The sequence below is a fragment of the Variovorax sp. LjRoot84 genome (genome assembly GCF_964254305.1).
Classification (GTDB): Bacteria; Pseudomonadota; Gammaproteobacteria; order Burkholderiales; family Burkholderiaceae_C; genus Variovorax.
Window position 1 is genome coordinate 2570725 of the sequence record NZ_CAXUTE020000001.1, and the last position, 221671, is coordinate 2792395.

General features: G+C 67.5%; 213 protein-coding genes, 4 tRNA genes and 1 riboswitch (2 of these 218 running past the window's edge). Of the genes, 130 read left to right on the forward strand and 87 right to left on the reverse strand.

Going from position 1 to position 221671, the window contains the following annotated elements; all coding sequences use genetic code 11:
- Positions 1-1789 carry the 3' portion of an acetate--CoA ligase gene (acs, locus tag ACSQ9I_RS13065; RefSeq protein ID WP_436313436.1) on the forward strand. 209 nt of this gene lie to the left of the window's left edge, so the window shows 1789 of its 1998 coding nt (coding positions 210-1998); the start codon falls outside the window, past its left edge; its stop codon occupies positions 1787-1789.
- A 167-nt stretch (positions 1790-1956) separates the two neighbouring features.
- A complete protein-coding gene (locus ACSQ9I_RS13070; protein WP_436313437.1) occupies positions 1957-2487 on the forward strand; it encodes a LapA family protein in 531 nt (176 codons plus the stop codon).
- Between the two features lie 8 nt (positions 2488-2495).
- Here ACSQ9I_RS13070 and ACSQ9I_RS13075 read toward each other — a convergent pair whose 3' ends face one another.
- Positions 2496-2801: a c-type cytochrome gene (locus tag ACSQ9I_RS13075; RefSeq protein WP_093109192.1), complete on the reverse strand. Its 306-nt coding sequence runs from the start codon at positions 2799-2801 to the stop codon at positions 2496-2498.
- Positions 2802-2906: 105 nt separating this feature from the next.
- Here ACSQ9I_RS13075 and ACSQ9I_RS13080 point away from each other — a divergent pair, with 105 nt between their 5' ends.
- A complete protein-coding gene (locus ACSQ9I_RS13080; RefSeq protein WP_093109193.1) occupies positions 2907-3170 on the forward strand; it encodes a TIGR04438 family Trp-rich protein in 264 nt (87 codons plus the stop codon).
- Positions 3171-3240: 70 nt separating this feature from the next.
- On the opposite strand, the gene ilvD is transcribed toward ACSQ9I_RS13080, so the two are convergent.
- On the reverse strand, positions 3241-4935 hold the full coding sequence (gene ilvD / locus ACSQ9I_RS13085; RefSeq protein ID WP_436292522.1) for a dihydroxy-acid dehydratase: 1695 nt from the start codon (positions 4933-4935) through the stop codon (positions 3241-3243).
- 95 nt (positions 4936-5030) lie between these two features.
- Here ilvD and ACSQ9I_RS13090 point away from each other — a divergent pair, with 95 nt between their 5' ends.
- From ACSQ9I_RS13090 to ACSQ9I_RS13120, 7 genes are all read left to right on the forward strand, one after another.
- Positions 5031-5981, forward strand: coding sequence for a LysR family transcriptional regulator (locus ACSQ9I_RS13090; protein WP_436313438.1), 951 nt, complete (start codon positions 5031-5033; stop codon positions 5979-5981).
- Between the two features lie 4 nt (positions 5982-5985).
- Complete coding sequence (lgt, locus tag ACSQ9I_RS13095; RefSeq protein ID WP_093109196.1) at positions 5986-6816, forward strand: prolipoprotein diacylglyceryl transferase; 831 nt, start codon at positions 5986-5988, stop codon at positions 6814-6816.
- 122 nt (positions 6817-6938) lie between these two features.
- The gene (locus ACSQ9I_RS13100; RefSeq protein ID WP_436313439.1) at positions 6939-7607 is read left to right on the forward strand and encodes a GntR family transcriptional regulator; all 669 of its coding nucleotides are present in this window, start codon (positions 6939-6941) and stop codon (positions 7605-7607) included.
- Entirely contained in the window at positions 7604-9082 is a 1479-nt protein-coding gene (locus ACSQ9I_RS13105) for a malonyl-CoA decarboxylase (protein ID WP_436313440.1), read from the forward strand. Before ACSQ9I_RS13100 ends, ACSQ9I_RS13105 begins: the two co-directional genes overlap by 4 nt.
- 36 nt (positions 9083-9118) lie before the next feature.
- Complete coding sequence (locus ACSQ9I_RS13110) at positions 9119-10105, forward strand: Bug family tripartite tricarboxylate transporter substrate binding protein (RefSeq protein ID WP_436313441.1); 987 nt, start codon at positions 9119-9121, stop codon at positions 10103-10105.
- Positions 10102-10860 carry an enoyl-CoA hydratase/isomerase family protein gene (locus tag ACSQ9I_RS13115; protein WP_436313442.1) on the forward strand — a complete coding sequence of 253 codons (759 nt, stop codon included), beginning with the start codon at positions 10102-10104 and terminating at the stop codon, positions 10858-10860. The genes ACSQ9I_RS13110 and ACSQ9I_RS13115 overlap by 4 nt, the downstream gene beginning before the upstream one ends.
- 2 nt (positions 10861-10862) lie before the next feature.
- Positions 10863-12413 carry a malonate--CoA ligase gene (locus ACSQ9I_RS13120; RefSeq protein WP_436313443.1) on the forward strand — a complete coding sequence of 517 codons (1551 nt, stop codon included), beginning with the start codon at positions 10863-10865 and terminating at the stop codon, positions 12411-12413.
- Here ACSQ9I_RS13120 and ACSQ9I_RS13125 read toward each other — a convergent pair.
- Positions 12410-12793, reverse strand: coding sequence for a VOC family protein (locus tag ACSQ9I_RS13125; RefSeq protein ID WP_093109202.1), 384 nt, complete (start codon positions 12791-12793; stop codon positions 12410-12412). The two genes, ACSQ9I_RS13120 and ACSQ9I_RS13125, sit on opposite strands and share 4 nt — an antisense overlap.
- A 97-nt stretch (positions 12794-12890) precedes the next feature.
- Here ACSQ9I_RS13125 and ACSQ9I_RS13130 point away from each other — a divergent pair, with 97 nt between their 5' ends.
- Positions 12891-13856, forward strand: a complete 966-nt coding sequence (locus tag ACSQ9I_RS13130; RefSeq protein ID WP_436313444.1) for a helix-turn-helix domain-containing protein — start codon at positions 12891-12893, stop codon at positions 13854-13856.
- A gap of 13 nt (positions 13857-13869) precedes the next feature.
- On the opposite strand, the gene ACSQ9I_RS13135 is transcribed toward ACSQ9I_RS13130, so the two are convergent.
- The 5 genes from ACSQ9I_RS13135 to ACSQ9I_RS13155 all read right to left on the reverse strand — a co-directional run bounded on the left by ACSQ9I_RS13135 (position 13870) and on the right by ACSQ9I_RS13155 (position 17916).
- Entirely contained in the window at positions 13870-15561 is a 1692-nt protein-coding gene (locus tag ACSQ9I_RS13135) for an esterase/lipase family protein (RefSeq protein WP_436303831.1), read from the reverse strand.
- A gap of 154 nt (positions 15562-15715) precedes the next feature.
- Positions 15716-16141, reverse strand: coding sequence for a universal stress protein (locus ACSQ9I_RS13140; RefSeq protein WP_436313445.1), 426 nt, complete (start codon positions 16139-16141; stop codon positions 15716-15718).
- 123 nt (positions 16142-16264) lie between these two features.
- Positions 16265-17080 (reverse strand): sulfite exporter TauE/SafE family protein, encoded by an 816-nt coding sequence (locus ACSQ9I_RS13145; protein ID WP_093109206.1) that lies wholly within the window; start codon positions 17078-17080, stop codon positions 16265-16267.
- 276 nt (positions 17081-17356) lie between these two features.
- Positions 17357-17692 (reverse strand): cell division protein ZapA, encoded by a 336-nt coding sequence (locus ACSQ9I_RS13150; protein ID WP_093109207.1) that lies wholly within the window; start codon positions 17690-17692, stop codon positions 17357-17359.
- Positions 17692-17916, reverse strand: a complete 225-nt coding sequence (locus ACSQ9I_RS13155) for a DUF904 domain-containing protein (protein WP_436313446.1) — start codon at positions 17914-17916, stop codon at positions 17692-17694. The genes ACSQ9I_RS13150 and ACSQ9I_RS13155 overlap by 1 nt, the downstream gene beginning before the upstream one ends.
- 39 nt (positions 17917-17955) lie before the next feature.
- A riboswitch (cobalamin riboswitch) is annotated at positions 17956-18193 on the forward strand.
- Positions 18194-18273: 80 nt separating this feature from the next.
- Here ACSQ9I_RS13155 and ACSQ9I_RS13160 point away from each other — a divergent pair.
- From ACSQ9I_RS13160 to ACSQ9I_RS13195, 8 genes are read left to right on the forward strand one after another with little or no spacing between them, the layout of a single operon-like run.
- Positions 18274-20151 (forward strand): TonB-dependent receptor domain-containing protein, encoded by a 1878-nt coding sequence (locus ACSQ9I_RS13160; RefSeq protein WP_436313447.1) that lies wholly within the window; start codon positions 18274-18276, stop codon positions 20149-20151.
- A complete protein-coding gene (locus ACSQ9I_RS13165; RefSeq protein ID WP_436313448.1) occupies positions 20148-20720 on the forward strand; it encodes a bifunctional adenosylcobinamide kinase/adenosylcobinamide-phosphate guanylyltransferase in 573 nt (190 codons plus the stop codon). Before ACSQ9I_RS13160 ends, ACSQ9I_RS13165 begins: the two co-directional genes overlap by 4 nt.
- Complete coding sequence (locus tag ACSQ9I_RS13170) at positions 20717-21577, forward strand: ABC transporter substrate-binding protein (RefSeq protein ID WP_093109210.1); 861 nt, start codon at positions 20717-20719, stop codon at positions 21575-21577. Before ACSQ9I_RS13165 ends, ACSQ9I_RS13170 begins: the two co-directional genes overlap by 4 nt.
- A gap of 41 nt (positions 21578-21618) precedes the next feature.
- Entirely contained in the window at positions 21619-22578 is a 960-nt protein-coding gene (locus tag ACSQ9I_RS13175; protein WP_436315750.1) for a FecCD family ABC transporter permease, read from the forward strand.
- Positions 22578-23366, forward strand: a complete 789-nt coding sequence (locus ACSQ9I_RS13180) for an ABC transporter ATP-binding protein (protein ID WP_093109212.1) — start codon at positions 22578-22580, stop codon at positions 23364-23366. Before ACSQ9I_RS13175 ends, ACSQ9I_RS13180 begins: the two co-directional genes overlap by 1 nt.
- Positions 23367-23386: 20 nt before the next feature.
- Positions 23387-23956: a cob(I)yrinic acid a,c-diamide adenosyltransferase gene (gene cobO, locus ACSQ9I_RS13185; protein ID WP_093109213.1), complete on the forward strand. Its 570-nt coding sequence runs from the start codon at positions 23387-23389 to the stop codon at positions 23954-23956.
- Positions 23957-23965: 9 nt separating this feature from the next.
- Entirely contained in the window at positions 23966-24922 is a 957-nt protein-coding gene (gene cbiB / locus ACSQ9I_RS13190) for an adenosylcobinamide-phosphate synthase CbiB (protein WP_436315751.1), read from the forward strand.
- Positions 24919-25914 carry an aminotransferase class I/II-fold pyridoxal phosphate-dependent enzyme gene (locus ACSQ9I_RS13195; RefSeq protein ID WP_436313449.1) on the forward strand — a complete coding sequence of 332 codons (996 nt, stop codon included), beginning with the start codon at positions 24919-24921 and terminating at the stop codon, positions 25912-25914. The genes cbiB and ACSQ9I_RS13195 overlap by 4 nt, the downstream gene beginning before the upstream one ends.
- A gap of 3 nt (positions 25915-25917) precedes the next feature.
- Here the strand turns inward: ACSQ9I_RS13195 and ACSQ9I_RS13200 are convergent, their stop codons facing one another.
- Positions 25918-26832 (reverse strand): LysR family transcriptional regulator, encoded by a 915-nt coding sequence (locus tag ACSQ9I_RS13200; protein ID WP_436303837.1) that lies wholly within the window; start codon positions 26830-26832, stop codon positions 25918-25920.
- A gap of 168 nt (positions 26833-27000) precedes the next feature.
- On the opposite strand from ACSQ9I_RS13200, the gene ACSQ9I_RS13205 reads away from it, so the two are divergent.
- The 4 genes from ACSQ9I_RS13205 (at position 27001) to ACSQ9I_RS13220 (ending at position 34077) form a co-directional block, all read left to right on the forward strand.
- Entirely contained in the window at positions 27001-27873 is an 873-nt protein-coding gene (locus ACSQ9I_RS13205) for an alpha/beta hydrolase fold domain-containing protein (RefSeq protein ID WP_436292532.1), read from the forward strand.
- A gap of 141 nt (positions 27874-28014) precedes the next feature.
- A complete protein-coding gene (locus ACSQ9I_RS13210; protein WP_093109218.1) occupies positions 28015-29253 on the forward strand; it encodes an efflux RND transporter periplasmic adaptor subunit in 1239 nt (412 codons plus the stop codon).
- 27 nt (positions 29254-29280) lie between these two features.
- Positions 29281-32550: an efflux RND transporter permease subunit gene (locus ACSQ9I_RS13215; RefSeq protein WP_093109219.1), complete on the forward strand. Its 3270-nt coding sequence runs from the start codon at positions 29281-29283 to the stop codon at positions 32548-32550.
- Positions 32551-32592: 42 nt separating this feature from the next.
- On the forward strand, positions 32593-34077 hold the full coding sequence (locus ACSQ9I_RS13220; RefSeq protein ID WP_436303839.1) for an efflux transporter outer membrane subunit: 1485 nt from the start codon (positions 32593-32595) through the stop codon (positions 34075-34077).
- Between the two features lie 2 nt (positions 34078-34079).
- On the opposite strand, the gene ACSQ9I_RS13225 is transcribed toward ACSQ9I_RS13220, so the two are convergent.
- Complete coding sequence (locus ACSQ9I_RS13225; RefSeq protein WP_093109221.1) at positions 34080-34313, reverse strand: hypothetical protein; 234 nt, start codon at positions 34311-34313, stop codon at positions 34080-34082.
- 144 nt (positions 34314-34457) lie between these two features.
- Here ACSQ9I_RS13225 and ACSQ9I_RS13230 point away from each other — a divergent pair, with 144 nt between their 5' ends.
- The 4 genes from ACSQ9I_RS13230 to ACSQ9I_RS13245 are packed head-to-tail and all read left to right on the forward strand — an operon-like array spanning position 34458 to position 38309.
- The gene (locus ACSQ9I_RS13230; RefSeq protein WP_436313450.1) at positions 34458-35930 is read left to right on the forward strand and encodes a cobyric acid synthase; all 1473 of its coding nucleotides are present in this window, start codon (positions 34458-34460) and stop codon (positions 35928-35930) included.
- On the forward strand, positions 35927-36970 hold the full coding sequence (cobT, locus tag ACSQ9I_RS13235) for a nicotinate-nucleotide--dimethylbenzimidazole phosphoribosyltransferase (protein ID WP_436303841.1): 1044 nt from the start codon (positions 35927-35929) through the stop codon (positions 36968-36970). Before ACSQ9I_RS13230 ends, cobT begins: the two co-directional genes overlap by 4 nt.
- Positions 36967-37761, forward strand: a complete 795-nt coding sequence (locus tag ACSQ9I_RS13240) for an adenosylcobinamide-GDP ribazoletransferase (RefSeq protein ID WP_436313451.1) — start codon at positions 36967-36969, stop codon at positions 37759-37761. Before cobT ends, ACSQ9I_RS13240 begins: the two co-directional genes overlap by 4 nt.
- Positions 37758-38309 (forward strand): histidine phosphatase family protein, encoded by a 552-nt coding sequence (locus ACSQ9I_RS13245; protein ID WP_436313452.1) that lies wholly within the window; start codon positions 37758-37760, stop codon positions 38307-38309. Before ACSQ9I_RS13240 ends, ACSQ9I_RS13245 begins: the two co-directional genes overlap by 4 nt.
- On the opposite strand, the gene nth is transcribed toward ACSQ9I_RS13245, so the two are convergent.
- Positions 38310-38948, reverse strand: a complete 639-nt coding sequence (nth, locus tag ACSQ9I_RS13250) for an endonuclease III (RefSeq protein ID WP_436303844.1) — start codon at positions 38946-38948, stop codon at positions 38310-38312. It lies immediately after the preceding gene.
- 75 nt (positions 38949-39023) lie between these two features.
- Here nth and ACSQ9I_RS13255 point away from each other — a divergent pair, with 75 nt between their 5' ends.
- On the forward strand, positions 39024-40211 hold the full coding sequence (locus ACSQ9I_RS13255; protein WP_436313453.1) for a PLP-dependent aminotransferase family protein: 1188 nt from the start codon (positions 39024-39026) through the stop codon (positions 40209-40211).
- Between the two features lie 4 nt (positions 40212-40215).
- Here the strand turns inward: ACSQ9I_RS13255 and ACSQ9I_RS13260 are convergent, their stop codons facing one another.
- From ACSQ9I_RS13260 to mfd, 6 genes are all read right to left on the reverse strand, one after another.
- Positions 40216-41280: an Ldh family oxidoreductase gene (locus tag ACSQ9I_RS13260; RefSeq protein ID WP_436313454.1), complete on the reverse strand. Its 1065-nt coding sequence runs from the start codon at positions 41278-41280 to the stop codon at positions 40216-40218.
- A 5-nt stretch (positions 41281-41285) separates the two neighbouring features.
- Positions 41286-42791, reverse strand: coding sequence for a tripartite tricarboxylate transporter permease (locus tag ACSQ9I_RS13265; protein WP_436315752.1), 1506 nt, complete (start codon positions 42789-42791; stop codon positions 41286-41288).
- 7 nt (positions 42792-42798) lie between these two features.
- Positions 42799-43266: a tripartite tricarboxylate transporter TctB family protein gene (locus tag ACSQ9I_RS13270; protein ID WP_436292538.1), complete on the reverse strand. Its 468-nt coding sequence runs from the start codon at positions 43264-43266 to the stop codon at positions 42799-42801.
- Positions 43267-43288: 22 nt separating this feature from the next.
- A complete protein-coding gene (locus ACSQ9I_RS13275; RefSeq protein ID WP_436313455.1) occupies positions 43289-44260 on the reverse strand; it encodes a Bug family tripartite tricarboxylate transporter substrate binding protein in 972 nt (323 codons plus the stop codon).
- Between the two features lie 123 nt (positions 44261-44383).
- Complete coding sequence (gene serB, locus ACSQ9I_RS13280; RefSeq protein ID WP_436313456.1) at positions 44384-45097, reverse strand: phosphoserine phosphatase SerB; 714 nt, start codon at positions 45095-45097, stop codon at positions 44384-44386.
- Positions 45094-48624, reverse strand: a complete 3531-nt coding sequence (gene mfd, locus ACSQ9I_RS13285; protein WP_436313457.1) for a transcription-repair coupling factor — start codon at positions 48622-48624, stop codon at positions 45094-45096. The genes serB and mfd overlap by 4 nt, the downstream gene beginning before the upstream one ends.
- Positions 48625-48726: 102 nt before the next feature.
- Here mfd and ispD point away from each other — a divergent pair, with 102 nt between their 5' ends.
- Together ispD and ispF are read left to right on the forward strand one after the other, a co-directional pair.
- On the forward strand, positions 48727-49440 hold the full coding sequence (gene ispD, locus ACSQ9I_RS13290) for a 2-C-methyl-D-erythritol 4-phosphate cytidylyltransferase (protein WP_093109234.1): 714 nt from the start codon (positions 48727-48729) through the stop codon (positions 49438-49440).
- Positions 49437-49922: a 2-C-methyl-D-erythritol 2,4-cyclodiphosphate synthase gene (ispF, locus tag ACSQ9I_RS13295; RefSeq protein ID WP_093109235.1), complete on the forward strand. Its 486-nt coding sequence runs from the start codon at positions 49437-49439 to the stop codon at positions 49920-49922. Before ispD ends, ispF begins: the two co-directional genes overlap by 4 nt.
- On the opposite strand, the gene ACSQ9I_RS13300 is transcribed toward ispF, so the two are convergent.
- Both ACSQ9I_RS13300 and ompR read right to left on the reverse strand, forming a co-directional pair.
- Positions 49913-51328, reverse strand: coding sequence for a sensor histidine kinase (locus ACSQ9I_RS13300; protein ID WP_093109265.1), 1416 nt, complete (start codon positions 51326-51328; stop codon positions 49913-49915). The genes ispF and ACSQ9I_RS13300 overlap by 10 nt on opposite strands.
- Positions 51329-51410: 82 nt before the next feature.
- Positions 51411-52142, reverse strand: coding sequence for an osmolarity response regulator transcription factor OmpR (gene ompR / locus ACSQ9I_RS13305; RefSeq protein WP_028250078.1), 732 nt, complete (start codon positions 52140-52142; stop codon positions 51411-51413).
- Positions 52143-52313: 171 nt separating this feature from the next.
- Between ompR and ACSQ9I_RS13310 the strand changes: the two genes are divergently transcribed.
- Positions 52314-52658: a hypothetical protein gene (locus tag ACSQ9I_RS13310; protein ID WP_436313458.1), complete on the forward strand. Its 345-nt coding sequence runs from the start codon at positions 52314-52316 to the stop codon at positions 52656-52658.
- Between the two features lie 107 nt (positions 52659-52765).
- Positions 52766-53434 (forward strand): SIMPL domain-containing protein, encoded by a 669-nt coding sequence (locus ACSQ9I_RS13315; RefSeq protein ID WP_093109266.1) that lies wholly within the window; start codon positions 52766-52768, stop codon positions 53432-53434.
- A gap of 94 nt (positions 53435-53528) precedes the next feature.
- Here ACSQ9I_RS13315 and ACSQ9I_RS13320 read toward each other — a convergent pair whose 3' ends face one another.
- Positions 53529-54299, reverse strand: coding sequence for a 3-hydroxybutyrate dehydrogenase (locus ACSQ9I_RS13320; RefSeq protein ID WP_093109237.1), 771 nt, complete (start codon positions 54297-54299; stop codon positions 53529-53531).
- A gap of 115 nt (positions 54300-54414) precedes the next feature.
- On the opposite strand from ACSQ9I_RS13320, the gene ACSQ9I_RS13325 reads away from it, so the two are divergent.
- The 5 genes from ACSQ9I_RS13325 (at position 54415) to rimO (ending at position 59400) form a co-directional block, all read left to right on the forward strand.
- Entirely contained in the window at positions 54415-56646 is a 2232-nt protein-coding gene (locus ACSQ9I_RS13325) for a RelA/SpoT family protein (protein ID WP_436292542.1), read from the forward strand.
- Between the two features lie 51 nt (positions 56647-56697).
- Positions 56698-56774 (forward strand) — tRNA-Val (locus ACSQ9I_RS13330).
- A gap of 179 nt (positions 56775-56953) precedes the next feature.
- Positions 56954-57322, forward strand: coding sequence for a hypothetical protein (locus tag ACSQ9I_RS13335; RefSeq protein ID WP_436313459.1), 369 nt, complete (start codon positions 56954-56956; stop codon positions 57320-57322).
- 95 nt (positions 57323-57417) lie between these two features.
- Positions 57418-57954, forward strand: coding sequence for a polyhydroxyalkanoate synthesis repressor PhaR (phaR, locus tag ACSQ9I_RS13340; RefSeq protein WP_244503952.1), 537 nt, complete (start codon positions 57418-57420; stop codon positions 57952-57954).
- Between the two features lie 39 nt (positions 57955-57993).
- Positions 57994-59400: a 30S ribosomal protein S12 methylthiotransferase RimO gene (gene rimO / locus ACSQ9I_RS13345; RefSeq protein WP_436303853.1), complete on the forward strand. Its 1407-nt coding sequence runs from the start codon at positions 57994-57996 to the stop codon at positions 59398-59400.
- Positions 59401-59482: 82 nt separating this feature from the next.
- Here the strand turns inward: rimO and ACSQ9I_RS13350 are convergent.
- A tRNA-Leu gene (locus tag ACSQ9I_RS13350) sits at positions 59483-59567 on the reverse strand.
- A gap of 92 nt (positions 59568-59659) precedes the next feature.
- Here ACSQ9I_RS13350 and rnr point away from each other — a divergent pair.
- Both rnr and ACSQ9I_RS13360 read left to right on the forward strand, forming a co-directional pair.
- The gene (rnr, locus tag ACSQ9I_RS13355) at positions 59660-61915 is read left to right on the forward strand and encodes a ribonuclease R (protein ID WP_170855681.1); all 2256 of its coding nucleotides are present in this window, start codon (positions 59660-59662) and stop codon (positions 61913-61915) included.
- 13 nt (positions 61916-61928) lie between these two features.
- Complete coding sequence (locus ACSQ9I_RS13360; RefSeq protein ID WP_436313460.1) at positions 61929-62690, forward strand: SDR family oxidoreductase; 762 nt, start codon at positions 61929-61931, stop codon at positions 62688-62690.
- Positions 62691-62696: 6 nt separating this feature from the next.
- Here ACSQ9I_RS13360 and ACSQ9I_RS13365 read toward each other — a convergent pair whose 3' ends face one another.
- From ACSQ9I_RS13365 to ACSQ9I_RS13375, 3 genes are read right to left on the reverse strand one after another with little or no spacing between them, the layout of a single operon-like run.
- The gene (locus tag ACSQ9I_RS13365; protein WP_436313461.1) at positions 62697-64145 is read right to left on the reverse strand and encodes an NAD(P)H-hydrate dehydratase; all 1449 of its coding nucleotides are present in this window, start codon (positions 64143-64145) and stop codon (positions 62697-62699) included.
- A gap of 19 nt (positions 64146-64164) precedes the next feature.
- A complete protein-coding gene (locus ACSQ9I_RS13370; protein ID WP_093109244.1) occupies positions 64165-65421 on the reverse strand; it encodes a D-amino acid dehydrogenase in 1257 nt (418 codons plus the stop codon).
- Positions 65422-65475: 54 nt separating this feature from the next.
- Positions 65476-66807, reverse strand: a complete 1332-nt coding sequence (locus tag ACSQ9I_RS13375; RefSeq protein WP_436313462.1) for an amidase — start codon at positions 66805-66807, stop codon at positions 65476-65478.
- A gap of 183 nt (positions 66808-66990) precedes the next feature.
- On the opposite strand from ACSQ9I_RS13375, the gene rpsB reads away from it, so the two are divergent.
- From rpsB to ACSQ9I_RS13480, 21 genes are all read left to right on the forward strand, one after another.
- Positions 66991-67746, forward strand: coding sequence for a 30S ribosomal protein S2 (gene rpsB, locus ACSQ9I_RS13380; RefSeq protein WP_436292547.1), 756 nt, complete (start codon positions 66991-66993; stop codon positions 67744-67746).
- Between the two features lie 113 nt (positions 67747-67859).
- Positions 67860-68783 carry a translation elongation factor Ts gene (gene tsf, locus ACSQ9I_RS13385; protein ID WP_093109247.1) on the forward strand — a complete coding sequence of 308 codons (924 nt, stop codon included), beginning with the start codon at positions 67860-67862 and terminating at the stop codon, positions 68781-68783.
- 93 nt (positions 68784-68876) lie between these two features.
- On the forward strand, positions 68877-69599 hold the full coding sequence (gene pyrH / locus ACSQ9I_RS13390; RefSeq protein ID WP_093109248.1) for a UMP kinase: 723 nt from the start codon (positions 68877-68879) through the stop codon (positions 69597-69599).
- A 14-nt stretch (positions 69600-69613) separates the two neighbouring features.
- The gene (gene frr, locus ACSQ9I_RS13395) at positions 69614-70174 is read left to right on the forward strand and encodes a ribosome recycling factor (RefSeq protein WP_093109249.1); all 561 of its coding nucleotides are present in this window, start codon (positions 69614-69616) and stop codon (positions 70172-70174) included.
- Positions 70174-70908: a polyprenyl diphosphate synthase gene (gene uppS / locus ACSQ9I_RS13400; RefSeq protein WP_093109250.1), complete on the forward strand. Its 735-nt coding sequence runs from the start codon at positions 70174-70176 to the stop codon at positions 70906-70908. The genes frr and uppS overlap by 1 nt, the downstream gene beginning before the upstream one ends.
- A gap of 4 nt (positions 70909-70912) precedes the next feature.
- The gene (locus tag ACSQ9I_RS13405) at positions 70913-71758 is read left to right on the forward strand and encodes a phosphatidate cytidylyltransferase (RefSeq protein ID WP_436303859.1); all 846 of its coding nucleotides are present in this window, start codon (positions 70913-70915) and stop codon (positions 71756-71758) included.
- A complete protein-coding gene (gene ispC / locus ACSQ9I_RS13410; RefSeq protein ID WP_436308912.1) occupies positions 71758-72945 on the forward strand; it encodes a 1-deoxy-D-xylulose-5-phosphate reductoisomerase in 1188 nt (395 codons plus the stop codon). Before ACSQ9I_RS13405 ends, ispC begins: the two co-directional genes overlap by 1 nt.
- Before the next feature lie 23 nt (positions 72946-72968).
- Positions 72969-74339: an RIP metalloprotease RseP gene (gene rseP, locus ACSQ9I_RS13415; RefSeq protein ID WP_093109253.1), complete on the forward strand. Its 1371-nt coding sequence runs from the start codon at positions 72969-72971 to the stop codon at positions 74337-74339.
- Positions 74340-74377: 38 nt separating this feature from the next.
- A complete protein-coding gene (bamA, locus tag ACSQ9I_RS13420; protein ID WP_436313463.1) occupies positions 74378-76792 on the forward strand; it encodes an outer membrane protein assembly factor BamA in 2415 nt (804 codons plus the stop codon).
- Complete coding sequence (locus ACSQ9I_RS13425; protein WP_093107820.1) at positions 76792-77322, forward strand: OmpH family outer membrane protein; 531 nt, start codon at positions 76792-76794, stop codon at positions 77320-77322. The genes bamA and ACSQ9I_RS13425 overlap by 1 nt, the downstream gene beginning before the upstream one ends.
- 14 nt (positions 77323-77336) lie before the next feature.
- Positions 77337-78323 (forward strand): UDP-3-O-(3-hydroxymyristoyl)glucosamine N-acyltransferase, encoded by a 987-nt coding sequence (lpxD, locus tag ACSQ9I_RS13430; RefSeq protein ID WP_436313464.1) that lies wholly within the window; start codon positions 77337-77339, stop codon positions 78321-78323.
- On the forward strand, positions 78320-78763 hold the full coding sequence (gene fabZ, locus ACSQ9I_RS13435) for a 3-hydroxyacyl-ACP dehydratase FabZ (RefSeq protein WP_093107816.1): 444 nt from the start codon (positions 78320-78322) through the stop codon (positions 78761-78763). Before lpxD ends, fabZ begins: the two co-directional genes overlap by 4 nt.
- 13 nt (positions 78764-78776) lie before the next feature.
- Positions 78777-79565, forward strand: a complete 789-nt coding sequence (gene lpxA / locus ACSQ9I_RS13440; RefSeq protein WP_093107814.1) for an acyl-ACP--UDP-N-acetylglucosamine O-acyltransferase — start codon at positions 78777-78779, stop codon at positions 79563-79565.
- An 8-nt stretch (positions 79566-79573) separates the two neighbouring features.
- Positions 79574-80719: a lipid-A-disaccharide synthase gene (lpxB, locus tag ACSQ9I_RS13445; RefSeq protein ID WP_436313465.1), complete on the forward strand. Its 1146-nt coding sequence runs from the start codon at positions 79574-79576 to the stop codon at positions 80717-80719.
- Positions 80691-81398: a ribonuclease HII gene (gene rnhB, locus ACSQ9I_RS13450; RefSeq protein ID WP_436313466.1), complete on the forward strand. Its 708-nt coding sequence runs from the start codon at positions 80691-80693 to the stop codon at positions 81396-81398. Before lpxB ends, rnhB begins: the two co-directional genes overlap by 29 nt.
- A complete protein-coding gene (locus ACSQ9I_RS13455) occupies positions 81395-82174 on the forward strand; it encodes a TrmH family RNA methyltransferase (protein WP_436313467.1) in 780 nt (259 codons plus the stop codon). The genes rnhB and ACSQ9I_RS13455 overlap by 4 nt, the downstream gene beginning before the upstream one ends.
- Positions 82175-82310: 136 nt before the next feature.
- A complete protein-coding gene (carA, locus tag ACSQ9I_RS13460) occupies positions 82311-83495 on the forward strand; it encodes a glutamine-hydrolyzing carbamoyl-phosphate synthase small subunit (protein WP_093107852.1) in 1185 nt (394 codons plus the stop codon).
- Positions 83488-86724 carry a carbamoyl-phosphate synthase large subunit gene (gene carB / locus ACSQ9I_RS13465; RefSeq protein ID WP_436313468.1) on the forward strand — a complete coding sequence of 1079 codons (3237 nt, stop codon included), beginning with the start codon at positions 83488-83490 and terminating at the stop codon, positions 86722-86724. Before carA ends, carB begins: the two co-directional genes overlap by 8 nt.
- Positions 86725-86734: 10 nt before the next feature.
- Positions 86735-87604 carry a Kdo hydroxylase family protein gene (locus ACSQ9I_RS13470; protein WP_436313469.1) on the forward strand — a complete coding sequence of 290 codons (870 nt, stop codon included), beginning with the start codon at positions 86735-86737 and terminating at the stop codon, positions 87602-87604.
- Positions 87605-87670: 66 nt separating this feature from the next.
- Positions 87671-88150: a transcription elongation factor GreA gene (gene greA, locus ACSQ9I_RS13475; RefSeq protein ID WP_436303869.1), complete on the forward strand. Its 480-nt coding sequence runs from the start codon at positions 87671-87673 to the stop codon at positions 88148-88150.
- Between the two features lie 8 nt (positions 88151-88158).
- A complete protein-coding gene (locus ACSQ9I_RS13480) occupies positions 88159-88572 on the forward strand; it encodes a DUF4149 domain-containing protein (protein ID WP_436303870.1) in 414 nt (137 codons plus the stop codon).
- Here ACSQ9I_RS13480 and ACSQ9I_RS13485 read toward each other — a convergent pair whose 3' ends face one another.
- Both ACSQ9I_RS13485 and ACSQ9I_RS13490 read right to left on the reverse strand, forming a co-directional pair.
- Complete coding sequence (locus tag ACSQ9I_RS13485) at positions 88573-89337, reverse strand: glycosyltransferase (RefSeq protein ID WP_436313470.1); 765 nt, start codon at positions 89335-89337, stop codon at positions 88573-88575.
- Between the two features lie 2 nt (positions 89338-89339).
- Positions 89340-89819 (reverse strand): YhbY family RNA-binding protein, encoded by a 480-nt coding sequence (locus ACSQ9I_RS13490; protein ID WP_093107796.1) that lies wholly within the window; start codon positions 89817-89819, stop codon positions 89340-89342.
- 20 nt (positions 89820-89839) lie between these two features.
- On the opposite strand from ACSQ9I_RS13490, the gene ACSQ9I_RS13495 reads away from it, so the two are divergent.
- The 5 genes from ACSQ9I_RS13495 (at position 89840) to ACSQ9I_RS13515 (ending at position 95321) form a co-directional block, all read left to right on the forward strand.
- Positions 89840-90508, forward strand: coding sequence for an RlmE family RNA methyltransferase (locus ACSQ9I_RS13495; RefSeq protein ID WP_093107794.1), 669 nt, complete (start codon positions 89840-89842; stop codon positions 90506-90508).
- A 165-nt stretch (positions 90509-90673) separates the two neighbouring features.
- Entirely contained in the window at positions 90674-92587 is a 1914-nt protein-coding gene (gene ftsH / locus ACSQ9I_RS13500) for an ATP-dependent zinc metalloprotease FtsH (RefSeq protein ID WP_093107792.1), read from the forward strand.
- Between the two features lie 58 nt (positions 92588-92645).
- A complete protein-coding gene (folP, locus tag ACSQ9I_RS13505) occupies positions 92646-93506 on the forward strand; it encodes a dihydropteroate synthase (RefSeq protein ID WP_436290528.1) in 861 nt (286 codons plus the stop codon).
- Positions 93503-94837 carry a phosphoglucosamine mutase gene (gene glmM / locus ACSQ9I_RS13510; protein WP_436313471.1) on the forward strand — a complete coding sequence of 445 codons (1335 nt, stop codon included), beginning with the start codon at positions 93503-93505 and terminating at the stop codon, positions 94835-94837. The genes folP and glmM overlap by 4 nt, the downstream gene beginning before the upstream one ends.
- Before the next feature lie 4 nt (positions 94838-94841).
- Entirely contained in the window at positions 94842-95321 is a 480-nt protein-coding gene (locus ACSQ9I_RS13515; protein WP_436313472.1) for a GNAT family N-acetyltransferase, read from the forward strand.
- On the opposite strand, the gene ACSQ9I_RS13520 is transcribed toward ACSQ9I_RS13515, so the two are convergent.
- From ACSQ9I_RS13520 to ACSQ9I_RS13540, 5 genes are read right to left on the reverse strand one after another with little or no spacing between them, the layout of a single operon-like run.
- Positions 95322-96593, reverse strand: coding sequence for an acyl-CoA dehydrogenase family protein (locus ACSQ9I_RS13520; RefSeq protein ID WP_436290526.1), 1272 nt, complete (start codon positions 96591-96593; stop codon positions 95322-95324).
- A gap of 26 nt (positions 96594-96619) precedes the next feature.
- Positions 96620-97708 carry a phosphotransferase gene (locus tag ACSQ9I_RS13525; protein ID WP_436313473.1) on the reverse strand — a complete coding sequence of 363 codons (1089 nt, stop codon included), beginning with the start codon at positions 97706-97708 and terminating at the stop codon, positions 96620-96622.
- Positions 97709-97722: 14 nt separating this feature from the next.
- On the reverse strand, positions 97723-98442 hold the full coding sequence (locus ACSQ9I_RS13530) for a Crp/Fnr family transcriptional regulator (RefSeq protein ID WP_093107781.1): 720 nt from the start codon (positions 98440-98442) through the stop codon (positions 97723-97725).
- Positions 98443-98497: 55 nt separating this feature from the next.
- On the reverse strand, positions 98498-99277 hold the full coding sequence (locus ACSQ9I_RS13535; protein WP_436303876.1) for an oxepin-CoA hydrolase, alternative type: 780 nt from the start codon (positions 99275-99277) through the stop codon (positions 98498-98500).
- A gap of 12 nt (positions 99278-99289) precedes the next feature.
- Positions 99290-100810 (reverse strand): 3-hydroxyacyl-CoA dehydrogenase, encoded by a 1521-nt coding sequence (locus tag ACSQ9I_RS13540; protein ID WP_093107777.1) that lies wholly within the window; start codon positions 100808-100810, stop codon positions 99290-99292.
- 83 nt (positions 100811-100893) lie between these two features.
- Here ACSQ9I_RS13540 and ACSQ9I_RS13545 point away from each other — a divergent pair, with 83 nt between their 5' ends.
- Entirely contained in the window at positions 100894-103092 is a 2199-nt protein-coding gene (locus tag ACSQ9I_RS13545; protein ID WP_436313474.1) for a type IV pilus assembly protein FimV, read from the forward strand.
- Here the strand turns inward: ACSQ9I_RS13545 and ACSQ9I_RS13550 are convergent.
- The 4 genes from ACSQ9I_RS13550 to lexA form a co-directional block, all read right to left on the reverse strand.
- The gene (locus ACSQ9I_RS13550) at positions 103082-104254 is read right to left on the reverse strand and encodes an MFS transporter (protein WP_436313475.1); all 1173 of its coding nucleotides are present in this window, start codon (positions 104252-104254) and stop codon (positions 103082-103084) included. The two genes, ACSQ9I_RS13545 and ACSQ9I_RS13550, sit on opposite strands and share 11 nt — an antisense overlap.
- Positions 104251-105258, reverse strand: coding sequence for a D-2-hydroxyacid dehydrogenase family protein (locus ACSQ9I_RS13555; RefSeq protein ID WP_436303880.1), 1008 nt, complete (start codon positions 105256-105258; stop codon positions 104251-104253). The genes ACSQ9I_RS13550 and ACSQ9I_RS13555 overlap by 4 nt, the downstream gene beginning before the upstream one ends.
- A 119-nt stretch (positions 105259-105377) precedes the next feature.
- Positions 105378-105686 carry a hypothetical protein gene (locus ACSQ9I_RS13560; RefSeq protein WP_436290523.1) on the reverse strand — a complete coding sequence of 103 codons (309 nt, stop codon included), beginning with the start codon at positions 105684-105686 and terminating at the stop codon, positions 105378-105380.
- Positions 105687-105802: 116 nt separating this feature from the next.
- On the reverse strand, positions 105803-106477 hold the full coding sequence (gene lexA, locus ACSQ9I_RS13565; RefSeq protein WP_093107767.1) for a transcriptional repressor LexA: 675 nt from the start codon (positions 106475-106477) through the stop codon (positions 105803-105805).
- 74 nt (positions 106478-106551) lie between these two features.
- Between lexA and ACSQ9I_RS13570 the strand changes: the two genes are divergently transcribed.
- From ACSQ9I_RS13570 to ACSQ9I_RS13580, 3 genes are read left to right on the forward strand one after another with little or no spacing between them, the layout of a single operon-like run.
- A complete protein-coding gene (locus ACSQ9I_RS13570) occupies positions 106552-107547 on the forward strand; it encodes an asparaginase (RefSeq protein WP_093107765.1) in 996 nt (331 codons plus the stop codon).
- 4 nt (positions 107548-107551) lie between these two features.
- Positions 107552-107968: a hypothetical protein gene (locus tag ACSQ9I_RS13575; protein WP_436313476.1), complete on the forward strand. Its 417-nt coding sequence runs from the start codon at positions 107552-107554 to the stop codon at positions 107966-107968.
- 21 nt (positions 107969-107989) lie between these two features.
- A complete protein-coding gene (locus ACSQ9I_RS13580; protein WP_436313477.1) occupies positions 107990-108463 on the forward strand; it encodes a DUF6152 family protein in 474 nt (157 codons plus the stop codon).
- On the opposite strand, the gene adk is transcribed toward ACSQ9I_RS13580, so the two are convergent.
- From adk to ACSQ9I_RS13610, 6 genes are all read right to left on the reverse strand, one after another.
- Complete coding sequence (gene adk, locus ACSQ9I_RS13585) at positions 108464-109120, reverse strand: adenylate kinase (protein ID WP_093107759.1); 657 nt, start codon at positions 109118-109120, stop codon at positions 108464-108466.
- A 123-nt stretch (positions 109121-109243) separates the two neighbouring features.
- Complete coding sequence (gene kdsB / locus ACSQ9I_RS13590) at positions 109244-110008, reverse strand: 3-deoxy-manno-octulosonate cytidylyltransferase (RefSeq protein WP_093107757.1); 765 nt, start codon at positions 110006-110008, stop codon at positions 109244-109246.
- Between the two features lie 2 nt (positions 110009-110010).
- Positions 110011-110193 (reverse strand): Trm112 family protein, encoded by a 183-nt coding sequence (locus ACSQ9I_RS13595; protein ID WP_093107755.1) that lies wholly within the window; start codon positions 110191-110193, stop codon positions 110011-110013.
- The gene (gene lpxK, locus ACSQ9I_RS13600) at positions 110174-111121 is read right to left on the reverse strand and encodes a tetraacyldisaccharide 4'-kinase (protein ID WP_436313478.1); all 948 of its coding nucleotides are present in this window, start codon (positions 111119-111121) and stop codon (positions 110174-110176) included. The genes ACSQ9I_RS13595 and lpxK overlap by 20 nt, the downstream gene beginning before the upstream one ends.
- Before the next feature lie 29 nt (positions 111122-111150).
- A complete protein-coding gene (locus ACSQ9I_RS13605; protein ID WP_093107753.1) occupies positions 111151-111576 on the reverse strand; it encodes an ExbD/TolR family protein in 426 nt (141 codons plus the stop codon).
- Between the two features lie 5 nt (positions 111577-111581).
- Positions 111582-112214: a MotA/TolQ/ExbB proton channel family protein gene (locus tag ACSQ9I_RS13610; protein ID WP_093107751.1), complete on the reverse strand. Its 633-nt coding sequence runs from the start codon at positions 112212-112214 to the stop codon at positions 111582-111584.
- Between the two features lie 313 nt (positions 112215-112527).
- On the opposite strand from ACSQ9I_RS13610, the gene xseA reads away from it, so the two are divergent.
- Complete coding sequence (gene xseA, locus ACSQ9I_RS13615; protein ID WP_436313479.1) at positions 112528-113838, forward strand: exodeoxyribonuclease VII large subunit; 1311 nt, start codon at positions 112528-112530, stop codon at positions 113836-113838.
- A gap of 47 nt (positions 113839-113885) precedes the next feature.
- The gene (locus ACSQ9I_RS13620) at positions 113886-114467 is read left to right on the forward strand and encodes a superoxide dismutase (protein ID WP_093107747.1); all 582 of its coding nucleotides are present in this window, start codon (positions 113886-113888) and stop codon (positions 114465-114467) included.
- A 60-nt stretch (positions 114468-114527) separates the two neighbouring features.
- On the opposite strand, the gene ACSQ9I_RS13625 is transcribed toward ACSQ9I_RS13620, so the two are convergent.
- Both ACSQ9I_RS13625 and ACSQ9I_RS13630 read right to left on the reverse strand, forming a co-directional pair.
- A complete protein-coding gene (locus tag ACSQ9I_RS13625) occupies positions 114528-114989 on the reverse strand; it encodes a DUF192 domain-containing protein (protein ID WP_436313480.1) in 462 nt (153 codons plus the stop codon).
- Between the two features lie 152 nt (positions 114990-115141).
- Positions 115142-115459: a cell envelope biogenesis protein TolA gene (locus tag ACSQ9I_RS13630; protein WP_436303888.1), complete on the reverse strand. Its 318-nt coding sequence runs from the start codon at positions 115457-115459 to the stop codon at positions 115142-115144.
- A gap of 192 nt (positions 115460-115651) precedes the next feature.
- Here ACSQ9I_RS13630 and icd point away from each other — a divergent pair, with 192 nt between their 5' ends.
- From icd to ACSQ9I_RS13670, 8 genes are all read left to right on the forward strand, one after another.
- Complete coding sequence (icd, locus tag ACSQ9I_RS13635) at positions 115652-116911, forward strand: NADP-dependent isocitrate dehydrogenase (RefSeq protein ID WP_093107741.1); 1260 nt, start codon at positions 115652-115654, stop codon at positions 116909-116911.
- A 211-nt stretch (positions 116912-117122) separates the two neighbouring features.
- Positions 117123-117482 carry an ATP-dependent Clp protease adapter ClpS gene (gene clpS / locus ACSQ9I_RS13640; RefSeq protein WP_436306290.1) on the forward strand — a complete coding sequence of 120 codons (360 nt, stop codon included), beginning with the start codon at positions 117123-117125 and terminating at the stop codon, positions 117480-117482.
- Between the two features lie 54 nt (positions 117483-117536).
- Entirely contained in the window at positions 117537-119858 is a 2322-nt protein-coding gene (gene clpA / locus ACSQ9I_RS13645; protein ID WP_093107739.1) for an ATP-dependent Clp protease ATP-binding subunit ClpA, read from the forward strand.
- Between the two features lie 91 nt (positions 119859-119949).
- Entirely contained in the window at positions 119950-121407 is a 1458-nt protein-coding gene (gene cls / locus ACSQ9I_RS13650; protein WP_436313481.1) for a cardiolipin synthase, read from the forward strand.
- 2 nt (positions 121408-121409) lie between these two features.
- Complete coding sequence (gene sbcB / locus ACSQ9I_RS13655; RefSeq protein ID WP_436313482.1) at positions 121410-122849, forward strand: exodeoxyribonuclease I; 1440 nt, start codon at positions 121410-121412, stop codon at positions 122847-122849.
- A gap of 18 nt (positions 122850-122867) precedes the next feature.
- Positions 122868-123272, forward strand: coding sequence for a DUF3224 domain-containing protein (locus ACSQ9I_RS13660; protein ID WP_436313483.1), 405 nt, complete (start codon positions 122868-122870; stop codon positions 123270-123272).
- Positions 123273-123287: 15 nt separating this feature from the next.
- Complete coding sequence (locus ACSQ9I_RS13665; protein WP_436313484.1) at positions 123288-123584, forward strand: putative quinol monooxygenase; 297 nt, start codon at positions 123288-123290, stop codon at positions 123582-123584.
- A 4-nt stretch (positions 123585-123588) separates the two neighbouring features.
- Positions 123589-124110: an N-acetyltransferase family protein gene (locus ACSQ9I_RS13670; protein WP_436313485.1), complete on the forward strand. Its 522-nt coding sequence runs from the start codon at positions 123589-123591 to the stop codon at positions 124108-124110.
- A gap of 2 nt (positions 124111-124112) precedes the next feature.
- Here ACSQ9I_RS13670 and ACSQ9I_RS13675 read toward each other — a convergent pair whose 3' ends face one another.
- The 12 genes from ACSQ9I_RS13675 to ACSQ9I_RS13730 all read right to left on the reverse strand — a co-directional run bounded on the left by ACSQ9I_RS13675 (position 124113) and on the right by ACSQ9I_RS13730 (position 136055).
- On the reverse strand, positions 124113-125393 hold the full coding sequence (locus ACSQ9I_RS13675) for an amidohydrolase family protein (RefSeq protein ID WP_436313486.1): 1281 nt from the start codon (positions 125391-125393) through the stop codon (positions 124113-124115).
- Positions 125394-125395: 2 nt separating this feature from the next.
- Positions 125396-126316 (reverse strand): ABC transporter permease, encoded by a 921-nt coding sequence (locus tag ACSQ9I_RS13680; protein WP_436303895.1) that lies wholly within the window; start codon positions 126314-126316, stop codon positions 125396-125398.
- Positions 126307-127368 carry an ABC transporter permease gene (locus tag ACSQ9I_RS13685; RefSeq protein WP_436313487.1) on the reverse strand — a complete coding sequence of 354 codons (1062 nt, stop codon included), beginning with the start codon at positions 127366-127368 and terminating at the stop codon, positions 126307-126309. The genes ACSQ9I_RS13680 and ACSQ9I_RS13685 overlap by 10 nt, the downstream gene beginning before the upstream one ends.
- An 85-nt stretch (positions 127369-127453) precedes the next feature.
- Entirely contained in the window at positions 127454-128980 is a 1527-nt protein-coding gene (locus tag ACSQ9I_RS13690) for an ABC transporter ATP-binding protein (protein ID WP_436313488.1), read from the reverse strand.
- Between the two features lie 146 nt (positions 128981-129126).
- Entirely contained in the window at positions 129127-130128 is a 1002-nt protein-coding gene (locus ACSQ9I_RS13695) for a BMP family protein (RefSeq protein WP_093107719.1), read from the reverse strand.
- Between the two features lie 26 nt (positions 130129-130154).
- The gene (upp, locus tag ACSQ9I_RS13700) at positions 130155-130784 is read right to left on the reverse strand and encodes a uracil phosphoribosyltransferase (RefSeq protein WP_093107717.1); all 630 of its coding nucleotides are present in this window, start codon (positions 130782-130784) and stop codon (positions 130155-130157) included.
- A 28-nt stretch (positions 130785-130812) separates the two neighbouring features.
- Entirely contained in the window at positions 130813-132222 is a 1410-nt protein-coding gene (locus ACSQ9I_RS13705; protein WP_436313489.1) for a URC4/urg3 family protein, read from the reverse strand.
- Positions 132219-133529 carry a GTP cyclohydrolase II gene (locus tag ACSQ9I_RS13710; RefSeq protein ID WP_436313490.1) on the reverse strand — a complete coding sequence of 437 codons (1311 nt, stop codon included), beginning with the start codon at positions 133527-133529 and terminating at the stop codon, positions 132219-132221. Before ACSQ9I_RS13710 ends, ACSQ9I_RS13705 begins: the two co-directional genes overlap by 4 nt.
- Positions 133530-133664: 135 nt before the next feature.
- On the reverse strand, positions 133665-134150 hold the full coding sequence (locus ACSQ9I_RS13715) for a DoxX family protein (protein ID WP_436313491.1): 486 nt from the start codon (positions 134148-134150) through the stop codon (positions 133665-133667).
- The gene (locus tag ACSQ9I_RS13720) at positions 134147-134908 is read right to left on the reverse strand and encodes an HvfC/BufC family peptide modification chaperone (RefSeq protein ID WP_436313492.1); all 762 of its coding nucleotides are present in this window, start codon (positions 134906-134908) and stop codon (positions 134147-134149) included. Before ACSQ9I_RS13720 ends, ACSQ9I_RS13715 begins: the two co-directional genes overlap by 4 nt.
- Complete coding sequence (bufB, locus tag ACSQ9I_RS13725; protein WP_436313493.1) at positions 134905-135747, reverse strand: MNIO family bufferin maturase; 843 nt, start codon at positions 135745-135747, stop codon at positions 134905-134907. The genes ACSQ9I_RS13720 and bufB overlap by 4 nt, the downstream gene beginning before the upstream one ends.
- Positions 135748-135767: 20 nt before the next feature.
- Positions 135768-136055 carry a BufA1 family periplasmic bufferin-type metallophore gene (locus tag ACSQ9I_RS13730; protein ID WP_436313494.1) on the reverse strand — a complete coding sequence of 96 codons (288 nt, stop codon included), beginning with the start codon at positions 136053-136055 and terminating at the stop codon, positions 135768-135770.
- Between the two features lie 176 nt (positions 136056-136231).
- On the opposite strand from ACSQ9I_RS13730, the gene ACSQ9I_RS13735 reads away from it, so the two are divergent.
- Together ACSQ9I_RS13735 and ACSQ9I_RS13740 are read left to right on the forward strand one after the other, a co-directional pair.
- Positions 136232-136786: a sigma-70 family RNA polymerase sigma factor gene (locus tag ACSQ9I_RS13735; RefSeq protein WP_436290504.1), complete on the forward strand. Its 555-nt coding sequence runs from the start codon at positions 136232-136234 to the stop codon at positions 136784-136786.
- Entirely contained in the window at positions 136783-137424 is a 642-nt protein-coding gene (locus ACSQ9I_RS13740) for an NrsF family protein (RefSeq protein ID WP_436313495.1), read from the forward strand. The genes ACSQ9I_RS13735 and ACSQ9I_RS13740 overlap by 4 nt, the downstream gene beginning before the upstream one ends.
- A 2-nt stretch (positions 137425-137426) precedes the next feature.
- On the opposite strand, the gene ACSQ9I_RS13745 is transcribed toward ACSQ9I_RS13740, so the two are convergent.
- The 3 genes from ACSQ9I_RS13745 to ACSQ9I_RS13755 all read right to left on the reverse strand — a co-directional run bounded on the left by ACSQ9I_RS13745 (position 137427) and on the right by ACSQ9I_RS13755 (position 140868).
- Positions 137427-138500 (reverse strand): TAXI family TRAP transporter solute-binding subunit, encoded by a 1074-nt coding sequence (locus ACSQ9I_RS13745; protein ID WP_093107701.1) that lies wholly within the window; start codon positions 138498-138500, stop codon positions 137427-137429.
- A gap of 83 nt (positions 138501-138583) precedes the next feature.
- Positions 138584-139360, reverse strand: a complete 777-nt coding sequence (locus ACSQ9I_RS13750; protein WP_436313496.1) for a hypothetical protein — start codon at positions 139358-139360, stop codon at positions 138584-138586.
- Positions 139357-140868, reverse strand: coding sequence for a hypothetical protein (locus ACSQ9I_RS13755; protein WP_436313497.1), 1512 nt, complete (start codon positions 140866-140868; stop codon positions 139357-139359). Before ACSQ9I_RS13755 ends, ACSQ9I_RS13750 begins: the two co-directional genes overlap by 4 nt.
- A gap of 101 nt (positions 140869-140969) precedes the next feature.
- On the opposite strand from ACSQ9I_RS13755, the gene ACSQ9I_RS13760 reads away from it, so the two are divergent.
- The 4 genes from ACSQ9I_RS13760 to ACSQ9I_RS13775 all read left to right on the forward strand — a co-directional run bounded on the left by ACSQ9I_RS13760 (position 140970) and on the right by ACSQ9I_RS13775 (position 145679).
- Positions 140970-141863, forward strand: coding sequence for a hypothetical protein (locus ACSQ9I_RS13760; protein WP_139191695.1), 894 nt, complete (start codon positions 140970-140972; stop codon positions 141861-141863).
- A gap of 21 nt (positions 141864-141884) precedes the next feature.
- On the forward strand, positions 141885-142589 hold the full coding sequence (locus ACSQ9I_RS13765; RefSeq protein ID WP_212733671.1) for a hypothetical protein: 705 nt from the start codon (positions 141885-141887) through the stop codon (positions 142587-142589).
- Between the two features lie 19 nt (positions 142590-142608).
- On the forward strand, positions 142609-145086 hold the full coding sequence (locus ACSQ9I_RS13770) for a hypothetical protein (RefSeq protein ID WP_436313498.1): 2478 nt from the start codon (positions 142609-142611) through the stop codon (positions 145084-145086).
- A gap of 80 nt (positions 145087-145166) precedes the next feature.
- The gene (locus ACSQ9I_RS13775) at positions 145167-145679 is read left to right on the forward strand and encodes a hypothetical protein (protein ID WP_436313499.1); all 513 of its coding nucleotides are present in this window, start codon (positions 145167-145169) and stop codon (positions 145677-145679) included.
- A 90-nt stretch (positions 145680-145769) separates the two neighbouring features.
- Here ACSQ9I_RS13775 and ACSQ9I_RS13780 read toward each other — a convergent pair whose 3' ends face one another.
- Positions 145770-147287 (reverse strand): helicase HerA-like domain-containing protein, encoded by a 1518-nt coding sequence (locus tag ACSQ9I_RS13780; protein ID WP_093107689.1) that lies wholly within the window; start codon positions 147285-147287, stop codon positions 145770-145772.
- Positions 147288-147387: 100 nt separating this feature from the next.
- Between ACSQ9I_RS13780 and ACSQ9I_RS13785 the strand changes: the two genes are divergently transcribed.
- Genes ACSQ9I_RS13785 through fabG form a run of 10 tightly spaced genes read left to right on the forward strand, consistent with a single transcriptional unit; the run spans position 147388 to position 156741 of the window.
- Entirely contained in the window at positions 147388-147696 is a 309-nt protein-coding gene (locus tag ACSQ9I_RS13785) for a phosphopantetheine-binding protein (protein ID WP_093107687.1), read from the forward strand.
- 18 nt (positions 147697-147714) lie between these two features.
- Positions 147715-148338, forward strand: a complete 624-nt coding sequence (locus ACSQ9I_RS13790; protein ID WP_436313500.1) for a hypothetical protein — start codon at positions 147715-147717, stop codon at positions 148336-148338.
- On the forward strand, positions 148335-150023 hold the full coding sequence (locus ACSQ9I_RS13795; RefSeq protein ID WP_436313501.1) for an AMP-binding protein: 1689 nt from the start codon (positions 148335-148337) through the stop codon (positions 150021-150023). Before ACSQ9I_RS13790 ends, ACSQ9I_RS13795 begins: the two co-directional genes overlap by 4 nt.
- Positions 150020-151000, forward strand: a complete 981-nt coding sequence (locus ACSQ9I_RS13800; RefSeq protein ID WP_436290496.1) for an acyl-CoA synthetase — start codon at positions 150020-150022, stop codon at positions 150998-151000. The genes ACSQ9I_RS13795 and ACSQ9I_RS13800 overlap by 4 nt, the downstream gene beginning before the upstream one ends.
- Positions 150972-151568, forward strand: coding sequence for a LolA-related protein (locus ACSQ9I_RS13805; protein ID WP_093107679.1), 597 nt, complete (start codon positions 150972-150974; stop codon positions 151566-151568). The genes ACSQ9I_RS13800 and ACSQ9I_RS13805 overlap by 29 nt, the downstream gene beginning before the upstream one ends.
- Positions 151565-153955, forward strand: a complete 2391-nt coding sequence (locus tag ACSQ9I_RS13810) for an MMPL family transporter (RefSeq protein WP_436313502.1) — start codon at positions 151565-151567, stop codon at positions 153953-153955. Before ACSQ9I_RS13805 ends, ACSQ9I_RS13810 begins: the two co-directional genes overlap by 4 nt.
- On the forward strand, positions 153955-154794 hold the full coding sequence (locus tag ACSQ9I_RS13815) for a polysaccharide deacetylase family protein (protein ID WP_436313503.1): 840 nt from the start codon (positions 153955-153957) through the stop codon (positions 154792-154794). Before ACSQ9I_RS13810 ends, ACSQ9I_RS13815 begins: the two co-directional genes overlap by 1 nt.
- Positions 154791-155546 carry a methyltransferase domain-containing protein gene (locus ACSQ9I_RS13820; RefSeq protein WP_436313504.1) on the forward strand — a complete coding sequence of 252 codons (756 nt, stop codon included), beginning with the start codon at positions 154791-154793 and terminating at the stop codon, positions 155544-155546. Before ACSQ9I_RS13815 ends, ACSQ9I_RS13820 begins: the two co-directional genes overlap by 4 nt.
- The gene (locus ACSQ9I_RS13825) at positions 155543-156013 is read left to right on the forward strand and encodes a hydroxymyristoyl-ACP dehydratase (RefSeq protein WP_436303911.1); all 471 of its coding nucleotides are present in this window, start codon (positions 155543-155545) and stop codon (positions 156011-156013) included. Before ACSQ9I_RS13820 ends, ACSQ9I_RS13825 begins: the two co-directional genes overlap by 4 nt.
- On the forward strand, positions 156010-156741 hold the full coding sequence (gene fabG / locus ACSQ9I_RS13830; protein WP_436313505.1) for a 3-oxoacyl-ACP reductase FabG: 732 nt from the start codon (positions 156010-156012) through the stop codon (positions 156739-156741). Before ACSQ9I_RS13825 ends, fabG begins: the two co-directional genes overlap by 4 nt.
- Here the strand turns inward: fabG and ACSQ9I_RS13835 are convergent, their stop codons facing one another.
- Genes ACSQ9I_RS13835 through ACSQ9I_RS13850 form a run of 4 tightly spaced genes read right to left on the reverse strand, consistent with a single transcriptional unit; the run spans position 156742 to position 160687 of the window.
- Positions 156742-157518: a glycosyltransferase family 2 protein gene (locus tag ACSQ9I_RS13835; RefSeq protein WP_436313506.1), complete on the reverse strand. Its 777-nt coding sequence runs from the start codon at positions 157516-157518 to the stop codon at positions 156742-156744.
- Complete coding sequence (locus tag ACSQ9I_RS13840; protein WP_436313507.1) at positions 157485-158285, reverse strand: lysophospholipid acyltransferase family protein; 801 nt, start codon at positions 158283-158285, stop codon at positions 157485-157487. The genes ACSQ9I_RS13835 and ACSQ9I_RS13840 overlap by 34 nt, the downstream gene beginning before the upstream one ends.
- 15 nt (positions 158286-158300) lie before the next feature.
- Positions 158301-159332 (reverse strand): hypothetical protein, encoded by a 1032-nt coding sequence (locus ACSQ9I_RS13845; protein ID WP_436313508.1) that lies wholly within the window; start codon positions 159330-159332, stop codon positions 158301-158303.
- Positions 159329-160687, reverse strand: a complete 1359-nt coding sequence (locus tag ACSQ9I_RS13850; RefSeq protein ID WP_093107663.1) for an NAD(P)/FAD-dependent oxidoreductase — start codon at positions 160685-160687, stop codon at positions 159329-159331. The genes ACSQ9I_RS13845 and ACSQ9I_RS13850 overlap by 4 nt, the downstream gene beginning before the upstream one ends.
- A gap of 171 nt (positions 160688-160858) precedes the next feature.
- Between ACSQ9I_RS13850 and ACSQ9I_RS13855 the strand changes: the two genes are divergently transcribed.
- Genes ACSQ9I_RS13855 through rng form a run of 8 tightly spaced genes read left to right on the forward strand, consistent with a single transcriptional unit; the run spans position 160859 to position 167674 of the window.
- Entirely contained in the window at positions 160859-161584 is a 726-nt protein-coding gene (locus ACSQ9I_RS13855; RefSeq protein ID WP_093107661.1) for a YebC/PmpR family DNA-binding transcriptional regulator, read from the forward strand.
- A 25-nt stretch (positions 161585-161609) separates the two neighbouring features.
- Positions 161610-162905: a phosphoribosylamine--glycine ligase gene (gene purD / locus ACSQ9I_RS13860; RefSeq protein WP_436313509.1), complete on the forward strand. Its 1296-nt coding sequence runs from the start codon at positions 161610-161612 to the stop codon at positions 162903-162905.
- Positions 162905-163819, forward strand: a complete 915-nt coding sequence (gene hemF, locus ACSQ9I_RS13865) for an oxygen-dependent coproporphyrinogen oxidase (protein WP_436313510.1) — start codon at positions 162905-162907, stop codon at positions 163817-163819. Before purD ends, hemF begins: the two co-directional genes overlap by 1 nt.
- On the forward strand, positions 163810-164430 hold the full coding sequence (gene nadD, locus ACSQ9I_RS13870; protein ID WP_436303917.1) for a nicotinate (nicotinamide) nucleotide adenylyltransferase: 621 nt from the start codon (positions 163810-163812) through the stop codon (positions 164428-164430). The genes hemF and nadD overlap by 10 nt, the downstream gene beginning before the upstream one ends.
- Complete coding sequence (rsfS, locus tag ACSQ9I_RS13875; RefSeq protein ID WP_093107653.1) at positions 164430-165077, forward strand: ribosome silencing factor; 648 nt, start codon at positions 164430-164432, stop codon at positions 165075-165077. Before nadD ends, rsfS begins: the two co-directional genes overlap by 1 nt.
- The gene (gene rlmH / locus ACSQ9I_RS13880) at positions 165074-165541 is read left to right on the forward strand and encodes a 23S rRNA (pseudouridine(1915)-N(3))-methyltransferase RlmH (protein ID WP_093107651.1); all 468 of its coding nucleotides are present in this window, start codon (positions 165074-165076) and stop codon (positions 165539-165541) included. The genes rsfS and rlmH overlap by 4 nt, the downstream gene beginning before the upstream one ends.
- Entirely contained in the window at positions 165538-166143 is a 606-nt protein-coding gene (locus ACSQ9I_RS13885; RefSeq protein WP_093107649.1) for a Maf family protein, read from the forward strand. The genes rlmH and ACSQ9I_RS13885 overlap by 4 nt, the downstream gene beginning before the upstream one ends.
- Before the next feature lie 4 nt (positions 166144-166147).
- Positions 166148-167674: a ribonuclease G gene (gene rng, locus ACSQ9I_RS13890; protein ID WP_436313511.1), complete on the forward strand. Its 1527-nt coding sequence runs from the start codon at positions 166148-166150 to the stop codon at positions 167672-167674.
- A gap of 9 nt (positions 167675-167683) precedes the next feature.
- On the opposite strand, the gene msbA is transcribed toward rng, so the two are convergent.
- Positions 167684-169468: a lipid A export permease/ATP-binding protein MsbA gene (msbA, locus tag ACSQ9I_RS13895; protein ID WP_093107645.1), complete on the reverse strand. Its 1785-nt coding sequence runs from the start codon at positions 169466-169468 to the stop codon at positions 167684-167686.
- Between the two features lie 155 nt (positions 169469-169623).
- Here msbA and tolB point away from each other — a divergent pair, with 155 nt between their 5' ends.
- The 6 genes from tolB to ACSQ9I_RS13925 all read left to right on the forward strand — a co-directional run bounded on the left by tolB (position 169624) and on the right by ACSQ9I_RS13925 (position 173726).
- Complete coding sequence (tolB, locus tag ACSQ9I_RS13900; protein WP_170855609.1) at positions 169624-170940, forward strand: Tol-Pal system beta propeller repeat protein TolB; 1317 nt, start codon at positions 169624-169626, stop codon at positions 170938-170940.
- Positions 170941-170959: 19 nt separating this feature from the next.
- Complete coding sequence (gene pal, locus ACSQ9I_RS13905) at positions 170960-171475, forward strand: peptidoglycan-associated lipoprotein Pal (protein ID WP_093107643.1); 516 nt, start codon at positions 170960-170962, stop codon at positions 171473-171475.
- Between the two features lie 2 nt (positions 171476-171477).
- Entirely contained in the window at positions 171478-172227 is a 750-nt protein-coding gene (gene ybgF / locus ACSQ9I_RS13910) for a tol-pal system protein YbgF (RefSeq protein ID WP_093107641.1), read from the forward strand.
- A gap of 23 nt (positions 172228-172250) precedes the next feature.
- Positions 172251-173054: a tRNA threonylcarbamoyladenosine dehydratase gene (locus tag ACSQ9I_RS13915; RefSeq protein WP_436308928.1), complete on the forward strand. Its 804-nt coding sequence runs from the start codon at positions 172251-172253 to the stop codon at positions 173052-173054.
- Between the two features lie 48 nt (positions 173055-173102).
- Positions 173103-173178: transfer RNA gene (locus ACSQ9I_RS13920), tRNA-Lys, on the forward strand.
- A gap of 245 nt (positions 173179-173423) precedes the next feature.
- Positions 173424-173726: a hypothetical protein gene (locus tag ACSQ9I_RS13925; protein WP_436313512.1), complete on the forward strand. Its 303-nt coding sequence runs from the start codon at positions 173424-173426 to the stop codon at positions 173724-173726.
- A gap of 100 nt (positions 173727-173826) precedes the next feature.
- Here the strand turns inward: ACSQ9I_RS13925 and ACSQ9I_RS13930 are convergent, their stop codons facing one another.
- The 9 genes from ACSQ9I_RS13930 to ACSQ9I_RS13970 form a co-directional block, all read right to left on the reverse strand.
- Entirely contained in the window at positions 173827-174051 is a 225-nt protein-coding gene (locus ACSQ9I_RS13930; RefSeq protein WP_139191693.1) for a hypothetical protein, read from the reverse strand.
- A gap of 164 nt (positions 174052-174215) precedes the next feature.
- Positions 174216-174782 (reverse strand): hypothetical protein, encoded by a 567-nt coding sequence (locus tag ACSQ9I_RS13935; protein WP_093107633.1) that lies wholly within the window; start codon positions 174780-174782, stop codon positions 174216-174218.
- A gap of 25 nt (positions 174783-174807) precedes the next feature.
- Positions 174808-176769 (reverse strand): ABC-F family ATP-binding cassette domain-containing protein, encoded by a 1962-nt coding sequence (locus ACSQ9I_RS13940; RefSeq protein ID WP_436313513.1) that lies wholly within the window; start codon positions 176767-176769, stop codon positions 174808-174810.
- A complete protein-coding gene (gene prmB, locus ACSQ9I_RS13945) occupies positions 176766-177632 on the reverse strand; it encodes a 50S ribosomal protein L3 N(5)-glutamine methyltransferase (RefSeq protein ID WP_093107629.1) in 867 nt (288 codons plus the stop codon). The genes ACSQ9I_RS13940 and prmB overlap by 4 nt, the downstream gene beginning before the upstream one ends.
- Positions 177629-178810 carry a succinyl-diaminopimelate desuccinylase gene (gene dapE / locus ACSQ9I_RS13950; protein WP_436313514.1) on the reverse strand — a complete coding sequence of 394 codons (1182 nt, stop codon included), beginning with the start codon at positions 178808-178810 and terminating at the stop codon, positions 177629-177631. Before dapE ends, prmB begins: the two co-directional genes overlap by 4 nt.
- 15 nt (positions 178811-178825) lie before the next feature.
- A complete protein-coding gene (locus ACSQ9I_RS13955) occupies positions 178826-179974 on the reverse strand; it encodes a PilT/PilU family type 4a pilus ATPase (RefSeq protein ID WP_093107625.1) in 1149 nt (382 codons plus the stop codon).
- 45 nt (positions 179975-180019) lie between these two features.
- Positions 180020-180844: a 2,3,4,5-tetrahydropyridine-2,6-dicarboxylate N-succinyltransferase gene (dapD, locus tag ACSQ9I_RS13960; RefSeq protein WP_093107623.1), complete on the reverse strand. Its 825-nt coding sequence runs from the start codon at positions 180842-180844 to the stop codon at positions 180020-180022.
- 21 nt (positions 180845-180865) lie between these two features.
- Positions 180866-182071, reverse strand: a complete 1206-nt coding sequence (gene dapC, locus ACSQ9I_RS13965) for a succinyldiaminopimelate transaminase (RefSeq protein WP_093107621.1) — start codon at positions 182069-182071, stop codon at positions 180866-180868.
- Between the two features lie 8 nt (positions 182072-182079).
- On the reverse strand, positions 182080-183495 hold the full coding sequence (locus ACSQ9I_RS13970) for a PLP-dependent aminotransferase family protein (protein WP_436313515.1): 1416 nt from the start codon (positions 183493-183495) through the stop codon (positions 182080-182082).
- Between the two features lie 176 nt (positions 183496-183671).
- On the opposite strand from ACSQ9I_RS13970, the gene ACSQ9I_RS13975 reads away from it, so the two are divergent.
- The 9 genes from ACSQ9I_RS13975 to ACSQ9I_RS14015 are packed head-to-tail and all read left to right on the forward strand — an operon-like array spanning position 183672 to position 194293.
- Positions 183672-185297: an ABC transporter substrate-binding protein gene (locus ACSQ9I_RS13975; RefSeq protein WP_436313516.1), complete on the forward strand. Its 1626-nt coding sequence runs from the start codon at positions 183672-183674 to the stop codon at positions 185295-185297.
- An 18-nt stretch (positions 185298-185315) separates the two neighbouring features.
- Positions 185316-186257 (forward strand): ABC transporter permease, encoded by a 942-nt coding sequence (locus ACSQ9I_RS13980; RefSeq protein ID WP_436313517.1) that lies wholly within the window; start codon positions 185316-185318, stop codon positions 186255-186257.
- Positions 186258-186262: 5 nt separating this feature from the next.
- On the forward strand, positions 186263-187135 hold the full coding sequence (locus ACSQ9I_RS13985) for an ABC transporter permease (protein WP_436313518.1): 873 nt from the start codon (positions 186263-186265) through the stop codon (positions 187133-187135).
- Between the two features lie 10 nt (positions 187136-187145).
- A complete protein-coding gene (locus ACSQ9I_RS13990) occupies positions 187146-188795 on the forward strand; it encodes a dipeptide ABC transporter ATP-binding protein (protein WP_436313520.1) in 1650 nt (549 codons plus the stop codon).
- Positions 188796-188832: 37 nt separating this feature from the next.
- The gene (locus ACSQ9I_RS13995) at positions 188833-190242 is read left to right on the forward strand and encodes an amidase (protein WP_436313521.1); all 1410 of its coding nucleotides are present in this window, start codon (positions 188833-188835) and stop codon (positions 190240-190242) included.
- The gene (locus ACSQ9I_RS14000; RefSeq protein ID WP_436313522.1) at positions 190242-190934 is read left to right on the forward strand and encodes an AzlC family ABC transporter permease; all 693 of its coding nucleotides are present in this window, start codon (positions 190242-190244) and stop codon (positions 190932-190934) included. Before ACSQ9I_RS13995 ends, ACSQ9I_RS14000 begins: the two co-directional genes overlap by 1 nt.
- Complete coding sequence (locus tag ACSQ9I_RS14005; RefSeq protein ID WP_093107605.1) at positions 190931-191260, forward strand: AzlD domain-containing protein; 330 nt, start codon at positions 190931-190933, stop codon at positions 191258-191260. The genes ACSQ9I_RS14000 and ACSQ9I_RS14005 overlap by 4 nt, the downstream gene beginning before the upstream one ends.
- Positions 191261-191280: 20 nt before the next feature.
- Complete coding sequence (locus ACSQ9I_RS14010; RefSeq protein WP_436313523.1) at positions 191281-192789, forward strand: M81 family metallopeptidase; 1509 nt, start codon at positions 191281-191283, stop codon at positions 192787-192789.
- 10 nt (positions 192790-192799) lie between these two features.
- Complete coding sequence (locus ACSQ9I_RS14015) at positions 192800-194293, forward strand: M81 family metallopeptidase (RefSeq protein ID WP_436313524.1); 1494 nt, start codon at positions 192800-192802, stop codon at positions 194291-194293.
- On the opposite strand, the gene argA is transcribed toward ACSQ9I_RS14015, so the two are convergent.
- Positions 194280-195626: an amino-acid N-acetyltransferase gene (gene argA, locus ACSQ9I_RS14020; RefSeq protein ID WP_093107599.1), complete on the reverse strand. Its 1347-nt coding sequence runs from the start codon at positions 195624-195626 to the stop codon at positions 194280-194282. The two genes, ACSQ9I_RS14015 and argA, sit on opposite strands and share 14 nt — an antisense overlap.
- A gap of 136 nt (positions 195627-195762) precedes the next feature.
- On the opposite strand from argA, the gene hrpA reads away from it, so the two are divergent.
- Positions 195763-199638, forward strand: a complete 3876-nt coding sequence (hrpA, locus tag ACSQ9I_RS14025) for an ATP-dependent RNA helicase HrpA (RefSeq protein WP_436313525.1) — start codon at positions 195763-195765, stop codon at positions 199636-199638.
- A gap of 58 nt (positions 199639-199696) precedes the next feature.
- Here hrpA and ACSQ9I_RS14030 read toward each other — a convergent pair whose 3' ends face one another.
- From ACSQ9I_RS14030 to lptF, 6 genes are all read right to left on the reverse strand, one after another.
- Positions 199697-199855, reverse strand: coding sequence for a DUF3309 family protein (locus ACSQ9I_RS14030; protein ID WP_093107595.1), 159 nt, complete (start codon positions 199853-199855; stop codon positions 199697-199699).
- 109 nt (positions 199856-199964) lie between these two features.
- Complete coding sequence (locus ACSQ9I_RS14035) at positions 199965-201125, reverse strand: pyridoxal phosphate-dependent aminotransferase (protein WP_436290473.1); 1161 nt, start codon at positions 201123-201125, stop codon at positions 199965-199967.
- Entirely contained in the window at positions 201122-202063 is a 942-nt protein-coding gene (locus ACSQ9I_RS14040) for a CysB family HTH-type transcriptional regulator (RefSeq protein ID WP_093107591.1), read from the reverse strand. Before ACSQ9I_RS14040 ends, ACSQ9I_RS14035 begins: the two co-directional genes overlap by 4 nt.
- 63 nt (positions 202064-202126) lie before the next feature.
- Positions 202127-202495 carry a sirohydrochlorin chelatase gene (locus tag ACSQ9I_RS14045; RefSeq protein WP_093107589.1) on the reverse strand — a complete coding sequence of 123 codons (369 nt, stop codon included), beginning with the start codon at positions 202493-202495 and terminating at the stop codon, positions 202127-202129.
- Between the two features lie 8 nt (positions 202496-202503).
- Positions 202504-203613, reverse strand: a complete 1110-nt coding sequence (lptG, locus tag ACSQ9I_RS14050) for an LPS export ABC transporter permease LptG (protein WP_436313526.1) — start codon at positions 203611-203613, stop codon at positions 202504-202506.
- Positions 203610-204707: an LPS export ABC transporter permease LptF gene (gene lptF, locus ACSQ9I_RS14055; protein ID WP_093107585.1), complete on the reverse strand. Its 1098-nt coding sequence runs from the start codon at positions 204705-204707 to the stop codon at positions 203610-203612. The genes lptG and lptF overlap by 4 nt, the downstream gene beginning before the upstream one ends.
- A gap of 21 nt (positions 204708-204728) precedes the next feature.
- Between lptF and ACSQ9I_RS14060 the strand changes: the two genes are divergently transcribed.
- The 8 genes from ACSQ9I_RS14060 to ACSQ9I_RS14095 all read left to right on the forward strand — a co-directional run bounded on the left by ACSQ9I_RS14060 (position 204729) and on the right by ACSQ9I_RS14095 (position 213638).
- On the forward strand, positions 204729-206231 hold the full coding sequence (locus tag ACSQ9I_RS14060; RefSeq protein ID WP_436290472.1) for a leucyl aminopeptidase: 1503 nt from the start codon (positions 204729-204731) through the stop codon (positions 206229-206231).
- Positions 206228-206665 (forward strand): DNA polymerase III subunit chi, encoded by a 438-nt coding sequence (locus tag ACSQ9I_RS14065; protein WP_093107581.1) that lies wholly within the window; start codon positions 206228-206230, stop codon positions 206663-206665. Before ACSQ9I_RS14060 ends, ACSQ9I_RS14065 begins: the two co-directional genes overlap by 4 nt.
- A complete protein-coding gene (locus ACSQ9I_RS14070) occupies positions 206665-207072 on the forward strand; it encodes a hypothetical protein (RefSeq protein ID WP_436290471.1) in 408 nt (135 codons plus the stop codon). Before ACSQ9I_RS14065 ends, ACSQ9I_RS14070 begins: the two co-directional genes overlap by 1 nt.
- 123 nt (positions 207073-207195) lie before the next feature.
- Complete coding sequence (locus tag ACSQ9I_RS14075) at positions 207196-208410, forward strand: branched-chain amino acid ABC transporter substrate-binding protein (protein WP_093107577.1); 1215 nt, start codon at positions 207196-207198, stop codon at positions 208408-208410.
- 458 nt (positions 208411-208868) lie between these two features.
- Positions 208869-210152, forward strand: coding sequence for a group II intron reverse transcriptase/maturase (gene ltrA / locus ACSQ9I_RS14080; protein ID WP_436315753.1), 1284 nt, complete (start codon positions 208869-208871; stop codon positions 210150-210152).
- Positions 210153-211133: 981 nt separating this feature from the next.
- Entirely contained in the window at positions 211134-212570 is a 1437-nt protein-coding gene (istA, locus tag ACSQ9I_RS14085; RefSeq protein WP_436313527.1) for an IS21 family transposase, read from the forward strand.
- On the forward strand, positions 212567-213394 hold the full coding sequence (istB, locus tag ACSQ9I_RS14090) for an IS21-like element helper ATPase IstB (protein ID WP_436296158.1): 828 nt from the start codon (positions 212567-212569) through the stop codon (positions 213392-213394). Before istA ends, istB begins: the two co-directional genes overlap by 4 nt.
- The gene (locus tag ACSQ9I_RS14095) at positions 213387-213638 is read left to right on the forward strand and encodes a hypothetical protein (RefSeq protein WP_436313528.1); all 252 of its coding nucleotides are present in this window, start codon (positions 213387-213389) and stop codon (positions 213636-213638) included. Before istB ends, ACSQ9I_RS14095 begins: the two co-directional genes overlap by 8 nt.
- A gap of 286 nt (positions 213639-213924) precedes the next feature.
- On the opposite strand, the gene ACSQ9I_RS14100 is transcribed toward ACSQ9I_RS14095, so the two are convergent.
- The 5 genes from ACSQ9I_RS14100 to ACSQ9I_RS14120 all read right to left on the reverse strand — a co-directional run bounded on the left by ACSQ9I_RS14100 (position 213925) and on the right by ACSQ9I_RS14120 (position 216410).
- Positions 213925-214326, reverse strand: coding sequence for a response regulator (locus tag ACSQ9I_RS14100; RefSeq protein ID WP_436313529.1), 402 nt, complete (start codon positions 214324-214326; stop codon positions 213925-213927).
- Positions 214327-214460: 134 nt separating this feature from the next.
- Positions 214461-214757: a hypothetical protein gene (locus ACSQ9I_RS14105; protein WP_093107573.1), complete on the reverse strand. Its 297-nt coding sequence runs from the start codon at positions 214755-214757 to the stop codon at positions 214461-214463.
- Between the two features lie 140 nt (positions 214758-214897).
- Positions 214898-214988, reverse strand: a tRNA-Ser gene (locus tag ACSQ9I_RS14110).
- A gap of 36 nt (positions 214989-215024) precedes the next feature.
- Positions 215025-215954, reverse strand: coding sequence for an SPFH domain-containing protein (locus tag ACSQ9I_RS14115; protein WP_436313530.1), 930 nt, complete (start codon positions 215952-215954; stop codon positions 215025-215027).
- Positions 215955-215984: 30 nt separating this feature from the next.
- Positions 215985-216410 carry an NfeD family protein gene (locus ACSQ9I_RS14120; protein WP_093107569.1) on the reverse strand — a complete coding sequence of 142 codons (426 nt, stop codon included), beginning with the start codon at positions 216408-216410 and terminating at the stop codon, positions 215985-215987.
- 110 nt (positions 216411-216520) lie between these two features.
- Between ACSQ9I_RS14120 and ACSQ9I_RS14125 the strand changes: the two genes are divergently transcribed.
- Positions 216521-218818, forward strand: a complete 2298-nt coding sequence (locus tag ACSQ9I_RS14125) for an Orn/Lys/Arg decarboxylase N-terminal domain-containing protein (RefSeq protein WP_436303935.1) — start codon at positions 216521-216523, stop codon at positions 218816-218818.
- A 120-nt stretch (positions 218819-218938) separates the two neighbouring features.
- Positions 218939-219496, forward strand: a complete 558-nt coding sequence (locus ACSQ9I_RS14130) for a fasciclin domain-containing protein (RefSeq protein ID WP_093107565.1) — start codon at positions 218939-218941, stop codon at positions 219494-219496.
- Between the two features lie 24 nt (positions 219497-219520).
- Here ACSQ9I_RS14130 and ACSQ9I_RS14135 read toward each other — a convergent pair whose 3' ends face one another.
- On the reverse strand, positions 219521-220438 hold the full coding sequence (locus ACSQ9I_RS14135) for a DNA ligase (RefSeq protein WP_436313531.1): 918 nt from the start codon (positions 220436-220438) through the stop codon (positions 219521-219523).
- Between the two features lie 89 nt (positions 220439-220527).
- Complete coding sequence (gene fabI / locus ACSQ9I_RS14140; protein WP_093107561.1) at positions 220528-221322, reverse strand: enoyl-ACP reductase FabI; 795 nt, start codon at positions 221320-221322, stop codon at positions 220528-220530.
- Positions 221323-221359: 37 nt separating this feature from the next.
- On the opposite strand from fabI, the gene ACSQ9I_RS14145 reads away from it, so the two are divergent.
- Positions 221360-221671, forward strand: the beginning of a protein-coding gene (locus ACSQ9I_RS14145) for an extracellular solute-binding protein (protein ID WP_436303937.1). It continues 1485 nt past the right edge of the window; the window shows 312 of its 1797 coding nt (coding positions 1-312); its start codon is at positions 221360-221362; its stop codon lies off the right edge, out of view.

The window sequence follows — 221671 nt, forward strand, 5'->3', positions numbered from 1 at the left end:
CGAATCGAACGTGCCTTTCTACAAATGGTTCGACGACGGCGAGCTCAACGCCTCGGCCAACTGCCTCGACAAGCACATCGGCACCGCGGTCGAGAACAAGACCGCGATCGTTTTCGAGGCCGACGACGGCGCTGTCACCAAGATCACCTACAAGGAGCTGCTGGCTCGCGTTTCGCAGTTCGCCAATGCGCTGAAGGCGCAAGGCATCCAGAAGGGCGACCGCGTCATCGTCTACATGCCGATGGCCATCGAGGGCGTGATTGCGATGCAGGCCTGCGCCCGCATCGGCGCCACCCACAGCGTGGTGTTCGGCGGTTTCTCCGCGAAGGCGCTGCAGGAACGCATCATCGATGCCGGCGCCGTGGCGGTCATCACGGCCAACTACCAGCTGCGCGGCGGCAAGGAACTGCCGCTCAAGGCCATCGTCGACGACGGCATCGCGCTCGGCGGCTGCGAATCGATCAAGACCGTGCTGGTTTATCAGCGCACCGCGACCGCCTGCAACATGGTGGCCGGCCGCGACAAGACCTTCGACGAGGCGCTCCAGGGCCAGAGCACCGAATGCGCGCCGGTGCCGGTCGGCGCCGAGCATCCGCTCTTCATCCTCTACACCTCGGGCTCGACCGGCAAGCCCAAGGGCGTGCAGCATTCGACCGGCGGCTACCTGCTGTGGGCCAAGCTCACGATGGACTGGACCTTCGACGTGCGCCCCGAAGACGTGTTCTGGTGCACCGCCGACATCGGCTGGATCACCGGCCACACCTACGTGGCCTACGGCCCGCTCGCCGCGGGCGCGACGCAGGTGGTGTTCGAGGGCGTCCCGACCTTCCCGCATGCGGGCCGCTTCTGGCAGATGATCGAGAAGCACAGGGTCACGATCTTCTACACCGCCCCGACCGCGATCCGCTCGCTGATCAAGGCGGCCGACAGCGACGAGAAGGTGCATCCCAAGAACTGGGACCTGTCGTCGCTGCGCATCCTCGGCACCGTGGGCGAGCCGATCAATCCCGAAGCCTGGATGTGGTACTACCGGAACGTCGGCGGCGAGAAATGTCCGATCGTCGACACCTTCTGGCAGACCGAGACCGGCGGCCACGTCATCACGCCGCTGCCGGGCGCCACGCCGCTTGTGCCGGGCTCCTGCACCTTGCCGCTGCCTGGCATCATGGCCGCGATCGTCGACGAGACCGGCAAGGACATCCCGCACGGCGCCGGCGGCATGCTGGTCATCAAGCGGCCCTGGCCCTCGATGATCCGCACCATCTGGAACGACCCCGAGCGCTTCAAGAAGAGCTATTTCCCCGAGGAAATGGGCGGGACCGTCTACCTGGCCGGCGACGGCGCGGTGCGCAGCGCCGACCGCGGCTACTTCCGCATCACGGGACGCATCGACGACGTGCTCAACGTGTCGGGTCACCGGCTCGGCACGATGGAAATCGAATCCGCGCTGGTCGCCAAGACCGACCTCGTGGCCGAAGCCGCCGTGGTCGGCCGGCCCGACGACGTGACCGGCGAGGCGGTCTGCGCCTTCGTCGTGCTGAAGCGCGGCCGCCCGAGCGGCGACGAGGCGAAGCAGATCGCCGCCGAGCTGCGCAACTGGGTGGCCAAGGAGATCGGCCCGATCGCCAAGCCGAAGGACATCCGCTTCGGCGAGAACCTGCCGAAGACGCGCAGCGGCAAGATCATGCGGCGCCTCTTGCGCAGCATCGCCAAGGGCGAAGCGATCACGCAGGACACCTCGACGCTCGAGAACCCCGCCATCCTCGAACAGCTCGGCCAGGCTTACTAACGGCCCCCACGCTCCGTCACTGCGTGTACTCGCTGCCCCCCGAGGGGGCCGCAGGCCGCCTTGGGGCGGCCCGGCGCCGGCCTGGGGATTCGCAGCCGCGCCCCTGTCCGACAGGGCATTGGCGCCGGATGCGTTACAACAGCCCATCGATTGTTGAGGAGACATCCATGGGATTGAGAACAGGCGTGCTGCTGGTGGTCGTGCTGCTGATCGCGGCGCTCGCGGCCTTGAACTGGGGCCTGCTCGTCACGCCCACCGCCATGTCGGTCGGCTTCATGCAGATCACGGCGCCCTTCGGGTTGATCATGCTGGGCCTCACGGTGCTTCTGAGCATCTTCTTCGTGGCCTACATCGTCTACCTGCAGACCACGGTGCTGCTCGAAACGCGGCGCCACACGAAGGAAATGCAGGCCCAGCGCAGCCTGGCCGACCGGGCCGAGGCTTCTCGTTTCACCGAGCTGCGCAGTTTCCTTGAGACCCAGGAGAACGTCCACATGGCGCGCAACGCCGAGCGGCATGCGGCGCTGCTGGCGCGCGTGGAGCAGTTGGAGACGATGATCAAGCTGCGCTCCGACCGGACCGACAACACGCTGGCAGCCCACATCGGCCAGCTCGAAGATCGCGTCGACCGCCGGCCGGCGACGGCGACGGCGACGGTGGCGTCTTCGCCGCCCGTGGGCATGCCACCGCCGGTCTGAGGCCAGCGCTACTTCGTCAACAGGATCCAGGCCGCCAGTTTTTTCGCGTCCGCTTCGCTGACCTGGTTGTTGGCCGGCATCGGCACCTGTCCCCAGACGCCCGATCCGCCCTTGATGATCTTGCCGGCGAGCATGTCGGCCGCGCCCTTGTTGTCCTTGTACTTGGCCGCGACTTCCTTGAACGAAGGGCCGAGGATCTTGCGCTCGACCGCGTGGCAGCTCATGCAGTTCTTCGAGGTGGCCAGGGCCAGGTCGGCAAGGGCGGGTGCGGCGGAAGCCAGGCCCAGGGCGGCCAGCAGAAGCGCTCTTTTCATGAAGTCCTTGTCGCGTGGGTGCGTTAAAGTCGATCCAACGCGATTGTAGGTAGCGCGGTGCACGGTCCGCCGCGATGCGGGCCTGGAAAACCGGAGGGATTCTCTATGTGGTTTCTGTTGCTGGGCCTTCTTGGCGTGGCCCTCAAATACTTCGAAGTCGGCTTCGTGGCCCAGTGGGACTGGTGGATCGTGCTCATCCCCTTCGCGCTGGCCGCGGCCTGGTGGGCCTGGGCCGACTGGTCAGGCTACACCAAGCGCAAGGTGGTCGAACGCGAAAACGCGCGCCGGCAGGACCGCATCGACCGGCAGCGCAGCAATCTGGGCCTTCTGACCAGCCGTTCCAACCGCCGCCGCCGCGGCGGACGCTAGAGCCCGAAACAGCGTCGTCGGCCTGGGCTTTGTCGTGTTCGGCGCCAGCGCGTGGGTGTTGGCGGGGTGATCAGTACTTGTCGAGCACCGCACCCGAGCTCGCGCTCGATGCATTGAACGCGAACTTGGCCTGCACGCCGCGCGTGTAGCGCGGGGCAGGGGCCTTCCATCCTTCCCGGCGCTTCGCGAGTTCGGCGTCGGACACGTTGAGTTCGAGCTTGAGCTGGTGCGCGTCGATGGTGATCGAGTCGCCCTCGTTGACGAAGGCGATGGTGCCGCCGGCCGCGGCCTCGGGCGCCACGTGGCCGACCACCATGCCCCAGGTGCCGCCCGAGAAGCGGCCGTCCGTGATGAGGCCCACGCTTTCGCCGAGGCCGGCGCCGATCAGCGCGCCGGTGGGCGCCAGCATCTCCGGCATGCCGGGGCCGCCCTTGGGGCCGAGGTAGCGCAGCACCATCACGTCGCCGGCCTTGATTTTGCCGTCGAGGATGGCCTGCAGCGCCGACTGCTCGTCGTCGAACACGCGCGCCGGGCCGGTGATGACCGGGTTCTTGAGGCCGGTGATCTTGGCCACCGCGCCCTCGGGCGAGAGGTTGCCCTTGAGGATGGCCAGGTGGCCCTCGGCGTACATCGGATTCGTGATCGGGCGGATCACGTCTTGGTCGGCACGCGGCTGGTCGGGCACGTCCTTCAGCACCTCGGCGATGGTCTGGCCGGTGATCGTGATGCAGTCGCCGTGCAGCAAACCCGCGTTCAGCAGGATCTTCATCACCTGCGGGATGCCGCCGGCCTGGTGCAGGTCGACCGCGAGGTACTTGCCGCTGGGCTTGAGGTCGCACAGCACCGGCACCTTCTTGCGGATGCGCTCGAAGTCGTCGATCGACCATTCCACGCCCGCCGCGTGCGCGATGGCGAGGAAGTGCAGCACCGCGTTGGTGGAGCCGCCGGTGGCCATGATCACGGCCACCGCGTTCTCGATCGCCTTCTTGGTCACGATGTCGCGCGGCTTGATGTCCTTCTTGATGGCCTCGATCAGCACCTTGGCCGATTCCTTGGCCGAGTTGGCCTTCTCGTCGTGCGGGTTGGCCATGGTCGAGGAGTAGGGCAGCGAGATGCCGAGCGCCTCGAAGGCCGAACTCATGGTGTTGGCCGTGTACATGCCGCCGCAGGAGCCGGTGCCGGGGATCGCGCGCTTCTCGATTTCCTTCAGGTCCTCGTCGCTCATGTTGCCGGCGGCGTTCTGGCCGACCGCCTCGAACACGCTCACGATGTTGAGGTCCTGGCCCTTGTAGCGGCCCGGCAGGATGGTGCCGCCGTAGACATAGATCGCCGGCACGTTGGCGCGCAGCATGCCCATCAGGCCGCCGGGCATGTTCTTGTCGCAACCGCCGACCACCAGCACGCCGTCCATCCACTGGCCGCCGACGCAGGTCTCGATGCAGTCGGAGATGACCTCGCGGCTCACCAGCGAGTACTTCATGCCTTCGGTGCCCATGGCCATGCCGTCGGAAATGGTCGGCGTGCCGAAGACCTGCGCGTTGCCGCCGGCTTCCTCGATGCCGGCGATCGCGGCGTCGGCCAGCTTCTGCAGGCCCGAGTTGCACGGCGTGATGGTGCTGTGGCCGTTGGCCACGCCGACCATCGGCTTCTTGAAATCGCCTTCCTCGTAGCCCATCGCGTAGAACATCGAGCGGTTGGGCGCGCGCGACTTGCCTTCGGTGATGTTGGCGCTGCGGGCGTTGATCTTGATCGTCTGGGTGGCCATGGTGTCTCTGGTCTTGAATCGGGGGAAGGCAAGTATCGGACGATTGACTGATTGGTTCCAATCCGAATTTCAAGCCCGATTGATATGCTCGGCATATGAAAGAAGCCTGGATCGACCTGCGCGCCTGGCGCCAGTTCCTCGCGGTGGCCGAGGAGCTGCATTTCGGCCGTGCCGCCGCGCGCCTGCACATGACGCAGCCGCCCGTCACGCAGGCCATCGCGCAGCTCGAAAAAACGCTGGGCGTGCGGCTGTTCGACCGCACCCGGCGCCGGGTCGCGCTCACGCCCGCGGGCGAGGCGCTGTTGCCCGAGGTGCGCGAGCTGCTGGCGCGCGCGCAGGCGCTGCCGGTGCGGGCGAAGGCGGCGGCGGCCGGTGAAGTGGGGCGCGTGCGGCTCGCCTTCGTCTCGACCATCGGGTTCGAGCGGCTGCCGGCCTGGGTGCGCGAATTCCGCGTGAGCTGCCCCGAAGTCGCGCTGGAACTGGTCGAGGCCACCGGCGACGTGCAGCTCGAAGCCTTCGCCCGCGGCGAGATCGATGCCGGCCTGATGCTGCATTCGCCCGGTTTCGCGCCGCCCGGCCTGGAGCGGCTCGCGGTGTCCGAGGAGCCGCTGGTGCTGGCGCTGCCGGCGAAGCATCCCCTGGCCTGGATGCCGAAGCTGCCGCTGGCCGAGGTGCTGGCCGAGCCGCTGGTGATCTTTCCGCGCCGCATCGTGCCCTCGCTGCACGACGCGATCTTCGGGCTCTACCACGCGGCCGGCCTGGCGCCGCGGGTTGCGCAGGAAGCGATCCAGATGCAGACCATCGTGAACCTGGTGTGGGGCGGACTCGGCGTGGCCTGGGTGCCGGAGAGCGTGACGCAGTTCCGGCGCGCCGGCGTGGTCTACCGCGCTGCGACCGAGTTCGCGCCCACTGGACGGCGAAAGACCGCCGTCTTGCCCGGCTGCGAGACCAGCCTGGTCTGGCCCGGCCACACCGACAACCCGGCGCTCGCCCGCTTCGTGCGATTCGTCCAGGAGCAGGGACTGTCACATCCGTGGGCACAATAGGCCGATGCTCACGTACCCGCAGATCAATCCCGTCGCCCTGCAGCTCGGGCCGATCGCCATCCATTGGTATGGCCTGACCTATCTGGCCGCCTTCGCGCTGTTCTACTTCCTCGGTACGCGCCGGCTGCGGCACGAGCCCTTCCGTTCCATCACCGGACCGGGCGCCTGGACCCGCAAGGACCTGGAGGACATCCTCTTCCTCGGCGTCATGGGCGTGATCGTCGGTGGCCGGCTCGGCTATTGCCTGTTCTACAAGCCCGGCTACTACCTCACGCACCCGCTGGAGATCTTCTTCGTCTGGCAGGGCGGCATGAGCTTCCACGGCGGGCTGCTCGGCGTGATCGCCTCGATGCTGTGGTTCGCACGTTCGCGTGCGCGGCCGTACTGGCAGGTGATGGATTTCGTGGCGCCCTGCGTGCCCACCGGGCTGGCGGCCGGGCGGGTGGGCAATTTCATCAACGGCGAGCTGTGGGGGCGCTTCAGCAGCCCCGACCTCCCATGGGGCATGGTGTTTCCGCAGAGCGGATCGATGCTGCCGCGCCACCCCTCGCAGGTCTACCAGTTCCTGCTGGAAGGCCTGCTGCTGTTCGCGATCCTCTGGCTCTATGCACGCAAGGAACGGCGCGAGCGGCGCGTGTCGGCGGTGTTCCTGATCGGCTACGGGCTGATGCGCTTCATCGCCGAATACTTCCGCGAGCCCGACGACTTCCTGGGCCTCCTGGCGCTCAACATGAGCATGGGGCAGTGGCTTTGCGTGCCGATGATCGTGTTCGGCATCTGGCTCTATGCCAGTGCACCCGCGGCGCGCTCAGCCGCAGCAGTGGCACGCGGCTGAGCGCGCCGCGGGCGCCAGGGTATCTCCGGAGGCAGGAATGCTTTGCCTTCTTGCGTCCGAGTTCTCATAATTACGTGTAATTACCGAAAATCACCGACGAAGCTCCCGATCTTTCATCCGCCATGCGCCTGGTCCACAACTCGCTGCACCACGAAGTCGCCGCCACGCTGCGCGAGGAGATCTTCGCCGGCACGCTGGCGCCGGGCGGCTTCGTCGACGAGGCGGCAGTGTGCGAGCGGCTTGCGATCTCGCGCACGCCGCTGCGCGAGGCGCTCAAGGTGCTGACGGCCGAGGGCCTGCTGCGGCACGAGCCGCGGCGCGGCTGCTTCGTGGCCGAGGTCACGCAGCGCGACCTGGACGACATCTTTCCCGTCATCGCGCTGCTCGAAGGGCGCTGCGCCTGGCAGGCGGCACGCAACGCCAGCGATGCCGAGCTGCTGGCACTCGAAGCCATGCACGACAAGCTCGCGAAGCACGCACGCGCCAAGCGCATCAACGAGTACTACGCGACCAATTTCGCGATCCACGAGGCGATCATCATGCTGGCCGACAATCGCTGGCTGGCGCAGGTGATCGGCGATCTGCGCAAGATCCTCAAGCTCGCGCGCCTGCAGCAACTGCATGCGCCGGGGCGGCTCGAACAGAGCCTGTCCGAACATCTCGCGGTGTTCGCCGCGCTGAAGGCGCGCGACAGCGACGGCGCCGAGGCCGCGATGCGCACCCACCTGAACCGCCAGCGCGAAGCCCTGCGGGCCATCGCGCTCCAACAGAAAGCGAAGCTGATCTCATGAATGCCAGCGACTGGATCACCCGCAGCGTCTCGCGCCTGCGTCCCGGCAGCGATGCCGCCGAAGTCAAGAAGCCCGCAGCGTCCGAAGCGAAGCCGAAGCCGGCGCCCAAGGCGGCCGCCACCGTCGGCCCGCGCCCGCTGGCCGAACGGCTGGAGGCCACGCTGCGCCGCCATGGCGAGGCGCTGGCGCCGCGTGCCTTGCGGCGCGCGCTCACCGAGTTGCAGGCGGTGGTCGACTCGAGCGTGAGCGAGGTGGAAGCAGGACGCCGCGCCCATGCGGTCGTGAAGTGGTACGCCGGGCGCGAGCTCGACGAGCGGCGCGACGTCTGGCTGCTCATGAGCGAACGCTTCGCGCCCGATCTGCAGAAGGTCAGCAGCGCGCGCGACCGGCACGGGGCCGCGATGGGTACGCCCGACGAGGCCCAGGCCGAGGTGCACCTGCGCCGCGCGCTGGTCTCGCCGCGCGCGCGGCTGCTGCAGCGCTTCGCCATCGACCCCGACGGCATGCGCTTCCTGGTCGATCTGCGTGCCGAGCTGCTGCCGCACCTGAAGGGCGACCGGCGCCTCCTGCCGCTCGATGCCGAGCTCGAGCACCTGTTCTCCACCTGGTTCGACGTCGCCTTTCTGGACCTGCGCCGCATCAGCTGGGATTCGCCGGCCTCGCTGATCGAGAAGCTGATCCAGTACGAGGCGGTGCACGACATCAAGAGCTGGGCCGACGTCAAGAACCGGCTCGACAGCGATCGCCGCTGCTACGGCTTCTTCCACCCGCGGCTGCCCAACACGCCGCTGATCTTCGTCGAGGTCGCGCTGGTCGACCACATCAGCGAAGGCATCGTGCCGCTGCTCGACGAAGCCGCCGCGCCGGTCAAGCACGACCGCGCGACGACTGCGATCTTCTATTCAATCAGCAACACCCAGAACGGCCTGCGCGGCGTGAGCTTCGGCGATTCGCTGATCAAGCGCGTGGTCGAGGAACTGCAAAAAGAGATGCCGCGCCTGAAGATCTTCGCGACGCTGTCGCCGGTCCCGGGCTTTCGCGGCTGGCTGGCGAAGAACGCGGGCTCCCTGCTGGAGCGGCTCGACGAGAAGCGCGCGACCGAGCTGGGCCGCGTGATCGGGTCCCTGCCGCCCACCGCCGAGCGCGTGCTGGCGGCGGCCGAGGACGCGAGTGCGCTCGATGCCAAATCGCCGGTGCGCCAGCTGCTGATGAATGCCGCCGCCGAGTACCTCGGGCGGGCCACCGCCGAGGGCAAGCCGGTCGATCCTGTGGCGCGCTTCCACCTGGGCAACGGCGCGCGGGTGGAGCGGCTCAACTGGGCCGGCGATCCCTCGCCCAAGGGGCTGAAGCAATCCTACGGACTCATGGTCAACTACCTCTACGATCTGAAACGGCTCGACAAGCACCGCGCCCTGCTCGCACAGGGCAAGGTGGCGGTGTCGGGCGATGTCGACGATCTTTTTCTCAAGGGCTGAGGCCCCCGACGGTTCATCACAAAAGGAGACAAGGCAATGACCCCAAGCTTCCAGCGGCGCGACATATTGCGCCTGGCCGCGGCCGCGGCCGCCGTTCTGGGCGGGGGCGCACGCGCCCAGGCCAGCTGGCCCGCCAAGCCGGTGACGATGGTGGTGCCCTTCCCGGCCGGCGGCGGCACCGACGCCTTCGCGCGGCCCTTGTCGGCGCAGTTCGCCAAGATCGCCGGCCAGACGCTGGTGATCGACAACCGCGGCGGCGCCGGCGGCACCCTGGGCGCGAGTATCGCGGCCAAGGCGCAGCCGGACGGCTACACGCTCTTCATGGGGGCGGTGCACCATGCGATCGCGCCCTCGGTCTATCCCAAGCTCGACTACGACATCGAGAAGGATTTCGTGCCGCTGATGCTGCTGGCCAGCGTGCCGCAGGTGGTGGTGATCAACCCGAAGCGGGTGAGCGCGACCACGCTCAAGGACTTCGTCGCCGAGGCCAAGAGGAATCCGGGCAAGCTCAACTACGCCTCGGCCGGCGCCGGCACCTCGCACCACCTGGCGGGCGAGCTCTTCAAGCTGCAGACCGGCACCTTCATCACCCACATTCCCTATCGCGGCGCGGGTCCGGCGCTGCAGGACCTGATCGCCGGCAATGTCGACTGCATGTTCGACGGCCTGGGCTCGTCCTCGCAGCACATCAAGGCCGGCCGTATCAAGGCGCTGATGATGTCCGGCGCCAAGCGCAACCCCGCCTTCCCCGACGTGCCCAGCGCCGCCGAGGTCGGCCTGCCGGACTACACCGTGACCACCTGGTACGGCCTGTGGACGCCGAAGGGCACGCCGGCCGAGGTGCAGGCGAAGATCGTCGACGAGATGAAGAAGGCGCTCGCCACCGAGGAGCTGAAGGCCATCTGGGCCAACAACGGCGCCGAGATCCCGAACCTCGTGATGGCGCCCTATGGCAGCTTCGTCAACTCCGAGATCAGGCGCTGGGCCGGCGTCGTGAAAGCTTCTGGCGCCAAGCTGGAATGACGGCCTCGGTCAGGCTCGAGCGCGAGGGCGCGCTCGCCTTCGTGACGCTGGCCCATCCCGGACGGCTCAATGCCATGTCGCGCGCGATGTGGCGCGAACTGCGCGCCGTGTTCGAGCAGGAGCTCGCGCAAGACGACGCCACGCGCTGCGTCGTCGTGCGCGGGGAGGGCGCTGCCTTCTGCGCCGGCGGCGACATCTCCGAGTACCCCTCCTTCCGCTTCGATGAAGCCAGCCTACGCGACTTCCACGAGAACGAGGTCTGGGGCGCGCTGGCCGCCATGCTGGCCTGCGAGCTGCCGCTGGTCGCGCAGATCGAGGGCGCCTGCATGGGCGCCGGCCTGGAGATCGCGAGCTGCTGCGACATCCGCCTGGCCGGCGAATCATCGAAATTCGGCGCGCCGATCGCGAAGCTGGGCTTTCCGATGGCGCCGCGCGAGGCGGCCCTGGTGCGTGTCGCCATCGGCGACACGCTGGCGCGCGACATGCTGCTGGCCGCCAGCGTGCACGATGCGCGCCGCCTCTACGACGCTGGCTTTGTGCTGAGCGTGCTGCCGGATGCGCAGGTCGCTGCGGGAGCGCTGGCGCATGCGCAGCGCATCGCCGCGCTGGCGCCGGAGGCTGCACGCCTCAACAAGCGGACCTTCTTCGCCGGCACGGTCGACCGGCTGCTCGCCAGCGCCTACGATTACGCCGATTCGCCCGAACACCGCGAGGGCATCGCCGCCTTCCTCGCCAAGCGCAACCCCGTCTTCTGACCATGACCGAAACGACCAACGCCAACCTCTACGCCGCGCTGCGTGCGGCCTTCCCCGCCGATCTCGATGCCATCGCGGTCGAGACCGACGACGGCCTGTTCTATTCCTGGCGCGACCTGGAGCGCGCGAGCGCGATGATCGCGAACCTGCTCGACGCGCTGAAGCTCGACAAGGGCGCTCGCATCGCGGTGCAGGTCGAGAAGTCGGTCGAGGCCATGCTGCTCTACCTCGCGACGCTGCGCGCGGGCTACGTGTTCCTGCCGCTCAACACCGCCTACCGCGGCGCCGAGATCGAGTACTTCATCGGCAACGCCGAGCCGGCGGTGGTGGTCTGCAGCAGCGCGAATGCATCGTGGGTGGCGCCGATCGCGACCGCGGCCGGTACCCGCCACGTGTTCACGCTCGACGACGACCGCACCGGCACGCTGCTCGAAGTTGCGGCGCAGTGCAGCGACCGCCACACCGTCGCGCAGAAGAAGGACGACGACCTCGCCGCCATCCTCTACACCAGCGGCACCACCGGCCGCAGCAAGGGCGCGATGCTCACGCACCGCAACCTGCGCTCCAACGCCGAGGTGCTGAAGGACTACTGGGGCTGGCACAGCGGCGCGCAGGGGGAGGGCGATGTGCTGATCCATGCACTGCCGATCTTCCACGTGCACGGCCTCTTCGTCGCCATCCACGGCGCGCTGATCAGCGGCAGCAAGATGATCTGGCTCAACAAGTTCGATCCCAAGCGCGTGGTGGCCCGGCTGCCCGAGGCGACCGTGTTCATGGGCGTGCCCACGCTCTACGTGCGCATGCTGGCCGAGCCGGGGCTGACGCGCGAGGCCTGCAACGGCATGCGTCTTTTCATCGCGGGCTCGGCACCACTGCTGATCGAGACCTTTGAGGCCTGGCGCGAGCGCACCGGCCACACCATTCTCGAGCGCTACGGCATGAGCGAGACCGTCATGCTCAGCTCCAACCCCTACAGCGCGGTGCAGGGCCAGCGGCGCGGCGGGACGGTGGGCTTCCCGCTGCCCGGCGTCCAGCTGCGCGTGCGCGACGATGCGGGCGAGCCCTGCCCGACGGACGAGATCGGCCACATCGAGGTGGCCGGCCCCAACGTGTTCGCCGGCTACTGGCGCATGCCCGAGAAGACCAAGGAAGAGTTCACCGCCGACGGCTATTTCAAGACCGGCGACGTCGGCAAGATCGACGGGCTCGGCTACGTCAGCATCGTGGGCCGCAGCAAGGACCTGATCATCAGCGGCGGCTACAACGTCTATCCGGCCGAGATCGAGGGCTACATCAACGAAATGGCCGGCGTGGCCGAGAGCGCGCTCGTGGGCGTGCCGCATCCGGAATTCGGCGAGGTCGGCGTCGCCATCGTCACGCCCAAGCCCGGTGCGGCGCTCGACGGCGACGCGATCATCGGAGCGCTCAAGAAGAAGCTGGCCAACTTCAAGATCCCCAAGCGCTGCTTCGTCGTCTCCGAGCTGCCGCGCAATGCGATGGGCAAGGTGCAGAAGGCCCTGTTGCGCGAGCAGCACAAGGGCTTGTTCGTCTAGCTGCCGCTGCCGTAGGGCCGCGTGAGGATCTCGAGGTTGTGGCCGTCGGGATCGTTCCAGTAGACGCCGCGGCCGCCGTCGCCGTGGTTGATCTCGCCGGCATGGCGGTGGCCCGGGTCGGCCCAGTAGGGCAGGCCGCGTTCGCGGATGCGGCCGAAGATCTGGTCGAACTCGGCCTCGCTCACAAGAAAGGCCAGGTGCTGCCATGGGATGTCGCCCTCGACCTGCATGTAGTCGAGGGTGACGCCGTTGTCGACCTCGACGCCCTGGAAGGGGCCGAAGGGAACGGGCGCACCGCGGCCGAGGATCTCTGCCAGGAACACCGCGGATGCCCGTGGATCGCGGGCCCGGACGATCGTGTGATTGAGCTGGATGGCCATGCGGTGGATGGTAGCGCCGGGCGCGGGTTAGCGCTGTGGCATGCAAGCTGCTTTCGACGTAAGTTTTCGCCTCTCGCCCCGCATCCTCGGAGGACTCGTGAACCGCCTGCTCAGCACCGACGCCGTGCCGCGCGATCAGCGGCTCGCGTACTGGACCGACATGATCTGCAACATCTATGTGCAGCTCGGTTGCGATCCGGTGCGCAACGGCCCGTCGGGCGACTTCGAAGGCAGCATCCGCCAGCACACGCTGCCGGCCCTCGACGTCTCGGTGGTGCGCTCGGGCGCGCAAAGCGTCATGCGCACGCCGGGCCACATCGCGCGCTCTTCCGACGACTATTTCCTGGTCGGTATCCAGACCCGCGGCCATGGCGTGGTGCGGCAGGACGGGCGCGATGCCGTGCTGGCGGTGGGCGACTTCGCGCTCTACGACAGCACGCGGCCCTACCAGCTCTTCTTCGACGACGCCTTCGAGCAGATCGTGCTCAAGCTCCCCGGCGAGCGCCTGCGCAGCGAGCTGCGCGACACAGAAGCGCTGACGGCCACGGCGGTGTCCGGCCGCGAGGGCGCGGGCCACCTGCTGATCAACATGATCGGCACGCTGCGCGAGGACATCGATGCGCTGCAACCGGCCTCTGCGCTGGCGGTTGCGAACGGCGTGCTCAGCATCCTCGTGGCCGGCCTGCAGACGTTACCCGCGGCCCGCTCGCCGAGCCTCAGCAACCTGACCGCCTTCCATCTCGCGCGCATCAAGCGCCGCATCGACGCACAACTTGGCGATGCCGGGCTCTCGGTCGGCAGCCTCGCGGCCGAACTCGGCCTGTCGGCGAGCCAGATCCACCGCGTGTTCAAGAGCGAGCCGCTCACGCCTGCGCAGTACATCTGGGAGCGTCGCCTCGAGGCCTGCAGCCGCGACCTGCTGGAACCCCGCCTGGCCGGCCGCACCGTGAGCGAGATCGCCTATGGCCGCGGCTTCAACGATGCGGCGCATTTCAGCCGCGCATTCCGCGAACGCTTCGGTTGCGCGCCGCGCGAATGGCGGCTGGGCGGCGGCCGGCAGTGACGGCGCCCCGCCGTCATGCCCAGGTGCGCATCTCGATCCTCAGCTGAGCCTTGATGCCGGGGGTGGTTCCGGGCGGCGAGACGACGGGAATCTTGAATGTCAGCGCGCCGGCCTGCGGGCTGACAGGCGCCGGAATTGCGGCCACATTGGGTGTCTGGCTCTGAAAGCCGTATTGCAGCCGCCAGCCTCCGGCCGCTGCAGGATCCGGAACGGCCTCCACGAGGATCTGGTCGCGATAGAGAAAGCCGCCCTCGAAGTGCTTGTTCAGCCAGAGCACGCCGTCGACTTCGTAGTCGGGCACCAGAACGTTGAGGTCGAATGCGAACGCGATCGAATTGCCCAGGTCGGGGCTGGCCCGGGTCGGATCGAGGAAGATCGAGAACAGGTGGGGGCTCGCCGCCTGGGCTGCCTTGCGCGCGATGCCGGGGCCTTGATCGGGAAAGAGGTCGTCGAACTTTCGCTGAATCGCGGAGTTCTCGCGCACCACCCTGCGGTGCAGCTGCCACTGGCTTCTGCGCAGGGTCGCGACGATCTCGAAGCGGTAGGAGGCGCGGACCGCGTGGCCGCTTTTTCTCTTCGCCTCCACCTCTTCGGGCAGGGCGACTTCTTCGATGTCGAGTATTCCGTCGGTCCGCACCGAGCCGAAGAGAAAGCGCGTGAGGTTCTGGTAGCCCTCCTCGGAATTGACGATGCCGTAGTGGCCCGAATGACTGCGGAACACGAACGCGCGCGGAGAGTCGACGCGCAGCCGGGGACCTTCTTCGGGCCCGACCATGCCGAAGGTCGTTGCGTTGTCCATCCGGACGAGGCCGTCGCTCGCGTCGCCCACGGCCCACGATGAAAGTCCCTGGAGCGCCAGATAGTCGGCGGGATTCGAGCCGACCAGATTGAACACGCGTTCGGCAGGAAAGTGCGTGAGTTCCGAGACGTCCGTCGCAGTCGGGGCGAGCTTCAGGTAGGACTTCATGGTGTCCCGGTTGAAGTTGGTGGCTTCGCCGAGTGCGCCCCAGCCGGGCACATTGCGCACCACCCTGAGGTCGATGCCGTTGTGCGGCGTGGCGTAGGTGAACAGCTTGTCGACGGCATCCCGGGCCTCCTGAGTGCCCAGCGTGTCGTTCTGCAGGAAGGCGCGGCATACCAGGCCGCCCATCGAATGCGCGACCAGGTAGATCTTGAAGTCCTTTTCCTCCACGCCGTTGTCGAGCGGGTCGCCCAGGATCGGATGCTTGCCGTTCTTCCTGCAGACGAGGGTGCGCATGCGCAGGATGAGCTCGCCGAGGTTCTGCGCGAAATGGGTGATCGGATGCGGCTGCCCGTCGCCGAACTCGTTGGAGGCGTCATCGTAGTAGCGCAGGATCGCGATCGACTGGTAGGGCAGCGTGATGTCGGAGCGCAGCGGCTTGGTCTTGTCGTCGGGATCCGGTGCGGTCAGGTCTTCGCCGTTCACGTAGACATCGTCGTACCACTGGTCCGAGCGCTCTCGGCCGGTGGCGGTGCGTCGCCAGATGATCTCGTCCTTCAGGCGGACGAGCGGCGACTCGAAGAAGTACCGGCGCATGGTGCCGTCCCAGATACGGCGAGACTTCGTGCTGCCGATGTTGAAACCCATGAAAGGGTCTGCCACCGTGGCCTCGATCTCGCTCTGCGTGCCGGCGAAGCCGCGAACATAGATGATGGGGTGGTACGGCGCGTGCGGATTGGCCATGCGATTCTCCTGGCGCGGGCAGTCCGTACGAGTTCTTCACCGGCGCCGCGATACCGGGCGTTTATATGCCCGTCACCTCGTGCGCGACATCACTCGTTTGGTGTAGAGCGATGGATATGCGCCGGGCGCCGGTTGCCGGCGCAGCGGCGCGGCCCTACTGCACGAGCAGCACCGAAATGTCGGTCTCCGAAACGACCTTGGTCGCCACCGAGCCCATGAGGGCGCGGCCGAAGATGCCGTGGCCGTGGGTGCCCATCACGATCAGCTCGGCGCCGCCCGCGGTCGCGGCCTTCAGGATCTCTTCGGCGGCGTGGCCGTGGCGCGGCTCGGCGCGGTAGTTGCCGATGTCGTGCTTCGCGAAGAAAGCCTTGACGGGCTCGAGCACCTTGGCGTTTTCTTCCGTGTAGTAGTCCTCCACCACATCCTTGCTGAGATGGCGGACCGCATGGCCGGGCAGGCCGCTGCACACGTGCACCACGATCAGCGCATGGCCGTCGACGAACATGCCGCGATGGGCGGCCAGGTAGTCGAGCGCTTTCTGCGTATGGGAACTGCCGTCGACGGCGATCAGGATCTTCATGCACTGCCTCTCGTTCTCTTGCAACCTGCGGCGAAAGCGCCGCATGGCAAGGTTATACGGCGAGGTGCCGCGCACGTACAGAGAAGCCGAGTAGAAGCCGAGTGGATGCAGGGGGCCTTGCGCTCAGCCGCGCAAGCCCTTCCAGAGCATGTAGGCCGCCAGCACGTAGAGGATGCTTGCGAACACGCGCTTGAGCTTCGACACCGGCAGGCTGTGCGCGGCTTTCGCGCCGAGCGGCGCAGTGAGGAAGCTGCAGACCGCGATCACGGCCAGCGCAGGCAGCCAGATGTAGCCGATCGAGCCGGCCGGCAGGTCCTGCACCGATTGGCCGCTGGCCACGTAGCCGAGCACGTTGGCCACCGCGATCGGAAAGCCCAAAGCGGCGCTGGTGGCGACCGCGTTGTGGATTGCGACATTGCACCAGGTCATGAAGGGGACGCTGATGAAGCCGCCGCCGGCGCCGACCAGGCCCGAGAGGAAGCCGATCGCGCCGCCGCCCGCGAGCTGGCCCGCGGTGCCGGGCATCTGTCGCGTCGGCTTGGGCTTGCGGTTCAGGAACATTTGCGTTGCCGAGAAACCGACGAAGAGCGCAAAGAAGACGGCGAGCGCCGAGCCCTTGAGCAGAGCGAACACGCCGAGGCTGCCGACCAGGCTGCCGATCACGATGCCGGGCGACAGCCTTTTCACGATGTCCCAGCGCACGGCGCCGCGCCTGTGGTGCGCGAGCACGCTCGAGATGGACGTGAACATGATGGTCGACATGGAGGTTGCGATCGCCATCTTCACCGCCAGGTCGGCCGGCACGCCGCGATGGCCCAGGATGATCGTGATGAAAGGCACCATCAACATGCCGCCGCCGATGCCGAGCAGGCCGGCGAGAAAACCGGTACCGACGCCGAGCACGGCGAGTTCGGCGACCAGCAGGGGGGCGATCGTCATGAAGGGAGGCCTCTGAAAAAAGCCACGGCCCCGAATACGGGGCCGTGGCCGTCCAAAAAAGGTGTCTGCGAGTGAGGCCGGACTCGCATCCTGAACCAGGGTTCAGGTGGGCGAGGGCAGCAAGGCTTCGGGTTCATCTGACGCGAGATGATCACACCCGCCAAGCGATATACCAAGCCCTGCTCCGTAGAGCATTGGAACAAGGAAATATTAAGCCCGACACGCACCGCAGACGGAGTGGATTTTACGCCCGCAATGACGAGCGCATGTAGTCCGTCACAGCAAATGGTCGTCGCCGGCGAGGGCCTGGTCGAGGCGCTGGATCAGTTGTGCGGCACGGGCATCGTCGGCCGCTGCATCGGGACCCGCCGCAGGGGCGGCCGCCGGCGCGGCAGGCGCCGCGATCGTCGCTTCGCGCTGGGCCAGGTCGAAGGCGAGGTTCAGCGAGGCCAGCACCGCGATGCGGTCGCGCGCCTTCACCTTGCCCGCGTCGCGGATCTTGCACATCGCGGCATCGACGCGCTCGACGGCTTCGCGCAGCTGCGGCTCGCCGCCTTCGGGGCAGCCTAGCAGGTAACTCTGGCCCATGATCTGGACTTCGACTTGTTTCATCAGGAAGAGGGAGCGTCTTGAGAGGGTTCTGCCGGCAGCTGTTCGAGCAGCGCATCGAGCCGCGTGCGCGCCGCGGCCAGCCGCGACTTGAGCGCATCGCGTTCGCGCGTGAGCGCGTTCACCTGCTCCAGCAGCAACGCGTTGGTGCGCTGCACTTCTTCGTGGCGCACAAGCAAACGTTCGACGCGCTCGGCGATCTGTTCAATACGGCTCGGTGCAGGCATGGGGGGCGATTGTAGTTTCCGGCGAGCGCGCTTTCGCACTTAAAATCCCGCGCGTTGGTGCTCGCGCCGCGGTTCACGCGGCGCAGTTCAACGGGAAGCAGGAGTCGAAGCCCCCTCGGGCCGAGCCAGCCTGCGCTGCCCCCGCAACGGTCAAGCAGACGGCGTCTTTCCGATGCCACCCTCGTCAAGAAGCCACTGGGCGCCCTGAAACAGGCGCCTGGGAAGGCGACGGGGGCGCGCTGCCAGCCCGGATACCGGCCAACGAGGCGGCTGCCGCATGCGTGAAGCATGAGGCGGTCATGACGTCCAAGCACCGGCGGGGAAGCCGGTGACGGACATTGATCTCTTGTGTTTCCCATGATGACAACCTGCGTTTCTTCCGCACGCGCCGACGGGCGTGCTTCGTCGCGTCCGCTGGCACGCCCCAGCGCCATCTCCCTTTCGGTTGCCGCGTTGCTGGGCATGCCCGCGCTCGCCTTCGCACAAGCTGCAGCCCCGGCATTGCCCGAAACGGTGGTGACCGCGACCCGCACGCCCACGCGTGCCGACGAGCTGGTGTCGGACACGGTGGTCATCGATCGCGCGCAGATCGAACGCCAGGCCAGCCGCACGCTGCCCGAACTGCTGGCGCGTGTCGCGGGGGTTCAGATGTCCGCCAACGGCGGTGCGGGCAAGGTCAGCAGCGTATTCATCCGCGGCACCGAAGCCCGCCACACGATCCTGCTGATCGACGGCGTGCGCTATGGCTCCGCCACAGCCGGCACGCCCTCGTGGGACAACATCCCGGTCGAGATGATCGAACGTATCGAAGTGGTCAAGGGGCCGGCCTCGGCGCTCTACGGCAGCGACGGCGTGGGCGGTGTGGTGCAGATCTTCACGCGCAAGGCCAAGCCGGGCGAGGACTCGTTCAGCCCGCGCGCGTCGAGCACCATCGGCAGCGAAGGCTACAAGCAGATCACCGGCGGCTTCACCGGCGCCTCGGGGCCCTTCACGTACTCGCTCGACGCGCAGCGCACGATCGACAAGAGCTTCTCCGCGACCAACCGCAAGGTGCAGTTCGGCAACTTCAACCCGGACCGCGATCCTTTCATGCAGAGCGCCCTCAACGCGTCGCTGGGCTACCAGATCAATCCAGACTGGAAGATCGACAGCGGCCTGCTGTACTCGGAAGGCCTGAACCATTTCGACGACGGCCCCAATCGCGACACCCGCGCCGTTGTGCGCACCCAGACCGCGTACATCGGCGCGCGCGGCAAGGTGATGCAGAACTGGTCGACGCAGCTGCGCTACGCACAGAGCCGCGACTACACGCGCTCCATCGTCGCCGCCACGCTGCCGGGCTTGTTCGAGACCACGCAGGACCAGTACCTCTGGCAGAACGACATCGCGACGCCGATCGGCACCGTGGTCGCCGGCCTCGAGCGTCGCGTGCAGGAGGTGAACAGCGACACCGCGTACACAGTGACCAAGCGCGACATCGACTCGGCCTTCGTCGGCCTCAACGGCAGCGCGGGCGCCCACAGCTGGCAGGTCGATGCGCGACACGACCGCAATTCGCAGTTCGGCGACAGCAACACCTGGTTCGCCGGCTACGGCTACCGGATCACGCCGAACTGGCGCGTCAACGCGTCGCACGGCACCAGCTTCGTCGCGCCTTCGTTCAACCAGCTCTACTTCCCCAACTTCGGCAACGCGGCGCTGCAGCCGGAAGAGGGCAAGAACACCGACGTCGGCATCACCTGGAGCCAGGACGGCCAGAGCGTGAAGCTGGTGCGCTACGACAACAAGATCCGCGGCTTCATCACCAACACCACCCGGCCCGAGAACATACTCCGCGCACGGATCGAAGGCTGGACGCTGGGGTACGACGGCCAGTTCGGCCCCTGGGGCGTGCATGCGAACCTGGACTCGCTGGACCCGCGCAACGAGGGTACCGGCAAGCTGCTGCCGCGCCGCGCGAAGAACACCGTTTCACTGGGCATCGACTACGCCGTCGGCCCCTGGAAGTTCGGCGGCTCGGCGCTGCATGTGGGGCGCCGCTTTGACGACGTGGCCAATACGCGCAGACTCGGCAACTACACGACCGTCGATCTCTATGCCGAGTACCAGGTGGCGAAGGACTGGTCGGTGCAGGGGCGCATCACGAACCTCAACGACGTGACCTACGAGACAGCCTATGGCTACAACCAGCGCGGGCGCGCTGCCTACCTGACGGTGCGGTGGCAGCCGAAATGAACATCGCACGCCGCGAGCTGATCCTCGGCGGTCAGCGCAGCGGCAAGTCGCGGCGCGCCGAAGGGCGCGCGGCCGAGTGGCTTGCGCGTTCTCCCGCGCACCATGCGGTGCTGATCGCGACCGCGATGGCGCACGACGACGAGATGCGCGAACGCATCGCCCGGCATCGCGAGGACCGCGCGCTGCGCGTGCCGGGCCTCGCCACCGTCGAGGAGCCGATCGCGCTCGGTCCCGCGCTGGCCCGGCTGAGCGCGCCGCATGTCCTGGTGGTGGTCGATTGCCTCACGCTGTGGCTCACCAACCTGCTGATGCCGGCGGCGTCCGCGTCTCAGGGAAGCAGCGCCTCGCTCGAGATGGTGCAGGCTTCGCTGCTGCGTGCCCTGCGCGAAGCGCGCGGCCCGGTGGTGCTGGTCGCCAACGAGATCGGTCTCGGCGTGATCCCGATGGGCAGCGAGGTGCGCGCCTTCGTCGATGCGCTGGGACGCCTCAACCAGGAGGTGGCGGCGGCCTGCGAGCGCGTCACGCTGATGGCCGCAGGCCTGCCGCTCAGTTTGAAAGAACCCGAATGAATCCGCTTTGCAGGTGGGCGCTCGCGCTGGCCGCGGCGGCGCTGACGGTCGCGGCCCATGCCGTGGTCGTGACCGACGAGCGCGGCGTGCGCGTCGACCTCCCGCGGCCGCCGCAGCGCATCGTGAGCCTGCTGCCCTCGCTGACAGAATCGGTCTGCACGCTGGGCGCCTGCGAGCGGCTGATCGGCGTCGACCGCTACTCCAACTGGCCCGATGCCGTGCGCGCACTGCCGCAGCTGGGCGGCGGCATCGATCCGAACGTCGAGGCCATCGTGGCGCTCAAGCCCGATGTGGTGCTCCTGGCCAAGTCCTCGCGCGTCACCGAGCGGCTCGAGGCGCTGGGTCTCAAAGTGATCGTGCTCGAACCGAAGAGCCATGCCGACGTGCAGCGCGTGCTCGACGCGCTCGGCCAGGTGCTGGGCATCGGCGATGCGCAACGCGTGTGGCGCGCCATCGATGCCAGCGTGACGGCGGCGGCAGAGGCGCTGCCGGCGCGCGCGAAGAACAGGCGCGTGTACTTCGAGATCAACAGCGCGCCCTACGCGGCGAGCGAAGTCTCTTTCATCGGCGAGACGCTCGCGCGCCTCGGCGTGAAGAACATCGTGCCGGCTTCGCTCGGGCCCTTTCCCAAGCTCAATCCCGAATACGTGGTGCGCGCCGATCCCGACCTGATCATGGTCGGCGAGCGCAGCGCGCAGGGACTCGAGCAGCGGCCGGGCTGGGCTTCCATCCGGGCGGTGCGCGAAGGCCGCATCTGCCGCTTCAAGGCTGCCGAATCCGATGTGCTGGTACGGCCTGGCCCGCGCATGGGCGAGGCTGCACAGCTCATGGCGAAGTGCCTGCAGGACAAGGCGTGAAGAGCGAGCATCGCCGCGCCCTCTCGCTCGGCATCGGGCTGATGGTGCTGAGCGCCGCGCTGATCGTGCTGGGCGCAGGCATCGGCAGCACCGGCTTCGAGAGCGTGTTCGCGGCGCACCGCGATCCGGTCGCGCTGCAGATCGTGTGGGACATCCGCCTGCCGCGCACGCTGGGCGCCTGGCTCGCCGGCGCGCTGCTCGGCCTCGCGGGTGCGGTGGCGCAGGGCCTGTTTCGCAATCCCCTGGCCGACCCTTATCTGCTGGGCAGTGCTTCGGGCGCCTCGCTCGGCATGGCCGTGGCGCTGTCGCTGTTCGGCGTCTCGGCGGCCAGCACGCAATGGGTGGTGCGCCTGGGCCTGACCGGCGCGGCCTTTCTGGGGGCCGTGCTGGCGGTGCTGCTCACCCTGATGCTGGCGCGCGGCGTGCAGCAGACGCTCCGGCTGCTGCTGGCTGGCGTGATCGTCGGCGTGGTGCTCGGCGCCGCCAAGGACCTGATCACCATCGCTTCGGCCGACATCCTGCAGGCGATCCAGGGTTTCATGCTCGGCAGCACGGGCCTGGTCGGCTGGAGCGCCTGCGGCGTGATGGGCGCGCTCGGCCTCGTCTGCCTGCTGCTGGGCTGGGCGCTGGCGCCGGTGCTCGACGGGCTGGCGCTCGGCGAGGCCACGGCCAGCAGCCTGGGCTTGCCGCTGGGCGCGATGCGCGCCGCGCTGGTTGCGGTGCTCGCGCTTGCCACCGGCACCGCGGTGGCGCAGACCGGGCTCATCGCTTTCGTCGGCCTGGCGGCGCCGCACCTGGTGCGCTCGGCCGTGAAGACCACGCATGCGCGCCTGATCGTGCTGTCGACCGCGATGGGCGGCCTGCTGCTGATGGCGGCCGACCAGCTGGCGCGCTGGCTGATCGCGCCGCAGGAGCTGCCGGTCGGCGTGCTGACCGCAGTGCTCGGAGGCAGCTATCTGCTGTGGCTCATGCATCGGCGCAGCGCGCGGGGAGGCTTCTGATGGAGCGGGTGGTCGCGCGCGGCATCGCGCTCGAGGCAAGGCAGGTCAGCGCGACGCTGGGCCAGACCGAGGTGCTGCATGGCATCGATCTCGCGCTCGCGGCCGGCCGCTGGACCAGCATCGTCGGTCCCAATGGCGCGGGCAAGTCCACCTTGCTCAAGGTGCTGGCCGGCCTGCTGGCCCATCGCGGCGAGGTGCGGCTGTTCGGGCAGCCGCTCGATGCCATCTCCGGCCGTGCGCGCGCGCGGCGGCTGTCGTGGCTCGGCCAGGGCGGCGCGGGCGAAGGCTCTGCCGACGACCTGATGGTCTACGACGTCGCCATGCTCGGGCGCCTGCCGCACCAGCGCTGGCTCGCCGCGCCCAGCGATGCCGATCGCGCGGCCGTCGAGCGCGCGCTGCGCAGCACCCAGGCCTGGGAGTGGGGCGGGCGGCCGCTCGGCCAGCTGTCGGGCGGCGAACGCCAGCGCGTGCTGCTGGCGCGTGCGCTGGCCGTCGAAGCCGAACTGCTGCTGATGGACGAACCGCTCGCCAACCTCGATCCGCCGCACCAGGCCGACTGGATGGCGAGCGCCCGTGCGCTGGTGGCCGAAGGCAGGACGGTGGTCAGCGTGCTGCACGAACTCAATGCCGCGCTGGCGGCCGATGCGATGGTGGTGATGGCCAAGGGCCGCGTGCTGCACCATGGCCGCTGCGACGATGCAGCGACGCACCAGGCGCTCGAAGCGGTGTTCGACGGCCGCGTCACCGTGCATCGCGTGGCCAACCAGTGGCTGGCCGTACCGCACTGAACACTCAACCGGGAACTCCCATGCAGATTGAAACCCCACCCAGCGACAAGCCCTACGAGAAGCCCGAGGGCGAGCGCCGCGGCCTCGTGATCGTCAACACCGGCGACGGCAAGGGCAAGAGCACCGCGGCCTTCGGTCTCGCGCTGCGCGCGCACGGCCGCGGCAAGGCCGTGAAGATCTTCCAGTTCATGAAGGTGCCGAGCGCGCGCTTCGGCGAGCACCGGATGTTCGAGCAGATCGGCATCCCGATCGAAGGGCTGGGCGACGGCTTCAGCTGGAAGAGCCAGGATCTCGAACGCTCGGCGCAGCTTGCGCGCGACGGCTGGGAGAAGGCGAGGGCGGCGATCCTCTCGGGCGAGCATTTCCTCGTGGTGCTCGACGAGATCACCTATCCGCTGATCTACGGCTGGCTGCCGCTCGAAGGCGTGCTGGAGACGCTGCGCACGCGGCCGCGCGAAGTCCACGTGGTGCTGACCGGGCGCCGCTGCCCGCCCGAGATTGTCGAGTTGGCCGATACGGTGACCGAGATGCAGATGGTCAAGCATGCGTTCAAGGCCGGTATTCCGGCGCAACGAGGCATCGAGGACTAGAGCTTGACGATGGTGGCCGCGCTTTGGGTCGCGCTCGCCATCGATCGATGGTTGGGCGAACCGGCCGCGCGCTGGCATCCCGTGGTCTGGATCGGCCGCTACCTGGGCTGGGCGGGGCGGCGCATCGCACCGCCGGCCGAAGCGGCGCGCTCACCGGATCTCGCGCGCTTCGCCGCGGGAGCGCTCGCTTGGTGGGCCGGCGCTGCCACGGTCCTGCTGGCCGCGTGGGCGGTCGCGGTCGCCGCCGCGCGCCTCCCGGGCTGGGCGGAGGTACTGTTTCTGGGCCTGGCGCTCAAGCCGCTGTTCGCCTGGCGCATGCTGCGCGACGAGGTCCTGGCCGTCGAAGCGGCGCTGGCCGGCTCGCTCGATGCCGGCCGCGACCGACTGGCGCATTTGGTCAGCCGCGATGTTCATGCGCTGAACGAAGCCGAGGTGCGCGAGAGCGCGATTGAATCGTTGGCCGAGAACCTCAACGACTCGGTGGTCGCGCCGGTGTTCTGGTTCGTGCTCTTAGGCCTGCCCGGGGCCGCGCTCTATCGTTTCGCCAACACCGCCGATGCGATGTGGGGCTATCGCGGCGTGCGCCAAGGCCGCGTCTGGGAATGGGCCGGCAAGTGGGCCGCGCGCGCCGACGATGTGCTGTCGTGGCTGCCTGCGCGCTTCACCGCCTTTCTGCTCCTCTCGTCTTGCTCCCTCTCCCGCGAGCGGGAGAGGGCTGGGGTGAGGGCTCTGCCCGCCATCGCCCGCGAAGCCCGCCATACCCCATCCCCCAACAGCGGCTGGCCCATGGCCGCGATGGCGCTCTGCCTCGGCGTACGGCTCGCCAAGCCCGGCGTCTACACCTTGAACGAAGCGGGACGCGCGGCCAGCGCGGCGGACACGCAACGCGCCGCATCGTTGGCGGCCAGGGTCGTCGTGCTGCTGGCCCTTGTCGCATCGGCATCGATCCTCGGGCTGGCTGTATGACTTCCTTCGACGAACCTCTGCACGGCGGCCCGGACGCCCGCGGCGCGGCGCCGCACGATTTCTCCACCAACGCCAATGCCTGCGGCCCTTGTCCATCGGCGCTGGCCGCGCTGCAGAAAGCGGACGCCCGCCGCTATCCCGATCCGCGCTACACCGCGCTGTGTGAAGGGCTCGCCCGCTTCCATGGCGTTGACGCCGAGCGCATCGTGATCGCCGCGAGCGCGAGCGAATTCATCGGGCGCATCACGGCCGCGGTGGCGCAGCAAGGCGGCCGCGGCGTCTGGATGCCGCCGCACAGCTATGGCGATTACCAGCGGACCGCCGGCGCGTGGGGCTTCGAGCCCGCGCCGGCAGCCGGTGCCGACCTGGCCTGGTGCTGCGATCCGTCCAGCCCATTCGGCCAAGCCCAGAACGGCTTGCAGGCCCTGACCGATTCGCCGCTGCCCTTGAAAGGCACCTGCGTGCTCGACCTCGCCTATGAGCCCTTGCGGCTCGAAGGCAGCCTGGGGCTGAGCCCGGCGCAGAAGGATCGCGTCTGGCAACTGTGGACGCCGAACAAGGCGCTGGGCCTCACCGGCATCCGCGCCGCCTACGCGATCGCGCCCCGGGATGCGGGCGCGATGATCGCGCGCCTCGGCCGCCTCGCGCCATCCTGGCCGCTGGGAGCGCACGGTGTCGCGTTGCTCACCGCCTGGACCGGCGCCGAAGCGCAGGACTGGCTCCGGCACAGCCTGGACACATTGCGCGCGTGGAAACGCGAGCAAGAGGCCCTGTGCGCCGCGCTGGGCTGGACCTGCCTGCCAAGCGTCGCCAACTATTTCTGCGCGCGGCCGGATGTGCCTTATGCGCCGCGTGCCGCAGCGCTCCGTGATGCAGGCATCCAGCTGCGCGACACCCGCTCCTTCGGCCTGCCGGACCACGTGCGGCTCGGCGTGCTGCCGCCGGCCAGCCAGTCGGCGCTGCAACGCGCATGGCCGGCGGCGCGACCCTGAGGCTCAGCGCCGCTGCAGCCGCGGATTCTTCTGGAACAGATCGGCCGCCCAGTCGACGAAGACCCGCACCTTGGCGCTCAGGTGGCGGTTCGGCGGATAGACCACGTGCACCGGCAGCGGCGGCCGCGTCCAGTCCGGCAGGATCTCGATCAGCTCGCCGTTGGCCAGGTGGGATTCCGTCATGAAGGTGATGCACTGCGAGATGCCGAAGCCGCCGAGCACCGCCGCCAGGTGGGCGTTGCTTTCGTTGACCGAGACCCGGTAGGGACCCGACATCTCGATGTGCTCGTCGCCCTTGTGGAACTCGTGCGGGTAGACGCGGCGCGTGCCGCCGGCGAAAAAGCTCACGAGATGATGGCGCTTCTCGATGTCCGTCGGATGCTGCGGCACACCGTAGCGCTTGAGGTAGGCCGGCGAGGCCACGGTCACGAATTCCAGCGTGCCGATGCGCCGCGCCACCAGGGACTGGTCGGTCAGGTCGCCGGCCCGGATCACGCAGTCCACGTTGTCGCTGATCAGGTCGACCGGGCGGTCGCTCACGCCCAGGTCGACCTGGATGTCGGGATAGCGGTCGCAGAAGCTCGCCAGCGCCGGCAGGATGATCATCCGCGCCGTCGAAGTGCCCACGTCGATGCGCAGCCGCCCGGTCGGGTTGGCCTGCGCATTGGTCATGCTGGCCTCGATCTCGTCGAAGTCGTTCAGGAGGCGCGCGGTGCGCTCGAAGTAGGCCGCGCCGTCGGGCGTGACCGTCACCCGGCGCGTGGTGCGGTTGAGCAGTTTCACGTGCAGGCGCGATTCCAGCGCCTGGATCTGCTTGGTGACCGTGCCCTTGGGCAGGCCAAGGGAGTCTGCTGCTCTTGTGAAGGTGCCGGCTTCTACGACGCGGACAAAGATCCGCATGGCCTGGATCTGGTCCATTTATGCTGCTCCTGGAAAACCCGGTGTTTCCACCGGGGTGCGGATTCTCACATGCCGCTTCTTAGCTGATTGTTAGCCAATTGGAAACAGAGTAGGGGCCAACAGCTCGTTGCAGCAGCCAATCCGGCTCGTAATATTCAACCCATCGTCCACTCACCGAGGCCGCTCATGTCATCCCGTCCCACTCCGCGTTCTGCTGAAGCCGCCAAGGCCCCGGCGGGAGCCGTTGTGCAAGGCGCCGAAACCGACATCAGCATCCCGCTACCCGGCCGCGCGCCGGTCGAGGCGCGCCTCTATGGCCAACGGGCCAAGGGTGCGGCGGTGCCGCTGGTGCTGCACTTCCATGGCGGCACTTTCATCAGCGGCGATCTGGACTTCGGCCGCAACGTGGCCCGCCTGCTGGCCGGCGCCGGTGCGGTGGTGGTCTCGCTGGCCTATCCGCTGGCACCTTTCCCCGAACCCATCGAGGTCGGCTTCGCGGCGCTGGAGTGGCTCTACAAGCAGCGCGTCAAGCTGGCAGGCAAGGGCGCCCGCGTCTACCTGGCCGGCGAGGAAGCCGGTGGCAACGTGGCGGCCGCGGTGGCGCTGATGGCGCGGGATCGCGCGCATCCGCCGCTGGCGGGCCAGATCCTGCTGTCGCCGATGCTGGACCCCTGCGCCGGTACGCAATCGCTGCGCAAGGCGACGAGCGACGCCGTGAAGTGCCGTTGGGCGACCGGCTGGCAGGAGTACCTGAGCCGCCCGATGAACGCGACGCACCCCTATGCGGTGCCGGGCGCCTCGCTGCGGCTGGCCGAATTGGCGCCCACGCTGGTGCTGGTCGGCGAGGACGATGCGATGCGCGACGAAGCCCTGCGCTTCGCGCAGCGGCTGCAGGATGCGGGCATTTCGGTGACCCGGGGCGTGCTGCCCTCGGCCGCGAAGTGTCCGGACGAGTTGTACGACCCCGCCTATGGCGATTGCGCGTGTCCGGAGACAGTCGGTGAGCACATGCGCGCATTTTTCGCTGCCACGGCGCCGCCGGTGCCTCCCCCGGTCTAGGCCCAGCCGGCCACGCCGGTAACCCGTTTTTCGAATCTCCTCGGTCCGCAGGCCTTGCCGGCGGTGCCGGATATCGCCCTCCTGTGTCACGACGCCGGTTGGGCCGTTGCATTCCCAAAGTCATTCAAAAGGACGTTCATCATGCAAAGCAAGCTGTCTAACCAGAACCGCCGCCGCCTCTGGCCCGCCGTGACCGGCATCACCGCAGCGGTCGCGATCGCCTGCGCCGCGCTCGGCTTGCCGAGCTTCAAGGCCGAGGCCAACAATGCGCCCGCGGCCGACGCCCCGCGCGCCACGCCGGTGTCGGTGGCCACGGTGGCCGCGACCGACGTCAACACCTGGGACGAGTTCTCGGGCCGGCTCGAGGCGGTCGAGCGGGTCGACGTGCGCTCCCGCGTGGCCGGCGCCGTGCAGGCGGCCCATTTCCGCGAAGGCTCGCTGGTCAAGCAGGGCGACCTGCTGATCACGATCGACCCCGCGCCCTATGCGGCCGAAGTGGAGCGCGCCGAAGCGCAGGTGGCCTCGGCCCAGGCGCGCGTGTCCTTCACGCGCAGCGAGCAGGAGCGCGCACGCCGCCTGTGGGAAGAGAAGGCCATTGCCCAGCGCGAGCTCGACGAGCGCGTCAACGCCGGCCGCGAGGCCGAGGCCAACCTGCGCGCGGCGCAGGCTTCGCTGCAAAGCGCACGCCTGAACCTGGGCTACACCCAGGTGCGCGCGCCGGTGGCCGGGCGCATCGGCAAGATCGAAGTGACGGTGGGCAACCTGGTCGCGGCCGGCCCCGGCGCGCCGGTGCTCACCACGCTGGTGTCGGTGAGCCCGATCTACGCGAGCTTCGATGCCGACGAGCAGGTCGTGGTCAAGGCGCTGAAGGATCTGCCCGGCGGCGCCAGTGCGCGCAACAAGATCGAAGGCATCCCGGTGCAGATGGGCACCGCCGGCCTCGAAGGCACCCCCTACGAAGGCAAGCTGCAGCTGATCGACAACCAGGTCGACGCCAGGAGCGGCACGGTGCGCGTGCGTGCCGCCTTCGACAACAAGGACGGTGCACTGATCCCCGGTCAGTTCGCCCGCATCCGCATGGGCCAGGCCCGCAGCGAGAGCGCGGTGCTGGTCAACGAACGCGCGGTCGGCACCGACCAGAACAAGAAGTTCGTGATGGTCGTCGACGCCGACAACAAGACCGTGTACCGCGAAGTCACGCTGGGCGCATCGGTCAACGGCCTGCGTGTCGTCACCAAGGGCCTGAAGGCCGGCGAACGCGTCGTGGTCAACGGCTTGCAGCACGTGCGCCCCGGCGCGCTGGTGGCACCGCAGGCAGTCACCATGGACGCCAAGGCCGAGGTGCAGCCGCAGCGCGTGGCGGCTGCCGCGAAGTCCTGAGCACAGGGCGCTCTCTAGAGAATCATCATGAATCTATCCAAGTTCTTCATCGACCGGCCGATCTTCGCGGGGGTGCTGTCGCTCCTGATGCTGATCGCCGGCCTGATCGCGCTGCGCGGGCTGCCGATCTCCGAGTACCCCGAGGTCGCACCGCCCTCGGTGGTGGTGCGCGCCCAGTACCCGGGCGCCAATCCGAAGGTGATCGCCGAGACGGTGGCGACGCCGATCGAGGAGCAGATCAACGGCGTCGAGGGCATGCTCTACATGGGCAGCCAGGCGACCACCGACGGCGTGATGACGCTGACCGTCACCTTCAAGCTCGGCACCGACCCCGACAAGGCGCAGCAACTGGTGCAGAACCGCGTCTCGCAGGCCGAGCCGCGGCTGCCCGAGGAAGTGCGCCGTCTCGGCGTGACCACGGTCAAGAGCGCGCCCGACCTCACGATGGTGGTGCACCTGGTGTCGCCCAACGACCGCTATGACATGACCTACCTGCGCAACTACGCGGTGCTCAACGTCAAGGACCGGCTGGCGCGCATCGAGGGCGTGGGCCAGGTGCAGATCTTCGGCGGCGGCGACTACTCGATGCGCGTCTGGCTTGACCCGCAGAAGGTCGCGCAGCGCGGCCTCTCCGCCAGCGACGTGGTGGCTGCGATCCGCGGCCAGAACATCCAGGCGGCGGCCGGCGTGGTCGGCGCATCGCCTGGCCTGCCGGGCGTGGACATGCAGTTGTCCATCAACGCCCAGGGGCGACTGCAGAGCGAAGAGGAGTTCGGCGACATCATCGTCAAGAGCGGCGCCGACGGTGCCGTGACCCGGCTGCGCGACATCGGCCGGCTCGAACTCGGCGCGGCCGACTATTCGCTGCGCTCGCTGCTCAACAACGACGCGGCGGTCGGCATGGGCGTGTTCCAGGCGCCGGGCTCCAACGCGCTCGACATCTCTTCCAACGTCCGCAAGACGATGGCAGAGATCAACAAGACCATGCCCGAGGGCGTGGAATACCGCATCGCCTACGACCCGACGCAGTTCGTGCGCGCCTCCATCGAATCGGTGGTGCACACGCTGCTCGAAGCCATCGCGCTGGTGGTGCTGGTGGTGATCCTGTTCCTGCAGACCTGGCGCGCCTCCATCATTCCGCTGCTCGCGGTGCCGGTGTCGGTGATCGGCACCTTCGCCGTGCTGCATGTGCTGGGCTTCTCGATCAACGCGCTGTCGCTCTTCGGGCTGGTGCTGGCGATCGGCATCGTGGTCGACGACGCGATCGTGGTGGTCGAGAACGTGGAGCGCAACATCGAGGCCGGGCTCACGCCGCGCGAGGCGACGTATCGAGCCATGCGCGAGGTGTCCGGGCCGATCATCGCGATCGCGCTGGTGCTGGTGGCCGTGTTCGTGCCGCTGGCCTTCATCAGCGGCCTCACCGGGCAGTTCTATCGCCAGTTCGCGGTGACCATCGCGATCTCGACCGTGATCTCCGCGATCAACTCGCTGACGCTGTCGCCGGCGCTCGCCGCGCTGCTGCTGCGCGGGCACGACCAGCCCAAGGACGCGCTGACGCGCGGCATGGACCGGGTCTTCGGCTGGCTGTTCCGCGGCTTCAACCGCTTCTTCCACCGCGGCGCGGAAGCCTACAGCGGCGGCGTCAAGAACGTCATCTCGCGCAAGACGCTGATGCTGGTGATCTACCTCGCGCTCGTCGGCGTGACCTTCGGCCTCTTCAAGGCGGTGCCGAGCGGCTTCGTGCCGGCGCAGGACAAGCAGTACCTGATCGGCTTCGCGCAGCTGCCCGACGGCGCCACGCTGGACCGCACCGAAGAAGTGATCCATCGCATGGGCGAGATCACCAAGAAGAACCCGAACGTCGAAGACGCGATCGCGTTCCCCGGCCTGTCGATCAACGGCTTCACCAACAGTTCGAACTCGGGCATCGTGTTCGCGACGCTCAAGCCCTTTGCCGAGCGCCAGCGCGCCGACCAGAGCGGCGGCGCGGTGGCGGGCCAGCTCAACCAGCAGTTCGCAGGCATCCAGGACGCCTTCATCGTGATGTTCCCGCCGCCGCCGGTGGCGGGCCTGGGCACCACGGGCGGCTTCAAGCTGCAGCTGGAGGATCGCGGCTCGGTCGGCTACGAGCAGATGGACGCGGCGGTGAAGGCCTTCATGACGAAGGCGCGTCAGGCGCCCGAGCTCACCGGCATGTTCACCAGCTGGCAGGTCAACGTGCCGCAGCTCTATGCCGACATCGACCGCACCAAGGCGCGCCAGCTCGGCGTGCCGGTGACGGACATCTTTGACACCATGCAGATCTACCTCGGCAGCCTGTACGCGAACGACTTCAACAAGTTCGGCCGCACGTACTCGGTGCGGGTGCAGGCCGATGCGCCGTACCGCGCACGTGCCGAAGACGTGGGCCTGCTGAAGGTGCGCTCGAACTCGGGCGAGATGGTGCCGCTCTCGGCGCTGATGAAGGTGAATTCCAGCTTTGGACCGGAACGCGCGATGCGCTACAACGGCTATCTCTCGGCCGACATCAACGGCGGCCCGGCGCCCGGCTTCTCCTCGGGCCAGGCGCAGGACGTGATCGAACGCATCGCGGCCGAGACGCTGCCCAAGGGCGTCAGCTACGAGTGGACCGAGCTGACCTACCAGGAAATCCTGGCAGGCAATTCGGCGGTGCTGGTGTTCCCGCTCGCCATCCTGCTGGTGTTCCTGGTGCTGGCCGCGCAGTATGAAAGCCTCACGCTGCCGCTGTCGATCATCCTGATCGTGCCGATGGGCCTGCTCGCGGCGATGACCGGCGTATGGATCTCGGGGGGTGACAACAACGTCTTCACGCAGATCGGGCTGATCGTGCTGGTGGGCTTGAGTGCGAAGAACGCGATCCTGATCGTGGAGTTCGCGCGCGAGCTCGAGTTCGCCGGCCGCACTCCGCTCCAGGCCGCGATCGAAGCCAGCCGGCTGCGCCTGCGCCCGATCCTGATGACCTCGCTGGCCTTCGTGATGGGTGTGCTGCCGCTGGTGCTGGCGACCGGCGCCGGTTCGGAGATGCGCTCGGCCATGGGCGTGGCGGTGTTCGCCGGAATGATCGGTGTGACCGCCTTCGGCCTGTTCCTGACGCCGGTGTTCTACGTCGTGCTGCGTCGCCTGACGGGCAACAGGCCGCTCAAGCTGCATGGCGAGGTGCCGCATCTGGACGACAGCTTCGTCTCGGCCGACCACCCGGCGGCGGCACCGCATGCGGCGGGCGGCGGCGGGGGCCTGCAGCCTGCACCGGCTTCGCCGCTCAAGTTGCATGAATAAACGGGATCAAGGCCCTCACGGCCTCCTTCAAGAAAGTCGATCATGAAATCCGATTCGAAACTCTTCCGCCCCTGGCGCGCCGCGCTGCTGCCGCTGGTCGCCGCGCTGGTCCTGGTCGGCTGCGCGACCGCGCCGGCGGAGCTGCCGGCCTTCAACACGCCGGCCCAGTTCAAGGAGCAGGCCGCGCCGCAGGCCGAGGGCACGTGGACGCGCGCGCAGCCGGCCGAGTCGCAGCCGCGCGGCGAATGGTGGCGCGCCTTCAACGACCCGGTGCTCGACAAGCTCGTCGAGCGGGCCGCTGCCAACAACACCAGCATCCAGTCCGCCGCCGCGCGCCTGGCCGAGGCGCGCGCCGTGCTGCGCAGCACCGATGCCGACCGCGCACCGCAGATCGGTTTGGGCGCGGGTGCCAGCCGGCAGGCCGGCCTGGATCGCAACCAGAGCAACAGGCCCTCCACGCTGATCACGGCCGGCGTCGATTTCTCCTACGAGATCGATCTCTTCGGCCGCCTCTCGCGTGCCAGCGACGCGGCGCGGCTCGATGCCGAATCGCGCGAAGGCCTGCTGCAAAGCACGCGCCTGCTGGTCCAGGCCGAGACGGCCCAGACCTACCTCTCGCTGCGCGCGCTCGATGCCGAGCGCGCGCTGGTGCGCGAAACCGTCGGCGCCTACCGCGACACCCTGCGGCTGGTTCAGCGCCGCAACCAGGCCGGCGATCTCGCCGAACTCGACGTGGTGCGTGTCGAAACCGAAGTGGCAGCCACCGAATCCGAAGCGCTGACGCTGGACCGGCGCCGCGCGGAACTGGAGCATGCGCTGGCGGTGCTGACCGGCGAGACGGCGTCGAGCTTCGCGCTGGAGACGCAGGACTGGTCGACCGCCTTGCCCACCATTCCGGCCGGCGTGCCGGCGACGGTGCTGACGCGCCGGCCCGACATCTCGGCCGCGCAGAAGGCCGTGTTCGCTGCACAGTCCCGCGTCGGCGTCGCGCAGACCGCGTGGTTCCCGAGCATTTCGCTCACGGGCGGCGGCGGCTACGCCTCCTCGGACGTCAGCGACCTGTTCAAGTGGTCGGCGCGGTCCTGGGGCATCGGGGCATTGCTTTCGCTGCCCTTGTTTGACGGTGGACGCCGCGAAGCCGGCGTGCAGAGCGCGAACGCACAGCTGGACGGCGCGCTCGCCAACTACCGCGCGCAGGTGCTGGGTGCCTTCAAGGACGTGGAGGACCAGCTCTCGTCGCTGCGCATCCTCGAGCAGCAGTCGGGCGTGCAGGGAAGGGCGGTCGCTTCGGCGAGCCGGGCCACCACGCTGTCCGATTCACGCTACCGCAACGGGCTGGTCAGCCAGCTCGACCTGCTCGATGCGCGCCGCCAGGAACTGCAGAACCGCCGCCAGGCGCTGCAGGTGCGCTCGGCGCAGTACCAGGCCACGGTCGGGTTGGTGCGTGCGCTGGGCGGCAGCTGGGAAACGCCGCAGACCACGGGCGCTGCGACGCCGGAAGCACCGGCGCAAATTGCGACGCGCTGAGTCTAGGAGCCGGCGTCCGGTGCGGACGCCGGCTGCGCATCGGCCAGCCGGCGCAGCGCGGTGGCCCCCAGCGCCAATGCGCTCGAATAGCTTGCTTGCGGCGTCGCGGCCGACTTGAAGTGCCGATAGTGCAGCGCGTCGCCCGTGTCGTTGTCAAAAGCTTCGATCAGCACCCAGAAGAATTTTCCTTTCTCGCGCTCCTCCACCGTGAGCGCCATGTCGCGTATCGCGGGCATCAATCCACTCCCTCATTTGTTGATGGGAGGAGGCTACGGAGCAAACGAGGTGTTTGACGCAGGCACGTCCGAATGCAATGCGCCGAAGCGTGAAAGACTTCGCGAGCGGTCCGTATGGCTTGGGCCGTAGCGGACAATCCACAGATGATTACAAGTGTGGGACGAAGCGGCCAAGCCCGCTGCGTCATGGTCCTCGGCACCACCAGCGGTGCCGGCAAGAGCTGGCTGGCGACCGCGCTGTGCCGCTGGTATGCGCGCCAAGGCCTCGAGGTGGCGCCGTTCAAGGCGCAGAACATGAGCAATAACGCACGTGTGGTCGCCGGCGGCGAGATCGGCAGTGCGCAATATTTCCAGGCACTGGCGGCGCGCGCCGAGCCCGATGTGCGCATGAACCCGCTGCTGCTCAAGCCCGAGCGCGACACGCACAGCCAGGTGGTGCTGATGGGCCGCGTGAGTGCCGAGCTGTCGTTGCTGCCCTGGCGCGGGCGCAGCGAACGCGTCTGGCCGCAGATCGCACACGCGCTCGACGAACTGCGGGCCGAGAACGAGGTGGTGGTGATCGAAGGCGCCGGTTCGCCGGCCGAGATCAACCTGATGGCGAGCGACATCGTCAACCTGCGCGTGGCGCGGCATGCCGATGCGCGCTGCCTGCTGGTGACCGACATCGACCGTGGCGGCGCCTTCGCCCATCTCTACGGCACCTGGGCGCTGATGCCGGAGGCCGACAGGGCCTTGATCAAGGGCTTCGTGCTCAACAAGTTCCGCGGCGATGCGACGCTGCTCGCGCCCGCGCCGCAGCAGCTCGAAGAGCTCACCGGCATACAGACCGTGGCGACCTTGCCGATGTGGTGGCAGCATGGCCTGCCCGAGGAGGACGGCGTTTTTGACGACCGCAGCACGGCCAGCGGCGAAGTCACGCGCACCATCGCCGTCATCGCCTATCCGCGCATCAGCAACCTCGACGAATTCCAGCCGCTGAAGAACATCGCCGGCGTGCGACTGCGCTGGGCGCGCAGCCCGGCCGACGTGGCCGGCGCCGACTGGATCGTGCTGCCCGGCTCCAAGAACACCAGCGGCGACCTGGCCTGGCTGCGGGCGCAGGGCCTGGACCGCGCGGTGGCTGCGCATGCAGGACGTGGCGGCGCGGTGCTCGGCATCTGCGGCGGGCTGCAGATGCTGGGCGAGGCGCTGATCGATCCGCATGGCGTCGACGGCAATGGCCCCGGCCTCGGCCTGCTGCCGCTGGTCACCGTGTTCGCGGCCGACAAGACCGTGCAACCGCGCGAGGCCCGCTTTGCCGAACTGACCGGCCCCTGGGCCGCGCTCTCCGATGTCGCGGTGCGTGGCTACGAAATCCATCATGGCCAAACCGCGCCCCATGCCGCGATGGCTGCCGCCGGCGATCACGCGATGCCAGTGATGCCCGACGAGCTGGCCTGGCAGAACGCTGCCGGCAACGTGCTCGGGCTCTACCTGCACGGCCTGTTCGAAGACCCGGCCGCGCTGCATGCGCTCTTCGGCGCGACCGCGCGCACGCTGGACAGCGTGTTCGACGGACTGGCCGACCACATCGATTCCCACTTTGAAGCGGGCGTGCTGCGCTCCCTGATCGAATGACGCTTGAACTCCCCACCGCCCCGAAACTCGACGACGCCGCGCTTGCTGCGCGACTTCAACATCGGATCGACAACAAGACCAAGCCGCTCGGCGCCTTGGGCCGGCTGGAGGCGCTGGCCTTGCGGCTGGGCCTGATCCTCGGCAGCGAATCGCCGGTGCTCCAGGCGCCGCAGATGCTGGTCTGCGCGGGCGACCACGGCTTGGCGGCGCGCGGCGTGTCGGCCTATCCGAGCGACGTGACCTGGCAGATGGTCGAGAACTTCCTGGCCGGCGGCGCGGCGGTCAGCGTGCTCGCGCGCCAGCACGGCCTGGCGCTGACTGTGGTGGATTGCGGTGTGCGGCATGACTTTGCGCCGCGCGCAGGCTTGTCGATCCGCAAGGTCGCACCGGGCACCGCCGATGCATCGACCGGCCCGGCGATGAGCGCAGCGCAGCGCGACGAGGCGATCGCCAATGGCATCGCGCTCGTGCGCGAGCTGCCGGGCAATGCGCTGCTGCTGGGCGAGATGGGCATCGGCAATACCTCGGCTGCATCGCTGCTGCTGGCGCGGCTCACGGGCCTGGACATCGATGCCTGCACCGGCAGCGGCACGGGCCTCGATGCCGACGGCCTGGCGCGCAAGCGCCGGCTGCTGCGCGAAGTGCTCGCGCTGCATGCCGATGCCGGCACGCCGCTGGCCGCGCTCGCGGCCTTCGGTGGCTTCGAGATCGCCACCCTGGTCGGCGCCGTGCTGCAGGCCGCGCACGAACGGCGCGTGATCGTGGTCGACGGCTTCATCGCGAGCACCGCGGTGCTGGTGGCGCAGGCGCTGCAGCCCCACGTCGTGCAGCGCTGCGTGGCGGCGCACGAATCGGCCGAACCGGGTCATCGGCTGCTTTTGAATTCGCTGGGCCTCGAAGCGCTGCTGCGCCTGGACCTGCGCCTCGGCGAAGGCTCCGGCGCCGCGCTCGCCTGGCCCTTGCTCGAATCCGCGTGCCGCATCCTGCGCGACATGGCGAGCTTCGAGTCGGCCGGCGTTTCGCAGCAGGACAAGGGATGAACGGCGTGCGCCACTTCCTGCTGGCCTTGCAGTTCTTCACGCGCGTGCCGGTCACCGGGCGGTTGGCCGGGTGGGTGGGCTTCAGCCCGGCGATGCTGCGCGCGAGCGCCGCGCATTTTCCGGGCGTGGGCTGGCTGGTCGGCGCGGTGGGCGCCGGCGTGTTCCTGCTCGCGCAGGCGGGGCTGCCCGGCGTGGCAGGTGCTGCCGTTGCGGCGCTGCTGTCCACGGCTGCGACGGTATGGATGACCGGCGCCTTTCACGAGGACGGCCTGGCCGACGTGGCCGACGGCCTCGGCGGCTCGGCCGATCGCGCGCGAGCCCTGGAGATCATGAAGGACTCGCGCATCGGCGCCTTCGGTGCCATTGCACTGGTGCTGGCGCTGGGCTTGAAGATCGCGCTGCTCGTCGTGCTGGCGGGGCAGGGCGCGATGGCGGTCGCCACCGCGCTGCTCGGCGCGCATGTGCTGTCGCGGCTGGCGCCGCTGTTCCTGATCCGCGGGCTCCCCTATGTCGGAGACCAAGGCGCGAGCAAGGCCAAGCCGCTGGCCGATGCGATCGGCGGCGGGGCCTTGCTGGTGGGCGTGCTGTATGCGTTGCCGGCTGCAGCACTGCTGCTGCTCGCGCACCCTCCGCTGCAGGGCGTCGCGAGCCTCCTCGCATGCCTGCTCGGCGCGCTGTACATGGCTGCGCTGCTGCGGCGCCGGCTGCAGGGCTTCACCGGCGACGGCCTCGGCGCGACGCAGCAAGTCTGCGAGCTCGCGATCTACCTGGCGCTCGCCTGGCAGGCATGAAGCTCGGGCTCGTGCGCCACGCGCAGACCGACGCCGCGGCCGGCCTGTGCTATGGCCGCACCGACGTGGCGGTGCCGCCCGAAGCGATGCGCACGCTGGCCGAACGCATTGCGCCGCAGCTCGCCGAAGGCATCGACATCGTCTGCTCTCCCTTGCAGCGCTGCGCCGGATTGGCGCAGGCGATTGCCGCGCTTCGACCCGGCCTCGCGCTTCGCACAGATGCGCGCATCGCCGAGATGGACTTCGGTTCGTGGGAAGGCCGCAGCTGGTCGAGCATCGAGCGCGCCGAGTTCGAGGCCTGGACCTGCAGCTTCGCCGATGCGCGCGCGGGCGGCAGCGGCGAAAGCACGCGCGCGTTCATGCAGCGGGTCGGCGAAGCCTTCGACGCCTGGCGCGGCGCCGGCCGCGACGCGCTGTGGATCACGCATGCCGGCGTGATCCGCGCCGTCTGGCTGCTGCGAGAAGGCGTGCGCTGCGCTGAGCGCGCCGACCAGTGGCCCGCGCAGAGCATCGCCTTCGGCGAATACCTGACCGTCGAGCTGCCCTGATCAGGGCGCTGGCGTCTTCGGCTTGTAGTCGCAGTACGGCGCGACCGCGCACTTCCAGCACATCGGCTTGCGCGCCACGCAGACATAGCGTCCATGCAGGATCAGCCAGTGATGCGCATGCAGCCGGAACTCGGCCGGGACCCGCTTCATGAGCTTCTGTTCGACTTCGAGCGGCGTCTTGCCCGGCGCCAGCCCGGTGCGGTTGCCGACGCGAAAGATGTGCGTGTCCACCGCCATCGTCGGCTCGCCGAAGGCCACGTTGAGCACGACGTTGGCGGTCTTGCGGCCCACGCCCGGCAGCGCCTCCAGTTCGGCGCGCGTGCGCGGAACCGCTCCGCCGTGCTGTTCGACCAGCATGCGGCAGGCCTCCATCAGGTGCTTGGCCTTGCTGCGGTAGAGGCCGATGGTCTTAATGTAGCCCTCAAGGCCTTCGATGCCGAGGTCGAGGATCGCCTGCGGCGTGTTCGCGACCGGGAACAGCTTGCGCGTCGCCTTGTTGACGCCGACATCGGTGGCCTGCGCCGACAGCAGCACGGCGGCCAGCAGCTCGAAGGGGGTCGCGTATTCGAGTTCGGTTTCGGGCTCGGGGTTGGCTGCCTGCAGGGTGGCGAAGAAGGGCTCGATCTCGTTTTTTTTCATCGTGGCGGGCAGTGTAGGCCGGGGCCGTTGAACTTGCGACAATGGCGGGCGTCACCTCATCCGCAGAAGGTTCTCATGCAATTCGCCACCCGCCTCGACAACGTCGAAACCTCCGCCATCCGCGAACTCTTCAAGCTCCTGGGCAAGCCCGGCATCATCAGCTTCGCGGGCGGTTTTCCCGACAGCGCGATGTTCGACGTCGAGGGCTTGAAGGAAGCGAGTGCCAGGGCGCTGGCCGAGGAGCCGGGCGGTGCCTTGCAGTACGGCGCGACCGAGGGCTACGAGCCGATGCGCACGCAGTTGAGCGCCTTCATGAAGGGCAAGGGCGTCGAGGTCGCGCCCGAAGGCCTGATCGTGACCACCGGCAGCCAGCAGGCGCTGGACCTGCTCGGCAAGACCCTGATCTCGCCTGGCGACAAGGTGATCGTCGAAGGCCCGACCTTCCTCGCCACCATCCAGTGCTTCCGCCTCTACGGTGCGCAACTGATCAGCGCACCGATCGATGCCGACGGCGTCGACGTCGACAAGCTCGAGCAGCTGATCGCCGAGCACAAGCCCAAGTTCGTCTACCTGATTCCGACCTTCGGCAACCCGAGCGGCGCCATGCTGAGCCTGGCGCGGCGCAAGAAAGTGCTGGAGCTGGCGGTGAAGTACCAGACGCTGATGGTGGAGGACGACCCGTACGGCGACCTGTACTTCGGCAAGGCGCCGCCGCCCTCGATCATGTCGCTCACCAAGGAAGTGCCGGGCAGCCGCGAGCTGGTGGCGCATTGCGGCAGCCTCAGCAAGGTACTGAGCCCGGGCCTGCGCATCGGCTGGATGATCGCGCCGGCGGAGCTGCTCGCGAAGGCCACCATGTGCAAGCAGTTCAGCGATGCGCACACCAGCACCTTCGCGCAGGCGACGGCCGCGCAGTATCTGAAGAGCGGCCGCATGCCGGACACGCTGGCGCACGTGCGCAAGGTCTATGGCGAGCGCGCCCAGGCCATGGGCGCGGCACTGAAACGCGAACTCGGCGACGCGATCGCCTTCGAGCAGCCGGGCGGCGGCCTGTTCTTCTGGGCCCGGCTCACGGGCGCCAACGGCAAGCTGGCCGATGCCAATGTGCTGGCCCAGCGCGCGATCGAGAAGCTGGTGGCCTTCGTGCCGGGCGCGCCGTTCTTTGCCGAGAAGCCCGATGTGGCGACGCTGCGCCTGAGCTTTGCGACTGCCAACGTCGAGAAGATCGAAGAGGGCATCGCGCGCCTCGGCGCCGCGCTCTGAGCCCTCAACGCAGCGCGTCGGCGAGCTTCAGGTCGTAGCGCTGCCCGGCGTCCTCGAGCGAGGGCGCGATCGAAGGGTGCAGTCGAACGCCCTGGTCGAGCTGCTCGGCGCGCCGCTGCAGCCCGCGTTCTCCGGGCACGCGCACCGGCCTGGCAGCATCGATCGGTGCATTGCCGCGGCACTGCATGGCCAAATGGTCCATCTGCCGGAGGAACTCCGCCTTGCCGCCGAAGGCCTGCAGATCGTGCAGCGCGAGGTGCACGGTCGCGCCCCAGCCTTCGCGCGCGTCGGCGCGGCCATGGCCTGCGAGGCCGGCGGTCAGCGCCTCCACCAGCAGCGCCAGCCCATAGCCCTTGTGGCCGTGGCTCAGGCCGCCCACCGGCAGCAGCGTGCCGGGCGGCTGGGCGAACAGCACCGCGGGGTCCCTGCTCGGGCGGCCCTGCGCATCGATCAGCCATTCTTCGTCGAACAGCTCGCCGGCCTTGTGCTTGCGGTTGCTCATGCCGTTGGTGGTGATGGAGGCCGAGATGTCGACCATCACGCCGCCTTCGCTGAGCGGAAAGCCCAGCGCCAGCGGATTGGGCGTGAACACCGCCTGCGTGCCGCCGAAGGGCGCGACGCTGGCGGCGTTCGGGTCGGAGCAGGCGAGCACCAGCAGCATGTCTTCCTCGAGCGCGCGCAGCAGGTAGACCGCCAGGCAGGCGATGTGGTGGCTGCGGCGGATCACGAGCGAGGCGGTGCCCAGCTCGCGGGCGCGCGGCACCAGCAGATCCAGGCCCTGGTGCACCAGCCAGGGGCCGGGCAGGCGCTGGCCGTCCCACAGGACGGCAGCGGGACGGTCTGAAACAACGACCGGTGTGCCATCGCGCGTCATCGTGCCGGCCTCGAGTTCTTTCACATAGCCGGCCAGGAGCGCGAGGCCGTGCGTGTCGTGGCCCAGCAGGTCGCCTTGCACCAGCGTGTCGGCCACCGTATGCGCCATGGCTTCCGCCAGGCCGGCATGCTGCAGCAGTTGCGCGGCGAATCGGGTGAGGGCGGCGGCGTCGTAGCGGATGGATGTGTCGTTCATGGGTTTCAGGTGGCTGCAGCGAGTCGCATCCGATGCCGCTGGCGCCGCCAGGCCATGGCGCCGGAACCAACCCAGACGAAGAGCGTGAAGATCGCGAGGCCGGCGGCGATCGGGCGCTCGACGAAGGGCAGCCAGCTGCCGTCGGACTTGATCATCGAGGTGATGAAGTTTTCTTCGAGCATCTTGCCCAGCAGCATGCCGAGGATGGCGGGCGCGACGGGGAAGCCGTTTTCTTCCAGCAACCAGGCCGCGACGCCGAAGCCCAGCAGGATCCAGAGGTCGAAGAGCGCGTTGTTGATCGCGAAGGAACCCACCAGGCAGAACACCAGGATGATCGGCATCAGCACGTTGCGCGGCAGGCGCAGGATGCGCGCCGAGGCCTTGATGCAGGCCCAGCCCAGCGGCAGCATGAGCAGGTTGGCGAGGATGAAGACAATGAACACCGCATAGACGCTGTGCGGGTTGTTCATGAAGATCATCGGCCCGGGGTTCATGTTCTTCATGTAGAGCACGCCGATCACGATGGCCGTGATCGAATCGCCCGGAATGCCGAACACCAGCGCCGGAACCCAGGCGCCGGCGAGGGCGCTGTTGTTCGCGGCGCCGGCCTCGACCAGCCCTTCGGGATGCCCGGTGCCGAACTTCTCGGGCTCCTTCGAGAGCTTCTTGCTCATCGCGAAGGACATCCAGGCCGCGATGTCGGCGCCGGCGCCGGGCAGGATGCCGACGGCCGTGCCCAGCGCGCTGCCGCGCAGGGTCTGCTTGGCGTACTTCCTCATCAGGCCGCCCATGCCGGCGAAGACCGAGCCGATCTGCTTGGTGAAGCTGCCGATGTGGTCCGTGGTCACTGTGAAACGCAGGATCTCGGAGATGGCGAACATGCCGATCATGGCCGGGATCAGGCTCAGGCCGCCCAGCAGGTCCGCACTGCCGAAAGTGAAGCGCGGATGGCCCGCGGGGTTCTCCAGCCCGACGCAGCCCATCAGCAGGCCGAGAAAGAGCGTGATGAGGCCCTTGAGCGGCGTGTCGCTGGTGATGAAGACCGCGCAGGTCAGGCCCAGCACGACGAGCCAGAAATATTCGAAGGAGCTGAACTTGATCGCGACCTCGGCCAGCGCCGGCGCGGCGACGATCAGCACCGCGGTGCCGAACAGGCCGCCGATGCACGAGAACACCAGGCCGATGCCGAGCGCGGTCTCGCCCTGGCCCTTGCGCGTCATTGCGTAGGACTCGTCGGTGTAGGCGGCCGAGGCCGGCGTGCCCGGAATGCGCAGCAGCGCGCCGGGAATGTCGCCCGCGAAGATCGCCATCGCGGTGGCGGTGACGATCGCCGCGATGGCGGGCACCGGCGGCAGGAAGAAGGTGATGGGCACAAGCAGGGCCGTGGCCATGGTGGCGGTGAGCCCCGGCACGGCGCCGACGAACATGCCGAACAGGCCCGACAGCAGCATCACGACCAGCACGGTCGGCGTGGCGACCATCTGTACGGCGAGCAGAACGGAATCCATCAGTCGCCCCTCACCATGCCCAGCGCTGCAGCAGACCCCAGGGCAAGGGCACCTTGAGCAGCTTGTAGAAACAGGCGTGGATGACCAGCGTCGCGACGATGGCCACGGGTATGGCCATGCGCGGCCGCACGCCGCATGCCCACTGCAGCACGAAGAGCACCAGCACGCTGCACAGCACGAAGCCCAGCTTCTCCGACAGCAGGATGTAGAACACCATGCCGGCGATGGCGAGCACGAAGGCCGCCAGATGGCGCGGGGAACGCATGCCCTCGCCGAGCCGAAGCCACGGCTGGTGCGCTCGCAGGCCTTGCCACATCAGCACCGCCGACGACAGCGCAAGGCCGCAGGCGACGAGTCCCGGAAACACGGCCGGGCCGTAGTTCTGGCCGGAGGCGGGCGGAAAGCCCTGGATGTGCCAGAGCACGGCCAGGGCCAGCGCCAGCAGCACGCCGCCGATCAGGCTGTCATGAATGCGCATCGGACCGGGCCGCGTCTAGCGTCTATTTGGCGATGCCCACTGCCTTCATCGCGACGCCGAAGCTGGCGTCCTTCTCGGCCATGAACTTGCCGAATTCGCCCCGGTCGGCGTAGAGCGCGCCGAAGCCGCGCGAGGCGAGGAAGTCCTGGTAGCCCTTGCCGTCGAAGATCTTCTTGAGCGTTCCGGCCAGGCGGTCGGTCATGTCCTTGGGCAGCCCCTTGGGTGCCGCGATGCCGCGCCAGGCGCCAGCGTTCCACATCTTCCCTGAAGCGTCGGTGTAGAGCGGTACCTTGGGAAAGATGCCGTCGGGCTTGGAGCCCAGCAGGATCAGCGGCCGCACCTTGTCGGCGTCGATCAGCGAGCGCGCCTCGGGCAGCGAACACGACACCACGTCGACGCCGCCGGCCATCAGATCCTGCAGGCCCGGTGCGGCGCCCTGGCTGGGCACCCAGGCGATCGCATTGCCGGGCAGCTTGTTGTCGACCAGCCATTGCGCCAGGCCCAGATGCCAGATGCCGCCCTGGCCGGTGCCGCTGGCCTTCAGCTTGCCGGGGTTGGCACGCGCGGCATCGAGCAGTTCCTTGGCGCTCTTGATCGGCGAATCGGTGCGCACGAAGATCGCGTTGGCATCGAAGTTCATCAGCGCGAGCGGCGTGTAGTCGGCGCCCGAGAGCTGGGTCAGGCCCGCGTGATGCATCATGCCGATCTCGACCGTGATGATGCCCAGGGTGTAGCCGTCGGGCGCGGCCGAGGCGATCGCCTGGTGGCCGACCACGCCGCTGCCGCCGGTGCGGTTGACCACATTGATCGGCTGCTTGAGTTCCTTCTCGAGTTCGGCCGCGATGATGCGGGCCACGGCATCGGTGCCGCCGCCGGCGCCCCAAGGCACGATCAGCGTGATCGGGCGCTCGGGATAGGCTGCATGGGCGAGCCCGGGAAAAACCACGGTGGCAACGGCTGCACCCATGGCAGCGAGGGACTGGCGGCGCTTCATCTCGTCTCCTTCGTTGTTGGAAGGTCATTCAAGCACCCAAGGCGCCGGCCGCGAAACTGAAGATAACCCTAGGACATCGCAAGCCGCTTTTGCCGTAGGGGGAAACCGGTTTCGGGCAGCACCTCAGCGCAGCACTTCCAAGAGCCGGTCGAGCCCGCCGTCGTTGATGGCGACCATGGCCTGCTCGCGCACCTTGGGCTTGGCGTGATAGGCCACGGAAAGACCGGCCTCGGCCATCATCGGCAGGTCGTTGGCGCCGTCGCCCACGGCGATGGCCTCGCCCGGCGAGATGCCGAGCAGGGAGGCGACTTCGAGCAGCGTGCGGCGCTTCTCGGCGCCGTCGCAGATGTCGCCCCAGGACTGCATCACCACGCGACCGGTGAGCTTGCCGTCGGCCTCGTCGAGCAGGTTGGAACGCGCGAAGTCGATGCCCAGCCGGTCCTTCACGCGGTTGGCGAAGAAGGTGAAGCCGCCTGAGACCAGCAGCACCTTGAGGCCCGCCGCCTTGCAGGCTGCGACCAGCTCGGCTGCGCCGGGGTTGAGCTGCAGGCGCTGGTCGTACACCTGTTGCAGCGCATCGACCGGCACGCCTTGCAGCAGTGCGACGCGGCGACGCAGGCTCTCCTTGAAGTCCTTGATCTCGCCACGCATCGTGGCCTCGGTGATGGCCGCGACCTCGGCCTTCTTGCCCACCGCATCGGCGATCTCGTCGATGCACTCGATGTTGATCAGCGTCGAGTCCATGTCGAAGGCGATCAGCTTGAAGTCGGCCAGCGCGAGCGGCAGCGTGATGCCGCGCACGAGGAGGCCGGGGGAGATTTCCTTGATGGCGCTCATGCGACTGCCGCTTCCTGTTGTGTTTTGGGTTGTCCGAGGCTGCGCAGCACGTCGCGCACCATCTGAGCACGGTCCTTGGGCTCCTTGAGCTCGCGTTCGATGCGCAGCTTTTCGTTGCCTGCGAGCTTGATGTGCTTGTTCTTCTGGATCAGGGCGATGATGTTCATGGAGTCGACCGGCGGGTCCTTCTTGAAGGTGATGTGGATCACGCCCGGCGCGGCGTCGACCTTGACCACGCCGTAGGGCCGCGCCAGCACGCGCAGCCGGTGCACGTCGATCAGCGTCTGCGCCTGCGGCGGCAGTTTGCCGAAGCGGTCGACGATTTCTTCCAGCAGCGTGTCGATCTGGTCGGAGGTCTTCGCGGTCGCGAGCTTCTTGTAGAAGGATAGGCGCAGGTGGACGTCGCCGCAGTAGTCCTCGGGCAGCAGCGCGGGCGCATGCAGGTTGATCTCGGTGATCACCGACAGCGGCGCGAGCAGGTCGGGCTCCTGGCCGGCCTTGAGCGAGCGCACCGCCTCGGCCAGCATCTCGTTGTAGAGCTGGAAGCCGATCTCCATCATGTTGCCGCTCTGGTTCTCGCCCAGCACTTCGCCGGCACCGCGGATCTCGAGGTCGTGCATCGCGAGATAGAAGCCGGAGCCGAGCTCTTCCATCTGCTGGATGGCGTCGAGGCGCTGCGCCGCCTGCTTGGTCAGGCCCTCGGTGTCGGGCACCATCAGGTAGGCGTACGCCTGGTGGTGGCTGCGCCCGACCCGGCCGCGCAGCTGGTGCAGCTGGGCCAGGCCGAACTTGTCGGCGCGGCTCATCACGATGGTGTTGGCGCTCGGCACGTCGATGCCGGTCTCGATGATGGTCGAGCACAGGAGCAGGTTGTAGCGCTGGGCCACGAAGTCGCGCATCACGCGCTCCAGTTCGCGCTCGGGCATCTGGCCGTGGGCGACGGCGATGCGCGCCTCGGGCAGGATCTGTTCGAGCTTCTGGCGCCGGTTCTCGATGGTCTCGACCTCGTTGTGCAGGAAGTAGACCTGCCCGCCGCGCTTGAGCTCTCGCAGCACGGCCTCGCGGATCACGCCCGTGCCCTCGTTGCGAACGAAGGTCTTGATCGCGAGCCGCCGCTGCGGCGCGGTGGCGATCACGCTCAAGTCGCGCAGGCCCTCGAGCGCCATGCCCAGCGTGCGTGGGATCGGCGTGGCGGTGAGCGTGAGCACGTCGACCTCGGCGCGCATGGCCTTCATCGCCTCCTTGTGGCGCACGCCGAAGCGGTGTTCCTCGTCGATGATCAAGAGGCCCAGGTTCTTGAACTTGACCGATTGCGAGAGCAGCTTGTGCGTGCCGATCACGATGTCCACGCTGCCGTCGGCCAGGCCCTTGGCGGCCGCATTGATCTCCTTGGTCGAGCGGAAGCGGCTCATCTCGGCCACCTTGACCGGCCACTTGGCGAAGCGGTCCATCAGCGTCTGGTAGTGCTGCTCGGCGAGCAGCGTGGTGGGCGCGAGGAAGGCGACCTGCTTGCCGCCGGTGACCGCGATGAAGGCGGCGCGCAATGCGACCTCGGTCTTGCCGAAGCCGACGTCGCCGCAGACCAGCCGGTCCATCGGCTGCGGCGAGATCATGTCGTGGATGACCGCATGGATGGCGGCCTTCTGGTCGGCGGTTTCGTCGAAGCCGAAGTCGTTCGCGAACACCTCGTAGTCGGCGGCCGAGAAACGGAAGGCATGGCCTTCGCGCGCCGCACGGCGGGCGTAGATGTTGAGCAGCTCGGCGGCGGAGTCGCGCACCTGCTCGGCGGCCTTGCGCTTGGCCTTTTCCCATTGGCCGGAGCCCAGCTTGTGCAGCGGCGCTTCTTCCGCGCTGACGCCGGTGTAACGGCTGATCAGGTGCAGCTGCGAGACCGGCACGTAGAGCGTGGCCTTGTCGGCGTACTCCAGGTGCAGCATCTCCTGCAGCAGCGGCTTGCCGCCGGCGTCGGTGCCCTGGCCCAGGTCCATGTGCATCAGGCCGCGGTAGCGCCCGATGCCATGGGCCGAATGCACCACCGGGTCGCCGATCGCGAGCTCGCTCAGGTCCTTGATCAGCGCCTCGACGTCGCTGACCTGCTCCTGCTTCTTGTTGCGGCGACGGGTGGCCGGCGCGGTGGCGAAGAGCTCGGTCTCGGTGACGAAGTCGATGCCCTGTTCGCGCCAGGCGAAGCCGGCGACCAGCGCTCCGGTCGCGATGCCGATCTTCTCGTCGGGCGAGGATTCGAACTCGGCCAGTGAGTCGAAAGCGGGCGGGCTCACGCCGCTGGCGCGCAGGAAGTCGAGCAGGCTCTCGCGCCGGCCGTCGCTCTCGGCGATCAGCAGCACGCGGTGCGGCGTCGTGCGGATGTGCTCCTTGAGCTTGACCAGCGGGTCGTCGGCGCCGCGGACGACGGCGAAGGGCGGCAAGTGGTCGAATTCGACATAGTCCGTTCGGGCTGAGCTTGTCGAAGCCGGGGCGAGCCCTTCGACAAGCTCAGGGCGAACGGTGGTGGATCTGATCGCCAGCTGCGCCAGCGGTTTCGCCCGTTGATAGAACTGCTCCGCATTGAGGAACAGCGCCTCCGGTGGCAGCGCCGGCCGTTCCGGATCGCCGCGCACCAGCCGGTAGCGCTCGCCTGTGTCCTGCCAGAAATGCTGAAAGGCGGGTTCGAGTTCGCCGTGCAGCACCACCGTGGTGTCTGCGCCGAGGTAGTCGTACACCGTTGCCGTCTCTTCGAAAAAGAGCGGCAGGTAGTACTCGATGCCGGCAGTGGCGACGCCGTTGCCCATGTCCTTGTAGATGCGGCTGCGCGTCGGGTCGCCCTCGAGCAGTTCGCGCCAACGGCTGCGAAAGCGCGCGCGGGCATCGTCGTCCATCGGGAACTCGCGGCCCGGGAGCAGGCGCACCTCGGGCACCGGGTAGAGGCTGCGCTGGGTGTCGGGGTCGAAGTTGCGGATCGAGTCGATCTCGTCGTCGAACAGGTCGACGCGGAAGGGCATTGGCGAACCCATCGGGAACAGGTCGATCAGCCCGCCGCGCACCGCGTACTCGCCGGGGCTCACGACCTGCGTCACGTGGCTGTAGCCGGCCAGCGTGAGCTGGGCCTTGAGCTTGGACTCCTCGAGCTTCTGCCCGCTCTTGAAATGGAAGGTGTAGCCGGCCAGGAAGGCGGGCGGCGCCAGCCGGTAGAGCGCCGTGGTCGCGGGCACCAGCACCACGTCGGCCTCTTTCTGGCTGATGCGCCAGAGCGTGGCGAGCCGTTCGCTGATCAGGTCCTGGTGCGGCGAGAAGTTGTCGTAGGGCAGCGTCTCCCAGTCCGGGAAGAGGGCGCAGCGCAACTCGGGCGCGAAGAAGGCGATTTCGTCGATCAGCCGCTGCGCGTCGTTTGCGTCGGCGGTGAAGACGGCGGTGGCGCGGCCTGCCGCCTTCTCGCGTTCGGCCAGTTGTGCCAGCAGCAGCGCATCGGCCGACAGCGGGGGGCGCGGCAGCGTGAAGCGCTTGCCTGCGATGAGTTGGGGGAGGTCCATGAAGTGTTGGAGAAATGCAGAACACCCCGCGCCGGCCGGCGAGGGGTGTGAAGGCCGATTCTAGAATGGCTGCCTTTTTGCCGTTGCAGGTTGCCGGACCCCATGATCGCTTCCCGTCTTTTCGTGTTGATCCCCTGTGCGGGCTCCGGCAGCCGTGCGGGCGGCACGGGCCCCAAGCAGTACCAGCGCATCGCCGGCCGGCCGATGGTGCGCCACACCCTCGATGCCTTCCGCGCGCTTGCGGGGCGCTTTGCGGGCATTGCGCTGGTGGTGTCGCCCGAAGATCGCGAGGTTTCTGCGGCGCTGCCGCGTTTCCCGGCCGAGGGAGAACATCTGCTGCATGTGGGCGGCGCGACACGCGCCGCCACCGTGCGCAATGGCCTCATGGCCTTGCGCCAGCTCGGCGCCGGCCCGCACGACTGGGTGTTGGTGCACGATGCCGCGCGCTGTCTGGTCACGCCGACGCAGATCGAGGCCCTGATTGCGGCCTGCGAACACGACGCCGTCGGTGGCCTGCTGGCGCACCGCCTGCCGGACACGCTCAAGGTCGCTTCGCCCGAGGGCCGCGTGGCGAGCACCCTGACCCGCGCCGACAAGTGGCTGGCCCAGACGCCGCAGATGTTCCGCATCGGCATGCTGCTCGATGCGCTGGAGCGCGCCGGCGATGCGGTGACCGACGAGGCCGGCGCCATCGAGGCGGTCGGGCTCACGCCGCTCCTCGTGCCGGGCAGCGCGCAGAATTTCAAGCTGACCTATGCCGAGGACTTCGCGCTGGCCGAGGCGCTTCTGCACAGCCGGCGCTCCGTAAAACCATGACTGCTTTCAATGTTCGCGTCGGCGAGGGCTGGGACGTCCACCAGCTGGTGGCAGGCCGCAAGCTGATCCTGGGCGGCGTCGAGGTACCCCACAGCACCGGCCTGCTCGGCCATTCGGATGCCGACGTGCTGCTGCACGCGATCACCGATGCGCTGCTCGGCGCGGCTGGGCTCGGCGACATCGGCCGGCACTTTCCCGACACCGATCCGCAGTTCCGCGGCGCCGATTCCGCCACGCTGCTGGCCGAGGCCGCGCGCCGCGTGCGTGCGGCGGGCTGGCAGATCGGCAACGTCGACAGCACCGTGATCGCGCAGGCGCCCAAGCTCGCGCCGCACATCCCGGCCATGTGCGCGCGCATCGCCGCCGCGCTCGAGATCTCGGTCGACCAGGTCAATGTCAAGGCGAAGACCGCCGAGAAGCTCGGGCCGGTGGGCGAAGGCCGGGCGATGGAAGCGCGCGCCGTCGCGCTGCTTCACCGCTGAGGGTTGTTGGCCGCGGCCGAGGCTTCGGGCTTGACCGCAGCGGCTCGCGGCATGCGGATGTGGGCCGCGAGGCCGCGGCCCGGCGTGCTGGTCAGCGCGAAGGTACCGCCCATGCGCTCGATGTTTTTTGTCACGATCGACAGGCCCAGTCCGGCGCCCGCAGCCGAGGTGCGTGCCACGTCGCCGCGGAAGAAGGGCTTGCTCAGCTGCGACAGCAGGGCGGGCGCGACGCCGGCGCCGTGGTCGCGCACCTTGATGAGCACGGCGTCGTTGTGCGCTTGCGCCTGGATCGCGACATCGGCGACGCCGGTGGACGGTGTCTTGCCGTAGCGCCGCGCGTTCTCGATCAGGTTCGAGATCACGCGCTGGAGCTCGACCTCGTCGGCCATCACGCGCAGGTCGGCCGGCACGTCCACCGTGATGCGGATGTCCTCGTGGTCCTGCACCGCGTAGGTACAGGCATCGATCACGTCGCGCAGCAGCACCGGCTTGAAGTCGACGTGGTCGGGGCGCGCGTAGTCGAGGAACTTGTCGATGATGGCATCGAGCTGCGCGATGTCGGCCGCCATGTGGTCGCGCGCGTCCTCGTCGGTCACGCTCATCTCGGTTTCGAGCCGAAGGCGCGCCAGGGGCGTGCGCAGGTCGTGCGAGATGCCGGCCAGCATCACGGCGCGGTCCTGCTCGATCTTGGCGAGCTGGTCGGCCATGCGGTTGAAGCCGACGTTGACCGCCCGGATTTCGTTGGTGCGCGCGCGTTCGTCGAGCCGGTGCGCCTCGTATTCGCCCTCGCGCACCTGCATCGTGGCTCGCGACAGCTGCTTGAGCGGCAGGTTGATGAGGCGCGTGATCAGCGCCGCGCCGGCCAGCGACAGCATCATCGTCGTGACCAGCCAGACCAGCCAGGTGCGCCCGCCCAGCCGCGTGAAGCGCGTGGGATCGAGCAGCAGCCAGTACATGTCGCTCTCGATGGTGAAGCCGATCCAGAGGCCGGGCTCGTCGTTGACGCGGCTGGCCACCGTCGTGCCTTCGCCGAGCCGGTCGATCAGCTCTTCGGTCACGCGCTGGTCGAGCGCGCCGGTGGTGTAGGGGACGAAACGGTCGTTCGGCTCGCGCGGCAGGATGCGCACGCCTTCCTGGTCGGCCAGGGTCTTGATCAGCGACACGCGCGTGATGGCGTCGGAATACACCAGCGCCGCCCGCGTCAGGTTCACCAGCGAGGCGATCTGGTGCGCGGTCTGGATGGCGCGCGGCTCGTACTCGAGCGCGCGGAAGGTCTGCAGCCAGGCGACCGTGCAGCCGATCAGGAGCAGCACCAGCAGGAAGAAGGTGCGCCAGAAGAGGCTGAGGCCGAGCTGCAGCCTGGGGCGGCGCCTGGACTGGCCAAGGCCCTCCAGCGGGCTCGGCAAGGTGACCTGGGGACCGTCTTCGCCGAAAGGGCTCGGCTGTGTCGTCTTGGGGCCGATGGTGGCGGCCACGAGCGTCAGCGCTTCAGGTCGTGCCGTCCGGCACGAACACGTAGCCGACGCCCCATACCGTCTGGATGTAGCGCGGCGCCGCGGCATCGGATTCGACCAGCTTGCGCAGGCGCGAGATCTGCACGTCCAGGCTGCGGTCGAAGGGTTCGAACTCGCGGCCGCGCGCCAGCTGGGCCAGTTTTTCGCGCGACAGCGGCTGCCGCGGATGCCGCACCAGCGCCTTGAGCATGGCGAACTCGCCGGTGGTCAGCGAGAGTTCCTCGCCGTCCTTCTTGAGCGTGCGCGAGCCGAGGTCGAAGCTGAAGGGGCCGAAATTCACGGTTTCGTTGTCGGTCGAGGGCGCGCCAGGCGCCTCGAGCGGCGGCCGGCGGCGCAGCACCGCATGCACACGTGCCAGCAGTTCGCGCGGATTGAAGGGCTTGCCGAGGTAGTCGTCGGCGCCGACCTCGAGGCCGACGATGCGGTCCACGTCCTCGCCCTTGGCGGTCAGCATGATGATCGGGGTGCGGTCGTTGGCGGCGCGAAGGCGGCGGCAGACCGAGAGGCCGTCCTCGCCGGGCATCATCAGATCGAGCACGATCAGGTCGACCGTGTCGCGCAAAAGTATGCGGTTGAGGGCCTTGCCGTCTTCCGCAACGATGACTTCGAAACCCTCCTGGGTCAGGTAGCGGCGCAGCAGGTCGCGGATGCGGGCGTCGTCGTCGACGATGACGATCTTGTCTGTGCGGGCGGGAGCTTGATTCATTTCTACAACGCTGAATTTGTAACAACGCCAATTCTGAAGCCGTTGAGACCCCATTGAGCCGCTTTTCACAATGCTTTGACACTAAGTTACAAAACTTGCGGGCGCTCGCCTTCCAGATATCTATGCCATGCCCGGCGGTGGCACAGTGACTTTGGTCCCCGACTCAGCATCATGAAATCGACTGTTCTCCCGTTGTCTGTCTTGCTCGCCTGCCTTTCGGTTCCCGCCACGGCCGAACCCTGGGGATTCCTGCGGGTGAGCGACCTGCGGCGCAACGAGGTGCGTGATGCGGTGGAGGCTCACCGGGCCGCCAAGCGCGAGGAGGTGCGGCGTCAGGAAGCGGCGGCCGGACGCCGCCTGACCGCCGCCGAACTGGCCGAGTTGCGGCAGCAAGTGCGCCAGCAATGGACGCCGCGACAGGAGATCGTCCACTCGGCAGAATCGCAGCCGGCTGAGCGGATGGCGCCCACGCCCTCGTCGGCCGGCAGGGTGGCGCCGCGCAGCCAGCGCCCGTGAGCGGCGCCCCTCGGGGGCACGACGCTTTTTCTCTTTTTCTCCACTCGGGTTTTCTTGCTTTGAACAATAAGAATGTCAGACGGATCGCGGCCTGTGCCGTGTTGATCATGAATGCCGGCGCCGCCTTGGCCCAGAGCGCGCCCTGGGCGCCGCCGCAGAACGTGCTGCAGCTGTCGGCCACGGGAACGGTCGAAGTGCAGCAGGACCTGCTGAGCATGACGCTCAGCACCACGCGCGATGCGGCCGACGCCGCAACGGTGCAGGCACAGCTGAAGACTGCGCTCGACGCGGCGCTGGCGGAGGCGCGCAAGAATGCGCAACCCGGCCAGCTCGATGTGCGTACCGGCAATTTCAGCCTCGTGCCGCGCTACACGCGCGACGGCAAGATCACCGGCTGGCAGGGCACCACCGAGCTGGTGCTGGAAGGCAAGGACTTTCCGCGCATCACGCAGACCGCGGGTCGCGTCTCCACGCTCACGGTGGGCGGCATCGGTTTCGGCCTGAGCCGCGAGCAGCGCGCCAAGGTGGAGGCCGAGGCGCAAACGATCGCGATCGAGAACTTCAAGCAGAAGGCCGGCGAGCTGGCCAAGGGCTTCGGCTTCGGCGGCTACACCTTGCGCGAAGTGTCGGTCAACGCCAATCAGGGCGGGCCGATCCGGCCGCGCATGATGGCCGTGGAGGCTTCGTCGAAGATGAACTACGACGCGGCGGTGCCGGTCGAGGCCGGCAAGACCAGCGTCGTCGTCAACGTTTCGGGCTCGGTGCAGTTGAAATAGTCGGCCGCCGCCGGGCCGCCCCAAGGCGGCCGAGCCTCCCCTCGGGGGGGTGGAGTTACACGCAGCGAAGCGAAGTAAAAAGCCGGGGGCTGTGCTACTGCGCGGTCCAGCCGCCGTCGACTTGCCACGCGACGCCGCGCACCTGGTCGGCAGCGGGCGAGCAAAGAAATACCGCGAGCCCGCCCAGTTGTTCCACCGTGGTGAACTGCAGCGAAGGCTGCTTTTCGCCCAGCAGATCGTTCTGCGCCTGCGTGACCGAAATGCCTTCGCGCGCAGAACGGTCGTCGATCTGCTTCTGAACCAGCGGCGTCAGCACCCAGCCCGGGCAGATCGCATTGCTCGTGATGCCGGTGGTCGCGGTTTCGAGCGCCACGGCCTTGGTGAGGCCGACGATGCCGTGCTTGGCGGCCACGTATGCGGATTTCTGGGCCGAGGCCACGAGGCCGTGCGCCGAGGCGATGTTGATGATGCGGCCCCAGTTGGCTTCGCGCATGGCGGGCACGGCGAGGCGGGTGGTGTGGAAGGCGCTTGTAAGGTTGATCGCGATCACGGCATCCCAGCGCTCCACCGGGAAGTCCTCGACCTTCGCGACATGCTGGATGCCGGCGTTATTGACGAGGATGTCGACGCGACCGAACTTTTCAGCCGCGAACTTCATCATCTCTTCGATCTGTGCCGGCTGGCTCATGTCGGCGCCGTGATAGTCGACCCTCACGCCGAGCGCTTCGACCTCGGCCTTGGGCTTGTCGGCATCGCCGAAACCGTTGAGCACGATGTTGGCGCCCTGTTGCGCCAGCGCCTTCGCGATACCGAGGCCGATGCCACTGGTGGACCCCGTGACAAGCGCGGTTTTGCCTTTGAGCATGATGGTCAATCTCCGGATGAATTAGGATGCAACGAGACAATTATCTTCATCGCGACTTCTTCTGTTTCATGACCGAGCCTGCTCTCCAATACGCTGCCCGGGAGGGAGCGACCGAGTGAAGCGCGAACAGCCCAATCTCTCGTTGTCCGGCTCCGCGGTGGTCGACTATCCGCTGTCGGCAGCGACGGCCGATCGCACGCCGGTGGTCGAGAACATGCTCGCGCGCGCACGCGCCTTCGCCGAGCCGCTGATTGCCGACGAAACGCTGGACACCGGCGAGAACACGCTCGCGCATGCCGATGCGGTGGCCGCGATCGTCGCGGCCATGGGCGGATCGGAGGCGATGCAGGCGGCCAGCTACCTGGTCTACTCGTGCCAGCACCTGAACCGGCCGCAGGAAGTGATCGCCAAGGTGTTCGGGGACAACTTCGCGGCGCTCGCGGTGGAAACCACCAAGCTCGTGCATGTGCAGAAGCAGGCGCGTTCGGCGACGGCCAGCGCGCACCTGGCGGATGGCGCGGGCACGCAGACGGAGAACGTGCGCAAGATGCTGCTTGCGTTCTCTCGTGATCTGCGGGTCGTGATGCTGCGGCTGGCTTCGCGCCTGCAGACGCTGCGCCACGCGGCTTCAGTCAAGCAGCCCGTGCCGGAAGGCGTGGCGCGCGAATCCCTGCAGGTATTCGCGCCGCTCGCGAACCGGCTCGGCATCTGGCAGGTCAAGTGGGAGATCGAGGACCTGTCCTTCCGTTTTCTCGAGCCCGAGACCTACAAGGTCATCGCGCGGCTGCTCGACGAGAAGCGCGTCGAGCGCGAAGGCTACGTCGAACAGTTGCGTGCGCGCCTCGAACGGGAGCTGGCCGAGGAGGGCGTCAAGGCGACCGTGCAGGGCCGGCCGAAGAACATCTACAGCATCGTGAAGAAGATGCGCGGCAAGTCGCTCGACTTCGCGCAGGTCTTCGACATCATGGCGCTGCGCGTGGTGGTGGCGGACGTCAAGGATTGCTATGCGGCGCTGGCCTGGGTGCATTCGCACTTCCAGCCGATCGACGAGGAGTTCGACGACTACATCGCGCGGCCCAAGCCCAACGGCTACCAGTCGCTGCACACGGTGGTGCGCGAAGTGGTCGACGGCCAGGCCGGCAAGCCGATCGAGATCCAGATCCGCACCGAGGAGATGCACGACCACGCCGAGCACGGCGTGGCTGCGCACTGGGCCTACAAGGAAGCGGGCCACAAGGGCTATGCCGGCGTCTGGGCGAGCGGCGAGTACGACGCCAAGATCGCGGTGCTGCGCCAACTGCTGGCCTGGGAGCGCGACCTGTCCGGTGGCTCGCAGGGGCAGGGCCTGTTCGACGACCGCATCTACGTGCTGACGCCCGACGCGGCGATCGTCGAATTGCCACAGGGCGCGACAGCGGTCGACTTCGCCTACACGGTGCACACGAGCCTGGGCCACCGCTGCCGCGGCGCGCGCGTCGACGGCGCGATGGTGCCGCTCAACACGCCGCTGCAGAACGGGCAGACGGTGGAGATCATCGCGGCCAAGGAAGGCGGCCCCTCGCGCGACTGGCTCAATGCGGAGCTGGGCTACCTCGCGAGCCATCGCGCACGCGCAAAGGTGCGAGCCTGGTTCAACGCGCAGATCACGCACGAGACGGTGGCGCGCGGCCGCGAGGCGGTCGAGAAGGTGCTGCAGCGCGAAGGCAAGACCGCGCTGAAGCTCGACGACCTCGCTTCGCAGCTGGGCTTCAAGTCGGCCGACAACCTGTTCGAAGTGGTGGGCAAGGACGAGTTCTCGCTGCGCAACATCGAGATGCTGCTGCGTCCTCCGGAGCCCGCGCCCGGTCCGGACGACGGCGTGATCATCAAGAAGGCACGCGCCGGTGGCAACGCGGGCAAGGGCGGCGTGCTGGTGGTCGGCGTCTCCTCGCTGATGACGCAGCTTGCCAAGTGCTGCAAGCCGGCGCCGCCCGATGCGATCCGCGGCTTCGTGACTCGAGGCCACGGCGTCAGCATCCACCGTGCGGACTGCAGCAGCTTCCGCATGATGGCCATGCGCGATGCCGAGCGCGTGATCGACGTCGAGTGGGGCGAGCAGAAGGCCGATGCGGGCTCGGTCTACGCGGTCGACGTGGCGGTCGAAGCCGCTGATCGCCAGGGCTTGCTGCGCGATATTTCCGATGTGTTCGCGCGCGAGAAGATGAACGTGATCGGCGTGCAGACCCAGTCCGTCAAGGGCACCGCATGGATGACTTTCACGATCGAGATCGCCGATGCCGCGCGGCTCGCACAGGTGCTCAACGTGGTGGCCGCGGTGGCCGGTGTGCGTTCTGCCCGTCGTCGCTGAAAAAAGCGGCCTCGCGGCCTGCTACAATCTCGGCTTCTCGGACACATCCTTAGGCGCGTAGCTCAGCTGGTTAGAGCACCACCTTGACATGGTGGGGGTCGTTGGTTCGAGTCCAATCGCGCCTACCAATTTTTTCCTGATCGCAGCATCCGCTCAACCAACGGTTGCCTGCGCTTTCAGGTCTCGCATCCCCCGGTTTCCTGCGTCCTCAACACAAGGCCTACTGCCTTCGTCGACTGGCGGATACGCCGTCAGTTGTGGTAACTTGGCCGTCCGCCATCTCCAAAGCACTTGACTCAGGGAACCGATGAACACGCCAGCGGCTGAGAGCGACCCGGCACTCGAGGAGCTTCGTCTCGCCGCCCTGTTGCGGCAGGCTCCGCTCGAATTCGCACGCGTGGTCTACGGACTCAATGATCGCGCCAACGGCCGGGCCGGCACCATGGCTGCGGAAGACGTTGCGCGCACGGTGCGGCAGGGCGCTCCTGTCACGCGGGAGCGTGCCGAACAGCGGGCCCGAGGCTATCTGCCGCTGGGCGGCCAGGAGCATTGCCCGCGTTGCTGGGTTTTCAACGGCGTCAAGAGCCCCTTGCACTTTCGCGAAAGTAACGAAGAGCGCCCCGAATCGGCCGTCTGCAAGGTGTGCGGCGCGGAATACACCACTTCGCTGGACTGACGCTCCCGTCAGGGTAAACCTTGGCGCGGTGCAGCAAAACCGCTCCCTAGAATTTGTTCGCGCGCCCCTGGCGTGAAAACTTGAAGGAGTCCGTAGTGCAGAGCAAGAAATCCGCCGGTGCCAAACCGGTACAGCGGGTGATTAAGAAGTATCCGAACCGAAGGCTCTACGACACGGAAACCTCCACCTACATCACGCTCGCCGAAGTCAAGCAACTGGTGATGGACAAGGCGCCCTTCGTGGTGCGCGACGCCAAGAGCGGCGACGACCTCACGCGCAGCATCCTCTTGCAGATCATTCTCGAAGAAGAGGCCGGCGGCGCGCCGATGTTCACCGAACAGGTGCTGGCCACCATCATCCGCTTCTACGGCCAGGCCATGCAGAGCTACATGGGTCCCTATCTCGAGAAGAACATCCAGGCCATGACGGAGGTGCAGGCGCAATTGGCCGAAAAGGCGCAGAACCTGACGCCCGAGATGTGGGCCCGGTTCATGACCATGCAGTCCCCGATGCTGCAGGGCCTGATGGGCAGTTACGTCGAACAATCGAAGCACGTGTTCCTGCAGATGCAGGACCAGATGCAGAAGAACACGGAGCAGGTTCTGGGCGCCTTTGGCATCAAGCGGCCCTAGATCGGGCGCGGAGCCCGATAGCTGGGACAATAGGGGGATATGAGCGAAGTTGCCTCCCCTGAACGAATTGCCGCGCCGGCCGCCCCCAAAGTTGGCTTCGTGAGCCTCGGCTGCCCCAAGGCGCTGACCGATTCCGAACTGATCCTCACCCAACTGAGCGCCGAGGGCTATCAGACCTCCAAGACTTTCGAGGGCGCCGACCTCGTGATCGTCAACACCTGCGGCTTCATCGACGACGCGGTCAAGGAGAGCCTCGACACCATCGGCGAGGCGCTGGCCGGCAACGGCCGCGTGATCGTGACGGGATGCCTGGGCGCCAAGACGGGCGAGGAGGGCGGCAACCTGGTGCGCCAGATGCATCCCAGTGTGCTGGCCGTCACCGGCCCGCATGCGACGCAGGAGGTGATGGATGCGGTGCACGCGAATCTGCCGAAGCCGCACGACCCCTTTGTCGACTTGGTGCCGCAGGCCTTTGGCATCGCAGGGCTGAAGCTGACGCCGAGGCACTATGCATACCTGAAGATCAGCGAGGGCTGCAATCACCGCTGTACCTTCTGCATCATTCCCTCGATGCGCGGCGATCTCGTCTCGCGGCCGGTCGGCGACGTGTTGGGCGAAGCCAAGGCGTTGTTCGAAGGCGGCGTCAAGGAACTGCTGGTGATCAGCCAGGACACCTCGGCCTATGGCGTGGACGTGAAGTACCGTACCGGCTTCTGGGACGGCAAGCCGGTCAAGACGCGCATGCTCGAACTGGTGCGTACCTTGGGCGAAATCGCCGAGCCCTATGGCGCCTGGGTGCGGCTGCACTATGTGTATCCGTATCCCAGCGTCGACGAAGTCATCCCGCTGATGGCGAGCGGCCAGGTGCTGCCCTACCTCGACGTGCCGCTGCAGCACAGCCATCCCGACGTGCTCAAGCGCATGAAGCGGCCTGCGAGCGGCGAGAAGAACCTGGAGCGCATCGCGCGCTGGCGCGAGGTGTGTCCCGAGCTCGTGATCCGCAGCACCTTCATCGCGGGCTTTCCCGGCGAGACGGAAAAGGAGTTCGAGCACCTGCTCGCCTTCATCCGCGAGGCGGAGATCGACCGCGCCGGCTGCTTTGCCTACAGCCCGGTGCAGGGCGCAGCCGCCAACGAGATTCCGGGCATGCTGCCCGAGGCCGAGCGCGAGGCACGGCGTGCACGCTTCATGGAAGTGGCCGAAGCGGTGTCGATCGCGAAGCTGCAAAGGCGCATCGGCGCGACGATGCAGGTGCTGGTGGATTCGGCGCCCGGCATGGGGCGCAAAGGTGGCGTGGGTCGGAGCTACGCCGACGCGCCCGAGATCGACGGCATCGTGCGGCTGCTGCCGCCCGAGAAGATCAGCAAGACCTTGAAGGTCGGCGAATTCACCCGGGCCCGCATCGTCGGCGCCGAGGGCCACGACCTGATCGCGCTGCCTGTCTAATAGATGCCGCAGACGGACAAGAAAAAAGCCACCGGAAACCGGTGGCTTGAATCGAGGAACCCCGAGAGGGATTATCTAAACTTGGTGCCCAGAAGAGGACTCGAACCTCCACGATGTTACTCGCTAGTACCTGAAACTAGTGCGTCTACCAATTCCGCCATCTGGGCCCACATGCTGCTTGGGAACTAGTCCTTCGCAACAGGTTTTGAATTTCAGGAAAGAGAGAGATCATATCAAAAATTTAAGCCACCCCAGCGGACTGCTGGACGAGGTTGAAGGCACGGTGCAAGGCCATCGCGATGGACACGGTTTTGTGCAGCGCGACGACGGCGAAGCCGACATCTATCTGCCCCCCAACGAGATGCGCGCGGTGCTGCACAAGGACCGCGTCAAGGCGCGCGTCGTGCGCCAGGACCGCCGCGGTCGTCCCGAGGGGCGCGTGGTCGAGATCATCGAGCGGCCCGAGCAGCCGATCATCGGGCGCCTGCTGCATGAAGGCGGCATCTGGCTCGTCGCGCCGGAAGACAAGCGCTACGGCCAGGACGTTCTGATTCCCAAGGGCGCCACCGGCACGGCCAAGGTCGGCCAGGTGGTTGTCGTGCAACTGACCGAGCCGCCGGCGTTGTTCGGCCAACCCGTCGGCCGCGTGAAGGAAGTGCTGGGCGAGATCGACGACCCCGGCATGGAGATCGAGATCGCGGTGCGCAAGTACGGCGTGCCGCACGAGTTTTCCGAAGCCTGCCTGGCCGAAGCCAAGGCGTTGCCCGACAAGGTGCGAGCGGCCGACAAGAAGGGCCGCATCGACCTGACCGACGTGCCCCTGGTCACCATCGACGGCGAGGATGCGCGCGACTTCGACGATGCGGTGTACTGCGAGCCGGCCAAGGTGGGCCGCGGCAAGGGCTGGCGCCTGCTGGTCGCGATCGCCGATGTCAGTTCCTATGTGCAGACCGGCTCCGCGATCGACATCGATGCCTACGACCGCGCCACCAGCGTCTACTTCCCGCGCCGCGTGATCCCGATGCTGCCCGAGAAGCTGTCGAACGGGCTGTGCTCGCTCAACCCCGAGGTCGAGCGCCTGTGCATGGTCTGCGACATGCTGGTCGCGGCCGACGGCGAGATCTACGCCTATCAGTTCTACCCGGCGGTGATGTGGAGCCATGCGCGCTTCACCTACACCGAGGTGGCCGCCATCCTCGGCAACACGCGCGGCCCGGAAGCGGCGAAGCGCAAGGATCGGGTGAAGGACCTGCTGAACCTGCACGACGTCTATCGCGCGCTGCTCAACCAGCGTTCGAAGCGCGGCGCGGTCGACTTCGAGACCACCGAGACGCAGATCATTTGCGACGATGCCGGCCGCATCGAGAAGATCGTGCCGCGCACGCGCAACGAAGCGCACCGCCTGATCGAGGAGGCCATGCTGGCCGCCAATGTCTGCAGCGCGGACTTCATCGCCGAAGGCAAGCATCCGGGCCTGTACCGCGTGCACGAAGGACCGACCCCCGAGAAGAAGGAGATCCTGCGCGGCTACCTGAAGGCGATGGGCGTCGGGCTTTCGATCACGGACGATCCGAAGCCCGGCGAGTTCCAGGCCATCGCCGAGGCGACGAAGGAGCGTCCTGACGCGCAGCAGATCCACACCATGCTGCTGCGTTCGATGCAGCAGGCCATCTACACGCCAATCAACAGCGGCCATTTCGGTTTGGCCTACGAGGCCTACACGCACTTCACGAGCCCGATCCGGCGTTATCCCGATCTGCTGGTGCATCGCGTGATCAAGGCCATCCTCGGCAAGACCAAGTACCAGCTGCCGATGCTGCCGACGCCGGGCGAGGCGCATGCCAAGCTCGCCAAGCGGCTGGCGTTGCGCGTGAAGGCGCCCACGGCCAAACCGCAGAAGGCCACTGTGGCGCCCAGCAAGGAGGTGTTGGCGTGGGAAGCTGCGGGCCTGCACTGCAGCGCCAACGAGCGGCGCGCCGACGAAGCCAGCCGCGACGTGGAAGCCTGGCTCAAGTGCAAGTACATGCGCGAACACCTCGGCGAGGAATACGGCGGCGTGGTCACGGCGGCCACCACCTTCGGCATCTTCGTCACGCTCGACGCAATGTACGTCGAAGGCCTGGTTCACATCACCGAACTCGGCGGCGAATACTTCAAGTTCGACGAGCAGCGGCAGGAATTGCGCGGCGAGCGCACGGGCATCCGCTATGCGATCGGCACGCGGGTGCGGGTGCAGGTGAGCCGCGTCGATCTCGACGGCCGCAAGATCGATTTCCGCCTGGTGCGCGAAGGCGAGGAGTTGGGCACGCGTGCCATGAAGGACAAGGGCGTCGCCACCGGCGGCGTGCCGGCCAAGGCATCGGCCAAGCGCAGTGCGCGCAGCAAGAAGCCCGAGGCCGCCGTCGAACGCGGCGACCGGGTCGCTGCAGCCGCGCCGCAATCGGCCATGCAGGCCTTCCGGTCGGCCGTCAAGAAGGCGGCCAACAAGATGAAAGGGCGCAAGCCGCGCCGCTGAAGGAGAAACGAAGATGAGCACAGAGAAGAAGAACCGCATCGCGGTCGTCACGGGCGCAGGCACCGGCATCGGCCGCGCCGCCGCACTCGCGTTGCTGGCCGACGGCTGGAGCGTGGTGCTGGCCGGCCGCCGGCTCGAGCCGCTTGAGGAAGTGGCCGATGCTTCTGGCGCCGGCGCGCGCGCGTTCCCGGTGCCTACCGACGTGGCCAATCCGGAGTCGGTGCAGGCCTTGTTCGCTGCCGCGGTGGAGCGCTTCGGCCGCGTCGACCTGCTGTTCAACAACGCGGGCGTCGGCAATCCGCCCGGCCCCTTCGAGGACTGGACGCCGGAGCAGTGGCGAGGCGTGGTCGACATCAACCTGAATGGGATGTTCTATTGCATCCAGCAGGCCTTCCGCACGATGAAGGCACAGACGCCGCGGGGCGGCCGCATCATCAACAACGGCTCGATCTCCGCCACCTCGCCGCGGCCCAACTCGATCGCCTATACCGCGACCAAGCACGCGGTGGAAGGCCTCACCAAGACGGCATCGCTCGACGGGCGCAAGCACGACATCGCGGTCGGACAGATCGATGTCGGCAATGCGCTGACAGAGCTGGCCGCGCGCATGGCCAAGGGCGTTCCGCAGGCCAACGGCGAGATCGCGATCGAGCCGGTGATGGACGTGTCCATCGTCGGCCAGTCGGTGCTCTACATGGCGAACCTGCCCTTGGAGGCCAACGTGCTGTTCCACACGGTGATGGCTACCAAGATGCCCTTCGTGGGGCGCGGATAGACGCGCTCAACCGCGCGCCAGTGCGCTGGCGGTGAGGGGGCTTTCGGCAGGCCATCGATCGGCGATGTGGCCGTGCCGCCATACCGCCTCGCAGGCCGCGGCCATCGTCGGCCGACCGGCAGCCAGCGCGGCGCCGATCATGCCCGCCAGCACGTCGCCCGTGCCCGCGGTGGCGAGCCGGGCATTGCCGGTGGTGTTGATCACGGGCGTGATGCCCGCTGCGGCCACGATGGTGCCCGAGCCCTTGAGGACGACCGTCGCGCCGAAGCGCTCCACGAGCCGATGCGCTGCACGCAGTCGGTCGCTTTGCACCTCGATCGCGTTCACATTCAACAGTCGCGCGGCCTCCAGGGGATGCGGCGTGAGCACCGTCGCACGGGCTGCCTGCGTGCGTGCAACGAGCAGGGTCTGCAAGGCGTCTTCGACTGCGATGGCATTGAGCGCGTCGGCATCGAGCACCAGCGCATGGGCCGTCTCCATCACTCGCGCTAGAAGATCGCGTACCGCCGAGCCGCCGCCGCAGCCGCAAACGACCGTCATGGCGCTCAGATCCAGCGCTTCAGGACGCCGGAACATCAGCTCGGGCTGCACGGCGTCGAGCATGGCGAGCTGGGTGTCGAGTGGGGCGACGAACACGCGTCCGGCGCCGGCGTTCAAGGCTGCGGACGCCGCCAGCAGTGCGGCACCGGCCATGCCGGGCGCGCCGCCGATCACCGCCACGTCGCCGTAGCTTCCCTTGTGTGAAGCGTGCCGTCGCGGCTGTTCGGGCGGCGCGCCGGCCAAGCGGGCGGTGGCGCGCTCGGCAGCCGGCGCGATGCCCAGGTCGTCGAACCACACATCGCCGGCTGCATCGCGACCCTGGGCCGTGAAGGGGCCGGGCTTGAGCGTCAGCAGGCTCAGGCAGGCGCGCCGGACGGCAGTGGAAGGCACGGGGAAATCCATCGACAGCATGCCGGTGTCTGCATTCAGGCCCGAGGGCGTATCGACGCTGAGCACGGCCGCGGGGCCGGTGTGCATGCGCCGCAGCCAGTCGGCCATCAAGCCTTTGGGCGGGCGCGCGGCCCCGATCCCCAGCAGCGCATCGATGGCGAGCTCGGCGTGCTGCGGCGGCGCATCCGCGAAGCGCACGCCGGCATCGCGCGCACGTTGCAGCGAAGCGCGCGCGTCGGCCGGCAGCCGGCTGTCGTCCCCGATCCGTGTAACGACCGCCGTGAAGCCGCGTTGCTGCAGCTGCGCTGCCGCTTCGAAGCCATCGCCGCCGTTGTTGCCAGGCCCGCAGGCGACCCAGATCGTGCGCGCGTGGGGCGCCATCGCCATGGCCAGGCGTGCGACCGCCAACCCCGCGCGCTGCATCAGCGTGTGCGGCGGCAGCACAGCCGCGGCCGCTTGTTCGATCCGGCGCGAGGCGGCGACGTCGAACAGGTCGGCGGTGGTGGCGGCGGTAATGCGCTGCATGGCCGTGGACGCTTCGCCTTCAGTGTTGCAGCAGGCGTTCGATTCCCAAGCCTTCGAGGTCGACACCAGCGTCCCGGCCGCCCATCATGTCCGCCAGAACGCGCGCGCTGCCGCACGACAAGGCCCAGCCGCTCGAACCATGGCCGAGATTGAGCCACACGCCGGGTATACCGCTCGGGCCGATGATGGGCGGACCGTCCGGCAGCATCGGCCGTGCCCCTTTCCATTGCTGGACGCCGGCCTGCAGGGTGACGGCACCCGGAAACCAGTCCTGCAGCACCTTGTAGAGCGTCTGCAGTGCGGTGGGGTGCATCGCGTCGAGCGAACCGCCGAGTTCGGCGCTTCCGGCCACCCGCACGCGCAGGCCGAGGCGGGAGATCGCCACCTTGTAGCGCTCGTCCATCACGGCGCTGCGCGGAGCGTTGAGCGGTTCGCGGATGTTGGCGCTGATCGAATGGCCGTAGACCGGCGCGAGCGGAATGCGCAGGCCCAGCGGCCGCAGCAGGTTGGCCGAAGCCACGCCGGCGCACACCACGACCGCGTCGAAGCGATGGCCCTCCGAGCCGCTCGCCAGCGAGAGCTCGGTCGGCGCCGCGCGCTTCAGCGGCGCGAGGTCGCAGTTGAAATGAAACTGGGCGCCCAGCGCCTCGGCCTCCCACTTGAGCAGCAGTGCGAACTGCCGGCAATTGGCGACCTCGTCCTCGGGCAGGTGAATGGCGCCGGCGAGCGGGGTGTCGGCGCTGAGCGCGGGCTCGATCTTGCGGGCCTCGTCCGCATCCACCTCGCGGAAGCTGCTGCCCGCCGCGCGCAGCACCTCCAGGCCGGCCTGCACGAGCTTCTTCTCGCGCTTGGAACGCAGCAGCACCAGGTAGCCGTCGGCGCGCTCGTAGCTGAGCTCGCGGGCCTCGGTGATCTCGTGCAGCCGCGTGCGACTGTAGAAGGCCAGGCGCTGCATGCGCGCGCGGTTGCTCAAGTAGGTTTCGAGCTTGCAGGCGCGCTGCCAGTGCGCCATCCAGGACAGGTCGCGCCGCGACAGCGGCCAGCGCAGCTTGATGGCGCCGTGCGTGGAGAGCAGCGAGCGAAGCACCTTGCCGCGCATGCCCGGGCCGGCCCAGGGCGTGACATAGCCGGGTGCGACTACGCCGGCATTGGCAAAACTGGATTCCTCCGCGGCGGCGCCGCGGCGCTCGAACACGACCACTTCGTGCCCGTCCGACGCCAGCTCCCAGGCTGTGGTGACGCCGATGATTCCGGCGCCCACGATCGCGATTTTCATTCGATTCTTTGCGGTGAAGTATGTGCCGGTGCCTGCCTGCGAGGCGCGCGGCCGCTAGTGCTGCTGTTGTAACTCGCGTTCGGTCTGCAACGCGATCGCGAGCAGCGCGTCGTCGTGTAGGGCGCCATGCCAAAGCATGAGGCCGACGGGCAGTTCGCCCTCGACGTGGCAAGGCAGCGAGATCGCGCAGCCGTCGAGCATGTTGACGACCGACGGGTTGCGCAGCAGCAGCGCGTTGATGCGGAAAAAGGCCTCGTCGCGTTCTTCGCCGGGCGCCACGCTGGCGATGGCCGGCGCGGTGATCGGCACGGTGGGCGAGAGCAGTGCGTCGAAGGGCGCGAGCGCCCGTTCCATGCGGGCGATCCAGTCCCGGCGCGCGTGGACCAGGTCGATGTACTCGTGCGCCTTCATGGTCGCGCCCTTGAGGATGCGCTGCGCCACCCGAGGGTCGTAGCCGGCGCCGCTGCGCTCCAGCAGCAGGCGGTGCCAGGCATAGGCTTCGGCCGCAGAGAAGCCACCGGTGGCGTTGATCGAGCGCAGATCGGCCAGTTCGGGCAGCGCGATCTCGTCGATGCGGGCGCCGGCTGCGCGCAGCGTCCGGAGCGTCCGTTCGAAGGCGCTTGCCACCGCGGGCTCGATCTCGTCGAAGAAGAGATCCTTGACCACCGCCAGCCGGTAGGCGGACAGCGGTGCCGTGCCGGCGGTGACGCGCCGGGCGGCGAGGATCTCATGCGCGGTGATCGCATCTCGCACCGAGCGCGTCATGGCGCAGACGGTGTCGAGCGTGGTCGACAGCGGCAGGGCGCCGTCTGCCGGCACCAGCCGCGCCGTATTCTTGAAACCGACGATGCCGTTGAGCGCGGCCGGGATGCGGATCGAGCCGCCGGTGTCGGAGCCCAGCCCGATGAAGACCGCGCCGCTCGCCACCGAAACCGCCGCTCCCGAGGACGAGCCGCCTGGAATACGCGGCGTGGCGGCATCGCTCGCGTTGGCGGGCGTGCCATGGTGCGGATTGATGCCCACGCCCGAGAAGGCGAACTCGGTCATGTTGGTTCGGCCGACGAGTGCGCCGCCGGCGGCGCGCAGGCGCGCGACTGCGGGGGCATCCGCCTTGGCTGCCACCGCATGGGACAGCACGATCGAGCCGGCCGGCGTCGGCTGGCCAGCCAGGTCGAACAAGTCCTTGACGGAAAAGGCCAGGCCGGCCAGGCGTTGCTGCGGGCTCGCGGACGCGGCGGCGTGGCGCGCCTCGTCGAACAGGGTGCGCGTGAAAACGTGCCGGCAGCCCGGAGACTGGGCCTGCGCAATCGAATGCTCCATTTCGGTGCGCGCATCGGAAGCGCCCGCCAGCAGGGCGAGGCGGGTGGCGTGCAGGTCAGGGCGCATGGGTGAGGGTGGCTACAGAGAGAGGGCGATGGGGAGGTGCGTGCTATACTCTTTGGGTTTCGCCATGGGCATTTTCCCGAGGCGAGATGAATCCGCAAACCAGCCCATTCAAGGTGTTGTGAGCCTCTTTCGGAGGAGCGCAAAACGGGCTGGATTTTAGACCCAACCTTTGGAGTTATTTCTATGTCGACGACCATGCGCGAAATGCTGGAAGCCGGTGTCCATTTCGGTCACCAAACGCGCTTCTGGAACCCCAAGATGGCCCCGTACATCTTCGGCCATCGCAACAAGATTCACATCATCAACCTGGAAAAGTCGCTTCCGATGTTCCAGGAAGCGATGAAGTACGCGAAACAGCTCACCGCCAACCGCGGCACCATCCTGATGGTCGGCACCAAGCGCCAGGCCCGCGAGATCGTGGCGGCCGAAGCGCGCCGCGCCGGCGTGCCCTTTGTCGACACCCGCTGGCTCGGCGGCATGCTGACCAACTTCAAGACCGTCAAGACCTCGATCAAGCGCCTGAAGGACATGAAGGCCCAGCAGGAAGCCGGCCTCGACAGCCTGAGCAAGAAAGAACAGCTCACCTTCACCCGCGAGATCGAGAAGCTCGAGAAGGACATCGGCGGCATCCAGGACATGGCTGCGCTCCCCGACGCCATCTTCGTGATCGACGTGGGCTTCCACAAGATCGCCGTGGCCGAAGCCAAGAAGCTCGGCATCCCGCTGATCGGCGTGGTCGATTCCAACCACTCGCCTGAAGGCATCGACTACGTGATCCCGGGCAATGACGACTCGTCCAAGGCCGTCACGCTGTACGCCCGCGGCATCGCCGACGCGATCATCGAAGGCCGCGCCAGCGCGGTCAGCGACGTGGTGAAGGCCGTGGCCGAAGGCAGCGGCGATGAATTCGTCGAAGTCGAAGAGGGCGCTTCCGCCTGATCGGCGCTCGCCCGAGCCTGAAGAAGGGGCTTTGTTGCCCCTTTTTTTTAACTTGATTTTCGCGGCGCCCGGGTGCGGGCCGCCGCAACTGACAAACCGAACGGAGAAACGACATGGCAACAATCACCGCAAGCATGGTCGGCGAACTGCGCGCAAAGACCGACGCCCCGATGATGGAGTGCAAGAAGGCGCTGACCGAGGCCGACGGCAACATGGACAAGGCCGAAGAGCTGCTGCGCATCAAGCTCGGCAACAAGGCCGGCAAGGCCTCGGGCCGCATCACCGCCGAAGGCGTGGTCACGGCTTTCGTCGAAGGCGACGCCGGCGCCATGATCGAGATCAACTGCGAAACCGACTTCGTCACCAAGAACGACAGCTTCCTGGCCATGGCCAATGCCGCGGCGATGCTGGTCGCCAAGCACAACCCGGCCGACCTGGCTGCGCTGGGTGCGCTGCCCTACGAGCAGGACGGCTTCGGCCCGACGCTGGAAGACGTGCGCAAGGGCCTGGTCGGCAAGATCGGCGAGAACATGAGCTTCCGCCGCTTCAAGCGCTTCGCCGGCAACGGCAAGCTGGCCTCGTACCTGCACGGCACGCGCATCGGCGTGATGGTCGAGTTCGAGGGCGACGACACCTCGGCCAAGGATGTTGCGATGCACATCGCCGCGATGAAGCCGGTGGCCATCTCCAGCGCCGACGTGCCGGCCGATCTGATCGAGAAAGAGCGTGCGGTCGCCGCCGGCAAGGCCGAGGAAGACCGCAAGGCCGCCGAGGCCGAAGGCAAGAAGCCGCAGCCGGCCGACATCGTGACCAAGCGCATCGAAGGCGGGGTTCAGAAGTACCTGAAGGAAGTCTCGCTGCACAACCAGGCTTTCGTGAAGAACGACAAGCAGACCGTGGAGCAGATGCTCAAGGCGGCGAACACCTCGATCAAGGGCTTCACGCTCTATGTGGTCGGCGAAGGCATCGAGAAGAAGGTCGACGACTTCGCGGCCGAAGTGGCGGCGCAGGTCGCTGCGGCCAAAGCGGCAGCCTGAGCGCCGCCCCCAGGCGACGGTGCGCACCGCGCGCTGCCGCTTTTTCGCAATCACGTTTTACACTCGCCCCGCCAACTCCAAAGGAACCCACCCATGTCCGACGCCCGACCAGCCCACAAGCGAATCTTGTTGAAGCTGTCGGGCGAGGCATTGATGGGTGACGACGCCTTCGGCATCAACCGGGCGACCATCGTGCGCATGGTCGGCGAAGTGGCCGAGGTGGTGAACATGGGCGTCGAGGTTGCCGTCGTGATCGGCGGCGGCAACATCTTCCGCGGCGTCGCCGGCGGCTCGGTGGGCATGGATCGCGCCACGGCCGACTACATGGGCATGCTGGCGACCGTCATGAACGCGCTGGCGCTGGCCGACGCGATGAACAAGCAGGGCTTGATCGCCCGCGTGATGTCGGCCATCGCGATCGAGCAGGTCGTGGAGCCCTACGTTCGCCCCAAGGCGCTGCAGTACCTCGAAGAGGGCAAGGTCGTGATTTTTGCGGCCGGCACCGGCAACCCCTTCTTCACGACCGACACGGCTGCGGCGCTGCGCGGCGCCGAGATCGGCGCGGAGCTGGTGCTCAAGGCAACCAAGGTCGACGGCGTCTATACCGCAGACCCCAAGAAGGACCTGAGCGCGACACGCTACGCCCGCTTGAGCTTCGACGAAGCCATCGCGCAGAATCTCGGCATCATGGACGCCACGGCCTTCGCGCTGTGCCGCGACCAGAACCTGCCGATCAAGGTGTTCTCGATCTTCAAGAACGGTGCGCTCAAGCGCGTCGTGATGGGCGAGGACGAAGGCACGCTGGTGCATGCCTGAAGAGGACCAAGAAGATGACCATTGCCGAAATCCGCGATGCGACCGACGCCAAGATGAATCAGTCGCTCGCCGCATTCCAGAACAACCTGACCAAGATCCGCACCGGCCGCGCCAATCCCGCGCTGCTGGACTCGGTCCACGTCGATTACTACGGCTCCTCGGTGCCGCTGTCTCAGGTAGCGAACGTTTCGCTGCTCGATTCGCGCACCATCAGCGTCCAGCCCTGGGAAAAGGGCATGGGCGCCAAGATCGAAAAGGCCATTCGCGAAAGCGATCTGGGCCTGAATCCCGCGTCGATGGGTGACCTGATCCGCGTGCCGCTGCCGCCGATGAGCGAAGAGCGCCGCAAGGAAATGACCAAGCTGGTGCGCAACGAGGGCGAGACCGCCAAGATCGCGACCCGCAACCTGCGCCGGGACGCCAATGATGCGATCAAGAAGCTGGTCAAGGACAAGCTGGCATCCGAAGACGATCAGAAGCGGGCCGAGGCCGAGATCCAGAAGGTGACCGATCGCCACATCGGCGAGATCGACCGGCTGGTGGCGGCCAAGGAAGCGGAGATCATGGCCGTCTGATGACGACATCACCTGCCATGCCCCACCACATTGCCATCGTCATGGATGGCAATGGCCGCTGGGCCACGCGCCGCTTTCTGCCGCGCGTCGCGGGTCACAAGCAGGGCGTCGAATCCTTGCGCCGTTGCGTCAAGGCCTGCGTCGACCGCGGCGTCGCGGTTCTCACCGTGTTCGCCTTCTCCTCCGAGAACTGGAACCGTCCCGTCGAGGAAGTGTCGGGGCTGATGGACCTGATGGTCGGTGCGCTTGGCCGCGAAGTACCGAAGTTGAGCCATGACGGCGTACGGCTGCATTTCATCGGCGAGCGCGGCGGCCTGTCCGAGAAAATCGCCGCCGGCCTGCTGCAGGCGGAGGCAGCGACGGCCCACAATACCCGGCTGGTGCTCAACGTCTGCTTCAACTACGGCGGCCGATGGGATATCGCCCGCGCAGCGGCCCAGCTTGCCGCGCGCGGCGAGCCGCTGACCGAGGCCAACCTCGATGCGGCGATGGCGCTGTCGCACGTGCCCGACCCCGATCTGTTCATCCGTACCGGCGGCGAGCAGCGGCTGTCGAATTTCCTGCTGTGGCAGAGCGCCTATGCCGAGCTGTTCTTCAGCGACCGCCTCTGGCCCGAGTTCGACGAGGCCGCCCTCGACGAAGCCATCGCTGCCTTCCAGCGCCGCGAGCGCCGCTTCGGCCAGACTTCCGCGCAGGTCGCGGGCAACGCATGGCGCGATCCGCAGGCAGCCTGAGCGAATGCTCAAACAACGCATCATCACTGCGATCGTCCTGCTGGCGATCCTGCTGCCGGCGCTTTTCTATCCGTCGCATGTGCCCTTTGCCTGCGTGATGCTGGCGCTGATCGCAGCCGCGGCCTGGGAGTGGGGGCGGCTCAACGGCTACGGGTCGAGAGTGTCGCTGTTCCTGGGGCTGGAGACGCTCGTGCTTTGCGCGCTGTCCTGGTGGCTGGGGCTGCTCGATCAGTCGCTGCTGCCTGTCTGGATCTTCGCCAGCGCCGCCTGGGTGCTCGGCGGGGCTGCGCTGCTGCGCGTCGCAGTGCCCGGCTGGCCGCGCGTGCCGAGGGGTCTGCGCCTGGTCGGCGGGCTGCTGGTGCTTTGGGTCGCGTGGCTGGCCGCGGTCAAGGCACGGATGGTCGGCATCAACTTCCTGCTGTCGATCCTCGTGCTGGTGTGGGTGGCCGACATCTTTGCGTACTTCGCGGGGCGCGCATTCGGACTCAGGTTCACGCGCAACAAGCTCGCGCCGGCCATCAGTCCCGGCAAGAGCTGGGAGGGTGTCTGGGGCGGCATGGCCGGCGTCCTGGTTCTGGCCCTGGCCTGGGTCTGGGCCGACGCGGCCGCCCAGCCCGCGGTGGCCAGCCTCTACACGCGGCTGGCCGAGCGCGGATGGTGGCTGCTGCTGGTCGGTGTGGTCTTTCTGGCGGCGATGAGCGTGGTGGGCGATCTGGTCGAGTCGCTGATCAAGCGCAGCGCGGGCGCCAAGGACAGCAGCACCCTGCTGCCGGGCCATGGCGGCGTGCTCGACCGCGTCGATGCCTTGCTGCCGACGCTTCCTATTGCCATGATGTTGGCCTTCCTGTGATGACATACCCTAGGCAACGCATCACGGTGCTCGGTTCGACCGGCTCGGTCGGCGTCAGTACGCTCGACGTGATCGCCCGGCATCCCGAGCGCTTCGAGGTGTTCGCGCTGTCGGCTGCAACCAAGGTCGACGAGCTGCTGGCCCAGTGCGTGCAGTTCTCGCCGAAGTTTGCGGTCATGGCGAGCCCGCCGCATGCCCGGCTGCTGGCCGAAAAGCTGAAACAGAGCGGCCTGTCCACGCGCGTGCTCCAGGGAGCGGACGCCATCGAGACGATCGCCTCGCACGAGGAATGCGATGCCGTGATGGCCGCCATCGTCGGCGCGGCCGGGCTCGGGCCCTGCCTCGCAGCCGCTCGCGCCGGCAAGCGGCTGCTGCTTGCCAACAAGGAGGCCCTGGTGGTCGGTGGCGAGCTGTTCATGCGCACGGTGCGCGAGGGCGGGGCGACGCTGCTGCCCATCGACAGCGAGCACTCGGCGATCTTCCAGTCGCTGCCGGAAGACCCGGCCACCTGGCCGCGGCGCATTGACAAGATCATCCTGACCGCCTCCGGCGGCCCGTTCCGCACGCGCTCGCCGGACACGCTCGGTGCCGTGACGCCCGAGCAGGCCTGCGCGCACCCGAACTGGGTCATGGGCCGCAAGATCTCGGTGGATTCCGCCACCATGATGAACAAGGCCCTCGAGGTGATCGAGGCGCGCCACCTGTTCGGCGTGGCGCCCGAGCAGATCGAGGTCGTGATCCACCCGCAGAGCGTGGTGCATTCGATGGTGCAATTCACCGACGCCTCGGTGATCGCGCAGCTCGGCACGCCCGACATGCGGGTGCCCATCGCCGTCGGGCTGGCCTGGCCCGAGCGCATCCAAAGCGGTGCCGCCCGGCTCGATTTCCGGCAGATGGCGGCGCTGACTTTCGATGCGCCCGATGCCCAGCTCTTTCCCGGCCTGGGACTCGCATGGCAGGCGTTGCGCGCAGCGCCGGGCACGACCGCTGTGCTCAATGCGGCCAACGAGGTGGCGGTCGAAGCATTCCTGCATCACCGCTTGCGCTTCGATCGTATCCATGCGGTGAACCTGGAAACTTTGGATGCGGTGCAGCCCTCCAACCCAGCATCGCTGGCCGACCTGCTGGCACTGGATGCCAGCGCCCGGGCTGCTGCCAACGCCGCAGCGCTACGCTTCGCAGCCTGACTTTTCCATACCCGGGGGTCTCCATGCTCACAGTCGTTGCCTTCATCGTCGCGCTCGGCTTGCTGATCGCGGTGCACGAGTACGGCCACTATCGGGTGGCGGTTGCATGCGGGGTCAAGGTGCTGCGCTTTTCGGTCGGCTTCGGCAAGACGCTGTATCGCTGGCAGCCCAAGCGCCAGCACCCGGGGCAGGACACGGAGTTCGTGATCGCCGCGTTCCCGCTCGGCGGCTACGTGAAGATGCTCGACGAACGCGAAGGGCCCGTGGCGCCCGAAGAGCGGCACCGCGCCTTCAACACCCAGCCGCTGCGTTCGCGCGCTGCCATCGTCGCCGCCGGTCCGATCGCCAATCTCCTGCTGGCCGTCGTGCTCTACACCGCGGTCAACTGGATCGGCGTCGAAGAGCCTGTCGCGAAGCTGGGCCAGCCGGTGGCCGCTTCGCTGGCCGAGCAGGCCGGTTTGCGCGGCGGCGAGCACGTCGCGCGCGCCGGCTTCGACGGCGACCTGGAGCCTGTGCAGTCCTTTGAAGACCTGCGCTGGCGCATGACGCGCGGAGCGCTCGACGGCCGCGATCTGACGCTCGAGATCGCAGGGGAGGGCGCGCGGCCTGCGCGCGAGATCGTGCTGCCGTTGAGCCGCATCGAGGCCAAGGATGCCGACGCGCAGATGTTCCGCAAGATCGGCGTCGTCGCACCGCTGACGCGCCCCGAGATCGGCGAGGTGATGGCAGGCGGCGCGGCGGAGCGCTCGGGCCTGCGCCGCGGCGATGTGGTGCGCTCGGTCGGCAGCACGGCCATCGTCGACGGCCAGCAATTGCGCGACGTGATCCGCGCCTCGGTCGAGGGTGGCCAGCCGCGCACGCAGACCTGGGAGATCGAGCGCGACGGTCAGATGCTCCGCGTCGAAGTCACGCCGGAGGTGCGCGACGAAGCTGCGGCCAAGGTCGGCCGTGTCGGCGCCTATGTCGGTGCGCCACCCGAGATGGTGACGGTGCGGCTGGGCGTGGTCGACGGCGTCTGGCGCGGCGTGGTCCGCACTTGGGAGGTGTCGACGCTCACCGTGCGCATGATGGGCAAGATGCTGATCGGCGAAGCCTCGATCAAGAACCTGAGCGGACCGCTGACGATCGCCGACTACGCGGGCAAGTCCGCCAGCATGGGTCTCACGCAATACCTGGTGTTCCTCGCCCTCATCAGCGTGAGTCTCGGCGTGTTGAACCTCATGCCGCTGCCGGTCCTCGATGGGGGGCACCTGATGTATTATCTTTGGGAGGGCCTGACCGGCAAGAGCGTCTCCGATGCATGGATGGAACGGTTCCAACGCGGGGGTGTCGCGTTGCTGCTGGTCATGATGTCGATCGCACTCTTCAACGATGTGACTCGACTCTTTGGTTAACTTTCTGCTGGCCCTTTCCGCGCCGGCTCAATTCACAGATGAACAATAAATTCAGTCGCTTTCGCCTGCGCAGCGTTGCCGCGGTGGTCGCCAGTGCACTCGCCGCCACGGCCGCCTGGGCCGTCGAGCCCTTCACGGTACGCGACATCCGGGTCGAAGGCCTGCAACGCGTGGAGCCCGGCACCATCTTCGCCTCGCTGCCGCTGCGCGTGGGCGACACCTACAGCGACGAGCGCGGCACGGCTGCCATCCGCGCGCTGTTCGACCTGGGCCTGTTCAAGGACGTGCGCATCGACGTCAGCGGCAACGTGCTGGTGGTGATCGTCGAGGAGCGCCCCACCATCGCCGACGTCGACTTCGTGGGCACCAAGGAGTTCGACAAAGCCGCGCTGCAGAAGGCGCTGCGCGAGGTCGGCCTGGCCGACGGCCGCCCCTACGACAAGGCCCTGGCCGACCGCGCCGAGCAGGAGCTCAAGCGCCAGTACGTCAGCAGGAGCCTGTACAACGCCCAGGTCGTCACCACCGTCACGCCGATCGAGCGCAACCGCGTCAACCTGACCTTCACCGTCACCGAAGGCGAGGCCGCGCGCATCCGCGAAGTGCGCATCGTGGGCAACAAGGCCTTCAGCGAAGGCACGCTGCTGGATCTCTTCGACCAGGACGCGGGCGGCTGGATGAGCTGGTACACCAAGAGCAACCAGTACTCGCGCGCCAAGCTCAACGCCGACCTGGAGACGCTGCGCTCCTACTACGTCACGCGCGGCTACCTGGAGTTCCGCATCGACTCCACGCAGGTGGCGATCTCGCCGGACCGCCAGGACCTCGCGATCACGGTGAACCTCACCGAGGGCGAGAAGTTCGTGGTGGCCGGGGTCAAGCTGGAGGGCAACTACCTCGGGCGCGAGGAGGAGTTCAAGTCGCTGGTGACGATCCAGCCCGGGGAGCCCTACAACGGCGAGCAGGTGACGGAGACCACCAAGGCCTTCACCGACTACTTCGGCACCTTCGGCTACGCGTTCGCGCGCGTGCAGGCCGAGCCCGAGATCGACCGCACCAACAACCGTGTGTCGCTGACGCTGAAGGCGGAGCCCTCGCGGCGGGTGTACGTGCGGCGGGTGGCCATCGGGGGCAACAACCGCACCCGCGACGAGGTGATCCGGCGCGAGTTCCGCCAGTACGAGGCGTCCTGGTACGACGGCGACAAGATCAAGCTGTCGCGCGACCGGGTGGACCGCCTGGGCTTCTTCACCGAGGTGAACGTGGAGACGCAGGAGGTGCCGGGCTCGCCGGACCAGGTCGACCTGACGATCAACGTGGCCGAAAAACCGACCGGTACGCTGCAACTGGGCGCAGGTTTTTCCAGTGCCGAGAAGGTGTCGTTCACCTTCGGCATCGCGCAGGAGAATGTTTTCGGTTCCGGCAACTACCTCGGCCTTCAGGTCAACACCAGCAAATACAACCGGGCGCTCTCGCTGACGACCACGGACCCCTACTTCACGAAGGACGGCATCTCGCGCACCTTCGGCATCTACCACACGACCACGCGGCCCTACTACAGCGTCGACGGCGACTACCGGCTGGTCAATGAAGGCGGCAGCATCCGCTTCGGCGTGCCGTTCAGCGAAGTCGACACGGTCTTCTTCGGCGCCGGATTGGAGCGCTACCGCTTCGACCCGGGCGGCAACGTCGCTTTCCTGACCCCGCAGTCGTACCGGAACTACTTCGGCTGCAGCACCAGCGCGTCGGGCCTTGTCACCGGCTGTACCAACGACAGCGTCTGGGGCGTGCCGTTGACCATCGGCTGGTCGCGCGACGACCGCGACAGCGCGCTGCTGCCGACCCGCGGACGCCTGCAGCGCGCCAACCTCGAGGTGGGCGTGGGCGGCGACATGAAGTACCTGAAGACCAACTACCAGTATCAGCAGTTCTTTCCGATCAGCAAGCAGTACACCTTTGCGATCAACGGCGAGCTCGGCTACGGCAAGGAATACGGCGGCAAGCCGTACCCGATCTTCAAGAACTTCTACGCGGGCGGCCTGGGGTCGGTCCGCGGCTTCGAGCAGAACTCGCTGGGCCCCCGCGACGTGCCGCTGCTGGGGCAGACCGAAGGCGCGGCGCTGGGCGGCACCAAGAAGGCGATCTTCAACGCCGAACTCAGCACGCCATTCCCGGGCGCCGGCAACGACCGCACGCTGCGCCTCTACGGCTTCTTCGACATCGGCAACGTGTTCGGCACGCGCGATGCCTTCTCGACCGACGCCCAGTGGAAGGCGGCGAAGAAGCTCCGCGCCTCGGTGGGCCTGGGCATCAGCTGGATCTCGCCGCTGGGGCCGCTGCGCCTGGCTTACGCCATCCCGGTCAGGCAGCAGGATGAAGACCTGACCGACCCGCTGCATCCGATCCCGAAGGATAGAATTCAACGCCTGCAATTCCAGATCGGAACCTCTTTCTAATGAATCCATTGCTTCGCGCCGCCGGTGCGCTGCTGATCCCCGCTTTCGCCCTCGCGGGCGGGCTCGCGCACGCGCAGGAAACTTTCCGCATAGGTTTCGTCAATCCCGATCGCGTGTTGCGTGAAGCGCAGCCTGCCAAGGCCGCGCAGGCGAAGCTCGAGTCCGAGTTCCTGAAGCGCGAGAAGGACCTGACGGGGCAGGGCGAAGCCCTCAAGGCTGCTTCCGAAAAGTTCGAGCGCGAGGCGCCGACCCTGTCCGAGAGCCAGCGCGTGGCCCGTCAGCGTGCCCTGGTCGACCAGGACCGTGACTTCCAGCGCCGCCGCCGCGAATTCCAGGAAGACCTCAACGCGCGCAAGAACGAAGAGCTGCAGCAGGTCTATGAACGCGCCAACCGCGTGGTCAAGCAGGTGGCAGAGGCCGAGAAGTACGACGCGATCCTGCAGGAAGCGATCTACATCAATCCGAAGCACGACATCACCGAGAAGGTGATCAAGGCGCTGAATGCGTCCACTTCTGCCGGCGGCAAATAGCGCCGCGAACCGGCGTGGCACTGCGGCTAGGCGCAATCGTTGAGGTCCTCGGGGGCGAACTGCAGGGTGACCCCGCGCTGTCGATCGAGCGGCTTGCGCCGTTGGCGACGGCGCAGGCCGACGCGCTCAGTTTCCTGAGCCATCCCAAGTACCGCAAAGAGCTCACTGCCTCGCAAGCAGGCTGCGTTATCGTGTCGCCTGCCATGCGGGAGCTGGCGGCCCAGCGCGGGTCGTTCATCGTGACGGCCGACCCCTACCTTTATTTCGCGCGGCTGACCCAGCTCTGGAAGCAATCTCATGCCAGGCCAGACAGCGCGCGCATCCATCCCAGCGCGGTGATCGACCCCGGCGCGCAGATCGACCCCAGCGCGCGTATCGGCGCGCTGTGCGTCGTCGAGCGTGGCGCGCGCATCGGCGCAGAAACGGTGCTGAAGTCCAGGGTGACGGTGAGCGAGGACTGCATCATCGGCGCGCGTTGCCTGCTGCATCCGGGCGTCGTGATCGGGGCCGACGGCTTCGGGCTCGCGCCGCACGAGGGCGCCTGGGTCAAGATCGAGCAGCTCGGCGCGGTACGCATCGGCGACGACGTGGAGATAGGCGCCAACACCTGCATCGATCGCGGTGCGCTCGAAGACACCGTGATCGAAGACGGCGTCAAGCTCGACAACCTGATCCAGATTGGCCACAACGTCCGCGTCGGCAAGCACACCGCCATGGCGGGTTGCGTCGGCGTGGCGGGCAGCGCGGACATCGGTGCGAACTGCACCATCGGCGGCGGCGCGATCGTGCTCGGCCACCTGAAGTTGGCCGATGGGGTGCACATTTCAGCCGCGACGGTGGTGACCCGGTCCATTCTCAAGCCCGGCCAGTACACCGGCGTGTTTCCCATCGACGACAATGCCGCCTGGGAGAAAAACGCCGCCACGCTCAAACAACTGCACGCTCTGCGCGAGCGCCTGAAGGCGCTTGAAAAACCGGTGGTGCAAGACAGAAAATCATGACGCTCGACATCCATCAGATCCTCAAACTGCTGCCGCACCGCTACCCCTTCCTGCTGGTAGACCGCGTGCTCGCGATGGAAAAGGGCAAGCGCATCACCGCGCTCAAGAACGTGACCATGAACGAGCCGTTCTTCAACGGCCACTTCCCGCACCGGCCGGTGATGCCCGGCGTGCTGATGCTCGAGGCGATGGCGCAGGCCGCGGCCCTGCTGTCCTTCCATTCGCTGGACATCGTGCCGGACGACAACACCGTGTACTACTTCGCGGCCATCGACGGCGCGCGCTTCAAGCGTCCGGTGGAGCCGGGCGACCAGCTGACGCTCGAGGTCGAGATCGAGCGCATGAAGGCCGGCATCTCGAAGTTCAAAGGGCGCGCGCTGGTCGGCAGCGAGCTGGCTTGCGAGGCCACCTTGATGTGCGCCATGCGCCAGATCAATTGATCGTGCTCGAGGCATGACGCAGGTTCATCCGACGGCCATCGTCGACCCCAAGGCCGAACTCGACCCGACGGTCAGCGTCGGCCCCTATGCCGTGATCGGTCCGCATGTGCGGGTCGGCGCCGGCACCACGATCGGCGCGCATTGCGTGATCGAGGGGCGCACCACCATCGGCCGCGACAACCGCATCTTCCAGTTCGCATCGCTGGGCGCCGTTCCGCAGGACAAGAAGTACGCGGGCGAACCGACCGAACTCGTGATCGGCGAGCGCAACACGATCCGCGAGTTCTGCACCTTCAACATCGGCGTGCCGGGGGCCGGCGGCGTGACGCGCGTGGGCAGCGACAACTGGATCATGGCCTACACGCACATCGCGCACGACTGCCGCGTCGACGACCACGCCACGCTCGCCAACAACACGACGCTGGCGGGCCACGTGCACCTGGCGGACTGGGTGACGGTGGGCGGGCTGACCGGCATTCACCAGTTCGTCTCGGTCGGTGCCCACGCGATGATCGGCTTTGCCAGCGCGGTGGCGCAGGACGTGCCGCCTTTCATGCTGGTCGACGGCAATCCGCTGGCGGTGCGCGGCTTCAATGTGGTCGGCTTGCGCCGCCGCGATTTCTCCGCGGCACGGATCGCGGCCGTCAAGCAGATGCACCGGCTGCTGTACCGTCAGGGCAAGACGCTCGAGGAGGCCCGTGCCGCCATCGAGGCCCTGGCCATCGAAGTACCCGAATCGGCCGCCGATGTCGCGATGATGAGCGGCTTCCTGTCCAGCGCCACGCGCGGCATCGCGCGCTAGGGCACCGCATGTCGGAGGTACAGCGACAGTTTGCGCTGGTCGCGGGCGAGCCCTCGGGCGACCTGCTGGCCGGGCTGCTGCTCGACGGCTTGCTCTCGCGCTGGCCGGCCATGAAGGCCGTCGGCATCGGCGGCCCGCAGATGTTGGCGCGCGGCTTCGAGAGCTGGTGGCCGCAGGAAAAACTGGCGGTGCGCGGCTATGTCGAGGTGCTGCGCCACTACGCCGAAATCGCCAGCATCCGGCGCCGGCTCCGTGCCCGGCTGCTGCTTGACCGGCCCGAACTCTTCATTGGCGTCGATGCGCCGGACTTCAATCTGGACCTCGAAGCCGCGTTGCGGGCCAGCGGCATGAAGACGGCGCATTTCGTCTGCCCCTCGATCTGGGCCTGGCGCCCGGAACGCGCGGAGAAGCTGCGCACAGCGGCCGATCATGTGCTGTGCATCTTTCCGTTCGAGCCCGCGCTGCTGGCCGAACACGGGATCGCAGCAAGCTACGTTGGCCATCCGATCGCCAACGTGATCCCGATGACGCCCGACCAGGCGGGCGCACGCGCCGCGTTGGGATTGGACGCGGAAGCGCCGGTCGTCGCCTTGCTGCCGGGCAGCCGGCGCTCGGAGATCCGCTACCTCGCCGCAGGCTTTTTCGAAGCGGCCACGCTGATGCTGCGCGAGCGGCCTGAACTTCAGTTCATCGCGCCCGTGCTGCCGGGCCTCCGGGACGAGGTCGAGCAACTGCTGCAGGCCAGCGGCATGGCCGGCCGCGTGAAACTGCTCGACGGCCGTTCGCACGCCGCGCTCGCGGCCTGCGACGTCACCCTGATCGCCAGCGGGACCGCGACGCTCGAGGCCGCGCTGTTCAAGCGGCCGATGGTGATCGCCTACAACATGAACAAGCTTTCGTGGGCGCTCATGCGCCGCAAGCAGCTGCAGCCCTGGGTGGGTCTGCCGAACATCCTGTGCGGCGAATTCGTCGTGCCCGAACTGCTGCAGGAGGCGGCGACGCCCCAGGCGATGGCCGACGCGACGCTCGCCTGGCTTGCCTCGCCGGACAAGGTTCACGCCTTGCAACAACGTTTTTGCACGCTGCATGTCGAATTGCAGCGTGATACGCCGACACTGTGCGCCGATGCGATCCAGAAAGTTCTTGAAGGCTGAGCAGGCCACGCTCGCTTGGGACGCTCCCGGGCTCCTGGCCGGCGTCGACGAGGCCGGCCGCGGCCCGCTGGCCGGCCCGGTCGTTGCCGCGGCCGTGATCCTCGACGACGAGCGGCCGATCCGTGGCCTGGCCGATTCGAAGACCCTGACCGCGCTGCAGCGCGAGCGCCTGAACGACCAGATCCTGGCCAAGGCGCTGTGCTGCTCGGTGGCGCAGGCCAGCGTGGAGGAGATCGACACCCACAACATCCTCCAGGCGACGATGCTGGCTATGCGGCGCGCGGTCGAGGGCCTGCGGCTGAAGCCGGCAAAGGTGCTGGTCGACGGCAACCGGCTGCCCACGCTGGACGTGCTGGCCGAGGCCGTCGTCGGCGGCGACGCGCGCGTGAAGGCGATCTCGGCCGCCTCGATCCTGGCCAAGGTGCACCGTGACCGGCTCTGCCAGGAACTGCACGCCGAATTCCCGCACTATGGCTTCGCGGGCCACAAGGGCTATGGCACGCCAGAGCACCTGGAGGCGCTGTTGCGCCACGGCGCTTGCGTGCACCACCGCAGATCCTTCAGCCCGGTCGCTGCCGTACTCGCACGCGCGACGGGGCAGACGGAGCCCATGACGGCGGCGATGTTGAGCGAAATGGTCGCGGAAACGACCCAGATCGAGGTGCGGATCGCCCCATGACCGTGGACGAGGTCAGCCACATCACGTCGCGGGACAACCCGCTCCTGAAGGAATTGCGCAAGCTGGCGCACGACCCGGGTGCCTACCGCAAGGCGGGCCGGGTCTGGCTCGAAGGCGATCACCTGTGCCGCGCCGCGCGCGAGCGCGGCGTCCGGCCGGCCGTGGCGGTCTTTGCGGAGTCGCTGTGGCCTTCGGCGCGCTCCGAATGGAGCGGGGCGGCGGCCAAGACCGTGGTGCTGGCCGATGCCTTGCTCGCCGGCGTGAGCGGTCTGGAGTCGCCCGCTCCGATGGGCTTCGTACTCGAACTGCCGGCGTCGCCGGCGGTCACCCCCGATGCGCCCACCGTGGTGCTCGATCGCCTCCAGGATGCCGGCAATGTCGGCTCCATCCTGCGCAGCGCGGCGGCCTTCGGCTTCGGCCAGGTGATCGCGCTCAAGGGCACCGCCGCGCTATGGGCGCCCAAGGTGCTGCGTGCCGGCATGGGTGCGCATTTCGGGCTGCAGCTGATCGAGGGCGCGGACATCCAGATGCTGGATGCGCTGACTGTGCCCTGGATCGCCACCAGTTCGCACCGCGGCGACTGGCTGCATCGCACGCAGCTGCCGTACCCGTGCGCCTGGTTGATGGGGCACGAAGGGCAGGGCGTTTCCGCCATCCTGGAGACGCGCGCCGCCCGGCACGTGCGCATTGCGCAGCCGGGCGGCGAGGAGTCGCTCAACGTCGCGGCGGCGGCGGCGATCTGCCTGCATGCGAGTGCCGCCGCGGCCAAGGGATAAGCCCGCGCCGGCTATAATCAAGGGCTTTCCCGCTCACACCCCGCCCACAGCGCACGCAAGCCAACTCCTCGACGAAAGTCGCAGCCCAAAGTCACTTCTTGGGTTCGCTTTGGGCGTCATCCATCCGGAGATCCCAGTGCTTTTGTCTCTCAAGGGAAATTTCCCGCCCGCCATCCTGGCGCTTGCAGACGGCACGGTCTTTCTCGGCAACTCGATCGGCGCCCAAGGCGCCACCACTGGCGAAGTGGTGTTCAACACCGCCATGACCGGTTACCAGGAAATCCTGACCGACCCGAGCTATTGCCAGCAGATCGTGACGCTCACGTATCCGCACATCGGCAACTACGGCGTCAACGAGGAAGACATCGAGTCCGACAAGATCCATGCCGCTGGCCTGATCATCAAGGACCTGCCGCTGGTCGCGTCCAACTTCCGCAAGACGGCCACGCTGACCGACTACCTGGTGCGCGGCAACACGGTCGCCATCGCGAACATCGACACGCGCAAGCTCACGCGCCATCTGCGCACGAACGGCGCCCAGAACGGCTGCATCCTCGGCCTCGCTGCGGGCGAGGCCGTGACGCAGGCGCTGATCGACAAGGCCGTGGCCGCTGCCCGGGCCGTACCCAGCATGTCCGGGCTCGACCTGGCCAAGGTGGTGTCGGTCAAGGAGACCTACGAGTGGACGCAGACCGAGTGGAAACTCGGTGCCGGATACGGCGTGCAGATCACGCCCAAGTTCCACGTCGTGGCCTTCGACTACGGCGTCAAGAAGAACATCCTGCGCATGATCGCCCAGCGCGGCGCACGCATCACGGTAGTGCCGGCACAGACGCCGGCGGCCGACGTGCTCAAGCTGCGTCCGGACGGCATCTTCCTGGCCAACGGCCCGGGCGACCCCGAGCCCTGCGACTACGCCATCGAGGCCACGCGCGAACTGATCGAAACCGGCATTCCGGTCTTCGGCATCTGCCTGGGCCACCAGATCATGGCGCTCGCCTCCGGCGCGAAGACCTTCAAGATGAAGTTCGGCCATCACGGCGCCAACCATCCCGTGAAAGACCTGGACAACGGCCGCGTGAGCATCACGAGCCAGAACCACGGCTTCGCGGTAGACGAGAAGACGCTGCCCGCCAACCTGCGGCCCACCCACATCAGCCTGTTCGACAACACGCTGCAAGGCCTGGCACGCACCGACAAGCCGGCCTTCTGCTTCCAGGGCCATCCGGAGGCCTCGCCCGGGCCTCACGACATCGGCTACCTGTTCGACCGCTTCACGGCACTCATGCAAAGTCACAAAGAAGGACAGAAGAATGCCTAAGCGCACCGACCTCCAGAGCGTTCTCATCATCGGCGCCGGCCCGATCATCATCGGCCAGGCCTGCGAGTTCGACTACTCCGGCGTGCAGGCCTGCAAGGCACTGCGCGAGGAGGGCTACAAGGTCATCCTGATCAACAGCAACCCCGCGACGATCATGACCGACCCGGCCACGGCCGACGTGATCTACATCGAGCCGATCACCTGGCAGACGGTCGAAAAAATCATCGTCAAGGAACGCCCCGACGCCATCCTGCCGACCATGGGCGGGCAGACCGCGCTCAACTGCGCGCTCGACCTCTGGCGCAACGGCGTGCTCGACAAGTACAAGGTGGAGCTGATCGGCGCCACGCCCGAGGCGATCGACAAAGCCGAAGACCGCCTGAAGTTCAAGGACGCGATGACCAAGATCGGCCTGGGCTCGGCGCGCTCGGGCATCGCCCACTCGCTCGACGAAGCCTGGGCGGTGCAGAAGACGGTCGGCTTCCCGGTGGTGATCCGCCCCAGCTTCACGCTCGGCGGCACCGGCGGCGGCATCGCCTACAACCCGGAAGAGTTCGAGACCATCTGCAAGCGCGGCCTCGAAGCCTCGCCGACCAATGAGCTCCTGATCGAGGAGTCGCTGCTCGGCTGGAAAGAGTACGAGATGGAGGTGGTGCGCGACAAGGCGGACAACTGCATCATCGTCTGCTCGATCGAAAACCTGGACCCGATGGGCGTGCACACCGGCGACTCGATCACGGTCGCCCCTGCCCAGACCCTGTCGGACAAGGAATACCAGATCCTGCGCAACGCCTCGCTGGCCGTTCTGCGCGAGATCGGCGTCGACACCGGCGGCTCCAACGTGCAGTTCTCGATCAATCCGAAGGACGGCCGCATGGTCGTGATCGAGATGAACCCGCGCGTCTCGCGCTCCTCCGCGCTGGCTTCCAAGGCCACCGGCTTCCCGATCGCCAAGGTCGCGGCCAAGCTGGCCGTCGGCTATACGCTCGACGAGCTGCGCAACGAGATCACCGGCGGCGCCACGCCGGCGAGCTTCGAGCCCAGCATCGACTACGTGGTCACGAAGATCCCGCGTTTCGCCTTCGAGAAATTCCCGCAGGCCGACTCGCGCCTGACCACGCAGATGAAATCGGTGGGCGAGGTGATGGCCATGGGCCGCACCTTCCAGGAATCGTTCCAGAAGGCGCTGCGCGGCCTGGAGGTCGGCGTCGACGGGCTCAACGAGAAGACGCAGGACCGCGAAGTGCTCGAAAAAGAGCTCGGCGAGCCCGGCCCCGACCGCATCTGGTACGTCGGCGATGCCTTCGCCATGGGCCTCTCCGTCGACGAAGTGTTCGCGCTGACCAAGATCGACCCCTGGTTCCTGGTGCAGATCGAGGAGATCGTGAAGATCGAGCTCGAGCTCGAAACCAAGTCGCTGGACGACATCGACAAGAGCACCCTGCTCGCGCTGAAGAAGAAGGGTTTCTCCGACCGTCGTCTCGCCAGGCAGCTCAGGACCACCGACACCGCGGTCCGCGAGAAGCGGCGCGCGCTCGGCGTGCGCCCGGTCTACAAGCGCGTCGACACCTGTGCGGCCGAGTTCGCGACCAACACCGCCTACATGTACTCGACCTACGAGGACGAGTGCGAAGCCGCGCCGACGGACAAGAAGAAGATCATGGTGCTCGGCGGCGGCCCGAACCGCATCGGCCAGGGCATCGAGTTCGACTACTGCTGCGTGCATGCGGCACTCGCGATGCGCGAGGACGGCTACGAGACCATCATGGTCAACTGCAATCCGGAGACCGTCTCGACCGACTACGACACCAGCGACCGCCTCTACTTCGAGCCGCTCACGCTCGAGGACGTGCTCGAGATCGTCGACAAGGAAAAGCCGACCGGCGTGATCGTGCAGTACGGCGGCCAGACGCCGCTCAAGCTCGCGCTCGACCTCGAAGCCAACGGCGTGCCGATCATCGGCACCAGCCCCGACATGATCGACGCGGCCGAAGATCGCGAGCGTTTCCAGAAGCTGCTGAATGAGCTCCAGCTGCGCCAGCCGCCGAACGCGACCGCGCGCACCGAGGCGGAAGCGCTCGAGAAAGCCGCCCAGCTGGGCTATCCGCTGGTGGTGCGCCCCAGCTATGTGCTCGGCGGCCGCGCGATGGAGATCGTGCACGAGCAGCGCGACCTCGAACGCTACATGCGCGAAGCCGTCAAGGTCAGCAACGATTCGCCGGTGCTGCTGGACCGCTTCCTGAACGACGCCGTCGAATGCGATGTCGACTGCTTGCGCGATGCCGAGGGCAACACCCTGATCGGCGGCGTGATGGAGCACATCGAACAGGCCGGTGTGCACTCCGGCGACTCCGCCTGCTCGCTGCCGCCCTACAGCCTCAAGGCCGATACCGTGGCCGAGCTCAAGCGGCAAAGCGCCGCCATGGCCAAGGCGCTCAATGTCGTCGGCCTCATGAACGTGCAGTTCGCGATCCAGGAAAAGGACGGACGGGACGTCATCTACGTGCTCGAAGTGAATCCGCGCGCCTCGCGCACGGTGCCCTACGTGAGCAAGGCCACCGGCATCCAGCTGGCCAAGGTGGCGGCGCGCTGCATGGCGGGCCAGTCGCTGGTTTCGCAGGGCGTCACGCGCGAAGTCACGCCGCCGTACTTCAGCGTCAAGGAAGCGGTGTTCCCCTTCGTCAAGTTCCCCGGCGTGGACACCATCCTCGGCCCGGAGATGAAGTCGACCGGCGAAGTGATGGGCGTGGGCAAGACCTTCGGCGAGGCCTTCGTGAAGTCGCAACTCGGCGCCGGCACGCATCTGCCGAAGTCGGGCAAGGTGTTCATCTCGGTCAAGAACAACGACAAGGCACGCGCGGTGGAAGTGGCGCGTGGCCTGGCTGCGCTGGGCTTCGAACTGATCGCGACCAAGGGCACCGCCGCCGCCATCAACGCGGCGGGCATCACCTGCGCCGTGGTGAACAAGGTGACCGAGGGTCGCCCGCACATCGTCGACATGATCAAGAACAACGAGATCGCGCTGGTCATCAACACGGTGGAAGAGCGCCGCAACGCGATCACCGACTCGCGCCAGATCCGCACCTCGGCGCTGCTGGCCCGCGTGACCACCTTCACCACCATCTTCGGCGCCGAAGCCGCGGTCGAAGGCATGCGGCACATGGACGAACTCGACGTGATCTCGATCCAGGAAATGCACGCGCAACTCGCGCAGTTCGCGCTCGCATGAAGAGTTGTCCATGGAAACGCAGCTCGTCGAGCTCGACCTGGCCGACTGGAACGGCGCTGCGCCGAACGAAGCGTGGATCGCCGCGCTCGAGGCTGGCAAGGTGCTGTATTTCCCGCGGCTCCCCTTCGAGCTGCGGCCTGAAGAACGGGCCTTGTTCTCGCCCGCGGTGCTGTCGCCAGGCGTCCGCAACATCAGTCTGGATGCCGAAGGGCGCCTGAGGGGCGTGGCGGGCGACGAGGGCGTGCAGCAGGCCGTGGCGGCAATGGTCGGGCGTTTTCGTGCGCGGTCGCAGCAGCTGATCCACGGATTGCTGCCGCACTACACGCCGGCCCTGCGGCTGGCGCCGACCAGCTACCGCCCGGCGCAGGTGGAAACACGCGTCCAGTCGTGGCGGGCCGACGACCGGCGGCTGCACATCGACTCGTTCCCGTCGCGCCCCAACTACGGCGAGCGCATCCTGCGTGTGTTCACCAATGTCAATCCCGAGGGCGCGCCGCGCGTCTGGCGGGTCGGTGAGCCCTTCGAGACCGTGGCCAAGCGCTTCCTGCCGCGTGCCAAGCCTTACTCGCGCTGGCAGGCCCGCATGCTGCGGGCGCTGCGCGTCACCAAGTCCTTGCGCAGCGAATACGACCATCTGATGCTGCAACTGCACGACGGCATGAAGTCCGACCTGGAGTACCAGAAGAACGCGCAGCAGCAAACCGTGCCGTTCCCGGCCGGATCGGTATGGGTGTGCTTCTCGGACCAGACCTCGCATGCCGTGATGTCCGGCCAGTACATGCTCGAGCAGACGCTGCACCTGCCCGCCGCAAGGCAATACAATCCCGATTCGAGCCCGCTCGCCATCCTGAGCCGGCTGACCGGACGTCAACTCGTCTGATCTTTTTCCTTCCATGAACCGCCGAACGGCAGCGTTCGGCGGTTTCGCTTTCTGGAGAGACAAAACATGGCCACCACCATTCCGATTACCAAGCGCGGTGCGGAGAAACTTCGTGACGAGCTGCAACGCCTGAAGTCCGTCGAGCGGCCCGCCATCATCACGGCGATCGCCGAGGCCCGCGCCCAGGGCGACCTCAGCGAGAACGCAGACTACGACGCCGCCAAGGAGCGCCAAGGCTGGATCGAAGGCCGCATCAAGCAGATCGAGGGCATGCTCTCGAATGCCCAGGTCATCGATCCCTCCGACCTCGATGCGGGCGGCAAAGTCGTTTTCGGTTCGACAGTCGAACTGGAAGATGAAGACAGCGGCGACGCGGTCAAGTACCAGATCGTCGGCGAGGACGAAGCCGACCTGAAGCTCGGCCTCATCAACGTCTCCAGCCCGATCGCGCGCGCGCTGATCGGCAAGGAAGAGGGCGATACCGCCGAGGTGCAGGCACCGGGCGGGGTGAAGCGCTACGAGATCGTCGGCGTCAGCTACCTCTGAATTCACGGGTGAAGGACCGCGTCGCGCTGCTGTTGGCAGCCCTCTGGTGGGGCAGCCTGACGACGATCGGCTTCCTGGTCGTGCCGATGCTGTTCGCCAAACTCGGGAATCCGGCCATGGCGGGCAATTTCGCGGGACGGCTGTTCGCGGCCCAGAGCTGGGTTGCGTTGGCCTGCGGACTGGCGCTTCTGACCTATTTCAGGTCGAAGATCCAAGACCGCGTGGATCGATCGTCACGCGTCGCCGTGGCCTGGATCGTCGTGGCACTGCTGCTGGCGCTGCTGCAGGAATACGCCGTCGCGCCCCGCATCCTGGCGCGGGAGAACCTCGGGCTCTGGCACTCGCTCGGCAGTGCCATGTACCTCGGCCAGTGGCTCTGCGCCGGAGTGCTGCTCTGGCGCATGGGGCGCCGCCCCGACTGATCAGGCCTTCCAGAAGCTGGTGATCCAGCGCGCCGGCCGGATGAAGCGGAAGCGCCGGTTGCGCCGCCCGGCCAGCGCGTCGGGCGGATTGCATTCCCCGTGGAAGACCATGATGCGCGCGCCTTCGGGCACGAAGGGCTCGCGCCAGTAGTTGGTGGGCCAGGTCGGAATGCCGTGGTACTTGAAGCTCGGACACCACTCGGCCGGCCAGTAGGCCAGCTTGCCCTGGTGGTAGAGAAAATCCGACAGGTAGGTCTGCTCGTTGCGGTACTCGGCCTGCACCGCATCCATGTTCTCGCGGAAATGCGCCAGCACGTCGGGATGTGCGCCGAGCTCGAAGCGGTACACCGACGAATTGCCCGTGATGCGCCGGCGCCGCCAGGGACGGGCGTAGTCGTGAATGATCAGGAACTCGCCGGGATGCTCGAAAAAGGCGTCCAGGCTGCCCACGACGACCACGTCGAGATCGATGAACAGCGCCCGGCCGCGCAGGCCGTAGAGGTCCCGTTCGAAGGTGGTCAGCTTCTTCCAGGCGCGGTCGGCCTGTCCCGGCTTGAGCTCGAGGTCCAGCGGCGGGATCGGAAAGCACTGCACCTCGCTTCGGATGCCCTGGCTGTCGTCGGTCAGGCAGACGAAGTTGAAGTCGTCGCTCAGGTGGCGACGCACCATCGCGTAGAGGCGGTTGACGTAGTCGGGCCCGTATTTCGTGCCCCATTTCATGCAGAGGATGTGACGCTGCGGCGCTGCCGTTGGCTCGATCGGCATCCTCAGTCCGCCTGGCGACGCTTCTTGACCGACAGCGGCTTCTTGGCCTTGGCACGCTTGATGGTGCCGCCGGGCGTCAGCCGCTGGTTGCCGAGCACCCGAAGCGTCTTGATCTCCGGGCGCTGTCCTCCGCGCTTGCTGTACTTGATCACCTTGACGTCGCGCGGACCCGGCATGCGGTCCTCGTCGATCTCGCGCGCTTTTTCGGGGATGGGGCGCCAGAGCACGAGCAGCTTGCCGATGTGCTGGATCGGCGCCGCGTTCAGGTCCTCGGCCAGGGTTTGCAGCATGGCTTCGCGGGCCGGGCGGTCGTCGGAGAAAACGCGCACCTTGATCAGGCCGTGGGCCTTGAGCGCGGCATCGGCTTCCTTCTTGACGGCCGGCGTCAGCCCGTCGCCGCCGATCATGACGATCGGGTCCAGATGGTGCGCTTCGGAGCGGTGCACCTTGCGCTGCGCAGGGGTAAGTTGAATGGCGGGCATCCCCGTATTATCGAGCGTCAATGAATCCCAAACCCAAAGCCAAGAAGCTCAACAAGGCGTGGCTGCATGACCACATCAACGACCCCTACGTGAAGCTGGCCACGCGGGAGGGATACCGGGCCCGCGCGGCCTACAAGCTCAAGGAAATCGACGAGACGCTGGGCCTGATCCGGCCGGGGCAACTGGTGGTCGACCTGGGCTCGACGCCCGGCGCCTGGAGCCAGTATGTGCGGCGCAGGCTGTCGCCGAGCGGGGCAGCGGCCGGTGAGCTGGACGGCATCATCATCGCGCTCGACATCCTGCCGATGGAGCCGATCGAGGGCGTGACCTTCCTGCAGGGCGACTTCCGCGAGGCCGAAGTGCTGGAGCGGCTTGCGCAGGCCATGGACGGCCGGCTCGCCGACGTCGTCGTGTCCGACATGGCGCCCAACCTGTCTGGCATCGCCTCGGCCGACGCTGCCCGCGTCGCGCATCTGATCGAGCTTGCAATCGACTTCGCGCGCCACCACATGAAGCCTGAAGGCGCACTGGTCGCCAAACTTTTCCACGGCAGCGGCTACAGCGAGCTGACGCAGCTGTTCAAGAGCAACTTCCGGGTGGTAAAGCCCTTGAAACCCAAGGCTTCGCGCGACAAATCGTCGGAGACCTTCATGGTGGGCATCGGGCTCAAGAACGTCGATACGAATTGATACCCGGGCGCCGGCCGGCATTTGCCTCCAAAACCGTGCGCGTCCTATGGCTGCTATAGGGAAATTCCGGCATTTCGCAGGTTGAAAAGCCTAAAATGGGTGCCAATTGCGTGCCCTAGCGCGTTTTTTGTTTTTCGTGTCACGCGCTTTCGACTGGAGCTTCGTTTGAACAATCAGTGGTTTTCCAAAGTTGCCGTCTGGCTCGTCATTGCGATGGTGTTGTTCACTGTGTTCAAGCAGTTCGACACCCGCGGCGTCGCCGGCGCCGGCAATGTCGGTTACTCCGACTTCCTCGAGGAAGTCCGCAGCAACCGCATCAAGAGCGCGACCATCCAGGAAGGCCAGGGCGGCAGCGAGATCGTCGCGATCACCAATGACGACCGCAAGATCCGCACGACGGCCACCTACCTCGACCGCGGCCTGGTCGGCGACCTGATCGCCAACAACGTCAAGTTCGACGTCAAGCCGCGCGAAGAGGGCTCGCTCCTCATGACGCTGCTGGTGAGCTGGGGTCCGATGCTGCTGCTGATCGGCGTCTGGGTCTATTTCATGCGCCAGATGCAGGGCGGCGGCAAGGGCGGCGCCTTCAGCTTCGGCAAGAGCAAGGCGCGCATGCTCGACGAAAACAACAACCAGGTCACCTTCGCCGACGTCGCAGGCTGCGACGAGGCCAAGGAGGAAGTGAAGGAGGTCGTCGACTTCCTGAAGGACCCGGCCAAGTTCCAGAAGCTCGGCGGCCGCATCCCGCGCGGCCTGCTGCTGGTCGGGCCGCCCGGCACCGGCAAGACCTTGCTGGCCAAGGGCATCGCCGGCGAGGCAAAGGTGCCGTTTTTCTCGATTTCCGGTTCGGACTTTGTCGAGATGTTCGTCGGCGTGGGCGCGGCCCGTGTGCGCGACATGTTCGAGAACGCCAAGAAGAACGCCCCCTGCATCATCTTCATCGACGAAATCGACGCCGTCGGTCGCCAGCGCGGTGCGGGCCTGGGCGGCGGCAACGACGAGCGCGAGCAGACGCTCAACCAGATGCTGGTCGAGATGGACGGTTTCGAAACCAATCTCGGCGTGATCGTGGTCGCTGCGACCAACCGCCCTGACATCCTGGACGCCGCGCTGCTGCGCCCGGGCCGTTTCGACCGCCAGGTCTACGTGACGCTGCCGGACATCCGCGGCCGCGAGCAGATCCTCAACGTGCACATGCGCAAGGTGCCGCTCGGCCAGGACGTGAACCCGAGCATCATCGCGCGCGGCACCCCGGGCATGTCGGGCGCCGACTTGGCCAACCTGTGCAACGAGGCCGCGCTGATGGCTGCGCGCCGCAATGCGCGCGTGGTCGAGATGCAGGACTTCGAGAAGGCCAAGGACAAGATCTTCATGGGCCCCGAGCGCAAGAGCATGGTCATGCCCGAGGAAGAGCGTCGCAACACGGCCTACCACGAGTCCGGCCACGCGCTGATCGGCAAGCTGCTGCCCAAGTGCGACCCGGTCCACAAGGTCACCATCATTCCGCGCGGCCGCGCGCTGGGCGTGACGATGAGCCTGCCGGCGCAGGACCGCTACAGCTACGACCGTGAGTACATGCTGAACCAGATCAGCATGCTGTTCGGCGGCCGTATCGCCGAAGAAGTGTTCATGCACCAGATGACCACCGGCGCCAGCAACGACTTCGAGCGTGCCACGCAGATCGCGCGCGACATGGTGATGCGCTACGGCATGACCGAATCGCTGGGCCCGATGGTCTACGCCGAGAACGAGGGCGAAGTCTTCCTCGGCCGCTCGGTCACCAAGACCACCAACATGAGCGAGTCGACCATGCAGAAGGTCGATGCCGAGGTGCGCCGCATCATCGACGAGCAGTACGCCCTGGCGCGCCGCCTGATCGAGGAGAACAGCGACAAGATGCACGCCATGGCCAAGGCGCTGCTCGAATGGGAAACCATCGACACCGAGCAGCTCGACGACATCATGGCCGGCCGCGCACCGCGTCCGCCCAAGGACTGGACGCCGCGCATCCCGCCCTCGGGCGGCGGCAGCGGCGGTACGCCGGCGGTGAACCCGGATCCGGCGCCGACAGCGGCTTGAGCATGATGCTTTGGCTATCGACGGGGCCTCTGGCCCCGTTTTTTCTTTGGAAGGGCGTATGACGATCTGGCGCACGACGCGCTTTGCCATCGACCTCGCGCAGCCGCGCGTGATGGGCATCGTCAACGTCACGCCCGATTCCTTTTCCGACGGCGGCGCCCATGCCTCGACCGAAGCCGCGGTGCGGCATTGCGTTCAACTGGTGGAAGAGGGCGCCGACATCCTCGACATCGGCGGCGAGTCCACGAGGCCCGGCAGTCCTGCCGTACCGCTGGCGGAGGAACTGGATCGCGTGCTGCCGGTGGTGAGCGAGGCGGTGAAGTTGGGCGTGCCGGTCTCGGTCGATACCTACAAACCCGAGGTGATGCGCGCGGTGCTGGAGCTCGGTGCCGACATCGTCAACGACGTGTGGGCGCTGCGGCAACTCGGCGCACGGCAGGCCGTGGCGGCGCATCCCTCGTGCGGTGTCTGCCTGATGCACATGCACCGCGACCCGCAGACCATGCAGGCGGCCCCCATGGAGGGCGACGTGCTCCCCGCGGTGCGTGCCTTCCTGACGCAGGGTGCGAAGGAACTGCTGGCGTTGGGCGTCGGTTCGGATCGCATCGTGCTCGACCCGGGCATCGGTTTCGGCAAGACCGTGGCGCAGAATTTCGCCTTGCTCGCACGCCAGCAGGAGCTGCTCGCCGCCGGCTGGCCGCTCTTGATCGGTTGGTCGCGCAAGTCTTCGCTCGGCGCCGTCACCGGCATCGAATCGGCGGCCGAGCGCATGGTGCCCAGCGTGGCGGCGGCGGTCTTGGCCGTCGAGCGCGGCGCATCGATCCTGCGCGTGCATGATGTGCGCGAAACGGTCGCCGCGCTGGCCGTATGGCGCGCGATGAAACGACAACAACAAGCACTGCAGGAGCCACATCCATGACAAGAAAATACTTCGGCACCGACGGCATCCGCGGCACGGTCGGCCAGGCGCCGATCACGCCCGACTTCGTGCTGCGGCTCGCGCATGCCGTCGGCCGCGTGCTCAAGAAGACGGAGGCGCGCCCGACCGTGCTGATCGGCAAGGACACGCGCATCTCGGGCTACATGCTGGAGTCGGCGCTCGAATCGGGCTTCAACTCGGCCGGCGTCGACGTGGTGCTGCTGGGGCCGCTGCCGACACCGGGCGTGGCCTACCTGACGCGCGCACAGCGGGCCAGCCTGGGTGTCGTGATCAGCGCCAGCCACAACGCCTATCCGGACAACGGCATCAAGTTCTTCAGCGCACATGGCACCAAGCTCAGCGACGAATGGGAGCTGGCGGTCGAAGCCGCGCTCGAAGAGCCGCCCGTCTGGGCCGATTCGGCACAGCTCGGCAAGGCGCGCCGGCTCAACGATGCGCCGGGCCGCTACATCGAGTTCTGCAAGAGCACCTTTGCCAACGACCTGACGCTGCGCGGTCTGAAGCTGGTGGTCGACGGTGCCCACGGCGCTGCCTACCAGGTGGCACCGCAAGTGTTCCATGAGCTCGGTGCGGACGTGATCAGCATCGGCTGCGCGCCCGACGGCCTGAACATCAACAAGGGCGTCGGCGCCACGCATCCCCAGGCGCTGATCGATGCGGTCCGGGCGCAGGGCGCGCACTACGGCATTGCGCTCGACGGCGATGCCGACCGCCTGCAGCTGGTGGACGCGAGCGGGCGCCTGTTCAACGGCGACGAACTGCTCTACCTGATGGTGATGGAGCGCATCGCGCGCGGTGAGAAACCTTCTGGCGTGGTCGGGACGCTGATGACCAACAAGGCGGTCGAAGTTGCGCTGCGCAAGCAGGGCATCGAGTTCGTGCGCACGCGCGTGGGCGACCGCTATGTGCTGGAAGAGCTGGAAAAGCGCCGTTGGCTACTCGGAGGCGAGGGCTCCGGCCACCTGCTCGCGCTCGATCGCCACACGACGGGCGATGGCATCGTGAGTGCGCTGCAGGTGCTGCAGGCCTGCCAGCGCAGCGGCAAACGCGTGGACGAGCTGCTGGCCGATGTCACGCTCTTTCCGCAGACGCTCATCAATGTCCGATTGGCCGAGGGGCAGGACTGGAAAGCCAACCAGGCGCTGGCGGCCGAAACCCGGCGCGCCGAGGCCGAACTGGGCGATGCAGGCCGCGTGCTGATCCGCGCCAGCGGCACCGAGCCGCTGCTGCGCGTGATGGTCGAGGCGCGCGACGCAGCGCAGGCCGAGGCCTGCGCAAGACGCCTGGTGGCGGCCGTCGAAGCGGGTTGAACGCGTGATCGACGTCCTGCTCGCCGATTACCGCAACCCGGCGCATGCGCGTGCGCTGGTCGAGCTGCTGGACAGCTATGCGCGCGATCCCGCCGGCGGCGGCACGCCGCTGGCGTCCCAGGTGCTGGATGAACTGCCCGAGGCGCTGGCCGCGCGGCCGCAGGCCTTCAGCGTGCTGGCCTACGACGCAGCGCAGCCGATCGGCCTCGTCAACTGCATCGAAGGCTTCTCGACCTTTGCCTGCAAGCCGCTGGTCAATGTGCACGATGTGGTCGTGCTGGCCAGCCACCGCGGCCAGCGGGTCACGCAGCGCATGCTGGCGCGTGTCGAGGAAGAGGCTCGCGCGCGTGGCGCCTGCAAGCTCACGCTCGAGGTGCTCTCAGGCAACCGCAGCGCGCTGCGCGCCTACGAGCGTGAAGGCTTTGCCGGCTACCAGCTCGACCCGGCCTTCGGCTCGGCCATGTTCCTGCAAAAGAAGCTCTGATCAGAAGCGCGTGACGGGCATGTCGCTGTCGCCCTTGCCGGGGGCGTACTTGCCCAGCTCCCACTTGGCGATCGCATTGCGGTGCACTTCGTCCGGACCGTCGGCGAAGCGCAGGGCGCGCGCGCCGACATAGGCGTAGGCGAGCGGGAAGTCGTCGGACATGCCGCCGCCGCCGTGCACCTGCATGGCCCAGTCGATCACCTGGCAAGCCATGCTCGGCGCGACCACCTTGATCATCGCGATCTCGTTCTTGGCGACCTTGTTGCCGGCCACGTCCATCAGCCATGCGGCCTTCAGCGTGAGCAGGCGTGCCATGTCGATCTTGCAGCGCGCCTCGGCGATGCGTTCCTGCGTCACGGTCTGCGAGGCGACGGCCTTGCCGAAGGCGATGCGGGACGAGGCGCGCTTGCACATCAACTCCAGGGCACGTTCGGCCAGGCCGATCAGGCGCATGCAGTGGTGGATGCGTCCCGGGCCGAGGCGGCCCTGCGCGATCTCGAAGCCGCGGCCTTCGCCGAGCAGCATGTTGCCGGCCGGCACGCGAACGTTCTCGAAGTACATCTCGACGTGGCCGTGCGGCGCGTCGTCGTAGCCCATCACGTTGAGCGGGCGCACGATGCGGATGCCCTTGGCATCGGCCGGCACCACGATCATGCTTTGCTGCGAGTGGCGCGGCGCCTCCGGGTCGCTCTTGCCCATGGTGATGAAGACCGCGCAGCGCGGATCTGCCGCGCCCGAGATCCACCACTTGTGGCCGTTGATGACGTACTCGTCGCCCTGCCGTTCGACGCGCGTGGCGATGTTGGTGGCGTCGCTCGACGCGACCTCCGGTTCGGTCATCGCGAAGGCCGAGCGGATCTCGCCTTCCAGTAGCGGCTTGAGCCAGCGCGCCTTGATCTCGTCCGAGCCGTAGCGCGCAATGGTTTCCATGTTGCCGGTGTCGGGCGCCGAGCAATTGAAGGCCTCGCTGGCCCATGGCACGCGGCCCATGATCTCGGCCAGCGGCGCGTATTCCTGGTTGGTGAGGCCGGCGCCTTCGTAGCCCGAGGCAGCGGCGCTGTCGACCGGCAGGAACAGGTTCCAAAGGCCCTGGGTCTTCGCCTTCTGCTTGAGCTTCTCGACCGTCTTGAGCGCGGTCCAGCGCTTGCCGGCCGCGGTGTTGGCGGCCAATTCGGCCGCGTACTCGGCTTCCGCCGGGTAGATGTGGTCTTCCATGAAAGCGGTGACGCGCTTCTGCAAGTCCTTGGTCTTGGCCGAATATTCGAAATCCATGGGGTCTCCTTTGAAATGGGGAAGGCTCAGGCCCGTTGTGCGAATTGCCAGGCCATCTCGGCCATCGGTCGCGCACCGCGGCCCGAGGCCACGGCTTGCTCGCTCGATGCGGTACCGGCCTCGACCCGCTTGGCGATGCCCTGCAGGATCGCGGCCATGCGGAACAGGTTGTAGGCCTGGTAGAAATTCCAGTCGGTCGCGAGCGCCTCGGGCGTCGTGATGCCGGTGCGGTTGCAGTATTTGCGGATGTATTCGCTCTCGGTCGGGATGCCCAGGCTCTTCAGGTCGAGGCCGCCGATGCCGCGGAACGAACCCGGCGCGATGTGCCACGACATGCAGTGGTAGCTGAAATCGGCCAGCGGATGGCCCAGCGTCGACAGTTCCCAGTCGAGCACGGCGATCGCACGCGGCTCGGTGGCGTGGAACATCAGGTTGTCGAGCCGGTAGTCGCCGTGCACGATCGAGGTCATCTTCTCGTCGCGCGCGCTGGCCGGGATGTGGGCGGGCAGCCATTCCATCAGGCGGTCCATTTCGGGGATGGGCTGCGTGATCGAGGCCACGTACTGTTTGCTCCAGCGGCCGATCTGGCGCTCGAAATAGTTGCCGGGCTTGCCGTAGTCGGCCAGGCCGCGCTCGGCGAACTTCACGGTGTGGAGCGCCGCGATGACGCGGTTCATCTCGTCGTAGACGGCGGCCCGCTCGGCATTGCTCATGCCCGGCAGCGACTGGTCCCACAGCACGCGCCCGGCCATGAATTCCATGACGTAGAAGGCGCGGCCGATAACGGCTTCGTCTTCGCACAGGCAGTACATCCGCGGCACCGGCACGCCGGTGCCGGCCAGGCCGCTCATGACCTTGAACTCGCGCTCGACCGCATGGGCCGAAGGCAGCAGCTTGGCGACCGGGCCGGGCTTGGCGCGCATCACGTAGCTTTGCGTCGGCGTGACCAGCTTGTAGGTCGGGTTGGACTGGCCGCCCTTGAACATTTCGACCGTGAGCGGCCCCTTGAAGCCGTCCAGGTTCCTGTCGAGCCAGGCGGTCAGCGCATCGACGTCGAAGACGTGCTGCTTGGATACGGCGCGGGTGCCGACGAAGTTGTCGAAGTCCTGGGTCATGTCTCTGCGGTCTTTTATTGATCGGCTTCGGAAATGCGCATCAGCGCCGCGCGGTCCAGCACCACCAGGCCGCCCGGTTCGATGCGGATCGCATCCTCGCGCTCCATGGCCTTGAGCTCCTGGTTCACGCGCTGGCGTGAGGCACCGAGCAGCTGCGCCAGCTCTTCCTGCGCCAGGTGCAGCCCGATGCGCATCTGGCTGCCGTCCGCCAGGTTCGGCACGCCGTAGCTGCGAACCAGGTGGATGAGCTGCTTGGCGAGCCTGGCGCGCAAGGGCAGCGTGTTGAGATCCTCGACCAGCCCGAAGAGCTGGCGGATGCGGCGCGCCTGCAGGCGCATCAGTGCCTCGTAAAGCTCGACATGGTTCGACAGGATCTTCTGGAAATCGGCGCGCGCCACGCAAAGGATCGTGGTCTCGCCATGCGCGTAGGCGTCGTGGGTTCGCCGGTCGCCGTCGAACATCGCCACGTCGCCGAACCAGATGCCCGGCTCCACATAGGTCAGCGTGACCTGCTTGCCCGAGACCGCCGTCGAGCTCACGCGCACCGCGCCCTTGGCGCAAGCGATCCACTGCTCGGGCGGGTCGCCGCGTGCAGCGATCAGCTCGCCGTCCTTGTAGCGTTTGACGAAAGCACATCGGAGGATGTCGTGACGAAGCGATGGAGAAAGAGAAGAGAACCAGCGACCACCATTGATCGCTTCACGTTCTTCGATGGTAAGAATGGGGTCGTCCATGGACTGTCCTGTGCGTGACTGAAAAGCTGAGGGTTGTCGCGAGAGCGACGTGCCGCTACTCGTAGCGCGGCGTTTCCTTGGCGAGGAAAGCGGCGATCCCGATGCCGGCGTTGCGGTGGTGCAGGTTGCGCACGAAGTGGTCGCGTTCCTGCGACAGCTGCGAAGCCAGTGTTGCGCCTCGCGCCTCGCTCAGCAGCTCCTTGATGCTGGCCAGCGAGTTGGGCGCGCGTGCGTTGAGGCGGTTCGCCAGCGCGAGCGCCGCACTCAAGGCCTGGCCGCTCTCGGTGATCTCATTCACCAGGCCGAGCGCATGCAGGCGCTGTGCCTCGATGCGCCCTCCGAGCATGAGCCATTCGCTCGCGAGCTGCCGAGGCAGTGCCTGCGCGAGATGCCAGCTCAAGCCGCCGTCCGGCGACAACGCGACGGTGCTGTACGAGGCGGCGAATACTGCATCGCGCGCGGCGACGATGAAGTCGCAGGCCGCGGCGAGCGAGAAGCCGGCGCCGGCCGCGGCGCCCTCGACGGCCGCGATCACCGGCTTGGGAAAGGTGCGGATCGAATCGATCCAGTTGTGCAGCGACTCGATGCTCTCGGCCTGCACTGCGGGCTCGCGCTCGCGATTGGCCGAAAGGCGCTGCAAGGAGCCGCCGGCGCAGAACCATGCGCCTTCGCCCACGAGCACGACACTTCGGATCTCGTCGCTGTTCTCGGCGCCGCTGAGCGCCTCGATGCCGGCCGCGTACATCTCGGGGCCCAGCGCATTGCGCTGCGAGGGGTTGGAGAGCGTGAGCACCAAGGTCTGTCCTTCGCTCGTGCTTTTCAGTTCTGCGGTCATGGTCGGTGTCTCTTACTCTTCTTCATGCGTGAGGCTCAGGCCCAGTGCGCCACGGCGGCGCAGCCACGGGCTCGGGCGGTAACGGGGATCGCCATACACGGTCTGGAGGTTGAAGAGCACTTCCAGCACGTTCGTCGGCCCGTACAGGTCGCCCATCGCCAGCGGACCCTGAGGGTAGCCGAGGCCCAACCGAACGGCGACGTCGAGGTCGGCGGGCGAACAGACGCGCTGCTGGCACATGTCGGCGGCGATGTTCACGATGGTGCCTATCACGCGCTGGGTGACGAAGCCGCCGCTGTCGCGGATCACGCTTACCGCCTTGCCGTCGCGCGCGAACAGCGCATGGGCCGCATCGCGCACGTCGCGCCGCGTCGCGGGATTGGTGGCCAGCACGCGGCGCTTGGTGGCTGCATCGTCCACCATCAGGTCGATGCCGACCGTGCGCGTCGCATCGAGCCGTTCGACGGCGGCGACGGTCGTGACGTCGAAGCCCAGCGGTGCGACCAGGATCAATGCGGCGGGCGAGGGCGTGGCGCCGCTTTCGAGCTGCGCGCCCAGCGCATGCACGAGCCGCAGCAAATCGGGCCGCCGTGCTGCGCGGGGCGAGACCCAGACGGCCGGGGCGGCGTCGACCGTCGGCACCGGCGCTTCGGTGGGCAACTGCGCCGCACCGTCGACATAGCGATAGAAGCCTTCGCCGGTCTTGCGACCGAGCGCACCCGCTGCGAGCCGCTGCGCGGTGATCACGCTGGGCCGAAAGCGCGGCTCCTCGTAGTACTGGCGGTAGATCGACTCCATCACGGGATGGGAAACATCGAGCGCCGTCAGATCGAGCAGCTCGAAAGGCCCGAGGCGAAAGCCCGCCTGGTCCTTGAGGATGCGGTCGATGGTGGCGAAGTCCGCCACGCCTTCCCCGGCGATGCGCAGCGCCTCGGTGCCGTAGCCGCGTCCCGCGTGGTTGACGATGAAGCCGGGCGTGTCCTTGGCCTGCACAGCGCTGTGGCCCATCTGCGCGGCGTAGCCCGCGAGCCGGCGGCAGACCTCGGCCTCGGTCTTGAAGCCGGCCACGACCTCGACCACCTTCATCAGGGGCACCGGGTTGAAGAAATGAAAGCCCGCCATGCGCTGCGGATGCGCCATCACCGCGGCGATGGCGGTGACCGAGAGCGATGAGGTGTTGGTCGCCAGCACGGCCGAGGGCGCGACCACCGCTTCGAGTTCGCTGAACAGCTTGCGCTTGACCTCGAGGTCTTCGACCACGGCTTCGATCACCAGCTCGCAGCCGGCGAGCGCCTGGACCGATTCGACGGCGCGGACACGAGCGGACAGTGCATCGCGCTGCGCCTCGTCCAGTTTTCCCTTCTCGTGCTGCTTCTGCCACTGGGCGAGGATGGCATCGCGTCCGCGGACCGCGGCGCCCTCGAAGCTGTCGAGCAGCAGGACCTCGCTCCCGGCCTGCGCGGCGATCTGCGCGATGCCGCGCCCCATGGCGCCGGCACCGATGATGCCCACATTGGAAAAGTTCACAGTCATTTGATAATTGTCTCTCTGAGGATGGCTGGCACGGATGCCCATGCCAGAATGTGTCAACTTTCGATTACTTTTTTCGAGCCATTTTGCAACTCCCACGCCTGGCGGCGGCCCTCTTTCTATTCGGGCTCGCACTTGACTCGCCTGCCTTGACGATCGGGCGGCCCCAAGGGGCTGTCTGGATCGGCAAGCCGCTGGATGTGGTGATTCCGCTTTCGCTGGATGCTGCCGAAGATGGGGGCGCGTTGTGCCTCGAAGCCGAGGTCGTGCAGGGGGACACCCGCATTGCCGATCGGAGCCTGACTGTATCGCTGGAGCCGGGGCCGAAGGCCAGCAGCCCGCGCATCCATATCCGTTCCACCGTCGCCGTGGACGAACCCGTGGTCAATGTGAACGTGCGTGCCGGCTGCGATACGAAGTCGACGCGCAGCTATGTGCTGCTGGCCGACGTTCCGTCCGAACCCGCGCTGCCCGTCCTTGCGCCGCCTTCGGGTGCAAGGGCATCGTCCGAGACCCTGGCGCGAGCGCCCGCGCGCGCGCCATCGCGTGCTGCGGCAGGGGGCGCATCGTCCGGCCTCGAAGGCCCGACCGCAGCGCCGGCGCGGCGCAACACCGCAGCGGCGCCCGCCGCGCGCACGCGCGACGCCGACGGGTCGTCGCCGCGTCCCAGCGCTGCCTCTGCGCCCGCGCCGCGCCGGGCCGCCGCGGCGCAACCGCCCGCCACACCGCGTGCGGCCGCGCCGCGCACCGTCCCGACGGTCGCAGCCGCTGAGCCGAGGCGCGGGGCCGTCGCCGGTGGATCCCGGCTCCAACTCGAAACGCTGGAGCCGGTTCCCGTCGCGCAGCCCGGCCTCAAGACAAGCCCGCAACTGACGCTGCCGGCCAGCGAAGACCTCGCGCGCCGCGCCGCGGCCGCCGCCGAGTGGCGCGCGCTCAACATCGACCCCGAAGCGGCGCAGCGCGAGGCCCAACGCATGCAAGCGCTGGAAGCCACGCTGGCCGCGCTGCGCGAGCAGACGGCGCAGAACCAGCGCACCTTGCTCGAGATGCGCAGCGAGCTCGCGCAGGCGCACGACAGCCGCTACCGCAATCCACTGGTCTACGCCCTGATCGCCCTGTTGCTGATCGCGCTGGTGGCGATCGTGCTGCTGTGGCGCATGGCGCGCCGAGCCGCAGCGCCGGCCTGGTGGGGCGAGACGCCGTCGAAGGGCGAGGGCGGTCCCACGCGGCCGAGTTCCTTGCGCGCACTGCTCGACGAGGAGCCGGACGTCGACTCCGTACCGCCGCCGCGGCGCAGCGCGAACGCCACCAGCTTCGGCGCGGCGACCTTTGCAGCCCTGGAGCCCGACGACGACAGCGGCTTCGGCGAATCCGAACCCCAGCCGGCACGCACGCCCGATGGCGCGCCGGTGCGGCCGGTCAACACCGAAGAGCTGTTCGACGTGCAGCAGCAGTCGGACTTCTTCCTTTCGCTCGGCCAGCACGACCAGGCAATCGCGGTGCTGCGCGAACACATCGCCACCAATCCCGGCACCAGCGCGTTGGCCTACCTGGACCTGCTGCGGATTTTTCATTCGCTGGGGCGCAAGGAGGACTATGCGCGCCTGGCGGAGGAATTCGAACGGGCCTTCAACGCCGACGTCCCGGCGTTCGAGAATTTCAACGAGACGGGCAAGGGTCTCGAACACTATCGCAGCACCCTCGCGCGCATCGAATCGCAGTGGCCTGCGCCGGGCACCCTGGCGCTGATCGAGGAGCTGATATTCCGCAAGCCCGGCGCGCACGAGGACGAGGCCTTCGACCTGGCGGCCTACCAGGAGCTGCTGCTGCTCTATTCCGTGGCCAAGGAAGTGATCGATCCGAACAGCGCACCGCCTGCGCCCGTCACGCCGCACTCCTTCGTCGATACCTTCGGCCACGACCAGCTGGCCACGACGCCTGCGCCGCTCGATCGCGAGAGCGCGCCCGAGGCCGTCGAGTACGCCCCGACGCTGCCCCCCTCGATCTACGGCGCCATCGACGACCACCTGCACCATGAGACTGTGCTGGTGCCGGATGCGCCGCTTCCGGCGCCTCCCGCAGGCGCCGCACCGGTGCCGCGCGCCAAGCCCGACATCGACCTGGACCTCGCCGAATTCGACAAGACGGCCTTCGAAACCATGCGAGCGCCGATCGAAACGCCGAAGCCGCCGCCCGCACCGTCCAGCGATCCCCACGTGATCGATTTCGAGCTCTTCGATCCGGCCACCGAGGCGGAGATAGCTCCCAAGCCGGTCAAGCGCTGAGCGCCGGGGCGCGGCGTTGCGCCCGGTCGACGGCCAGGCTGAGCGCCAGCGCGCAGAGCACCATCGCCAGGCCCGCCCAGCTCATCCAGACGATCGCGTCATGGGCCAGCAGCCAGCCTCCGGCTGCGGCACCCACCGCTTGCCCCACGTAGATGCCGGAACTGTTGAGCGCCACCGAGCCCGGCGCGAGCGCGGGCGCCATCGAGACCAGGCGTGCCTGCTGAGCCGAGTTGGTGGCGAAGCAGCCGAAGCCCCAGGGCACGATGATCAGCGCCAGCCCCGCGAGCGTCACGCCCAGAGGCCACAGAAGAAGGCTCAGCGCGATCAGCGACGTCGTGAGCAGCACCATCTGCGAGGCGCCCATGCGGTCGATGTACCGGCTCACGAGCATGTTGCCGAGCAGGCCGCAGACGCCGAACCAGCCCCACATCAGGCCCAGTGCCGTGGCGTCCGCGCCCAGCGCTTGCTTGAGGACGGGTGCGAAATAGCTGAACAGAACGAACTGGCCCGCGCCTTGCAGCGCGGTGACGGAGACGACGCCCATCAGCAACGGACTCTTGAGCACCTGGGCCCAGGCCGCGCGCGACAGCGCGGCCGGCCGGATGCCCGATGGGAGCTTGCGCCAGATCCAGGCTGCGCTGAGGATCGACAGGAGCGCGATCGTCGCGAACGCGGTGCGCCAGCCGAAATGACCGCCGATCAGCGTGCCGAGCGGAAGGCCCAGCACCGAGGCCATGGACCATCCCAGAAAAACGAAGGTGACGGCGCGGCCCCGCTGCTCGGGCGGCACCAGCAGACCCACGCAGGCGGCCGCCTGCGGCGTGAAGATCGCGGGCGCGACGACCGTCAGCATGCGCACCACCAGCAGCCCGCCGAAGTTCGGCATCAGCGTCGCGAGAAGATGCCCTGCCGCATACCACAGCATGGTGCAGGCGAGCAGCACCCGGCGGTCCCAGCCCGCGACCACGGCCGCCAGCAAGGGAGCGCCGAGGCACATCACGACGGCCGCCGCGGTGATCAACTGGCCGGCGGTAGCCGCGCTGACTTGCAGCGAGGTGCTGAGTTCGTTGAGCGTGCCGGGCACCACCATCACGCCCGTCCCGATCACGAAGTTGCCCGCCAGCAGGGCCCACAAAGCTGCCGGCAGCGCAGGCTGTTTCAACGGCGGACCTGCAGTGCGCCCGGATTCACGATGTTGGTCGGGTTGCCCTTGATGAAGCTGACGACGTTGTCGAAGGCCTGGCCGAAGTACATCTCGTAGCTGTCCTGCTCGACGTAGCCGATGTGCGGGGTGCAGATGCAGTTCTCCAGGCGCAGCAGCGCATGGCCTTGCAGCGGCGGCTCGCTCTCGAACACGTCGACGGCTGCCAGCCCGGGCCGGCCGCGGTTGAGGGCCGCGAGCAGCGCGTCCTGTTCGACCAGCTCGGCGCGCGAGGTGTTGACGAACAGTGCGGTGGGCTTCATGCGCGACAGATCCTCGAGGGTGACCAGGCCCCGTGTTTCCTCCGCCAGCCGCAGATGGATCGACAGCACGTCGGCCACGCTGAAAAAGATGTCCCGGTTCGGTGCCACCTGAAAGCCGTCGGACCGTGCCCTGGCGCAGCTCTCCTCGCGGCCCCAGATCACCACCTGCATGCCGAAGGCCTGCCCATAGCGTGCGACCAGCTGGCCGATGCGCCCATAGCCCCAGATGCAAAGCGTCTTGCCCTTGAGCACCGAGCCGAGCCCGAAATTGGGAGGCATCGAAGCCGACTTGAGCCCCGACTGCTGCCAGGCGCCATGCTTGAGGTTGCTGATGTACTGCGGCAAGCGGCGCATCGCCGTCATGATCAGCGCCCAGGTGAGTTCGGCCGGCGCCAGCGGCGAGCCCGTGCCTTCGGCCACCGCGATGCCTTGCTCCGTGCACGCATGCACGTCGATGTGGCTGCCGACCCGGCCGGTCTGCGAGATGAGCTTGAGCTTGGGGAGCTTCTCGATCAGCTGGCGAGAGATCTGTGTGCGTTCACGGATCAGCACGATCACGTCGGCATCCTTGAGCCGCACCGAGAGCTGCCCGATGCCTTTGACCGTGTTGGTGTAGACCTTGGCCGCGTACGCGTCGAGTTTGGAAGCGCAGCGCAGCTTGCGCACCGCGTCCTGGTAGTCGTCGAGGATCACAATGTTCATGGCATGCCATTGTGCCTCGCACCATCCGCGTACTCCGTGCCCTGCGTTCCACAGGCGCACGCTGCCCGGGGATAACCCAGGCTCGGTACGGCTTCAATTGCCGATCGGCATCGCCTCGCTCAATGCAGGCGGCTGGCGCGCGGCACGGTGTCCGCCGCTTCCAGGGCGGCCAGCCGATCGAGTTCGGCGCAGACGTCCGCCATGCGGCCCGAGATCACGACGCGGCCCGCGTTCTGGCCGGGGCGCTGCGCATCGACCGTGCGTACCACGCGCAGGGGACGCGTCGGCGCGGGTGCAGAGGCACAGCTGGGCCGAATGCCGACATAGCGAAGGCCGGACGAACGCCTGCGGCGCGAAGGCATCCAGCGATCGGCCAGCGATTGCAGCGGCATGAACAGATCAGCAAGGCTGAGAAGAGCGATTCCCATGTGAACTCCAGAAAAGTCAGAGGTTGAACACAGGCAGGATTGCTTTCATCGGCTGCTACAGGGTGATGGCCCTCGGCCATACGCCCGCCACCTGTCGCGGCCGGGGTTTGGACCCCCTACATGAGCATCGTGTTGCGGATCAGGCCTACGGCCAAGCCTTCGATCTCGAAAGGCTCGCCGGGCTGAACGACGATGGTGGGGTAGTCGGGGTTTTCGGCATGCAGCTCGATGACCTGCTTGTTGCGCTTGAGGCGCTTGACCGTGACTTCGTCGCCCAGCCGGGCCACCACGATCTGGCCGTTGCGGGCTTCCTTGGTGGCTTGCACCGCCAGCAGGTCGCCATCCATGATGCCGGCGTCGCGCATGGACATGCCACGCACCTTGAGCAGGTAGTCGGGCTGGCGCTGGAACAGGGTGTTCTCGACGTAGTAGGTCTGGTCGACGTGCTCCTGCGCGAGGATGGGCGAGCCTGCAGCCACACGGCCGATCAGCGGCAGCGCGAGCTGGGCCATGCCGGGCAGCGACAGGGAGAATTGGTTGTTGCGCGATTCGTTCAGCGAGCGCAGTGCGTCGCCCTTGAGGCGGATGCCGCGCGAGGTGCCGCTCACGAGTTCGATCACGCCTTTGCGTGCCAGGGCCTGCAAATGTTCTTCGGCCGCATTGGCCGACTTGAAGCCCAGTTCGGCGGCGATCTCGGCACGCGTGGGCGGGGCGCCGGTGCGTGCGATGGCGCTCTGGATCAAGTCCAGAATCTGCTGCTGGCGGGCGGTAAGCTTGACGGCGAACTGCATTGATGACTCCTTGCGGCACTGGCTGAATATCCAGTACCTGTATTTTTAACCAGTTTCCGGAGGTTTGGCAAGACATGGTCGATACCCTTCGAGAAGGCAAGCGCCGCGTGATCGTTCTGGGCACCGGCGGCACCATCGCCGGCCGCGCTACGGCGGCCGGCGACAACATCGGCTACACGGCCGGGCAAGTAGGCGTGACGGAACTGCTGGGCGGCATCGAGGCGCCCGAAGGCATCGCACTCGCGGCCGAGCAAGTGGCGCAGATTGACAGCAAGGACATGAGCTTTGCGATCTGGCGTACGCTGGCCGAGCGCTGCGCCCATTGGCTCGCCGAGCCCGACGTAGCGGGCCTCGTCATCACCCATGGCACCGACACGCTGGAGGAAACAGCCTTCTTCCTGCAGTCGGTGCTGGCTCCGTCGAAGCCGGTGGTCCTGACCTGCGCGATGCGGCCCGCGACCGCGCTGTCGCCAGACGGCCCGCAGAACGTGCGCGATGCGATCGCGGTCGCGTCCAGCCCCGGCGCGCTGGGCGTGGTGGCCGTCTGCGCGGGCACGGTGCACAGCGCCTTCGACGTCCAGAAGGTCCACACCTACCGGCTCGACGCCTTCGACTCCGGCGATGCGGGACCGGTGGCCTATGTGGAGGAGGGCGCGGTGCGCGGCCTCCGAAGCTGGCCGGTATCGCCGCAACAGGATGCGCGCGAGCTCTTCGAACGGATGACGAATGCCGCCCGCTGGCCCCATGTGGAAATCGTGATGAGTCATGCGGAGGCGCGCGGCAGCCTGATCGACACACTGATTCGCGAGCGCCAGTCCGGCGCCGCCGAGCCGGTAGAGGGCCTGGTGCTCGCGGCCACCGGCAACGGCACCTTGCACCTTGCGCTGGAAGAAGCCGCGCTGCGGGCGCAGGCTGCCGGCATTGCGGTCGTGCGCGCCACGCGATGCACGCAGGGCCGCATCCTGCCGGCGCCGAATGCACTCTTGCGTGACGCGGGCGCACTGACTCCCGTCAAGGCGCGCATCGCGCTGGTGCTGGAGCTGATGGCAGATCAGCCGGCCGCCGATTGAGGCCATGTTCAGCGCTCTGCAATCGCACTCGTGGGCCTATCCGGCGCTGGAGGCGGTGCACATCATCGGCATCGCACTCCTGCTCGGCAATCTCGTGGCGCTCGAGCTGCGGGTGTTCGGACGTGCGGCTGCCTTGCCGGTGCAGGCGATGGCCAGGCTGTCGCTGTCGATCGCGCTCTGCGGCTTCACGCTGGCGGCGGCCAGCGGCTCGCTGATGTTCGCGACCCAGCCGGCCGAACTGCTCGCCAACCGGGCCTTCGTGATCAAGATGGGATTGTTGCTGGCCGCCGGATGCAACGCGGGCTGGTTCCACGCGCGAAGGTCCTTGCGCAAACTCGATGCGCTGGCGCGGGTACAGATGTTGTTGTCCACTGCGATCTGGCTGGCCGTCGTGTTCTGCGGCCGCTGGATCGCGTACTGAAGAGAAGAAGGAGTTTTTCCGATGAAACGTCGCAGCATCGTCATCGCCGCCGCATCCCTTCCCGTCGTCACCCCGTTCGCCTGGGCGCACCACGGCTGGAGCAGCTTCGACCAGGGGCGTCCGCTCTACCTGGAAGGAAAGGTCGTGCGCGCGCGTTGGCAGAACCCGCATGCCGAGCTGGTGATCGAGGTTCCGCCGGGTCTCAAGGTGCCGGCAGACCTCGCAACGCGACAGCCGCCCGCGCAGAGCGCGCCGGTCGATGGCCCCGGACTTCTTGCCAAGGCGACCGCGCCGCGCCGCGCCGATCGCCAGTGGACGCTCGAACTCGCGCCGCTGACGCGAATGGAGGCCTGGAAGGTTTCGGAGATCAAGTCCGGCGCGACCATCTCGGCAGTGGGCTTCACCTTCAAGGAAGAAAAGGGCGAGCCGGTGATGCGCGTCGAATACCTGTTCGCCGACGGCAAGGTCTACGGGCTGCGCTCCAGCCCGGCCTGATCAGCTGCCGAGGGCGCCCAGCGCGCGCTGAGTGATCTCGTCGACCGTGCCGACGCCGCTGATGGCGCGGTACTTCGGCGCTGCGGCCGGGTCCGCCTTGGCCCAGGCCGAGTAGTAGTCGACCAACGGCCGGGTCTGCTGGCTGTAGACCTCGAGCCGCTTGCGCACGGTTTCTTCCTTGTCGTCCTCGCGCTGGATCAGGTCTTCGCCCGTGAGGTCGTCCTTGCCTTCGGTCTTCGGCGGGTTGAACTTGACGTGGTAGATGCGCCCCGACGCCGGATGCGAGCGGCGCCCGCTCATGCGTTCGATGATGTCGGCAAAAGGCACGTCGATCTCGAGCACGTAGTCGATCTTGACGCCCGCCGATCGCATGGCCTCGGCTTGCGGAATGGTGCGCGGGAAGCCGTCGAACAGAAAGCCCTGGGTGCAGTCCGGCAACGCGATGCGTTCCTTGACGAGGTTGATGATCAGGTCGTCGCTCACCAGGGCGCCGGCATCCATCACGGCCTTGGCCTGGAGCCCGAGCGGTGTGCCGGCCTTGACGGCGGCGCGCAGCATGTCGCCGGTCGAGATTTGAGGAATGCCGTATTTCTGGCAAATGAAGGCTGCCTGCGTGCCTTTGCCTGCCCCGGGGGCGCCCAACAAAATCAGTCTCATGGTGTCCTCGGACGGTTCTTCGATTTCTGTCGCGCCATGCGTTTCACGAGGGAGATCGCAGGGCGGAGTTGCGTCGAGGATAGCACGCGCTCCGCGGCCGACTTGGCCTGCGCGGGGACGAAATCAGGCGTTGGAGAGCAGTGCGCGGACGCGTTCCAGATCTTCCGGCGTGTCGATGCCCGGCCCGGGCGCATGGGCGCTCACGTGCACGGCGATGCGGTGCCCGTGCCACAGTGCGCGCAGCTGCTCCAGTGCCTCCGTGGCTTCGACCGGTGCCGGCGGCAGGCTGGGAAACTGCCGTACGAAGCCGGCGCGGTAGCCGTAGATGCCGATATGGCGCAGCGCTGCGGGTGACTGCGGCAGCGCCGTCACGCCGCCTTTCGCGAAGCCGTCGCGCCACCAGGGAATCGGTGCGCGACTGAAGTAGAGCGCATTGCCCTGTGCGTCGAGCACGGCTTTCACGACGTTCGGATTGAGGAAATCTTCGAGGGATTCGATCGCGTGCGCGGCCGTGCTCATCGCTGCGTCGGGATGCGAGGCCAGCGTGTGGGCCACGGCGTCGATCAATGCCGGGTCGATCAGCGGCTCGTCGCCCTGGACGTTAACCACGATCGCGTCGTCGGCCAGACCGAGCTGCGCGCAGGCCTCGGCGAGGCGATCGCTGCCGCTCGCGTGGTCGGTGCGCGTGAGCAGGGCCTGGACACCGTGTGCCTCGCAAGCGGCGACGATGCGCGCGTCGTCGGCGGCCACCACCACGCGCTCAGCGCTCGATTGCAGGGCGCGCTGTGCGACGCGCACCACCATCGGCAGGCCGGCAATGTCGGCCAGGGGCTTGTCGGGCAATCGTGTGGACGCGAGCCGAGCCGGGATCAGGACGGCGAAAGGCAAGGTCAAAGTCCCAGCTCTTCGTCGGAAAGCGTGCGCGCCTCGGTTTCGAGCAGCACCGGGATGCCATCGCGCACCGGATAGGCGAGGCGGGCGCTGCGCGAGGCGAGTTCCTGCTTCTCGGCATTCCACGTGAGCGGCCCCTTGGTCACGGGGCAGACGAGCAGTTCAAGCAGCTTGGTGTCCATCGAGCGATGATAGCTTTGCGTCGAGCGCTTCGAAGAAGGCCGGCTCGGGTTCGAACACCAGCGGCAGCGCCAGCGCATCGGGGGCTCGGCGCCAGAGCTTCACCGCGTCCTTCTCGGTGCAGATCAGCGTGTAGGCGCTGCCGGGCGGCGGGGTCCAGTCGCTGAAATCGTGGTGATCCGGCAATGCAATGCACTGCTGCAGTACCAGGGCGCGTTCGTGCAGCATCTGGAAGAAAGCCTCGGGCTTTGCAATCGCGGCAACCGCGACCAGCGCCCGGCCGGCCAGGGATGCGAGCGGGACCGGCGTGCCATCGAGGCGCAGCGCATGGTCGGCCAGCGCACGTCGTGCCGTGAAGCCGGCGAAGGCGGGTCGCGCGCCGGTGTGGATCACCAGGTCGCAGCGGCGCGGCCAATGCTCGCGCAGGGGGCCGGCCGGCAGCAGCCAGCCATTGCCCGTTCCGCGGTCGTCGAAGACGCAGATCTCGAGGTCGCGCGCCAGCGCAAGGTGCTGCAGGCCATCGTCGCTCACGATGAGCTGCGTGTCCGGGTGAAGAGCGAGCAGGGCACGCGCCGCTTCGGCACGCCGCCGCGCCACGAAGACCGGCACCGCGGTCGAGCGGCGAATCAGCGCCGGCTCGTCGCCGACCTCGCGCGGATCGCTGTCGTCCTGTACCGCGCGGCAATCGTCGGTCGCTCGCCCGTAGCCGCGCGATACCACGCCGACCTTCATTCCGCGGGCTTGGACGTGTCGCACGACCGCCATCACGACAGGCGTCTTGCCGGAACCGCCGGCGATGACGTTGCCGACCACGATCACCGGCACGCCGACGCGCTCGGTCTGAAGGACGCCTCGGCGATAGAGCGCGCGCCGGATTGCGGCCAAAGCGCCATAGAGCAGCGAGAGAGGCCACAGCAGCCGCGCGAGCATTCCGCGCTGAAGCCAGGCCCGCTGCAGCACTAGCGTCCCGCCTGCGCGGCCGACTGCGTGGCGAAGGTGATTTGCATGAGGCCCGCGCGCCGCGCGCCTTCCATCACCGTGATCACGGACTGATGGGCGGCGCTGGCGTCGGCGCTGATGATCACGACGCTGTCCTTGCCGCCGTTCGCCGCGGCGCTCAGCGCTGCGGCCACCGTCTCCACGCTGCGGTCGGGCAACTGGGTCTTGTTGATCGAATAGCGTCCGTCGGCGGAGACGGCGACGATCACTTCCTTCGGATAGTCGCGCTGGGCCTCCACGTCGGCCACCGGAAGGCGCAACTGCATTTCGGTGAACTTGCTGTAGGTGGTCGAGAGCATCAGGAAGATCAGCACGACCAGCAGCACGTCGATGAACGGGATCAGGTTGATCTCCGGCTCCTCGCGCGAGCCGTGGCTGAAATGCATTCGTTTCATGATCGCAAGGTGTTCAGGTGACGCGCAAAACGTTCGCCGGCGAGCTCCAGGTTCAGCAGGTACTCGTCGACCCGACTGCGGAAATAGCGCCAGAAGATCAGAGCCGGGATCGCCACGATCAGCCCGAAGGCCGTGTTGTAGAGCGCCACGGAGATGCCGTGCGCCAGCTGCGCCGGGTTGCCGGTGCCGACCGCGCCGCTGCTGGGCGACTGGGAGCCGAAGATCTCGATCATGCCGATCACCGTGCCCAGCAGCCCGAGCAGCGGGGCCGCCGACGCGATGGTTGCGAGCGCCGGCAGGTAGCGTTCGAGTCGATGCGCGACCACGCGTCCGGCCGATTCCATCGACGCGCGCAGGTCGTCTTCGGTCGAAAGGGGGTTGGAGTTCAAAGTGCGGAAGCCGGCGGCCAGCACCTCGCCGAGCCCCGAGTTTCTTTCCAGCTTGGTCACCACGTCCGGGCCCGGGACCGCAGCGCGCGAGACCGTGATGGCCTCGTCGAGGAGCTTGGGCGGCAGGACCTTGGAGGTCTTCAGGCTGGTGAATCTCTCGATGACGAGCGCGAGCGCAATCACCGAACAAGCGAGCAGCGGCCAGATCGGCCAGCCCGCAGCAACTATGATCGAAAACAAGTATTCCTCCGGCCCCGTGGACTGCAAATGCGCGGCGATTATCCACCGGCGCGAAGCATTGTTCCGATTTGTATTCGCTGTAGGTTCAGACGCACAGTTTCTGTGGATAACTTTGTGGCTAACCCGCGGAGCAACTCATCTGGAGCCACACGCGGCGGGCTTTCCGCTGGATCGACTGAATTTTGAGCAGCACTTTTTTCAATCAAATCAATGGCTTGTACGTGGAGTCGTGGGTGTCGTGCGGATGCCTCGTGCGGCCGGGAGACCGCCGCCCCGCTTGTGGACGACTGTTCATCTGTAACACCGCCTCGACATGAGCGAGCGTGAAGCAATTCCGGCGGGACCGCGGGTCTGGGCCGTGGGCGCACTGTGTCGCGCCGTGGCCGATGCGCTCGATGCGCGCTTCAATCCGGTCGCGGTGCGCGGCGAGATTTCCGGCTTCTCGCGTGCGGCCAGCGGCCATTGCTACTTTGCACTGAAAGACGAATCCGGCCAGTTGCGGTGCGCCATGTTCCGGCGCGCCGCAGGCCTGCTCGATTTCTCGCCGCGCGACGGCGACCAGGTCGAGGTGCGCGGCCGATTGGCGGTGTACGAGCCGCGCGGCGACCTTCAACTGGTGGTCGAAAGCCTGCGTCGAGCCGGGCAGGGCGCGCTGTTCGAGCAGTTCCTGCAGCGCAAGGCGAAGCTGGAGGCCGAGGGCCTTTTCGATCCCGCCCGCAAGCGGCCGCTTCCGGCCATGCCACGCGCGATCGGTGTCGTGACCTCGCTCGGCGCGGCAGCCTTGCACGACGTCGTCAGCGCATTGCGCCGCCGCGTGCCGCACATTCCCGTGGTGCTGGCGCCGGCCGCGGTGCAGGGCGCCGGTGCGCCGGCGGAGCTGGTGCGCTCGCTGCAGTCGCTCTACGCGCTGCAGCCGAGGGTCGACTTGATCCTGCTGGTGCGCGGCGGCGGCTCGATCGAGGATCTCTGGGCCTTCAACGACGAGTCGCTGGCGCGCACGATCGTGCAGAGCCCGGTGCCGGTGATCAGCGGCGTCGGCCACGAAACCGACTTCACCATCGCCGACTTCTGTGCCGACCTGCGCGCACCGACGCCGACCGCCGCGGCCGAACTCGTCGCTGCGCCGCGCGATCTGTGGCTCGGCGCGCTCGATCTGCTCGAAGAGCGGCTGCGCGACGCGATTTCCGCGCGCCTCGATGTCTTGAGCCAGCGCCTCGATCTGGCCGCGGGTCGGCTGGGGCGCCCCTCGACGCTGGTGACGCGCCAGCAACTGCGCCTGGCTCACCATGCGCAACGACTGCACTACGCCGTGCTCTCGAGGACGCAGCGGCTCGCGCAAGCGCAGCAGGCGTTGCAGGCCGAGTTGCCGCTCAAGTTCACGCGTGCCCTGGTTCAGCGCAAGGAACGGCTCGAACGGGCTGCGCTGCGCCTGCAACTGCTGGATCCGGCGCTGGTCTTGCAGCGCGGCTACGCATGGCTCACGAACGAACATGGACAGGCCGTCACCAGCGTGCGAGGCCTGACACCCGGCGACGCGGTGCGCGCGCGCCTCGCCGACGGCACGGTCGACATGACGGTCAATCGAACGGGTACGACGGGACGGCGTCCGACGCGAGCCACGTGATTCCTTTTTAGAATGCTTCGTCCCACAACCAACCCGCGAGAAATGACATGGAACACGTCCTCCCACCCCTGCCGTACGCGCTGGACGCCCTGGCGCCGGAGTATTCGAAGGAAACGCTGGAGTACCACTACGGCAAGCACCACAACGCCTATGTGGTGAACCTGAACAACCTGCAAAAGGGCACCGAGTTCGAGAGCCTGCCGCTAGAGGAGATCGTCAAGAAGTCCAGCGGCGGCATCTACAACAACGCCGCCCAGATCTGGAACCACACCTTCTTCTGGAACTGCATGAAGCCCGCGGGCGGCGGCGAGCCCACCGGCGCGCTGGCCAAGGCGATCGATGCCAAGTGGGGCAGCTACGCGGCCTTCAAGGAGGCCTTCGTGAAGTCGGCGGTGGGCAACTTCGGCTCGGGCTGGACTTGGCTGGTGAAGAAGGCCGACGGCTCGGTGGACATCGTGAACATGGGTGCCGCGGGCACGCCGCTGACCACGGGCGACACGGCACTGTTGACGGTGGACGTCTGGGAGCACGCCTACTACATCGACTACCGCAACCTGCGGCCCAAGTACGTGGAGACCTTCCTGGCCAAGCTGGTGAACTGGGACTTCGCGGCCAAGAACTTCGGCTGAGTCGAGGCTTGCCAAAAAAAAGCCGACCCGCGGGTCGGCTTTTTAGTGGGCGGGCGATGCTCAGCGCCTGGCCGCAAACAGTTCGCCGCCGAGCTTCGCCCCCTTCTTGATGTTCTTCTTGGCGAACCAGCCTTGGTTCATCTCGAGCACGAAGCGAACCGGCTCCTCGGAACAATGCGACTCCTCGGTCAGGGGCCTCATGTCGGCCAGGTTGACGATGCGGCCGTCGTCGGCCACGAAGGCTGCGGTCAGTGGCAGCAGGGTGTTCTTCATCCAGAAACACTGGGTCGCGGGCTGCTCGAACACGAAGATCATGCCCTCGGTTTGCGGCATTTCCTTGCGGAACATGAGACCGATCTGCCGCTGTTCGGGGGTTTGCGCGACTTGCGCATCGATCTGGTACATGCCCGCGGACAGCTTCACGCGCTGGAGATTGGTTTGAGTGGTTTGAGCTTCCTGACCGTGTGCAAAGGTCATCAATGAAGCTGACAGCGCAAGCAGGGCCACAAAACGCTGGAACATGGGTCGACTTTCAATAAAGCGGGCGGCAATACAAACAAAAAATGCCCGCTGATGCGGGCATGACTATTTGCCTTGAAGCTTACATCTTCTTGAGTGCAGACGAAAAGAAAGCGTTCCGAAGAACGCTTTCTTTTTTAGTGGTGCCAACCAGCTTACTGGGGCGTGGTGCCTTGCACGGGAACCGGCTTCTTGCCGCCACCCTTGGCCTGGCGGCGCGTGTCGCGCGAGTCACGGCGTGCCTGGGCGGCCTTGTCGGCGCCAGTGGCGGTCACGCCACCGCTACCCTCTGACACCTTGCTCTGGTCGCCGCCCGGAGCTTTGACTTGGCCGGCAGGCTTCGCGTCCTTCTTGGCTTCGGCGCGTTCGGCCGCCTTGCCCTTGCCTGTGGGGTCGACTTCGGCGGGCTTCGTCTGGGCATATGCGCCAACGGCGAACAGGCCGGCGATCATGACTGCGAGAACTTTGCTCATTACGGGTTCCTCTGTGGAGATGGATTGAAAATGCCTCCCGGCCAGCAGAAGGTCAGCCAACAACGAGACCCATATGGGCTCGGTTGACAGAACCTTCGGACTCCTCCGGTTGCGTCTAAAATTCTACGGCTATTCAGCCGGCTGGAAACCTAGTGTCTTCCAGCCTTCAATTCATCCCGGAGCCCTTGCCTCATGTCCAGCTATCAGCACATCAAAGTCCCGGCCGAAGGCCAGAAGATCACGGTCAATGCCGACAACTCGCTCAATGTGCCTGATCAGCCGATCATTCCCTTTATCGAGGGCGACGGTACCGGCCTCGACATCACGCCCGTGATGATCAAGGTGGTCGACGCGGCAGTGGCCAAGACCTACGGCGGCAAGAAAAAGATCCAGTGGATGGAGGTCTACGCCGGCGAGAAGTCGACCAAGGTCTACGGTCCCGACGTCTGGCTGCCCGAAGAAACGCTGCATGCGGTGCGCGACTACGTGGTCTCGATCAAGGGCCCGCTGACCACGCCAGTCGGCGGCGGCATCCGCTCGCTCAACGTCGCGCTGCGCCAGGAGCTCGACCTGTACGTCTGCCTGCGCCCCATCCAGTACTTCGAGGGCGTGCCCAGCCCGGTCAAGGAGCCGCACAAGACCAACATGGTGATCTTCCGCGAGAACTCGGAAGACATCTACGCCGGCATCGAATTCGAAGCCGAAAGCGAGAAGGCCAAGAAGCTCATCAAGATCCTGCAGGACGAGTTCGGCGTCAAGAAGATCCGTTTCCCGAACACCTCGGGCATCGGCATCAAGCCGGTGTCGCGCGAGGGCACCGAGCGTCTGGTGCGCAAGGCGATCCAGTACGCGATCGACAACGACAAGCCCAGCGTGACGATCGTGCACAAGGGCAACATCATGAAGTTCACCGAAGGCGGCTTCCGTGACTGGGCCTATGGCCTGGCCGCCAAGGAATTCGGTGCCGAGCTGATCGACGGCGGCCCCTGGATGAAGTTCAAGAATCCCAAGACCGGCAAGGAAATCACCGTCAAGGACTCGATCGCCGACGCCTTCCTGCAGCAGATCCTGCTGCGCCCGGCCGAATACAGCGTGATCGCCACGCTGAACCTGAACGGCGACTACGTGTCCGACGCGCTGGCGGCGCAGGTCGGCGGCATCGGCATCGCCCCGGGCGCCAACCTGAGCGACACCGTCGCGATGTTCGAAGCCACCCACGGCACGGCGCCGAAGTACGCCGGCAAGGACTACGTGAACCCCGGTTCCGAAATCCTCTCGGCCGAGATGATGCTGCGGCACATGGGCTGGACCGAGGCGGCCGACCTGATCATCCGCTCGATGGAAAAATCGATCGCCAGCAAGAAGGTGACCTACGACTTCGCCCGCCTGATGGACGGCGCCACGCAGGTCAGCTGCTCGGGTTTCGGTCAGGTGATGATCGACAACATGTAAATCCCGGCGTCCGAAGCGCCGGCTGACGCCTCGCGTGTGTAAAGCCCCGGCACCGCAAGGCGCCGGGGCTTTTTCGTTGGGGCCGGCGGCACGCAGCTTGCATGCGCCGATGCGGCAGTTCCACAGGCATCCGTCTTGAATGTCACAAAGCCGCCACCAGTTGTGTCCCTTGCGCAAGTACAACCGGCGGCGGCTCTATAAAATGATTTTCATGGCTACCAAAATCCCCTCGACTCCCCCTACGCCGCCGGCCGTGAAGCCGGGGCGGGACGACGGCGATGCGGTCGTGATCGAGCGGCGGCCGCAAAAAACTGCGCCGCCGCAGATGTATCAGGTGGTGATGCTCAACGACGACTACACGCCGATGGAGTTCGTGATCGTCGTGATCCAGGAGTTCTTCAACAAGGACCGGGAAACCGCCACCCAGATCATGCTCAAGATCCATCTCGACGGGCGCGGCGTCTGCGGGGTGTATTCCCGCGACATGGCGGCCACCAAGGTCAATCAGGTGATGGAAGCGGCCCACCAGGCCGGGCATCCGTTGCAGTGCGTCAGTGAACCGGTTGAATAAATCGCGCTCCAACCCATCTGAGAATTTATTTACAGCAAGGCAAAAGGAAATCACATGATTGCCCAGGAACTGGAAGTCAGCTTGCACATGGCTTTTGTCGAAGCCAGGCAGCAGCGCCATGAGTTCATCACGGTGGAGCACCTGCTGCTCGCTTTGCTGGACAACCCGAGTGCCGCAGAGGTTCTGCGCGCCTGCTCGGCCAACGTCGACGATCTCAGGGCGTCGCTCACCAATTTCATCAAGGACAACACGCCCCAGGTGGCGGGTACCGACGATGTGGACACCCAGCCCACGCTCGGTTTCCAGCGCGTGATCCAGCGCGCCATCATGCATGTGCAATCCACCGGCAACGGCAAGAAGGAAGTCACCGGCGCGAACGTGCTGGTCGCGATCTTCGGCGAAAAGGATTCGCATGCGGTCTACTACCTGCATCAGCAGGGCGTGACGCGCCTCGACGTGGTGAACTTCATCGCCCACGGCATCAAGAAGAGCGATCCGCCGGAAGCTGCCAAGGGCAGCAGCGAATCGTCCTCCGGCGAAGGCGAGGAGGGCGGCGGCGAGAAGAACGAGAAGTCGTCCCCGCTCGAGCAGTTCACGCAAAACCTCAACCAGCTTGCCAAGGAAGGCAAGATCGATCCGCTGATCGGCCGCGAGTACGAGGTCGAGCGCGTGATCCAGATCCTGTGCCGCCGGCGCAAGAACAACCCGCTGCTGGTGGGTGAGGCCGGCGTCGGCAAGACGGCGATCGCCGAGGGCCTGGCCTGGCGCATCACGCAGAACGACGTGCCCGAGATCCTGGCGGAGTCCCATGTCTACTCGCTCGACATGGGCGCGCTCCTGGCCGGCACCAAGTACCGCGGCGATTTCGAACAACGCCTGAAGGGCGTGCTCAAGTCGCTCAAGGACAAGCCGAACGCGATCCTCTTCATCGACGAGATCCACACGCTGATCGGCGCCGGCGCGGCCTCGGGCGGCACGCTCGATGCCTCGAACCTGCTCAAGCCGGCGCTGTCCAGCGGCCAGCTCAAGTGCATCGGCGCGACCACCTTCACCGAGTACCGCGGCATCTTCGAGAAGGATGCGGCCCTGTCGCGTCGTTTCCAGAAGGTCGATGTGGTCGAGCCGACGGTGCAGGAAACCATCGACATCCTGAAAGGGCTGAAGTCGCGCTTCGAGGAGCACCACGGCGTGAAATACGGCGTGGCTGCACTGCAGGCCGCGGCCGAGCTGAGTGCCAAGTACATCAACGACCGTCATCTGCCCGACAAGGCGATCGACGTCATCGATGAGGCCGGCGCTGCCCAGCGCATCCTGCCCGCGAACAAGCGCAAGAAGACCATCAGCAAGGCCGAGGTCGAGGAAATCGTCGCCAAGATCGCGCGCATTCCCCCGGCCAACGTCTCGAACGACGACCGCGGCAAGCTGCAGACCATCGAGCGCGACCTGAAGAGCGTGGTGTTCGGCCAGGACAAGGCCCTCGAGGTGCTGGCTTCGGCGGTCAAGATGGCGCGTTCGGGCCTGGGCCGCGAAGACAAGCCGATCGGCTCCTTCCTGTTCAGCGGCCCCACCGGCGTCGGCAAGACCGAAGCGGCGAAGCAGCTGGCCTACATCATGGGCATCGAGCTGATCCGCTTCGACATGTCGGAGTACATGGAACGCCACGCGGTGAGCCGGCTGATCGGTGCGCCTCCCGGCTACGTCGGTTTCGACCAGGGCGGCCTCTTGACCGAAGCGATCACGAAGAAGCCGCACGCCGTGCTCCTGCTCGACGAGATCGAGAAGGCGCATCCGGACATCTTCAACGTGCTGCTGCAGGTCATGGACCACGGCACGCTGACGGACAACAACGGGCGCAAGGCCGACTTCCGCAACGTCATCATCGTCATGACGACCAATGCGGGCGCCGAGACCATGAACAAGGCGACCATCGGCTTCACCAACCCGCGCCAGGCGGGCGACGAGATGGCCGACATCAAGCGCCTGTTCACGCCGGAGTTCCGCAACCGCCTGGATGCGACCGTGAGCTTCAAGGCCCTCGACGAGCAGATCATCCTGCGCGTGGTCGACAAGTTCCTGCTGCAGCTCGAGACCCAGCTGGCCGAGAAGAAGGTCGACGTCACCTTCACCGACGTGCTGCGCAAGCACCTGGCGAAGAAGGGCTTCGATCCGCTGATGGGCGCACGGCCGATGCAGCGCCTGATCCAGGACACGATCCGCCGCGCCCTGGCCGACGAGCTGCTGTTCGGCCGCCTGCAGGAAGGTGGCCGCCTGACGGTGGACCTCGACGACAAGGAAGAGGTCCAGCTCGACATCCAGCCGCTGCCCAAGAAGGAAGGGCGCGCCAAGCCCGAAGCGGAAGAGGCTGCAACGGGCTGATCAACGGGCTGGTCCGCTCATCCGGAGTCCACTCCCAAGGCCGGTAGCATTGCGCTACCGGCCTTTTTTCATTCACCGACCTCTTTCGCCCTTGATCGTCCCCGAGCTCAGCCACGAATGGAAGACCGGCCTCTCCCTGGCATGGAGCGGCTACATCGCGGTGTTGTCCGTCTGGATCGTGATGCAGAAGCGCGCGCCGGTGTCGACGATGAGCTGGATCCTCTCGCTGGCGCTGCTGCCCTTTGCCGGCTTCGTCATCTACTACTTCCTCGGGCCGCAGCGCTTGAAGAAGCAGCGCCTGAAGCGGCTGCGCAGCCGCGCGATCGCCCAGGCGCCGGCCGACGTCGCCACGCTGCGCGAGGCCGCGGAACGTGCGCCGCCCGCCCTGCGGCAGATGGCCGCGCTGGGCACCGCCGCCTGCGGCCTGCCGGTGTCGAGCGCGACGGCGGCCCGCCTGTTGTCCGGCGGCGCCAGCACCTTCGACGCCATCTTCGAAGCGATCGGCAGCGCACGCGACCACGTGCACCTCGAGTACTACATCTTCGAGCCCGACACGATCGGCACCGCGCTGCGCGACCTGCTGATCGAACGCGCGCGGGCGGGCGTCACCGTGCGCCTGCTGCTCGATGCCCTCGGCTCCAAGCGCATCGGCCGCAAGTTCATGGCGCCGATGCAGGCCGCCGGCATCCAGGTGGCGCTGTTTCACGACACCCGCATCGGCCGGCGGCTGCGGCCCGTGACCAACTACCGCACCCACCGCAAGATCGTGGTGTGCGACGGGCGCGTGGGCTTCACCGGCGGCGTCAACATCACCGACGAGGAAGACCGGCGGGTGCGGCCCGACGCGTATCACGACGTCCACCTGCGCATCGAAGGCAGCGCGGTGCGCTGGCTGCAGACCACCTTTCTCGAAGACTGGGCCTACGCCACCGGCGAGGATCCGCGCCGGATGGACGAAGCCATCGACAGGCTGCTGCCGCGCCTGCCGGCCGAGGAGGGCGCGGGTGACATTCCGCTGCAGATCGTCACCAGCGGTCCCGACAGCGGCCTCGAAGCCATCCACCGCATGCATGTCGCGGCCATCCACTCGGCGGCGCAGCGCGCATGGCTCACCACGCCGTATTTCGTGCCCGGCGAACCGGCCTTGATGGCGCTTACCAGCGCGGCGTTGCGCGGCGTCGACGTGCGCCTCCTGGTGCCGCGGCGCAGCGACTCGCTGATCGTGAGCGCCGCGGCGCGCTCCTACTACGACGAGCTCATCGCGGCCGGCGTCAAGATCTGGGAATACAAGGCGCGCATGCTGCATTCCAAGACGCTGGTGGTGGACGACAACTGCGCGATGATCGGCACCGCCAATTTCGACAACCGCAGCTTCCGGCTCAACTTCGAGGTGTGCGCCGTGATCTATGGTCCGGCGCTGGCCAAGCCGCTCGCCGCGCAGTTCGAAACCGACCTTCACAGCGCCGCGGCCGTGCGCGCCAACCGGAAGCGCAGCTTCCTTCCCCAGCTCGGCGACGCGACGGCACGCCTTTTCTCACCTTTGCTCTGACGATGTCCCAAACCTTCCTCTGGCACGACTACGAAACCTTCGGCACCGTGCCGCGTCGCGACCGGCCATCGCAGTTCGCCGCCATCCGCACCGACGCCGCGCTCAACGAGATCGGCGAGCCCATGATGATCTACTGCAAGCCCGCGCCGGACTACCTGCCGAGCCCGGGGGCCTGCCTGATCACCGGCATCACGCCGCAGATCTGCCTCGAGCGCGGCATTCCGGAGCATGAGTTCGCCGCGCAGATCGAACGCGCGTTCTCGCAGCCCGCCACCATCGGCGTCGGCTACAACACCATCCGCTTCGACGACGAGGTGACGCGCTTCCTGTTCTGGCGCAACCTCATCGATCCCTATGCGCGCGAGTGGCAGAACGACTGCGGCCGTTGGGACCTGCTCGACGTCGTGCGGCTCACCTATGCCTTGCGTCCCGACGGCATCGAATGGCCGAAAAAGGACGACGGCACGCAGAGCTTCAAGCTCGAAGACCTGGCGCGCGCCAACGGCTTGCTCCACGAATCGGCCCACGATGCGCTGTCGGACGTGCGCGCCACGATCGCGCTGGCGCGGCTGATCCGCGACAAGCAGCCCAAGCTCTTCGACTTCGCCTTCGCGCTGCACAGGAAAGACCGGGTCGCGAGCGAACTGGGCCTGCCGGCCACGCGCGAGTCGGCACGGCCTTTCCTGCATGTCTCCGGCATGTTCCCGGCCGAGCGCGGCTGCCTGGCCGTGATGTGGCCGCTCGCGAGCCATCCGACCAACAAGAACGAGCTGATCGCCTGGGACCTGGCGCACGACCCGAGCGAGCTGCGCGACCTCGACGTGGCGACGCTGCGCCAACGCCTTTTCACGCGAAGCGCCGATCTGCCCGAAGGCGTGCTGCGCCTGCCGGTGAAGAGCGTGCACCTGAACAAGTCGCCGATGGTGGTCGGCAACCTGAAGACCTTGGCGCCGGCCATGGCCACGCGCTGGAGCATCGACCTCGAAGCGGCGCTGCGCAACGCCGCGCTGGCGGCCGCCTTGCCCGACATGAGCGCGATCTGGCCCCAGGTCTACGAGCGGCCGCGCGAAGCAGCGCCGGACGTCGATGAAGACCTCTACGGCGGCTTCGTCGGCAACGGCGATCGCCGGCGGCTGACCCAGCTGCGCAGCCTGTCGCCGGCGGAGCTCGCACATTCGCGCACCGGCTTCGACGATCCACGGCTCGAAGAGCTGCTGTTCCGCTACCGGGCCCGCAACTTTCCCGATACCCTCGACGAAGACGAAACCGAACGCTGGGAGGCGCATCGCGTCGCGCGCCTGCTCGAAGGCGAGGGCGGGGTGCGCAACGTCGACCAGCTCTTTGCCGAGATCGACGTGCTGGCCGAGACGGCCGATGAGCGCGGCGAAGAGATCCTGGGCGCACTCTACGAATACGCCGAGGCGATCGCGCCCGCGGTTTGAGGAAGAGAAGGAGCACCCATGAACAAAAAGGCAAGCGGCACCTTCGAAGTGAAGATGCAGCCGCTCTGGCAGAGCGAGCAGACCGAAGGCGCGACGCTCGGCAGGATGTCGCTCGACAAGCAATTCAGCGGCGACCTCGCGGGCACCGGCCAGGGCGAGATGCTGAGCGCCGTCACGACGACGCAGGGATCGGCCGGCTACGTGGCCATCGAGCGCGTGACGGCGACGCTGCACGGCCGCGAGGGCAGCTTCGTCCTGCAGCACACGGGCACCATGACGCGCGGCGAGCAGCAGCTGTCGATCACCGTCGTGCCGGATTCGGCCACCGGCCAGCTCGCCGGCCTTGCAGGCAGGCTGGCGATCGGCATCGCCGACGGCAAGCATTTCTACGATTTCGACTACAGCCTGCCCGAAGGCGCGTGACCCAAGGAGAGTCTCATGATTCTTGTGACCGGCGACATCCTCGCCAAGAGCGACACCGTGGACGAAGTCCTCGCGCTGAGCCTCGAACACGTGCGCCGTTCGCGCGCCGAGCCGGGCTGCATCTCGCATGCCGTGCACCGCGACGCGGAAAACGCGCTGCGCCTGGTCTTCGTCGAGCAATGGGTAGATCGCGCGGCACTCCTGGCCCACTTTGCGGTCCCGGCCTCGCGTGCCTTCGCCAAGGCGGCCGGCGCGCTTGCTGCGGCGGCGCCCACGATCCAGATCTACGAGGCCGAGCCCGTCAAGCTGTGAGACCGTGAGCCTTCGCCGCCTGACCCCCGACGACGCCGAGGCCTACCGGGCGTTGATGCTCGAAGCCTACGAGCGCCATCCCGATGCCTTCACCTCCACGGTGGCCGAGCGCGAGGCCTTGCCGCTGTCGTGGTGGACGTCGCGGCTCGATGCCTCAGCGACGGCACCGCAGATCGTGCTGGGTGCGTTCGACCACAAGGGCCTTCTTGCGGGCGCAGCGGGCATCCTGTTCGAGTCGCGCGAGAAGTCGCGGCACAAGGCGAACCTGTTCGGCATGTATGTCGCGCCGGCCGCCCGGCAAGGCGGCTTCGGCCGTGAGCTGGTGCTGGGCCTGCTCGCGGAGGCCTCGGCGCGCGAGGGCGTCAAGCTGGTCCAGTTGACGGTGACCCAGGGCAACGATGCCGCGCAGGCCCTCTACGAGCGCTGCGGCTTTGCCGCCTTCGGCGTCGAACCGTTCGCCATCGCGCAGGGCGGCGCCTTCCTGTCGAAGGTCCACATGTGGCGCGCGGTCGCTGCGCCGGCCTGAGATCAGTTCTTCGGATGCATCCAGGCGGTGGCCGCCGGCCGGGTCGCCAGGTGCAGGGCAGCCGTCGCAGCCGGCGTCTCGGCCAGCAGCCGGCCCTTGCGATACACCTTGAGCCGCGTCGCGCGCAGCCGGATCGCCTCGACCGGATCGCGCGCCTGCAGCAGCACGAAGCTGGCATCGCAACCTGCTTCGAGGCCGTAGCCGTCGAGCCCGAAGACCTTGGCGGCATTGACCGTGACTGCATCGAAGCACTGCCGGATGCCGCGCTGGCTGGTCATCTGCGCCACGTGCAGGCCCATGTGCGCGACCTCGAGCATGTCGCCCGAACCCATGCCGTACCAGGGGTCCATCACGCAGTCGTGGCCGAAGGCGACGTTCACGCCCTGGGCCATCAGCTCGGGCACGCGCGTCATGCCGCGCCGCTTGGGGTAGCTGTCGTGGCGGCCCTGCAGCGTGATGTTGATCAGCGGATTCGCGATCACGCTGACGCCGGCCTCGGCGATGAGCGGCAGCAGCTTGCTCACGTAGTAGTTGTCCATCGAATGCATCGAGGTGCAGTGCGAGCCCGTGACCCGGCCCCGCAAGCCCAGGCGCTGCGCCTCGAAGGCCAGCGTCTCGATGTGGCGCGAAAGCGGGTCGTCCGATTCGTCGCAGTGCATGTCCACCGGCAGGCCGCGCTCGGCGGCCAGCTCGCACAGCAGTTTCACGCTCGCGGCGCCGTCGGCCATGGTGCGTTCGAAGTGCGGAATGCCGCCGACCACGTCTAGCCCCAAGTCGAGCGCGCGCTTCAGGTTGTCGACGCCACCGGGCGAACGCAGCACACCGTCCTGCGGGAAAGCGACCAGCTGCAGGTCCAGGTAAGGCGCCACGCGCCGCTTGACTTCGAGCAGCGCATCGACCGCGAGCAGGCTCGGGTCGCTGGTGTCGACATGGCTGCGGATCGCGAGCAGGCCCTTGGCGACTGCCCAATCGCAGTAGGCGAGTGCGCGCTCGATCAGTGCTTCGGCCGTGAGCAGCGGCTTGAGCTCGCCCCACAGCGCAATGCCTTCGAGCAGCGTGCCGCTCTGGTTGACGCGCGGCAGGCCGTAGCTCAGCGTGGCGTCCATGTGGAAGTGCGGGTCGACGAAATGGGGCGCGACCAGCAGGCCCTGGGCGTCGAGTCTTTCAGCAGCCGGCGCATCGAGCCCTGCGGTGACTTCGATGATGCGGCCGCCCTGCACCGCGATCGACATGCCGCTGCGACCGTCGGGTAGCGTGGCGTTGTGGACGAGCAGATCGAGCATGGCTAACGTTCGCCTTTGCGATAGGGCTTCATGAGGGCTTGCGGATAGCTGGCCTTGCGCGCCACCAGCACCAGCGCCACGATCGACAGCACATAGGGCAGCATCAGGTAGAGCTGGTAGGGCAGCACGGCATCGCCGGATTGTTGCAGCCGCAGCTGCAGCGCGTCGAAAAAAGCGAACAGCAGGGCGCCCAGCAGGGCCTTGCCGGGCCGCCAGGAGGCAAACACCACCAGCGCGACGCAGATCCATCCGCGGCCGTTGACCATGTTGAAGAAGAAGGCGTTGAAGGCCGACAGCGTGAGGAAGGAGCCCGCCACGCCCATCAGCGCCGAACCGGCGACGATGGCGCCGCTGCGCGTGGCTGCGACCGAGACGCCCTGGCCCTCGGCCGCCTGCGGGTTCTCGCCGACCATGCGCAGCGCCAGGCCCAGCGGCGTGCGGTAGAGGATGTACGCGAGCACCGGCACCAGCAGCAGCGCGAACAGCGTGAGCGGCGTCTGCGCATCGAGCACCGGGATGTGCAACCATTCCATCGGCGCGAAGGGCGTGACGGTCGGCGGCGTGTTGACCTTCGGAAAGCTCACGCGGTAGCCGTAGTAGCTGAGCGCCGTCGCCAGCAGCGTGATGCCCAGGCCCGAGACATGCTGCGAGAGCGCGAGGCCCACGGTCAGGAAGGCGTGCAGCAGGCCGAAGACCGCGCCCGTCAACGCCGCCACCGCGACGCCCACCCACAGCGGCGCCCCCGCATAGACCGAGAGCCAGCCGGCAAAAGCGCCCGCGACCATGATGCCTTCGATGCCGAGGTTCAGCACGCCCGTGCGCTCACACAGCAGCACGCCCAGGGTGCCGAAGATCAGCGGCGTGGCGATGCGCAGCACCGCGACCCAGAAAGAGGCATTGCCGAGGATGTCGACTACTTCCATCGCACTCGATACTGTGTGAGCAAGGTCGCCACCAGCACCGCGATCAGCGAGGCAGCCACGATCACGTCCGCGACATAGGTCGGCACGCCGATCGCCCGGCTCATCGTGTCGGCACCGACCAGCACGCCGGCGACGAACACGCCCGCCGCCAGCACGCCCAGCGGATGCAGGCCGGCCAGCATCGCGATCACGATGCCGCTGTAGCCGTAGCCGGGCGACATGTCGAGCGTGACGTAGCTGGTACGGCCCGCCACCTCGATCGCGCCCGCCAACCCGGCCAGCGCACCCGAGAGCAACGCCACCAGCACGACGGTGCGCGTGGCCGGCACGCCCGCAAAGGCCGCGGCGCGCGCATTCGCGCCGACCGCGCGGATGTCGAAGCCGATCACCGTGTACTTGAACAACACCCAGACCAGCACCGACAGCGCGCCGGCCCACAGCAGGCCGGTGTGCACGCGGGTCTGCGCGATCAGCCGGCCCAGTTCGAGCTCAGGCTGCAGCGACACGCTCTGCGGCCAGCCCATCGCGGTCGGGTCCTTCATCGGCCCGTCGAGCATCGCCGAGACGCCGAGCAGCACGATGAAATTGAAGAGCAGCGTGGTCACCACCTCGTCGACGCCGAGCTTGTTCTTCATCAGCGCCGGGCCGAGCAGCAGCAGAGCGCCGGCGACTGCGGCGGCTAGCATCATCAGCGTGAACAGCAGCCAGACCGGCAGCGCGAAGCCCGTGCCGCCATGCAGCCCGCCCACGGCCACGGCCGCCAGCGCGCCGCCGTAGAGCTGGCCCTCGGCGCCGATGTTGAAGAGCCGGGCCTTGAAAGCCACGGTGGCGGCCAGCCCGGTCAGGATTAGCGGAATCGCGCGCGCCAGCGTCTCGCTCCAGGCGAACACCGAGCCGAAGCCACCCTGCAGCAGCAGCGCATAAGTGCGGCCCACCGGTGCACCGGCCCAGAGCACCAGCAGCGCGCTGACCAGCAGGGTGAAGACGACGGCGCCGAAGGGTGCCAGCACCAGTGCCGCGCGCGAGGTCTCATGGCGGCGCTCCAGCCTCATGTATGTGGCCCCCACGCTCGGCACTGCGTGTCCTCGCTGCCCCCCGAGGGGGCGCGAGCTTGCTTGGGACGGCCCGGCGCTGCGCTCATGAGCCCGCCATCGCGAGCCCGATGGCTTCGCGCGTCCAGGCCGAGGCCGGTCGCGGCTCGCCGAGCTGGCCTCCGTGCATGACGGCAACCCGATCGCCCAGCGCCAGCACCTCGTCCAGATCGTCGGAGATCAAGAGCACCGCGGCGCCCGCATCGCGCGCCGCGATCAGCTGCTGCTGCACATAGGCGACGGCGCCGATGTCCAGTCCCCAGGTCGGCTGGTGCGCGACGATCAGCCGCGCCGCCTTGCCGTGGCCTTTGGTCGCATCGGGCGCCAGCAGCGCCCGCCCGAGGATCAGCTTCTGCATATTGCCGCCCGAGAGCGTGCGCGCAGGCAATTCGAGTCCGGCGCCGCGCACGTCATAGGCTTTCTCGATGCGCCGCGCATGGGCGCGTGCGGCTGCGCGCCGCACCCACAGCCAGCGCGAGAAGGCCGTGCTGCGCAGTCGCTCCGACACCGCGTTCTCCCACACCGGCAAGTCGCCCACCACGCCGACCGCGTGCCGGTCTTCGGGAATGCGCGCCACGCCGCGCTGGACCAGCCGCGCAGGCGAGGCCGGCAAGGCCCGCCCCATCAGCTGTACCGTGCCGCCGATCGCGCGGCGCGTGCCGCAGAGCAGCTCCGCCAGCGCGACCTGGCCATTGCCGGAAACGCCCGCGATCGCCGTGATCTCGCCGGCCCTGAGCGTGAGCGTCACATCCGCCAGCCGGTCCTGACCGCTGCCGGCCGTTTGCACATGGTCCAGCACGCAGACCGCGTCGCCGACCCGCCGCGCGGGGCTGCGCACCACGCCTTCGATCGCATGGCCGACCATCCACAGCGCGAGCTGCGCCTGCGTGGTCTCGGGGGTGCGCGCTTCAGCCACCAGCTTGCCGCCGCGCAGCACCGCGATACGATGCGACACGCGCAGCACCTCGGCCAGCTTGTGGCTGATGAAGATGATCGACAGGCCCTGCGCCACCATCTGCGCCAGGGTGTGGAACAGCGCCTCGCTCTCTTGCGGCGTGAGCACGGCGGTGGGTTCGTCGAGGATCAGGATGCGCGCACCGCGGTACAGCGCCTTGAGGATCTCCACCCGCTGCCGTTCGCCGACCGAGAGGTTGCCGACCGTTGCGTCCGGCTGCACCGGCAGGCCGAAGCGCTGCGAAACTTCCAGCAGCCTGGCGCGTGCCGCGCTGCGCCGCGAGAAGCTCTGCCACAGCGGCTCGGTGCCCATCATCACGTTGTCGAGCACGCTGAGGTTGTCCGCCAGCGTGAAGTGCTGGTGCACCATGCCCACGCCCGCGGCCAGCGCCGCTTTCGGATTGCCGGGCGCGAGGGGCCGGCCGAAGACCTCGATCTCGCCCGCGTCGGCCGTGTAGTGGCCGAACAGGATCGACATCAGCGTCGACTTGCCGGCGCCGTTCTCGCCCAGGAGCGCCAGCACCTCGCCGGCCTGCAGTTCGAGCGAGACCGCGTCGTTCGCCACCAGCGTGCCGAAGCGCTTGGTGATGCCGCGAAGCGAGAGGACGGTCGCCAACAATTATTTTCAGTTGGGACAAAGGCCCCGCGCAGCGGCGACCTTCGTTCGGGAAACACCGCGGAACCGGCTTTGCCGGGCCGCTGGTGTTGCCCCCGGTGAGGGGGTTGGCGCAGCGACACGCAGTGCGCGAAGCCTGGGGGAGAGCTTCACTTGGCCGTGGACTTCGGTTGGCCGTCGTCCACTTTCACCGTGAACTTGCCGGAAAGGATGTCGGCCTCCCTGGCCTTGACCTTGGCGACGATGTCGGCCGGCACCTTCTTCTCGAAGGTGCCCAGCGGCGCCAGCTCCGAACCCTTGTGCTTCATCATCGAATAGGGGCCGTAGTCCTCGGCCGCGAACTTGCCTTCCTTCACCAGCTTGATCGCGCGGTCGGCCGAGGGCTCGAAGTTCCAGAGCGCAGATGCGACCACGGTGTCGGGGTACTTGTCCTGTGTGTTGATCACGTTGCCGATCGCGAGCTTGCCCTTTTCCTTGGCCGCGTCGCTGACGCCGAAGCGCTCGGCGTACATGAGGTCGGCGCCCTTGTCGATCATCGCGAAGGCGGCTTCCTTGGCCTTGGGCGGATCGAACCAGCTGTTGATGAAGCTCACGCTGAACTCCACCTTCGGGTTGGTTTCCTTGGCGCCGGCCATGAAGGCGTTCATCAGGCGATTGACTTCGGGAATCGGGAAGCCGCCGACCATGCCGATCTTGTTGGTCTTGGTCATGCCGCCGGCCACCATGCCGGAGAGGTAGGCGGGCTCCTGGATGTAGTTGTCGAAGACCGAGAAGTTGGGCGCCTGCGGCTTGAGCGAGGAACCCATCAGGAAGGCCGTCTTCGGAAAGTCCTTCGCGACCTTGCGCGCAGCCGCTTCGACGCCGAAGACCTCGCCGAGGATCAGCTGGTTGCCGGCCTGTGCGTACTCGCGCATCACGCGCTCGTAGTCGGCGTTGGCGACGTTCTCGGTGGCCTTGTATTCGATCTCGCCGCGCGCCTCCGCCGCCTTGAGCGCCTTGTGGATGCGGCCCACCCATTGCTGCTCGAAGGGCACGGTGTAGACCGCCGCCACCTTGAGCTTGGCCTGCGCGAGCGCGAGGCTGGGCGCCCCGGCCGCGAGCGCCGCGGCAATGGCGACCGAACGGACGATCAGATGACGGCGTAGGGACACGGACTTCTCCTCGTTGATATGGAAATTTATTTGGTGCCGAAGATGCGGTCGCCCGCGTCACCGAGGCCCGGCAGGATGTAGCCATGGCTGTTGAGCTCGCGGTCGATGGCCGCGGTGTAGATCGGCACGTCCGGGTGCGCGGCCTGGAAGGTCTTGATGCCTTCCGGGCAGGTGAGCAGGCAGACGAACTTGATCGACTTCGGGTTCAGTTCCTTGAGCCGCTCCACCGCGGCGACCGCCGAGTTGCCGGTGGCCAGCATCGGATCGACCACGATCGCGTCGCGCTCTTCCATGCCGCCGGGCATCTTGAAGTAGTACTCGACCGCGGTCAGCGTCTTGGGGTCGCGGTACAGGCCGATGTGGCCCACGCGCGCACCCGGCACCACGCTCAGCATGCCGTCGAGGATGCCGGTGCCGGCGCGCAGGATGGAGACCAGCACCACCTTCTTGCCGTCGATCACCTTGGCGTTCATCGTCTCAAGCGGGGTCTCGATCTCGATGTCCTGCATCGGCATGTCGCGCGTGACCTCGTAGGCCATCAGCATGCTGATCTCGTTGAGCAGGCGCCGGAAGCTGTTGGTGCTGGCCTCCTTGCGGCGCATCAGCGTGAGTTTGTGCTGGACGAGGGGATGGTCGACGAGGTGGACGTTGCTCATGAGAGTTGTTGTGAGAAAAAGGAGAAGTCTAGAAGACAGTGCCGTCGCTCTCGATGCGCAAGGGTGGCGCACCGCCACGCAAGCGCTGTGCCAGCGCCCGGCCGGCGGCCCAGGTGCCGCCTTCCAGCACGCGGGCCAGCGGCAGCTCTTCCTCGCTGCGGTCGAGCACCTTGCGCACCCGGGGCACGAGCTCGTCGAGCAGCGCGATGGTCAGCGCGCGCCATTCGACGATGAACTCGTCGCCCACCTTCCAACTGCGCTCGAGCAGGGCCGGGTCCTTGGGCACGATCACGCCGCTGTCGAGCAGCAGGCCGCCGTTGCGGTACTCGGGCAGGGCGGTCAGCGCATCGAGATGGCGCACCTTGACGCCGGCCCACTCGAAGGGCTCGAGCAGCGAGTAGGTCAGCCACTGCGAGAGCTTGTGGAAGGGCATCCAGCCGTTGGTGAGCCCCGGCCCGCGCACCGCGCTGTGGCGCCAGCAGTCGCCCAGCGCGAGCGCCGGGTCGCCCGAGCCGATGCCGCCGGCCGCATCGCTGCCGTCGGCTGCGAGGCTGTCGATCGCGTTGGCGGCGGGCCAGATCCGCGACAACGATTCGAGCAGCAGCGAGAGGATCTCGTGCGCCGTGATCTCGGCCGTCGGCGCGGCGCCGGGTCCATAGGGGCCGACCAGCGCATCGAACAGGCCACCTGGCCGCCCCTCGTCGCCGAAGGTCTCGGGCTGCTCGCTCATCGCCTCGCCGAGCCGCCGCAGCAGCATCGCGCGGCCCGCGAGGCCCACGAGCGGATTGACCTCGCTGACCTGGAAGGCATCGCCCAGCCGGTCGGTCACCAGCGCGCGCAGGCCGGCGGCATCGGCTTGCAGCGGGTGGTCGGGATTCGAGGAGAACAGGCCGCTCGTGAAGGCATGGAAGCTGGCGACGCCCAGGCCTTCGGAGCGCGTGAAGCGCTTGCCGGTGGCGGCTTCGATGTAGTGCCAATCGGGGCCGGCGCCGGCATCGAGCAGCACGCTCACCAGCACCAGGTCGATGTGGGCGCGGGCCCGCTGGGGCGCGTCCAGGTGGCCCAGCAGGCGATCGAGTTCTTTCAGCCGGTTCACGTCGCCCGCTTCGAAATGGCGCCAGCGGCTGTGGTAAGGAATGGTGTCCCAGGGATAGCGTTCGCGCGTCACCTCCGCCACCGTGCGGGCCGTGTCTTCGAGCGCGGCCTCGTCGCCGATGGTGAACCACTGCGATTCGCCGCGGCGCGCGCGGGTCAGCAATGCGGCCGCGCGTATGCGCACCGCGCGGGTCGTGCGCAGAAAGGCCGCAGCGCCCGCCGGTTGAGTGGTGTCGGTCACGAATTCGAGCGCCGGGTCCACGTGGCCGTCGGCATCGGCATGGCGCACGGCGGCGTTGGCGGTGGGGCGGTCTGGGTCGAGCCCGTAGTTGTCCTTGCTCATTGATCCAGCTTCCGGCCCTTGGCCTTCTTGAGTTCCTCGGCGTCCGGCACCACGCCGGGCGTGAAGTAGCCGGCCGCCATCTTGGCGTCCATCTCGACGCGGGCGTCGGCCGGGATCAGTTCGTCGGGGATGTTCACGCGCGTGCCGATCTCGATGCCAGAGCCGGTGATGGCGTCGAACTTCATGTTGCTCATCGATACCAGCCGATGGATCTTGCGGATGCCGAGCCAGTGGAACACGTCGGGCATCAGCTCCTGGAAGCGCATGTCCTGTACGCCGGCCACGCACTCGGTGCGCGCGAAATACTGGTCGGCGGTGTCGCCGCCCACCTGGCGCTTGCGTGCGTTGTAGACCAGGAACTTGGTCACTTCGCCGAGAGCTCGGCCTTCCTTGCGCGAGTAGGCGATCAGCCCGACGCCGCCGCGCTGTGCGCCGCGTATGCACTCCTCGATCGCATGCGTGAGGTAGGGCCGGCAGGTGCAGATGTCGGAGCCGAACACGTCGGAGCCGTTGCACTCGTCGTGGATGCGCGCCGTGAGTTCGACATCCGGGTTGGCCAGGTCACGCGCATTGCCGAAGATGTAGAGGGTCTGGCCGCCGATGGGCGGCAGGAACACCTCGAGGTCGGAGCGCGTCACCAGCTCGGGGTACATGCCGCCGGTTTCTTCGAAGAGCACGCGGCGCAGGTCGGTCTCGGAGCAGCCGAAGCGTCTGGCCACCTCGGGCAGGTACCAGACCGGCTCGATCGCCGCCTTGGTGACCATCGCCGCGCCGCCGGGCGTGAGGAACTTGCCGTCGGCCTTCAGGCGGCCGGTCTGCAGCGCCTCGATCACCTCGGGCAGGATCACGTGCGCCTTGGTGATGGCGATGGTGGGGCGGATGTCGTAGCCGGCCGCCAGCTCGGTGGCAAAGGCCTCGGCCACCACCGCGCCCCAGGGATCGAGCGAGACGATGCGGCCGGGCTCGCTCCACTGCGGATAGGGGCCGATCACGTCGGTCGGCGCTGTATTGGTCAGGTCGGCCTTGTGCTCGCGCTTGAGCGCACCGGCCGCGACGGCCAGCGCGCGGTAGACGCTGTAGGAGCCGCTGTGCGTGCCGATCACGTTGCGGTGCGCGCGCTTGGTCGTGGTGCCGACCACCGGGCCGCGCTCGGCGGCGGTGGCGGCGCCCCACTGGATCGGCAGGGCGCCGAAGCCGCCCGCGTGCGAGGTCAGGCGGATGTGGGGCCGCTGGGTCGGTACGGAAGAGGGCTCGGGATTCGCGGAAAGAGACGGCGTGGAAGGAGTCGGAACGGTGTCAACGGACATTGCAGGCCCTCAAAAAACACAATGTAGCGAGGGCTTCTGCGACTGGCAAGCCGCTGGCCCGGCGCCGGGCCGCCCCAAGCCGGGCTGCACCCCCTTGGGGGGCAGCGACCACACGAAGTGAGGGAGCGTGGGGGCTTAGCTGATGCGCAGCAGGCGGTCGATTGAGAGGGCGCCGCCTCCGCGACCGAGCAGGTAGAGCAGCAGCGCGGCCCACGAAAGATGCGTGGGCCAGGCGTCCGGATAGACGAAGACCTGGATTACCAGCGTCATGCCCAGCAACGCCAGGGCCGACAGCCGCGTGAACAGGCCCAGCACCAGCAGCACCGGAAACAGATGCTCCGCATAGGCCGCGAGGTGCACCGCGATCTCGGGCGACACCAGCGGCAGCTTGTACTCGGTGCGGAACAGTTCGTAGGCGCTGTCGGTCAGCGTGAGGAAGCCCGTGACCTTGGTGCGGCCCGAGAGAAAGAAGATCGCGGCGATGCTCACGCGCGCGGCCAGTGCCAGCAGGTCGTGCGGCACGATGCGCGTGAGCCACGAGGCCAGCAGGTTCCAGTGTGCGCGAAGGCCGTGCCCGTCGCTCGAGGCCAGGGCGTTGGAGGCTGTAGCGTTCGGGTTCATGGTGTTCTTTCGATGAAGGCGCCCGCGCGCAGCAGGCTTTCGAGCAGGGCGGTAAGGTCGGCATCGGGATCGATGGCCAGGGCGCGTTCGGCCGCCTCGGCCAGCGGCAGACCAGCGGCGCAGGCATCGAGAAAGGCGCAGCCTGCTTGGGGAATCGCGCGCCAGACCACGGTGTCGGCGGGACGCGTGAGCAACGCGCCTTCGCCTTGCCAGACGAGCTCTTCTTCATCGTCGACGGGAGTGCGGTTGCGCGCCCAGATGCTGTAGACCGGCTGCTCGTCGAACCAGGCCCAGCGCGCCGCCGGATGGGGCTTGAGCACCAGGTTCGCGAGCAGTTCCGGTGTGCAGCGGGCAAGCCATGCGGCATCGAGCACGGGCGCATCCTGCGCGGCATGGGCTTCGCACCACAAGGCGTCGAGCCGTGCCGCGCCGGGCAGATAGGTCAGTTCGGCGGCCGGCTCGAAGCCCTGCAGGAAGGCGGCGAAGCCGCTTCCGTAGTTCAGCAACCGGCCGTCGCGCGGCGCCTCGGCCGCCACATGCAGCGCCGCGGCGGCACGAAACCATTCGCTGCCCACCAGCCGCGCCACCACGGGCAAGTTGGCTTCGAGCGCGTCGATGCAGCCCTTCATCACGGTGTTGCGATAGACCGCGAAGGCAGGTTGCGCCGCGAGCTGTTGCACCACCGGATCCGCGACGTCCTGCGGCGCGAACAAGGCCTTGGCGAAGGCGTCCTGGAACTGTGCGAGTGAGGTGCTCATGCCACGGTCTCCTGCGCGATGCGGCGCAGTTCGGCGTCGGCTTGCGACCGCTCGCCCATCAGTTCATCGAAGGCCGGCAAATTGCCGTCGCGTTCGATCAGCGTGGGGCGGGCGCCCGCGCGCTCGATGAAACGGCGATAGAGGACCCAGACCTCCGGCGCGATCGGTGCATCGTGCGAGTCGATCAAGAGCGCCTCGCCCAGCGTCGGATCGAGCGCATGGCCCGCGAGATGGATCTCGCTGACCAGCTCGTGCGGAAAACGGTCCAGCCAGTCCGCGGCCGAGAAGCCCAGGTTGCACGCCGACACGTGCACGTTGTTGATGTCGAGCAGCAGCGCGCAGCCGGTACGCCGCGCGAGTTCGGCAAGGAAGTCGATCTCGTCCCACGCGTGCCCTTCGAAGCGCAGATAGTGAGACGGGTTCTCGATCGCGATGGCGGTGTTCAGCGCGTCCTGCGTGCGCGCGATGTTGATGGCAATGCGATGCAGCGCTTCGGTGCTGCGCGGAAAGGGCAGCAGGTCGGGAAAGTGCCGGCCCTTCCAGGCCGACCATGCGAGGTGTTCGGAGATCAATGCAGGCTGGATGCGCTGCGCCAGCGCCGCCAGCCGCTGAAGGTGCGCGGCATCGGGCTCGGCATCGCCCGCGAGCGAGAGCGAGACCCCGTGCAGCGACACCGGATGGCGCTCGCGGATCGCTTCCAGCCATTGCAGCCGCGGCCCGCCCGCCACCATATAGTTCTCGGGGTGCACCTCGAACCACAGCCCTTCGACCTGGGACGACAGCGCGGCGTCATAGTGCTCGGGCTTGAGGCCGAGGCCTGCGGTGAGCGAGCTGGACATGATGGCGGCAGGGCAATCGATCAGGACTTGATCGGCGTCAGCGAGCCCGTGCCCTTCGGCGTCTTGATGGTCACGCAGGTGCCGGCCGGCACGTTCTTCCAGGCGTTGCCCTGGAAGTCGACCTTGGAGGTGCCTGCACAGGTGGTGCCGGGGCCGGCGGCGCAGTCGTTCTTGCCGGCCATCGAGACGCCGTAGCACTTCTCCATCGTGGCCGTCTTGTCGGCCATCGGTTTGTCTTGCGCCATGGCGGAGCCGGCGGCGAGGGCGCCCAGGGCGAGGGCGGTGATGGCGAGAGGGCGAGTGATCATGGAATGAGCTCCAGTGGTTGAGTGAAGATTTTCAACCGCGCCGCTCGGCGCAGTCGTTTCTACTTCGCGGCCTGCGCACCCGGGGTTACAGCGCACGGCACAATCCGCCGGATTTCTTTTTTTGGCTGCGCCTGTAACCGGCTTGAGCGAAAGCACGAATGACAAGTGGGAGCCCGATGGCAAAGAGCGAAGCGGAGACGGTGCTGCACGACCTGTTCGTGCGCGGCCTGGACGGCGACGCCCAGGCCTATCACGCGTTTCTGCAGAAGCTCAGTGCACACCTGCGCGCGTTCCTGGGCAGGCGGCTGTTCGGCTGGCCCGACGAAGTGGAAGACCTTGTCCAGGAATGCCTGCTCGCCATGCACAACCAGCGCCACACCTACCAGAGCGACCAGCCGCTGACGGCCTGGGTGCATGCGATCGCGCGCTACAAGATGATCGACCTGCTGCGCGCCAAGGCCAGCCGCGAGGCGCTCAACGATCCGCTGGACGACGAGCTGGCCGTCTTCGCCGAATCGGCCACCGAGGCCAGCGACGCGCGCCGCGACCTGGCGGGCCTGCTCGACACCTTGCCCGACCGGCATCGCCTGCCGATCGTGCACGTCAAGCTCGAAGGCCTGTCGGTGGCCGAGGCGGCGCGCAAGACCGGCATGTCGGAATCGGCGGTCAAGGTCGGCATCCACCGCGGGCTCAAGGCGCTGGCGCTGAAGATCGGAAAGTCCTCATCATGAAAACAGACGAGCTCGTTGCCCTGCTGGCGCGCGAAGCACCACCGGTGCCGCGGCATGCGGCCGCACGGCGCCTCACGATGGCGCTCTTGGCCGGCGTGCCGCTGTCGATCGCGTGGATGGTCATCGAGTACGGCGTGCGGCGCGACCTGGTGCAGACCATGTTCTGGCCGATGTTCTGGGTCAAGCTGGCTTTTCCGCTGTGCATCGCCATTGCGGGCTTCGTGGTGGTGCAGCGCCTTGCGCGCCCCGGTGCGCGGGTCCGCGCCGCATGGCTGGGCCTGGCGCTGCCGGTGCTGGCGCTGTGGGTGATGGGGTTCGCGGCCTGGTTTCTCGCGCCTGCGGACGAGCGCACGGCCTTGCTCTGGGGCCAGACCTGGCGCACTTGCGCCTTCAATATCGCCGCGATCTCGGTGCCGGTGTTCGTGGCCTCGCTGGTCGCACTGAAGAGCCTGGCACCGACGCAACCGGCACTGGCCGGTGCTGCGGCCGGCGCCATGTCAGCGGGGGTGGGGGCGGCGATCTATGCCTTGCACTGCCAGGAACTGGCCGCGCCGTTCCTGGCGATCTGGTATGTGGCGGGGATGGTGTTGCCTGTGGTGGCGGGGGCGGCCGTTGGGCATCGGTTGCTGCGATGGTGAACTCACCTCTTGCATAGGCCGAGCACCCACTCCTGCTCCGTGCAGACACGCCCTTGGGGTTGCTGCACGGCCCAGGCCGGCGCACCGGCCGCTGCCTGACCGGCGATGCAGGCGCGCATGCGCTTTTCCATCGGCGCGTAGTAGCGCCATCCCTGGCTGAGGGCAGGAAGCTCCAGGCGCACTTGCTTCCACTTGGGATGCCCATTGGCCTGGAGCTTGTCGAAGTTCTTGCAAAGCGACTCGGCAAAACGGCCGAGGTTTCCGACCGTCGACTGCAAGCCGTAGTCATAGGTGACCAGGTAGGCCTTCACGGTGAGGGTGGGAATGTCGGCCGTGAGCCATGTGGAGTAGCTCGCGGCGCGTATGGTCGCGGGAAAGTAGGTCTTCTTCGCACGCGCTGTTTCCGGCGCCGCGTCGTCCAGCTTCAGGATCTTGATGTAGTTGCGCGCCTCGGGCTTCATGTCCGAGAACAGCTTGGCCGGCTGACCGGCAACGATGATGGCGACGTCGATCGATTTGTCGACGGTGAGCTTGGCGAGCGCCTCCTCGTTGCTCAGATACTGCGCGTTGGCAGCCGGTATCTGCTCGCCGAACATCAGCTGGTATAGCGTTCTCGAGGTGAGCGCCGTACCGCTGCCGAGCGCTCCGACTGCAATCTTCTTGTTCTTGATCTCGTGGATGGAGCTCAGCGGCGAATCGGCACGGGCGACGAAATAGATCTCCTCATCGTAGAGCGGCATGATGAGCCGCAGCGGACGGATGATGTTGCCCGCGTCGGCGTTTCCGGCCTTCGCCTCGTCCAGGAAGGCCTGGTAGACGTCGGACTGCACCAGGGCCAGCTTGACCCCCGGCTCGAAGCGCATGCGCTGAACGTTCTCCGCCGAACCCTTGGACTCCATGACCTCGAGCTCGATGCCGGCGGGCTCGGCGACCCACTTGGCAAGGTCGCGGCCGATCTGGATGTAGGTGCCGGTTTTCGATGCGGTGACTATCTTGTACTGCGCCCTGGGCTGCGCGGCGGCCGAGGACAGGAGGGCCATTGCTATCAGGCCCGTCAGGATTGATCTGATTGGCATTGCTGGCTCCAGTGAAGAGTCGTCATGGTAGTCCTGTCGGGCGATTAGCGGTACTCCGCGCTGCCCGCGCATCTCATCTCATCTCATCTCTCGCACAGAGCCAGTGCCGCAAGCGCGGCATCGCACTCGGTCTTCTGGGGGGCCGTCACGCCGCTCACCGGCGCAGGGACGGCGATTGCCGGCACCGCAGCTGCCGGCGGCGCTGGGTCAGGGGCCGGAGCAGGGGCCGGATCGCCAAGCCCGAGCGCCTTGGTCGCCCTAAGGGTGGCATCGCGCAGCTGTTCACGCTTGGCCGTTTGCTCCCGCACGCGCTGATCGAGCCCGTCCTTCAACGCCCGCACGTCCGGATGATCCGGATGCGCGGCGGCCAGGGGGACCAGCGCGCGCTCCGCGGCTGTGAGGTCGCCGCGGCTCAAGGCGCTCTGCGCTTGCGCCAGTTTCGCCGTGAACTCTTGCAACCTGTCCGTCTCGTTCTGCTTGTCGAAATAGAGATAACCCAGAGCCAGGGCGAGCACAGCCAGAACCAGCGCCGCTACCTTGCCCGTTGCCGAGCGCTTGAGGGCAGCGCCGGAAGGCGGCGCCACGGCAATCTGCGCGGGCAGCTCCTCTTGCCATCCAAGCCGGGCGGGGACGATGCGCGCAAGCTCGGAGCTCACATCCTCTTGGGTCTCATTGACAGGGGTTTCAAGCTCAGGCTCGAGGGCGGCCTCTGCCGCATCGGCGCCAAACGTGACGGACGCGTCCTCGCCGCAGTACGGACAAAACTTGACCCGCCCATGCAACAGCGCAGCGCAGCGCTGGCAAGGCGCCGAGAAGTCCAGGTCCGATTTGGCCAAGCCCGGTTGGACGAGACGGCTCATGAGTCGATCCGCCAGCCCGGCGAGCGGCGCTTGTCGGGGTGATAGAGATACAGGTGGCCCGAATAGACGAACGGTCGCGTCGCCCACGGCCTGGGCATTCTGTCGACCCAGAACTGCACGTCATGCTCGCCGCGCAATTCGAAGGTGGTGGTGTACGTCTCGTTCGATGCGAAAAGGTCATCCACCGAGCGGGTATTCGACACGCGCGCGCACAGCAGGGTCGATGCTGAAGTCGATGCCAGCAACGGGAAGATCACTTCGTCGGCGCTGGCAACAGGACTGTCGTCATCGGGATCCAACCAGGGATCGCCCCGCAGGCGTGTCGCAAGCTGAAAACACGCGGCCCCGGTGCAGAGCCGCGGTGAACTTGCCGGTCTGATTTCCGGTTCGCTGAGTCCCAGTTGAACAAAGACGATTTGCCCTCCCTGCTCGTCCTGCAGCAAGCACTGCTGCCATAGATGGCCGCTGTCGGAAAGGTAGGGGCTGCCCAGATCGAAGCGGGGCGTGATGCCAGACGCCCATGGCAGAAAGGACGTTTCGAGCGCGGTGCCGCTGCCGCGCTTGACGATCAGTTGGCCCATCGAGGTCATCCAGATGATCTGCCGGCGATCAGCCAGCGGGCGAAACCATGCCGCTGTCGCGGTCGCGGCAGCGACTTTCGGCCCATGGACACGGCGAAGAGCACTGCCCTTTGGATTCAACGCGTAAACGCCGAGTTTTCTGTCTTCTTCCAGCATGGGCACATAGACCCTGCCTTGCCACATGACCGGCGCGCCTGCGCAGCGTCTGCCCACGAGCTGCGATTCGTAGGTCCGGGCCACAGGATTGACGGTCACGATGGCCAGCCCGTCCTCGGTAGGCATGAACAGCTTGGTGGATCCTTGCGGGTCCTTCACCACCATGCCCCAGGCGTGGTCGTCGAGAGAACTCTCGACGAGTATCTCCGCTCCTCTGGGGTAGACCTCCAGCCAGCACTCCGAGTGCGGCAGCCAGTGATAGATGAGTCCCCGCGAAGCGTCGAGGGCGAACAATCCGGACTCGCATGCATGGCACGTGCTCACAAGGAACTGGTAGTTTCCCGCAGGCGGCATCCCCAGATGGCGGTCCGGCAGAGACTCGACGCTCAGCGATGGCCGCAGCGCCAGGCGAACGGCTGTCCGTCCCAGCCCTTGCGGCTGGTCGGCAGCGGAACCATCGCCGCCGAAAGGCGGCAGCCACGTATCCAGATGGGCGATAGGCGGTTCAGGCAGCGCTCTACCGGTGATGGGAGAAAACTTGAACGCCCCGGGGTAGAGTGCGACCGGCTTGCCCCCCCGATCCGCCTCATCGAAGCTGACGCGCGCCCCGACCAGCGTCGCCAGGTCGAGCGGGTTGAACGTCGCCGGGGCTGCACCCAGCCCGCGGTAGTCGGCGAGATCAAAAGCCCCCGTCGTCGGATTGCGCGACCAGACCTGATCGCCCAGCTCCCAACGCTCGTTTTGATGAGACGTCGTCAGCGACGTGGACATTCATCCAGTGTGCGGCCGGATATGGCCGTTCCTGATGGGGGATTCCCCGCCCTGGTGGTGAGACCTCCCCCTCGGCCGTCGAGTCGTACCTTTTATGGTGGATGACGCTGCATGCCGTTTCCCGAACACTCCGGGGGCCGGTCGAGACTCAGAAGAGTCGCCGGTGGTCGCGATGGAGGACATCCATGCACACTGGCAAAGCCCCGGTCGAAGCGAAGCCACCTACTGGTTGCGCCCTGGCGCTGGCGCTCGCCGGGCTGGCGGCCATCGCCGGCTGCTCGACCTACCAGACCTCGCCCGGCAAGCCGATCGCCGACACTGCCTTCAAGGAAGGCATCACCGTCTTCAACCTTGCGGCCGAGACGTTCGCCAAGGACCTGCAAGCCAGCGCGTTGGCATCGGATCAATCGGCCCCGGCCCTCAAGGCATTTCGCTCGGGCCGCGCGATGCTGGACTTGCAATGTGATCGATATCTGGACGCTGTCGGCGGCGCGAACCAGGCCGCTTCCAACGAGCGCAAGCAGGTGAGCCTGATCGGAGGCTTGGCCTCCGCCATCATGGGACTGACGGGCAGCAGCGCCAAGGAGATCGCGGGCGTGGCCACCACCTTCAGTTTCGCCGCGTCGAGTATGGACGCGTTCACAACCGCTTATCTTTTTTCCGACGCTGCCCACTCGGTCACCAAGATCGTGCGCGAGTCGCAGAGCGCTTTCCTCGCGTCGGTGCAGGGCCAACTGCCGGGCCTCGACTATCCCGACGCGGTCGCGTTGCTCACCCGCTATGAGTCGGTGTGTCGCCCGTCGCAGATCCGTGCCCTCATCGACGAGGCGATCGCCAAGGGCAGGGTCGTGGCCGAGGCCCCGCCCGTGGCGGCGCCTCCGCCTGCGCCCCCGCCCTCGCAGTTGCCGCAGCAGGGCCTCGCGCCAAATCAGATACCGAGCCCGCCGCCGGCAGTCCCGCGCTTGCTGAGGCTGCCTGTACTCACTGTCCGATAACCACGCCCGAAGGAGAGCATCATGACCATCAATCAGCATCACTTCTGCAACTGCCTCACTGCGGGACCGGTCGACCAGGACGACCAGCAGCGGCTCAACGGCCACCGCGCCGCGCTCCTGCGGGCGGCCAAGTGGGATCCGGGAAGCATCATCACGATGCGCTTTCTCGAAGGCGCACCGGGACTGCAGCAACGCGTTCAGGACGTGGCGGAGGAATGGACCCGACTGGCCAACCTGACCTTCGACTTCCGCGACAAGGGCCCCACCGACATCCGGATCGCGTTCGTCCAGGGCAACGGATCCTGGTCCTACCTGGGCACGATGTGCCGGCAGATCAAAGAGCCGGAGCCGACGATGAACTACGGCTGGCTGACGCCTGATTCACCGCAGGACGAACTGCGCCGCGTCGTGCTGCACGAGTTCGGCCATGCGCTGGGCATGGTCCACGAGCACCAGAACTCCAGGGGCGGCATCCAGTGGAATCGAGCTGCCGTCATAGCCGATCTGCGCAAGCCGCCGAACAGCTGGAGCGACGCCACCATCGAAACCAACATGTTCAAGAAGTACGAGGAGCTCGAACTCGACGCCACGGCCGTCGACACCCACTCGATCATGATGTATCCGATACCGAAGGCCTGGACGCTCGACGGAAGCTCGGCCGGCCTGAATGGCGAGCTGTCCCAGACCGACAAGGACTTCATTGCCGAGGCCTATGGCAAGAACTGAGTCCCCCGGGGAACGCCAGATGAACCCGAACGACTACGCCATCCTCATCGGCATCGACAGCTACCCCGAGCTCGGCGAAGGCAATTCGCCCGTCGACCTGCGCGGGCCGCGCAACGACGTCGATGCCATGAAGAAGTGGCTGCTCGATCCGAACGGCGGTGGATTGCCCGGCGTGCAGAACATCTTCGAACCTCTAGCGGTACCGCACGTCCCGGGCGCTGCCGTTCCGACGGCCGGGCAGCTCGACCAGTTGATGTCGAACATCGACGGCGTCGCACAGGCCAACAAGAAGGCCCGCAAGGGCATGCAGGTCGGGCGCAGGCTCTACATCTACATGTCCGGGCACGGCTTCTCGCCGGGACGCCAGCGCGCCTGCCTCTTCACTGCCGATGCCAAGGAGCGGCTAGGCCTGAACATTCACGCGACCGGCTGGCTCAACTGGCTGCAGGATGCGGGCTACTTCCGGGAGTTCGTCCTCTGGGTTGATGCCTGCATGAACCGGGCTTCCTTCCTGCAGCCGCACGATCCGCCGCTGCCGCTCGCGGCGGCTTCCAATCCCCCCTTGGCCAACTTCGTCGCCTTCGCCGCCCAGCGTCCCCTGAAGGCGGTAGAGGTTCCGATCGCCGAAGACGAGGACAGAACCCACGGCGTGTTCACCTGGACCCTGCTCGAAGGCTTGCGAGGCGCGGCGGCCGATGTGAACGGGCGCGTGACCGGCCGCAGCCTGGCCGACTGGGTGCGCAATGCGCAGTCCGCGCGTTTCGTGCAGCGCGATCGCGACGACCGCGACGTCGCGCAGGAGCCCGAAGTCGTGCAGGAGGACTCCGGCCTCATCTTTGCCCGCGGCGTCACGCCGCCGGCCTATGAGGTCACGCTCACGTTCAAGGCCTCGGCCACGGGCGCCAATGCGCACCTGTGGTCGGGGTCGCCGCCGGTGGTGAGCCGGACATTCACGGTGGACGATGGGCCCAAGGTCCTGGCGCTCAAGCCTGGCCTGTACCTGATGGAAGTGCCGGACGCCGGGCTACGCCACGGCTTCGAAGTCGTGCGTCCGACCAAGGTCGCGATCGTGGATGCCGGTGTGCCGGTGATGCAGTTCGATGGCAGTGAGGTCTACCGCCTCGACGTCGATCCCGGCGATCCCACGGCCGAGATATTCGTCGTCGACAACCGGTTCTCCCTGGTCGACTATGGACCAGCCCATCTTTCCACACCTCTGCCGCCGGGCCTGTTCAAGGTGAAGATCCGAATCGGGAACGCAATCACCCAGCGGGTGGTGATGCTGGATCGTGATCACCCGCTCACCGACCTGGGCCAGGCCCAGCTACTGGCAACCGTGGTGCCGCTGCCGGACACTGCGGCAAGCCACGAGTACCACCAGGCCGGCCGCCGGCGTGCGGTGGATGCGGCCAATGCGCTCGTGGCGTTGCCCGGGCAGGCGGTGATCATGGTCATGGTTCGCACCTACAGCAGGAAGATCGATACCGTGCCGGGCACCACGCCGCCGTGGCACGGTGTCAGCATCGTCGATGCGAACGGGGAGGCCGTCATCGACATGGAACAGGTGCGCGAGCGCCATGAGGGCGGCGACGCCTATGCCTTCAGCGTTGCAGCGGTGGACCCCGGCAGCTACTTCCTGCGGCAGGACATCGAGGAAGGGCATGCAATCGAGCAAAGCCTGATCGTCTGCGCAGGGTGGCGCACCGAGGTCTTCGTGCTGCGGCGGGTCGTTCCGGGCGCGACCAAGGTCGATCCGCGACCGCGCGCCGCGGTGATGATGCGCCGGCTCGGCGAAGAGCACGACGCCGAGACCGATGCGGAAGATCGGATGGCCGAAACCGCCAAGCAGGCCATGGCCAACGAGCGGCGTATCCTGAGCGCACGACTCGAAGAGATGCTGATGCTCAAGTCCCGCAATCCCGTGGCCGGCATCATCGGCGGCCACCTGCTCCTGATCGAGCGTGAGCGCGATTCCGGACGCGACATCAGCATGCTCGACACCGTCGTCGCGAACCTTCGCGGGCTGCTCGGCGAGGGTCATCCCGACGTGGAGGCGCTCGCGCTGCAATGCGCGGACCCGAAGCTGCGGCGGGTCAACGCTTTGCGCGGCCCGCCGATGTTCCAGCGCAGCTGGGCCTTGCTGGCGCAGGCTGCCCGCAAGCGCGTCGACCTCGTTCCGGCGGACATGTGGGCACGGATCCAGGCCCTGGCCGCGCTGCCGCCATTCCTGGTGTGGAACACCGACGAAGAAGTGAAGTCCTCTGCCAGGAAGGAACTCGCGCGTGCCGTCCTTCGGCCTCAGGTCAGCACCCCGCCATCGCCGCCGTCGCAGGCGCTCCAGCCCGGCATGCTGCCGAAGGTGGCCAAGCGTGCGCCGCGCAGCGTGCCGCGGTCGCCGGAGGCACTGGCCCGCCTGCCGCGCGCGACCCGCGCCCGCGCGGCCTCGCTGAACCTGCCGCCCTGCGCGCTCGAGGCCTTGAAGGCGGGAATGGAATAGTCGCCAGGAGGCCAGCCACGTCCATCGCCACGCCGACCGCCGACTGGATCGACCTTGCGGGCGCATGCATCCCGCCGGGGTTGCGCCTGTCGTTCCAGCGCTTCCTGCGCCCGACGTCGCGCATCGCCTCCGGCAGCCTGCCCTCTAGCCTGGGTGCGCTGCCGGTCGGGCTCGGCCGGCAGGGCGACCTCATCGTGCCGACGGCCGACAACGAAGCCTTCTGGGTTGGACTGGAGTTGGCGCGAGCCGCCCAGCCGATCACGCTGCGGCTGTCGGTGGAACTGCGCAGCGGCGATGTGCTGGATGCCCTCGGCGCCGCACCATCGAGCGCCCTCACGGTCCCGCCCACACGTCACGTCGGTGGTTTCACCCATGCGGGGTCGGGCCTGCGCGCCTTCGCGCGTGGTGGCGGCGAGAACATCGATGGCTGCGTTCGCCTTGTGTTTCGCGCCGCCATCCTTGCGGTCGAGTCCGAGCCTTTCTCGACCGTGGTCAGGCTCGTGGACTACGCCGGCTTCACTGCAGAAAGCGGCATGGCGCCGCCTTCGCCGCTCGATCCGGACGCCGGCTTCCAGGGCTGGCGCCTGCCGTGACCCGGAGGCTCATTTGGGCAATGCGATGTCGAGAAGCTCGTGGGCGACACCCGCATGCCGGGGCAAAAAGGGCGATCAGGACTGGGCCCTTCAGCGCCGCGTCTTAGCTCCAAAGATCCCACCCAGTACCCCGCGCAGGATCTCCTTGCCGACGGTGGTGCCCATGGTCCGCACCGCCGACTTGGCCATCGTCTGCGCAAGCCCATCGCGCTTGCCGCCGCGCGGGCCCGTGGAGCCGAACAGGATCTCGTTCAGCCCACCCATCAGCCCACCCGATTCCTCCGCCGCTGCAGCGCCAGGCTTGCCTTTGATAGCCGGCGCGTCAGGCGCCGTCTCGGCCCGTCCCTTGAGCTTTTCGTACGCCGACTCGCGGTCTACGGCCTTCTCATAAACCCCGGCCACCAGCGAGTTCGCAATCAACGCCTGCCGCTGCGCAGCAGTGATCGGCCCGATCTGGCTTCCCGGCGGCAGCACATACACACGCTCGGTGATCGTCGGCCGCCCCTTGCCGTCGAGAAAACTCACCAGCGCCTCCCCAACCGCCAGCTCCGTGATCGCCGTCTCGATATCCAACCCCGGCTTCTGCCGCATCGTCGTGGCTGTCGCCTTCACGGCCTTCTGATCCCGCGGCGTAAAGGCCCGCAGCGCGTGCTGCACGCGATTGCCCAACTGCGCCAGCACCGTATCCGGAATGTCCAGCGGGTTCTGCGTCACGAAGAACACGCCCACGCCCTTGGAGCGCACCAGTCGCACCACGAGCTCGATGCGTTCGACCAGGGCCTTGGGCGCCTCGTTGAAGAGCAAATGGGCCTCGTCGAAGAAGAACACCAGCTTGGGCTGCTCCGGGTCGCCGATCTCGGGGAGTTGCTCGAACAGCTCCGACAGCAGCCACAAGAGGAAGGTGGCGTAGAGCCGCGGCGAGTTCATCAGCTTGTCGGCGGCGAGGATGTTGACCACGCCCTTGCCGTCCGCGGTCTGCATGAAGTCCGCGATGTTGAGCATCGGCTCGCCGAAGAACTTGTCGCCGCCCTGGCTCTCGATCTGCAGTAGGCCGCGCTGGATCGCGCCCACGCTGGCGGCGCTGATGTTGCCGTATTCGGTGGTGAACTGGCTCGCGTTCTCGCCCACGTGCTGCAGCATGGCGCGCAGGTCCTTCAGGTCGAGCAGCAGCAGGCCGTTGTCGTCCGCGATCTTGAACACCAGGTTCAGCACGCCGGCCTGGGTTTCGTTGAGGTTGAGCATGCGGCCCAAGAGCAGCGGGCCCATGTCGGAGACGGTGGCGCGCACCGGGTGGCCCTGTTCGCCGAACACGTCCCACAGCGTGACGGGGCAGGCGAGGGGCTGGGGCAGCTCGATGCCGCGTTCCTTGAGGGTGGCGGCCATCTTCTCGCCGATGCTGCCTTGCTGGCTGGCGCCGGTCAGGTCGCCCTTGACGTCGGCCATGAACACCGGCACGCCGATGTTCGAAAGCTGTTCGGCAATGGTCTGCAAGGTGACGGTTTTGCCGGTGCCGGTGGCGCCGGTGATCAGGCCGTGGCGGTTGGTCAGGCCCGGCAGCAGGGCGCATTCGATGGTGTCGTGGCGGGCGATCAGTAGGGGGTCGGCCATGGGTGCTCCCGGTCAGTGGTACGCAGCGGAGTCTATCGAAGCGGCCTCCTATAATTCGCACCCCGTGCGATAGTTCATTCAAAAGTTCTCGGAGTTTGATTTGTCATCGACCCAGCCCCCTATTTCCGCCGTCGGCGATGCGCCCGAACAGTCAGCCCTCGAGAACGAGCTGGCTGTTCTTCTTGTGGAGTCGCTCAATCTCGAGATCGCACCCTCCGAGATCGTGCCCACGGCGCCGCTGTACGGGGAAGGCCTGGGGCTCGATTCGATCGACATCCTCGAAGTCGCGCTCGAGGTCTCGCGCAAGTACGGCTTCCAGCTGCGCTCCGATGACGAGCGCAATCAACAAATCTTCCAGTCGCTGCGCAGTCTTGCGGCCCACGTCGCGCAGAATCGCGGCGCTTCCTGATCCATGTCTCGATGGCGCATGGCGCTCCTGCTGCTCGCGGGGGTGGCCTATGCCGGCGTTTCCCATTGGATGATGCTGTACCACGCCGCCGCGCCCTGGGCGGTGGGGGTGCTGCTCGCACCGCTGTGGCTGGCAGCGCTGGGCCTGGCCGGTAGCCGCTTCGGCGCCTGGGGCCTGGCAGTGGCCGGCGCGGCCGGTGTGATCGGCTTCGCGCTGGTGCTGCGCGGCGAGGCGGGGGACCCCAATCGGCTCTATGTGTTGCAGCACGCGGGCATCAACGCCTTGCTGTGCGGATGGTTCGGCAGCACGCTGCGCGGCGACCGCCTGTCGCTGATCGGCCAGTTCGCCGAGCGCATCCATCCGCTGTCGCCGGCCATGCGTGCCTACACCGCGCGCGTGACCTGTGTCTGGACCGCCTATTTCGCGCTCATGACCGTGGCCTCGATCGCGGTCTATGCCTTCCTGTCCTTCGCCGCCTGGTCGGTGCTGGCCAATCTGCTCACCCCTCTGATGGTGGCGGGGCTGTTCCTGGGCGAGTACCTTCTGCGCTATCGGCTGCATCCCGAATTCGAGCGCACCCGCCTGATCGACACGGTGCGCGCGTTCTACGGTGCGCCGGTCGATACCCACACCCGGCGATGAATCCGATTCCGCTTCTTTCCGATCGCGATCCTGAAGCGCCGCTCGCTTGGCGTCACGGCGTGCCGGTGAGCGCGCGCCAGTTCCTGGCCGACGTCGCGCGCTTTGCACCCGAGCTGGAGGCCGGCGGCCCGGTGATCAACCTCTGCGTCGACCGCTATGCCTTCGCGGTCAGCCTGGCGGCCGCACTGGTGCGCGGCGAGACCAGCCTGCTGCCGCCCGATGCACGGCCCGACACGCTGGCGCGCCTCGTCGAGGCCGGCGGCCACACCTTCGCCATCGTGGACGCGGAACAGGCCGAGACGCCGGGCATGCCGCGCATCCTGATCGAGAACCGCGCGCCCGTCGCCGACGCGGGCGATCGGCCTGTGCCCGAGATCGCGAGCGACCTGCATGCCGTCAGCCTGCTGACCTCCGGCTCGACCGGCACGCCACAGCCGCATGCCAAGTCGTGGCAGACGCTGGTGGGCGACGTGGCCGCGGCGGTCGATCGCTTGTCCGGCCTGCTCGGGCGCCCCTCGCTGGCCGGCCTCACGCTGGTGGCGACGGTGCCGGTGCAGCACAGCTACGGCCTCGAATCCTCGGTGCTGCTGGCCATGCTGGGCGGTGCCGCTTTCGACAGCGGACGGCCCTTCTTCCCGGCCGATGTCGCGGCGGCGCTGGCCTCGGTGCCGCAGCCGCGCGCGCTGGTGACAACGCCTTTCCATCTCAAGACCCTGCTGCTCTCGGGCGTGGCGCTGCCGCCGGTGGACCTGATTCTCTCGGCCACCGCGCCGCTCTCGCCGCAGCTCGCGGCCCAGGCCGAAGAGGCCACGGGCGGCATGCTGATCGAGATCTACGGCAGCACCGAATCGGGCCAGGTCGCGACGCGGCGGCCCACCCAGAGCGAGGTCTGGGAGACCTTCGGCCAGATCCGCGTGCATGCCGAGCACGACGCCGAGGGCGGCGAGCGCTTCATCTTCGAAGGCGATTTCATCCCCGAGCCGACGCCGCTGGCCGACGTGCTGGAGCTGGTCGACGATCGCCGCTTCCGCCTGCTGGGCCGCGCCAACGACCTGATCCACGTGGCTGGCCGGCGCAGCTCGCTGGGCTACCTCAACCACCATCTCAACAGCATCCCGGGCGTCGTGGACGGTGCCTTCTGGCTGCCCGACGACGTGACCGACGGTGTGGTGCGGCCGGTGGCTTTCGTGGTGGCGCCGGCGCTCGATGCGCACGCGATCATCGCGGCGCTGCGCGAGCGGCTGGAAGCGGTGTTCGTGCCGCGCCGCGTGGTGCACGTCACGGCCTTTCCGCGCGAGGGGACGGGCAAGCTCACCGCCAGGGCACTGCGCGAGTTCGCGCTGGCGCAGCTCGCCTCCGACGGCACGCCGGTGCAGCTTACGCACGAGGTGCCGGCGGACCATCCGGCTTTCGCGGGTCATTTCCCGGGCCAGCCCTTGCTGCCCGGTGCGCTGCTGCTGTCGGAAGTGCTCGAAGCAGTGCAGGGCGTGCCCGCGCTGGCGGCCCGGCTCGGTGCACAGCCGACGCTGGCGGCGGCCAAGTTCCTCGCGCCGGTGCGCCCGGGCAGCACGCTCGTGATCGACCTCATTCCCGAAACCGGCGCCTCGCGCGGGCTGCGCTTCGAGGCGCACTCTTCCGGGGTGACGGTGGCGAGCGGGCGCTGGACGCCGGGCAGCACGGCATGAGCAGCATTCCGCCCGAGGCCGGCGACGCGAAGCCGCGCCAGGCCGACTGGTCACGCATGCCCGAGCGCAGCAACATGCTGGCGTTGCGCGTGATCTGCTGGATCGCCATCAAATGCGGGCGGCCGTTGGCGCGTCTCATCCTGCATCCGATCAGCCTCTACTTCCTGCTGTTTTCGCCGGCGCAGCGGCGCCACATCAAGCGCTACCTGTTCCGGGCGATCGGCCCGAATGCCGGTTGGGTCGATGGCTATCGGCTGCTCCATGCCTTTGCTTCGACGGTGCTCGATCGCATCTATTTGCTGCGCGGCCGCCTGGACCTGTTCGACATCCGGGTCTATGGCAATCTGCCGGTCGAAGCCGAAGCGCACGCGGGGCGGGGCGCCTTCCTGCTGGGGGCGCACATCGGCAGCTTCGAGGCGATGGGCGCCTGCAAGCAGCAGAGCCAAAACCCCGAAGACCTGCGGCTCGCGATGTTGATGTACCAAGACAACGCACAGCAGATCACCACGGTGCTCGACGCGATCAGCCTGCCCGGCCTGCGGCCCCACATCATCGCCCTGGGCCGGCCGCATTCGATGCTCGCGCTGCGCGACTGGCTCGACGGCGGCGGCCTCGCGGGCCTCCTGGCCGATCGCACGCTGGCGGGTCCGGACGAGGCGGGCCAGCAACGCGGCAACAGCATCGAGCTGCCTTTTCTCGGGCAGCCGGCGCTCATCAACGATGGCCCGTTCCGGCTGGCCGCGCTGCTGCGTCGCAAGGTGTTCTTCATGGCCGGGCTCTATGTCGGAGGGGCGCGCTACGATGTCCGCTTCGAGCCGCTGGCCGACTTCAGCGAGCGCATATCCGACCCGGCGGAGCGGGAACGCCGCATCCACGCCGCGCTCGAAACTTATGTGGCACGGCTCGAGGCCTTGTGCCGTGCCTATCCCTACAACTGGTTCAATTTTCATGACTTCTGGCTCGAAGATTCGGCTTGAGCGCTGGGGCAGGGGACTGCTGGCGGTGCTGGCTTTTTCCGCATCATCCGCCTGGGCCCTCGACCTTCCTGAACTGATGGGCCTCCTCGCCAAGCAGAAGAGCGGCGAGGCGCGCTTCACCGAGCAGCGCTTCGTGCGCGGCCTCGAAGGCCCGCTGGACGCCAGCGGCACGCTGAGCTTCCAGGCGCCCGACCGGCTGACGCGGCGCACGCTCACGCCACGCCCCGAGACCATGGCGGTCGACGGCAACACGCTGACCTTGTCGCGCGGCGGACGCACGCGCACCATGACGCTCGACAGCATGCCCGAGCTGCTCGGCATGGTCGAAGCCATGCGCGGCACCTTGAACGGCAATACCCAAAGCCTCGCGCGCTACTTCCGCACCTCGGTCTCCGGCACCCCCGACAAGTGGACGCTGGACCTCGTGCCCATCGATGAGAAGCTCGCGGCCCAGGTGCGCACGCTGCGCCTGAGCGGGCGCGCGGGCGAAGTGCTCGGCATCGAGATGGAGTTCATCGGCGGCGACCGCTCGGTGATGAGCATCACACCCACGCGCACCGCGCCGTGACGCGCCACGCTGCCGCACCCGGCCGGCGGCGCATCGCGCTGGTGCTCGGCATCTGGCTGCTGGCGCTCGCGGCGGGCGTCGCGCTGATCGCACGCACGCATTTCAGCGCCGACCTCTCGGCCTTCCTGCCCGAAAGCCCTGACGAGCGGCAGCGCGTCTTGATCGAGCAGGTGCAAAGCGGGATCGCATCGCGCACGCTCTTCATCGGCATCGAGGGCGGCAAGGATGCCGCGCAACGCGCCGAGGTGTCGCGCGCCGTGGCCGCGGCGATGCGCGAGAGCAAGCTCTTCGACCAGGTGCAGAACGGCGACACCAGCGACTGGAAGGAGTCCGGCACCTGGCTCTTCGACAACCGCTACCGGCTGGCGCCCGACGTGAGGCCCGAGCGCTTCACCGCCGCCGGCTTGCGCGATGCGATCGTCGACACCTTGTCGCTGCTCGGCACGCCGGCCGGCAACATCACCAAGCCGTTGCTGGAGCGCGACCCCACGGGCGAGACGCAGCGCATCGCCGAAGGCCTGATCCCCGCGAGCTCGCCGCGCAGCGAACACGGCGTCTGGGCCTCGCGCCGCGCGCCGCGCGCACTGATCCTGGCGACCACGCATGCGGCCGGCAGCGACCTGGACGCGCAGGCGCTCGCGGTCGAGCGCGTGCGCAGCGCCTTCGAGGCCGCCACGCGCGAAATGGGCAGCGCCGGCCCGCGGCTGCAGATGAGCGGCGCGCCGGTATTCTCGGTGCAGAGCCGCGACCAGATCAAGGGCGAGGCGATCAAGCTCGCCACCGTCGGCGGCATCGTCATGGGCGTGTTGCTGTTGCTGGCCTTTGCCTCGCCGCGCGCGCTGGTGATCGCGGTACTGCCGGTCGCGACCGGCGTGGTGGGCGGCACGGCGGCGGTCAGCCTGTGGTTCGGCGAAGTGCACGGGCTCACGATGGGCTTCGGCAGCACGCTGATCGGCGAGACCGTCGACTACGCGATCTACTACCTGATCCAGGCGCGCGGCGCGGCAGTGCCGGGCACCGGCTGGCAACGCTGGCGCGACATCCATTGGCCCACCGTGCGGCTGGGCCTGCTGACCTCGGTCTGCGGCTTCGCGGCGCTGGTGTTCTCGGGCTTCCCCGGGCTCGCACAGCTCGGCGTGTTCTCGCTGGCCGGCCTGATCGCCGCAGCGCTCGTCGCGCGCCACGTGCTGCCGGTGCTGGCGCCCGACGGTGCGACCGGCATGGGCATGCGGCGCCAGATGGCCCAGGTCGCAGGCGTCATCGTCCGTGCGTTGCCGCGCCTGCGCTACCTGTTCGCGGGCCTGGGCGCGGCCGCACTGGCGCTGGTGCTGTGGCAGGGCGGCCATCTGTGGCGGGCTGAACTCAGCGCCATGAGCCCGGTGCCCAAGGCGGCGCAGCAGCTCGACGAGGAACTGCGTGCCGACATCGGCGCCAGCGACGGCGGCACGCTGGTCGTGGTCCGCGGCGCCGACGAGCAGGCCACCTTGCGCAACGCCGAGGCCGCTGCCGCGAAGCTCGAAGCGCTGGTGGACCAGGGCGAACTGGCTGGCTTCGAGAGCGTCACGCGCCTGCTGCCCAGCGAGGCCGCGCAGGCCGCGCGCATCGCCAGCCTGCCCGATGCCGCGACGCTGAAGACGCGGCTGGCCGAAGCGACCCAGGGCCTGCCGCTGCCGGCGAGCCGGCTCACGCCTTTCCTCGCCGATGTCGAGAAGGCGCGCTCGCAACCCATGATCCGGCGTGCCGATCTCGAGAACGGGCCGCTGGGCGCCGTGGTCAATGCACTGATGTTCCAGCGGCCGGGCGGCGGCTGGTCGGCGCTGATCTCGCTGCACCCCGGCGAGCGCTTCGATGCAGGGCGCCTCGCGGCGGCGCTGGCGGATGTGCCCGAGGTGCAGGTGGTCAACGTCGGCGACGAGCTGCGCGGTCTCTATCGGCGCTACCTGCACGAGGCCTTCGTGCAGGTGATGCTCGGTGCGCTGGCGGTGGTGGTGCTGCTGGGCGTCTACCTGCGCTCCGGGCGCCGGCTGCTGGCCGTGTGCGAGCCGCTGCTGGTCGCGGTGCTGCTCACGCTCGGCGGCCTGGCGGTGCTGCAGGTGCCGCTGGGCATCCTGCATCTCGTGGGCCTGCTGCTGGTGGTGGCCGTGGGCTCGAACTACGCGCTCTTCTTCGACCAGCTGCGCGAGACCGGCCGCGCCGACGAAGACACGCTGGCTTCGCTGATGCTGGCCAACCTCACGACCGTGGTTTCCTTCACGCTGATCGCGATCTCGGACATTCCCGCGCTGTCGGCGATCGGCCGCGTGGTAGCGCCTGGCGCGCTGCTCGCGCTGCTGCTGTCGGCCGCGTTTGCGCGCGGGCCTGCCGGGGCTTCGGCGGCTCGTCAGTGATGGGAAAATCCTTCCCGATGCCCCAAACTCTTTCTGCTCCCGAGTCCTGGCCCTGGCCGCCGATCATTCGCGCCAGCGTCGGCTGGCATCTGCTCGCCATCGCGGCCGGTGTGCTGGTGCCGGGGGCGGCGCCGTGGGCCATCGGCGCGATCGTGCTCAACCATGTGCTGATCACCGCCGCAGGGCTCACGCCGCGCAGCAGCCTGCTGGGCCCGAACGTGACGCGGCTGCCGCAGCCGGCCGTCGCGCGCCACGAAGTCGCGATCACCATCGACGACGGGCCTGACCCGGAGGTCACGCCGCAGGTGCTGGACCAGCTCGACGCTCATGGCCAGCGCGCCACTTTCTTCTGCATCGCCGAGCGCGTGCTCGAACACCCGGCGCTGGCGCGCGAGATCGTGGCGCGCGGCCACAGCATCCAGAACCACACGGCGCGGCATCGGCACAACTTCTCCTTTCTCGGGCCGCGCGGTTTCGCGGCCGAGATCTCGCGCGCGCAACAGGTGCTGCAGGAAGTGACCGGCGAGCGGCCGACCTGCTTTCGCGCGCCCGCGGGCCTTCGCAATCCTTTTCTTGCGCCGGTGCTGCATCGCATGGGCCTTTCGCTCGTGAGCTGGACGCGCCGCGGCTTCGACACGCGCGAGCGCAACGCGGCCACCGTGCTGGCGCGGCTCACGCGCGATCTGCAGGCAGGCGACATCCTGCTGCTCCACGACGGCCATGCGGCGCGCACGGCGGCCGGACGGCCTATCGTGCTCGAGGTATTGCCCCCCCTGTTGGCGCGCATTCATGCGAACGGCTTGCGCGCAGTCACCTTGCCGGAAGCATTGGCCGCATGAGTTCACAGGTATCGACCACCACCGACGCCGCATGGCGCCGACTGCATGAAGCGGCCACTGCGCCGTACAGGAAGGCCGGCAACTTCGCCTGGCATTTCGCGCGCGGCAAGCTGGGGCGCGATCCGGTGTTCCGCGGCCTCGTCGAACGCGGCCTGATCGGCGAGAGCCACCGGCGCGTGGTCGACATCGGCTGCGGCCAGGGACTGTTCGCGAGCCTGCTGTCGGCGATGGCCGCGATGCAGTCGCGAGCGGGCCATTGGCCGCCTGCATGGCCTACGACACCGGCCGCCGCGGAGTACACCGGCATCGAGCTGATGCCCAAGGACGTGGCGCGCGCCGAAAACTCCATCGGCCATCTGCAGCCGGCGCCGCGCTTCGTCTGCGCCGACATGTGCACGGCCGCCATGCCGGCCTGCGACCTGGTCGTGATCCTCGACGTGCTGCACTACGTCGACCACGCCGCGCAGGAGGGCGTGCTGCGGCGCGTGCACGCCGCGCTGCAGCCGGGCGGGCGATTGCTGCTGCGCGTCGGCGACATGGCCAGCCGGCGCGGTTTCGCCATCAGCCAATGGGTGGACCGCACCGTCACGCGCATCCGCGGCCATCGCGTCTCGCCGACCTGGGGCCGGCCGCTGGCGGACTGGACGGCGCTGCTGCAGCGCCTGGGCTTCTCGGTGCAGAGCATGCCGATGAGCGAAGGCACGCCCTTCGCCAACGTGCTGCTGGTGGCCGACCGCAGGGAGGCTGCGTGACCACCGCACCGCAGCAGCTCGACCAGGCCGGCATCGCGAGGCGCATTCCGCACAGCGGCAGCATGTGCCTGCTGGAGCGCCTGGTGTCGTGGGATGCGCAGGCCATCCACTGCACCACCACGACGCATCGGCGCGAGGACAACCCCTTGCGCACGGCCAGCGGGCTGTTGTCGCCGAATGCGATCGAATATGCGGCGCAAGCCATGGCCTTGCACGGCGGGCTGATCGCGGAGGAGGGCAGCGAGCCCTCGGCCGGCTTTTTGGCCAGCGCGCGCAATGTGCGCTTTGCCGCGCAGCGCCTCGACGAGGTCGAAGGCGAACTGCACGTGCATGCGCAGCGCGCCTCGGGCGACGCCAGCCAGATCCTCTACGAATTCGCGGTGAGGGACGCGCAGGGCAGGCCGCTGGCAGAAGGCCGTGCGGTCGTTGTGCTCAATACGCCGCTTGCAACGGGAGCATCCTCATGAGCCTTACCGGTAAACGCGCACTGATCACCGGCGCCAGCGGCGCTCTCGGTGCGGCCATCGCCGAGCGCTTGGCGCGCGACGGCGCCACCGTGCTGCTGCATGCCAACTCGCGGCCCGAGGCGGTCGAGCAGCTCGCGGCCACTATCATCGCCGCGGGCGGCCAGGCCGAATGCCATGTGTTCGACCTGCAGAGCGACGAGGCCTCGCGCGCCGCGTGCGAACGCATGCTGGCCGGCGGGCCGGTGCAGGTGATCGTCAACAACGCCGGCGTGCACGACGATGCGGTGCTGCCGGGCATGAGCGCCGCGCAGTGGCACAAGGTGATCGACGTCTCGCTCAACGGCTTCTTCCGCGTCACGCAGCCCTTGCTGCTGCCGATGCTGCGCACGCGCTGGGGCCGCATCCTCAACATCTCGTCGGTGGCCTCGCTGACGGGCAACCGCGGCCAGGTCAACTACGCGGCCGCCAAGGGCGCGCTCAACAGCGCGACCAAGGCGCTGTCGCTCGAAGTGGCAGCGCGCGGCGTGACCGTCAACGCCATCGCGCCCGGCATCATCGCTTCGCCGATGGCCGACGGCGTGTTCGACAAGGCGATGATCGATCAGCTGGTGCCGGTGAAGCGGGCGGGCAGGCCGGAAGAGGTGGCTGCGCTGGCGGGGTTTCTGGCCAGCGATGAGGCGGCCTACATCACGGGGCAGATCATCTCGATCAATGGCGGGATGATCTGATCAACGCTGAAACGGCGGCGCTCGCCGCAGCCGGCGCAGCAGGAGAACGGGCAAGCGCAGCACGAACTCCAGCATCAGCCGCGTGTGCATCCAGCTCAGCAGCAGGTTGTCTCGCACGTAGTTGAAGTGCGAGACGCCGCCTTCCTCGGCCGTGAGGTACTTGACCGGCGCATCGATGTTGACCGGCTTGACGCCGCCCCACGCGAGGCGCACCACGGCCTCGGTGTCGAAGTCGAAGCGGCGCATCCAGGGCTGGCGCGCCATCACTGCGATCAGCTCCGGCACCGGATAGACGCGAAAGCCGTAGAGCGAATCGCCGATGCCGGCGAACAGGGTTTCGAGCTGGGTCCAGCCGTTCGAGACGCGCCGGCCGCGCACGCGCAGCAGCGGCGCCGAGGCATCGAAGACCGGGCGGCCCAGCACCATGGTCTCGGGCCGGGCCTGTGAGGCTTGCATGAAGGCCGGGATCAGGTCGGCCGGGTGCTGCCCGTCGGAGTCCATGGTGAGCGCATGCGTGTAGCCGGCCTCCTGGGCCGCGCGCAAGCCATGCAGCACGGCCGCGCCCTTGCCCTGGTTCTGCGGCAGCACCCACACGCGCAAGCCGGGGTCGGAGGCGGCCATCTGCTGCAGGCGTTCGCCGGTACCGTCGGTGCTGCCGTCGACCACCACCCAGACCGGGCTCCATTGCGCGCGGGCCGCGCTGACCGTCGAGAACAGGCGCTCGCCCGTGTTGTAGCTGGGAATCAGGACAAGGTGGGTGCGCGAGACGTCTGGCATGCGGGCTGCGCGTCGGAGGCGCGCTGTTCCATGGGGTGGCGAAAGTATTGTTCGATCTCGTGCAGCAGCGCGTCACTGTCCTGCTGCGGCGCAAAGCGTTGCCCGAGCCGGAGCCTGAAGACGATCGGCAGCGGCGGCACGCGCCACAGCGGCCAGCCTTTGCCGAGGTAGGGCGAATCGGTGTCGATGAAGACGGTTTGGATCGGCACCTGTGCGAGCTTGGCGATCAGCGTGACGCCGGGGCGAAAGGCATTGAGCGGCGGTATCACGGTGCGCGTGCCCTCGGGGAAGATCACCAACTGGCCGCCGTTCTTGAGATCTTCGACCGCGAGCCGCACCATGGTGCGCGCCGAGTCGTTGCGGATGTAGCGCGCCAGCCGCGCGCCTGCCCCGAGGAAGATGTTGCGCATCAGGTCGGCCTTCATGATGCAGGCGCTGCGCGGCAGGCGCGCCACCAGCAGCAGGGCGTCGAGCATGGTCGGATGGTTGGCGACGAAGATCACGCCGCGTTCGTCGCGCAAGGCGTCGAGGCAGCTCGCGTCGATGCGCATCATGCCGATGGCCGAGGCCGTGGCCCAGAACGAGCGGTAGGCGAAGGCGATGACGCTGCGGCCGAGCGAGCGGCCCACGCGCGCCGGCAGCACCGGGTAGAGCAGCATCGCGACCAGGTTCCAGGCCAGCGAGATGCTGCCCAGCAGCAGGAGCAGGGCGTAGAGTAGCAAGGCGAGCGGAATGAAGAGGATCCAGCGCAGCAGCCGGTTCATCATGGCGTGCTCGCGCTTTCAGGCGCGCAATGAGCCGTTGGCAACCGCATGGGCCTCGATCTCCACCAGCAAGTCCTGGCGGCAGATGTCCGCCTCCAGGTAGACCGCATGGCTCACGGTGTGAGCCTCTGCACCCAGCGTTTCTTCGAGCACCCGGCGCACGATCGGCGCATCGGCGACATGGCGCACGTACACCACGCAATCGAGGGCCGCGAGATCGAAGCGCGTGGTCGCGCGCCCGTTGGCCGCCGCGATCACCGCGCCGAGATTGCGCAGCGTTTCCTGGGTCTGCGCCACCACGTCGCCCAGGTGCACGGTTTCATGGCCGACGATGCTCGCCGTGCCCGAGATGAAGAGCGCCACGTCGCCGCCACCGATCTCGGCCAGCGCCGCGCGCGAGAAGGTCGGCGAGCGCGGGCCGTAGGTCGGCGGATAGCGGTAGGCCGAGACCTGCCGCGGGTTCTCGACCGGTAGCGGCGCGATGCGTCCCGCCAGGAAGCGGATGCACAGCGCGCCCTGGTGGATGCCGAGCGCGCAGGCGGCCGGCGCTCCTTCGAAAGCGGCTTGGCCGGCGTCGAAGAAGGCCTGCTGGCGGCCCAGGTTGAACTGCCGGTAGCGCTCGAGGCCGCCGCCGTCGCCATTGATCTGCGGCAGGTAGTTCCACACGCGCAGCAGGTGGGCGCAGCCCGTCTGCTCGAGCGACTCGAACAGGTCGCGATAGGCCCGCTGGGCGAGGGCGGCCAGGCCCACCTTTTCAGTGGCCTCGTCGAGATCGATGGCGCCCAGCATCCAGTGGCCGTCGCAGCGCCAGCGCACCACGCCGGTGGTGCCGGATTCGATGCGTTCGCTGGCATGCCACACGTCGGCCATGGCGCCCGCTCCCGAAAGAACGCGCGCATTGACCGTGGGCATCCAGGCTAGGTCGTCCGGTGTGCCGTAGCCCAGCGCGCCGAAGGGCGGGTTGCCGGCAGACAGCAGGGCCAGGCTTTGCGACAAGGACAAGCGCTGGACGCGCAGGGGCGGCACCCCGTTGAAATCGCGCGCGCTCACTGGGCCTCGACGATGTTTTCGCCGGCAAGCGGCCCGAGGTCGCGGATGTTGCTGCGTCGCCTGCGCCAGGCCTCCCAGGTGCGGCGCGGATGCCCGGCCGACACCAGGTAGTAGATCGCCTTGAGCACTCGCAGCGAGCGCCAGATCGGCGTCTTGCCGTAGATGTCGCCGGCCAGCAGCGACATGAGTGCTTCCTTTACGCGGAACGGGTTTTGCGGGTACATGAAGAACTCGCGAATGGTCGGGTTCGTGACGCGGAAGATGAACCACGAGAACTCGCGCGGACCCTTGCGCATGTAGCGCTCGAAGCGCTGCCGCGCCGGGGCGGCCTGCGCGGGTCGGTCGAGTGCGGTGGCCACCACCTCCGCGCCTTCGAAGGCGCTGTGCATCGCGAGGTAGACGCCCGAGGAGAACACCGGGTCGACGAAGGTGAAGGCATCGCCCAGCATCAGGTAGCGCTCGCCGCTGCAATGGGTGCTGGTGTACGAATAGTTACCGGTGGCGTAGACCGCGTCGCCGACCAGCGTGGCGTTCTTGAGGCGCGCGGCCAGCTGCGGGCAGCTCGCAATGGTGTCGGCGAAGAAATCCTTGAGCGGCTTGCTGCGCGACTTCAGGTAGTGCGGCCAGCACACGGCGCCGACGCTGGTCGTGCCGTCGGCCAGCGGGATGTACCAGAACCAGCCGTGCGCAAACCAGAAGATCGTGATGTTGCCCTCGAGCTTGCCCGGCAGGCGCTCGGCATTCGTGAAGTGGCCGAAGAGGGCCGAGCTGTTGTGCTTTGGGTTCTTCTGCTTGGCCTTGAACTTGTTCGACAGGAAGGTGTCGCGGCCGGAGGCGTCGATGACGAAGCGTGCGCGCCAGTTGCAGGAGGCGCCGTCGTCCAGCGTGGCCTGGACGGTGGCGCCGTCGTCGTCGAAGCGTACGTCGCGCACCCGGCAGCCTTCGATGGCCTGCGCGCCCTGGGTGGTGGCGTTGCGGAACAGGATCTCGTCCATCTCGGAGCGCCGCACCTGCCAGGCATAGGGCATCGACTTGTCCCAGGCCTCGGCGAATTCGACCATTTGCGCGTGATCGTGATCGGGCGAAACGAATTCGACGCCCCACTTGGGCATGCCGATGCGCTCGAGCTCGTCGCGCAGGCCCAGCTTGTCGAACAGTGCCACGTTGGCCGGCAGGAGCGATTCGCCGATGTGGAAGCGCGGATGGCGCGCCTTCTCGAGCAGCACGACCTTGCGGCCCTGCCGCGCCAGCAGGGCGGCGGCCGTGGAGCCGGCCGGGCCGCCGCCGATCACGAGCACGTCGCAAGTCTGCGGCGAAAGCGCGGCGGGTTCGGCTGTTGTTGTAGGGATGTTCATGCGCTTTGACTGGGATGGATTCCAAGAAGATGCCCGATCGGACGTGGCGCATCAGCGGCGGATTATCCCAAAAAGCATCTATGGTCTCGCTGTAGGACACGGGGCGTTGCGCGCGCCGGACAGTAAACTCGCTACCTGCTTTGAAAACACGAGATAGCGAGATAGAAAGCCATGGCCGGACACAGCAAATGGGCGAACATTCAGCACAGGAAGGGCCGGCAGGACGAGAAGCGCGGCAAGCTCTGGACCCGTGCGATCCGTGAAATCATGGTCGCGGCACGCGCCGGCGGCGGCGATCTGAGCGGCAATCCGCGGCTCAGGCTGGCGGTCGAGAAGGCCAAGGCGGTCAACCTGCCGGCCGACACCGTCAAGCGCAACATCGACAAGGCCACCGGCAACCTCGAAGGCGTCAACTACGAGGAAATCCGCTACGAGGGCTACGGCATCGGCGGCGCCGCGATCATCGTCGACACCATGACCGACAACCGCGTGCGCACCGTCGCCGAGGTGCGCCATGCCTTCTCCAAGCACGGCGGCAACATGGGCACCGAAGGCTCGGTCGCCTTCCAGTTCAAGCACTGCGGCCAGTTCGTCTTTGCGCCCGGCACCAGCGAGGACAAGGTGATGGAAGTGGCGCTCGAAGCGGGCGCGGAGGACGTGGTGACCGACGACGACGGCGCCATCGAGGTGCTGACCGCAGTCGGCGACTTCGAGACGGTCAAGAACGCGCTCGAGGCGGCAGGCCTCAAGCCGGAGGTGGCCGAAGTCACGATGCGGGCCGAGAACACCATCGAGCTCACGGGCGAGGACGCCGCGAAGATGCAGAAGCTGCTCGACGTGCTCGAGGACCTGGACGACGTGCAGGATGTCTATCACAACGCAGCGCTCTCCGAATGAGGAAAGCGCCAATGAAAGCCTGCGAATGAAGGTACTGGTGATTGGGGGAGGGGGCCGCGAGCACGCGCTGGCGTGGCGGCTGGCGCAGGCCGCTCGGGTCAGCCGCGTCTATGTGGCGCCGGGCAACGGCGGTACGCGCGCGGATTCGCGCTACGAGTGCATCGATATTTCCGAGCCCGCCGCATTGCGGGCCTGGGCGCTGAAGAAAAAAATCGCATTGACCGTGGTCGGCCCCGAAGCGCCGCTGGCGGCCGGCGTGGTCGACGAATTCCGCGCGCACGGCCTGCGCATCTTCGGGCCCACCAAGGCGGCGGCGCAGCTGGAGAGCTCCAAGGCTTTTTCCAAGGCCTTCATGAAGCGCCACAAGATCCCGACGGCCGAGTACGAGGCCTTCACCGATGCCGCTGAGGCCCACGCCTACGTGGATGCCAAGGGCGCGCCGATCGTGGTCAAGGCCGACGGCCTGGCCGCCGGCAAGGGCGTGGTGGTGGCGATGACGCTCGAGGAAGCGCACGAGGCCATCGACTTCATGCTGGTCGACAACAAGCTCGGCATTTCGCACAACGAGGGTGGTGCGCGCGTCGTCATCGAGGAGTTCCTGCAAGGCGAGGAGGCCAGCTTCATCGTGCTGTGCGACGGCCGCAACGTGACCGCGCTGGCCACCAGCCAGGACCACAAGCGCCTGCAGGACGACGACCAGGGCCCCAACACCGGCGGCATGGGCGCCTATTCGCCGGCGCCGGTGGTCACGGCCGAGGTGCATGCGCGCGCCATGCGCGAGATCATCCTGCCGACCATCCGCGGCATGGAAAAAGACGGCATCCCCTTCACCGGTTTCCTCTACGCGGGTCTCATGATCGATGCCGCGGGCCATCCGAAGACGCTCGAATTCAACTGCCGCATGGGCGACCCCGAGACCCAGCCGATCATGATGCGGCTCAAGTCCGACCTGTTCGAGGTGTTCTGGCACGCCACCGACGGCACGCTTGACCAGATCGAGCTCGACTGGGACCGCCGCGTCGCGCTCGGCGTGGTGATGGCGGCCCACGGCTATCCGCTTTCGCCGCGCAAGAGCGACCGCATCACGGGCATTCCGCCCGAAGCGCCCGATGCAGTGGTGTTCCATGCCGGCACCACGCTCGAGAACGGCGAACTCAAGTCCAGCGGCGGGCGCGTGCTCTGTGTGACCGTGCTGGCCGACAGCGTCAAGCAGGCGCAGCAACGCGCCTATGCGGTCGCGGCGCGCATCCATTTCGACGGCGCGCAATACCGCAAGGACATCGGGCACCGCGCCGTCCACGCGCGCGGTTCGCAAGGCTGATGCGCGAGGATCCACAAGCGGTCGGCGACTACCTGCGGGGTCTGCAGCAACGCATCGTGGCCGCGCTCGAAGCGGCCGATGGCGGTACCTGCGTTCGCGACGAGTGGAAGAAGGAACCGGGCGAGCCGCTGCAGGGCAGCGGCCTGACCTGCATCCTCGAAGACGGCCTGCTGTTCGAGCGCGCCGGCTGCGGCTTCTCGCAGGTACGCGGCCCCAAGCTGCCGCCCTCGGCTACGCAGCACCGGCCGGAGCTCGCCGGCGCGCCTTTCGAGGCGATGGGCGTGTCGCTGGTGTTCCATCCGCGCAACCCCTATGTGCCGACCGTGCACATGAACGTGCGCATGCTGGCCGCGCTGCCGGCCGACGGCGAGCCGGTGTGCTGGTTCGGCGGTGGCATGGACCTCACGCCGTACTACGGTTTCGAAGACGATGCGGTGCATTTCCACCGCACTTGCCGCGACGCGCTGGCGCCCTTCGGCGAGGACAAGTACCCGCGCTTCAAGACCTGGTGCGACGAGTATTTCTTCTTGAAGCACCGCAACGAGCAGCGCGGCATCGGCGGCATCTTCTTCGACGATTTCGCCGAGCTCGGTTTCGAGCAGAGTTTTGCGATGCTGCGCGCGGTCGGCGATGCCTTTCTTCCGGCCTACCTGCCGATCGTCGAGCGGCGCCGCGACATGGCTCACGGCGAGCGCGAACGCGCGTTCCAGCTCTATCGCCGCGGCCGCTACGTCGAGTTCAACCTGGTCTGGGACCGGGGCACGCACTTCGGCCTGCAGTCGGGTGGCCGCACCGAGTCGATCCTGCTGTCGATGCCGCCGCTGGCGAGCTGGGCCTATCGCCGGCAGCCGGAGCCCGGCACGCCCGAGGCCGCGCTCTACAGCGACTTCATCGTGCGACGCGAATGGCTCTGACCGCGCCCCGCGTCGGTGTCTTCGGCGGCGCCTTCGATCCGCCGCACAACGCGCATGTCGCATTGGTCGAGGCCGCGCTGGCGCAGCTGAACCTGGCCGAACTGCGCATCTTCCCGACCGGCGACGCCTGGCACAAGCAGCGGGCGCTGAGTGCGGCCGAGCATCGGCTCGCGATGGCGCGGCTGGCCTTTGGCGGATTCGAGCGCACGGTGGTCGATGCGCGCGAAACGCTGCGCGCGGGGCCCACCTACACCCTCGACACCCTGCGCGAACTGCAGCAGGAGCAGCCCGCCGCCCAGCTGGTGCTGATCATGGGTGCCGACCAGGCCGCTTCGTTGCCGCGATGGCACGGTTGGCAGGAGATTCTGGCTATTGCTATCGTTTCCGTAGCGTATCGCGCAGGCGCCACGGGCTCTGCCGATCCTGTTGGCCCTAGAATCCTGCCTCCCCTCCCGTCCGGTGCGCGCGTCGAAACCCTCGAACTCGCGCCGATGGACATCAGCGCGACCGACATCCGGACCCGCGCTGCGACGCGCGTCGACTTTTCTCGTCTGGTTCCGCCGGCGGTTGCACGCTATATTGACCAACACCATCTCTATCGATCCGCCTGATGAACACTGAAGCCGCCGCCAAGAAAGACACCCAAAAACTCCAGAGAGCCATCATCGACGGCCTCGAGGACGTCAAGGCGCAGGACATCCAGGTATTCGACACCGAGCATCTCTCTCCGCTTTTCGAGCGCGTGATCGTCGCCTCGGGCACCTCCAACCGCCAGACCAAGGCGCTCGCCGCCAGCGTGCGCGATGCGGTGAAGGACGCCGGCTTCGGCAAGCCGCGCGTGGAGGGCGAGGACAACGGCGAATGGATCATCGTGGATTGCGGCGCCGCGGTCGCGCACATCATGCAGCCGGCGATCCGGCAGTACTACCACCTCGAAGAGATCTGGGGCGACAAGCCGGTGCGCACCAAGCTGGGCGCTTCGAAGCCCGCAGCCCCCGCCAGGGCGAGCGAGGAAAAGGCGCCCGCGGCCAAGAACAGCACCTCGCTGCGCCGTTCCAGCGCAGCCAAGACCGCGATCCGCGCGGCCGAACAGGCCGCCAAGCCGAAGAAGCCCGCGGCCAAGAAGACGGCCGCCCGGAAGACGCCGGTCAAGACCATGGTCGTGAACAAGGCGCCCGCGAAAAAGGCCGCAGCCTCGAAGAAGGCCGCACCGGTGGCGAAGAAGGCGCCGCGCAAGACCGCTTCGTCCCGGTCATGAAGCTGCTGGTGGTCGCAGTCGGGCAGCGCATGCCCGACTGGGCACAGACCGCCTGGGACGACTACGCCAAGCGTTTTCCGCCCGAACTCAAGCTCGAACTGCGTGCGGTCAAGACCGAGCCGCGCGGCTCCAAGACGCTCGAAACGCTCTATGCGGCCGAGCGCGAGCGCATCGAGGCCGCGATCGCCAAGGGCATGCGCATCGTGGTGCTGGACGAGCGCGGCACCGCGCTCACCACCAAGGCGCTCGCTGCCCGGTTGCAGGCCTGGCAAGGCGAGGGTGACGACGTCGCGCTGGTGATCGGCGGCCCCGACGGGCTGGATCCCGCCTTCAAGGCCGCCGCGCACGAACGCATCCGCCTGTCGGATCTGACCTTGCCGCATGCGATGGCGCGCGTGCTGCTGGTCGAGCAGCTCTACCGTGCCTGGTCGGTCAATGCAGGACATCCTTATCACCGCGAATGAACCCGTCTTTCATCTATCTTGCGTCGCAAAGTCCGCGGCGCGCGCAACTGCTGGGACTGCTCGGCGTACACCACGAACTGCTGCTGGCCGGGCCGGATGAAGACACCGAGGCGCTGGAGCACGAGCTGCCGGGCGAATCGCCGACGGCCTATGTGCAGCGGGTCACCGCGCTCAAGCTCGATGCGGCCGTGGCGCGGCACAAGCGGCTGGACCTGCCGCCGGCGCCCGTGCTTTGCGCCGACACCACCGTGGCCCTGGGCCGCGCCATCCTGGCCAAGCCGGAGGGCGCGCGGGATGCCGAGCGCATGCTCGCGCTGCTGTCCGGGCGCACCCACCGCGTGCTGACGGCGATCGCGCTGCAGCACGGCAGGCGCCGGCATGCGGCGCTCAGCGTGTCGCGCGTGCGCTTTGCCGCCGTCGCCAAGTCGCGGATTGCCGACTACGTCGCCACCGGCGAACCGATGGGCAAGGCCGGCGCCTATGCGATCCAGGGGCGGGCCGCGGCTTTCGTCGAACACATCAGCGGCTCGCATTCGGGCATCATGGGCCTCCCGATGTTCGAGACGGCACAGCTGCTGCGCCGGGCCGGCTTTAGGCTCTAAAAACATGCAAGACATCCTGATCAACTGGTCCCCCCAGGAGACCCGTGTCGCCCTGGTCGAACATGGCGCCGTCCAGGAGCTGCACGTGGAGCGCACGCTCGAACGCGGGCTGGTCGGCAACATCTACCTCGGCAAGGTCTCGCGCGTGCTGCCGGGCATGCAGTCGGCCTTCATCGACATCGGGCTCGACCGCACGGCCTTCCTGCATGTGGCCGACATCGTGGCGCCTTTCACGCCCGGTTCGCGGCCGAGCGCGCCGCAGCCGGAGCGCGACGGCCGCAACGGCGGCGCCGTGGTGCCGATCGAGAAGCAGGTGTTCGAAGGGCAGTCGCTGCTGGTGCAGGTGATCAAGGACCCGATCGGCACCAAGGGCGCGCGGCTGTCGACCCAGATCAGCATCGCCGGCCGGCTGCTCGTCTTCCTGCCGCAGGACAACCATGTCGGCGTCTCGCAGAAGATTCCGCCGGACCTGCGCGATGCCTTGCGCACGCGCATGCAGGTGCTGATCGAGGCCGCCGCTGCGGCCGACAGCGGCGGCGTGGTGCCCGCGAACACCGGCGGCTTCATCCTGCGCACCAACGGCGAGGATTCGAGCGATGCCGAGCTGGCCGAAGACATCGCCTACCTGCGCAAGACCTGGTCGCGCATCCGCGAGCTCTCGTCGCGCATGCCGCCCATGTCGCTGCTGCACCAGGACCTGAGCCTGCTGCAGCGCGTGCTGCGCGACATGACCAGCGAGGACACGCAAACTATTCGCATCGACTCGCGCGAGCAGTTCGACCTGCTCCTCAAGTTCGGGCTCGAATTCATGCCGCAGGCGGCCGGCAAGCTGCAGCTCTACAAGGGCGAGCGGCCGATCTTCGACCTCTATTCGATCGACGAGGAAATTGCCAAGGCATTGGGCCGCCGCGTCGACCTGAAGTCCGGCGGCTACCTCGTGGTGGACCAGACCGAGGCGCTCACCACCGTCGACGTGAACACCGGCGGCTTCGTCGGCGCGCGCAACTTCGACGACACCATCTTCAAGACCAACCTCGAGGCCTCGCAGGCCATCGCGCGGCAGCTGCGGCTGCGCAACCTGGGCGGGATCATCATCGTCGACTTCATCGACATGGCGCGCGACGACCATCGTGAGCAGGTGCTGGCCGAGTTTCGCAAGCAGCTCGCGCGCGACCGCGTCAAGACCACGGCCGGCGGCTTCTCGCAGTTGGGCCTGGTCGAGATGACGCGCAAGCGCACGCGCGAATCGTTGGCCCACATGCTCTGCGAACCCTGCCTGGCCTGCAACGGGCAGGGCATCGTGAAGACCGCGCGCAGCGTGGCCTACGACGTGCTGCGCGAGATCCTGCGCGAAGCGCGCCAGTTCACGCCGCGCGAGTTCCGCATCGTGTCGTCGCCGCAGGTGATCGAGCTTTTTCTCGACGAGGAGAGCCAGCACCTGGCGGGCCTCAGCGATTTCATCGGCAAGCCGATCTCGCTGCAGGCGGAGCCGGCGATGGGGCAGGGGCAGTACGACATCGTGCTGCTCTAGCCGGCCGCGCTAGAGCGTCGGGTCTTGGCCGGCAGTTGCGCTGCGTACTGCATGCGTCTGCAGCCGCGCATAGAGTCCCTCCAGCGCCATCAGCTGCGCATGGCTGCCTTGCTCGGCGATGCGGCCATGCTCCATCACGATGATGCGGTCGGCATGCTGGATGGTCGAGAGCCGGTGCGCGACGATCAGGGTGGTGCGGTTCTGCATCAGCCGCTGCAGCGCTTCCTGCACCAGCCGCTCGGATTCGGTGTCGAGGGCCGAGGTGGCCTCGTCGAGCAGCAGCACCGGCGCGTCCTTGTAGAGTGCGCGTGCGATCGCGAGCCGCTGGCGCTGTCCGCCCGAGAGCTGCGTCGCGTTGTGGCCGAGCACGGTGTCGATGCCCTGCGGCAGGCTTTGGACGTGCACGGCCAGGTTCGCGGCCGCCACGCAGGCGAGCACGCGTTCGCGGTCGACCGCGGCGCCGAGCGCCACGTTGGCCGCCAGCGTGTCGTTGAGCATGATCACGTCCTGGCTGACCATCGCGAACTGCGCGCGCAGGCTTTTCAGCTTCCACTCGGCAACGTCGTGGCCGTCCAGCAGCACCTGGCCGGCACTCGGCAGCACGAAGCGCGGCAGCAGGTTGACCAGCGTGGTCTTGCCCGATCCCGATGGGCCGACAAAGGCCACCACCTCGCCGGGCGCGATCGAAAGGCTTACGCCGTCGAGCGCCCGGGCCTCGTCCTCTCCGCGGTAGTTGACCCGCACCGCGCGCAGCTCGATGCGGCCTTCGGCCCGCGGCGTCTCGAAGCGGCCCTGTGATTCGGATGCGACGCTGTCGATCAAGGCCAGGCCGCGCTCGAGCGCCGCGAGCCCGCGCGTGATCGGGCCGGCGATGTCGGCGAGGCGGCGGATCGGCGCGATCAACATCAGCATCGCCGTGATGTAGGCGACGAAGCCGCCCACCGTCAGGCCCTGCTCGCCGCTTTGCCAGAGGGCGATCATCACGACCACCGACAGCGCGACGGCAGCCACGATCTGGGTCAGCGGCGTCATTGCGGCCGAGGCGATGGTGGACTTCACGGCCAGGCGATTCAGGCTGTGGCTGAGGCGGTCGAAGCGCTCGGTCTGGCTGGCCTCCGCGTTGTGCAAGCGCACCATGCGGTGCGCGAGCACGTTCTCCTCCACCACGTAGGCCAGCTCGTCGGTGGCCTGCTGGCCGAGTTGCGTGAGGCGGTAGAGGCGCTTCGAGAACACCTTCATGATCCAGGCCACGCCGGGCGCCAGCACGCCGACGATCAAGGTCAGCTTCCAGTTCAGGTAGATCAGGTAGGCCAGGAGCGCAATGAGCGTGAAGCCGTCGCGCGACAGGCCCAGGAGCGCCTGCACCAGCAGCATGGCGCCGGTCTGGACCTCGTAGACCACGGTGTTCGACAGCGCGCTCGCCGACTGGCGCGAGAAGAGGGCGAGCTCGGCCGCAAGCAACCTTTCGAACATCACGCGTCGCAGCCGCTGCATGCCTTCGTTGGCGATGCGTGCCAGCGCGTACTGCGAGACGAACTGCGCGAGGCCGCGCACCGCGAAGAGCAGGATGATGGCCGCCGGTACCATCCAGAGCGCAAGTTGTCCGCGCGTGAAGCCGCGGTCGAGCAGCGGCTTGAGCAGCGCGGGCATCAGGGGCTCGGTCAAGGCGGCGACGAGGGCCGTGGCGAGCCCGAGCGCCCACCAGCGGCGCGAGCCTCCGAACCAGGTCATGAGTCGCGCAAGCCGGCGCGTGAGAGGAGGGCGCGCGGACTCGGCGTCGGGGGAAGGCTGCATGGCGGCGCATTCTACGGTTGCGTACGATCGGCCCCCGCTGTAGGACCACGCCTGCACATACACGTTTTGTGACCTTGCGTGCATCGCCTTGTGTACCATGTGGCCTCGTTTCGTCCGGGCATGAAACTTAAATCCCGGAAACCTCTCCGAACTGCATGAAAAAGCCGTTGCAAGAATTCTCCCCAACCCCTTCTTCATCGTTCTCCGTCCGCCGCACACTGATCGCGGCATTGGCTGCCTCCCCCGTACTTCCCGTGCTCGCCCAGTTCAGGGTCGAGGTGTCGGGCGTCGGTTTGACGCAGCTGCCGATCGCGCTTGCGCCTTTCAAGGGTGAAGACGCATCGCCGCAGAAGCCCGCGGCCATCGTCCAGGCCGACCTCGAACGCAGCGGCCAGTTCCGCGGCGTCGACGCCTCGGGCCAGTCGCTCGACGAGACCTCGCGTCCCGACCTGAGCCTGTGGCGGCAACGCACGGCCGATTCGCTGGTCGTGGGCAGCGTGACGCGGCTCGCAGACGGCCGTTACGACGTGCGCTTCCGTCTCTGGGACGTGGTGCGCGGACAAGACCTCGGCGGCCAGAGCTACACCGTGCCGCAAGGCGATCTGCGCCTGGCCTCGCACCGCATCGCGGACTATGTCTACGAAAAGCTTACAGGCGAGAAAGGCATCTTCTCGACCCGCATCGCCTACGTGACCAAGGGCGGCACCCGCTACAACCTGTGGGTCGCCGATGCCGACGGCGAGAACGCGCAGGCCGCGCTCGCCAGCCCCGAGCCGATCATCTCGCCGGTCTGGTCGTCCAACGGCGCGCAGCTCGCCTACGTGTCCTTCGAATCGCGCAAGCCGGTGGTGTACGTGCACAGCGTCGCCAACGGCCAGCGGCGGCTGGTGGCCAACTTCAAGGGCTCCAACAGTGCGCCGGCCTGGTCGCCCGACGGCAGCACGCTGGCCGTCACGCTGAGCCGCGACGGCGGTTCGCAGCTCTACACCATCTCGTCGAACGGCGGCGAACCGCGCCGGCTCACGCAGAGCAACAGCATCGACACCGAGCCGGTGTACTCCGCCGACGGCGGCACCATCTACTTCGTGAGCGATCGCGGCGGCGCACCCCAGATCTACAAGATGGGCGCCAACGGCGGCAACCCGACACGCGTGACCTTCAGCGGCACCTACAACATTTCTCCGTCGGTCAGCGGCGATGGCCGGTGGTTGGCCTACATCTCGCGGGTGGGCGGTGCCTTCAAACTCCATGTGATGGAACTGGCGACGGGCAACGTGACGGCGCTCACCGACACCACGGCCGACGAGAATCCCAGTTTCGCCCCGAACAGCAAGCTGATCGTCTATGCCACCCGGCTGCAAGGCCGCGAAGCGCTGATGACAACAACACTCGACGGAAAAATAAAAGCTCGACTGGCAGGACAGGCGGGAGACATCCGGGAACCGGACTGGGGTCCGTTTCAAAAGCAATGATTAACTTGAGGAGTTCGAAATGTTGAAACGTACGATTTATTCGCTGGCCATCGTGGCGCTGATCGCCGGTTGCTCGTCCGGGACCAAGGTGAGCGACACGCCGGTGGTGGACCGCTCAGGCACCGCCGGGGGGGCCGGCGGAACGGCCAGCGGCGTCGCGCCGGTCAGCATCGACCCGCGCGCGCAGACCGCACAGGGCCCGGTCGGCGTGGCACGGATCGTTTATTTCGACTTCGACAGCTACACGATCAAGCCCGAGTTCCAGTCGCTGATCGATGGCCATGCCCGCTTCCTGAAGGCCAACCCGCAGCGTCGCATCTCGATCGAAGGCCACACCGACGAGCGCGGCGGCCGCGAATACAACCTGGCGCTGGGCCAGAAGCGATCCGAAGCCGTGCGCCGTTCGCTCGGCCTCCTGGGCGTGCCGGACAGCCAGATCGAGGCCGTGAGCTTCGGCAAGGAAAAGCCGGCGGCGCCGGGCAGCACTGAAGACGCCTGGGCGCAGAACCGCCGCGCCGAGATCACCTACCGTTGATGATGCGACGAGTTTCCTTGCGTAGCGCGGCACTCGCTGCCGCCTTGTTGTGTGCCTCGCTGGGCGCACAGGCCGCGCTGTTCGAGGACGACGAGGCGCGCCGCGCGATCCTCGACTTGCGCCAGCGTGTCGAGGCCATGCGCCAGCAGGCCGAGCAGCGCCAGAACGACGAGAACGCGCAGCTGCGGCGCAGCCTGCTCGACCTGCAGACGCAGATCGAGCAGATGCGCGGCGATCTCCAGCGCATGACGGGCCAGAACGAGCAGCTCACGCGCACGATCACGGAGCTGCAGCAGCGCCAGGCCGAGATCGACGACCGGCTCAAGAAGAACGAGCCGTCGAAGGTCGCGGTCGACGGCCGCGAGTTCACGGCCGACCCGAAAGAGAAGGCCGACTTCGATGCGGCGCTGGGCATCTTCCGCGGCGGCCAGTTCGCGCAAGCGCAGACGGCCTTTGCCGAGTTCGTGAAGCGCTATCCGCAGAGCGGCTACAACGCCTCGGCGCTGTTCTGGCTCGGCAACGCGCAGTACGCCACGCGCAACTACAACGAGGCCATCGCCAATTTCAGGTCGATGCTCTCGCTGGCGCCCGATCACGCGAAGGCGCCCGAGGCGGTGTTGTCGATCGCGAACTGCCAGATCGAGCTGAAGGACACGCGCGCGGCACGCCGCACGCTCGAAGACCTGACCAAGGCCTATCCGCAGTCCGAAGCCGCGCAGGCCGGGCGTGAGCGCCTCTCGCGGCTCCGGTAAACCGGGGTAGCGGCTTGAACGCAATGTCTCCCGTCGTCACCCTGGACGACGCCGATCTGGCCCGCCGCTTCGGCGGGCTCGAGCGGCTTTATGGCGTGCCGGGTGCGGGCCGCATCCGCGATGCCCATGTGCTGGTCGCCGGCATCGGCGGCGTCGGCTCCTGGGCGGTCGAGGCACTGGCGCGCAGCGGCGTCGGACGGCTCACGCTGATCGACCTCGACCACATCGCCGAATCGAACATCAACCGGCAGATCCATGCGCTCGACACCACCGTGGGCCAGGCCAAGGTCGAAGCCATGCGCGAGCGCATCGCGCACATTCATCCCGCCTGCGAGGTGCTGGCGATCGACGAGTTCGTCGAACCCGGCAACTGGCAGGAGCTGCTGGCGAGCGCGCAGGCGGCGAACGGACCCGTGGCCGCCGTCGTCGATGCCTGCGACCAGGTGCGTGCCAAGCTGGCCATGGCCGCCTGGGCCCGCGAGACCGGCACCGGCTTCATCACCGTGGGTGCGGCCGGCGGCAAGCGCCTGGCCCACAAGGTCGACATCGACGACCTCGCGCTGGTCACCCACGATCCGCTGCTTGCGCAACTGCGCCAGCGCCTGCGCAAGGAGCACGGCGCGCCGCGCGAGGGCCGCAAGATCGGTGTGAGTTGCGTCTTCAGCCGCGAAAGCGTGGCGCCGCCCGATGCTTCCTGTGCGATCGAGGAGGGAGATGGCTCCCTCAACTGCCACGGCTACGGTTCGGTGGTGAGCGTGACGGCCACTTTCGGGCAATGTGCGGCGGGCTGGGTTCTGGACCGGATCTCGCGCAACGCCACGCTATAATTGTGGGCTTTGCCGGCCTCGACGCCGGCACCAAGAAAAACAAAGAGTGGGACGTTAGCTCAGTTGGTAGAGCAGCGGACTTTTAATCCGTTGGTCACAAGTTCGAATCTTGTACGTCCTACCACCAAGCCGCTCTGTTGCTGGAACCGTCGCTATTGCTTTTATAGCGCTGTTCCGCGATTCCTGAAGTTGTTCTGCAACTTGGCATAGGGGGCGCACCCTTTCATGAGCATGAAGGACGCACGTCCCGAATCCCTCGAGGCTCTCGCAGAACTTCAGCGCGCTCGCACTTGACAGCGCGGAGGATCTCAGTCACCCGGCTCTTTACGCAGCCATTTGTTGACGAACAAGTCCAGTAAGACCCTCAAGATGAACATACCAACGCCACCGAAACCCACCCTGACGGAACCGGTCCTGCAGTCTCCTTCGACCGTGTATGTGGATCAGATCGCGCAAATTGCCGTCGGACCGTTTGTCTCCAAGCTCATTTTCGGGGCTGAGGCTCGATCTGGTGAGGTGCCGAAGCCGGTTCAAACCATCGTGATGCCTACCCCAGCGCTGCTGCAGCTTCATCAGCAACTCGGCAGCCTTATTGAAGATCGGCAGATCATGGAGACCATATCGAAGAACGTCTTGACGTTCGCGGACGCGTTGCAAAAGCCGGTCAAATAAGAAAGGCCCGCATGCCTGTTGGCTTGCGGACCTCTTTGGGAAGCGAATTGCGGAACAGTTATTAGGCTAAGCGCTTGATTTCCTTGGGAACTTCAGGGGGTCAGGCCGCCTCGTTGCCGCCCAGCGCCGGGTGAGTGCTCGAGATCGCTGAAACGATGCCGACGGCGCTCGCACGCAGCAGCTCCTGCCGCAAGGCCGCCTCCAACTGACGGCGCGCCGTGTCCGGGCGGTCGTGGTCGTACTCTTCATCCAGCTCGCAGTGCAGGTAGTAGTCGACCCGGGCCATGAGTCGCTCTAGCGATGCTGCGAGGTCTGTCTCATTCATCTTTCGATCTCCCACCTTGGTCCCTGTTTGGCCTTTGGGGCTTGCCCCTAAATCGATCGGGGGCTCTCTGTTGCTTTGGGCGCATTATCACCCGTCAGCACGATTGCGCCGGATTCTGCGGCGTGTTAGTCCAACTCCCTGTGGGGGTAAAGGCACGCCCCCTTTCAGTGCAACCGGAGGCGATTCCATGTCTGGCGGATGCGGGACGAGGCTGCCGGCTCTTCAGCCCGCGGCGCGCCTTCGGGTGGCGGGAGCAGGTGCCGGACCGATTGCGCCACCTGCACGCACTCCTTGATGTGCAGCTCGCCCAACGTGCGCAGGGCGGCGTAGCCCAGCGCGGCCGAGACGACCTGGCCCGCGATGGGCACGTACTTGGTGGCCTGCTTCGCGGTCAGGCGGATGCCGGCGTGGCGGGCCAGCTTGATCAGCAATTCGCGGGTCACGAGCTTGCCCACCAGCAGGGCGCCGACGGCGGCGGCCGCTTGTTGCACGCGCTCGCGCTGATGGGGCGCCAGGCGCTGGATCTGGGTCGCCGAGAGGCCGAATTCCGCACTGATCTGGGGCACCACCCGCGAGAGCAGTGCCGCGTCGGCGGCCCAATCGACGCCGGGAAGCGGCACCGCGCTCGCGGCGGCAGCGATCAGCGCCTTGCGGCCGAGCAGGCGCCGGCTGCGCCGGATCGCCGCGATCAGCTGCGGATCACCCTGAGCGAGTTCGATGGCCGACGGCATATTCGGCGCAGCCTATCACGCCAGCTCAGGCCGCGAGCGCCTCGAGCCGGTCCGACAGCGCCAGCCAGCGCTCCTCGAGCTGTTCGATCTCGTCGTTCAGCGTCTTCAGGCGCTTGCCGGCTTCGGCGATCTCAGGCGGGGGCAGCGGATTCGCCAGCCGCGCTTCAAGCGAGGCCTTTTCGATGCCGGCGGCGGCGAGCCGCTCGTCGATCTGCGCCAGCTCGCGCTTGAGCGGCTTCGCCTGCTCGCTGCGCTGCTGGCGGTCCTGGGCCGCCGCCTGGGGAGAGGGTGCGGCCTTTTCGACGACGGCAGCAGCCTCGCGCGTCGCCAACTTGGCCTCTTCGCGCAGGCGCTTGGCCTCGTCCAGCAGGTAGCGCTGGTAGTCGTCGAGGTCGCCGTCGAAATCCGTCACCACGCCGCGGCCGACCAGCCAGAACTCGTCGCAGACCGAGCGCAGCAGCGCCCGGTCGTGGCTCACCAGCATCAGCGTGCCTTCGAACTCGTTGAGCGCCACGGCCAGGGCCTCGCGGGTGGCGAGGTCGAGGTGGTTGGTCGGCTCGTCCAGCAGCAACAGGTTGGGACGCTGCCAGACCATCATCGCCAGTACCAGGCGCGCCTTCTCGCCGCCGCTCATGGTGCCGACCGCCTGTTTCACCATGTCGCCGCTGAAGTTGAAGCTGCCGAGGTAGCCGCGCAGGTCCTGTTCGCCGGTGCGCTCCTTGACGCTCGAGCCAAGCTCGCGTGCCATGCGCACCATGTGTTCGAGCGGCGTGTCCTGCGGGCGCAGCACGTCGAGCTCCTGCTGCGCGAAGTAGCCGATGTTGAGGCCCTTGCCCTCGGTCACCGTGCCGGCGAGCGCACCCATTTCGCGCGCGATGGTCTTGACCAGGGTCGACTTGCCCTGGCCGTTGGCGCCCAGGATGCCGATGCGCTGGCCGGCCAGCACCGAGCGGTTGACGCCGCGCAGGATGGTCTTGGGCGGCTCGTCCTCAATCAGGTACCCAAAGCTCGCATCGCTGATCGAAAGCATCGGGTTCGGGATGTTCCCTGGCTCCTTGAACTCGAAGCTGAAGTCGGCCTCGGCCAGCAGCGGCGCGACCTTTTCCATTCGCTCCAGCGCCTTGACGCGGCTTTGGGCCTGCTTGGCCTTGCTGGCCTTGGCCTTGAAGCGGTCGATGAACTTCTGCAGATGGGCGATCTTGTCCTGCTGCTTGGCGAAGGCGGACTGCTGCAGCTCCATCTGCTGGGCACGCAAGGTCTCGAAGGCGCTGTAGTTGCCGCCGTAGCGCGTGAGCTTGGCGTGCTCGATGTGCAGCGTCACGTCGGTCACGGCGTCGAGGAACTCGCGGTCGTGGCTGATCACGATCATCGTGCCGGCGTACTTCTGCAGCCAGGCTTCGAGCCAGACCAGGGCGTCCAGGTCCAGGTGGTTGGTCGGTTCGTCGAGCAGCAGCAGGTCGCTTGGGCACATCAGCGCGCGGGCCAGCTGCAGGCGCATGCGCCAGCCGCCGGAGAAGCTGTTGACCGGCTGGTCGAGCTCGTGCGCCTTGAAGCCGAGGCCGAGGATCAGCGCCTGTGCGCGCGGCACGGCATCGTGCTCGCCGGCGTCGGCCAGGTCGGTATAGGCATGCGCCAGGTCCATGCCGATGTCGTGATCGTCGGGGTCGGCTGCATGGGCGGCTTCGGTGACGGCGAGGGCTTCGCGCAACTCGGTGAGCCGCGTGTCGCCGCCGACCACGAAGTCGGTGGCGGACTCGTCGGTCTCGGGCATGTTCTGCGCGACCTGCGCCAGGCGCCACTGCTTTGGGGAGGCGAAGTCGCCGCCGTCCTCGTGCAGCGTGCCGTTGAACAGCGCGAACAAGGTGGACTTGCCGGCGCCGTTGCGCCCCACCAGCCCGACCTTCTCGCCGGGGTTGATGGTGACGCTGGCGCCGTCGAGCAGCACTTTGGCGCTGCGGCGCAGGATGACGTTTTTGAGAGTGATCATTGAAGAAGTGATTCGCGCGGGACCAGCAATACCTGGTCTTCGCCCGCGCTGGTGGCGAGCCACACCACTTCGAGCTGCGGGAACGCTGCCTCGAAGTGCGAGCGCTCGTTGCCGATTTCAAGCACCAGCACGGCGGATTCGCTCATGCGCGCCGGTGCGTCGGCGAAAAGCCGGCGGATGAAGTCCATGCCGTCGGCGCCGCCGGCCAGCGCGAGTTCGGGCTCGGCGCGGTATTCGGCGGGAAGCCCGGCCATGCTTTTCGCATTGACGTAGGGCGGGTTGCAAAGAATCAGGTCGTAGGGGCCGCGCACCTTTGCGAGGCCATCGGATTCGACGAGTGTGATACGCGCGTCGAGCTGGTGGCGCGTGACGTTGATGGCCGCCACTTCGAGCGCCGCGGTCGACAGGTCGGCCGCGTCGACGCTGATTTCCGGATAGGTCATCGCCGCCAGCACCGCGAGGCTGCCGTTGCCGGTGCACAGGTCCAGCACGCGCCGGGTGTGTTCGCCGAGCCAGGGATCGATGCTGCCATCGGCCAGCAGCTCCGCGATGAAGCTGCGCGGCACGATGGCGCGTTCGTCGATGTAGAAGGGCACGCCTTGCAGCCAGGCCTCCTTGGTCAGATAAGCCGCGGGCTTGCGCGTCGCGATCCGTTGCGCCAGCACGTCGGCCACCCGCGCTGCATCCGCCGGCGCGACCGCGCGATCGGCGACCGCATCCAGGTCGTCCAGCGGCAGGCCCAGGCGCCACAGCACCAGCCAGGCGGCTTCGTCGAAGGCGTTGGTGGTGCCGTGGCCGAAGGCCACGCCCGCATCGGCCAGCTGCGTGGCGCCGGCCTCGATCAATTCGATGACGCTGCTCATACGCCTTGCAGCGTTTCGAGCCGGTCCAGCGTGCGCTTGTAAATGTTCTTGAGCTGCTCGATCTCGGCGACGGTGATGTGCTCGTCGATCTTGTGGATGCTCGCGTTGACGGGGCCCAGTTCGACCACCTGCTTGCAGATCTTGGCGATGAATCGCGCATCGCTGGTGCCGCCGCTGGTCGACAGCTCGGTCTCGATGCCGGTCTCGTCGCGGATGGCCTGCTGCACCGCGCCGACCAGTTCGCCCGGCGTGGTCAGGAAGGGCAGGCCGCCGATGGTCCAGGCCAGCGTGTAGTCGAGGCCGTGCGTATCGAGCACGGCCCGCACGCGCTGTTGCAGCGATTCGGGCGTCGATTCGGTCGAGAAGCGGAAATTGAAATCGATCACCGCCGCGCCGGGAATGATGTTGCTGGCGCCGGTGCCGGCGTGGATGTTGCTGATCTGCCAGCTGGTCGGCTGGAAATAGGCATTGGCAGCGGCGTCCCAACCCCCGGCCGCGTTGATCGCGACCAGTTCGGCCAGCGCCGGCGCAAAGGCGTGGACCGGGTTCTTCGCCAGATGCGGATAGGCGATGTGTCCTTGCACGCCCTTGACGGTGAGCTTGCCGCTCATCGTGCCGCGCCGGCCGTTCTTGATCATGTCGCCGCAGCGCTCGACCGCGGTCGGCTCGCCGACGATGCAGTAGTCGATGCGCTCGCCGCGCGCGGCCAGCGTGTTGCAGACCACCACGGTGCCGTCGAGCGCCGGCCCTTCCTCGTCGCTGGTGAGCAGCAGGGCGAGCGTGAGGCGCGGATCGGGCGTCGTGGCCAGGAAGTCCTCGATCGCGACGACGAAGGCCGCCAGCGAGGTCTTCATGTCGCAGGCGCCGCGGCCGTAGAGCTTGCCGTCGCGGTGCGTGGGCGTGAACGGATGGCTGCTCCACTGCTCGATCGGGCCGGTGGGCACCACGTCGGTGTGGCCGGCGAAGGCCACGGTGCGCGTGGCCTGCGGCTCGGCAGCGCCGGGGCGCACGGCCCAAAGGTTGGTCACGCGAAAGTCGGCCGGGCCGCTTTCGATGCTTTCGAGCCGGAAGCCGAGCCGCGCCAGCCGCTCGCCGAGGATCTGCTGGCAGCCCGCATCGTCGGGGGTGACCGAGGGGCGGGAGATCAGTTGTTCGGCGAGTTGCAGCGTTCGGGACATTGAAAGAGAAAAGGGCTAGTGACGGACGTCGAGCGTGATGTCCGTGAAGGTGGGTTCGTCGACCTGGTCGAGCAGCGCGCGGTCTTCGCGGCGTGCCGCCGGCGCGGCGCGGTTCTGCAGGCGCCACATCAGGTTGGTCGGGGAGTCGGCTTGCGCGAGGCCTTCCTCGCGGGTGATGAAGCCGTCGGTGATCAACCGGGCGATGTCTTCCTCGAAGGTCTGCGAGCCTTCGGCCATCGACTGCTCCATCGCTTCCTTGACGCCCGAGAAGTCGCCCTTGCCGATGAGCTCGGCCACCAGCGCCGTGTTGAGCAGCACTTCGAGCGCCGGCATGCGGGCGCCGTCGGGCGTGCGCAGCAGGCGCTGCGCGACGATCGCGCGCAAGGCGCCGCCGAGATCGCCCAGCAGCGTGGCGCGCACCTCGACCGGGTAGAAGCTCAGGATGCGGTTGAGCGCGCGGTAGCTGTTGTTGGCATGCAGCGTGGCCACGCACAGGTGGCCCGACTGGGCGTAGGCGATTGCGGCCGTCATGGTCTCGCGATCGCGGATCTCGCCGATCTGGATCACGTCCGGCGCCTGGCGCAGCGCGTTCTTGAGCGCGATCTGCAGCGACTGCGTGTCGCTGCCGACGTCGCGCTGGTTCACCATCGACTTCTTGTTGGTGAAGGTGAACTCGATCGGCTCTTCGACCGTGAGGATGTGGCCGGTCGCGTTCTCGTTGCGGAAGTCGAGCATCGAGGCGAGCGTGGTGCTCTTGCCGGCGCCGGTGGAGCCCACCATGAGGATCAGGCCGCGCTTCTCCATCACCAGCGTCTTCAGGATCTCGGGCAGGTTCAGCTCGGCGAAGGACGGGATGACCGAGGCGATGTGCCGCACCACCACCGCATAGCTGCCGCGCTGGCGCATGGCGCTGATGCGGAAGTTGCCCGCGTCCTCGAGCGCGATCGCCGTGTTGAGCTCGCCGGTGCGTTCGAGTTCGGCGATGCGCTCCGCATTCACCACCTCGGAGAGCAGGGCGAGCGGCGCCTCCGGCGGCAGCACCTGCGCATTGATGGGCAGGCAGTTGCCGTTGATGCGGATCAGCGCCGGGGAGTGCGCCGAGAGGTAGATGTCGGACGCCTTGCGTTCGGCCATCAGGCGAAGAATTCGCTCCATCGTCTTCATCGGCATTTCTCCTCGGCGTTGTGTTGTTGGTTAAGAACGAAGTGCTCAGTCGCGCAACAGGTCGTTGAGCGAAGTCTTGGCGCGGGTTTGCGCGTCCACTCGCTTCACGATGATCGCAGCGTACAGGCTGTACTTGCCGTTGTCCTTGGGCAGCGTGCCGCTGATGACCACCGAGCCTGCCGGCACGCGGCCGTAAGTCACTTCGCCGGTCGCGCGGTCGTAGATCGGCGTGCTCTGGCCGATGTACACGCCCATCGACAGCACCGAGTTCTCTTCGACCACCACGCCTTCGACCACTTCGGAGCGCGCGCCGATGAAGCAGTTGTCCTCGATGATGGTCGGGCCGGCCTGCAGCGGCTCCAGCACGCCGCCGATGCCGACGCCGCCCGAGAGGTGCACGTTGGCGCCGATCTGGGCGCAGGAGCCGACCGTGGCCCAGGTGTCGACCATGGTGCCTTCACCGACGTAGGCGCCGATGTTCACGTAGGAGGGCATCAGGATCGCGCCCTTGGCGATGTAGCTGCCGCGGCGCGCCACCGCCGGCGGCACGATGCGCACGCCGGCTTCCTTCAGCTCGCCGGCCGAGAGGTGCGAGAACTTGGTCGGCACCTTGTCGTAGAAGCCGAGCGAGCCGGCCTGCATCTGCTCGTTGTCCTTGAGGCGGAAGGACAGCAGCACGGCCTTCTTGATCCACTGGTGCACCGTCCACTGGCCCACGGCCTCGCGTGTGGCGACGCGCAGCTTGCCGTTGTTGAGCTCGGCGATCACATGCTCGACCGCATCGCGAACTTCCTTCGGGGCGCTGGTGGCGGAGATGTTGGCGCGGTCTTCCCACGCGGCGTCGATGGTCTGCTGGAGTTGTTGGGTCATGTGGAATCGATGAAAGAGGGCTCAGCGGCCCCGTTGAACGAACTGGACGATGCGCTGCGCGGCCTCCACGCACTCCTTGGTGCTGGCCACGAGCGCCATGCGGATGCGGCCCCGGCCGGGGTTGGCGCCTTGCGCATCGCGCGCCAGGTAGCTGCCCGGCAACACCGTCACATTGTATTGAGCGTAGAGCTCGCGGGCGAAGGCGGTGTCGTCGCCGTTCCACACTGCCGGCACGCCCGCCCAGAGGTAGAAGCTGGCATCGGGCAGGCGCACATCGAGCACCGGCTCGAGCAGCGGCGTCACGGCTGCGAACTTGGCGCGGTACTGCGCGCGGTTGTCGACCACATGGCTTTCGTCGCTCCAGGCCGCGATGCTGGCCGCCGCCACCGCGCCGCTCATCGCGCTGCCGTGGTAGGTGCGGTACAGCAGGAACTTCTTCAGTATGGATGCGTCGCCGGCGACGAAGCCGCTGCGCAGGCCGGGCACGTTGCTGCGCTTGGACAGCGAAGTCAGCGCCACCAGGTTGCGGAAGTCGTCGCGGCCCAGCTTGGCTGCGGCTTCGAGTCCGCCCAGCGGCGGCTCGTCGCGGAAGTAGATCTCGCTGTAGCACTCGTCGGAGGCGATGACGAAGCCGTGCTGGTCCGCCAGCGCGAACAGCTTCTTCCATTCTTCAAGCGGCATCACCGCGCCGGTCGGGTTGCCGGGCGAGCAGACGTACACCAGCTGCGCGCGGGCCCAGACCTCGGCCGGCACGCTGTCCCAGTCGACGGCGAAGTTGCGCGCCGCCACGCTCGGCACGTAATAGGGCTCGGCGCCTGCCAGCAGGGCCGCGCCTTCGTAGATTTGATAGAACGGATTGGGGGAGAGCACCACCGGCGCCGGCGTCTTCGTGGGGTCGACCACCGTCTGCGCCAGAGAGAACAGCGCCTCGCGGGAGCCATTGACCGGCAACACCTGCGTTGCCGGATCGAGCGCCAGGCCGTAGCGCTGCCGCACCCAGCCGGTGAAGGCCTCGCGCAAGGGCAGCTCGCCCGCTGTCGCGGGGTAGACTGCCAGCGTATCGAGGCTGTTGCTCAATGCATCCTTGATGAAGGACGGCGTCGCGTGCTTGGGCTCGCCGATGCCGAGGCTGATCGGCTCGAAGGCGGGGTTCGGCGTGACGCCGGCGAACAGTTCGCGCAATCGCGCGAAGGGGTAGGGCTGCAGCTTGGCGAGCAGGGGGTTCATGGCTGCGATTATCGCGGGCCCGCCTGCGTTTCAGCCGCAAGAAAGGCGTAGAGACGCGGATCGTCGGCGTAGCCGACGTTGAATCGCATCCATGGCGTCGGCTGCTGGCCGGGCCGGAACAGGTAGCCGGGCGCCAGCATGATGCCTGCGGCCACGGCGCGCTGGGCCACGGCGAGCACGTCGACGTCCTCGGAGGGAAAACGGGCCCACAGGAACGGACCGCCCGCCGGCCGCGTGAACACCTCCAGGCCCGCGGCCGCAAGGCCGTCGCACACCGCGTTCTGCGCGGCGCCGAGCCGTGCGGCCAGCCGGGCGATATGGGCGCGAAAGCGCCCCTCGACCAGCACCGCATGCACCAGCTTCTCGCCCAGTTCGGAACTGGTGAGGCTGCTGACCATCTTCTCGTAGATGAGCTTTTCCGCGAACTCCTCGCTGCTGGCGACGAAGCCCACCCGCAGGCTGGGGGAGATCGTCTTGGAGAAGCTGCCGACGTAGATCACGCGGCGCAGCTGGTCCAGGCTCGCCAGGCTGGTGGCGCCGGGCGGTTCCAGGCCGGCCATGACGTCGTTCTCCACCACGCGGAAGTCGTACTGCTCGGCCAGCCGCAGGATCTGGTAGGCCACGGCCGGCGAACACTGGCTGCCCGTGGGGTTGTGCAGGTGGGTGCTGATGAAGAAGGCCTTGGGCCGGTGGCGCTGCGCCAGCGCCTGCAGGGCCACGAGGTCGGGGCCGTCGAGCTTGCGCTCGACGCCGATCAGGCGCACGCCGAGCGATCGCAGGGTGGCGAAGAAGTTGGTGGAACCCGGGTCGTCCACCAGCACCGTGTCGCGCGGCTGCAGCAGGCAGCGGCCGGCGAGTGCCAAGGCCTGCGTGGCGCCGTGGGTGAGCACGATCTGGTGCGGCGTGGCGTCGACGGCGCGCGCGGCCAAGAGGATCTGGATCTGCTGGCGCAGCGGCAGGTAGCCGTAGGGCGTGCCGTAGTTCGCCAGGCCGGCGGACTTCTTGCGCGCCAGGCCCGCCAGCGCCTGGCGCACGCCGTCGGTGTGCAGCCAGTCGGGCGGCAGCCAGCCGCAGCCGGCATTGAGCAGCGTGCTGTCGTCCTCATAGACGCGCCGTATCAGCCACAGCGAATCGACCGAGGTATGGCCGACGAAGGGCTTGCGGCGCTGCTGCATCGCGGTGCGGCTGCGGTTCGCGGCGACGAAGTAGCCGCTGCCTGGCCGCGCCTCCACATAACCCTCGGCCACCAGCCGGCTGTAGGCATTGGTCACGGTCATGGTGCTGATGCGGCATTCGCCGGCCAGCGCGCGCACCGATGCGAGCCGCGTGCCCGGGGGCAGCGCACCCTTGTCGATCTTCTCGACCAGCGCCTCGTAGACCTGCCGCACCAGCGGTACGGGCCGGGTGCCGTCAATGGAAATCATCGGTGCGTTCATCCAGGGTGGGGTACGGGTCGGTGCACTGTATATGGGCGTGCACCGCCTTGCTCAGTCTCGTGATCGTGCATGCTGATATAGCGCACATCGCACGAACTGTATATATCCACTTCGCGCATTCCCTGACTCAATCGGCGGCTCGTCTCATCCATCGGGAAATGCACATGCAGAAGCTGAATTTCACGCGCTCCCTTGCCGGCGGCATCGCCGGCGCCTTCACGCGCCGGCAGGCCGCCTGGTGCGTGGCCGCTGCGCTGGCCGCGAGCGCTGCCGTGCCGGCGCTGGCGCAGTCCTCGACGCTCAAGATCATTCCGCACTCGAACATCACGGTGCTCGACCCGATCTGGACCACGGCCTATATCTCGCGCAACTTCGGCTACATGATCTACGACACGCTGTTCGGCACCGACATCGACGGCAAGATCAAGCCGCAGATGGTCGACAAGTGGAGCGTCTCGAAGGACGGCAAGACCTGGACCTTCACGCTGCGCGACGGGCTGGAGTTCCACGACGGCAAGCCCGTCACCAGCGAGGACGTGGTCGCGTCGCTCAAGCGCTGGGCGAGCCGCGACACCTTCGGCGGCCAGCTCGCCAAGGTCACCGACAAGTACGAGACGCCCGACGCCAAGACCTTCGTCCTGGTGCTGAAGGAGCCCTTCGGCCTGGTGCTCGAAGCGCTGGGCAAGCCCTCGGCGAACGTGCCTTTCATCATGCCCAAGCGCGTGGCCGACACGCCCGGCGACACGCAGATCAAGGAGACGATCGGCTCCGGCCCCTTCGTCTTCAAGGCCGACGAGTTCCGGCCCGGCGAACGCGCAGTGTTCGTCAAGAACGCCAAGTACAAGCCGCGCGCCGAAGCACCTTCGGGCACCACCGGCGGCAAGCAGGTCTACGTCGATCGCGTCGAGTGGCTCATCATCCGCGACGCGCAAACGCAAATGAATGCGCTGATCAACGGCGAGGCCGACATCCTCGAGCAGCCGGCCTTCGAGCAGTACGCCTCGCTGCGCACCAACCCCGACATCCAGCTGATCGATGCGCAGCCGGCCGGCAACCAGTTCATCTTCCGCTTCAACTTCCTGCACGCGCCCTTCGACAACGAGAAGATCCGCCGCGCCGCGATGATCGCGATGGGCCAGGAAGCCTTCCTCAAGACGCAGGTGGGCGCGCCCGGCCTCACGCGCTACTGCAAGAGCATGTTCCCCTGCGGCACGCCCTTCGAGTCGACGAACACCGGCGACTACAGCGGCGTGGCGAATCCGCAGAAGGCCAAGGCGCTGCTGCAGGAGGCCGGCTACAAGGGCGAGCCCGTGGTGCTGATGCGCCCGACCGATCTCGCCGCCATCGCCAAGCTGCCGCTGGTGGCCAAGCAGCAGCTGGAGCAGGCCGGCTTCAAGGTCGACCTGCAGACCATGGACTGGCAGACCCTGGTGGCGCGCCGCGCGAAGAAGGACCTGCCTTCCGCCGGCGGCTGGAATGCGTTCATGACCTCGTGGACCTCGTCCGACATCCTCAACCCGCTGACCATGGCGATGATGAACGCGGCCGGCGACAAGGGCTGGTTCGGCTGGCAGGACGACGCCAAGCTCCAGGACATCAAGACCCAGTTCGCCAAGGCCGCGACCGAGGCCGACAAGAAGAAGTTGGCCGAGCAGGCGCAGTTGCGCGCTTTCGAAACGGTGACGCACGTCCCGGTGGGCCAGTACAGCCAGCCGGCCGCCGTGCGCAAGGGCGTGAGCGGCCTGGTGCCGGCCGGTGCGCAGGTGTACTGGAACATCAAGAAGCAATAAGGCCGCCGGCGTCCATCCATGCTCAGCTTTCTTGCCAAGCGCCTGCTGGCCACGCTGCCGGTGCTGCTGGTGGTGGCGATCGCGGTCTTCATGATCGTGCGCCTCACCCCCGGCGATCCGGCGGCGGTCATCGGCGGCAACAGCGCCACCAGCGAAGACCTCGACCGCATCCGCGAGCAGCTCGGCCTCACCCGGCCGCTGTGGACGCAGTTCCTGCTCTGGGGCGAGGGCGTGCTGCGCGGCGACCTGGGCTTCTCCTTCTTCCTCAACAAGCCGGTGCTGACGCTGATCGCGCAACGCATGGAGCCCACGCTCTCGCTCGCCGGCGGCACGCTGCTGCTGGTGGTGGCGATCGCGCTGCCGCTGGGCACGCTGGCGGCCTGGCGCATGGGCGGCTGGCTCGACAAGACGGTGATGGCCTTCTCGGTGGCCGGCTTCTCGGTGCCGGTGTTCGTGGTCGGCTACCTGCTGATCTATGTGCTCGCGCTCAAGCTGCAGTGGTTTCCGGTGCAGGGCTACAGGCGCCTCGCGGGCGGCGTCGGGCCCTGGCTGCAGCAACTGGTGCTGCCCTGCCTGACGCTGGCCGTGACCTACGTGGCGCTGCTGGCGCGCGTGACGCGCGCGGCCGTCAGCGAGGCGCTGACCGAGGACTACATCCGCACCGCCCGCGCCAAGGGCATCACCGAACTGCAGGTGCTCAAGCACCACGCGCTGCGCAACGCGGCGGTGCCGGTCGTGACGGTGATCGGCGTCAGCGCCGCGCTGCTGCTCGGCGGCGTGGTGGTGACCGAGACCGTGTTCGCCATTCCGGGCCTGGGCCAGCTGACTGTCGACGCGGTGCTCAACCGCGACTTCCCGGTGCTGCAGGGCGTGGTGCTGTTCTTCGCGCTGCTCTATGTGCTGGTCAACCTGCTGGTCGACTTGAGCTACCTGTTCCTCGACCCCCGTATCCGCTACTGACCACCATGGGCACTCTATGCAAACTCTGGCGCAACGGCGCCGTGCGCGGGGGCGTCATCGTGCTCGCGGTGCTGGTCGTGCTGGCCGCTGCGGCGCCCTGGCTCGGCACCTTCGATCCGGCCGCGATGGATCCGAGCTACGTTTCGGTGCCGGCCGGCAGCGCCGGCCTGGTCACGCTGCCCGACGGGCGCGAGCTGCAGCACACCTTCTGGATGGGCAGCGACAACTTCGGCCGCGACATCTGGAGCCGCGTGCTCTACGGCACCCGCATCTCGCTGGTGGTGGGCATCTTCACCGCGGCGGCGGCGATCGTGTTCGGCTGCCTGCTGGGCATGCTGGCCGGCTACTTCCGGGCGGTGGATGCGGTGCTGATGCGCATCATGGACGGCCTGATGGCGATCCCCGCGGTGCTGCTCGCGATCACGCTGGTGGCGGTGCTCGGCGCCAGCCTTCCGACCGTGATCCTCGCCATCGCCATGCCCGAGGTGCCGCGCGTGACGCGGCTGGTGCGCGCGCTGGTGATGGGGTTGCGCGACGAGCCCTTCGTCGAGGCGGCGCGCGCACTGGCCACGTCGAATGCCGTGATCCTCTGGCGCGACATCCTGCCCAACGCGCTGGCGCCGCTGATCGTGCAGGGCACCTTCATCGCCGCCTCGGCGGTGCTGACCGAGGCCATCCTGAGCTTCCTCGGCCTGGGCCTGCCGGCCGACGTGCCGACCTGGGGCAACATCATGGCCGAGGGGCGCGTGCTGTTCTCGCAGGCGCCGGGCAACGTGCTGTTCCCGGCCCTGTTCCTGGTGCCCACGGTGCTGGCCATCAATCTGCTGGGAGACGGCCTGCGCGACGTGCTGGACCCCAAGTTCTCCAAGCGCGTTTGAGGACGGCCGCATGACCACCCAACCCCAAGCCGCGGTGCCCGTGCTGCTGGTCGAAAACCTCCAGGTGGCGCTGCCGGCCGATGCCGACCGGCCCCATGCCATCGAGAGCCTGAGCGTGCGCATCGAGGCCGGCCGCACGCTGTGCATCGTCGGCGAATCGGGCTCCGGCAAATCGGTGCTCGCCACCACCGTGATGGGCCTGCTTGCCAAGGGCCTCGGCGTCGGGGCCGGCCGCATCTCGCTGGCCGGCGAGATGCTGCTGGCCGGCGGGCGCTACGTGTCGGACAAGCGGCTGCGCGAACTGCGCGGCACCGGCATGGGCATGGTGTTCCAGGAGCCGATGACCGCGCTGAATCCGGTCCACAGCTGCGGCGAGCAGGTGGACGAGCTGCTGCGTACCCACACGGCATGGAATGCGGCCGAGCGCAAGGCGCGCATCCTCGCCATCTTCGAGCGCGTGCGCCTGCCGGACCCGGCGCGCATGTTCGCAAGCTATCCGCACCAGCTCTCGGGCGGCCAGCGCCAGCGCATCGTGATCGCGATGGCGATCATCCTGAAGCCGCGGCTCCTGATCTGCGACGAGCCCACCACCGCGCTCGACGTGACCACGCAGGCCGAGATCCTCAAGCTCATCGCCGAACTGCAGGCCGAGCAGGGCAGCGCGGTGCTCTTCATCACGCACGACATGGGCGTGGTGGCCGAGATCGCCGACGACGTGATGGTGATGCACCGCGGCAAGGTGGTGGAGCAGGGCCTCTGCGAGCAGGTGCTGCGCGCGCCGCGCGAGGCCTACACGCGCATGCTGCTGGACGCGGTGCCCGGCATGACGCCGCCGCCGCCGCGCGACCTGCCGGGCGGCGCACCGATGCTCGCGGGCCGCGGCGTGGGCAAGACCTACGCGCGGCGCGACTGGATGGGCCGTGCCAGGCACAACACCGCACTGCGCGACGCCAGCGTGGCCGTGCACCGCGGCGAGACCGTGGGCGTGGTGGGCGAGTCCGGCTCGGGCAAGTCGACCTTCGCGCGCTGCATGATCCGCCTGATCGATCCGAGCGAAGGCAGCGTGCACTGGGGCGATGCCGAGGTGCAGCAGCTTCCCGAGGGCCGCCTGCGCCCGCTGCGCTCGCGCGTGCAGGTGGTGTTCCAGGACCCGAACCGCTCGCTCAATCCGCGGCGCACCGTCGGCTCCTCGATCGTCGAGGGCGCGATGAATTTCGGCATGGACCGGCAGCAGGCGCGCCACAGCGCCGAAGAGCTGATGGACCGCATCCAGCTGCCGCGCGCCGGGCTCGAGCGCTACCCGCACCAGTTCTCGGGCGGCCAGCGCCAGCGCCTGGCGATTGCGCGCGCCATTGCCTGCCAGCCGCAGGTGCTGGTAGCCGACGAGGCCGTCTCGGCGCTCGACGTCTCGGTGCAGGCTCAGATCCTGGAATTGCTGCGCGAGATTCAGCGCGACCTCGGCCTGGGCATCCTGTTCATCACGCACGACCTGCGCGTGGCCGCGCAGCTGTGCGACCGCGTGATCGTGATGAGCCAGGGCAGCATCGTGGAACAGGGCGCCACCGGCGAGGTGTTCCGCCGGCCGCAGCACGACTACACGCAGCGCCTGCTGGCCGCCGCGCCGCGCGCGGAGCTGGCGCGCAGTCCGCTGGCGGCCTGAACCATCCATTCCTTCAGAAACAGAGAACCACCCTCTCATGACAGAACTCCACGCACTCCCGGCGCTCGAGATGATCGCTGCCTACAAGAGCGGCACGCTCTCGCCCGTCGAAGTCACGCAGGCCGTGCTCGACCAGATCGCACGCTGCGAGCCGCGGCTGCAGGCCACCTATGCGCTCGACCCCGAGGGCGCGCGGGCCATGGCCCGCGCCTCCGAAGCGCGCTGGCGAGCCGGCACGCCGCTGGCCTGCGGCGGCGTCACGCTCGACGGCGTGCCGGCCACCATCAAGGAGAACATCGCGACCCGCGGCGTGCCGGTGCCGCTGGGCACGGCCGCGACCGAACTCGTGCCCGCCGCGGCCGATGCGCCGCCGGCGGCCAGGATGCGCGAGGCCGGCGCGGTGTTCCTCGGCAAGACCACGATGCCGGAGTACGGCATGCTGTCCTCGGGCCTGTCGAGCTTCCATCCGTTGACGCGCAACCCGTGGAACACTGACAAGAATCCCGGCGGTTCGAGCGCCGGCGCCGGTGCGGCCGCAGCCGCCGGCTACGGGCCGCTGCACATCGGCACCGACATCGGCGGCTCGGTGCGTCTGCCGGCCGCCTGGTGTGGCGTGGCCGGGCTCAAGCCCAGCCTGGGCCGCATCCCGATCGACCCACCCTACATGGGCCGCGTCGCCGGCCCGATGACGCGCACCGTCGCCGACGCGGCGCTGATGATGGCCGTGCTGTCCCAGCCCGACGCGCGCGACCACATGAGCCTGCCGCCGGCGCAGATCGATTGGCTGGACCTGGAGCGCGACATCCGCGGGCTGCGCATCGGCCTCTTGCTCGACGCCGGCTGCGGCATGCCAGTGGACCCGCAGGTGCGCGCGGCGGTGGAGGCGGCGGCGAAGCTGTTCGAAGCCGCCGGCGCCGTCGTCGAACCCATGACGCCCTGGATGAACGACGAGATGCTGCATGGCGTCGATACCTTCTGGCGCATCCGCTCGGGCATGGACGTGCAGGCGCTCGCGGCGGACAAGCGCGCGAAGCTGCTGCCCATCGTGCGTGCCTGGGCCGAGGCCGGGCTGGGCCTGACGGGCGAAACCGCCTTCCATGGCTACACCCAAACATTCAAGACCCGCGCCGCAACCGTAGCCGCCACGCAGCCCTACGACTACGTGATCTCGCCCGTGTCGCCCAACACCAGCTTCGCGGCCGAATGGGCCTACCCGACCAACGATGTCGCGACCGCGATGGACCACATCGGCTTCACGCTGCCCTACAACATGAGCGAGCAGCCGGCCGCCTCGGTCAACTGCGGCTACGACAGCAACGGCGTGCCGATCGGCCTGCAGATTGCGGGGCGCCGCTTCGACGATCTCGGCGTGCTGCAGATCGCGCGGGCCTGGGAATCGATGCGTCCGGCCCAGCGCCCCTGGCCCGCCATCCCGCTCGAACGCTGATGACAGTGCGCTGGCAGCCGGAGTTCGTGCAGGGCGCACGCGCGATCGCCGGCCCTGCGCTGGGCACCGTCGCGATGGGTCTGGCCACCGGCGTCGCGATGGCCAAGAGCGGGCTCGCGCTGCCGGTGGTGCTCGCGATGTCACTGGGCGTGTTCGCCAGCGCCTCGCAGCTGGCTTGCGTGCCGCTCATCATGGCCGGCGCGCCCTTGTGGGTGATCGTGCTGACCGCCGGCATGCTGAATGTGCGCTTCGTGGTCTTCAGCGTGCATTGGCGGCACTACTTCGGCCGGCTGCCGCTCGGGCACCGGTTGCTGCTGGGCTATCTCGCGGGCGATCCGGTCTATGCGCGCTTCGTGCAGCGCCATCCGCGATCCGCGGCCGGGCAGCTGCCGTACTTCCTCGGGCTTGCGCTGACGAACTGGGCCGTCTGGCAGTTGTCCTCGCTCGCAGGCATCTTTTTGGCCGATGCGATTCCCGTCGAGTGGGGGCTGCGCTTCGTCGGCGTGCTGGCGCTGCTCGCGTTGGCGCTGCCGATGCTGTCTGACCGCGCGGCCTGGCTCTCGGCCGCCGTGGCCGGCGCGGTGGCGCTGCTGGCCTGGCCGCTGCCGCTGGGCCTCAATGTGGCCGTCGCGATCGCCGCGGCAATGGCCGCGGGCCTTTGGGCCGACCGACGCGCGGGCCGTCTCGCATGAGCAACCTGCACGCCTGGATCGCCGTCTTCGCGCTGGTGGCGGTGACGGTGCTCACGCGCGGCGTGTTCCTGCTGCCGCGCCGCGAGCCGCGCCTGCCGGCCTGGCTGCAGCGCAGCCTGCGGCACGCGCCGCTCGCGGCGCTGGTGGCCGTGGTCGTGCCTGAGGTGCTGCTGTCGCAAGGCCACCTGCCGACCGACTGGCGCGATGCGCGCTGGTTTGCGGTCGCCGCCGCGACCGCCTGGTACGCATGGCGGCGCGACATCACCGGTACCATCTTCGTCGGCGCCGCCGTGCTGCTTGCACTGCGGCTCGGGCTGGGCTGGTAGCACTTCACACAAGGACACCCATGAACATCCTGATCGCCGGCTTCCAGCACGAGACCAACACCTTCGCTCCGACACGTGCCGACTGGGCCGCCTTTCTGCGCGGCGACAGCTTCCCGGCCTATGCGGAAGGGCCGGCGATGCTGGAGCGCTTCACCGGCTCCAGCCTGCCGGCGGGCGGCTTCATCGCCGAGGCGCAGGCGCGCGGCTGGCAACTGCTGCCGTCCTGCTGGGCCGGCGCCACGCCCTCGGCGCAGGTGACGCGCGACGCTTTCGAGCGCATCGCGGGCACCGTCGTCGAGGCGGCGCGCAGCGCGCTGGCCGGGCCGGGACTGGATGCCATCTACCTCGACTTGCATGGTGCCGCCGTGGCCGAACACGTCGACGACGCCGAGGGCGAGCTGCTGGCACGCCTGCGCGCGCTGGTCGGGCCCGAGATGCCGATCGTCGCCAGCCTGGATCTGCATGCCAACGTGACGCAGCAAATGCTCGAGCTGGCCGATGCGCTGGTGGCCTACCGGACCTATCCGCACGTGGACACCGAAGCGACCGGCCGGCTGGCCGCGCAGCTGCTGGAACGGCGCCTCGCGCGTGGCGCACGCGAGCCTGTCGCGGCGCGCCGCATCCCCTTCCTGATCCCGATCAACGCCGGCTGCACCATGATCGAGCCGGCCGGTGCGGTCTACCGTCAGCTGCCCGGGCTGGACGTACGCCACGCCACCATCGCCAGCGTGGCGATGGGTTTTCCGGCGGCCGATTTCCCCGAGTGCGGGCCGATGGTCTGGGCCTACGGCGACGCGGCCCAAGCCGTGGTGGACACGCTGTACACCGACATCTGCGAGCCGGCAGCGCGCTGGCGCGTAGCCACCTGGACGCCGGACGATGCCGTGGCCCAGGCCATCGAACTGGCGGGGCCGGCCGCACGCCCGGTGGTCATCGCCGACACCCAGGACAACCCCGGCGCCGGCGCCGACAGCAACACCACCGGCATGCTGCATGCGCTGCTTCGCGCGGGCGCAGGACAGCGCTTTCCACAGCAGGTAGCGCTCGGGCTGTTGTACGACCCCGAGTCCGCCGCGGCGGCGCATGCCGCGGGGCGGGGCGCGCGCCTGCGCCTGGCGCTGGGCCGCTCGGTACCCACCTGGTCGGGGCAATGGAGCGACCCGCCGGTGGAAGCCGAATGCACGGTGCGCGCGCTGCATGAAGGCGGCATCGTGCTGCAGGGGCCGATGATGACGGGCGTGCGAGTCCGGCTCGGCCCTTGCGCCTGCCTGGACGTGGACGGCGTGCTGGTCGTGGTCGCCAGCGGCAAGAAGCAGATGCTCGACCGCGCGCTGTACCGCTGCGTGGGCATCGAGCCGGAGCAGATGAAGATTCTCGTCAACAAGAGCTCGGTGCATTTCCGCGCCGACTTCGCGCCGATCGCGCATGAGATCCTGGTGGCGCGCGCGCCGGGCCCGATGTCCGCCGATCCGTCGGACCTGCCATGGACCCGGCTGGCGGCATCGACATCGCCCCGGGTGCCGGATTGAGGAGCGCAGCATGAAAGTCCTCATCGCCCGGATGAATCACGAGACCAACACCTTCTCGCCGGTGCCCACGCCGCTTTCGGCCTTCGGCAACAAGGGGCCGCTGTATGGCATCGACGCCCGGCGCGAGGCCGAGGGCGGGCGCACCGCCATGTCGGCTTTCATCGACCTGGCGCGGGCAAGGGGCGCGGCGATGGTGACGCCGATCTCGGCATCGGCCAACCCGAGCGGCCGAGTGGAGGCGGCCGCGTACGCCGCGATCTGCGACTGCATCGTCGACGCATTGCCCGGCTGCGATGCCGTGCTGCTCGATCTGCACGGCGCGATGGTCGCCGAAGGCAGCGACGACGGCGAGGGCGATCTGCTGGCGCGCATTCGGGCTGCCGCGCCGGGCGTGCCCGTTGCCGTGGCGCTCGACCTGCACGGCAACGTGACGCAGAAGATGATCGACCACGCCGACGTGATCGTGAGCTTCAAGACCTATCCGCATGTCGACATGTACGAGACCGGCGAGCACGCAGGACGCTTGCTGTTCACCAAGCTGGACGGACTTTGCCGTCCCGTGCTGGCCTGGCGCCGGCTGCCGTTGATGACGCACACGCTGCGCAGCGCCACCGCCGAAGGCGCGATGCGCGACGCGGTCGCGGCGGCGCGCGCGGCGGAAGCCGATGGCATGGCCGCAGTCTCGATCCTCGCCGGCTTCAGCCTGGCCGACATCCCGAACCCTTGCATCAGCGTGGTGGTGGTGGGCGACGGCGACGCCGCAGCGGCCGACCGGGTGGCGGCCGCGCTGGCGGAGCGCATTTGGGCGGCGCGTGCGGACTTCGTCTATCGGTCCGAGCCCTTGGCGCAATCGCTGGCGCGCGCCCGCAAGCTGGCGGTGCAGGCCGATCGGCCGGTGCTGCTGCTCGACCACGGCGACAACTGCATGTCGGGCGGCAGCTGCGACACCATGGACGTGCTGATGGCGGCGCTTGCGGCCGGCATGCAGGGCATCCAGGCCGGCCTGCTGTGCGATCCGCAAGCGGTCGCGCAATGCGCCGAGGCCGGCATCGGCGCCGAGATCGAGCTGCTGCTCGGCCACAAGCGCCCGCTGGTGCAGATCGGCCGCAGCACGCCGCCGGTGCGGCTGCGCGGCACCGTGCGCGCGCTCACCGACGGGGAGTACGTGATCACGGGGCCTACCTACACCGGCCAGCGCGCCTGCATGGGCCGCTCGGCGGTGTTCGACATCGGCGCGGCGCAGATCGTCGTCACCGAGCGCACGCACGAGCCCTGGGACCTGGGCACCTTCGAAAGCGTCGGCCTCGATCCGCGCCGTGCGCGCTTCCTGCTGCTGAAGTCGCGCATGTACTGCCGGCCGGTCTTCGTGCCCATCGCCGCCGGGCTGGTGGAGTGCGACAGCCCGGGTGTCACCAGTTCGGACTATTCGCTGTTCCCGTTCGAGCGGCTCGCGCGACCGCTGTATCCGTTCGACGAGCCTTCTTATTCGGCTACAGCTTCTTGACCAGCACCTGGCTCTTGCGGTCCCAGTTGTACTTGCGCTTGCGCGCCTCGGGCAGCCAGTCGGGGTTGACCTGCTGGAAGCCGCGCTTCAGGAACCAGTGCATGGTGCGCGTGGTCAGCACGAAGATGCTTTCCAGCCCGCTGGCCTTGGCGCGCTGCTCGACGCGCTTGAGGATGCGTTCGCCGTCGCCTTGCGACTGCGACTGGGGCGAGACTGTCAGCGCCGCCATCTCCGCGGTCTTCGCCTCAGGATAGGGGTAGAGCGCCGCGCAGCCGAAGATCACGCCGTCGTGCTCGATCACCGTGTACTGGCCGACGTCGCGCTCGATCTCTGTGCGGCTGCGCTTGACCAGCGTGCCGTCGCGCTCGAAGGGTTCGATGAGCTGCAGGATGCCGCCGATGTCGTCCGCCGTCGCCTCGCGCAGCGATTCGAGCTTCTCGTCGATCACCATGGTGCCGATGCCGTCGTGCACGTAGACCTCGAGCAGCAGCGAGCCGTCCACCGAGAAGGGGATGATGTGGTTGCGCTCCACGCCCGCCTCGCAGGCCTTGACGCAGTGCTGCAGGTAGAAGGCCGTGTCGGTCGGGGTCTGGGGCGGCGCCAAGAAGGCGAGCAGCTTCCTGGCGCTGTCGAGCGGCAGCTCGGTGTCGATGGGGTTGTCCTCGCTGACGGGCTGGCTGGTGTCCTGCGGAATGCCTGGAACCTCGGTCAGGAAGATCAGCTTGTCGGCCTGGATCGAGATCGCCACGCTGGTCGCGACTTCTTCCATCGTGAGGTTGAAGGCCTCGCCGGTGGGCGAGAAGCCGAAGGGCGACATCAGCACCATGGCGCCGAAGTCGAGCCCGCGGCGGATGCCGGCGGCATCGACCTTGCGCACCAGGCCCGAATGCTGGAAGTCGACGCCGTCGACCACGCCGACCGGCCGCGCGGTGATGAAGTTGCCCGAGATCATGCGCACGGTGGAACCGGCCATCGGCGTGTTCGGCAGGCCCTGGCTGAAGGCGGCCTCGATCTCGTAGCGCAGCTGTCCGGCCGCCTCCTGCGCGCAGTCGAGCGCCACCTCGTCGGTGATGCGCATGCCGTGCGAGTACTTGGCCTCGTGGCCCTTGGCGCGCAGCTGTTCGTTGACCTGCGGCCGGAAGCCGTGCACCAGCACCACCTTGACGCCCATGCTCTGGATCAGCGCCAGGTCCTGCGCGATGCTGGGCAGCTTGCCGGCCGCGATCGCCTCACCCGCCATCGCGACCACGAAGGTCTTGCCGCGGTGCATGTGGATGTAGGGCGCCACCGAGCGGAACCAGGGGACGAAGGTGAAATTGAAGACGGTGGACATTGGCGGGGTAGGGCAGGCGAAAAGTTCGGGCGCAAGATAATCGACGATTTTCCCCGAACTGCCAGCCTTGTCTTCGTCCCCACTTCGAATCGAGTTTCCAGAATCCCTGCCGGTGTCGGCCCGGCGCGACGAAATCATGGCCGCCATCGAGGCGAACCAGGTCGTGATCGTCTGCGGCGAGACGGGTTCGGGCAAGACCACGCAGTTGCCCAAGATCGCGCTGGCCCTGGGTCGGGGCAAGCTCAATGCGCCCCCTGGCAAGGGCCGGCTGATCGGCCACACGCAGCCGCGGCGCATCGCCGCATCGTCGGTGGCCAAGCGCATCGCCGAGGAGCTCAAGACGCCGCTGGGCGAGGTGGTCGGCTTCAAGGTGCGTTTCCAGGACCGGCTGGCGCGCGACGCCTCGGTCAAGCTGATGACCGACGGCATCCTGCTGGCCGAGACGCAGACCGATCCGCTGCTCAAGGCCTACGACACGCTGATCATCGACGAGGCGCACGAGCGCTCGCTGAACATCGATTTCCTGCTCGGCTACCTGCGCGAAATCCTGCCGCGGCGGCCGGATCTCAAGGTCATCGTGACCTCGGCCACCATCGATGCGGACCGGTTCGCGCGGCATTTCGCGTCGGCCCGCCCGGCGCCGGGCCGCCCCAAGGCGGGCGCGGCCCCCTCGGGGGGCAGCGACGACGCGCAGCGCGGAGCGTGGGGGCCAATGACTCCTGCGCCCACGATCATGGTTTCGGGCCGGATGTTCCCGGTGGAGCAGCGCTACCGCCCCTTCGAGGAGTCGCGCGACTACGACCTCACCAATGCCATCGCCGACGGCGTCGACGAGCTCTGGCGCGATCCGCACAACGCCGGCGACATCCTGGTCTTCCTGCCCGGCGAACGCGAGATCCGCGAGGCCGCCGACCACCTGCGCAAGCATCTGAGCCATCAGCCGCTGATGCGCAGCGCCGAGGTGCTGCCGTTGTTCGCACGCCTGTCGCAGGCCGAACAGGACCGCATCTTCGACGGCCACACCGGTCGCCGCATCGTGCTGGCCACCAACGTCGCCGAGACCTCGCTGACGGTGCCGGGCATCCGCTACGTGATCGATGCCGGTACCGCGCGTGTCAAGCGCTACAGCTTCCGCAGCAAGGTGGAACAGCTGCTGGTCGAGCCGATCAGCCAGGCCGCGGCCAACCAGCGTGCGGGGCGCTGCGGCCGGGTCGCCGACGGCATCTGCATCCGGCTCTACGACGAGAAGGATTTCGAAGGCCGGCCGCGCTTCACCGATCCGGAGATCCTGCGCTCCTCGCTGGCCGGCGTGATCCTGCGCATGAAGTCGCTGCGGCTGGGCGACGTCGAGCGCTTTCCTTTTCTCGAAGCGCCGCAGCGGCGCGCGATCGCCGACGGCTACCAGCTGCTCAACGAGCTCGGCGCGGTCGACGACGCGAACGAGCTCACGCCGATGGGGGCCGAATTGGCCAGGCTGCCGCTCGATCCGCGGGTCGGCCGCATGATCCTGGAGGCACGCACGCGCGGCGCGCTCGAAGAGGTGCTGGTGATCGCGAGCGCGCTGTCGGTGCAGGACGTGCGCGATCGGCCGATGGAGGCGCAGCAGCAGGCCGACCAGGCGCATGCGAAGTTCGACGACGAGAAGAGCGAGTTCAGCGGGTATCTGCGGTTATGGAAGTGGATCAACGACGCGCGCGGCGGCCATGGCGACACCCACAAGCTCAGCAACCGCCAGTACGAATCGCTGCTCCGGCAAAACTTCATCAACGTGCGCCGCGTGCGCGAGTGGCGCGACATCCATTCGCAATTGCTCACGGTAGTCACCGAGCACAAGTGGCGCATCAACAGCGAGCCGGCGGGCTACGAACCGCTCCACCTTTCGATGCTCTCCGGCCTGCTCGGCAACATCGGCTGGAAGCTGGAGGACCCTTCGACAGGCTCAGGACAGGCTTCGGAGTACCTCGGCGCGCGCGGCATCAAGTTCTACCGTCATCCCGGCGCGCATCTGAAGAAGAAACCCGGCCGCTGGATCGTCGTGGCCGAGCTGGTCGAAACCACGCGCCTCTTCGGCCGCGGCATCGCGAACATCGAGCCGCAGTGGCTGGAACAGGTCGCGGGCCATCTGCTCAAGAAGCAGCTGCTCGACCCGCACTGGGAGAAGAAGGGCGCGCAGGTCGCGGCGCTGGAGCGCGCCACGCTCTACGGGCTGGTGGTCTACAGCGGGCGGCGCGTGGACTTCAGCAAGGTCGACCCGGTGGCCGCGCGCGAGATCTTCATCCGCGAGGCGCTGGTCGGCGGGCAGTGGGAAAGCAAGCTGCCTTTTCTCGCCGCCAACCGCAAGCTGGTGCGCGAGGTCGAGGGTCTCGAGCACAAGTCGCGCCGGCAGGACGTGCTGGTCGACGACGAGCTGATCTACGCCTTCTACGACGCCCAGCTGCCGCCCGATGTGTCGAGCGGCCTCGGCTTCGAGAGCTGGTACCGGCAAGCGTCGAGGGAGCAGCCGCGGCTGCTGTTCCTGACGCGCGAGGAGCTGATGCGGCACACGGCCGCCGGCATCACGACCCAGTCCTTTCCGCCGACGATCCGGCTGGGCGGCGTCGATTGCGCCGCGACCTACCTGCACGAGCCCGGCGATGCCAAGGATGGATTGACGGTCACCGTGCCGCTCTTCGTGTTGAACCAGGTCAGCGAGGAACGCTGCGAATGGCTGGTGAGCGGCATGCTGAAGGACAAGGTGCAGGCGCTGCTGAAGAGCCTGCCGCAGAAGCCGCGCGCCCGCCTGGTGCCCTTGCCCGACTCGGCCGCGCGCCTCGCGGAGCAGCTGGCCGCATCCGAGGTCTTCGGCCACGGTTCGCTGACCGATGCGCTGCTGAAACGCGTGCGCGAGCAGACCAGCCTCGACGTGAAGCGGACCGACTTCAAGCTCGACATGCTGCCGCCGCACCTGTTCATGAACCTGCGCGTGGTCGACGAGCACGGCCGCCAGCTCGGCATGGGGCGCAGCCTCGGCGCGCTGAAGGCGGAGCTGGGCGCGCAGGCGCGCGGCGCGTTCCAGGCGCTGGCGGGACTCAACGTCAAGGCGTCCGTCGAGAAGCCCGATGCGCCTGCGCCGGCCGAGAACAAGGCCGCGGCCAAGGCGTCTGCGGCGCCCGCGCTGCCAGCAGGCCAGCGCTACACGGCATGGACCTTCGGCGAGCTGCCGGAGCTGATGGAAGTGCGGCGCGGCGCGCAGTCGCTGATCGGCTTTCCGGCCCTGGTCGACGGCGGCGACGCGGTGACGATCGAGGTCTTCGACGAACCGGCGGTGGCCGCCGCGAAGCATCGTGCCGGCCTGCGCCGCCTGTTCGCACTGCAGCAGAAGGATGCGCTCAAGTACCTCGAGAAGAACATCCCCGACCTGCAGAAGATGGCGGTCGCCTACATGCCGCTCGGCACGGCGGAGGAACTGCGCGCCCAGATCGTCGACGTGGCGCTCGAGCGGGCCTTTCTGCAGGAGCCGCTGCCGGCCGACGAGGCGGCGTTCAAGCAGCGCGTGGACGAGGGCCGCGGGCGGCTCACGCTGATCGCCAACGAGGTCGCGCGGCTGGCTGGCACCATCCTTGCCGAGTACACGCTCGCCGTGCGCAAGATCAAGGACACGAAGATCCAGCCCGCCGCCACGGCCGACGCGGCGCAGCAATTGCAGCGCCTGGTCGGCAAGCGCTTCATCGCCGACACGCCCTGGCCGCGGCTTGCGCACTTCGCGCGCTACCTCAAGGCCATCACCCTGAGGCTCGACAAGCTGCGGGCCGACCCGGCGCGGGATGCAGAGCGGCTCGCGGAGCTGCGGCCGCAGGAGCAGCGCTACTGGCGCCTCCTGGCCGGGCGCAAGGGCGCGCTCGACGAACGCATGAGCGAGTTCCGCTGGCTGCTCGAGGAGTTGCGCGTGAGCTTCTTCGCGCAGGAGCTGCGCACGCCGCAGCCGGTCAGCGTCAAGCGGCTCGACAAGCTGTGGGTGCAACTCGAAAGCTGAGCGCGGACCCAAAAAAAAGCCCGCCGAAGCGGGCTTTGCTTTCAAGCGTTCGTGCCACCTATATGCGCCCCATGAGGAGCAGCACGATCACCACCAGCAGCACCAGACCCAGGCCGCCGCTCGGGCCATAGCCCCAGCTGCGGCTGTAGCCCCAGCTCGGCAACGCGCCGACCAGGAGCAGGATCAGAACGATCAGCAGGATCATTGAGAGCGACATGGATTTCTCCTAGGTCTTTCGTATGGAGGAGTCCATGCTCGGCATCGGCAGGCGAATCCATCGCCGGAAGGCGCGCCCTCCGGCGGTCAGGACTCTCCTACCGTTCGTGTCAGAGCCGCGCCAGTCGGTCGATGGCTGTCTGGAGCGTCTCGTCCTTCTTGGCGAAGCAGAAGCGCACCACGCGCTGGTCGAAACCGTCGGCATAGAAGGCCGAGAGCGGAATCGCGGCGACGCCGATCTCGCTCGTGAGCCACTGGCAGAAGTCGGACTCGCCGAGGTCGCTGACCTCGCTGATGTCCACGCACTGGAAGTAGGTGCCGGCGCTGGGCAGCAGCTTGAGCCGCGTCCTGGCCAGGCCGGCCGCGAACAGGTCGCGCTTGTGCTGGTAGAAGGCCGGCAGTTCGAGGTAGGGCGCGGGGTCGGCCATGTAGCTTGCCAGCGCATGCTGCATCGGCGTGTTCACGGTGAACACGTTGAACTGGTGCACCTTGCGGAACTCGGCGCTGAGCGCCGCTGGCGCGGCCACGTAGCCGACCTTCCAGCCGGTCACGTGGTAGGTCTTGCCGAAGCTGCTGACGATGAAGGTGCGCGCCGCGAGGCCCGGGAAACGCGCCGCGCTTTCGTGGCGCGCGCCGGCGTAGACCATGTGCTCGTAGACCTCGTCGCTGATCACCAGCACGTCGGTGGGCGCGAGCAGTTCCTCGAGGCGGCGCATCTCCGCTTCGGTCCACACGGTGGCGCTGGGGTTGTGCGGCGTGTTGACGATGATGGCGCGCGTGCGCGGCGTGATCGCGGCCGCGATCTTGTCGAAGTCGGGGCGGAAGCTGCCGGGCGTGAGCGGCACGCGCACCACGGTGCCGCCGGCCAGGTCGATGTTGGGCGCGTAGCTGTCGTAGCAGGGCTCGAGCACGATCACCTCGTCGCCCGCGTGCACCACCGCGAGGATCGCCGTGATGATCGCTTGCGTTGCGCCGGCGGTGATGGTGATCTCAGTGTTCGGGTCGTAGCCGTGCCCGTAGAGCGTCGAGATCTTCGCCGCGATCGCTTCGCGCAGGGCGGGGATGCCGGGCATCGGCGGGTACTGGTTGTGGCCGGCCGCCATCGCGCGGGTGACGGCTTCGAGCAGCTTCGGGTCGCAGTCGAAATCCGGAAAACCCTGGCCGAGGTTCACTGCCTTCTTCTCGGCGGCGAGCGCCGACATCACGGTGAAGATGGTCGTGCCGACGGTAGGCAGCTTGGTCTTGACGTCGGGGGTGCGGGCGATGCTCACAGCTCGTAGTCCTGGTGATGACCGCTCAAGGCCTTGGCGATCAGGTTGCGATCGAGCCGGTCGGAGAGCAGCTCGGCGAATTTGAAGACGAAGTTGCGCAGGTAGGCGCTGCGCTTGAATGCGACGCGTGCGATGTTGGTGCCGAACACATGGCCCATCGGCCGCACCACGAGATCGGCATTGGAATCGTCGCGCACCGCCATCTCGGCCACGATGCCGACGCCGAGACCGAGCCGCACATAGGTCTTGATGACGTCGGAGTCGATGGCCTCGAGCGCGATGCGCGGCGTGAGCTTCTTGTGCGCGAACGCATGGTCGATGCGCGTGCGGCCGGTGAAGGAAGGGTGGTAGGTGATGATCGGCTCGGCCGCGATGTCCTCGAGCGAGATGCGCTCCTTGCTCGCGAGCGGGTGCTCCTTGGGCAGCACGAGCACGTGCTGCCATTCGTAGCAGGGGATGGTCACGAGATCGGCGTAGTCGGACAGGGATTCGGTCGCGATGCCGATCTCCGCGATCTCGTCGATCACCATCCGCGCCACCTGGTCGGGCGAGCCCTGGTGCAGGCTCACGTTGACCTTGGGATAAGCCTCGCGCAGCTTCGCCACCGGCACCGGGAGCACGTAGCGCGCCTGCGTGTGCGTGGTGGCGATCGAAAGCGTGCCGCTGTCCTGGGCGCTGAACTGCTCGCCGATGCGCTTGAGGTTGCCGACCTCGCGCATGATCAGTTCGATGCTTGCGAGCACATGCTGGCCGGGTTCGGTCACGCGCTTGAGGCGCTTGCCGTGGCGCGCGAAGATTTCCACGCCCAGTTCTTCCTCGAGTTCGATGATGGCCTTGGACACACCGGGCTGCGAGGTGTGAAGCGCCTTGGCCGCTTCAGTCAGATTGAGGTTGCGCCGAACCGCTTCCTGCACGAATTTGAACTGGTGAAGATTCATAACAAATTCCGTCTTAATTCGGAATTCATTATGCCTTCGATGTCTATCGAAAGCACCGCAAGTTCAGGATTTGAGTGCCACGCGAGCCAGCAGATCGATCACTTCCGGCTCTTCGCCGACGGCCTGCGCGAGCGAGAAGACGACCCCCGGATGCAAGGCACGCAGCGCGTCGAGCAAGCCGGGCAGGTCTTCGCGCAGATGCTTTCCCATGCCGAGAAAGAGCGGCACCACGCGGATGGCGCCGGCCCCGCCGGCGATCAGCTCTGCCGCCGCGGTGCGCAGGTCCGGCGCCACCAATTCGAGGTAGGCGCAGGCGACACGGGCCGAGGGATCGAGCGCCGCGACGCGACGCGCCACGGCCTCCACCGGCGCACGCCAGCGCTCGTCGCGCGAGCCGTGCGCAAAGAGAACGATGCCTGTCGCGGCCGTCATCAGGGCCGCTACCGCCGCAGCACCAGCCAGCTGAAAGCGGCCAGCGACATCACCGTGTAGATCAGGCCGGGCGCCGCCGCCGTGATCCAGGGCCACCAGTTGCTGAGGTTGCCCAGGTAGCCGAACACGTTGTTCAACAGGAAAAAGCTGATGCCGATCATCACGCCGCCGAACACGTAGGCCGTGATGCCGGCCTGGCGGAAATGCAGGTAAGCGAAGGGCAGGGCGAGCACCACCATCACGAGGCAGGACAGCGGATAGAACACCTTGCGCCAGAACTCGATCTCGTAGCGCTGCGCGGTCTGGCCGTTGGCGTTGAGATGCTGGATGTATTCGAACAGGTCGAGCGTGCGCATGCGGTCCGGACGCAGCAGGGCGACCGACACCATCTCGCGCGTGAGCGAGCTCGGCCAGTCCAGCGCCGCAATCTTGTTGGTGACGATGCGGGCCCGGTCTGCCGCGTTGCGCGTGTCGTACTGCTGCCGTTCGACGCCGAAGAGCGCCCAATGGCCATCCAGGATGCGCGCGAAGGATGCGGTGGTCTGCGAGGTCACGAAGCCGTTGCCGTCGAACTCGAAGATGCGCGGATCCTTCAGCGTGCCGTCGCGCGCCATCGAGACCACGTTGACCGCGTAGGACATGTCGCCCTGCTTTTCCTTCAGCCAGGCGCCCGTGTTGCCCGCGAGCGTGAAGACGCCCTGGTAGCGCGACTTGAGCAGCTGGGCAGTCCGGTCCGAAGCCGGCGAGACATAGTCGCCGACAGCGAAGGTCAGGAACACGAAGCCAAGTCCCAGCACCAGCAGCGTGCGCAGCGCGCGCCAGGGCCCGAGACCGCTGGTGCGCAGGATCGTGTATTCGGAGCTCTGCGCGAGCCGCGCCATCACGAAGATGGTGCCGATCAGCACGGTGATCGGCAGCAGCTCGTACAGGTGGCTCGGGATCAGCAGCGTCACGAAGACCAGGGCCTGGGCGGCCCCGTAGGCGCCGCTCCCCGGCTTGCCGATCGACTGCAGTTCGTCGACGAAGTCGAAGAAGAAGAACAGGCTCAGGAAGCCGAGGGTGACGAAGGCCACGGCCTTCAGCACCTCCACGTAGATCAGTCGACGGATGGTTTTCACGCGTGGGGAGGCGTTGCGGGCCGCAGGCGCGGGCGGCCCCAGTTGAAGTGTCGCTTGGCAAGCCAGAGCAGGCCGAGCAGCAGCGCGCCGCCGTGCAGCGCCAGCATGAAGCCGCCCATGCTGTAGCGGCCGGAGCCCACCCAGTTCTGGCCGAGATTGAGCATGTTGTAGTAGAGGACGAAAGCGAACAACGCGAAGAGCAGATTGCCGCTGCGGCCCACGCGCGGATTCACACTCGTCAGGGTCAGCGCCAGCAGCACGAAATTGATGGCCGCGAGCATCATGCCGATGCGCCAGGCCAGTTCGCCGCGATTGGCCGTATTCGGTTCCCGCAGCAGGGTCAACGTGGTGCGGGTGCGCACCGGGCTCGTGTCCGTCGAGACCCCCTCGTCGCCGCCGACCTTGGCGCCGTAGGTGTCGAACTCGCTGATCTTGAGCTCCAGCCCATCCAATGTCCGCGAGACGCGCTGGCCATTGCTGAGCATGAGGTAGCGCGCTTCTCCGATATCTTCCATGCGGCCGCTGCGGGCCGATGTGATGATCTGCATGTTGCGCTCGATCGAGGAGATGAAAACGTTCGTGGCGGTGGCGCCATCCGGCGTGTCCTTGTCGATGAAGAACACGCGGTTGCGCCCGGCCGACTCGCGGAACTCGCCGGGCGACACGCGCTCGATGTCGCCGCGGCGCTGGTACTGTTCGCGCATCCCCTGGGTCTGCGAGTTGGCCCATGGCCAGCCGACCAGCGCGAACACGGCGATCAGCAGCAGCACCGGCCAGGCGAAGCGGAACAGCGGCAGCGCGAAATCCGCCAGGCCGCGCCCGCTCGAGAACCAGATCACCATCTCGCTGTCGCGGTACATGCGCGACAGGGTGCCGACGATCGAGATGAACAGGCTGAGGCTCAGGATCGTCGGCATGTAGCCGAGCACCGTGTAGGCCATCACGAGGAAGACCTCGGACGGATTCACGCTGCCCCGCGATGCCAGTCCGAGCGTGCGGATCAGCATCATGGTCATCACGATGGTGGCCAGAACCACGAGGGTGGCGCCGAAGCTGCGGGACAGCTCCTTGCGTAAAGAGGAATGGAATAACATCGTCGAGGGAAAAAAAGGATTATGGACTTTCAACTCAAGACCCTCTCCACCGCTCAGGCTGCCGCCGAAAAAGCCGATGTGCTGATCGTGCTCGTTGCCGCCGGCACCACCCCCTCCAAGGATGCCATCGCCACATTGATCGCCGAGGCCCGCAAGGCCGGCGACCTCCCCGACAAGGCCGGCAAGCTGCTGGCGCTGTACCGCCCGGCGCACGTCGCGGCGCCGCGCGTGGTGCTGGCTTCGGTGGGCGACGGCAAGCCCGCGTCGGTGCGCGCCGGTGTGCTTGCCGCGGTCAATGCGGCCAAGTCCGGCGACCCCAGGCGCGTCCTCATCGTCTTCGCGCAGGCCGCGGACGCTGCCGGTCTGCGCTGCGCGATCGCCGCGGCCGCCGACGCGAGCTACGTCTACACGACCTCCAAGTCCAAGGCCGAGCCGCGCTCGATCCGCTACCTGGGCTTCGGCGTCACGGAGGCGGGGCCGCTGCGAGAAGCTTTCGACGAGGCCACGGCCATGGTCGCGGGCATCGAACTGGCCAAGGAGTGGGGCAATCGGCCCGGCAACTATTGCACCCCCTCGCTGCTGGCCGATGCGGCGCGCAAGCTGGCCGCGCTGCCGTGCGTGAAGTGCGAAGTGCTGGGCCCGAAGGAAGTGGAGAAGCTCGGCATGGGGGCGTTCAGCGCGGTCGCGCAGGGATCGGCCGAACCCTTGCGCTTCATCGTGCTGCGCTACCAGGGCGCGCCCAAGGATGAGGCGCCGGTGGTCCTGGTCGGCAAGGGCATCACCTTCGACACCGGCGGCGTTTCGCTCAAGCCGGCGGCCGAGATGGACGAGATGAAGTTCGACATGTGCGGCGCCGCGAGCGTGCTCGGCGTGTTCCGCGCGCTCGGCGACATCCAGCCCGCCCTTAACGTGGTCGGGCTGATTCCGTCGTGCGAGAACATGAACGACGGCCGCGCGGTCAAGCCCGGCGACGTCGTCACCAGCATGAGCGGCCAGACCATCGAGGTGCTCAACACCGATGCCGAAGGCCGTCTGATCCTGTGCGACGCGCTGAACTATGCCAAGCGCTTCGAGCCGGCTGCGGTGATCGACATCGCCACCCTGACCGGCGCTTGCGTGATCGCGCTGGGCGGCGTGCGCAGCGGTCTCTTTGCAAGCGACGACACGTTGGCCGCTGCGCTCGAAGCCGCCGGCGAAGAAGCGCAGGACCGTTGCTGGCGGATGCCGCTGGACGAGGACTACGCCGAGGGCCTCAAGAGCAATTTCGCCGACGTGGCCAACATCGCCGGCCGCGCGGGCGGGGCGATCACCGCCGCCAAGTTCCTGCAGCGCTTCGCGGGCGATTTCCAATGGGCCCACCTGGACATTGCGGGCACGGCCTGGAAGAGCGGTGCGGCCAAGGGCGCGACGGGGCGGCCGGTCGGGCTGCTGCTGACCTATTTGCTGGAACGGGCCCGCAAGGCGGCCGTGAAGACAGCGCCGCGCAAGTCCCGCAAGAGCGCCAAGACCCGGTCGGCAACGTGACCGAGATCGACTTCCACTTCAACACGCCGGACAAGGTGAACTACGCCTGCCGGCTGCTGCGCAAGGCCGTGGGCGCGCGCGGCGCGCGTGTGGTGGTGGTGGCCGATCCCCAGTTGCTGGATGCGGTCGACCTGGCCCTGTGGACCTTTGCGCCGGCCGAGTTCATCGCCCATTGCCGCAGCGACGGCGAGCCGCACACGGTGGCGCGTTCGCCGGTCGTGCTGGCCGAAAGCGGCGCTGCGCCGCTGCCGCATCAGCAGGTGCTGGTGAACCTGGGTGCGGAACTGCCCGCTGGTTTCGAACGCTTCGAGCGCTTGATCGACATCGTGAGCGCCGACGACGCCGACCGGCTCGCGGGCCGCAAGCGCTGGCGGCACTACGCGGAACGCGGCTATGCGATCCAGCGCCATGACTTTGCCGGGAGTACCGCCTGATGCAGCGCACCCCTCCGCGTTTCGTGCCCACGCTGACGACCGTGCTGGAGCTGCCGCCCGAGCCTGCGCCCGGTGCCGAGCCCCTGCCGGAGCCGGTCGCACCTGCAGTGCCCGAGCCCTCGCAAGCGGTCGCGCTGGACCCCCAGGCGCTGCTGTCGGAGGCCGACGCCTTCCGGCTCGAAGAGCAGTTGCTGCACCGCGTGTTGCAGCGCATCGACCTGTCGCTCGAGGAGCGCGTGAGCGACGCCGTGTCAGTTGCCGTTCAGCAGCAGCTCGACACCATGATCCCGCGTTTGCGCGGCGAAATAGAGACCGTGCTGCGTGCTTTGGTGAGCGAAGCGCTGGCCCAGGAGCTTTCTGACAACACAGGGTCTACGCCAGCATTTGGCGCACAAAGCTTGGGCTAAACTGCGCGCCAGGTCGAAAGCGCGGGGGCGCTACGGGTCCTGCGGCGCGGAACTTGCTGAGTCTTCGCACGCGGATCGATAGACCGCTATGTACTCTTATTTATCAATGTTCTGGAGGTTCCCATGCAATTGAAATGGACTGCGGTCGCACTGGCTGCTCTCACGCTCGTGGCTTGCGGCAAGAAGGAAGAAGCAGCTGCGCCCGCCGCGCCCGCACCGACTGCAGCGGCACCCGCGCCTGCCGCACCTCCGGCGGATGCACTGGTGGTCAAGATCGGTCACGTGGGCCCCACGAGCGGCGCCATTGCCCACCTCGGCAAGGACAACGAATTCGGCGCGCGCATGGCCATCGAAGACCTCAATGCCAAGGGCCTCAAGATCGGCGACAAGGTTGCCAAGTTCGAACTGCTGGCAGAAGACGACGCGGGTGACCCGAAGCAGGGCACCGCAGTGGCCCAGAAGCTGGTCGACAGCAAGGTCAACGGCGTGGTTGGCCACCTGAACTCGGGCACCTCGATCCCTGCTTCCAAGCTGTACAGCGATGCGGGCATTCCGCAGGTCTCGCCTTCGGCAACCAACCCCAAGTACACCCGCCAGGGCTTCAAGACCACCTTCCGCGTGGTGGCTGACGACACGCAACTCGGCGGCACGCTGGGCAAGTACGCTGTCGAAACGCTGAAGGGCAAGAACATCGCCGTGATCGACGACCGTACCGCTTACGGCCAGGGCGTGGCGGAAGAGTTCGAGAAGGCCGCCAAGGCCGCCGGCGGCAACATCGTCGGCCACGAGTTCACGACCGACAAGTCGACCGACTTCAACGCCATCCTGACCAAGCTCAAGGGTGCCAAGCCCGACGTGCTGTTCTTCGGCGGCATGGACGCGGTGGGCGGCCCGATGCTCAAGCAGGTCAAGCAGCTCGGCATGAACGTCAAGTTCATGGGCGGCGACGGCCTGTGCACCGGCGAACTGGCCAAGCTCGCCGGCGATGCGATCGGCGAGGAAATGGTCGTTTGCGCGGAAGCAGGCGGTGTCGAAGGCGACTTCAAGCAGCCGCTCGAAGACTTCAAGACCAAGTTCAAGGCCAAGAACGGCGTCGAAGTGCAGATCTACGCGCCGTACGTCTACGACGCGGTCAACGTGCTGGCCGAAGCGATGGTCAAGGCCGGTTCTTCCGACCCGGCCAAGTACCTGCCCGAACTCGGCAAGGTCCAGTACAAGGGCGTGACCGGCCCGATCGCCTTCGACGAAAAGGGCGACATCAAGAACGGTGCACTGACGCTCTACACCTACAAGGGTGGTGCGCGTACGCAGATCGCCGTGGTGCGCGGAGCGAGCTGAGAAGCCCGATTGCCAGAATAAAAAAGGGCCTTCGGGCCCTTTTTTCATGGTGCGCCCAGCATGGGCGCCCTCCCGGAGGTGCAAGTCCTCCCGTAAGTTGATCACAGCGAACGAAGCGAAGCGCAACTGCATGAGGGCGACTGATTGTGGGAAGGAAGCGTGGAGCGAAGCTGCGAGCCGATGGACAAGAACCGGATAGAAGGCGGTGCCGAGCAGGGCGAGCGGGCCATGAACCGCGAAGCTCTCGTGATCAAGGCGAGGCGGCGTAGATCCGGCGGTTGTGCAGCGAAGGAGTGCGTTCTTACCTGGGGAGATCTCGCCTTGCGCCTGAAAGGGCGACCGTGTCGAACGGGAGCGAGAAGTCAGCAGAGGTCGTAGTAGCCGGAGTTGCGGGGCTGAAGAGGCCGGAAGTCAAACGGCGAAGGACCGAACGAGAGCAAGTGTTGAGCAAGACGTCGATGTCCGAGGCCATGCGTCAGATGCCCGCGCAAGCGGGGCGGGCGGGAGTCGCGCGCGGTGAAGCCGCGTGTCAACCCGCCAGCGACGAAGCCGAGGGCCCGCGACGTGAAGCGACAGACACGGGGTCAGCGCTGCTGCAAGCGGCGCTGACGAGAGACAACCTGCAGCGCGCGCTCAAGCGGGTGCGGGCCAACAAGGGCGCCGCCGGTGTGGACGGACTGGACATTGACCAGACCGTCGAGCATCTGGTGACGGCCTGGCCGGGCATCCGGGGGCAACTGCTGCGGGGCCAGTACCGGCCCAGTCCGGTACGGCGGGTGGAGATCCCCAAGCCTGACGGAGGCCAGCGCGAGCTGGGCATCCCGACGGTGGTGGATCGGCTGATCCAGCAGGCGCTGCTGCAGGTGCTGCAACCGATTCTGGACCCCACCTTCAGCGAGCACAGCTACGGCTTCAGGCCGGGACGGCGCGCCCAGGACGCGGTATTGGCCGCGCAGGCGTACGCGCAGTCCGGGCGCAGGGTCGTGGTGGATGTGGACCTGGAGAAATTCTTCGACCGGGTCAACCACGACATCTTGATCGATCGCCTGCAAAGACGCATTGCCGACGTCGGAGTCATCCGGCTGGTACGGGCGTACCTGGACAGCGGAATCATGGATGGCGGGGTGGTACAGGAGCGGCATCAGGGCACACCGCAAGGTGGGCCGCTGTCGCCGTTGCTGGCCAACGTGCTGCTCGACGAAGTGGACAAGGAACTGGAACGCCGGGGCCACTGCTTCGCGCGCTACGCCGATGACTGCAACGTGTACGTGCGCAGTCGTCGGGCGGGCGAGCGGGTGATGGCGCTGCTGCGGCGGCTGTATGACAAGCTGCGCTTGAAGGTCAACGAGACCAAGAGTGCGGTCGCCAGTGCGTTCGGGCGCAAGTTCCTGGGCTACGACCTGTGGTTGGCCCCGCGAGGCGAGGTCAAACGCGGGGTGGCGGCCAAGCCGCTGACGACGTTCAAGCAGCGTGTGAGGGAACTCACGGGCCGCTCGGGCGGGCGCAGCATGGCGCAAGTGGTGCAGGGGCTGCGCCCCTACCTGCTGGGCTGGAAGGCGTACTTCGGGCTGGCGCAAACACCCAAGGTCTGGCGCGAGCTCGACGAGTGGCTGCGCCACCGACTGCGCGCGCTTCAGCTCAAGCAGTGGAAGCGCGGCGCGACGATGTACCGGGAACTGCGCGCCCTGGGCGCAAGTCCCGGGGTGGCGCAACGCGTGGCGGCCAACAACCGCCGCTTGTGAACGCTGGTCGAGATCCGCTTGTATTCGACGGTGAGGTGGCGTTTTTGAGTCTGGCCATGTTCCGAGCTTCGGCTCGTTGACACCGAACGAGCGCGCATGAGGTATTCGCCTGCATGGCCGCCCGAGGGCGGCCATGCAGGCGAAGGCGATTCCTTTGAGCAGGTCTTGATCCCGGGCGCCGATGCCAGCCCGTGGGGTGGCGGCTGCACGCGCCGCCCGTGACACACGCGGGTACTGCGCGGTACAACGTCGACGATGCCGAAGTAGGCGGGTGCGGCAGCGGTCACTAATGCCTGGCAGCCTGGAGACCGCGCCGCGCCCTACACCGTGCCGATGAAGGTGGTGCTGCAGCAGTGTTGCACCCTGGGACGAGTCCGTCCAGCACCTTTGGCTGATCGCCGAGGATGGACATGGACCGTGCGGCCCGCCTGTTCCTGTGCGCGCGTTGCCGCGACCAGGTGCTGTTGTGTTCACACTGCGACCGCGGTCAGCAGTATTGCAGTCGGGCGTGCTCGAGCCTGAGTCGGCGTGAGCGGCGACGCGAGACTGCCGAGCGCTACCAGAGCAGTCGCAGCGGTCGCCTCAAGCATGCCGCGCGCTCCGCGTGCTGGCGGGAACGGCAACGTTCGCTGCGTCAGGCCAGCGCGGGCGACGCCATCGATAAAGAAGTGACGCACCAGGGTTGCCCGCACGCGGAGGCCGATGCTTCACTGCTTGCATGCGAGCCACCCAGCGACCCACCCAGTGCCTGCGAGTTCACCGTCCTCACCGAATCGCCATCGGCCCACGACGCTGCGCGGGTGAGCGCCGGCGCGGTCCCCTTCGCTGCACTCGGATGCCGGCGTTGCGGTCACGAGCTGCGGCCCCATGTGCGCCTGGGCTCCCTGCGCACGAACAGCCTTCGACAGCGCGGCGGTCATGACCATCCCTCTTGATCTGGCCGCACGCATCGAGCGTCTGTTCACGGTCGAGCGCTGGCGCGTGGGGACCATCGCGCGCCAGTTGCACGTGCACCGCGACACGGTGCGCCGTGTGCTGCGTGAACACGACGTGGCGCCGCCAGGCGTGCCGCTGCGCCCGAGCCTGATCGATCCTTACCGGGCCTTCATCCGAGAGACGCTGGAGAAGTACCCGACGCTGACGGCCAGCCGGTTGCATGACATGGTGTGCGAGCGCGGCTATGCGGGTCAAGCCAGCCACTTCCGACACCTGGTGAGCACGATGCGGCCCCGGCCGCCGGCCGAGGCCTACCTGCGCCTGCGCACGCTGCCGGGTGAACAAATGCAATGTGACTGGGCCCACTTCGATCACTTGCAGATCGGCCGTGCGCGGCGCCCGCTCATGGGCTTCGTGATGGTACTGAGCTACTCGCGGCGCATCTTCCTGCGCTTCTGCCTCAATGCCCAGATGGACAGCTTCCTGCGTGGCCACGTCGAGGCATTTGATGCGTTTGGCGGGAGCGTCAGAACGGTCCTCTATGACAATCTTAAAAGCGTCGTGCTCGAACGCGTGGGCGATGCGATTCGCTTCAATCCCGAATTCCTGGCCTTCGCCAAACACTACCGCTTCGAGCCGCGTCCGGTGGCCGTGGCGCGCGGCAACCAGAAGGGACGGGTCGAGAGGCAAATCGATTTCATCCGTAAATCCTTCTTCGCCGGGCGCGAGTTCACCGATGTGGCCGACCTGAACGCCCAGGCGCGCCGGTGGTGCGAGGGCAAGGCGTTCGATCGGCCCTGGCCCCAGGATGACTCGTTAACCGTGCGCCAGGCCTTCGCTGTCGAGCAGCCACGCCTGCTCGGGCTGCCCGCCACCGGCTACGCGCTGGGCCAGCGCCTGGATGTCGAGGTGGCCAAGACGCCTTACGTGCGCTTCGATCTGAACGACTACACGGTGCCGCATACCCACGTGCGGCGCACCCTGTCGGTGCTGGCCGATGAACAGCGCGTGCGCATCTTCGACGGCGTCACCGAACTGGCCAACCATCCCCGCAGCTTCGAGCGTCATCAGACGATCGAGGACCCAACCCATTTGCAGGCCCTGGTGCAGCACAAACGCAATGCGCGCTCGCACCGCGGCTGCGACGTGCTGGCCCAGGTCGCCCCCGCCAGCACCGAGCTGCTGCAAATGGCCGCCGAGCGCGCTCACAACTTGGGGTCAATCACCGCCGCGCTACTGCGACTGCTGGACCAGTACGGCGCGCCGTCGCTGCAGGCGGCCATCCTGGAGGCCATCGAGCGCAAGGTGCCCCATCCCAACGCCGTGCGCCTGGCGCTGGAGCGCGCGCGAGCGCACCGGGCGGCCTCCAACGCTGGCTCTCGCGCTGCCCGAGCACGTGGCGCGACGCGACGCGCCGATGGCCACGCATTCGCTTGCTTCCTACGACCGCCGCTACGACCCACCCAAGGACGCCAACGATGAATGAGCCAATCCCTCCTGTCCACCCAGGGGCCTCTCACGCCGAGCTGCGGGCGCAGGCCGCCGAGCTGCGCCTGCACGGCCTGCTGGCCCACTGGGACGAGTTGATGGGTCAGCCCGAGAGCGAACACCGCGTGCGCCAGTGGCTGGGCTGGGAGAGCGCCGAGCGAGCTCACCGCAGCCTCGAGCGGCGTCTGCGCGAGGCGCACATCGGCCGCTTCAAGCCCCTGGCCGACTTCGACTGGAGTTGGCCCAAGGAGTGCGACCGCACGGCCATCGAAGAGTTGATGAGCCTGCAGTTCCTCGCCGACGCCAGCAGCGTCGTGCTGTTCGGCCCGAACGGGGTGGGCAAGACGATGGTGGCGGCCAACATCGCGCACCAGGCGGTGCTCCAGGGGCATACGGCGCTGTTCACCACCGCCGGTCAGATGCTCAGCGAGCTCGCCTCGCTGGACAGCGATTCGGCCCTGCGCCGGCGGCTGCAACACTACGCCGCACCGGACCTGCTCTTGGTCGATGAGGTCGGCTACCTCTCGTACTCCAATCGTCATGCCGACATGCTCTTCGAGCTGGTCAGCCGACGCTACCTGCACAAGAGCACGATCGTGACAACGAACAGACGATTCGCTGACTGGGGCGAGGTCTTCCCCAACGCCGCCTGCGTGGTCTCCCTGGTCGACCGGCTGATGCACCGCGCCGAGGTCGTGCGCATCGAGGGCGAGTCGTACCGCCAGAAAGAAGCCGAGGAACGCGCCACGCAACGCATGGCCGCCCGCACCGCCGCGACGCGCTCGAAGCCAGCGTCCACGCGCAAGCCGCGTGCGTGACGCCCGCCAGGCCATGGCCGCCTCGATGAGAACGCCGCGGCGCAAGCGCCCCTCCCGAGCGACTGCCGCCTTCGCGCTGCCGTCGCACTGGTCGCCCAGGCAGGCCCTGGCCGTCTTCGAGTGCCTCGAGATGATGCGCGAGCAGCTCTGGCTCGCCTACGGCCCCGAGATCCAACGCGCCTGGCGCGATCAACTCGTGCCCGATCGCACCCCACCCGACTTCGATCCCGACTCGCCGTTCTGACTGCACAGCGGCATCGCCCAACGAGCAGATGGCCCCGCAAGGGGCCATCTGCTCTTCGTCACGTCAATCCCAACCGGGGCAAACCAAAACCGCGTCCTCACCAGCGTATAGCAGCGGATCTATACCGTCGCCAACACCGCTGGTGGCGCAATAGCGCCAAGCTGCTCAACAGCGTGCTGAACATCGCCTGGTTTGATCGCTCGGGACTACCCCGACTCTCATGACCCAAAACTCTCGAACCGCCCGGTGCGGACCCGCATGCCGGGTGGTGTGGGAGGGGCGCAGTCTATGAAGACTGCCCCCTATCCCGATCTGTCGAGCGGCTGGCATCGTTGCAGTAGTCGAAGAAGGCATCGAGCTCCTTCGACTTGTCGAACACGGCGTCCGCACCGAGCGCCATGCAGCGTGCGCGGATGTCCGCGTTGACGTAGTTGCTGAGGACCACGGCGCGCTGTAGTGGCGTGCGCTCCCTGCAGTTGCGCAGCACGCCCAGGCCGGAGCCCTCCTTGAGGAACAGGTCCACGATCAACAACTGCCATTCGCTCGCATGGGAGGCCAGCCAATCGGTCGCGTCCTTCTCGGTCTCGGCCGCGCCGACGATCCGGGCATGCGCCAGATCCTCCAGGGCCGGAATCAGGTTGTCCCGGATGGTCCTGTTGTCTTCGACGAGGAAGGTGAAGAGGGCCATGTGGTTTCCGGGTTTCCGGGCTGTGGGAATGCCAGCCTAGCGCGGGAGGCCTGCCGGGTTCCTAGCGACAGCCGCCAACTCATTGCGTAGGAGAAAGCAGACGGACGCTCGACTGCCAACCGCGAGCGAATGCATCAGCCGGCGTCGCGCTCTCGTTCGGTACGCTTCTCGATCTCCTCCGCCAAGGTGGCGTTGACTTCGGCGAGCGTCTCGGCCGACTCGGCCAGCTTCTTTTCAAGTTGGCCGGTGTGCTCGATGGCCTGTGCGACGTCGCCCACCTGCACTTCGTCCGGAAGCTCCTGTTCCAGCACCGTGTTGATGACGGCCAGGTCGTCGGATGCGCGCTGCACCTCGGCAGCCACCGCTTCGGTCTTGTCCAGGGCCTGATCGAGCGGCGCTGCGGCCCGATCCGGTTTGCTTTGTCCGGCCATCCGAGCTCCTTCTCTGGGGATGGAAAAAAGTAAGGCGATGGTACTCTGTCGCCCGACGACCCCCAAACGAAAAAGCCCCGGGTACGGGGCTTTCACGACGACTCCCATGTGCGATGGGAGGGAACTGGATCGGTTTTTCCTGGCGGAGCAGGCGGGATTCGAACCCGCGGAGGGCTATTAACCCTCACACGCTTTCCAGGCGTGCGACTTAAACCGCTCATCCACCGCTCCGAAGCCCGCGATTGTAGCAGCGGGGACGAATCGATCTCAGGCGGTGCCCGATGTCTTTCCGGCCTGCACCATGCGCATCGCCGAGGCGATGAGCGCCGCGGTCTCGGTCATGTTGCTCGGCACGATCAGCGTGGTCGTGGCGTCGGCCGCGACCTTGCCGTAGGCATCGACCGCGCGCTCGGCCACCTTGAGCTGCACGGCCTGTTCGCCGCCCGGCTGCCGGATCGCGGCCGCCACGCGCTCGATGGCGCCGGCGGTCGCCTCGGCCACCGCGGTGATGGCTGCCGCCTCGCCCTGCGCGTTGTTGATCTGCGCCTGCTTCTCGCCCTCAGAGCGAGCGATGAAGGCTTCGCGTTCGCCGGTGGCGATGTTGATCTGCTCCTGGCGGCGGCCTTCGGAGGCCGCGATCAGCGCCCGCTTTTCGCGCTCGGCCGTGATCTGGCGCTGCATGGCCTGGAGGATTTCCTTGGGCGGCGTCAGGTCCTTGATCTCGTAGCGCAGCACCTTCACGCCCCAGTTCAGCGCGGCCTCGTCGATGGCGGCCACGACCTGGGCGTTGATGATGTCGCGCTCCTCGAAGGTCTTGTCGAGCTCGAGCTTGCCGATCACGCTGCGCAGCGAGGTCTGCGCGAGCTGGGTGACGGCCACGATGTAATTGGACGAGCCGTAGCTCGCGCGCATCGGGTCGGTCACCTGGAAGTACAGGATGCCGTCGACCTGCAGCTGCGTGTTGTCGCGCGTGATGCAGATCTGGCTCGGCACGTCGAGCGGGATTTCCTTCAGGCTGTGCTTGTAGGCCACCTTGTCGATGAAGGGGATCAGGAAGTTGGGTCCGGGGGTCATCGTGTTGTGGTACTTGCCCAGGCGCTCGCGCACCCAGGCGTTCTGCTGCGGCACGAACTTGATCGACTGGCTGATGACGATGATCGCGATGACCAGGATGACGAGGGGGACTGCGAGTTCCATGAATGCTTCCTTTTCGGTTCTTGCTTCTTGTCAGATCTTGTCGACGACCAGGCGGCTGCCGACCACCTCGGCCACGCGGTGCTCGCCGATCGAGGGCGTGCTTCCGGCGCGGGGCACCACGGTCCATTGCGCGCCGCGGTAGCGCACGGTGGCGGTGCCGTCGGGATTCCAGGCGTCGACGTAGACGCTCTCGCCGATATCCAGGTTGACGTCGCGGTTGGCGGCGGTCGGCGGCTCGGCCGGCCGCCGACGGCGGATGATGTGCCAGATGAGCACGGCCCCCACCCCCACCACCGCCGCGACCACCAGCTGGGTGGTCAGGCTGGCGCCCGCATGGGCCGCCACCGCCGCCGCAGCGAAGCCCGCGCTCAACAGCAGCAGGTAGACCGTGCCGGAGAGCAGCTCCAGCACGATGGCCCCTCCCGCAATCAACCACCAGACGGTGGAACTCGCCATGACGACTCCTCTCTTTATTGAAGGCACGACATTCTGAGTCAAAAGCCGATCAATTCCTTCATCTGAATTCCGTACACTTCGCGCCTATTTGCCAGTCCGGAGCCGCGCTCATGAAATTCCGCTTTCCCATCGTCATCATCGACGAGGACTTCCGCTCCGAGAACAGCTCGGGGCTCAGCATCCGCGCCCTGGCGCAGGCTTTCGAGAAAGAAGGCTTCGAGGTGCTGGGCGTCACGAGCTACGGCGACCTGAGCCAGTTCGCCCAGCAGCAAAGCCGCGCCAGCGCCTTCATCCTGTCGATCGACGACGAGGAGTTCACCGTCGGCCCCGACCTCGACCCCGCCGTGCTGAACCTGCGCAACTTCATCGGCGAGGTGCGGCGCAAGAACGCCGACGTGCCGATCTACATCTACGGCGAGACCAAGACCTCGCGCCACATCCCGAACGACATCCTGCGCGAGCTGCACGGTTTCATCCACATGTTCGAGGACACGCCGGAGTTCGTGGCCCGCCACATCATCCGCGAAGCCAAGAGCTACCTCGAAGGCGTGCAGCCGCCGTTCTTCAAGGCGCTGATCGACTACGCGGAGGACGGCTCGTACTCCTGGCATTGCCCGGGCCACTCGGGCGGCGTGGCCTTCCTGAAGAGCCCGGTGGGCCAGATGTTCCACCAGTTCTTCGGCGAGAACATGCTGCGCGCCGACGTCTGCAACGCAGTCGAGGAACTCGGCCAGCTGCTGGACCACACCGGCCCGGTGGCGGCCAGCGAGCGCAATGCGGCGCGCATCTTCAATGCCGATCACTGCTTCTTCGTGACCAACGGCACCAGCACCAGCAACAAGATGGTGTGGCACCACACGGTGGCGCCCGACGACGTGGTGGTGGTCGACCGCAACTGCCACAAGTCGGTGCTGCACGCGATCATCATGACGGGCGCTATCCCCGTCTTCATGAAGCCGACGCGCAACCACTTCGGCATCATCGGCCCGATCCCGCGGAGCGAATTCGAGCCGTCGGCCATCAAGGCCAAGATCCGCGCCAATCCGCTGCTCTCGCACGTGGATGCCGACCGGGTCAAGCCGCGCGTGATGACGCTCACGCAATCGACCTACGACGGCGTGATCTACAACACCGAAACCATCAAGGGCATGCTCGACGGCTACGTCGACACGCTGCACTTCGACGAGGCCTGGCTGCCGCACGCAGCCTTCCACCCGTTCTACGGCGCCTACCACGCCATGGGCAAGCGGCGCGTGCGTCCCAAGGAGTCGCTGGTGTTCGCGACGCAGTCGACCCACAAGCTCCTGGCCGGCATCAGCCAGGCCAGCCACGTGCTGGTGCAGGATTCGCAGAACCGCGCGCTCGACCGCGACCTCTTCAACGAGGCCTACCTGATGCATTCGTCGACCAGCCCGCAGTACGCGATCATCGCCAGCTGCGACGTCGCGGCCGCGATGATGGAGCCGCCCGGCGGCACCGCGCTGGTGGAAGAGAGCATCCTCGAAGCGCTGGACTTCCGCCGCGCGATGCGCAAGGTCGAAGCCGAGTTCGGCGCGGACGAGTGGTGGTTCAAGGTCTGGGGACCCGAGAAGCTGGTCGAAGAGGGCATCGGCCGCGCGAGCGACTGGATCATGGAAGGCGAATCGCGCACCGGCACGAACGGCAAGAACGGTTCGCGCAACTGGCACGGCTTCGGCAAGCTGGCCGACGGTTTCAACATGCTCGACCCGATCAAGTCGACCATCGTGACGCCGGGCCTGGACCTGCAGGGCAAGTTTGCCGAGACCGGCATTCCCGCCAGCATCGTCACCAAGTTCCTGGCCGAGCATGGCGTGATCGTCGAGAAGACGGGGCTCTACAGCTTCTTCATCATGTTCACCATCGGCATCACCAAGGGCCGCTGGAACACGCTGCTCACCGCGCTGCAGCAGTTCAAGGACGACTACGCGCGCAACCAGCCGATGTGGCGCATCCTGCCCGAGTTCTGCCAGCAGCATCCGGGCTACGAGCGCCTCGGCCTGCGCGACCTGTGCCAGCACGTCCACCAGCTCTATGCGCGCTACGACGTCGCGCGGCTGACGACCGAGATGTACCTGAGCGACCTGACGCCGGCGATGAAGCCGAGCGACGCCTACGCGCACATTGCGCACCGCAAGACCGAGCGCGTGGAGATCGACGAGCTCGAAGGCCGCATCACCACCAGCCTGATCACGCCGTACCCGCCGGGCATTCCGCTCCTGATCCCGGGCGAGGTCTTCAACAAGAAGATCGTCGACTACCTCAAGTTCGCGCGGCAGTTCAACACCGAATGCCCGGGCTTCGAGACCGACATCCACGGCCTGGTGGCGCGCATCGACGAGAACGGCAAGAAGCGCTACTACGCGGACTGCGTCCGCAACGCCGACTGAAGAAGGATCAGCCACGGCGCAGGATTGCGCGCGGTGCTTTGAATCCGCTTCGGCGAGCTCCTCGTATTGGTTGCAGCCGTCGCGCTTTCTGCGGCGGCTTCAATCCCAGAGGAGCTATTCATGAACCGTAGATTCCATCGCCTTGCATCCCTCACCCTGGCTGTCACGATGGCCGCTGCAGCGGCCTCGGCCGTCGCGCAGGTCATGGTCGGCGGCGCGCCGATGTTCGCCACCAAGGACATCATCGACAACGCCGTCAACTCGAAGGACCACACCACCCTGGTTGCGGCCGTCAAGGCCGCCGGCCTGGTCGAGACCCTCAAGGGTCCGGGTCCGTTCACGGTGTTCGCGCCGACCAATACGGCCTTCGCCGCCTTGCCCGCCGGCACGGTCGACACGCTGCTCAAGCCCGAGAACAAGGGCAAGCTCACGGCCGTCCTGACCTACCACGTGGTACCCGGCAGGCTGGACGCCGCCGCGCTCGGCGGGCAGATCATGGACGGCAAGGGCATGGCCACGCTCAAGACCGCCGCCGGCGGCACGCTGACGGCCAAGGCGAGCGGCGGCAAGATCATGGTCGGCGACGAGAACGGCGGCTGGGCCACCGTGAGCACGGCCGACGTGTACCAATCCAATGGCGTGATCCACGTCGTCGACAAGGTGCTGCTGCCCAAGTAAGGCAGCAGCACGCGGGAGCCTCGGTCAGGACGAGGACGCGAGGTCTTCCCGCACCCGCAGAAAGCGCGCGAACCTCGGCAGGCCGCCGGGGCTCGTGCCGTTGTAGCGGTAGTTCACCCAGCTGCCGACGGCCGGCGGCTCGTTGCGCTGGGCATCGCTGAAGCCGCTGCCGAGCCTGAAGCGCTTGCCCTCGGGCGTCTCGACCAGCAGCGCGCCCATTCGGCCCGCATGCTCGCCGCGGCCGGGAACATGCGCCAGCACGCGCGCATCCGCATCGTCGTAGGGCTTGAGCTTGAGCAGATCGCTGTTGCGTTCGGCACGGTAGAGCGAGGCTCCCCGGTGCAGCATCAAGCCCTCGCCGCCCATGCGCACCGTCTTGTCGAGCAGCGCCTGCAGCGACTCGTGCGTCGTCGCGCGCTGCTGCGGGACCGGCACCAGCCAGGGCGCATCCGTGATCGGCAGCAGCTTTCGCAAGACGGCGAGACGGGCCGTGAAGTCGCCGGGCTGGGCCGGCAGATCGAAGACCATGAAGTGCAGCTCGTGCCATGCCGCGTCGTTCGGCGTCTGGCTGCGCACCGTGGACACCGCCTGCGCGAAGCGGCCGCGGCCGGCCCACAGTTCGCCGTCCATCGGCACGGCGGGCAGCGAGGCGGTGAACCAGGCCGGCGCGACGATGCGTTCGCCGCCGCGCGTCCAGAGCTGCTTGCCGTCCCAGTAGCCGCGCACGCCGTCGTACTTCTCGCTGACCCAATGGTCGTCGAGTGGCATGCCGCGGCGGTACACCTCGGCGAGCATCAGCGTCGGGGCCGCTGTGTCGCGCGCCAAGGCCCCGGATGGGGCCGACAAGGTGCATGTGGCGGCCACGGCGCCGAGCAGGAGCGCTCGGCGCGACAGCTCGGCAGGCGCCTGCAAGGCGCGGCCTGAATGAATGCGAAAACTCATGATCGACTCCCCGCCATGTTTTATTGACAAGCCGGGGGATTATGAGAGGTGCGGCCGGCGGCCGGCGGCCTGCGCCGGTTGGACCAGGCTCAGCCCGCGGCCGGCTCGGCGATGCCGCCGACGACGTGGCTGAAGCCGCCGTCGACATAGGTGATCTCGGCCGTCACGCCGCTGGCGAGATCGCTCATCAGGAAGGCGGCCACGTTGCCCACTTCCTCGATGGTCACGTTGCGGCGGATCGGCGACACCTCGGCCACCACCGAGAGGATCTTGCCGAAGCCCTTGATGCCGCTGGCCGCCAGCGTCTTGATCGGGCCGGCGCTGATGCCGTTCACGCGCATGCCCTTGGGGCCCAGCGACTCGGCGAGGTAGCGCACCGAGGCCTCGAGCGAGGCCTTGGCCAGGCCCATGGTGTTGTAGTTGGGCAGCACCCGCAGCGCGCCCAGGTAGGTCAGCGTGAGCAGCGCCGACTTGTCGTTGAGATAGGGCAGGGCCGCCTTGGCCATTGCCGGGAAGCTGTAGGCGCTGATGTCGTGCGCGACCTTGAAGGCGTCGCGCGACAGGCCGTCGAGAAAATCGCCCGCGATCGCTTCGCGTGGCGCGAAGCCGATGCTGTGGACGAAGCCGTCGAAGGTGGGCCAGGTCTGCGAGAGATCGGCGAAGAGCTTGGCGATCTGGGCATCGTCGCCCACGTCGCAGTCGAAGACGAGCTTCGAATCGAAATCGGCCGCAAACTCGGTGATGCGATCCTTGAAGCGCTCGCCGACGTAGCTGAACGCGAGTTCGGCGCCCTGTTGATGGCAGGCCTTGGCGATGCCGTAGGCGATGGAACGGTTGCTCAGCACGCCCGTGATCAGGAATTTTTTGCCGGAAAGAAAGCCCATAAAGCGACCTCGTGAAAATCTTGTGCAGAATTCTCGCATGCGAGCTTGGCTGCTTCTGGTGTTGGCGCTCTCGGCAGCCCCCTCGTGGGCGGCCCATGCGTACGCGCAGTTCGGGGACGTCAAGTACGCGCCGGGTTTCACGCATTTCAGCTATGTGAACCCGAATGCGCCCAAGGGCGGCGAGATCCGCATGGTGCCGCCGACGCGGCCCACCAACTTCGACAAGTTCAATCCATTCACGCTCAAGGGCACGGCGCCATCAGGCCTCGGCAACCTGATGTTCGAGAGCCTCTTGACCGGCAACTCGGAGGAGCCGACCACGGCCTACGGCCTGCTGGCCGAGGACGTC

Excerpts from the sequence above, each read along its gene's own strand:
- ACSQ9I_RS13530 (WP_093107781.1), bottom strand. The coding sequence starts at position 98,442 with ATGGACGACCCCATTCTTACCATCGAAGAACGTGAAGCGATCAATGGT.
- lptF (WP_093107585.1), bottom strand. The coding sequence starts at position 204,707 with ATGTTATTCCATTCCTCTTTACGCAAGGAGCTGTCCCGCAGCTTCGGC.
- rpsB (WP_436292547.1), top strand. The coding sequence starts at position 66,991 with ATGTCGACGACCATGCGCGAAATGCTGGAAGCCGGTGTCCATTTCGGT.
- xseA (WP_436313479.1), top strand. The coding sequence starts at position 112,528 with ATGAGCGAGCGTGAAGCAATTCCGGCGGGACCGCGGGTCTGGGCCGTG.
- clpA (WP_093107739.1), top strand. The coding sequence starts at position 117,537 with ATGATTGCCCAGGAACTGGAAGTCAGCTTGCACATGGCTTTTGTCGAA.
- ACSQ9I_RS13470 (WP_436313469.1), top strand. The coding sequence starts at position 86,735 with ATGGAAACGCAGCTCGTCGAGCTCGACCTGGCCGACTGGAACGGCGCT.
- rimO (WP_436303853.1), top strand. The coding sequence starts at position 57,994 with ATGAGCGAAGTTGCCTCCCCTGAACGAATTGCCGCGCCGGCCGCCCCC.
- nadD (WP_436303917.1), top strand. The coding sequence starts at position 163,810 with ATGGCTCTGACCGCGCCCCGCGTCGGTGTCTTCGGCGGCGCCTTCGAT.
- dapD (WP_093107623.1), bottom strand. The coding sequence starts at position 180,844 with ATGACCCAACAACTCCAGCAGACCATCGACGCCGCGTGGGAAGACCGC.
- ACSQ9I_RS13525 (WP_436313473.1), bottom strand. The coding sequence starts at position 97,708 with ATGACCCAGGACTTCGACAACTTCGTCGGCACCCGCGCCGTATCCAAG.
- ACSQ9I_RS13930 (WP_139191693.1), bottom strand. The coding sequence starts at position 174,051 with ATGAATGAGACAGACCTCGCAGCATCGCTAGAGCGACTCATGGCCCGG.
- ACSQ9I_RS13365 (WP_436313461.1), bottom strand. The coding sequence starts at position 64,145 with ATGCAGCGCATTACCGCCGCCACCACCGCCGACCTGTTCGACGTCGCC.
- fabZ (WP_093107816.1), top strand. The coding sequence starts at position 78,320 with ATGACGCTCGACATCCATCAGATCCTCAAACTGCTGCCGCACCGCTAC.
- ilvD (WP_436292522.1), bottom strand. The coding sequence starts at position 4,935 with ATGGCCACCCAGACGATCAAGATCAACGCCCGCAGCGCCAACATCACC.
- bamA (WP_436313463.1), top strand. The coding sequence starts at position 74,378 with ATGAACAATAAATTCAGTCGCTTTCGCCTGCGCAGCGTTGCCGCGGTG.
- ispD (WP_093109234.1), top strand. The coding sequence starts at position 48,727 with ATGATCGCTTCCCGTCTTTTCGTGTTGATCCCCTGTGCGGGCTCCGGC.
- ACSQ9I_RS14045 (WP_093107589.1), bottom strand. The coding sequence starts at position 202,495 with ATGACGGCCGCGACAGGCATCGTTCTCTTTGCGCACGGCTCGCGCGAC.
- clpS (WP_436306290.1), top strand. The coding sequence starts at position 117,123 with ATGGCTACCAAAATCCCCTCGACTCCCCCTACGCCGCCGGCCGTGAAG.
- ACSQ9I_RS14000 (WP_436313522.1), top strand. The coding sequence starts at position 190,242 with ATGACAGTGCGCTGGCAGCCGGAGTTCGTGCAGGGCGCACGCGCGATC.
- ACSQ9I_RS13815 (WP_436313503.1), top strand. The coding sequence starts at position 153,955 with ATGGGAAAATCCTTCCCGATGCCCCAAACTCTTTCTGCTCCCGAGTCC.
- ACSQ9I_RS13165 (WP_436313448.1), top strand. The coding sequence starts at position 20,148 with ATGAACATCGCACGCCGCGAGCTGATCCTCGGCGGTCAGCGCAGCGGC.
- ACSQ9I_RS13090 (WP_436313438.1), top strand. The coding sequence starts at position 5,031 with ATGAAAGAAGCCTGGATCGACCTGCGCGCCTGGCGCCAGTTCCTCGCG.
- ACSQ9I_RS13580 (WP_436313477.1), top strand. The coding sequence starts at position 107,990 with ATGAAACGTCGCAGCATCGTCATCGCCGCCGCATCCCTTCCCGTCGTC.
- ACSQ9I_RS13195 (WP_436313449.1), top strand. The coding sequence starts at position 24,919 with ATGACTTCCTTCGACGAACCTCTGCACGGCGGCCCGGACGCCCGCGGC.
- ACSQ9I_RS14105 (WP_093107573.1), bottom strand. The coding sequence starts at position 214,757 with ATGGCCGGACAAAGCAAACCGGATCGGGCCGCAGCGCCGCTCGATCAG.
- ACSQ9I_RS14130 (WP_093107565.1), top strand. The coding sequence starts at position 218,939 with ATGAACCGTAGATTCCATCGCCTTGCATCCCTCACCCTGGCTGTCACG.
- upp (WP_093107717.1), bottom strand. The coding sequence starts at position 130,784 with ATGAGCAACGTCCACCTCGTCGACCATCCCCTCGTCCAGCACAAACTC.
- ACSQ9I_RS13715 (WP_436313491.1), bottom strand. The coding sequence starts at position 134,150 with ATGAACCCGAACGCTACAGCCTCCAACGCCCTGGCCTCGAGCGACGGG.
- frr (WP_093109249.1), top strand. The coding sequence starts at position 69,614 with ATGACCATTGCCGAAATCCGCGATGCGACCGACGCCAAGATGAATCAG.
- fabG (WP_436313505.1), top strand. The coding sequence starts at position 156,010 with ATGAGCCTTACCGGTAAACGCGCACTGATCACCGGCGCCAGCGGCGCT.
- ACSQ9I_RS13535 (WP_436303876.1), bottom strand. The coding sequence starts at position 99,277 with ATGACCGCAGAACTGAAAAGCACGAGCGAAGGACAGACCTTGGTGCTC.
- ACSQ9I_RS13255 (WP_436313453.1), top strand. The coding sequence starts at position 39,024 with ATGCAATTCGCCACCCGCCTCGACAACGTCGAAACCTCCGCCATCCGC.
- rng (WP_436313511.1), top strand. The coding sequence starts at position 166,148 with ATGCAAGACATCCTGATCAACTGGTCCCCCCAGGAGACCCGTGTCGCC.
- ACSQ9I_RS14040 (WP_093107591.1), bottom strand. The coding sequence starts at position 202,063 with ATGAATCTTCACCAGTTCAAATTCGTGCAGGAAGCGGTTCGGCGCAAC.
- ACSQ9I_RS13125 (WP_093109202.1), bottom strand. The coding sequence starts at position 12,793 with ATGGCCATCCAGCTCAATCACACGATCGTCCGGGCCCGCGATCCACGG.
- ACSQ9I_RS13940 (WP_436313513.1), bottom strand. The coding sequence starts at position 176,769 with ATGATCACTCTCAAAAACGTCATCCTGCGCCGCAGCGCCAAAGTGCTG.
- ACSQ9I_RS13980 (WP_436313517.1), top strand. The coding sequence starts at position 185,316 with ATGCTCAGCTTTCTTGCCAAGCGCCTGCTGGCCACGCTGCCGGTGCTG.
- ACSQ9I_RS13070 (WP_436313437.1), top strand. The coding sequence starts at position 1,957 with ATGGGATTGAGAACAGGCGTGCTGCTGGTGGTCGTGCTGCTGATCGCG.
- ACSQ9I_RS13485 (WP_436313470.1), bottom strand. The coding sequence starts at position 89,337 with ATGCCGATCGAGCCAACGGCAGCGCCGCAGCGTCACATCCTCTGCATG.
- ACSQ9I_RS13520 (WP_436290526.1), bottom strand. The coding sequence starts at position 96,593 with ATGGATTTCGAATATTCGGCCAAGACCAAGGACTTGCAGAAGCGCGTC.
- lexA (WP_093107767.1), bottom strand. The coding sequence starts at position 106,477 with ATGCAGTTCGCCGTCAAGCTTACCGCCCGCCAGCAGCAGATTCTGGAC.
- ACSQ9I_RS14100 (WP_436313529.1), bottom strand. The coding sequence starts at position 214,326 with ATGGCCCTCTTCACCTTCCTCGTCGAAGACAACAGGACCATCCGGGAC.
- ACSQ9I_RS13985 (WP_436313518.1), top strand. The coding sequence starts at position 186,263 with ATGGGCACTCTATGCAAACTCTGGCGCAACGGCGCCGTGCGCGGGGGC.
- ACSQ9I_RS13765 (WP_212733671.1), top strand. The coding sequence starts at position 141,885 with ATGACCATCAATCAGCATCACTTCTGCAACTGCCTCACTGCGGGACCG.
- ACSQ9I_RS13995 (WP_436313521.1), top strand. The coding sequence starts at position 188,833 with ATGACAGAACTCCACGCACTCCCGGCGCTCGAGATGATCGCTGCCTAC.
- ACSQ9I_RS13275 (WP_436313455.1), bottom strand. The coding sequence starts at position 44,260 with ATGAAGCGCCGCCAGTCCCTCGCTGCCATGGGTGCAGCCGTTGCCACC.
- ACSQ9I_RS13360 (WP_436313460.1), top strand. The coding sequence starts at position 61,929 with ATGAGCACAGAGAAGAAGAACCGCATCGCGGTCGTCACGGGCGCAGGC.
- ACSQ9I_RS13800 (WP_436290496.1), top strand. The coding sequence starts at position 150,020 with ATGAGCAGCATTCCGCCCGAGGCCGGCGACGCGAAGCCGCGCCAGGCC.
- mfd (WP_436313457.1), bottom strand. The coding sequence starts at position 48,624 with ATGGACCTCCCCCAACTCATCGCAGGCAAGCGCTTCACGCTGCCGCGC.
- lgt (WP_093109196.1), top strand. The coding sequence starts at position 5,986 with ATGCTCACGTACCCGCAGATCAATCCCGTCGCCCTGCAGCTCGGGCCG.
- ACSQ9I_RS13855 (WP_093107661.1), top strand. The coding sequence starts at position 160,859 with ATGGCCGGACACAGCAAATGGGCGAACATTCAGCACAGGAAGGGCCGG.
- ACSQ9I_RS13990 (WP_436313520.1), top strand. The coding sequence starts at position 187,146 with ATGACCACCCAACCCCAAGCCGCGGTGCCCGTGCTGCTGGTCGAAAAC.
- ACSQ9I_RS14075 (WP_093107577.1), top strand. The coding sequence starts at position 207,196 with ATGCAATTGAAATGGACTGCGGTCGCACTGGCTGCTCTCACGCTCGTG.
- ACSQ9I_RS13790 (WP_436313500.1), top strand. The coding sequence starts at position 147,715 with ATGGCGCTCCTGCTGCTCGCGGGGGTGGCCTATGCCGGCGTTTCCCAT.
- purD (WP_436313509.1), top strand. The coding sequence starts at position 161,610 with ATGAAGGTACTGGTGATTGGGGGAGGGGGCCGCGAGCACGCGCTGGCG.
- ACSQ9I_RS13955 (WP_093107625.1), bottom strand. The coding sequence starts at position 179,974 with ATGAAGACGATGGAGCGAATTCTTCGCCTGATGGCCGAACGCAAGGCG.
- ACSQ9I_RS13745 (WP_093107701.1), bottom strand. The coding sequence starts at position 138,500 with ATGCCAATCAGATCAATCCTGACGGGCCTGATAGCAATGGCCCTCCTG.
- ACSQ9I_RS13925 (WP_436313512.1), top strand. The coding sequence starts at position 173,424 with ATGAACATACCAACGCCACCGAAACCCACCCTGACGGAACCGGTCCTG.
- icd (WP_093107741.1), top strand. The coding sequence starts at position 115,652 with ATGTCCAGCTATCAGCACATCAAAGTCCCGGCCGAAGGCCAGAAGATC.
- rsfS (WP_093107653.1), top strand. The coding sequence starts at position 164,430 with ATGAACACTGAAGCCGCCGCCAAGAAAGACACCCAAAAACTCCAGAGA.
- ACSQ9I_RS13210 (WP_093109218.1), top strand. The coding sequence starts at position 28,015 with ATGCAAAGCAAGCTGTCTAACCAGAACCGCCGCCGCCTCTGGCCCGCC.
- ACSQ9I_RS13540 (WP_093107777.1), bottom strand. The coding sequence starts at position 100,810 with ATGACTGTGAACTTTTCCAATGTGGGCATCATCGGTGCCGGCGCCATG.
- ACSQ9I_RS13805 (WP_093107679.1), top strand. The coding sequence starts at position 150,972 with ATGACTTCTGGCTCGAAGATTCGGCTTGAGCGCTGGGGCAGGGGACTG.
- ACSQ9I_RS13135 (WP_436303831.1), bottom strand. The coding sequence starts at position 15,561 with ATGGCCAATCCGCACGCGCCGTACCACCCCATCATCTATGTTCGCGGC.
- argA (WP_093107599.1), bottom strand. The coding sequence starts at position 195,626 with ATGTCCACCGTCTTCAATTTCACCTTCGTCCCCTGGTTCCGCTCGGTG.
- ACSQ9I_RS13710 (WP_436313490.1), bottom strand. The coding sequence starts at position 133,529 with ATGTCCGTTGACACCGTTCCGACTCCTTCCACGCCGTCTCTTTCCGCG.
- ACSQ9I_RS13820 (WP_436313504.1), top strand. The coding sequence starts at position 154,791 with ATGAGTTCACAGGTATCGACCACCACCGACGCCGCATGGCGCCGACTG.
- ACSQ9I_RS13625 (WP_436313480.1), bottom strand. The coding sequence starts at position 114,989 with ATGTTCCAGCGTTTTGTGGCCCTGCTTGCGCTGTCAGCTTCATTGATG.
- ACSQ9I_RS13245 (WP_436313452.1), top strand. The coding sequence starts at position 37,758 with ATGAAGCTCGGGCTCGTGCGCCACGCGCAGACCGACGCCGCGGCCGGC.
- dapE (WP_436313514.1), bottom strand. The coding sequence starts at position 178,810 with ATGTCCCGAACGCTGCAACTCGCCGAACAACTGATCTCCCGCCCCTCG.
- ACSQ9I_RS13225 (WP_093109221.1), bottom strand. The coding sequence starts at position 34,313 with ATGCCCGCGATACGCGACATGGCGCTCACGGTGGAGGAGCGCGAGAAA.
- ACSQ9I_RS13780 (WP_093107689.1), bottom strand. The coding sequence starts at position 147,287 with ATGGCCGACCCCCTACTGATCGCCCGCCACGACACCATCGAATGCGCC.
- ACSQ9I_RS13375 (WP_436313462.1), bottom strand. The coding sequence starts at position 66,807 with ATGCGCCCTGACCTGCACGCCACCCGCCTCGCCCTGCTGGCGGGCGCT.
- rseP (WP_093109253.1), top strand. The coding sequence starts at position 72,969 with ATGCTCACAGTCGTTGCCTTCATCGTCGCGCTCGGCTTGCTGATCGCG.
- ACSQ9I_RS13115 (WP_436313442.1), top strand. The coding sequence starts at position 10,102 with ATGACGGCCTCGGTCAGGCTCGAGCGCGAGGGCGCGCTCGCCTTCGTG.
- msbA (WP_093107645.1), bottom strand. The coding sequence starts at position 169,468 with ATGCAGCCTTCCCCCGACGCCGAGTCCGCGCGCCCTCCTCTCACGCGC.
- adk (WP_093107759.1), bottom strand. The coding sequence starts at position 109,120 with ATGAGACTGATTTTGTTGGGCGCCCCCGGGGCAGGCAAAGGCACGCAG.
- ACSQ9I_RS13425 (WP_093107820.1), top strand. The coding sequence starts at position 76,792 with ATGAATCCATTGCTTCGCGCCGCCGGTGCGCTGCTGATCCCCGCTTTC.
- dapC (WP_093107621.1), bottom strand. The coding sequence starts at position 182,071 with ATGAACCCCCTGCTCGCCAAGCTGCAGCCCTACCCCTTCGCGCGATTG.
- tsf (WP_093109247.1), top strand. The coding sequence starts at position 67,860 with ATGGCAACAATCACCGCAAGCATGGTCGGCGAACTGCGCGCAAAGACC.
- lpxB (WP_436313465.1), top strand. The coding sequence starts at position 79,574 with ATGTCGGAGGTACAGCGACAGTTTGCGCTGGTCGCGGGCGAGCCCTCG.
- folP (WP_436290528.1), top strand. The coding sequence starts at position 92,646 with ATGACGATCTGGCGCACGACGCGCTTTGCCATCGACCTCGCGCAGCCG.
- ACSQ9I_RS13970 (WP_436313515.1), bottom strand. The coding sequence starts at position 183,495 with ATGATTTCCATTGACGGCACCCGGCCCGTACCGCTGGTGCGGCAGGTC.
- ACSQ9I_RS13885 (WP_093107649.1), top strand. The coding sequence starts at position 165,538 with ATGAACCCGTCTTTCATCTATCTTGCGTCGCAAAGTCCGCGGCGCGCG.
- ACSQ9I_RS13730 (WP_436313494.1), bottom strand. The coding sequence starts at position 136,055 with ATGATCACTCGCCCTCTCGCCATCACCGCCCTCGCCCTGGGCGCCCTC.
- ACSQ9I_RS13675 (WP_436313486.1), bottom strand. The coding sequence starts at position 125,393 with ATGCTCGATCTGCTCGTCCACAACGCCACGCTACCCGACGGTCGCAGC.
- nth (WP_436303844.1), bottom strand. The coding sequence starts at position 38,948 with ATGAAAAAAAACGAGATCGAGCCCTTCTTCGCCACCCTGCAGGCAGCC.
- ACSQ9I_RS13915 (WP_436308928.1), top strand. The coding sequence starts at position 172,251 with ATGTCTCCCGTCGTCACCCTGGACGACGCCGATCTGGCCCGCCGCTTC.
- ACSQ9I_RS13150 (WP_093109207.1), bottom strand. The coding sequence starts at position 17,692 with ATGAAACAAGTCGAAGTCCAGATCATGGGCCAGAGTTACCTGCTAGGC.
- ACSQ9I_RS13850 (WP_093107663.1), bottom strand. The coding sequence starts at position 160,687 with ATGAACATCCCTACAACAACAGCCGAACCCGCCGCGCTTTCGCCGCAG.
- ACSQ9I_RS13490 (WP_093107796.1), bottom strand. The coding sequence starts at position 89,819 with ATGCCCGCCATTCAACTTACCCCTGCGCAGCGCAAGGTGCACCGCTCC.
- sbcB (WP_436313482.1), top strand. The coding sequence starts at position 121,410 with ATGTCCCAAACCTTCCTCTGGCACGACTACGAAACCTTCGGCACCGTG.
- ACSQ9I_RS13145 (WP_093109206.1), bottom strand. The coding sequence starts at position 17,080 with ATGACGATCGCCCCCCTGCTGGTCGCCGAACTCGCCGTGCTCGGCGTC.
- ACSQ9I_RS13260 (WP_436313454.1), bottom strand. The coding sequence starts at position 41,280 with ATGAACGACACATCCATCCGCTACGACGCCGCCGCCCTCACCCGATTC.
- ACSQ9I_RS14060 (WP_436290472.1), top strand. The coding sequence starts at position 204,729 with ATGGACTTTCAACTCAAGACCCTCTCCACCGCTCAGGCTGCCGCCGAA.
- ACSQ9I_RS13660 (WP_436313483.1), top strand. The coding sequence starts at position 122,868 with ATGAACAAAAAGGCAAGCGGCACCTTCGAAGTGAAGATGCAGCCGCTC.
- uppS (WP_093109250.1), top strand. The coding sequence starts at position 70,174 with ATGACGACATCACCTGCCATGCCCCACCACATTGCCATCGTCATGGAT.
- ACSQ9I_RS13605 (WP_093107753.1), bottom strand. The coding sequence starts at position 111,576 with ATGCATTTCAGCCACGGCTCGCGCGAGGAGCCGGAGATCAACCTGATC.
- ACSQ9I_RS13220 (WP_436303839.1), top strand. The coding sequence starts at position 32,593 with ATGAAATCCGATTCGAAACTCTTCCGCCCCTGGCGCGCCGCGCTGCTG.
- ACSQ9I_RS13105 (WP_436313440.1), top strand. The coding sequence starts at position 7,604 with ATGAATGCCAGCGACTGGATCACCCGCAGCGTCTCGCGCCTGCGTCCC.
- ACSQ9I_RS13935 (WP_093107633.1), bottom strand. The coding sequence starts at position 174,782 with ATGCCGTCGGCCATCGAACTCGCTCAGGGTGATCCGCAGCTGATCGCG.
- ACSQ9I_RS13175 (WP_436315750.1), top strand. The coding sequence starts at position 21,619 with ATGGTGCTGAGCGCCGCGCTGATCGTGCTGGGCGCAGGCATCGGCAGC.
- ompR (WP_028250078.1), bottom strand. The coding sequence starts at position 52,142 with ATGAATCAAGCTCCCGCCCGCACAGACAAGATCGTCATCGTCGACGAC.
- ACSQ9I_RS13100 (WP_436313439.1), top strand. The coding sequence starts at position 6,939 with ATGCGCCTGGTCCACAACTCGCTGCACCACGAAGTCGCCGCCACGCTG.
- istB (WP_436296158.1), top strand. The coding sequence starts at position 212,567 with ATGAATGAGCCAATCCCTCCTGTCCACCCAGGGGCCTCTCACGCCGAG.
- ACSQ9I_RS13160 (WP_436313447.1), top strand. The coding sequence starts at position 18,274 with ATGATGACAACCTGCGTTTCTTCCGCACGCGCCGACGGGCGTGCTTCG.
- ACSQ9I_RS13575 (WP_436313476.1), top strand. The coding sequence starts at position 107,552 with ATGTTCAGCGCTCTGCAATCGCACTCGTGGGCCTATCCGGCGCTGGAG.
- ACSQ9I_RS13215 (WP_093109219.1), top strand. The coding sequence starts at position 29,281 with ATGAATCTATCCAAGTTCTTCATCGACCGGCCGATCTTCGCGGGGGTG.
- greA (WP_436303869.1), top strand. The coding sequence starts at position 87,671 with ATGGCCACCACCATTCCGATTACCAAGCGCGGTGCGGAGAAACTTCGT.
- ACSQ9I_RS13370 (WP_093109244.1), bottom strand. The coding sequence starts at position 65,421 with ATGAAAATCGCGATCGTGGGCGCCGGAATCATCGGCGTCACCACAGCC.
- ACSQ9I_RS14070 (WP_436290471.1), top strand. The coding sequence starts at position 206,665 with ATGCAGCGCACCCCTCCGCGTTTCGTGCCCACGCTGACGACCGTGCTG.
- ACSQ9I_RS13200 (WP_436303837.1), bottom strand. The coding sequence starts at position 26,832 with ATGGACCAGATCCAGGCCATGCGGATCTTTGTCCGCGTCGTAGAAGCC.
- ACSQ9I_RS13555 (WP_436303880.1), bottom strand. The coding sequence starts at position 105,258 with ATGAACATTGTGATCCTCGACGACTACCAGGACGCGGTGCGCAAGCTG.
- ACSQ9I_RS14120 (WP_093107569.1), bottom strand. The coding sequence starts at position 216,410 with ATGGCGAGTTCCACCGTCTGGTGGTTGATTGCGGGAGGGGCCATCGTG.
- ispF (WP_093109235.1), top strand. The coding sequence starts at position 49,437 with ATGACTGCTTTCAATGTTCGCGTCGGCGAGGGCTGGGACGTCCACCAG.
- ACSQ9I_RS13230 (WP_436313450.1), top strand. The coding sequence starts at position 34,458 with ATGATTACAAGTGTGGGACGAAGCGGCCAAGCCCGCTGCGTCATGGTC.
- cobT (WP_436303841.1), top strand. The coding sequence starts at position 35,927 with ATGACGCTTGAACTCCCCACCGCCCCGAAACTCGACGACGCCGCGCTT.
- ACSQ9I_RS13975 (WP_436313516.1), top strand. The coding sequence starts at position 183,672 with ATGCAGAAGCTGAATTTCACGCGCTCCCTTGCCGGCGGCATCGCCGGC.
- pal (WP_093107643.1), top strand. The coding sequence starts at position 170,960 with ATGTTGAAACGTACGATTTATTCGCTGGCCATCGTGGCGCTGATCGCC.
- fabI (WP_093107561.1), bottom strand. The coding sequence starts at position 221,322 with ATGGGCTTTCTTTCCGGCAAAAAATTCCTGATCACGGGCGTGCTGAGC.
- ACSQ9I_RS13320 (WP_093109237.1), bottom strand. The coding sequence starts at position 54,299 with ATGCTCAAAGGCAAAACCGCGCTTGTCACGGGGTCCACCAGTGGCATC.
- bufB (WP_436313493.1), bottom strand. The coding sequence starts at position 135,747 with ATGTCCAGCTCGCTCACCGCAGGCCTCGGCCTCAAGCCCGAGCACTAT.
- ACSQ9I_RS13740 (WP_436313495.1), top strand. The coding sequence starts at position 136,783 with ATGAAAACAGACGAGCTCGTTGCCCTGCTGGCGCGCGAAGCACCACCG.
- ltrA (WP_436315753.1), top strand. The coding sequence starts at position 208,869 with ATGTCCGAGGCCATGCGTCAGATGCCCGCGCAAGCGGGGCGGGCGGGA.
- tolB (WP_170855609.1), top strand. The coding sequence starts at position 169,624 with ATGAAAAAGCCGTTGCAAGAATTCTCCCCAACCCCTTCTTCATCGTTC.
- ACSQ9I_RS14010 (WP_436313523.1), top strand. The coding sequence starts at position 191,281 with ATGAACATCCTGATCGCCGGCTTCCAGCACGAGACCAACACCTTCGCT.
- ACSQ9I_RS13620 (WP_093107747.1), top strand. The coding sequence starts at position 113,886 with ATGGAACACGTCCTCCCACCCCTGCCGTACGCGCTGGACGCCCTGGCG.
- ACSQ9I_RS13685 (WP_436313487.1), bottom strand. The coding sequence starts at position 127,368 with ATGAGGCTGGAGCGCCGCCATGAGACCTCGCGCGCGGCACTGGTGCTG.
- rlmH (WP_093107651.1), top strand. The coding sequence starts at position 165,074 with ATGAAGCTGCTGGTGGTCGCAGTCGGGCAGCGCATGCCCGACTGGGCA.
- ACSQ9I_RS13140 (WP_436313445.1), bottom strand. The coding sequence starts at position 16,141 with ATGAAGATCCTGATCGCCGTCGACGGCAGTTCCCATACGCAGAAAGCG.
- ACSQ9I_RS14135 (WP_436313531.1), bottom strand. The coding sequence starts at position 220,438 with ATGAGTTTTCGCATTCATTCAGGCCGCGCCTTGCAGGCGCCTGCCGAG.
- serB (WP_436313456.1), bottom strand. The coding sequence starts at position 45,097 with ATGAGCGCCATCAAGGAAATCTCCCCCGGCCTCCTCGTGCGCGGCATC.
- ACSQ9I_RS14030 (WP_093107595.1), bottom strand. The coding sequence starts at position 199,855 with ATGTCGCTCTCAATGATCCTGCTGATCGTTCTGATCCTGCTCCTGGTC.
- ACSQ9I_RS13315 (WP_093109266.1), top strand. The coding sequence starts at position 52,766 with ATGAATGCCGGCGCCGCCTTGGCCCAGAGCGCGCCCTGGGCGCCGCCG.
- cbiB (WP_436315751.1), top strand. The coding sequence starts at position 23,966 with ATGGTGGCCGCGCTTTGGGTCGCGCTCGCCATCGATCGATGGTTGGGC.
- hemF (WP_436313510.1), top strand. The coding sequence starts at position 162,905 with ATGCGCGAGGATCCACAAGCGGTCGGCGACTACCTGCGGGGTCTGCAG.
- ACSQ9I_RS13735 (WP_436290504.1), top strand. The coding sequence starts at position 136,232 with ATGGCAAAGAGCGAAGCGGAGACGGTGCTGCACGACCTGTTCGTGCGC.
- ACSQ9I_RS13240 (WP_436313451.1), top strand. The coding sequence starts at position 36,967 with ATGAACGGCGTGCGCCACTTCCTGCTGGCCTTGCAGTTCTTCACGCGC.
- ACSQ9I_RS13755 (WP_436313497.1), bottom strand. The coding sequence starts at position 140,868 with ATGTCCACGTCGCTGACGACGTCTCATCAAAACGAGCGTTGGGAGCTG.
- ACSQ9I_RS13270 (WP_436292538.1), bottom strand. The coding sequence starts at position 43,266 with ATGCGCATTCATGACAGCCTGATCGGCGGCGTGCTGCTGGCGCTGGCC.
- ACSQ9I_RS13180 (WP_093109212.1), top strand. The coding sequence starts at position 22,578 with ATGGAGCGGGTGGTCGCGCGCGGCATCGCGCTCGAGGCAAGGCAGGTC.
- ACSQ9I_RS13795 (WP_436313501.1), top strand. The coding sequence starts at position 148,335 with ATGAATCCGATTCCGCTTCTTTCCGATCGCGATCCTGAAGCGCCGCTC.
- ACSQ9I_RS13310 (WP_436313458.1), top strand. The coding sequence starts at position 52,314 with ATGAAATCGACTGTTCTCCCGTTGTCTGTCTTGCTCGCCTGCCTTTCG.
- ACSQ9I_RS13560 (WP_436290523.1), bottom strand. The coding sequence starts at position 105,686 with ATGGGAATCGCTCTTCTCAGCCTTGCTGATCTGTTCATGCCGCTGCAA.
- ACSQ9I_RS13770 (WP_436313498.1), top strand. The coding sequence starts at position 142,609 with ATGAACCCGAACGACTACGCCATCCTCATCGGCATCGACAGCTACCCC.
- carB (WP_436313468.1), top strand. The coding sequence starts at position 83,488 with ATGCCTAAGCGCACCGACCTCCAGAGCGTTCTCATCATCGGCGCCGGC.
- ACSQ9I_RS13840 (WP_436313507.1), bottom strand. The coding sequence starts at position 158,285 with ATGATGAACCGGCTGCTGCGCTGGATCCTCTTCATTCCGCTCGCCTTG.
- ACSQ9I_RS13170 (WP_093109210.1), top strand. The coding sequence starts at position 20,717 with ATGAATCCGCTTTGCAGGTGGGCGCTCGCGCTGGCCGCGGCGGCGCTG.
- ACSQ9I_RS13335 (WP_436313459.1), top strand. The coding sequence starts at position 56,954 with ATGAACACGCCAGCGGCTGAGAGCGACCCGGCACTCGAGGAGCTTCGT.
- ACSQ9I_RS13120 (WP_436313443.1), top strand. The coding sequence starts at position 10,863 with ATGACCGAAACGACCAACGCCAACCTCTACGCCGCGCTGCGTGCGGCC.
- hrpA (WP_436313525.1), top strand. The coding sequence starts at position 195,763 with ATGGCCGCCATCGAGGCGAACCAGGTCGTGATCGTCTGCGGCGAGACG.
- ACSQ9I_RS14015 (WP_436313524.1), top strand. The coding sequence starts at position 192,800 with ATGAAAGTCCTCATCGCCCGGATGAATCACGAGACCAACACCTTCTCG.
- prmB (WP_093107629.1), bottom strand. The coding sequence starts at position 177,632 with ATGAGCAGCGTCATCGAATTGATCGAGGCCGGCGCCACGCAGCTGGCC.
- lpxA (WP_093107814.1), top strand. The coding sequence starts at position 78,777 with ATGACGCAGGTTCATCCGACGGCCATCGTCGACCCCAAGGCCGAACTC.
- ACSQ9I_RS13835 (WP_436313506.1), bottom strand. The coding sequence starts at position 157,518 with ATGCCAGACGTCTCGCGCACCCACCTTGTCCTGATTCCCAGCTACAAC.
- ispC (WP_436308912.1), top strand. The coding sequence starts at position 71,758 with ATGACATACCCTAGGCAACGCATCACGGTGCTCGGTTCGACCGGCTCG.
- ACSQ9I_RS13630 (WP_436303888.1), bottom strand. The coding sequence starts at position 115,459 with ATGAGCAAAGTTCTCGCAGTCATGATCGCCGGCCTGTTCGCCGTTGGC.
- ACSQ9I_RS13680 (WP_436303895.1), bottom strand. The coding sequence starts at position 126,316 with ATGGAAGTAGTCGACATCCTCGGCAATGCCTCTTTCTGGGTCGCGGTG.
- ACSQ9I_RS13760 (WP_139191695.1), top strand. The coding sequence starts at position 140,970 with ATGACGCTGCATGCCGTTTCCCGAACACTCCGGGGGCCGGTCGAGACT.
- ACSQ9I_RS13405 (WP_436303859.1), top strand. The coding sequence starts at position 70,913 with ATGCTCAAACAACGCATCATCACTGCGATCGTCCTGCTGGCGATCCTG.
- ACSQ9I_RS13570 (WP_093107765.1), top strand. The coding sequence starts at position 106,552 with ATGGTCGATACCCTTCGAGAAGGCAAGCGCCGCGTGATCGTTCTGGGC.
- ACSQ9I_RS13155 (WP_436313446.1), bottom strand. The coding sequence starts at position 17,916 with ATGCCTGCACCGAGCCGTATTGAACAGATCGCCGAGCGCGTCGAACGT.
- ACSQ9I_RS13205 (WP_436292532.1), top strand. The coding sequence starts at position 27,001 with ATGTCATCCCGTCCCACTCCGCGTTCTGCTGAAGCCGCCAAGGCCCCG.
- ACSQ9I_RS14005 (WP_093107605.1), top strand. The coding sequence starts at position 190,931 with ATGAGCAACCTGCACGCCTGGATCGCCGTCTTCGCGCTGGTGGCGGTG.
- glmM (WP_436313471.1), top strand. The coding sequence starts at position 93,503 with ATGACAAGAAAATACTTCGGCACCGACGGCATCCGCGGCACGGTCGGC.
- ACSQ9I_RS14125 (WP_436303935.1), top strand. The coding sequence starts at position 216,521 with ATGAAATTCCGCTTTCCCATCGTCATCATCGACGAGGACTTCCGCTCC.
- ybgF (WP_093107641.1), top strand. The coding sequence starts at position 171,478 with ATGCGACGAGTTTCCTTGCGTAGCGCGGCACTCGCTGCCGCCTTGTTG.
- cobO (WP_093109213.1), top strand. The coding sequence starts at position 23,387 with ATGCAGATTGAAACCCCACCCAGCGACAAGCCCTACGAGAAGCCCGAG.
- rnhB (WP_436313466.1), top strand. The coding sequence starts at position 80,691 with ATGCGATCCAGAAAGTTCTTGAAGGCTGAGCAGGCCACGCTCGCTTGG.
- ACSQ9I_RS13750 (WP_436313496.1), bottom strand. The coding sequence starts at position 139,360 with ATGAGCCGTCTCGTCCAACCGGGCTTGGCCAAATCGGACCTGGACTTC.
- ACSQ9I_RS13080 (WP_093109193.1), top strand. The coding sequence starts at position 2,907 with ATGTGGTTTCTGTTGCTGGGCCTTCTTGGCGTGGCCCTCAAATACTTC.
- ACSQ9I_RS13705 (WP_436313489.1), bottom strand. The coding sequence starts at position 132,222 with ATGAGCAAGGACAACTACGGGCTCGACCCAGACCGCCCCACCGCCAAC.
- pyrH (WP_093109248.1), top strand. The coding sequence starts at position 68,877 with ATGTCCGACGCCCGACCAGCCCACAAGCGAATCTTGTTGAAGCTGTCG.
- ACSQ9I_RS13455 (WP_436313467.1), top strand. The coding sequence starts at position 81,395 with ATGACCGTGGACGAGGTCAGCCACATCACGTCGCGGGACAACCCGCTC.
- lpxK (WP_436313478.1), bottom strand. The coding sequence starts at position 111,121 with ATGCTCGCGCGGCTGCTGTGGCCTCTCTCGCTGCTCTATGGCGCTTTG.
- ACSQ9I_RS13595 (WP_093107755.1), bottom strand. The coding sequence starts at position 110,193 with ATGGACACCAAGCTGCTTGAACTGCTCGTCTGCCCCGTGACCAAGGGG.
- ACSQ9I_RS14115 (WP_436313530.1), bottom strand. The coding sequence starts at position 215,954 with ATGGAACTCGCAGTCCCCCTCGTCATCCTGGTCATCGCGATCATCGTC.
- ACSQ9I_RS13075 (WP_093109192.1), bottom strand. The coding sequence starts at position 2,801 with ATGAAAAGAGCGCTTCTGCTGGCCGCCCTGGGCCTGGCTTCCGCCGCA.
- ACSQ9I_RS13495 (WP_093107794.1), top strand. The coding sequence starts at position 89,840 with ATGAATCCCAAACCCAAAGCCAAGAAGCTCAACAAGGCGTGGCTGCAT.
- ACSQ9I_RS13110 (WP_436313441.1), top strand. The coding sequence starts at position 9,119 with ATGACCCCAAGCTTCCAGCGGCGCGACATATTGCGCCTGGCCGCGGCC.
- ACSQ9I_RS13665 (WP_436313484.1), top strand. The coding sequence starts at position 123,288 with ATGATTCTTGTGACCGGCGACATCCTCGCCAAGAGCGACACCGTGGAC.
- ACSQ9I_RS13720 (WP_436313492.1), bottom strand. The coding sequence starts at position 134,908 with ATGAGCACCTCACTCGCACAGTTCCAGGACGCCTTCGCCAAGGCCTTG.